The sequence below is a fragment of the Novosphingobium sp. BL-A-28-Hi1-0D genome (assembly GCF_055521755.1).
The window spans coordinates 2,425,139-2,651,608 of sequence record NZ_CM145502.1 but is presented as its reverse complement, the minus strand read 5'-3'; the positions used below and the strand labels follow the sequence as shown (position 1 = coordinate 2,651,608).

The 226,470-nt window shown below is 64.5% G+C and carries 204 protein-coding genes, 5 tRNA genes, 1 other RNA gene and 1 riboswitch (2 of these 211 only partly in view); of the genes, 88 read left to right on the top strand and 122 right to left on the bottom strand.

Annotated features, from left to right (window positions below):
- The 9 genes from ACZ1JW_RS12995 to ACZ1JW_RS12955 form a co-directional block, all read left to right on the top strand.
- A protein-coding gene (locus tag ACZ1JW_RS12995) for an ABC transporter permease (RefSeq protein ID WP_465140834.1) crosses the window boundary here: on the top strand, positions 1-235 show its 3' portion. 581 nt of this gene lie to the left of the window's left edge; only the last 235 of its 816 coding nucleotides appear in the window; its start codon lies beyond the left edge, outside the window; it ends in the stop codon at positions 233-235.
- On the top strand, positions 232-990 hold the full coding sequence (locus tag ACZ1JW_RS12990) for an ABC transporter ATP-binding protein (protein WP_465140833.1): 759 nt from the start codon (positions 232-234) through the stop codon (positions 988-990). Before ACZ1JW_RS12995 ends, ACZ1JW_RS12990 begins: the two co-directional genes overlap by 4 nt.
- Positions 990-1,463, top strand: coding sequence for a CopG family ribbon-helix-helix protein (locus ACZ1JW_RS12985; protein ID WP_448994875.1), 474 nt, complete (start codon positions 990-992; stop codon positions 1,461-1,463). Before ACZ1JW_RS12990 ends, ACZ1JW_RS12985 begins: the two co-directional genes overlap by 1 nt.
- The gene (locus ACZ1JW_RS12980) at positions 1,460-2,296 is read left to right on the top strand and encodes an urea amidolyase associated protein UAAP1 (RefSeq protein WP_465140832.1); all 837 of its coding nucleotides are present in this window, start codon (positions 1,460-1,462) and stop codon (positions 2,294-2,296) included. Before ACZ1JW_RS12985 ends, ACZ1JW_RS12980 begins: the two co-directional genes overlap by 4 nt.
- 14 nt (positions 2,297-2,310) lie before the next feature.
- Positions 2,311-2,943, top strand: a complete 633-nt coding sequence (locus ACZ1JW_RS12975; RefSeq protein WP_465126273.1) for an urea amidolyase associated protein UAAP2 — start codon at positions 2,311-2,313, stop codon at positions 2,941-2,943.
- On the top strand, positions 2,940-6,548 hold the full coding sequence (gene uca / locus ACZ1JW_RS12970) for an urea carboxylase (RefSeq protein ID WP_465140831.1): 3,609 nt from the start codon (positions 2,940-2,942) through the stop codon (positions 6,546-6,548). Before ACZ1JW_RS12975 ends, uca begins: the two co-directional genes overlap by 4 nt.
- Positions 6,545-8,314 (top strand): allophanate hydrolase, encoded by a 1,770-nt coding sequence (atzF, locus tag ACZ1JW_RS12965; RefSeq protein WP_465140830.1) that lies wholly within the window; start codon positions 6,545-6,547, stop codon positions 8,312-8,314. The genes uca and atzF overlap by 4 nt, the downstream gene beginning before the upstream one ends.
- A gap of 18 nt (positions 8,315-8,332) precedes the next feature.
- Positions 8,333-9,259, top strand: a complete 927-nt coding sequence (locus tag ACZ1JW_RS12960) for a Vgb family protein (protein WP_465140829.1) — start codon at positions 8,333-8,335, stop codon at positions 9,257-9,259.
- Between the two features lie 93 nt (positions 9,260-9,352).
- Positions 9,353-10,771 (top strand): sensor histidine kinase, encoded by a 1,419-nt coding sequence (locus ACZ1JW_RS12955; protein WP_465140828.1) that lies wholly within the window; start codon positions 9,353-9,355, stop codon positions 10,769-10,771.
- Between the two features lie 21 nt (positions 10,772-10,792).
- On the opposite strand, the gene ACZ1JW_RS12950 is transcribed toward ACZ1JW_RS12955, so the two are convergent.
- The 4 genes from ACZ1JW_RS12950 to ACZ1JW_RS12935 all read right to left on the bottom strand — a co-directional run bounded on the left by ACZ1JW_RS12950 (position 10,793) and on the right by ACZ1JW_RS12935 (position 16,106).
- Positions 10,793-12,445, bottom strand: coding sequence for an FAD-binding protein (locus ACZ1JW_RS12950; RefSeq protein ID WP_465140827.1), 1,653 nt, complete (start codon positions 12,443-12,445; stop codon positions 10,793-10,795).
- 95 nt (positions 12,446-12,540) lie between these two features.
- Positions 12,541-13,929, bottom strand: a complete 1,389-nt coding sequence (locus ACZ1JW_RS12945; protein ID WP_465140826.1) for a mannitol dehydrogenase family protein — start codon at positions 13,927-13,929, stop codon at positions 12,541-12,543.
- Entirely contained in the window at positions 13,926-15,326 is a 1,401-nt protein-coding gene (gene uxaC, locus ACZ1JW_RS12940) for a glucuronate isomerase (protein WP_465140825.1), read from the bottom strand. The genes ACZ1JW_RS12945 and uxaC overlap by 4 nt, the downstream gene beginning before the upstream one ends.
- Positions 15,327-15,353: 27 nt before the next feature.
- Positions 15,354-16,106, bottom strand: coding sequence for a FadR/GntR family transcriptional regulator (locus tag ACZ1JW_RS12935; RefSeq protein WP_465126281.1), 753 nt, complete (start codon positions 16,104-16,106; stop codon positions 15,354-15,356).
- Between the two features lie 102 nt (positions 16,107-16,208).
- Between ACZ1JW_RS12935 and manD the strand changes: the two genes are divergently transcribed.
- From manD to ACZ1JW_RS12920, 3 genes are read left to right on the top strand one after another with little or no spacing between them, the layout of a single operon-like run.
- On the top strand, positions 16,209-17,417 hold the full coding sequence (gene manD, locus ACZ1JW_RS12930) for a D-mannonate dehydratase ManD (RefSeq protein WP_465140824.1): 1,209 nt from the start codon (positions 16,209-16,211) through the stop codon (positions 17,415-17,417).
- Between the two features lies 1 nt (position 17,418).
- Complete coding sequence (locus ACZ1JW_RS12925) at positions 17,419-18,939, top strand: hypothetical protein (RefSeq protein ID WP_465140823.1); 1,521 nt, start codon at positions 17,419-17,421, stop codon at positions 18,937-18,939.
- A 54-nt stretch (positions 18,940-18,993) separates the two neighbouring features.
- Positions 18,994-19,866 carry a sugar kinase gene (locus tag ACZ1JW_RS12920; RefSeq protein WP_465142777.1) on the top strand — a complete coding sequence of 291 codons (873 nt, stop codon included), beginning with the start codon at positions 18,994-18,996 and terminating at the stop codon, positions 19,864-19,866.
- A gap of 165 nt (positions 19,867-20,031) precedes the next feature.
- Here the strand turns inward: ACZ1JW_RS12920 and ACZ1JW_RS12915 are convergent, their stop codons facing one another.
- From ACZ1JW_RS12915 to ACZ1JW_RS12905, 3 genes are all read right to left on the bottom strand, one after another.
- Positions 20,032-20,334: a GIY-YIG nuclease family protein gene (locus ACZ1JW_RS12915; protein ID WP_465126285.1), complete on the bottom strand. Its 303-nt coding sequence runs from the start codon at positions 20,332-20,334 to the stop codon at positions 20,032-20,034.
- Positions 20,335-20,489: 155 nt separating this feature from the next.
- Complete coding sequence (locus ACZ1JW_RS12910; protein WP_465140822.1) at positions 20,490-21,725, bottom strand: MFS transporter; 1,236 nt, start codon at positions 21,723-21,725, stop codon at positions 20,490-20,492.
- Positions 21,726-21,754: 29 nt separating this feature from the next.
- A complete protein-coding gene (locus ACZ1JW_RS12905; protein WP_465140821.1) occupies positions 21,755-24,442 on the bottom strand; it encodes a glycoside hydrolase family 2 protein in 2,688 nt (895 codons plus the stop codon).
- A gap of 267 nt (positions 24,443-24,709) precedes the next feature.
- Here ACZ1JW_RS12905 and ACZ1JW_RS12900 point away from each other — a divergent pair, with 267 nt between their 5' ends.
- The gene (locus tag ACZ1JW_RS12900; protein ID WP_465140820.1) at positions 24,710-26,968 is read left to right on the top strand and encodes a TonB-dependent receptor; all 2,259 of its coding nucleotides are present in this window, start codon (positions 24,710-24,712) and stop codon (positions 26,966-26,968) included.
- A gap of 112 nt (positions 26,969-27,080) precedes the next feature.
- On the opposite strand, the gene speD is transcribed toward ACZ1JW_RS12900, so the two are convergent.
- The 8 genes from speD to ACZ1JW_RS12860 are packed head-to-tail and all read right to left on the bottom strand — an operon-like array spanning position 27,081 to position 33,889.
- Positions 27,081-27,428, bottom strand: coding sequence for an adenosylmethionine decarboxylase (gene speD, locus ACZ1JW_RS12895; protein WP_465142776.1), 348 nt, complete (start codon positions 27,426-27,428; stop codon positions 27,081-27,083).
- 1 nt (position 27,429) lies between these two features.
- Entirely contained in the window at positions 27,430-29,058 is a 1,629-nt protein-coding gene (locus ACZ1JW_RS12890) for an FAD-dependent oxidoreductase (RefSeq protein ID WP_465140819.1), read from the bottom strand.
- Positions 29,048-30,598, bottom strand: coding sequence for a polyamine aminopropyltransferase (locus ACZ1JW_RS12885; RefSeq protein ID WP_465140818.1), 1,551 nt, complete (start codon positions 30,596-30,598; stop codon positions 29,048-29,050). The genes ACZ1JW_RS12890 and ACZ1JW_RS12885 overlap by 11 nt, the downstream gene beginning before the upstream one ends.
- Positions 30,591-30,800 (bottom strand): DUF350 domain-containing protein, encoded by a 210-nt coding sequence (locus tag ACZ1JW_RS12880; RefSeq protein WP_144907729.1) that lies wholly within the window; start codon positions 30,798-30,800, stop codon positions 30,591-30,593. The genes ACZ1JW_RS12885 and ACZ1JW_RS12880 overlap by 8 nt, the downstream gene beginning before the upstream one ends.
- 26 nt (positions 30,801-30,826) lie before the next feature.
- Positions 30,827-30,973: a hypothetical protein gene (locus ACZ1JW_RS12875; RefSeq protein ID WP_465126292.1), complete on the bottom strand. Its 147-nt coding sequence runs from the start codon at positions 30,971-30,973 to the stop codon at positions 30,827-30,829.
- The gene (locus tag ACZ1JW_RS12870; RefSeq protein ID WP_465140817.1) at positions 30,970-32,220 is read right to left on the bottom strand and encodes a DUF4178 domain-containing protein; all 1,251 of its coding nucleotides are present in this window, start codon (positions 32,218-32,220) and stop codon (positions 30,970-30,972) included. Before ACZ1JW_RS12870 ends, ACZ1JW_RS12875 begins: the two co-directional genes overlap by 4 nt.
- Positions 32,217-32,879, bottom strand: a complete 663-nt coding sequence (locus ACZ1JW_RS12865) for a DUF4178 domain-containing protein (RefSeq protein ID WP_465140816.1) — start codon at positions 32,877-32,879, stop codon at positions 32,217-32,219. The genes ACZ1JW_RS12870 and ACZ1JW_RS12865 overlap by 4 nt, the downstream gene beginning before the upstream one ends.
- A 26-nt stretch (positions 32,880-32,905) precedes the next feature.
- A complete protein-coding gene (locus ACZ1JW_RS12860; protein WP_465140815.1) occupies positions 32,906-33,889 on the bottom strand; it encodes an SPFH domain-containing protein in 984 nt (327 codons plus the stop codon).
- A gap of 108 nt (positions 33,890-33,997) precedes the next feature.
- On the opposite strand from ACZ1JW_RS12860, the gene ACZ1JW_RS12855 reads away from it, so the two are divergent.
- Positions 33,998-34,450 (top strand): tRNA (cytidine(34)-2'-O)-methyltransferase, encoded by a 453-nt coding sequence (locus ACZ1JW_RS12855; RefSeq protein ID WP_465140814.1) that lies wholly within the window; start codon positions 33,998-34,000, stop codon positions 34,448-34,450.
- A gap of 8 nt (positions 34,451-34,458) precedes the next feature.
- Here the strand turns inward: ACZ1JW_RS12855 and ACZ1JW_RS12850 are convergent, their stop codons facing one another.
- Positions 34,459-35,811: an aromatic ring-hydroxylating oxygenase subunit alpha gene (locus tag ACZ1JW_RS12850; protein WP_465140813.1), complete on the bottom strand. Its 1,353-nt coding sequence runs from the start codon at positions 35,809-35,811 to the stop codon at positions 34,459-34,461.
- 245 nt (positions 35,812-36,056) lie between these two features.
- Here ACZ1JW_RS12850 and ACZ1JW_RS12845 point away from each other — a divergent pair, with 245 nt between their 5' ends.
- Entirely contained in the window at positions 36,057-38,849 is a 2,793-nt protein-coding gene (locus tag ACZ1JW_RS12845) for a TonB-dependent receptor (RefSeq protein ID WP_465140812.1), read from the top strand.
- Positions 38,849-39,922: a phytase gene (locus ACZ1JW_RS12840; protein ID WP_465140811.1), complete on the top strand. Its 1,074-nt coding sequence runs from the start codon at positions 38,849-38,851 to the stop codon at positions 39,920-39,922. The genes ACZ1JW_RS12845 and ACZ1JW_RS12840 overlap by 1 nt, the downstream gene beginning before the upstream one ends.
- On the opposite strand, the gene ACZ1JW_RS12835 is transcribed toward ACZ1JW_RS12840, so the two are convergent.
- Both ACZ1JW_RS12835 and ACZ1JW_RS12830 read right to left on the bottom strand, forming a co-directional pair.
- On the bottom strand, positions 39,919-40,635 hold the full coding sequence (locus ACZ1JW_RS12835) for a hypothetical protein (protein WP_465140810.1): 717 nt from the start codon (positions 40,633-40,635) through the stop codon (positions 39,919-39,921). The genes ACZ1JW_RS12840 and ACZ1JW_RS12835 overlap by 4 nt on opposite strands.
- A complete protein-coding gene (locus ACZ1JW_RS12830; RefSeq protein ID WP_465140809.1) occupies positions 40,632-41,078 on the bottom strand; it encodes an RNA polymerase sigma factor in 447 nt (148 codons plus the stop codon). The genes ACZ1JW_RS12835 and ACZ1JW_RS12830 overlap by 4 nt, the downstream gene beginning before the upstream one ends.
- Positions 41,079-41,209: 131 nt before the next feature.
- On the opposite strand from ACZ1JW_RS12830, the gene ACZ1JW_RS12825 reads away from it, so the two are divergent.
- Positions 41,210-42,433 (top strand): S8 family serine peptidase, encoded by a 1,224-nt coding sequence (locus ACZ1JW_RS12825; protein ID WP_465140808.1) that lies wholly within the window; start codon positions 41,210-41,212, stop codon positions 42,431-42,433.
- Positions 42,434-42,537: 104 nt separating this feature from the next.
- Positions 42,538-43,428, top strand: coding sequence for a PRC-barrel domain-containing protein (locus tag ACZ1JW_RS12820; RefSeq protein ID WP_465140807.1), 891 nt, complete (start codon positions 42,538-42,540; stop codon positions 43,426-43,428).
- A 142-nt stretch (positions 43,429-43,570) separates the two neighbouring features.
- Here ACZ1JW_RS12820 and ACZ1JW_RS12815 read toward each other — a convergent pair whose 3' ends face one another.
- Genes ACZ1JW_RS12815 through ACZ1JW_RS12805 form a run of 3 tightly spaced genes read right to left on the bottom strand, consistent with a single transcriptional unit; the run spans position 43,571 to position 48,326 of the window.
- A complete protein-coding gene (locus ACZ1JW_RS12815) occupies positions 43,571-44,521 on the bottom strand; it encodes a TauD/TfdA dioxygenase family protein (protein WP_465140806.1) in 951 nt (316 codons plus the stop codon).
- 36 nt (positions 44,522-44,557) lie between these two features.
- Complete coding sequence (locus ACZ1JW_RS12810) at positions 44,558-45,904, bottom strand: MFS transporter (RefSeq protein ID WP_465140805.1); 1,347 nt, start codon at positions 45,902-45,904, stop codon at positions 44,558-44,560.
- A 10-nt stretch (positions 45,905-45,914) separates the two neighbouring features.
- Entirely contained in the window at positions 45,915-48,326 is a 2,412-nt protein-coding gene (locus ACZ1JW_RS12805; protein ID WP_465140804.1) for a TonB-dependent receptor, read from the bottom strand.
- 700 nt (positions 48,327-49,026) lie between these two features.
- Here ACZ1JW_RS12805 and ACZ1JW_RS12800 point away from each other — a divergent pair.
- Together ACZ1JW_RS12800 and ACZ1JW_RS12795 are read left to right on the top strand one after the other, a co-directional pair.
- On the top strand, positions 49,027-50,439 hold the full coding sequence (locus tag ACZ1JW_RS12800) for a sulfatase family protein (RefSeq protein WP_465140803.1): 1,413 nt from the start codon (positions 49,027-49,029) through the stop codon (positions 50,437-50,439).
- Positions 50,440-50,538: 99 nt separating this feature from the next.
- Positions 50,539-53,892, top strand: a complete 3,354-nt coding sequence (locus ACZ1JW_RS12795; protein WP_465140802.1) for a PAS-domain containing protein — start codon at positions 50,539-50,541, stop codon at positions 53,890-53,892.
- On the opposite strand, the gene ACZ1JW_RS12790 is transcribed toward ACZ1JW_RS12795, so the two are convergent.
- Positions 53,866-54,489, bottom strand: coding sequence for a response regulator transcription factor (locus ACZ1JW_RS12790; protein WP_465126309.1), 624 nt, complete (start codon positions 54,487-54,489; stop codon positions 53,866-53,868). The two genes, ACZ1JW_RS12795 and ACZ1JW_RS12790, sit on opposite strands and share 27 nt — an antisense overlap.
- 241 nt (positions 54,490-54,730) lie before the next feature.
- Between ACZ1JW_RS12790 and ACZ1JW_RS12785 the strand changes: the two genes are divergently transcribed.
- The 3 genes from ACZ1JW_RS12785 (at position 54,731) to ACZ1JW_RS12775 (ending at position 59,903) form a co-directional block, all read left to right on the top strand.
- Complete coding sequence (locus ACZ1JW_RS12785; protein WP_465142775.1) at positions 54,731-56,158, top strand: DcaP family trimeric outer membrane transporter; 1,428 nt, start codon at positions 54,731-54,733, stop codon at positions 56,156-56,158.
- A 28-nt stretch (positions 56,159-56,186) separates the two neighbouring features.
- Positions 56,187-57,950, top strand: a complete 1,764-nt coding sequence (locus ACZ1JW_RS12780) for an MFS transporter (RefSeq protein WP_465140801.1) — start codon at positions 56,187-56,189, stop codon at positions 57,948-57,950.
- 69 nt (positions 57,951-58,019) lie between these two features.
- Positions 58,020-59,903, top strand: a complete 1,884-nt coding sequence (locus ACZ1JW_RS12775; RefSeq protein WP_465140800.1) for an AMP-binding protein — start codon at positions 58,020-58,022, stop codon at positions 59,901-59,903.
- 66 nt (positions 59,904-59,969) lie between these two features.
- Here ACZ1JW_RS12775 and ACZ1JW_RS12770 read toward each other — a convergent pair whose 3' ends face one another.
- Complete coding sequence (locus tag ACZ1JW_RS12770; protein ID WP_465142774.1) at positions 59,970-61,328, bottom strand: alkaline phosphatase family protein; 1,359 nt, start codon at positions 61,326-61,328, stop codon at positions 59,970-59,972.
- Between the two features lie 2 nt (positions 61,329-61,330).
- Positions 61,331-63,625: a TonB-dependent receptor gene (locus ACZ1JW_RS12765; protein ID WP_465140799.1), complete on the bottom strand. Its 2,295-nt coding sequence runs from the start codon at positions 63,623-63,625 to the stop codon at positions 61,331-61,333.
- 299 nt (positions 63,626-63,924) lie between these two features.
- Here ACZ1JW_RS12765 and ACZ1JW_RS12760 point away from each other — a divergent pair, with 299 nt between their 5' ends.
- Positions 63,925-65,106, top strand: a complete 1,182-nt coding sequence (locus ACZ1JW_RS12760) for an MFS transporter (RefSeq protein WP_465140798.1) — start codon at positions 63,925-63,927, stop codon at positions 65,104-65,106.
- The gene (locus tag ACZ1JW_RS12755) at positions 65,099-65,812 is read left to right on the top strand and encodes an SDR family NAD(P)-dependent oxidoreductase (protein ID WP_465126315.1); all 714 of its coding nucleotides are present in this window, start codon (positions 65,099-65,101) and stop codon (positions 65,810-65,812) included. Before ACZ1JW_RS12760 ends, ACZ1JW_RS12755 begins: the two co-directional genes overlap by 8 nt.
- A 19-nt stretch (positions 65,813-65,831) precedes the next feature.
- On the opposite strand, the gene ACZ1JW_RS12750 is transcribed toward ACZ1JW_RS12755, so the two are convergent.
- Positions 65,832-66,971 carry an FAD-dependent monooxygenase gene (locus tag ACZ1JW_RS12750; protein ID WP_465126316.1) on the bottom strand — a complete coding sequence of 380 codons (1,140 nt, stop codon included), beginning with the start codon at positions 66,969-66,971 and terminating at the stop codon, positions 65,832-65,834.
- A gap of 147 nt (positions 66,972-67,118) precedes the next feature.
- Here ACZ1JW_RS12750 and ACZ1JW_RS12745 point away from each other — a divergent pair, with 147 nt between their 5' ends.
- Genes ACZ1JW_RS12745 through ACZ1JW_RS12735 form a run of 3 tightly spaced genes read left to right on the top strand, consistent with a single transcriptional unit; the run spans position 67,119 to position 71,518 of the window.
- Entirely contained in the window at positions 67,119-69,566 is a 2,448-nt protein-coding gene (locus ACZ1JW_RS12745; RefSeq protein WP_465126317.1) for a TonB-dependent receptor, read from the top strand.
- A gap of 8 nt (positions 69,567-69,574) precedes the next feature.
- On the top strand, positions 69,575-70,498 hold the full coding sequence (locus ACZ1JW_RS12740) for an NAD-dependent epimerase/dehydratase family protein (RefSeq protein ID WP_465140797.1): 924 nt from the start codon (positions 69,575-69,577) through the stop codon (positions 70,496-70,498).
- A 12-nt stretch (positions 70,499-70,510) separates the two neighbouring features.
- Positions 70,511-71,518 (top strand): LysR family transcriptional regulator, encoded by a 1,008-nt coding sequence (locus tag ACZ1JW_RS12735; protein WP_465140796.1) that lies wholly within the window; start codon positions 70,511-70,513, stop codon positions 71,516-71,518.
- A gap of 2 nt (positions 71,519-71,520) precedes the next feature.
- Here ACZ1JW_RS12735 and ACZ1JW_RS12730 read toward each other — a convergent pair whose 3' ends face one another.
- Complete coding sequence (locus ACZ1JW_RS12730; RefSeq protein ID WP_465140795.1) at positions 71,521-71,967, bottom strand: winged helix-turn-helix transcriptional regulator; 447 nt, start codon at positions 71,965-71,967, stop codon at positions 71,521-71,523.
- Positions 71,968-72,054: 87 nt separating this feature from the next.
- Between ACZ1JW_RS12730 and ACZ1JW_RS12725 the strand changes: the two genes are divergently transcribed.
- From ACZ1JW_RS12725 to ACZ1JW_RS12700, 6 genes are all read left to right on the top strand, one after another.
- The gene (locus ACZ1JW_RS12725; protein WP_465140794.1) at positions 72,055-72,864 is read left to right on the top strand and encodes an SDR family NAD(P)-dependent oxidoreductase; all 810 of its coding nucleotides are present in this window, start codon (positions 72,055-72,057) and stop codon (positions 72,862-72,864) included.
- Position 72,865: 1 nt separating this feature from the next.
- Positions 72,866-74,452: a phytoene desaturase family protein gene (locus ACZ1JW_RS12720; protein ID WP_465140793.1), complete on the top strand. Its 1,587-nt coding sequence runs from the start codon at positions 72,866-72,868 to the stop codon at positions 74,450-74,452.
- Positions 74,452-74,688 carry a hypothetical protein gene (locus ACZ1JW_RS12715; protein WP_465140792.1) on the top strand — a complete coding sequence of 79 codons (237 nt, stop codon included), beginning with the start codon at positions 74,452-74,454 and terminating at the stop codon, positions 74,686-74,688. The genes ACZ1JW_RS12720 and ACZ1JW_RS12715 overlap by 1 nt, the downstream gene beginning before the upstream one ends.
- Positions 74,689-74,815: 127 nt before the next feature.
- Positions 74,816-75,838 carry a VOC family protein gene (locus tag ACZ1JW_RS12710; RefSeq protein WP_465140791.1) on the top strand — a complete coding sequence of 341 codons (1,023 nt, stop codon included), beginning with the start codon at positions 74,816-74,818 and terminating at the stop codon, positions 75,836-75,838.
- Positions 75,839-75,855: 17 nt separating this feature from the next.
- On the top strand, positions 75,856-76,974 hold the full coding sequence (locus ACZ1JW_RS12705) for an FAD-dependent monooxygenase (protein ID WP_465140790.1): 1,119 nt from the start codon (positions 75,856-75,858) through the stop codon (positions 76,972-76,974).
- A 100-nt stretch (positions 76,975-77,074) separates the two neighbouring features.
- On the top strand, positions 77,075-78,163 hold the full coding sequence (locus ACZ1JW_RS12700; RefSeq protein WP_465123178.1) for a VOC family protein: 1,089 nt from the start codon (positions 77,075-77,077) through the stop codon (positions 78,161-78,163).
- 21 nt (positions 78,164-78,184) lie between these two features.
- Here ACZ1JW_RS12700 and ACZ1JW_RS12695 read toward each other — a convergent pair whose 3' ends face one another.
- The 7 genes from ACZ1JW_RS12695 to hisD are packed head-to-tail and all read right to left on the bottom strand — an operon-like array spanning position 78,185 to position 84,866.
- Complete coding sequence (locus ACZ1JW_RS12695) at positions 78,185-79,228, bottom strand: Rieske 2Fe-2S domain-containing protein (protein ID WP_465140789.1); 1,044 nt, start codon at positions 79,226-79,228, stop codon at positions 78,185-78,187.
- A gap of 51 nt (positions 79,229-79,279) precedes the next feature.
- Positions 79,280-79,942 carry a TetR/AcrR family transcriptional regulator gene (locus ACZ1JW_RS12690; RefSeq protein ID WP_465140788.1) on the bottom strand — a complete coding sequence of 221 codons (663 nt, stop codon included), beginning with the start codon at positions 79,940-79,942 and terminating at the stop codon, positions 79,280-79,282.
- Positions 79,943-79,986: 44 nt separating this feature from the next.
- Entirely contained in the window at positions 79,987-80,394 is a 408-nt protein-coding gene (locus ACZ1JW_RS12685; protein ID WP_465123181.1) for a VOC family protein, read from the bottom strand.
- Between the two features lie 4 nt (positions 80,395-80,398).
- Positions 80,399-81,562 (bottom strand): alpha/beta hydrolase, encoded by a 1,164-nt coding sequence (locus ACZ1JW_RS12680; RefSeq protein WP_465140787.1) that lies wholly within the window; start codon positions 81,560-81,562, stop codon positions 80,399-80,401.
- Between the two features lie 11 nt (positions 81,563-81,573).
- Positions 81,574-82,776: a cytochrome P450 gene (locus ACZ1JW_RS12675; RefSeq protein ID WP_465140786.1), complete on the bottom strand. Its 1,203-nt coding sequence runs from the start codon at positions 82,774-82,776 to the stop codon at positions 81,574-81,576.
- Positions 82,777-82,779: 3 nt separating this feature from the next.
- Positions 82,780-83,535, bottom strand: a complete 756-nt coding sequence (locus ACZ1JW_RS12670; protein WP_465142773.1) for an SDR family NAD(P)-dependent oxidoreductase — start codon at positions 83,533-83,535, stop codon at positions 82,780-82,782.
- Positions 83,535-84,866 carry a histidinol dehydrogenase gene (hisD, locus tag ACZ1JW_RS12665; protein ID WP_465140785.1) on the bottom strand — a complete coding sequence of 444 codons (1,332 nt, stop codon included), beginning with the start codon at positions 84,864-84,866 and terminating at the stop codon, positions 83,535-83,537. The genes ACZ1JW_RS12670 and hisD overlap by 1 nt, the downstream gene beginning before the upstream one ends.
- 163 nt (positions 84,867-85,029) lie before the next feature.
- Between hisD and ACZ1JW_RS12660 the strand changes: the two genes are divergently transcribed.
- The 8 genes from ACZ1JW_RS12660 (at position 85,030) to ACZ1JW_RS12625 (ending at position 92,645) form a co-directional block, all read left to right on the top strand.
- Complete coding sequence (locus ACZ1JW_RS12660) at positions 85,030-85,974, top strand: fumarylacetoacetate hydrolase family protein (protein WP_465140784.1); 945 nt, start codon at positions 85,030-85,032, stop codon at positions 85,972-85,974.
- Positions 85,967-86,626 (top strand): EthD domain-containing protein, encoded by a 660-nt coding sequence (locus tag ACZ1JW_RS12655; RefSeq protein WP_465140783.1) that lies wholly within the window; start codon positions 85,967-85,969, stop codon positions 86,624-86,626. Before ACZ1JW_RS12660 ends, ACZ1JW_RS12655 begins: the two co-directional genes overlap by 8 nt.
- A 17-nt stretch (positions 86,627-86,643) precedes the next feature.
- Entirely contained in the window at positions 86,644-87,156 is a 513-nt protein-coding gene (locus ACZ1JW_RS12650) for a cupin domain-containing protein (RefSeq protein WP_465140782.1), read from the top strand.
- Positions 87,156-87,917: an SDR family NAD(P)-dependent oxidoreductase gene (locus ACZ1JW_RS12645; protein WP_465140781.1), complete on the top strand. Its 762-nt coding sequence runs from the start codon at positions 87,156-87,158 to the stop codon at positions 87,915-87,917. Before ACZ1JW_RS12650 ends, ACZ1JW_RS12645 begins: the two co-directional genes overlap by 1 nt.
- A 318-nt stretch (positions 87,918-88,235) precedes the next feature.
- Entirely contained in the window at positions 88,236-88,487 is a 252-nt protein-coding gene (locus ACZ1JW_RS12640; protein ID WP_465140780.1) for a hypothetical protein, read from the top strand.
- A 278-nt stretch (positions 88,488-88,765) separates the two neighbouring features.
- Positions 88,766-89,698, top strand: a complete 933-nt coding sequence (locus tag ACZ1JW_RS12635; RefSeq protein WP_465140779.1) for a porin — start codon at positions 88,766-88,768, stop codon at positions 89,696-89,698.
- A 29-nt stretch (positions 89,699-89,727) separates the two neighbouring features.
- Positions 89,728-90,699 carry a glycosyltransferase family 2 protein gene (locus ACZ1JW_RS12630; RefSeq protein WP_465140778.1) on the top strand — a complete coding sequence of 324 codons (972 nt, stop codon included), beginning with the start codon at positions 89,728-89,730 and terminating at the stop codon, positions 90,697-90,699.
- Positions 90,696-92,645 (top strand): glycosyltransferase, encoded by a 1,950-nt coding sequence (locus tag ACZ1JW_RS12625; protein WP_465140777.1) that lies wholly within the window; start codon positions 90,696-90,698, stop codon positions 92,643-92,645. The genes ACZ1JW_RS12630 and ACZ1JW_RS12625 overlap by 4 nt, the downstream gene beginning before the upstream one ends.
- An 8-nt stretch (positions 92,646-92,653) precedes the next feature.
- On the opposite strand, the gene ACZ1JW_RS12620 is transcribed toward ACZ1JW_RS12625, so the two are convergent.
- Positions 92,654-93,862: a hypothetical protein gene (locus ACZ1JW_RS12620; protein WP_465140776.1), complete on the bottom strand. Its 1,209-nt coding sequence runs from the start codon at positions 93,860-93,862 to the stop codon at positions 92,654-92,656.
- A 280-nt stretch (positions 93,863-94,142) separates the two neighbouring features.
- On the opposite strand from ACZ1JW_RS12620, the gene ACZ1JW_RS12615 reads away from it, so the two are divergent.
- Complete coding sequence (locus ACZ1JW_RS12615; RefSeq protein ID WP_465140775.1) at positions 94,143-94,979, top strand: class I SAM-dependent methyltransferase; 837 nt, start codon at positions 94,143-94,145, stop codon at positions 94,977-94,979.
- A gap of 222 nt (positions 94,980-95,201) precedes the next feature.
- Here the strand turns inward: ACZ1JW_RS12615 and ACZ1JW_RS12610 are convergent.
- Positions 95,202-95,292: transfer RNA gene (locus ACZ1JW_RS12610), tRNA-Ser, on the bottom strand.
- Positions 95,293-95,367: 75 nt separating this feature from the next.
- On the opposite strand from ACZ1JW_RS12610, the gene ACZ1JW_RS12605 reads away from it, so the two are divergent.
- The 3 genes from ACZ1JW_RS12605 to ACZ1JW_RS12595 all read left to right on the top strand — a co-directional run bounded on the left by ACZ1JW_RS12605 (position 95,368) and on the right by ACZ1JW_RS12595 (position 97,877).
- The gene (locus ACZ1JW_RS12605; protein ID WP_465140774.1) at positions 95,368-96,357 is read left to right on the top strand and encodes a peptidylprolyl isomerase; all 990 of its coding nucleotides are present in this window, start codon (positions 95,368-95,370) and stop codon (positions 96,355-96,357) included.
- The gene (locus ACZ1JW_RS12600) at positions 96,354-96,674 is read left to right on the top strand and encodes a DUF1905 domain-containing protein (RefSeq protein ID WP_465140773.1); all 321 of its coding nucleotides are present in this window, start codon (positions 96,354-96,356) and stop codon (positions 96,672-96,674) included. Before ACZ1JW_RS12605 ends, ACZ1JW_RS12600 begins: the two co-directional genes overlap by 4 nt.
- Positions 96,675-96,842: 168 nt before the next feature.
- On the top strand, positions 96,843-97,877 hold the full coding sequence (locus tag ACZ1JW_RS12595) for an oxidoreductase (protein WP_465140772.1): 1,035 nt from the start codon (positions 96,843-96,845) through the stop codon (positions 97,875-97,877).
- A 303-nt stretch (positions 97,878-98,180) separates the two neighbouring features.
- On the opposite strand, the gene ACZ1JW_RS12590 is transcribed toward ACZ1JW_RS12595, so the two are convergent.
- The 4 genes from ACZ1JW_RS12590 to dapA form a co-directional block, all read right to left on the bottom strand.
- On the bottom strand, positions 98,181-100,613 hold the full coding sequence (locus tag ACZ1JW_RS12590; RefSeq protein ID WP_465140771.1) for a hybrid sensor histidine kinase/response regulator: 2,433 nt from the start codon (positions 100,611-100,613) through the stop codon (positions 98,181-98,183).
- On the bottom strand, positions 100,613-101,173 hold the full coding sequence (locus ACZ1JW_RS12585; RefSeq protein WP_465123221.1) for a DUF2062 domain-containing protein: 561 nt from the start codon (positions 101,171-101,173) through the stop codon (positions 100,613-100,615). Before ACZ1JW_RS12585 ends, ACZ1JW_RS12590 begins: the two co-directional genes overlap by 1 nt.
- 107 nt (positions 101,174-101,280) lie before the next feature.
- Entirely contained in the window at positions 101,281-101,763 is a 483-nt protein-coding gene (gene smpB / locus ACZ1JW_RS12580) for an SsrA-binding protein SmpB (protein ID WP_144907656.1), read from the bottom strand.
- A gap of 73 nt (positions 101,764-101,836) precedes the next feature.
- Positions 101,837-102,718 (bottom strand): 4-hydroxy-tetrahydrodipicolinate synthase, encoded by an 882-nt coding sequence (dapA, locus tag ACZ1JW_RS12575; protein ID WP_465140770.1) that lies wholly within the window; start codon positions 102,716-102,718, stop codon positions 101,837-101,839.
- Positions 102,719-102,818: 100 nt separating this feature from the next.
- Here dapA and ACZ1JW_RS12570 point away from each other — a divergent pair, with 100 nt between their 5' ends.
- Entirely contained in the window at positions 102,819-104,837 is a 2,019-nt protein-coding gene (locus ACZ1JW_RS12570) for a lytic transglycosylase domain-containing protein (RefSeq protein WP_465140769.1), read from the top strand.
- Positions 104,838-104,843: 6 nt separating this feature from the next.
- Here the strand turns inward: ACZ1JW_RS12570 and ACZ1JW_RS12565 are convergent, their stop codons facing one another.
- The gene (locus tag ACZ1JW_RS12565; protein WP_465140768.1) at positions 104,844-105,329 is read right to left on the bottom strand and encodes a hypothetical protein; all 486 of its coding nucleotides are present in this window, start codon (positions 105,327-105,329) and stop codon (positions 104,844-104,846) included.
- Positions 105,330-105,664: 335 nt separating this feature from the next.
- Here ACZ1JW_RS12565 and greB point away from each other — a divergent pair, with 335 nt between their 5' ends.
- From greB to ACZ1JW_RS12545, 4 genes are read left to right on the top strand one after another with little or no spacing between them, the layout of a single operon-like run.
- Positions 105,665-106,156, top strand: a complete 492-nt coding sequence (gene greB, locus ACZ1JW_RS12560; protein WP_465123225.1) for a transcription elongation factor GreB — start codon at positions 105,665-105,667, stop codon at positions 106,154-106,156.
- 10 nt (positions 106,157-106,166) lie between these two features.
- Complete coding sequence (locus ACZ1JW_RS12555) at positions 106,167-106,796, top strand: phosphoglycerate mutase family protein (protein WP_465123226.1); 630 nt, start codon at positions 106,167-106,169, stop codon at positions 106,794-106,796.
- Positions 106,796-106,975, top strand: a complete 180-nt coding sequence (locus ACZ1JW_RS12550; RefSeq protein WP_465140767.1) for a DUF4169 family protein — start codon at positions 106,796-106,798, stop codon at positions 106,973-106,975. The genes ACZ1JW_RS12555 and ACZ1JW_RS12550 overlap by 1 nt, the downstream gene beginning before the upstream one ends.
- Entirely contained in the window at positions 106,972-107,454 is a 483-nt protein-coding gene (locus ACZ1JW_RS12545; protein WP_465123228.1) for a hypothetical protein, read from the top strand. Before ACZ1JW_RS12550 ends, ACZ1JW_RS12545 begins: the two co-directional genes overlap by 4 nt.
- A gap of 115 nt (positions 107,455-107,569) precedes the next feature.
- On the opposite strand, the gene ACZ1JW_RS12540 is transcribed toward ACZ1JW_RS12545, so the two are convergent.
- Positions 107,570-108,241, bottom strand: coding sequence for an outer membrane protein (locus ACZ1JW_RS12540; protein ID WP_465140766.1), 672 nt, complete (start codon positions 108,239-108,241; stop codon positions 107,570-107,572).
- Positions 108,242-108,499: 258 nt separating this feature from the next.
- Here ACZ1JW_RS12540 and rlmN point away from each other — a divergent pair, with 258 nt between their 5' ends.
- Entirely contained in the window at positions 108,500-109,789 is a 1,290-nt protein-coding gene (gene rlmN / locus ACZ1JW_RS12535; protein WP_465140765.1) for a 23S rRNA (adenine(2503)-C(2))-methyltransferase RlmN, read from the top strand.
- A 6-nt stretch (positions 109,790-109,795) separates the two neighbouring features.
- On the opposite strand, the gene ACZ1JW_RS12530 is transcribed toward rlmN, so the two are convergent.
- Positions 109,796-112,474, bottom strand: coding sequence for an EAL domain-containing protein (locus ACZ1JW_RS12530; RefSeq protein WP_465140764.1), 2,679 nt, complete (start codon positions 112,472-112,474; stop codon positions 109,796-109,798).
- A gap of 127 nt (positions 112,475-112,601) precedes the next feature.
- Between ACZ1JW_RS12530 and ACZ1JW_RS12525 the strand changes: the two genes are divergently transcribed.
- The 3 genes from ACZ1JW_RS12525 to ACZ1JW_RS12515 all read left to right on the top strand — a co-directional run bounded on the left by ACZ1JW_RS12525 (position 112,602) and on the right by ACZ1JW_RS12515 (position 116,650).
- Entirely contained in the window at positions 112,602-113,399 is a 798-nt protein-coding gene (locus ACZ1JW_RS12525; RefSeq protein ID WP_465140763.1) for an alpha/beta fold hydrolase, read from the top strand.
- 82 nt (positions 113,400-113,481) lie between these two features.
- A complete protein-coding gene (locus ACZ1JW_RS12520) occupies positions 113,482-114,792 on the top strand; it encodes an FAD-dependent oxidoreductase (RefSeq protein ID WP_465123232.1) in 1,311 nt (436 codons plus the stop codon).
- Positions 114,793-114,901: 109 nt separating this feature from the next.
- Positions 114,902-116,650: an N-acyl-D-amino-acid deacylase family protein gene (locus tag ACZ1JW_RS12515; protein WP_465140762.1), complete on the top strand. Its 1,749-nt coding sequence runs from the start codon at positions 114,902-114,904 to the stop codon at positions 116,648-116,650.
- A gap of 9 nt (positions 116,651-116,659) precedes the next feature.
- Here ACZ1JW_RS12515 and ACZ1JW_RS12510 read toward each other — a convergent pair whose 3' ends face one another.
- The 5 genes from ACZ1JW_RS12510 to ACZ1JW_RS12490 form a co-directional block, all read right to left on the bottom strand.
- Positions 116,660-118,102: a methyl-accepting chemotaxis protein gene (locus ACZ1JW_RS12510; RefSeq protein WP_465123235.1), complete on the bottom strand. Its 1,443-nt coding sequence runs from the start codon at positions 118,100-118,102 to the stop codon at positions 116,660-116,662.
- 187 nt (positions 118,103-118,289) lie between these two features.
- Complete coding sequence (gene dnaN / locus ACZ1JW_RS12505; RefSeq protein ID WP_465123236.1) at positions 118,290-119,417, bottom strand: DNA polymerase III subunit beta; 1,128 nt, start codon at positions 119,415-119,417, stop codon at positions 118,290-118,292.
- A 205-nt stretch (positions 119,418-119,622) separates the two neighbouring features.
- Positions 119,623-120,387: a 3-oxoacyl-[acyl-carrier-protein] reductase gene (gene fabG / locus ACZ1JW_RS12500; RefSeq protein WP_465123237.1), complete on the bottom strand. Its 765-nt coding sequence runs from the start codon at positions 120,385-120,387 to the stop codon at positions 119,623-119,625.
- Between the two features lie 4 nt (positions 120,388-120,391).
- Complete coding sequence (gene fabD, locus ACZ1JW_RS12495) at positions 120,392-121,327, bottom strand: ACP S-malonyltransferase (RefSeq protein ID WP_465123238.1); 936 nt, start codon at positions 121,325-121,327, stop codon at positions 120,392-120,394.
- 60 nt (positions 121,328-121,387) lie between these two features.
- Positions 121,388-122,209 carry an LD-carboxypeptidase gene (locus ACZ1JW_RS12490; RefSeq protein WP_465123239.1) on the bottom strand — a complete coding sequence of 274 codons (822 nt, stop codon included), beginning with the start codon at positions 122,207-122,209 and terminating at the stop codon, positions 121,388-121,390.
- Between the two features lie 86 nt (positions 122,210-122,295).
- Here ACZ1JW_RS12490 and ACZ1JW_RS12485 point away from each other — a divergent pair, with 86 nt between their 5' ends.
- Entirely contained in the window at positions 122,296-123,738 is a 1,443-nt protein-coding gene (locus tag ACZ1JW_RS12485; protein WP_465123240.1) for a glutamate ligase domain-containing protein, read from the top strand.
- A 63-nt stretch (positions 123,739-123,801) separates the two neighbouring features.
- On the opposite strand, the gene ACZ1JW_RS12480 is transcribed toward ACZ1JW_RS12485, so the two are convergent.
- The gene (locus tag ACZ1JW_RS12480) at positions 123,802-124,335 is read right to left on the bottom strand and encodes an N-acetyltransferase family protein (RefSeq protein WP_465123241.1); all 534 of its coding nucleotides are present in this window, start codon (positions 124,333-124,335) and stop codon (positions 123,802-123,804) included.
- A gap of 217 nt (positions 124,336-124,552) precedes the next feature.
- Here ACZ1JW_RS12480 and ACZ1JW_RS12475 point away from each other — a divergent pair, with 217 nt between their 5' ends.
- Positions 124,553-124,921: a PilZ domain-containing protein gene (locus ACZ1JW_RS12475; RefSeq protein WP_465123242.1), complete on the top strand. Its 369-nt coding sequence runs from the start codon at positions 124,553-124,555 to the stop codon at positions 124,919-124,921.
- A 10-nt stretch (positions 124,922-124,931) separates the two neighbouring features.
- On the opposite strand, the gene ACZ1JW_RS12470 is transcribed toward ACZ1JW_RS12475, so the two are convergent.
- Positions 124,932-125,873: a DUF808 domain-containing protein gene (locus ACZ1JW_RS12470; protein ID WP_465140761.1), complete on the bottom strand. Its 942-nt coding sequence runs from the start codon at positions 125,871-125,873 to the stop codon at positions 124,932-124,934.
- A gap of 85 nt (positions 125,874-125,958) precedes the next feature.
- Complete coding sequence (locus tag ACZ1JW_RS12465; protein ID WP_465140760.1) at positions 125,959-128,001, bottom strand: EAL domain-containing protein; 2,043 nt, start codon at positions 127,999-128,001, stop codon at positions 125,959-125,961.
- A gap of 282 nt (positions 128,002-128,283) precedes the next feature.
- Between ACZ1JW_RS12465 and ACZ1JW_RS12460 the strand changes: the two genes are divergently transcribed.
- A complete protein-coding gene (locus ACZ1JW_RS12460) occupies positions 128,284-129,441 on the top strand; it encodes an acyltransferase family protein (protein ID WP_465140759.1) in 1,158 nt (385 codons plus the stop codon).
- Here ACZ1JW_RS12460 and ACZ1JW_RS12455 read toward each other — a convergent pair.
- Positions 129,413-129,835, bottom strand: coding sequence for a hypothetical protein (locus tag ACZ1JW_RS12455; protein ID WP_465123247.1), 423 nt, complete (start codon positions 129,833-129,835; stop codon positions 129,413-129,415). The two genes, ACZ1JW_RS12460 and ACZ1JW_RS12455, sit on opposite strands and share 29 nt — an antisense overlap.
- Positions 129,836-129,856: 21 nt before the next feature.
- Positions 129,857-130,633, bottom strand: a complete 777-nt coding sequence (locus ACZ1JW_RS12450) for an enoyl-CoA hydratase (RefSeq protein ID WP_465123248.1) — start codon at positions 130,631-130,633, stop codon at positions 129,857-129,859.
- Between the two features lie 209 nt (positions 130,634-130,842).
- Between ACZ1JW_RS12450 and rpsF the strand changes: the two genes are divergently transcribed.
- The 4 genes from rpsF (at position 130,843) to ACZ1JW_RS12430 (ending at position 133,640) form a co-directional block, all read left to right on the top strand.
- Positions 130,843-131,205 carry a 30S ribosomal protein S6 gene (rpsF, locus tag ACZ1JW_RS12445; protein ID WP_144906398.1) on the top strand — a complete coding sequence of 121 codons (363 nt, stop codon included), beginning with the start codon at positions 130,843-130,845 and terminating at the stop codon, positions 131,203-131,205.
- A 3-nt stretch (positions 131,206-131,208) separates the two neighbouring features.
- The gene (rpsR, locus tag ACZ1JW_RS12440) at positions 131,209-131,433 is read left to right on the top strand and encodes a 30S ribosomal protein S18 (RefSeq protein WP_011445073.1); all 225 of its coding nucleotides are present in this window, start codon (positions 131,209-131,211) and stop codon (positions 131,431-131,433) included.
- 12 nt (positions 131,434-131,445) lie between these two features.
- A complete protein-coding gene (rplI, locus tag ACZ1JW_RS12435; RefSeq protein WP_465123249.1) occupies positions 131,446-132,042 on the top strand; it encodes a 50S ribosomal protein L9 in 597 nt (198 codons plus the stop codon).
- 161 nt (positions 132,043-132,203) lie between these two features.
- Positions 132,204-133,640: an AMP nucleosidase gene (locus tag ACZ1JW_RS12430; RefSeq protein ID WP_465123250.1), complete on the top strand. Its 1,437-nt coding sequence runs from the start codon at positions 132,204-132,206 to the stop codon at positions 133,638-133,640.
- Positions 133,641-133,897: 257 nt separating this feature from the next.
- On the opposite strand, the gene ACZ1JW_RS12425 is transcribed toward ACZ1JW_RS12430, so the two are convergent.
- From ACZ1JW_RS12425 to ffh, 12 genes are all read right to left on the bottom strand, one after another.
- Positions 133,898-134,374 carry a YbjN domain-containing protein gene (locus ACZ1JW_RS12425; protein ID WP_465140758.1) on the bottom strand — a complete coding sequence of 159 codons (477 nt, stop codon included), beginning with the start codon at positions 134,372-134,374 and terminating at the stop codon, positions 133,898-133,900.
- Between the two features lie 98 nt (positions 134,375-134,472).
- A complete protein-coding gene (locus ACZ1JW_RS12420; protein WP_465123252.1) occupies positions 134,473-135,228 on the bottom strand; it encodes an alpha/beta fold hydrolase in 756 nt (251 codons plus the stop codon).
- Positions 135,229-135,236: 8 nt separating this feature from the next.
- Positions 135,237-136,262: an aspartate-semialdehyde dehydrogenase gene (locus tag ACZ1JW_RS12415; RefSeq protein WP_465140757.1), complete on the bottom strand. Its 1,026-nt coding sequence runs from the start codon at positions 136,260-136,262 to the stop codon at positions 135,237-135,239.
- Between the two features lie 106 nt (positions 136,263-136,368).
- Positions 136,369-138,627 (bottom strand): S9 family peptidase, encoded by a 2,259-nt coding sequence (locus ACZ1JW_RS12410; protein ID WP_465140756.1) that lies wholly within the window; start codon positions 138,625-138,627, stop codon positions 136,369-136,371.
- Positions 138,628-138,789: 162 nt separating this feature from the next.
- On the bottom strand, positions 138,790-139,158 hold the full coding sequence (gene rplS, locus ACZ1JW_RS12405) for a 50S ribosomal protein L19 (RefSeq protein ID WP_465123255.1): 369 nt from the start codon (positions 139,156-139,158) through the stop codon (positions 138,790-138,792).
- 2 nt (positions 139,159-139,160) lie between these two features.
- Positions 139,161-139,901, bottom strand: a complete 741-nt coding sequence (trmD, locus tag ACZ1JW_RS12400) for a tRNA (guanosine(37)-N1)-methyltransferase TrmD (protein ID WP_465140755.1) — start codon at positions 139,899-139,901, stop codon at positions 139,161-139,163.
- Positions 139,898-140,239, bottom strand: coding sequence for an acyl carrier protein (locus tag ACZ1JW_RS12395; protein WP_465140754.1), 342 nt, complete (start codon positions 140,237-140,239; stop codon positions 139,898-139,900). Before ACZ1JW_RS12395 ends, trmD begins: the two co-directional genes overlap by 4 nt.
- 11 nt (positions 140,240-140,250) lie before the next feature.
- Positions 140,251-140,625 (bottom strand): PIN domain-containing protein, encoded by a 375-nt coding sequence (locus ACZ1JW_RS12390; RefSeq protein ID WP_465140753.1) that lies wholly within the window; start codon positions 140,623-140,625, stop codon positions 140,251-140,253.
- Entirely contained in the window at positions 140,622-140,981 is a 360-nt protein-coding gene (locus tag ACZ1JW_RS12385) for an AbrB/MazE/SpoVT family DNA-binding domain-containing protein (RefSeq protein ID WP_465126385.1), read from the bottom strand. Before ACZ1JW_RS12385 ends, ACZ1JW_RS12390 begins: the two co-directional genes overlap by 4 nt.
- A gap of 30 nt (positions 140,982-141,011) precedes the next feature.
- Complete coding sequence (gene rimM / locus ACZ1JW_RS12380) at positions 141,012-141,497, bottom strand: ribosome maturation factor RimM (RefSeq protein ID WP_465140752.1); 486 nt, start codon at positions 141,495-141,497, stop codon at positions 141,012-141,014.
- Positions 141,498-141,511: 14 nt separating this feature from the next.
- A complete protein-coding gene (gene rpsP / locus ACZ1JW_RS12375) occupies positions 141,512-141,940 on the bottom strand; it encodes a 30S ribosomal protein S16 (protein ID WP_465140751.1) in 429 nt (142 codons plus the stop codon).
- Between the two features lie 49 nt (positions 141,941-141,989).
- A complete protein-coding gene (gene ffh, locus ACZ1JW_RS12370; protein ID WP_465140750.1) occupies positions 141,990-143,477 on the bottom strand; it encodes a signal recognition particle protein in 1,488 nt (495 codons plus the stop codon).
- 352 nt (positions 143,478-143,829) lie between these two features.
- Here ffh and ACZ1JW_RS12365 point away from each other — a divergent pair, with 352 nt between their 5' ends.
- From ACZ1JW_RS12365 to ACZ1JW_RS12335, 7 genes are all read left to right on the top strand, one after another.
- A complete protein-coding gene (locus tag ACZ1JW_RS12365; protein ID WP_465140749.1) occupies positions 143,830-145,497 on the top strand; it encodes a putative bifunctional diguanylate cyclase/phosphodiesterase in 1,668 nt (555 codons plus the stop codon).
- A 51-nt stretch (positions 145,498-145,548) separates the two neighbouring features.
- Positions 145,549-146,358, top strand: a complete 810-nt coding sequence (dapF, locus tag ACZ1JW_RS12360; protein WP_465140748.1) for a diaminopimelate epimerase — start codon at positions 145,549-145,551, stop codon at positions 146,356-146,358.
- Positions 146,355-147,533 (top strand): MiaB/RimO family radical SAM methylthiotransferase, encoded by a 1,179-nt coding sequence (locus ACZ1JW_RS12355; protein WP_465140747.1) that lies wholly within the window; start codon positions 146,355-146,357, stop codon positions 147,531-147,533. The genes dapF and ACZ1JW_RS12355 overlap by 4 nt, the downstream gene beginning before the upstream one ends.
- Positions 147,530-148,456 carry a signal recognition particle-docking protein FtsY gene (gene ftsY, locus ACZ1JW_RS12350; RefSeq protein ID WP_465140746.1) on the top strand — a complete coding sequence of 309 codons (927 nt, stop codon included), beginning with the start codon at positions 147,530-147,532 and terminating at the stop codon, positions 148,454-148,456. Before ACZ1JW_RS12355 ends, ftsY begins: the two co-directional genes overlap by 4 nt.
- Entirely contained in the window at positions 148,453-149,124 is a 672-nt protein-coding gene (locus ACZ1JW_RS12345; RefSeq protein ID WP_465123266.1) for an inner membrane-spanning protein YciB, read from the top strand. The genes ftsY and ACZ1JW_RS12345 overlap by 4 nt, the downstream gene beginning before the upstream one ends.
- Before the next feature lie 138 nt (positions 149,125-149,262).
- Positions 149,263-149,835: a urate hydroxylase PuuD gene (locus tag ACZ1JW_RS12340; protein ID WP_465140745.1), complete on the top strand. Its 573-nt coding sequence runs from the start codon at positions 149,263-149,265 to the stop codon at positions 149,833-149,835.
- 177 nt (positions 149,836-150,012) lie between these two features.
- Positions 150,013-150,318, top strand: coding sequence for a hypothetical protein (locus ACZ1JW_RS12335; RefSeq protein ID WP_465140744.1), 306 nt, complete (start codon positions 150,013-150,015; stop codon positions 150,316-150,318).
- A 307-nt stretch (positions 150,319-150,625) separates the two neighbouring features.
- Here ACZ1JW_RS12335 and ACZ1JW_RS12330 read toward each other — a convergent pair whose 3' ends face one another.
- From ACZ1JW_RS12330 to ACZ1JW_RS12260, 15 genes are all read right to left on the bottom strand, one after another.
- The gene (locus ACZ1JW_RS12330; RefSeq protein WP_465123269.1) at positions 150,626-150,970 is read right to left on the bottom strand and encodes a response regulator; all 345 of its coding nucleotides are present in this window, start codon (positions 150,968-150,970) and stop codon (positions 150,626-150,628) included.
- The gene (locus ACZ1JW_RS12325) at positions 150,967-151,926 is read right to left on the bottom strand and encodes a sensor histidine kinase (RefSeq protein ID WP_465123270.1); all 960 of its coding nucleotides are present in this window, start codon (positions 151,924-151,926) and stop codon (positions 150,967-150,969) included. Before ACZ1JW_RS12325 ends, ACZ1JW_RS12330 begins: the two co-directional genes overlap by 4 nt.
- Positions 151,927-152,031: 105 nt before the next feature.
- Positions 152,032-153,978 carry a potassium transporter Kup gene (locus ACZ1JW_RS12320; RefSeq protein WP_465123271.1) on the bottom strand — a complete coding sequence of 649 codons (1,947 nt, stop codon included), beginning with the start codon at positions 153,976-153,978 and terminating at the stop codon, positions 152,032-152,034.
- A 167-nt stretch (positions 153,979-154,145) separates the two neighbouring features.
- Positions 154,146-154,844, bottom strand: coding sequence for a tetratricopeptide repeat protein (locus ACZ1JW_RS12315; protein ID WP_465140743.1), 699 nt, complete (start codon positions 154,842-154,844; stop codon positions 154,146-154,148).
- Positions 154,841-155,260, bottom strand: a complete 420-nt coding sequence (locus ACZ1JW_RS12310) for a cytochrome c-type biogenesis protein (protein ID WP_465126386.1) — start codon at positions 155,258-155,260, stop codon at positions 154,841-154,843. The genes ACZ1JW_RS12315 and ACZ1JW_RS12310 overlap by 4 nt, the downstream gene beginning before the upstream one ends.
- A 95-nt stretch (positions 155,261-155,355) precedes the next feature.
- Complete coding sequence (locus ACZ1JW_RS12305; RefSeq protein ID WP_465123273.1) at positions 155,356-155,907, bottom strand: DsbE family thiol:disulfide interchange protein; 552 nt, start codon at positions 155,905-155,907, stop codon at positions 155,356-155,358.
- Entirely contained in the window at positions 155,904-157,859 is a 1,956-nt protein-coding gene (locus ACZ1JW_RS12300) for a heme lyase CcmF/NrfE family subunit (protein WP_465140742.1), read from the bottom strand. The genes ACZ1JW_RS12305 and ACZ1JW_RS12300 overlap by 4 nt, the downstream gene beginning before the upstream one ends.
- Positions 157,856-158,323, bottom strand: coding sequence for a cytochrome c maturation protein CcmE (gene ccmE / locus ACZ1JW_RS12295; protein ID WP_465140741.1), 468 nt, complete (start codon positions 158,321-158,323; stop codon positions 157,856-157,858). Before ccmE ends, ACZ1JW_RS12300 begins: the two co-directional genes overlap by 4 nt.
- Positions 158,320-158,460, bottom strand: coding sequence for a hypothetical protein (locus tag ACZ1JW_RS12290; protein WP_465123276.1), 141 nt, complete (start codon positions 158,458-158,460; stop codon positions 158,320-158,322). Before ACZ1JW_RS12290 ends, ccmE begins: the two co-directional genes overlap by 4 nt.
- Before the next feature lie 7 nt (positions 158,461-158,467).
- A complete protein-coding gene (ccmC, locus tag ACZ1JW_RS12285; protein ID WP_465123277.1) occupies positions 158,468-159,196 on the bottom strand; it encodes a heme ABC transporter permease CcmC in 729 nt (242 codons plus the stop codon).
- A gap of 168 nt (positions 159,197-159,364) precedes the next feature.
- Positions 159,365-159,441: transfer RNA gene (locus ACZ1JW_RS12280), tRNA-His, on the bottom strand.
- 100 nt (positions 159,442-159,541) lie between these two features.
- The gene (gspK, locus tag ACZ1JW_RS12275; RefSeq protein ID WP_465140740.1) at positions 159,542-160,528 is read right to left on the bottom strand and encodes a type II secretion system minor pseudopilin GspK; all 987 of its coding nucleotides are present in this window, start codon (positions 160,526-160,528) and stop codon (positions 159,542-159,544) included.
- The gene (gene gspJ / locus ACZ1JW_RS12270) at positions 160,525-161,121 is read right to left on the bottom strand and encodes a type II secretion system minor pseudopilin GspJ (RefSeq protein WP_465140739.1); all 597 of its coding nucleotides are present in this window, start codon (positions 161,119-161,121) and stop codon (positions 160,525-160,527) included. Before gspJ ends, gspK begins: the two co-directional genes overlap by 4 nt.
- Positions 161,118-161,498, bottom strand: a complete 381-nt coding sequence (gspI, locus tag ACZ1JW_RS12265; protein WP_465123280.1) for a type II secretion system minor pseudopilin GspI — start codon at positions 161,496-161,498, stop codon at positions 161,118-161,120. Before gspI ends, gspJ begins: the two co-directional genes overlap by 4 nt.
- Complete coding sequence (locus tag ACZ1JW_RS12260; RefSeq protein WP_465140738.1) at positions 161,488-161,958, bottom strand: GspH/FimT family pseudopilin; 471 nt, start codon at positions 161,956-161,958, stop codon at positions 161,488-161,490. Before ACZ1JW_RS12260 ends, gspI begins: the two co-directional genes overlap by 11 nt.
- Before the next feature lie 84 nt (positions 161,959-162,042).
- Between ACZ1JW_RS12260 and ACZ1JW_RS12255 the strand changes: the two genes are divergently transcribed.
- Complete coding sequence (locus ACZ1JW_RS12255; protein ID WP_465140737.1) at positions 162,043-162,678, top strand: prolyl hydroxylase family protein; 636 nt, start codon at positions 162,043-162,045, stop codon at positions 162,676-162,678.
- A 9-nt stretch (positions 162,679-162,687) separates the two neighbouring features.
- On the opposite strand, the gene ACZ1JW_RS12250 is transcribed toward ACZ1JW_RS12255, so the two are convergent.
- The 13 genes from ACZ1JW_RS12250 to rpsB all read right to left on the bottom strand — a co-directional run bounded on the left by ACZ1JW_RS12250 (position 162,688) and on the right by rpsB (position 174,581).
- The gene (locus ACZ1JW_RS12250; protein ID WP_465123284.1) at positions 162,688-163,128 is read right to left on the bottom strand and encodes a MarR family winged helix-turn-helix transcriptional regulator; all 441 of its coding nucleotides are present in this window, start codon (positions 163,126-163,128) and stop codon (positions 162,688-162,690) included.
- Positions 163,129-163,231: 103 nt separating this feature from the next.
- Complete coding sequence (rpmE, locus tag ACZ1JW_RS12245) at positions 163,232-163,456, bottom strand: 50S ribosomal protein L31 (RefSeq protein WP_039337458.1); 225 nt, start codon at positions 163,454-163,456, stop codon at positions 163,232-163,234.
- A 99-nt stretch (positions 163,457-163,555) separates the two neighbouring features.
- Complete coding sequence (gene fabZ / locus ACZ1JW_RS12240; protein ID WP_465140736.1) at positions 163,556-164,029, bottom strand: 3-hydroxyacyl-ACP dehydratase FabZ; 474 nt, start codon at positions 164,027-164,029, stop codon at positions 163,556-163,558.
- Between the two features lie 27 nt (positions 164,030-164,056).
- Positions 164,057-164,767: an OmpH family outer membrane protein gene (locus ACZ1JW_RS12235; protein ID WP_465123288.1), complete on the bottom strand. Its 711-nt coding sequence runs from the start codon at positions 164,765-164,767 to the stop codon at positions 164,057-164,059.
- Complete coding sequence (gene bamA / locus ACZ1JW_RS12230) at positions 164,767-167,400, bottom strand: outer membrane protein assembly factor BamA (RefSeq protein WP_465123289.1); 2,634 nt, start codon at positions 167,398-167,400, stop codon at positions 164,767-164,769. The genes ACZ1JW_RS12235 and bamA overlap by 1 nt, the downstream gene beginning before the upstream one ends.
- 212 nt (positions 167,401-167,612) lie before the next feature.
- Positions 167,613-168,734, bottom strand: coding sequence for an RIP metalloprotease RseP (rseP, locus tag ACZ1JW_RS12225; protein ID WP_465140735.1), 1,122 nt, complete (start codon positions 168,732-168,734; stop codon positions 167,613-167,615).
- Complete coding sequence (dxr, locus tag ACZ1JW_RS12220) at positions 168,734-169,891, bottom strand: 1-deoxy-D-xylulose-5-phosphate reductoisomerase (RefSeq protein WP_465140734.1); 1,158 nt, start codon at positions 169,889-169,891, stop codon at positions 168,734-168,736. Before dxr ends, rseP begins: the two co-directional genes overlap by 1 nt.
- A gap of 4 nt (positions 169,892-169,895) precedes the next feature.
- Positions 169,896-170,639 (bottom strand): phosphatidate cytidylyltransferase, encoded by a 744-nt coding sequence (locus ACZ1JW_RS12215; protein ID WP_465140733.1) that lies wholly within the window; start codon positions 170,637-170,639, stop codon positions 169,896-169,898.
- Positions 170,629-171,273, bottom strand: coding sequence for a polyprenyl diphosphate synthase (gene uppS, locus ACZ1JW_RS12210; protein WP_465126387.1), 645 nt, complete (start codon positions 171,271-171,273; stop codon positions 170,629-170,631). The genes ACZ1JW_RS12215 and uppS overlap by 11 nt, the downstream gene beginning before the upstream one ends.
- A gap of 62 nt (positions 171,274-171,335) precedes the next feature.
- The gene (gene frr / locus ACZ1JW_RS12205; protein WP_465123293.1) at positions 171,336-171,893 is read right to left on the bottom strand and encodes a ribosome recycling factor; all 558 of its coding nucleotides are present in this window, start codon (positions 171,891-171,893) and stop codon (positions 171,336-171,338) included.
- A gap of 1 nt (position 171,894) precedes the next feature.
- A complete protein-coding gene (gene pyrH / locus ACZ1JW_RS12200; protein WP_465140732.1) occupies positions 171,895-172,617 on the bottom strand; it encodes a UMP kinase in 723 nt (240 codons plus the stop codon).
- 159 nt (positions 172,618-172,776) lie between these two features.
- Entirely contained in the window at positions 172,777-173,703 is a 927-nt protein-coding gene (gene tsf / locus ACZ1JW_RS12195) for a translation elongation factor Ts (protein ID WP_465123295.1), read from the bottom strand.
- Positions 173,704-173,825: 122 nt separating this feature from the next.
- Positions 173,826-174,581 carry a 30S ribosomal protein S2 gene (rpsB, locus tag ACZ1JW_RS12190; RefSeq protein WP_465140731.1) on the bottom strand — a complete coding sequence of 252 codons (756 nt, stop codon included), beginning with the start codon at positions 174,579-174,581 and terminating at the stop codon, positions 173,826-173,828.
- 476 nt (positions 174,582-175,057) lie between these two features.
- Here rpsB and ACZ1JW_RS12185 point away from each other — a divergent pair, with 476 nt between their 5' ends.
- Positions 175,058-175,336: a hypothetical protein gene (locus ACZ1JW_RS12185; RefSeq protein ID WP_465123297.1), complete on the top strand. Its 279-nt coding sequence runs from the start codon at positions 175,058-175,060 to the stop codon at positions 175,334-175,336.
- Here ACZ1JW_RS12185 and ACZ1JW_RS12180 read toward each other — a convergent pair.
- The 4 genes from ACZ1JW_RS12180 to ACZ1JW_RS12165 all read right to left on the bottom strand — a co-directional run bounded on the left by ACZ1JW_RS12180 (position 175,284) and on the right by ACZ1JW_RS12165 (position 177,969).
- Complete coding sequence (locus tag ACZ1JW_RS12180; RefSeq protein WP_465140730.1) at positions 175,284-176,123, bottom strand: CDP-alcohol phosphatidyltransferase family protein; 840 nt, start codon at positions 176,121-176,123, stop codon at positions 175,284-175,286. The genes ACZ1JW_RS12185 and ACZ1JW_RS12180 overlap by 53 nt on opposite strands.
- A gap of 13 nt (positions 176,124-176,136) precedes the next feature.
- Positions 176,137-176,886: a phosphatidylserine decarboxylase gene (locus ACZ1JW_RS12175; protein ID WP_465123299.1), complete on the bottom strand. Its 750-nt coding sequence runs from the start codon at positions 176,884-176,886 to the stop codon at positions 176,137-176,139.
- A gap of 50 nt (positions 176,887-176,936) precedes the next feature.
- Positions 176,937-177,788: an alpha/beta fold hydrolase gene (locus ACZ1JW_RS12170; protein ID WP_465140729.1), complete on the bottom strand. Its 852-nt coding sequence runs from the start codon at positions 177,786-177,788 to the stop codon at positions 176,937-176,939.
- 95 nt (positions 177,789-177,883) lie between these two features.
- Positions 177,884-177,969 (bottom strand) — tRNA-Tyr (locus ACZ1JW_RS12165).
- Positions 177,970-178,143: 174 nt separating this feature from the next.
- Here ACZ1JW_RS12165 and rlmB point away from each other — a divergent pair.
- Together rlmB and ACZ1JW_RS12155 are read left to right on the top strand one after the other, a co-directional pair.
- Positions 178,144-178,959: a 23S rRNA (guanosine(2251)-2'-O)-methyltransferase RlmB gene (gene rlmB, locus ACZ1JW_RS12160; protein WP_465123301.1), complete on the top strand. Its 816-nt coding sequence runs from the start codon at positions 178,144-178,146 to the stop codon at positions 178,957-178,959.
- Positions 178,960-178,982: 23 nt separating this feature from the next.
- Positions 178,983-179,843: a hypothetical protein gene (locus ACZ1JW_RS12155; protein ID WP_465140728.1), complete on the top strand. Its 861-nt coding sequence runs from the start codon at positions 178,983-178,985 to the stop codon at positions 179,841-179,843.
- Positions 179,844-179,914: 71 nt separating this feature from the next.
- Here ACZ1JW_RS12155 and ACZ1JW_RS12150 read toward each other — a convergent pair whose 3' ends face one another.
- Complete coding sequence (locus ACZ1JW_RS12150; protein WP_144906496.1) at positions 179,915-180,187, bottom strand: HU family DNA-binding protein; 273 nt, start codon at positions 180,185-180,187, stop codon at positions 179,915-179,917.
- Between the two features lie 207 nt (positions 180,188-180,394).
- Positions 180,395-182,800 carry an endopeptidase La gene (gene lon, locus ACZ1JW_RS12145; protein ID WP_465140727.1) on the bottom strand — a complete coding sequence of 802 codons (2,406 nt, stop codon included), beginning with the start codon at positions 182,798-182,800 and terminating at the stop codon, positions 180,395-180,397.
- A gap of 211 nt (positions 182,801-183,011) precedes the next feature.
- Between lon and ACZ1JW_RS12140 the strand changes: the two genes are divergently transcribed.
- Positions 183,012-184,046, top strand: coding sequence for a hypothetical protein (locus tag ACZ1JW_RS12140; protein ID WP_465123304.1), 1,035 nt, complete (start codon positions 183,012-183,014; stop codon positions 184,044-184,046).
- Positions 184,047-184,052: 6 nt separating this feature from the next.
- Here ACZ1JW_RS12140 and ACZ1JW_RS12135 read toward each other — a convergent pair whose 3' ends face one another.
- The 3 genes from ACZ1JW_RS12135 to ACZ1JW_RS12125 form a co-directional block, all read right to left on the bottom strand.
- Entirely contained in the window at positions 184,053-185,090 is a 1,038-nt protein-coding gene (locus tag ACZ1JW_RS12135; protein ID WP_465140726.1) for an MlaA family lipoprotein, read from the bottom strand.
- A 120-nt stretch (positions 185,091-185,210) separates the two neighbouring features.
- Complete coding sequence (locus ACZ1JW_RS12130; RefSeq protein WP_465123307.1) at positions 185,211-185,546, bottom strand: YbaB/EbfC family nucleoid-associated protein; 336 nt, start codon at positions 185,544-185,546, stop codon at positions 185,211-185,213.
- Entirely contained in the window at positions 185,543-187,387 is a 1,845-nt protein-coding gene (locus ACZ1JW_RS12125; RefSeq protein ID WP_465140725.1) for a DNA polymerase III subunit gamma/tau, read from the bottom strand. Before ACZ1JW_RS12125 ends, ACZ1JW_RS12130 begins: the two co-directional genes overlap by 4 nt.
- A 95-nt stretch (positions 187,388-187,482) precedes the next feature.
- On the opposite strand from ACZ1JW_RS12125, the gene ACZ1JW_RS12120 reads away from it, so the two are divergent.
- A complete protein-coding gene (locus tag ACZ1JW_RS12120) occupies positions 187,483-187,971 on the top strand; it encodes a DUF4188 domain-containing protein (protein WP_465140724.1) in 489 nt (162 codons plus the stop codon).
- Here ACZ1JW_RS12120 and ffs read toward each other — a convergent pair.
- The 3 genes from ffs to hrpB all read right to left on the bottom strand — a co-directional run bounded on the left by ffs (position 187,969) and on the right by hrpB (position 191,065).
- Positions 187,969-188,063, bottom strand: an RNA gene (gene ffs / locus ACZ1JW_RS12115) — signal recognition particle sRNA small type. The genes ACZ1JW_RS12120 and ffs overlap by 3 nt on opposite strands.
- A 166-nt stretch (positions 188,064-188,229) precedes the next feature.
- A complete protein-coding gene (locus ACZ1JW_RS12110) occupies positions 188,230-188,508 on the bottom strand; it encodes an ETC complex I subunit (RefSeq protein WP_465123309.1) in 279 nt (92 codons plus the stop codon).
- 49 nt (positions 188,509-188,557) lie between these two features.
- Positions 188,558-191,065 (bottom strand): ATP-dependent helicase HrpB, encoded by a 2,508-nt coding sequence (gene hrpB, locus ACZ1JW_RS12105; protein WP_465140723.1) that lies wholly within the window; start codon positions 191,063-191,065, stop codon positions 188,558-188,560.
- 99 nt (positions 191,066-191,164) lie between these two features.
- Here hrpB and ACZ1JW_RS12100 point away from each other — a divergent pair, with 99 nt between their 5' ends.
- Positions 191,165-191,311: a hypothetical protein gene (locus tag ACZ1JW_RS12100; protein ID WP_465140722.1), complete on the top strand. Its 147-nt coding sequence runs from the start codon at positions 191,165-191,167 to the stop codon at positions 191,309-191,311.
- Between the two features lies 1 nt (position 191,312).
- Here ACZ1JW_RS12100 and ACZ1JW_RS12095 read toward each other — a convergent pair whose 3' ends face one another.
- The 3 genes from ACZ1JW_RS12095 to ACZ1JW_RS12085 form a co-directional block, all read right to left on the bottom strand.
- The gene (locus ACZ1JW_RS12095; RefSeq protein ID WP_465140721.1) at positions 191,313-191,855 is read right to left on the bottom strand and encodes a hypothetical protein; all 543 of its coding nucleotides are present in this window, start codon (positions 191,853-191,855) and stop codon (positions 191,313-191,315) included.
- Between the two features lie 64 nt (positions 191,856-191,919).
- Entirely contained in the window at positions 191,920-192,936 is a 1,017-nt protein-coding gene (locus ACZ1JW_RS12090; RefSeq protein WP_465123313.1) for an aldo/keto reductase, read from the bottom strand.
- 19 nt (positions 192,937-192,955) lie between these two features.
- A complete protein-coding gene (locus ACZ1JW_RS12085) occupies positions 192,956-193,969 on the bottom strand; it encodes a polyprenyl synthetase family protein (RefSeq protein WP_465123314.1) in 1,014 nt (337 codons plus the stop codon).
- Between the two features lie 101 nt (positions 193,970-194,070).
- On the opposite strand from ACZ1JW_RS12085, the gene ACZ1JW_RS12080 reads away from it, so the two are divergent.
- Positions 194,071-194,361 carry a chorismate mutase gene (locus tag ACZ1JW_RS12080; RefSeq protein ID WP_465140720.1) on the top strand — a complete coding sequence of 97 codons (291 nt, stop codon included), beginning with the start codon at positions 194,071-194,073 and terminating at the stop codon, positions 194,359-194,361.
- A 154-nt stretch (positions 194,362-194,515) separates the two neighbouring features.
- Here ACZ1JW_RS12080 and ACZ1JW_RS12075 read toward each other — a convergent pair whose 3' ends face one another.
- Complete coding sequence (locus tag ACZ1JW_RS12075; RefSeq protein WP_465140719.1) at positions 194,516-194,983, bottom strand: Lrp/AsnC family transcriptional regulator; 468 nt, start codon at positions 194,981-194,983, stop codon at positions 194,516-194,518.
- Positions 194,984-195,242: 259 nt separating this feature from the next.
- Here ACZ1JW_RS12075 and ACZ1JW_RS12070 point away from each other — a divergent pair, with 259 nt between their 5' ends.
- The 3 genes from ACZ1JW_RS12070 (at position 195,243) to ACZ1JW_RS12060 (ending at position 198,195) form a co-directional block, all read left to right on the top strand.
- Entirely contained in the window at positions 195,243-197,051 is a 1,809-nt protein-coding gene (locus tag ACZ1JW_RS12070; protein WP_465140718.1) for a sensor histidine kinase, read from the top strand.
- Positions 197,048-198,058, top strand: a complete 1,011-nt coding sequence (locus ACZ1JW_RS12065) for a polysaccharide deacetylase family protein (protein ID WP_465140717.1) — start codon at positions 197,048-197,050, stop codon at positions 198,056-198,058. The genes ACZ1JW_RS12070 and ACZ1JW_RS12065 overlap by 4 nt, the downstream gene beginning before the upstream one ends.
- Before the next feature lie 60 nt (positions 198,059-198,118).
- Positions 198,119-198,195, top strand: a tRNA-Ile gene (locus tag ACZ1JW_RS12060).
- 16 nt (positions 198,196-198,211) lie between these two features.
- On the opposite strand, the gene ACZ1JW_RS12055 is transcribed toward ACZ1JW_RS12060, so the two are convergent.
- From ACZ1JW_RS12055 to ACZ1JW_RS12040, 4 genes are all read right to left on the bottom strand, one after another.
- Positions 198,212-199,660, bottom strand: coding sequence for a Ppx/GppA phosphatase family protein (locus ACZ1JW_RS12055; protein ID WP_465140716.1), 1,449 nt, complete (start codon positions 199,658-199,660; stop codon positions 198,212-198,214).
- Positions 199,661-201,847: an RNA degradosome polyphosphate kinase gene (locus ACZ1JW_RS12050; RefSeq protein WP_465140715.1), complete on the bottom strand. Its 2,187-nt coding sequence runs from the start codon at positions 201,845-201,847 to the stop codon at positions 199,661-199,663.
- Positions 201,848-202,103: 256 nt separating this feature from the next.
- A complete protein-coding gene (locus tag ACZ1JW_RS12045) occupies positions 202,104-202,706 on the bottom strand; it encodes a TetR/AcrR family transcriptional regulator (protein ID WP_465123320.1) in 603 nt (200 codons plus the stop codon).
- Between the two features lie 5 nt (positions 202,707-202,711).
- Positions 202,712-203,860 carry a sterol desaturase family protein gene (locus ACZ1JW_RS12040; protein WP_465140714.1) on the bottom strand — a complete coding sequence of 383 codons (1,149 nt, stop codon included), beginning with the start codon at positions 203,858-203,860 and terminating at the stop codon, positions 202,712-202,714.
- Between the two features lie 203 nt (positions 203,861-204,063).
- Between ACZ1JW_RS12040 and ACZ1JW_RS12035 the strand changes: the two genes are divergently transcribed.
- From ACZ1JW_RS12035 to ACZ1JW_RS12025, 3 genes are all read left to right on the top strand, one after another.
- Entirely contained in the window at positions 204,064-204,249 is a 186-nt protein-coding gene (locus tag ACZ1JW_RS12035; RefSeq protein ID WP_465123322.1) for a hypothetical protein, read from the top strand.
- Positions 204,250-204,364: 115 nt separating this feature from the next.
- Complete coding sequence (locus ACZ1JW_RS12030; RefSeq protein ID WP_465140713.1) at positions 204,365-206,257, top strand: ABC-F family ATP-binding cassette domain-containing protein; 1,893 nt, start codon at positions 204,365-204,367, stop codon at positions 206,255-206,257.
- Positions 206,258-206,552: 295 nt separating this feature from the next.
- A complete protein-coding gene (locus ACZ1JW_RS12025) occupies positions 206,553-207,173 on the top strand; it encodes a hypothetical protein (RefSeq protein ID WP_465140712.1) in 621 nt (206 codons plus the stop codon).
- A gap of 541 nt (positions 207,174-207,714) precedes the next feature.
- Here ACZ1JW_RS12025 and ACZ1JW_RS12020 read toward each other — a convergent pair.
- Positions 207,715-208,041: a hypothetical protein gene (locus tag ACZ1JW_RS12020; protein WP_465140711.1), complete on the bottom strand. Its 327-nt coding sequence runs from the start codon at positions 208,039-208,041 to the stop codon at positions 207,715-207,717.
- Between the two features lie 47 nt (positions 208,042-208,088).
- On the opposite strand from ACZ1JW_RS12020, the gene ACZ1JW_RS12015 reads away from it, so the two are divergent.
- A protein-coding gene (locus ACZ1JW_RS12015) for an IS5 family transposase (RefSeq protein WP_465140710.1) occupies positions 208,089-208,846 on the top strand; the annotation gives its coding sequence in 2 pieces (ribosomal slippage) (positions 208,089-208,422 and positions 208,422-208,846; 759 coding nt in all).
- Here ACZ1JW_RS12015 and ACZ1JW_RS12010 read toward each other — a convergent pair.
- Positions 208,847-209,476, bottom strand: coding sequence for a hypothetical protein (locus tag ACZ1JW_RS12010; protein ID WP_465140709.1), 630 nt, complete (start codon positions 209,474-209,476; stop codon positions 208,847-208,849).
- Between the two features lie 566 nt (positions 209,477-210,042).
- Between ACZ1JW_RS12010 and ACZ1JW_RS12005 the strand changes: the two genes are divergently transcribed.
- Positions 210,043-210,117, top strand: a tRNA-Met gene (locus tag ACZ1JW_RS12005).
- Positions 210,118-210,556: 439 nt separating this feature from the next.
- On the opposite strand, the gene uvrA is transcribed toward ACZ1JW_RS12005, so the two are convergent.
- Complete coding sequence (uvrA, locus tag ACZ1JW_RS12000; protein WP_465140708.1) at positions 210,557-213,454, bottom strand: excinuclease ABC subunit UvrA; 2,898 nt, start codon at positions 213,452-213,454, stop codon at positions 210,557-210,559.
- Between the two features lie 239 nt (positions 213,455-213,693).
- Between uvrA and ACZ1JW_RS11995 the strand changes: the two genes are divergently transcribed.
- A complete protein-coding gene (locus tag ACZ1JW_RS11995; protein WP_465140707.1) occupies positions 213,694-214,062 on the top strand; it encodes a hypothetical protein in 369 nt (122 codons plus the stop codon).
- 18 nt (positions 214,063-214,080) lie between these two features.
- Here the strand turns inward: ACZ1JW_RS11995 and ACZ1JW_RS11990 are convergent, their stop codons facing one another.
- The 3 genes from ACZ1JW_RS11990 to ACZ1JW_RS11980 all read right to left on the bottom strand — a co-directional run bounded on the left by ACZ1JW_RS11990 (position 214,081) and on the right by ACZ1JW_RS11980 (position 220,447).
- Entirely contained in the window at positions 214,081-215,640 is a 1,560-nt protein-coding gene (locus tag ACZ1JW_RS11990; RefSeq protein ID WP_465140706.1) for a transferrin-binding protein-like solute binding protein, read from the bottom strand.
- 728 nt (positions 215,641-216,368) lie between these two features.
- Positions 216,369-219,050, bottom strand: a complete 2,682-nt coding sequence (locus tag ACZ1JW_RS11985; protein ID WP_465140705.1) for a transferrin-binding protein-like solute binding protein — start codon at positions 219,048-219,050, stop codon at positions 216,369-216,371.
- Between the two features lie 14 nt (positions 219,051-219,064).
- On the bottom strand, positions 219,065-220,447 hold the full coding sequence (locus tag ACZ1JW_RS11980) for a surface lipoprotein assembly modifier (protein ID WP_465140704.1): 1,383 nt from the start codon (positions 220,445-220,447) through the stop codon (positions 219,065-219,067).
- Between the two features lie 210 nt (positions 220,448-220,657).
- Between ACZ1JW_RS11980 and ACZ1JW_RS11975 the strand changes: the two genes are divergently transcribed.
- Positions 220,658-220,852: a hypothetical protein gene (locus ACZ1JW_RS11975; RefSeq protein WP_465140703.1), complete on the top strand. Its 195-nt coding sequence runs from the start codon at positions 220,658-220,660 to the stop codon at positions 220,850-220,852.
- A 138-nt stretch (positions 220,853-220,990) separates the two neighbouring features.
- Here ACZ1JW_RS11975 and ACZ1JW_RS11970 read toward each other — a convergent pair whose 3' ends face one another.
- From ACZ1JW_RS11970 to ACZ1JW_RS11955, 4 genes are all read right to left on the bottom strand, one after another.
- Positions 220,991-221,722 carry an ABC transporter ATP-binding protein gene (locus ACZ1JW_RS11970; RefSeq protein ID WP_465140702.1) on the bottom strand — a complete coding sequence of 244 codons (732 nt, stop codon included), beginning with the start codon at positions 221,720-221,722 and terminating at the stop codon, positions 220,991-220,993.
- On the bottom strand, positions 221,722-222,687 hold the full coding sequence (locus ACZ1JW_RS11965) for a FecCD family ABC transporter permease (protein ID WP_465140701.1): 966 nt from the start codon (positions 222,685-222,687) through the stop codon (positions 221,722-221,724). The genes ACZ1JW_RS11970 and ACZ1JW_RS11965 overlap by 1 nt, the downstream gene beginning before the upstream one ends.
- Positions 222,684-223,568, bottom strand: coding sequence for an ABC transporter substrate-binding protein (locus ACZ1JW_RS11960; protein ID WP_465140700.1), 885 nt, complete (start codon positions 223,566-223,568; stop codon positions 222,684-222,686). Before ACZ1JW_RS11960 ends, ACZ1JW_RS11965 begins: the two co-directional genes overlap by 4 nt.
- 119 nt (positions 223,569-223,687) lie before the next feature.
- Positions 223,688-225,574, bottom strand: a complete 1,887-nt coding sequence (locus ACZ1JW_RS11955; protein ID WP_465140699.1) for a TonB-dependent receptor plug domain-containing protein — start codon at positions 225,572-225,574, stop codon at positions 223,688-223,690.
- A 108-nt stretch (positions 225,575-225,682) separates the two neighbouring features.
- Positions 225,683-225,877, bottom strand: a riboswitch (cobalamin riboswitch).
- Between the two features lie 178 nt (positions 225,878-226,055).
- On the opposite strand from ACZ1JW_RS11955, the gene ACZ1JW_RS11950 reads away from it, so the two are divergent.
- Positions 226,056-226,470, top strand: partial view of a cell wall hydrolase gene (locus ACZ1JW_RS11950; protein WP_465140698.1) — the 5' portion only. It continues 767 nt past the right edge of the window; the window shows 415 of its 1,182 coding nt (coding positions 1-415); the start codon lies at positions 226,056-226,058; its stop codon lies beyond the right edge, outside the window.

The window sequence follows — 226,470 nt, the reverse complement described above, 5'->3', positions numbered from 1 at the left end:
GATCCTCGCGCTGCGCCTCGCGCTCGGCCCGGCGTGGGTGTTCCTGATCTCGGCAGAGGCCATCGCGTCGGACGTAGGCCTTGGCTACCGCATCTTCCTCGTCCGCCGCTACCTCGCGATGGACGTGATCATCCCCTACGTCGCGTGGATCGCGGTGCTGGCCATCGCCATGGACTGGGGCCTCAACTCCCTGAGCCGCAAGGCCTTCCCCTGGGCACACGGAGAGAAGCATTGAGCGCGCTCCTCTCCCTGCGCAACGTCTGGGTCGAATATGGCGACCGCATCGTCCTCGAGAAGGTCGATCTCGATGTCGCCCAAGGCTCTTTCGTCTCGGTCGTCGGCCCCTCGGGCGCGGGCAAGAGCACGTTCCTGCGCGTGGTGCTCGGGCAGGAAGTGCCGACGCAAGGCACGATCACGCTCGACGGCGAACCTCTGGCGCGCGAATGCGGCCCCGATCGCGGCGTGGTGTTCCAGCGCTACTCGGTCTTCCCGCACCTGACCGTGCTGCAGAACACGATGTTCGGCCTCGAATGCACCAAGGCGCCGCTGCTCGCCCGCCTGTTCGGCAGCGCGAAGAAGGCCGCCGAGGGCGAAGCTGTCGCGATGCTCCAGTCCGTGGGCCTGGGGGACAGCCTGCACCTCTACCCCTCGCAGATGTCCGGCGGCATGCAGCAGCGCCTTGCCATTGCGCAGGCCCTGATCATGCGCCCGCGCATCCTCCTGCTCGATGAGCCCTTCGGCGCGCTCGATCCCGGCATCCGTGCCGACATGCACGTGCTGATCCGCAAGCTGTGGCAGGATTTCGGGCTGACCATCATCATGGTCACGCACGACATCAAGGAAGCCTTCTCGCTCGGCACCCGCGTCCTCGCGCTCGACAAGCGCCGCCACGATCCGCACGCCCCGCACCGCTACGGCGCGACGGCAGTCTATGATCTGGAGCTGCGCAAGGACGCGCCGGAGCCCGAGCAGGAACCGGAAGCGGCGTGATGTCCAGCGAACCCGCCAGCCTCGCCCGCCTCAGCATGAGCCTGCCCGCGGACCTGTTCCGCAAGCTCGACATGATGGTCGAGGAACGCCAGCTCCCCTCGCGCTCGCAACTGATCGCCGAACTGATCCGCCATGCCCTTGCCGCGCACGAGGCGCTGACCCGGCCCGAGGAGATGCTCGCAGGCACGATCACCCTCGTCTATCGCGGTGACCGGGGCCGCGTCCGCCAGCAGCTGGCGGGCACGCAGGCCGATTTCCAGACCGAAGTGATTTCCACCCAGCACGTCTTCCTCAAGGACGACCAGTCGCTGGAAGTCCTGCTCGTGCAAGGCCCCGCCGCCCGTCTCAAGGGCCTTGCCGATGCCCTGCGCCGCGTGCGCGGGGTCCAGCAGCTGCAACTTGTCACCACCACGGCCCTGCTGCCGCCACTGTCCGAAGCAGGCCCCGGATCGAAGAAAGGAGCGGCCGCATGACCGACGCCCCCACCTCTACATTGGCAAATCCCAACGCCGCCCGCGATCACGCCCGCTCGATGGCTGGCACCGTCGTCGAAGCCATGCCGATCCTCCCGCCCGTCACCGCCGATCTTCCCGCAGGTGTAAGCGCGGACAACGTGCTGTGGGAAGAAACCGTCGCTCCCGGCGGCTACGCCACGCGCCGCATCGCGCGCGGCACCCGCCTGCGCCTGATCGACGTGAAGGGCGATGCCTGCGCTTCACTGAACCTGTTCAATGCCGAGATGCCGACCGAGCGGCTGAACTTCGCCGATACGGTCAAGGTCCAGTGGAACGCCTACCTCGGCACCGGCAAGCTCCTCCTGTCCGACATGGGCCGCGTGCTGATGAGCATCGAGAGCGATGATGCCGGCACACACGACTGCTTCTGCGGCACCTCCAACGCTGCCACCAACCTCGCCAAGTACGGCGAAGGCCGCAACAGCGGGGCCTATCCCAACGGGCGCGACCGCTTCCTGCTGGGCGCGGCCAAGCACGGCCTCGGTCGCCGCGACGTCCACCCTTGCGTCACCCTGTTCAAGGGCACCCGGATCGAGGACGACGGCACTATCACCCCGCTCGTGGGCCCCTATGCCCCCGGCCGCAGCGTGGTGCTGCGTGCGGAGATGGACGTGATCGTGGTTGTCGCCAATGTCCCGCATGTCCTTGATCCAAGGCCGGAATACGCGGTCACCCCGCTGCGCCTCACTGCATGGCGTGGGGCCGTGACCACCGAGGCTGACCCCATCCGCAACGCGACGCCGGAGGGCCAGCGCGCCTTCCTCAACGTCGAAGACTACTACCGCCGCTGAAAAGGACAGGCCTCATGACCGATCCCCACCTCTCCGGCCTTTCCGGCAGCATCGTCCACGACGAAGTCGTCCCCGCCCGCGCGCCTTGGCTGCACCATGTGAAGCAGGGCGAGACGCTGCGCATCGTCGATCTCGAAGGCAATCAGGCGGTCGATTTCCTGATCTATAGCGCCGCCGACGATTCCGAACGCTACAGCGCGCAGGATACCGTGGCGGCGCAGGGCAACCTGTTCCTGCGCGAAGGAACCCGCCTGCTGTCGAACGAAGGCCGCTCGCTGATGACCATCACGGGCAGCGCGGTCGATTATCACGATACCATCGGCGGCGCTTGTTCCTGCGAATCCAATACTCTGCGTTACGGACATCACACCAAGTCGCAACATGCCTGTGTCGAGAACTTCCTCGAAGCCAACCTATGGGAAGGCCGGGGCAAGCGCGACATCGTCTCGAACATCAACTTCTTCATGAACGTGCCCGTGGAGGCAGATGGCGCGCTGGGCATCGTTGACGGCATTTCCGCCCCCGGCCTCACGGTGGACCTGCGCGCCGACATGGACGTGATCGTCGTCGTCTCCAACTGCCCGCAGATCAACAACCCCTGCAACGCGTTCAACCCCACCCCCGTCCGCATGATCGTGAGCGCATGACCGCCCTTCCCGCATTTGACACCGTCCTCATTGCCAACCGCGGCGCCATCGCCACCCGGATCATCCGCACTCTGCGCAAGATGGGCCTGCGTTCGGTCGCGGTCTATTCCGAGGCCGACGAGGCCTCGCTCCATGTCGCGCAAGCGGACGAGGCCGTGTGCATCGGCGGCGCGCGGCCATCGGAAAGCTACCTCAACATCGCCGCGATCATCGACGCGGCCAAGCGCACCGGCGCGGGCGCAATCCATCCCGGGTACGGCTTCCTTTCGGAAAACACGGAGTTTGCAGCCGCTTGCGCCGAAGCGGGCATAGTGTTCATCGGCCCCACGCCCGACAACATCCGCACCTTCGGCCTCAAGCACAGCGCCCGCGAACTCGCCGCCGCCCATGGCGTACCGCTTGCCCCCGGCAGCGACCTGCTGACCAGCGAGGACGAAGCCCTTGCTGCGGCAGACGCCATCGGCTTTCCCATCATGCTCAAGGCCACCGCAGGCGGCGGCGGCATCGGCATGCGCGTATGCGAAACCGAAGCCGATGTGCGCGAAGGTTTCGCTGCCGTCGCCCGTCTGGGCCAGAGCAATTTCGGCGATGCTGGCGTCTTCCTAGAACGCTTCGTCCGCCGCGCCCGCCATGTCGAAGTACAGATCTTCGGCGATGGACAGGGCCGCGTCGTTGCCTTGGGCGAGCGCGACTGCTCGCTCCAGCGCCGCAACCAGAAGGTCGTCGAGGAAGCCCCCGCGCCGCTCCTGCCAGAAGCGGTCCGGCAAGCGCTCTATACCGCAGCGATCCGCCTTGGCGAAGCCGCGTGCTACCGCTCGGCAGGCACCGTGGAGTTTCTCTACGATGCTGAGCGCGAAGAGTTTTTCTTCCTAGAAATGAACACCCGCCTGCAGGTCGAACACGGCGTGACCGAAATGGTCATGGGCGTCGATCTTGTCGAATGGATGATCCGAGGCGCTGCGGGCGATTACAGCTTCCTCAATACCGCTCCCACCACCCCCAGCGGCCACTCGGTGCAGATCCGTCTCTACGCCGAGGACCCCGCGCTCGACTATCGCCCCACCTCGGGCACACTGACCTGCGTGGAGTTTCCCGCCGACATCCGCGCCGAAACATGGGTCATGGCGGGCACCGAAGTCAGCGCCTGGTACGATCCGATGCTCGCCAAACTGATCGTCCACGCGCCCACCCGCGCCGAGGCCGTGACCGCCATGCAGGAAGCGCTGGCCAGGAGCCGCGTCGATGGCATCGAGACCAACTTGCGCTGGCTGCGCAGCGTCGTCGCCGCGCCTGCCTTCACTTCAGGTGAAGTCTCAACACGCGCGCTCGAAGACGTTGTTTTTACGCCCCAATCGATCCGGGTGATCAGCGGCGGCACTGCCACCACCGTGCAGGACTGGCCCGGTCGCCAGCACCTCTGGGCCGTGGGCGTGCCGCCATCCGGCCCGATGGACGACCAGTCCTTCCGCCTCGGCAATCGCCTGCTCGGCAATCCCGAAGGCACGGCGGGGCTGGAAATGACCGTCACCGGCCCCACGCTCCAGTTTCTCGCCGATGCAACCCTGTGCCTGACCGGCGCGAACTTCGGGGCAACTCTCGAAGGCAAACCGGTAACTGTGGGCCAACTCTTCGAGGCAAAGGCAGGGCAGACGCTATGCATCGGCCGGGCAACCGGAGGCGGCATGCGCGGCTACCTGCTCGTAGCAGGCGGCCTCGACATCGCCCCCTACCTCGGCAGCCGCAGCACCTTCGAACTTGGCCAGTTCGGCGGCCACGCCGCCCGCCGTCTGGTGGCCGGCGATGTCCTGCATCTTGCCAATCAACCGACCAGCGAACCGCTCCCGCCACCGCCGCTGCCCACGCTGCCCACCGACTGGTGCGTGCGCGTGCTTTATGGCCCCCACGGCGCACCGGACTTCTTCACCGAAGACGACATCGACATGGTCGTCACCGCCGAATGGCAGGTGCACTACAATTCCAACCGCACCGGCGTGCGCCTTGTCGGCCCCAAGCCTGAATGGGCGCGGCGCGATGGCGGGGAAGCAGGGCTGCACCCCTCCAACATCCACGACAACGCCTATGCCATTGGCGCGGTGGACTTTACCGGCGACATGCCGATCATCCTCGGCCCCGATGGTCCCTCGCTCGGCGGCTTCGTCTGCCCCTTCGTGGTGATCGCGGCGGATCGCTGGAAGATCGGCCAGCTCGTACCCGGAGACCGCGTCCGCTTCGTGCCTGTCACCATGGCTGGCGCAGTTGCGGCAGATGAAGCGCAGCAACTCTACCTTGAAACCGGCAAGAAGCCCGGTTCCAGCCGCCCTTGCGATACCGCCACGCAGACCCCGATCCTCGGAAAAATCGCGGCAGGACCGGGCCGCCCCGCCGTGGTCTATCGCCAGCAGGGCGATCGCAACATCCTCGTCGAATACGGGCCCATCGTCCTCCATCTCGAACTGCGTATCCGCGTCCACGCGCTGATGACCGAGCTTGAGCGCATGGCCCTGCCCGGCGTGATCGACGTGGTCCCCGGCATCCGCTCGCTGCAATTGCACTTCGACGGCCGCTCGCTCAGCCAGTCTGACGCGCTCGCCGCGCTGATGGCGGCTGAAGAGCGTCTAGGCGATCTGGAGGACTTTGCGATCCCCTCGCGCATTGTCCACCTGCCGCTGAGCTGGCGCGATCCGGCCACGATCGAGACCATCGAGAAGTACATGAGCGCGGTGCGCGACGATGCTCCGTGGTGTCCGGACAACATCGAATTCATCCGCCGCATCAACGGGTTGCCCGATGTTGCTGCGGTAGAAAATCTGATCTTCGAGGCCAGCTACCTCGTCATGGGCCTGGGTGACGTTTACCTCGGCGCGCCTGTCGCCACCCCGGTCGATCCGCGCCACCGCCTCGTCACCACCAAGTACAACCCGGCGCGCACCTGGACCCCGCCCAACGTCGTCGGCATCGGCGGGGCCTATATGTGCATCTACGGCATGGAAGGCCCTGGCGGTTACCAGCTGTTCGGCCGCACCGTGCAGGTGTGGAACACGCACCGGCAAACCGCGGACTTCATCGAAGGCAAGCCGTGGCTGCTGCGCTTCTTCGACCAGATCCGCTTCTACCCGGTCAGCGCCCAGGAGCTGGCCGAATGGCGCCGCGATTTCCCCAGCGGCAAGCGGGCGTTGAAGATCGAGCCGTCTGAGTTCCGCCTGTCCGACTACCGCAAGTTCCTTAGCGATAACGCGGAAGCCATCGCCAACTTCGAAGCCACCCGCAAGGCCGCCTTCGATGACGAACGCGCCGAATGGGAGCGCCGTGGCGAGTTCGACCGGGTGAACGCGCTGGCAGAAAGCGATGCCCCTGCCGAAAGTGCGGTCGACGTGCCCGAAGGCGCCGACCTGATCGAGGCCCCCTTTGGCGGCAGCGTGTGGAAGCTGCTCGTCCAGCCCGGCGATGTGGTGAAGGCGGGCGAGACCATCGCGGTGATCGAGGCGATGAAGATGGAATGCCCGGTCGAAAGTCCCGGTGCCGGCACCATTGCCGCGCTCTACATCAAGGAGCGCCAGTCGCTCCAGCCCGGAACCCCGATGCTTGCCCTGCGGAGGAGCGCATGACCCTGCTCGACCGTCGCAGCGCCGCAGCCATTGCCGCAGGGGTCAATGCCGGCACCACGACCGCGGTCAGCGTGATCGAGGAGACCCTCGCCCGCATCGCCGCATATGATGCGATCCAGCCGCAGGTGTGGATCAGCCGCGCTTCGGCAGAGGACCTGCTGGCGCAAGCCCGTGCCATCGATGCTCGCGTGGCAGCAGGCGAAGCCCTGCCCCTTGCGGGCGTGCCCTATGCAGCCAAGGACAACATTGACGTAGCGGGTCTTGAAACCACTGCCGCCTGCCCCGCCTTCGCCTATTCGCCCGCCGAAGACGCCACGGTCATCGCCCGCCTGAAGGCCGCAGGGGCAATCTGCGTCGGCAAGACCAATCTCGATCAGTTCGCCACCGGACTCGTCGGTACGCGCAGTCCCTATGGCATTCCGCGCAATGCCTATAACCGCGATTACGTCAGCGGCGGATCCAGCTCCGGCTCGGCCATCGCGGTTGCCGCAGGGCTCGTGCCGATTGCGCTCGGCACCGACACTGCCGGTTCGGGCCGCGTTCCGGCTGCTTTCAACCATCTGATCGGCTTCAAGCCGACCAAGGGTCGCTGGAGCACCAAGGGCCTCGTCCCCGCCTGCCGTTCGATTGACTGCATCACCGTGTTCGCCAGCGACACCACGGACGCGCGTCTGGTGGACCATACGCTGGCGGGCTTCGACGCAGGCGATCCATGGTCGCGGCAGCTTGCTGAAACCCCGCTCGCCGCCAGACGCATCGGCGTCCCCCGCCGCGACCAGCGCGCCTTTTTCGGCGATAGCGAGTCCGAATTCTTCTACGACAGGGCCCTCGCCACATTGGCCGAGCAATCCGAAGTGGTCGAGATCGACATCGCCCCGCTGCTCGAAGCCGCGCAACTGCTCTACGGCGGCCCATGGGTCGCCGAGCGTACTGCCGCCATGGCCACACTGCTGAAAGACGATCCCGAAGCCATCGATCCCACCGTTCGCAGCGTCGTCGAAGCCGGATGGAAGAAATCCGCCGTCGAGCTGTGGAACGGCATCTACCGCATGGCCGAGTTGAAGCGCCATGCCGACCAGCTGTGGGACAGCGTCGACATGCTCGCCTTCCCCACCACCGGCACGACCTATCGCGTGGCCGAACTGGCGGTGGCCCCGGTCACGCTCAATAGCAATCTCGGGTTCTACACCAACTTCGTGAACCTGCTCGACATGGCCGCAGTCGCCGTGCCCGCCGGCATTCGCCACAACGGCACCGGCTTTGGCATCACCCTGATCGGCCCCGCCGCAACCGACCGCGCCCTGCTCGATGCTGCCGATGCGTGGCTCGCCGCCGCCGACCTCACTCCCCCACCCCCGCTCGATCTGGAGGGCAAGATGCAGACCGTGAAACTCGCCGTTGTTGGCGCACACCTCGAAGGCATGCCGCTGCACTGGCAACTGACCTCGCGCAATGCGAAGTTCGTCGGCGCGTTCGAGACCGCCCCTACCTACAAGCTCTACGCCATCGCCGAGAGCGTGCCGCCCAAGCCCGCACTGGTGTTCGACGAGGGCGGTGCGGCGATCAAGCTGGAGGTCTATGAGCTGGGCCTTGCCGAATTCGGCAGCTTCACCGTCGAAGTCCCGGCACCGCTCGCCATCGGCACGGTCACGCTGGCAGACGGCAGCAGCGTCAAGGGCTTCGTCGCCGAACCGCGTGCGCTGGCCGGGGCTGAAGACATTACGCACCTTGGCGGATGGCGCGCTTACATCGCCTCGCGTAGCTAAGCCTCAGGAAGGATTTCCATGCTCCGCAAACTGCTTCTCACCGCCGCCGCTCTGGTCCCGAGCTTCGCCCACGCGCAAGTCGAACAGTCCCAGACCGTCCCCGGCTTTGCCGATTTCCTCGCCGTCGATGGTGATGCGGTCTGGGCCACCAATCGCGGCAAGGTCGAGAAGTGGTCGCGCAGTGGCAAGCTCGCCGAGGTCGCCATTGCCCGGCCCTGCGGCGCAATGACCGTGGCGTTCGGCTCGCTCTGGGTCGCCAATTGCGCCGATGGCTCGCTGGTGCGGATTGATCTCGAAACCGCGAAGATTACCGCCACCATCCCCACCGGCATCGCCAACCAGAAGCAGGGCGAACTGATCGTCGCCAATGGCGCAGGCTCGATCTGGCTGGCGAGCAAGCCCGAAGGTGCCGTGGCACGCGTCGATCCGGAAACGAATACCGTCGTCGCCTCGATCCCGGTCGATGCCGATACCTGGTACGTGACCTTCGGCTATGACGCCGTCTGGGCGGTCAGCGCCACCAAGCAGACGCTGCAGAAGATCGATCCCAGGACCAACACCGTCGTCGCCCGCGCCGCGCTCGGCACGATGCCGGGCTTCCTCGCTGCGGGCGAAGGCGGCGTGTGGGTGCAGGAACAGGGCGATGGCACGCTCGTCCGCGCCGATCCTGCCACCGGTCAGGTCGTCTGCCGGGTCAAGGTCGGTGCAAACCTCAAGTGGGGCGATATCGATACCGGTGACGGCAAGGTCTGGCTGCGCACAACCGACGATCAGGTCTGGGCCGCCATCGATCCCAAGACGATGACCGTGGCCCAACGCGGCGGCAAGCCCGCCGGAAGCGGCGCACTGCGCTATACGCCCAAGGGTATGTGGACCTCGGCGCACGACGTGCACACCCTGTCGTACTGGCCGGTTTCCGGATTGAAGGCACAGCCAAAGCCCTGAATGCGACGAAGCGGGATTGCGCCTGAGGCAAAGTCGGGCAAGATAGCCGCCTGAGCCATCCGGTTGGCGGAGAAGGCCAAGGGAATCAGGGGCATGGCGTCGGACCGCCGACAGCGCGAGACGCAACTGTTCGGCCATTGGCCGTTCTCGCTCTGCCACGCCCTGCTCGGACGCCCGATTCCGGGCGTTGCCGCTGCATTGCTGCTCGTTGGTACGGCATTCGGTGTCCGGCTGATGATGGGCCACCCCGCACCTGCGCCCATGCTGCCCTATTACCCGGCCATCGTGGTGGCCACGTTCCTTGGCGGTCGCATCCCCGGATACTTCGCAACCGTCCTGGCATGGGTGCTGGCATGGTACCTTTTCCTGCAGCCATCAGGCGGCTTTGAACTCCGGGATGGCGCTGTCGTCGCCCTGATGGTCTTCGTGCCGTCAACCGTGATCGTGCTTGAGGTGGTCCACTCGCTGAGCACCAGCGCGATGGACCTCATCGCCGCAAAGCAGCAGCTCGAGCGGGACGGCGAATGGCAGGCCGAGCAGCGCGCCCATCTGCTCGGCGTGATCGATGAGCTTCAGGCGATCTACGATGAAGCCCCGGTCGGCCTCGGCCTGCTCGATGCCGACCTGCGCTTTGCCCGCATCAACACCGCGCTCGCTGAAATGAACGGCTTTACGGCGGAGGATCACATCGGCCGCAATGTATGGGATCTCCTGCCCGATCTCAGGTCATCGGCCGAACCGCTTTTGCGCACCGTGCTAGAGGGCGGCGAAGTCATGCGCGGCGTCGAGATCTCGGGCGAGACGCCAGCCCGGCCGGGGGTCAAGCGGACATGGTCAGAAGTGTTCTATCCGGTCCATGGCCCCGATGGCCAGCGCCGCGGCGTGGGCATCTTCTGCATCGAGATCACCGACCTGAAGCAGGCTCGTGAACGCGAGGACTTGCTGACGCGCGAAGTCGACCACCGCGCCAAGAACCTGCTGGCCGTGGTTCAGTCGATCGTCCAGATGATGAAGGCGCAAGGCTCGGTTGCCGATTTCAAGGAGGCCCTGATCGGCCGCATCGCCGCAATCAGCCGCGCGCACAGCCACCTGTCGGAAAACCGCTGGGATGGCGTGAAGCTTCAGGCGCTGATCGCCGACGAGTTGACGCCCTATGGCATCGCCGTGGACCTTGATCCCGTCGTCAACGATCTCGTGCTCAGGTCGAGCACCGCTCAAGCCATGGCCATGGTGCTGCACGAACTTGCCACGAACTCGGCGAAGTATGGCGCGCTGTCGGCAGATGGCAGCGTCGAAGTCTTGTGCCGCGCGACCGCTGCGGAGGACGAGGCGCTGGTCGTGCAATGGCGCGAAACCGGCGGCCCCATCGTGAACGCGCCAAAGGCGCGCGGCTTTGGCACGCGCCTGATCGAACGTTCGGTCACCCATGGCATCGGGGGGAAGCTGGACTACCAGTTCCTCCCCGAAGGCGTGTTCTGCCGCATCAGCATCCCGCGCTCGGCACTGGGCTGAAGGACTGCGCTGCCCGTCTCGTCAGTGGTTCGAAATGTGCTGTCCTAGGTGCTTTCCGGCAAGGTAGCCGAACGTCAGCCCTGGCCCGAGCGTACCGCCCGCCCCGCCATAGACCTCGCCCAGCACCGCCGCCATCGCATTGCCCGCAGCATAGAGGCCGGGGATCGCATTGCCGCTCCAGTCGACGACCTGCCCGTCAGCATTGGTCTTCGGCCCGCCAGCCGTGCCGAGCGCGCCCGCTTCCATCTTCACCGCATAGAACGGTCCCTGATCGATCAGGCCCAGCGTGCGGTAGGGCGGGTCAAAGGCCATGTCGCCCCACATGTAGAAGTTGTCGTAGGTGCTGTCGCCACGGTTGAAATCGTCATCATGACCGTTGCGCACCATCTGGTTGAAGCGCGCGACTTCGGCCTCAAGGCCTGCCGGATCGATGCCCGCCTTTTCCGCCAGTTCGGCCAGCGTTGCCGCCTCGATCGCATAGGACGGCGTTGGGCTGCCCGGCTGCGAATTGAACAGCGGGTACTTGTCGCGATAGCGCTGGTCGATGATCAGCCAGTACGGCAGGTTGGCGTATTCATGGGTGCCGCCATCGAAGGCGTGGAGCGACTTGCCCAGAGCGTTGTAGTTCGCCGCCTCGTTGACGAAGCGCTTGCCCTTGCGGTTGACGAGGATCGCGCCGGGCCGCGCGCGCTCGTCGGAACCCAGCATGTAGTTGGGCTTGGCATTGCGGTGCTGCGGCTTGAATTCCAGCACGCTCTGCATCCAGAACGCGTTCTGCATGTTGCCAAGCTGCGCGCCCGCCTCGATCGCCATGAGCAGGCCGTCGCCCTCGTTTTCGGGCACGCTCACCGGGCCGGTCAGAGGGCCACGGATGAAGGCCTTGACCAGCGTCTCGTTCCACTCGAACCCGCCGGTCGCGATCACCACGCCACGGCGCGCGCGAACGCGGAAGTCCTTGCCGTTGGCGTCCTCGGCCACGACGCCGATGATCCGGTCGCCATCCTTGACCAGCTTGCGCGCACGCTTTTCAAACTCGACCGGAATGTCGCGCTCGATCACGCCAAGGAACAGCGATCCGATCAGCGCTTGCCCCAGCCCACGATAATCGCCCGCTTCGCGCTCGGCCAGCGTTGCCTCGTCCAAGGTGCCGCGCGTCGCCTCGATCAGGCTGCCGCGCAAGGGATAGGCCATCTTGCTCGGGTTGACCCGTGCTGCCCACTTGCCGAGCCGCGCAAAGCTGAACGCCTCGTTGTCGAGCGAGCGCCCGCCATCGGGCTTGGCGCCTGGAGAGTAAGGCTGATAATCGGGAAAGTCCGAGAACGAGCACATCCGCACCGGCGTGTTGTCCTCGAGGAAGCGCAGCATCTCCGGCCCGCCCTGCATGAACGCCCACAGCGTTTCGGGGTCGAGCGCGCCGGGGGCAAGACCATCGAGATAGGCGACGACATCCTCGTCCGATTCCTCGATTCCTGCGGCCAGCTGGTGATGGTTGCCGGGGATCCACAGCATCCCGCCAGACATCGCGGTGGTGCCACCGACCATCCCCGAGCGTTCGAGAATGACCACGTCCTTCGCGCCATGATCGTGCGCAGCAATCGCTGCCGTCAGCGCCGCACCGCCCGAGCCGAGCACGACAACATCAGCCTCGCGGTCCCACTCCAAAGCACTCGCCATCGGTCATCTCTCCACATGCGGCTGACAAAACCGGCACTACCGCCTTTTTTGCAGGTGTAGATGCGAGGCCGAAGCGAGAACCACTGCCACTTGTCCTAGGCAGATGCGAGGACAGCGATTTCCTGCGGCTGAGGTGACCAGATTCCACCCAAGGGCCCGTCTTCGTGGAAGATTTCGGTGATGGCCTTTGCGGGGGCATCTGCGCGCGCAACCATGGTCGTGAGCCTTTCGGCCATGGGATCATCCACCGGGCCGTTGGCGCCTGATAGGTGGTGTATCCATGCGCCGATGCCTTGGAGGATGGCGGGGCATTGACGGCCTTGGGCGACATTGGCGGCGAGGGTTTGGAGCCAACGCTGGGGGATTTTCTGGGAGCCGTCCATGGCGATCTGGATCAGGCGGTGGTTGAGGCTGGGGTTGGCGAAGCGGGCGATCAGGGCGTCGGCGTAGGCTTCAAGGTCCTGGCCGGGGGCGGGCGCGATCGTCGGGGCGGCTTCCTCGCGCATCAGGCGATTGGCGAGATGGCGCAAGGCCGGATCGGCCACGGCCTCGTGAACGTACTCGTAACCAGCCTTGAGGCCACAATAGGCAAGCAGCGAGTGCGCGCCGTTGAGCATCCTGAGCTTGGCGGTTTCGTAAGGGCCGACTTCGCTGACCAGCTGCGCGCCGACCGCTTCCCAGCGCGGGCGCGGTCCGGCAAAGCGGTCCTCGATAACCCACTGGCTGAACGGTTCGGTCACGACGCAGGCTTCGTCTGTGAGGCCGCCCAAGACCTGCGCCACCATCGCCCGGTCCTCGTCGGTCGTGGCGGGCACGATGCGGTCGATCATCGTCGAGGGGCAGGTGCAGTTTGGCTTGAACCACGGCACAAGATCGGGCTCGTGCCGCTCAAGGTACTGCAGCATCAGGGCATTCAGCTTCGCGCCGTTGTCGGCAAGGTTGTCGCACGGCAGCAGCGTCAAGCCGGGCAGCCCCGCCTTGGCCCGCGCCAGCAGGCCTTGCGTGACGAAGTAGTAGAAGCTCAGGGAGTGCGCGAGTTCGAAGTCGAGCGTGCCGTCCGGGCGGCGGCAGTAACCCTTCTCGGTCACGGTCAGGCTGACGATCCGCGTGGTGGGCGCGGCCACGGCGGCGATCACCGCATCGGGTTCCTCGCTCGCGACCAGCACGTTGCGGACAGAGCCCACGATCCGAAGCGCAGCACCCTCGCCCGATTGTTCGGCAACCGTATAGAGCCCGCCTTGCGGGTTCATCTGTCGCGCCACACCGGCCGAGCGCAGCGAGACGCCGGTGATGGCCCAGTCGGCGTCGCCGCTGTTCCCATTGTCCAGATTCAGGGCAGCATCGGTGTACCAGGCCTGATGCGCGCGGTGGAACGCGCCGATGCCGAAGTGGACGATGCCGACGGCCTGGGCGTCGCGGTCATAGACCGGGCGCGCAACCTCGGCGGGGAGGCTGGCGAGCGTGTCCGGAGACAGGCGCGTCACAACTTGTACGCCTTCTTCGCGAGGTTGTACGACAGGTCCTGCGCCAGCTCCGCCGCTTCCCAGTCCTCGATGCGGTGCTCGGCGACCAGCTCTGCAAGGAAGCCGCAGTCGATGCGGCGGGCAACGTCATGCCGCGCCGGGATCGAGAGGAACGCGCGGGTATCGTCGTTGAAGCCGACGGTGTTGTAGAAGCCCGCCGTCTCGGTGGTCATGCGGCGGAAGCGCTTCATGCCCTCGGGGCTGTCGTGGAACCACCATGCCGGGCCGAGCTTGAGGCAGGGGTAATGTCCGGCAAGCGGCGCGAGTTCGCGAGCATAGGCGCTCTCGTCGAGCGTGAAGAGAATGATCGACAGGTCCTTCTCGTTGCCGAACCTGTCGAGCAGCGGCTTGAGCGAGTGGACGAAGTCGGTGCGCGTGGGGATGTCCGCGCCCTTGTCGCGGCCGAAGCGCTCGAACACGGCGGCGTTGTGGTTGCGGAAAGACCCGGGGTGGATCTGCATGACGAGGCCATCGTCAAGGCTCATACCCGCCATCTCGGTCAGCATCTGCGCGCGGAACAGTTCGGCATCGGAGGAATGGAACTTGCCCGAAACCACCCGGTCGAACAGCGCTTGTGCCTCGCTGGCGGAGAGGTTGGCGGTGGCCGCCGTCGGATGGCCATGGTCGGTGCTGGTCGCGCCCATCGATGCGAAGAAGGCGCGGCGCTGGCGGTGCGCGGCAAGGTAGCCGGTCCAGCTGTGGCAATCCTCGCCGGTCAGCTGCGAGAACAGGTCGAGGTTGGCCTGGAAGCCTTCAAAGTCCGGGTCGATCACCGGGTCGGGACGATAGGCCGTGATGACCTTGCCGCTCCATCCGGACTCGCGGATCGCGGCGTGGTGCTCCAGCGTGTCGAGCGGGCTTTCGGTCGTGGCGATCACCTCGATGTTGAACCGCTCGAACAAGGCGCGCGGGCGGAAGGCATCGGTCGCCAACATCTCGGTGATCGTGTCGAAGTAGAGGTCGGCTGTCTCGGCGCTCAGCTGCACGCCCATGCCGAAGGCCTCGGCAAAGACCCAGTCGAGCCACATCCGCGAGGGCGTGCCCCGGAACAGCCAGTAGCGCTCGGCAAACAGCCGCCACGCCGCGCGCGGATCGACCTGCCGGTTGCGCACGCCCAGATCTTCCAGCGCCACCCCTTGCGAATAGAGCATGCGGAAGACGTAGTGATCGGGCACCAGCAGCAGCTCGGTCGCATTGCCGAACGATCCATTCTCCGCAAACCAGCGCGGATCGGTGTGCCCGTGCGGGCTGACGATCGGCAAGTCCGCCACGCTCGCATACAACTCACGCGCAAGGCCGCGCACAGAGGGATCGGCCGGCAGCAACCGGTCGGGATGAAGGTCAAGATCGCGGGGCATGTCAGCTCTTTCAGATAACGGAAAATCTCACGCCATGGCGCGCGAATAGCGGTCGCGCTTGGCCTGCGTAGCCTTGCGTGCTTCGGCCAGCAGGCGCTCTTCGGTCGCAAACAACAGGCCGTCAAGCACGGCGGACAGGTGCGCGCGCATTGCCGCCCGTGCCGCGTTGGGATCACGCGCGCGCAGCGCTTCGAGCACCGCCGAATGCTCCTCGACCACCGGCTTCACGTTGGCGTGGCGCGCCTTCTCGTGCAGGAGCGCCGCTTCCGGCGAGGTGGCGCGCAAGTCCCACAAGTGCTCGATCGCATTGTACACCGCCACGTTGCGCGTCGCCCGCGCAATGGCGAGGTGGAACTCGCGGTCGGCGCTTTCGGTGCCGTTGGGGTCCTGGTTCTCCTCGGCAATGCGCTGGACCAGCACCTCGATCTCGGCGATGTCGGCATCGTTGACCTGCGTTGCCGCCAATGCCGCCGCCTCGCCTTCGAACAGCAGCCGCGCCTCGGTCAGTTCGAACGCGGTCACGTTGAAACCGGGACGGTCCTCTTCGCCCGGCAAGCGCCGCACGTAGGCGCCCGAGCCGATCTTCACCTCGACCAGTCCTTGCACTTCCAGCGCGATGATCGCCTCGCGCACCGTCGGGCGGCTCACGTCATAGCGAAGCGCCAGATCACGCTCGGCGGGAAGCCGGGTGCCAACCGGATACTTCCCGCTGGCCAGCTCCTCTAGCAGCGAGCGGGCGAGGTCCTGATAGAGCCGGTCGTTCGATTTGAGGTTTGCCATGGCGTCTTTCTGGTATTACCAATTTTTCTGAACTTGACAGACCGAAATTGGTCAGTCAATCGGTATTACCACATTCGACCAACCAAAGCGAGTTTTCGAGTCATGAAAATCACCGCCGCCCGCGTCATCGTCACCTGCCCGGGCCGGAACTTCGTGACGCTCAAGATCGAGACCGATCAGGGCGTCTACGGCATCGGCGATGCCACGCTCAACGGGCGCGAGCTTTCGGTCGTCGCCTATCTGCAGGAGCACGTCGTGCCCTGCCTGATCGGCATGGACCCGCGCCGGATCGAGGACATCTGGCAGTACCTCTACAAGGGTGCCTACTGGCGCCGCGGCCCGGTGACGATGCGCGCGATCGCCGCGGTCGACATGGCGCTGTGGGACATCAAGGCCAAGATGGCCGGCATGCCGCTGTACCAGCTATTGGGCGGGCGCAGCCGCGACGGGATCATGGTCTATGGTCACGCCAACGGCTCGGACATTGCCGAAACGGTCGAGGCGGTCGGCCAGTACATCGACATGGGCTACAAGGCGATCCGCGCCCAGACCGGCGTCCCCGGCGTGAAGGACGCCTATGGCGTGGGCCGGGGCAAGCTCTACTACGAGCCCGCCGACGCCAGCCTCCCCTCGGTCACCGGCTGGGACACGCGCAAGGCGCTGAACTACGTGCCCAAGCTGTTCGAGGAACTGCGCAAGACCTACGGCTTCGACCACCACCTGCTGCACGACGGCCACCACCGCTACACTCCGCAGGAAGCCGCCAATCTCGGCAAGATGCTCGAACCCTACCAGCTGTTCTGGCTGGAGGACTGCACGCCTGCCGAAAACCAGGAAGCGTTCAAGCTCGTCCGCCAGCACACCGTAACCCCGCTGGCCGTGGGCGAGATCTTCAACACGATCTGGGACGCCAAGGACCTGATCCAGAACCAGCTGATCGACTACATCCGCGCGACCGTCGTCGGCGCGGGCGGCCTCACCCACCTGCGCCGCATTGCCGATCTCGCCAGCATGTACCAGGTCCGCACCGGCTGCCACGGCGCGACCGACCTGTCGCCCGTCACGATGGGCTGCGCGCTGCATTTCGACACCTGGGTCCCCAACTTCGGCATCCAGGAATACATGCGCCACACCGCCGAGACCGACGCGGTCTTCCCGCACGACTACTGGTTCGAAAAGGGTGAGCTGTTCGTCGGCGAAACCCCTGGCCACGGCGTCGACATCGACGAGGAACTGGCCGCCAAGTACCCCTACAAGCCCGCCTACCTCCCGGTCGCCCGACTGGAAGACGGCACGATGTGGAGCTGGTAAGATGATGCGCAATATCCTGCTTTCGGCAACCGCCCTCGTTGCCCTTACCGGCGCAGCGCCTGCGCCCGCCCCCTCGCTCCAGCTCGGCACTCTCGCCAAACTCGGCACGGTCAGCGAACGCTACCAGTCCTACAACATCGAGATGGTCGAAGTGACCGGCGGCCGCTTCTGGGCACCCTATGGCGGCCCGGCCGACGAACGCTATCGCCAGCGCCCGCCGATCGACCTGACCGACCCGAAGCTGGTTGCACTGGCCAAGGCGCTCGGCCCCAGCCTCGTTCGCGTCAGCGGCACCTGGGCCAACAACACCTATCTCGAAGCCGAGGGCGAGAACCTTTCCGCTCCGCCTGCAGGCTTCGTGCAGGTCCTGAAGCGCGACCAGTGGCGGAACGTCGTGGCCTTCTCCAAGGCCGTCGACGCGCCCATCGTCACCAGCTTTGCCGTCAGCAATGGCACCCGCGATGCCAATGGCGTGTGGACGCCCGCGCAGGCCCAGCGCCTCGTCGACCTGACCCGCGAGGCGGGCGGCACCCTCTACGCTGCCGAATTCTTCAACGAAGCCAACATGCCCAGCGCCGCGCCGCAGATGCCCAAGCCCTACACCGCGGCCAATTACGGCGCCGAATTCCGCCTGTTCCGTGATTGGGCACGCAAGGCCGTGCCCGACATGAAGATCCTCGGCGTCGGCGGCGTCGGCGAAGCGGGCCTGCTCAAGGACGTTCCGGTTCCCGCCGAAATGGGCAGCCACGTCAGCAGCGAGGACATGATGCAGGCCAACCCGAACAGCGTGGATGGCGTGTCATACCACTTCTACGGCTCGGTCTCGCAACGTTGCACAGGCCTCGGCATCGGCACGGCGCAGAAGCACGACGCGCTCACCGCGAAGTGGCTCGACATGACCGTGCGTGACTATCGCTATTACGCGGCCCTGCGCGACAGGTTCGAGCCGGGCAAGCCGATGTGGAACACCGAGACTGCGCAGGCGGCCTGCGGTGGTAGCCCATGGGCTTCGACCTTCCTCGATACCTTCCGTTACCTCAACCAGAACGCCGCCCTTGCCCAGCAAGGCCTGCAGGTGGTCATGCACAACACGCTGGCCGCGAGCGACTATGCGTTGATCGATCGCGACACGATGACCCCGCGTCCCAACTACTGGGGCGCCGTGCTGTGGAAGCGCACGATGGGCAGCACCGTGCTGGCATCGCCGCGCTCGCCCTCGCCGGCACTGCGGCTCTATGCGCATTGCCTTGCGGGCAAGCCCGGCGGCGTTGCGGTCATGGCGCTCAACACCGGCGAGGCCGCACAGAAGATCAGCCTTGGCGGCAAGGGCCTTGGCTGGACCATGACCGGCCAGCCGCTCGATACCCGCACCGTGCTGGTCAATGGCAAGGCCCCTGCCCTCTCGGCAGACCTCACGCTGACCGGACTCGATGGCGCTCCCGTTGCAGGCAAGGTCACCATTCCCGGCCAGTCCATCGCCTTCTACGCCATCCCCGGCGCGGCAAACCCGGCCTGCCGTTAAGTGTCTGACCAGCGCGTGCGGGTCACCCCCTATACCGTCCTCGTTGGTGAAGCCATGCTGGAGCTGTCGCAAGACGGCTCCAGCCAAGGCGGTTCAGGCTGGCATCTGGCCTATGGTGGAGACACGCTGAACACCGCGATCCACCTCGCCCGCAACGGCCTGGATGTGGCCTACCTGACGGCGCTTGGCACCGATCCCTTCAGCGAGGACCTGAAGGCCCGCTGGAGGGCCGAAGGGCTGGATACCACTCTCGTGCTTGCAGATCCGGCCCGCAATCCGGGGCTCTATGCGATCACCACGGACGATGCGGGCGAGCGCAGCTTCACCTACTGGCGCGGCGAGAGCGCCGCACGACACCTGTTCGCTTGCCAGCACATCGATACCGCGCTCGAAGATGCTGCGAATGCAGACCTCCTGGCATTCTCACTGGTCTCGCTGGCAATCCTGCCCGAAGAGGGCCGGCAGGCGCTGATCTCGCTTGCCCGCAAGGTGCGTGCGCGCGGCGGCCTTGTCGCCTTCGACGGCAACTACCGCCCTCGCCTCTGGCCCGACCGGCAGACCGCCCGTGCCGCGCGCGATGCCGCCATTGCCACAGCCTCCATCGGCCTGCCGACGCTCGAGGACGAGACCATGCTTTCGGGCGAGACCGATGCCGCCGCCGTTGCCGCGCACTGGCAGGGCCTTGGCTGCGCCGAAACCGTGGTCAAGCTCGGCGCGCAAGGCTGCCGCCTGCCCGATGGCGCAATCGTCGCCCCCGAACGCGTGCTTGCCCCTGTCGACACCAGCGGCGCGGGCGATGCCTTCAACGCCGGTTACCTCGCCGCGCGCCTGCGTGGCGAAGCCCCAGCACAGGCCGCAATCGCGGGCCATGCGCTGGCAGGCTGGACGATCATGAGACGAGGCGCGATCCCGGCGCGGGATTTCTAGGGCGCGAGGGCAAATTCCCGGATGGTGGGACGTCAGCTATCCGCCATTTTTTGCTAAAAGTGGCCTGTCAGGATACGACGCCATTGCGGACACTGGCGCCATTTCTCTCACACCCCTGCCGTCACCCCGGGCTTGACCCGGGGTTCCGCTTTCTCTTCGCGCAAGCTATCCAAGGATCACGTTGTAAAGATCCAGCCAGTCTGGATTGCCGCGCTCGATCAGGTCGAACTTGAACGCTCTGCGCCAGCGCTTCACGCGCTTCTCGTGCGCTATGCAGTCCTCGATCCGGTCGCCGCGCTCTGCCCAGACCAGCCGCTTCAAGCCATAACGGGCACAGAAGTCCGAGCCCCGGTCCTCGCGGTGCTGATGGATGCGCGCAGCAAGGTGCGAAGTCACGCCAACGTACATCGCGCCTCGGTAACGGTCGGCCATGATGTAGACCCAACCACCGAGCCTTTCCCTGTCCATGGCGTGACGAGACAGAAAGCGGGACCCCGGGGCAAGCCCGGGGTGACGATAATGGTGCTGTTATGGAAGCAACAGCAGAAATCCACCCCTTTCCTGCCATTCAGTGCCCTGTCGGAGATCCACAATAGCTGTCATCCCGTCAGTGCTAAAATCTCCTAGGATCTCGCTCTCAACAGGCTCCACAGCACCACCGCCGCCAGCAGGTCCAGCCCCGCCAGCGCCACGAACAGCGGATTGTAGCCGAACACGTCGGCGCTCTGCCCGATCAGCAGCGTGAACAGCATGCCCCCAACCCAGGCAGACGTGCCCGCCATGCCGCTGGCCGTGCCCACGGTGCGGCTGTCGAACACGTCGGCGCAGAGCGTGATCAGCGCGCCGTTGAGCATCTGGTGGGCAAAGCCGCCGATGCAGAACAGGGCAATCGCCATCTCCGGCGACGTCGCAAGGCCGATGCAGGCAGGCCCCACCATGCATAGCGCGCCAAGCGTCATGGTGATCTTTCGCGATGACAGCATCGAGGAGCCGCGCTTCATCAGCCATGGCGGCAGGAGGCCCGCTGCAAGACTGCCGAAGTCTGCGGCAAGGAACGGCATCCAGCCCCACATCGCGATGGATTTCAAGTCAAGCTTCCACACCGCCACAAGGTAGAGCGGGATGAAGAAGTTGAAGGTCTGCCATGCAGGCTCGGCCAGGAAGCGCGGTACGGCAATCGCCCAGAACGAGCGGCTGCGCAGAACGTCGCCCTTGGTCGCGGGCTTGGTCGCGTCGGGCTGGTTCATCGCCACGATCGCATCGCGCTCGGCTTGCGAAAGGCGCGGATGCACGGCGGGATCGCGGTAGCCGAACCACCACAGCCCGGCCCAGACAAGGCTCAGCGCGCCGGTCACGAGAAACGCCGCCTGCCAGTTCCACGCAAGGATGCAGAACGCCACCAGCGGCGGCGCGATCATGTTGCCAACGCTCGTGCCCATCTGGAACAGGCTGGTGGCGAGCGGGCGCTCCTCGGGCGGGAACCACTGCGAAACCGTCTTGGTCCCCGCCGGAATCGCAGCGGCTTCGGTCGCGCCGAGCAGCGAACGGAAGAACGCCAGGCTCATCCACCCGGTCGAAAAGGCATGGGCCATGTTGCTCAGCGCCCAACCCACCGCGAACACGAAGAACCCCACCCGCGTGCCCAGCGCATCGAGCACCGCGCCCGCTACAGTCTGCATCACCGTGTAGCTCGCCTGAAAGGCCAGCACGACCCAGCTGTACTGCTCGGTCGACATCGCAAATTCGGTCTTGAGCGTAGGCGCCGCGACCGAGAGCGTCGAGCGCGCAAGATAGTTGAGGATCGTGCCGAGCGTGATCAGCGCGATGATCCACCAGCGCAGCGGGAGCTTCCTGAGCATGTGTCTTTATCCGTTGGCTTGGGGGAGGATCAGCGCAGCCGCTCGATCTCGATCATCGAGACGCGCGGCTCTGCGGTGCCGGGCACGAAATCGAGTGCGAGGGTGCCCTTTGCCTTCAGCGTAATCGCCTTGGCTTCCGCCACGGCACCGGACGCCGGAATGGCAGGCTGGAACTTGCGCAGCAGCACCTTCTTCCCGCTCCTGACTTCAAAGGTTCCCGGCTTCTGGTCGGCCGCCGTGGCAAACCACAGCGTCACCTTGTAGCGGCCATCGGACACCGGCACGCGGTAGGAGAACGTGCCCTTGCGATAGGTCGCCAGCGCGTTGCGCTCGTTGGTGCCTGCGATCTCGGTCGGCACCGATGGCCTGCCGAAATCGGCCGGCTTGTCGAGCGTCCCGGTGCTGCCGCCTTCGAACCAGTTATCAGAGCCGAGGATCCGCTCCGCCCCGCGGCTTACCACCAGCGCACCGGTATCGATCACGAAATGCTGGCGCGTCCGGGGCGCAAGCGTCCACTCGGCCCGGTCCTCGACCTGTCCGCCGGCGTGGGTTCCACGTGCCACCAGAGCGTTAGCGCCATCGTCCAACGCCACCGCCGTCCACACGCAGGCCTTCTGCGGGCAATCGCTCTTCACGCCCAGCGAACGGCCATTGAGCAGCAGTTCGGTGCGCGCGGTGTTGCTGTAAACCTTGACGTCGGCCACCGGATAGGCGCGGTTCGCGTAGCGCTTGGAGGTGATGTGAACCATCGGCTCCGCGTTCCAGTTCGCCTTGTAGAAGTACCACGCATCCTTGCGGGTCTTGTGATCATAGGCGACGAGGCCCTTGGTGTTGATGTCCTGCGCATCGCCCTCGGTGCGCACGGTCGTGGCAAAGTCGAACGAATTCCACAGCCACGTCGCATAGAGCCACGGCCTTGCATCGAGTTGCGCGAGCGCGGTTTCGTGAATGTAGCTTTCGTACTCCTCGGGCTGCGCAAACCCGCGCGAGTCCACAGGAGCGCCGAGCACGTTGTCGGTGTGGATGGTCAGGGCGCCGCCAGCGCCATATTCTGTCACCGCCAGCGGCTGCTGCGGACGCCTGGCGCGAAGCCCATCGAGATGCGGCCCGAGGTCGCCCGGCTGCCCGAAGTACCAGCCGAAATAGCGGTTCGCTCCGCCAAGATCGGCCGCTACCGCCGTGGTCGGAATCTCGATGTCGCCGCCGAACGCCCGCGCCTCGCAGCAGGTGGCAAGTGCGGTCGGACGCGAAGGATCGAGCGCCTTGGCGGTCTGCTGCAACACGTTCAGCAGCGGCATCGGATCGACCTCGCGCCCATTGACGCCGCCGAACAGGAAGGCCGGCAGCGAATTGCCGAAGTCCACCTCGTTGGCGATGCTCCAGATCGCGCTGGCCGCGTGGTTCTGGTTCTGCCTGACCAGTTCGGTCAGCTGCGCCTTGGCATTGGCAACCAGCGCCGGATCGGCGTCCTTCTTGCCACCCAGCGTCCAGACCGAGACCAGCGGAATCTCGTCCCACACCACGATCCCGGCGCGGTCGGCGATGTCATGGACATCCTGTCCGTGCTGGTAGTGGGTCAGGCGGATCGTGTTGGCGCCCATCTCGCGGATAGTGGCGACATCTTCCTCGACGTCGGCGCGCGAAATCGCCCATCCTTTTCCGTCACGGTCCTGATGGTAGCCGACGCCCTTGAGGCGATAGGGCTGGCCATTGAGCAGGAATCCGCGCGCGGGATCGAACGCCATGGTCCTGATGCCGTAGAGTTGGCTCACTGTATCGGAGAGTTGGCCCTCTGCCTTCGAGAGTTGCCCGTTTGCCTCGGAGAGTTGGACTTTGAGGTCATAGAGGTAGGGATCGCTAGTGCCCTGCCATAGGCGGGGGTTAGTGACAGTGAGATTCGCGTTGATTTCACCGGTCTTTCCAGCCGCCAGCGTGGCCGGAATCACCGCACTTGCCACCTCGCGCCCGTCACGATCGACCAGTGCGACGCGAACCTGCGCCTTCGCCGCCTTGACCCCGTCATTGGCGACGCGCACGGCCACATCGACCACCGCTTCCTGGGCCGAGGCCGAAACCGTGGTGGCCCGCACGCCGGGGCCGCCGAAGTCCGCCAGATCGATATGCAGCGCCGAAGTCGTGACCAGACGAACGGGGCGATAGAGCCCGCCATGCACGAAGAAATCCCCGGAAAGCGGCAGCACATCCGCAGTCGGCCCGCCTGCCTTGGGCTGGGAATTGTCGACGCGCACGACCAGAACATTGTCGCCATCGCCCCGCATCGCCGCCGTGGCATCGAGCCGGAAGCGCGAGAAACCGCCGCGATGCTCGCCGAGGTACTTGCCGTTGAGCCAGACCTTGGCCACCCGGCTGGCGGCATCGAACTCGAGCCACTGGCGCTTGCCCGCACTGGCGGCGGGCGTGGCGAAATTGAGGCGGTACCAGCCCACACCCTGGCGCTTGTCGACTGTGGCCTGGCTGTTGGTGCCACCCAGATCGTGATGATAGTAGCCGACGCGGTTCCAGGTGTGCGGGACGGAAACGCTTTCCCAAGCGGCATCGGCAAAATCAGGAGCGACCGCATCAGGCGCATCGCCATCGAAGAATCGCCAGCCCGAATCGAGCTGCGTCACCGCACGCGCCTCTTGCGCAAGGACGTGAGTCGGCCAAAGGGCGAGCGCAAGCCACGAGACCGGCCCGAAAATCCTGCGCTTCAGCATCGCTTTTCCCCTTTGCACTTTTTTCGTTGAGATTGGTCAGGCCGATAATAGAGCGATATTCTGGCGATTTTGCAAGACTTTCATTCCAAGTTTGATAGATTTCTGCTCCGAGCGGCTAACCAGAATCCGGACTGTTCGCAAAAAATTGGCTTGACAGGCGCTCGATCAGACGCAATTCGGTCAGACCAACAAGCTTTGCCAAATTCCAGACGGGAGAGAGTTATGTCGGTCCACAGGCTACTATTGTCAGCAGCGGCGGTCGCGCTGATGCCCGGTTTCGCTTATGCGCAGGACGCTGGCCAGACCGATACCAGCCAAGCTGCTCCCGAGCAGAGCGGTGAAGGGCTCGAGGAAATCATCGTTACCGCGCAGAAGCGCGAGCAGAACATGCAGGATGTGGCCGTTGCGGTCACAGCGCTGAGCGGCGAAGCCCTGACCAATCGCAACGTTGCGACCGTCGGCGACCTTCCCCGCCTCGCCCCCAGCCTTACCCTGACGCAGGGCAACGTGCCCACCAACAACTCGCTGAACCTTCGCGGCATCGGCACGGTCTCGTTCAGCACCGCGATCGAGCCCTCGGTTGCCGTGATCGTCGACGACGTGCCGCTGCTCCAGCAGGCCCAGGCCTTCTCGGGCCTGAGCGACATCGCACGCATCGAAGTGCTGCGCGGCCCGCAGGGCACGCTGTTCGGCAAGAACGCCTCTGCCGGTGCCGTCAACATCGTATCGCGCGGCGCATCGAAGGACCTGACCGGCGCCATGACCGGCACGGGTACCACCGATGACGAATTCCGCGTCGAAGGCTCGCTTTCAGGTCCGCTCGGCACCGGTGTCGGCTTCCGCGTGAACGCGTTCTACGCCGACCGCAAGGGTTACATTCGCAATCTTCAGAACGGACAGCGCCTCAACAACGACAAGAGCTACGGCGTGCGGGGCCGTCTCGAGTTCGAACCGACGGACAACCTGAAGTTCGACGTGATCGCCAGCCACTCGGTCAGCGAAAGCAACGGCTTTGCCCGCACCTATCGCGCAACTCCTGCCGGCGCGGCCATCTTTGGCACCCCGCTCGCGGCAAGCCTCGTCGGCGTCACTCCGGGCGAGGACAATTACAACGTCCGCCTGAACAAGCCGTTGTTCAACAAGAGCAAGCAGACGACCGTTTCAGGCCGCGCCACCCTCGACCTCGGCTTTGCCGATCTTGTTTCGGTCACCAGCTATCAGGACTGGGACTTCCAGTTCGAGGAAGACTTCGACTACACCATCTCTGACGTGCTGGGCATACCAGGGGGCATAACTGCAAACAGCACTTATGCTGCCAGCCAGTTCACCCAGGAACTGCGTCTCGTCTCCCCCTCGAAGTCGGATCTGAGCTATGTCGTCGGCCTGTTCTATGCCGACGGCAAGACCGATCGCAAGTTCGCGCGCGGACCTTCGGGCCCGGTCGTGGCGAACTGGACGTCGCGCAGCACGACGCAGAGCTATGCCGCGTTCGCCCAGCTGACCTACAACCTGTCCGACACGACGCACGTCGATGCCGGCGTCCGCCTGAACCACGAAGAAGTGGGCGCACGCTTCGTCAACAACGTGCCGAATGCCAACCCGCCTGCCAACAACGCAACCTGCCTCAGCGTCTGCGTCGGTGCGGCCAAGGACACTGTCGTCACCTGGAAGACCTCGCTGCGGCAGGACCTTTCGGATGCGGTGATGGTCTATGCCTCGTTCGCGCGCGGCTACAAGGGCCAGGGCTTCGACATCAGCACCGGCTTCAAGCCCGCTCGTGCGGCCAATCCCGTGCGTCCGGAAACCTCCGATGCCTATGAAGCGGGCATCAAGTCCCGCTTCCTCGACAACAAGGTCCAGCTCAACATCTCCGCATTCTGGAGCAACTTCCGCGACTTCCAAGCCCAGTCGGGCGTGGTACTGCCGGACAACACCATCGAACTGACGCTCAACAACGTCGGCCGGGTGCGGACACGCGGTTTCGAAGTGGAGCTTTCGGCACGCCCGATCCCGACGCTGACCCTGGACAGCGCGCTGAGCTTTACCGACACGCGCATCATGTCGTTCCCGGGCGCGCAGTGCTATGCCGGGCAGACGACGGGTTGCGTCGATCTTGATGGTGCAGGTCCTTCGACCGTCAAGGGCCAGAACCTTGCCGGCAAGCGCCTTCCCAACGCACCGCGTCTGAAGTTCAACGTCGGCGGCACCTACGACATCCTGCTGCCTTCGCTGCCGTTCGACGCGTTCATCCAGACCGACGTTTCCTATCAGAGCGCGGTCAACTTCGACCTGCTGGCGAACCCGCTGACGGTGCAGAAGGGCTATACCGTGGTCAACGGCAGCATTGGCATCGACCAGAACGATCGTGGCGGCCTGCGCGTCGCCCTGTTCGTGAACAACCTGTTCGACAAGCGCTATGCCTCGAACATCTCGGTTTCGCCTGGCGGTTCGCTGGGTCTGCTGCAGCAGGCTCTCGACCGCAATTCGCGCCGCTACTTCGGCATCAAGGCGCGCTTCGAGTTCTGATCGCAGCGCATCGCCAAACGAGCCACCTTGCTACTGCCGGATCTCCCAATGGCGGTGGCACCCCTCAAAGGCCCCGGAGTGAAAGCTCCGGGGCTTCTTTTTTGGTCACTTCTCAGAGGCGTTTGACGGCCTGCTTGTGCACAACCTCACCGCGCAAGAGGTCCACGATCCGCGCGAGGCCTGCTTCTGCATCGGCCGAGATGCCGCAGACGAACAGGTCAACCGCGGCCACGCCGGTTTCGGGCCAAGTGTGGATCGAGATGTGGGATTCGGCGAGCATGGCGACTGCGGTCAGCCCCATGCCTTCGCCGAAATGGTGCATGTGCAGGCCGACGATGCGGGCGTTTGCGGCGCTCGCCGCTTCGTGCAGGGCCTGTTCGATCAGCGCGGCATCGCCCAGCCCGTGGCATTGCGCGAGATCGGCGATCAGGTGCACGCTGGTGCCGGGCGGGTGGGCCATGTCAGGCAAGACTTTCGAACGGATGCGCGAGGTGGGCAAGCACGCCTTCCGCTGCAACTACGCCGCGATAGTGGGCTTCCTCGAACAGCGAAAGGCCGGAGATGTCGGAGTGGGCGAACCAGACCGGCGCCTTGCCCCGGGCGGCGGCGATGCGGGCGGGATCATCGAGGAAGCCGGGCACGGGGCTGGCCATGGCGTGGCCCCAGCGCCAGACGTCGATGCGCTCGATGGCTCCGGCAAGGTCGGGGTTCATGGCGAGCAGATCGTCGGTTATGATCGCCTGCCATGCCTCTAGGCTGCGGGTCATCAGGATCTTGCGCGCCTGAGCGGGCGTTTCCCGGCTTAGCGGCAGATACCATGTTAGCACGGTGGCGCCGCTGCCAGCAGACGACGTCTGGTGCGTGGCGACGACGTAGCCGAGGCTTTCGCTGGCGGCCGAGACATTGTCCCATGCGAGCGGCGTGCCCTTCCCTGCCGGTGGGCGATTGACTGTGATGTTGGCGACGACCCACGGGGCGTAAACGAAGCTGTCCTTGGCTGCGAAATCGGGCGCAACGCGGGCGGCGACGAAGTGCGGCATGGCGAGCACGGCGGCGCGGGCGCGGATGCGGCGGGTCTGTTGCTGGCGGTGATCGAAGATGTCAGCGAGCACCTTGTCGCCCTCGCGGACCACGCGGACGACCGATTGCGCGGGGCGGATGTGGCCGGAAAGGCGATCGGCGAGGAGCGCGGCAAGGCGGCCATTGCCTTCGGGCCAGGTCAGTTCACGGTCGCCGTCGCCGCGCGCCGCCCATCCGCGACGCCCAGCGAAGTAGTGAATCCCCGCCCATGCCGAGATGCGTTCGGGCTCGGTGCCGTAATCGTCACGGACGCAGTAGCGCAGGTAGGCGCGCAAGGGTTGGGAGGCGTAGCCCTGCGCATCAAGCCAGTGGGCGAAGGACTGCTGATCCAGCGCGCGGTATTGCGGGTCTTCGCTGGAAAGAGCCATGGGCACGGCGAAGGCGGGCTTGCCGTCGCTGCCGGTAGCGCTGCGGAACTTGGCCATGGCGGCATCGAAGCGGCTCCGCTGGGTGCGGTCGTCGGGCGTCAGGGCGGTCTGCGGATAGAGGCCTTCCTGCCACTTGCCGCGCCACAGCAAGCGTTCCTCAAGGTCGGCGCAGAGTTGCAGCGGGTCATAGACCGGTGCGCCCTGCTCCTCGCCCACGATCATGCCGAATTGCCTGAGCATATGGCGCAGCGCGCGAGCCTCGCGGTTGGGCACGGGCAGATAGTGCGCGCCGAGCGGATAGGCGCTGACCGCATTGCGCCCTGACCGGGCGTTGCCGCCGGGGGTGTCTTCCAACTCGCACAGGGCGAAATCGGCAAAGCCCGCCTCGGCCAGACGCCAGCCGGTGGAGAGTCCGGCGATCCCGCCGCCTGCGATCAGCACGCCGATGTCCTCGACCGGGCCGGTAGCTGCAGGATACCTGCCTTCGCGGATCAAGTGGCCGCGTTGCCAGTCTGCACCGCCCAGTTCTCCGGGGTATCGTTCTCCGGGGTATCTCTGGGCGTTGCAGCCGGGCAGCAGGGCCGCACCCGATCCCGCCAGCGCCGCACCCATTACTTGCCGACGGGTCGGCTCAACCTTCATAGCGGCCCCATTCCTCGGCAAAGCTGCGCACGAGTGCCTGGTTGTCGAGCCGGTTCACCGGGGTGGGCCGACGCGCCATGTCGGGCGGGAAATCGAACATGGCGCGCTCGGCTGCGGGATCGAGGAAGCGCAAGTGCGGCGGCAGGCGCACGGCATCGCCGATGGGCTGGTGCGCGGCCATGGTGAAGCCCCATTCGCCGAAACTCGGCACATAGGCGTGATAGCCGCGCGCGGTCAGCCCTGCGGCTTCGAGCGTGCTGGCGACGGTCCAGTAGGAGCGCGGGGCGATCAGCGGCGAGGTGCTCTGCACGGTCATCACGCCTTGCGGGGCCAGCAGGCGGGCGACTTCGCGGTAGAAGCTTTCGGTGTAGAGCTTGCCGAGCGAGAACTCGGTGGGATCGGGGAAATCGACGATGATCGCATCGTAGCGGCGCTGCTCGGCGCGCACCCAGCGGAAGGCATCGGCGTTTACCATGGTCAGGCGCGGCGAGGCGAGCGCCTGGCTGTTCAGTTGGGCAAGTTGCGGCGTATCGCGGAACAGGCGGGCCATTTCGGGATCGAGATCGACCAGCGTGACATGGCCAACGCGCGCATCGCGCAGCACCTCGCGCGCGGCAAGGCCATCGCCGCCGCCGAGGATAAGGACCTGCCGGGGCTGCGCGACGCGCCCGAGCACCGGCCAGACCAGCGCTTCGTGATAGCGGTATTCGTCGCGCGTGGAGAACTGGAGGTTGCCGTTGAGGTAGAGGCGCAAATCGCCATCACGGCGGGTGATGACGATGCGCTGGTAGGGGGTGGAGCGGGCATAGACGACCGGCTCGTTGTAGAAGGCGACCTCACTCATCCGCTGGAGCCGGTCAGCAAAGAAGAGGCCTGCGAGGAGCGAGGCGGTGACGATCAGCGCGGCCGCCATGTCGCGGGCGATGCGCTCCTGCTTGCGCAGTGCGACTAGCAACGCGATGGCGACGCCGACGTTGGCGAGGCCGAAAACGAAGCCGGTGCGGATCATGCCAAGCTGCGGCACCAGCACCAGCGGGAACAGCAGCGAGGCGATCAGCGCGCCGACGTAGTCATAAGTCAGCACGTTGGAGACCAGCTCGCGGAAGGCGAAGCGGTGGCGCAGGATCCGGATGAGCAGCGGAATCTCAAGCCCCACCAGCACGCCGATTGCCATGACCAGCGCATAGAGCACGACGCGGAAATCGCCGACGAGCGGGAACAGCAGGAACAGCCCGGCCGCCGACCATCCGCCCAGCGCGGCGATCAGGATCTCCACCCGCACGAACACCGCCATCTCGCCGACACGGACATGGCGCGAGAGCCAGCTGCCCACGCCCATTGCGAAAAGGTAGGTGCCGATGACGGTGGAGAACTGGGTTACACTGTCGCCCAGCAGGTAGCTTGCAAGCGTGCCTGCGAGCAGTTCGTAGATCAGACCGCAGGTGGCAACGACGAGGACCGAAACGAGCAGGATGACCGCGAGCGAGGCAGGAGCGGCATCGCCCCCGCCTGCCGTCGCGGCTTCGGGCATGTCATCCATGCACGGCGGCGGCGATGATGTTCGAGATACCGATGGCAACCGCGCCTGCAAGCAAAGCGACGGCCATGTTCTTGCGCTCGATGATCTCGCGCCACAGCTCGCCGGGGGTCAGCCGGTCCACCAGCACGAAGCTGACGATGAAGATCACGATGCCGAGCGCGGCATAGAGCATCGTGGCGATGATGGTGGTGGCAGAGAGCATGACAGGCTCCTTTCAGGATCGCGGGATCACTTGTGGGTGGGGCCGACGTGGCCGGATGCGGATGGGCGGTCCTCGTCGTCACTGTAGAACGAGTAGGCGTTGAACGCGGCGAACAGGGCTGCGGCGAGCAGGCCGAAGCACAGGATCGCGAACAGGATGAGACGCTTGGTCATTTGTCGCGGTGCCTCCACCACAGGATCGAGACGGGCCAGAGGAAGAGCGCGATGACCAGCGTCCACCACATGCCCCACGACATCGCGCCGGTGCGGGCCTCGACCCAGACGTTGATCGTCTCGGCCTGCCCCCAGGCGTCGTTGGGCGCGGGATCGACCGGCCAGCCATGGGCAGTGCCGCTGGCATAGACGTCGTAGGTGCCGCGCGGAACGTGCCCGAACATGGTGTCGCCATGGTAGCTGCCTTCGGTCCAGTAGCCGTCGGAATCGCGGCCTGCGTAGTGCTCGACCAAGCCGAACGCATCGATGGATTGCTCGCTCGACCGGTCGACCAGATTGTATTCGAGATCGACCCAGCGGTTCTCGAACATGTTGGTGTCTGCGTTGACGGTGACGAATTGCCACGGCCTGCGCACGGTGATCGTGCCGATCTTGACCGGCGCGATCTGCCCGCCGACCGGCACCTGGATCATCGAACTGGTCTTCGTGCTCGGCCCCGCCAGCAGCGCCATGGCGATGGCGGCGAAGAGCGAGACGGCAAGGGCCAGCAGGAACATGCGGCCAAGATCGTCCTGCTCCATGCCCGGTGCGGCCTTGAACTGCATCAGGCCCTGCGCGGCCTTGCGCCGGGGCAGGCTGCGGCGGTTGAGGCCGAAGGCGTTCTCGATCTCGGCTTCATCAATCGGGACCAGTTGCGTCCAGTTCTCCTCGCCGTCCGAGACTTCGCGCGAAAGGATCGTCTCGCCCGACTGGAACAGGGTGGCATTCGCCGTGTCGCCTGCCTTGACCCGCCAGTAGAACTCGCCAGCAACCGCCGTGGTCGAGGTAGGCTGGTCACGTCCTAGCCGAGAGAAGTTTTCGCCTCGCCAGAACACGCGGTTCCGGTCCCCCTGCGGACGATCTGCCAGAGGCGTGCCGAACTGCCATTCGCCATCGGCCACAACCAGCCAGCGATAGCCAAGGTAGGGGTTGAACAGCAGGAACTCCTGCCAGATCGTGATCTGGTCCTTGCGACGAAGCGCGCCGACCACTTCCCACTCTTGCCCGAACACCGTGCCGCGCTTGCCGATTTCAAGCGCGAAGCTGGCCTTCGCCTTCTCGTGCCGTCGGATGAGCGCGACTTCTGGCCGCGAGACATCGAGAACCGAGCCGCAGTTCTGACAGATCAGGTTTACCGAGAAACCGGCGGCGCGCACTTCGATGGTCCCGCCACAGGCCGGACAGGTTATGGCCTTTCCGCCACTCACCGCAGCTCTCCGGGGATCGTCCAGTCCTCAATCTGGCGCAAGTTGCCGGGCTTCAGGCTTATCAGATCCCAGCTATCGCCGAACCACGCGGTCGTCCCGGTCTTGTCACGCTGAAGCGAGAGGACTTCGCCGCTGGCAGAGCGGAAATCGATGCTGGTCATGCGGGTGCCGACCAGCGTGGAAATCGGCAAGTCGCCTTCGCTGCCGAGGCATTCGACCTGCTTGATATCGCTGGCAAACAGCTGTCGGCCTTCAACTTCGATCACATCGCCCCGGGTTATCGCCTCACCTTGCGCAAAGGCGCGGACCTTGGGCAGATCGAGCAGTTGCGGCCATTCGGCGGTGAGCATGAACATGCCCGCAGCCTCGGCCAGCCAGAACTGCGCACCGGTCTCGGCAATGGCGAGCCATTCGTTCCACGATCCACCGGACCACGCCCAGCGCACCCTGCCCACGACCGTCATCCCGCGCCCATCCGCAACCAAGGTGGTGCCAAGCTGGATCGGGGAGACGTCGAACGGCAGCACCGCCACCTTGCCCATGTCCTCCACGCGCAGGCCTTCGCGCAGGATCAGCGTCTGGCAATAGGGGCACGTGCCATAGGGCAAGGACGGCCCGCGCACCGGCACTTGCGCTCCGCACGACGGACAGTTCAGCACCGCTTGCAATTCCCCCGTTGCGGCAATCAGCGAATGCGCGAAAGCAGCTCGGCTTTCTTCGCATCGAACTCCTGCTGGCTCAATACGCCGAGCGTGACCAGCCTGTGGAGTTTTTCGATGGTGGCCAGCGGGTCTTCTTCCGGGGCAGCAGGAGCCGCTGCCCGGCCAAGACCCTGCGCCATCGCGCCGCCAAGTGCGGTGGCAGCAGCCACGCCCGCGCCGATCCCGGCCACACCGCCGCCTTCCTGGTTCGCTGCATCTTCAATTGCTTCTGCGGCCTGAAAACGCGTGTAGTTGCCAAGGTCCCCCAGCACGCGCATCGAACTCGCCTTGTCGAGATGGGCCTGCACCTCATCGGGCAGCGAGACGCTTTCGACGTAAAACGACAGGCAGGTGAGGCCCCACTGCGCGAAGGCCTTGTCGACTTCCGCCTTGATCCGGTCCGACAGTGCCTGCTGGTTGGCGGCGAGATCGAGGAAGGCAATGCCGCTGCCGCCGAGCGCAGTCGCCATCGCGGTCTGGATCGCGGCGCGCAACTGCGGCTCGAGCGTCGGCACGGCCACGCCTTCAAGCGTACCGAGCACACGCGAGACGAACGGGGCGACCTCATTCACGCGGAAGGAATAGGAGCCGAATGCGCGCAGGCGCAATGCGCCGAACTCGGCATCGCGCACGGTCACGGGCTGCGCGGTGCCCCACTTGAGGCCATGCTGTTCCTTGAGCGAGAGGAACACGACGTCCGACTTGAACGGCGATTTGAAAGCCTTGTCCCAGTTCATCAGGTTTGACAGGAGCGGCAGATTGGCCGTTTCCAGCGTGTGCAGGCCGGGGCCGAAATAGTCCGCCACTCGCCCCTCGTTGACGAAGGCTGCGATCTGGCCCTCGCGCACCGTCAGCTGCGCGCCGTGCTGGATTTCGCGGTCGGCAAAGGGCACGCGCCATGCGAGCTCGCCGGGGCGCTCCAGCCACTCGATGACATCAACGAACTGCTTGCGAAGGAAATCGAACATGGCTGTCCCCGCTGGAATGAGCGGGCAGATTAGCGGTGGCGACGCGCGCTGCAACCGGCAAACGCCTCCGCCCTTGCGAAGCCTGAGCGGCGATGGCTATCAGGCGCCATGCGGATCGCCCTCTATGAACCCGAAATCGCCGGCAACGTCGGCGCCGTGTTGCGTCTTGGCGCGTGTATGGGCGCGCAAGTCGAACTGATCGAGCCCATGGGCTTTGCTTGGGACGACCGCCGCGTGCGCCGCACGGCGATGGACTACATCGACCATGTGACCGTGCGCCGCCATGCCGGCTTCGAGGCCTTCCGCAAGGCGGTCGACCCTGCGCGGCTCGTGCTGTTCACCACCAAGAGCAGCGCGTCGATCTATGACTTCGCCTTCGATCCCGACGATATCCTGCTGTTCGGCAAGGAAAGTGCGGGCGTTCCGGCAGAAGTCGCCGAAGCCTGCCACGCCCGGGTGCGCATTCCGATGCGGCCACAGGTCCGCTCGATGAACCTCGCAACCTCTGCCGCCGTGACGCTGGGCGAGGCGCTGCGGCAGACGGGGACGCTACCGGGCTGAGCTTGGCATCAGGCCCTGCCCTGCCGCCCTTCGATCCAGTCGTTGAGCACTTCGTGGAAGAAACGGATGCGGGTTTCCTGGTCTGACAGATATGCGTCGCGATAACCGCGCGAGTGCATGCCCGCCTGCATCGCCTCGGCCAGTTCCATGTCCTGATAGACGATCTGCCCGGCAAGCTCTGGCACCCCGCGCCCGCCATCGAACACCCGGTGCTCGCACTCGGCAACCTCGCGCAGGGGCTTCATGCCCGCCATGATCGACTGGACCTCGGCCTGCCCTTCCACCGGGAACGCCATGCACCACAGGTCGAAATAGCACTTTTCCGGATCGGTCGCGTGCGGTTCGCTGCGGAACAGGATCAGGTTGTCGGGCAGGAAGCTGATCGTGACATTGGGGAACATCACCGTGTGCGGGCTGTCGGTGATCTCCTCGTCATCCATGTGCTCGTAGTGGAGATAGCCCTTCTCGCGCCACAGCTTCTGCTTGGCGGCCTTGAGATCGAGCCAGCCCTGCATCGCGAAGTCCTCGTAAGTCGCGTAGCGGGCCGGGTCGATGTCCCACTTGGCCAGTTCGGCCTCGAACATCGCATTGCCGCTTCCTTCAGGTCGGTCGGTCAGCGAGGGCCGCATCGGCTGCACGGTGCGGCCATGGCCCTTTGGCCACATCTCGTGCCGCGCGGAATCGACGTCCTGATCGATCCATGGCGGCACTTGCGGGTGCGCGGTGCGGGTGTGGTAGCTTTCCGAGAAGTTGTCGGTGACGAACTTCCAGTTGGCGTTGATCTCGATCCGGTACCACGCCACCCGCACGGCCTTGTCCATCGGGTAGTTGCGATAAAGCTCGGGCATCGGCTCGAGGAAGTCCATCAGCGAAGGGCTGTCGTCGGACATCGTGTACCAGACAAAGCCGCCCCACACGTCGCAGCGAAGTTCGTTGAGTTTCAGCTTGCCGCAAGGGTTGCCCTTGCTGAAATCGACATCGGCATCCTGCGCGTGTTTCAGAACGCCATCGATGCCCCACTTCCAGCCATGGTAGGGGCAGTGGAACGCCTCGACCGAGCTGGAATCGTGGACCATGCGCATCCCGCGATGGCCGCAGGAGTTGTAGAAGGCGCGGACCGAGCCGTCCTCCTGCCGCACGGCGATCACCGATTCCTTCATGAAGTTGTGGACGAGGAAATCGCCCGCCTCGGGAATGTCGGCAGTGCGCCCGGCGATATGCCAGATGCGCGTCCACATATGGTCCCATTCCTTCTGCGCGAACTCGGGCGAAAAGTATCGGTCACCCGTGATCGGATCGCCACGCAAATGGGACGGATCGCGACCGTCCATCGGGGTCGGAACGGGGCCTCGCAGGCTCATGGGACTATCCTCTCTACCGGCATCGCAACCTTGTGAGAGGACTATCGGCAGCGCCACCACATGCGACAACTGCACTTTGTGTGAACGGTGCGACGAAGCGCACTCACCCGAGTGGAAGCCTATCAACGCAGTGCAGCAACAATCTGGAAACACCTTTCATCGAACTGTCTCCGAACTGACGCCGGACCGTCAATCTTGTCCCCTAGGCGCGGGCTCAGGCAGAGCTTTCAGGGGGTTACCAGACAATGACATTCTCGCGCACCAGCCGCATTGCACGCGCACGTCTTTCGCTGCTCGGCACCGCCGCATTTGCCTTCGCCGCGCCAGCCCTTGCGCAAGAAGCGCCCGCCGAAGAGGCTCCCGGCGATGTCATCGTCGTCACCGGCGAGCGTCCGATTGCCGAATCCGAAGCGGCCGCGTTGCAGATCCAGAAGATGTCGGATTCGCTGGTCACTGTCCTGTCCTCGGACGGCGTGGGCCGCCTGCCCGACCAGAACATCGCGCAGGCCACCAGCCGCCTCCCCGGCGTCGCCATCGAGCGCGATCAGGGCCAGGCACGCTACATCAGTCTTCGCGGTGCGCCGAACTACTGGACCACGCTGAGCTTCGACGGGATCAACGTCGTCAGCCCCGAAGGCCGCGATGCGCGGTTTGACTCGATCCCTTCGGCCATTGCCAAGCAGGTGATCGTTTCGAAGGCGGTCACGCCGGACATGCCGGGCGAGACCGTTTCGGGCAACATCAACGTCATCACCCGCTCGGCTTTCGATTTCAGCGGCTTGCATGTGCAGGGCAAGGCCGGCATCGGCTATGCTGAACTGGGCGACCGGCGCGAATACGAAGGCTCACTGGTCGTTTCGGACCGCTTCAAGGCGGGCGACGGCGAGATCGGCGTGCTGCTTTCGGGCAGCTTCTTCGAACGCAACATGGTGACCGATAACTTCGAGATCGACTGGGAGCGCGTCAGCCAGGACCAGCGCCCCGGCAACGGCACCCGCTTCTGGGCGCGCGAGACCGAAAACAAGCTCTATCGCCTGCGCCGCCGCAACTGGTCGGTCTCGGGGCGGCTCGACTGGAATCCCGACGGCGACAACACGGTCTCGCTGCGCTCGGTCTACACGATCTTCACCGACGACGAAGCGCGCGACAACTACATCTTCGACCTAGACGACCGCCAGAGCGACCTGTCGAACAGCACGGATGCCTGCCCGACAACCGTCAACACCACGCCGCGCACCACCGGCTATGCCGATGTCTGCATCGGAAATACCCCGCTCAAGGGCACGGTCTACGGCATCGACATCAACCAGCGCTCCACCCTGCGTGCGTTCCGCCAGTCGATCTTCACCAACACGCTCGAAGGCACGCATGAGTTTGGCGAAGGCTGGAAGGTGAACTGGCTGGGCAACTACACCGAGTCCAAGGATGACCGCTCGGTCGTCGGCGAAGCGCGCTGGAACAGCCCTTCGACCCGCTCGGCGCGTCCGACCGTGGTCTATGATTTCACCAATCCGAACCGCAACACGCCGCTGCTGTTCACCACCGTCCAGCTGTCGAGCCCGACCCGCTACACCGCCGGGACTGCCGTCACGGCAATCGACACTTTCACGAAGCCGCTCGCGTCGCTGCGCCTGCTAGATGCGGTGGACACGACCAAGGCCTATACCGGCCGCCTCGTCATCTCGAAGGACACGAGCTTCCTTGGCGGCGACGCTACCTTCAAGCTCGGCTTCCAGTTCGACCAGCGCACCAAGGTGGTGGACGAGAACCAGCTCGAAATCACGTCCGGCGCAGACTTCGCCAAGATCGGCCTGTCGACCAACTACAGCGACTTCTCGCTCGACAAGGCGTTCCTCGGCGCGCTGCCGATGGGCTATACCTTCCGCTACTTCGATACCGACAAGATGCGCCAGTACGCCGATGCAGCGCGCGAGAACTTCGCTTTCGCTCCGGTCACCGGCAACATCTACGACGTGCGCGAGCAGGTCTTCGCAGGCTTTGCCATGGGCACGCTGCGCTATGACTGGGGTTCGATTGTTGGCGGTGTGCGCGTGGAGCACGTGAAGAACCGCGGCATCGCCGAAGCCAACATCGCCGGGACGACCGGGCTGGTAACCGCGGAATCGAGCCAGACGCTCGCCTTCCCTAGCCTCCACCTCAACTACAATCTCGCCGAAGACAAGAAGCTGCGCCTCTCGTTCAACAGCGGCGCGGCGCGGGCCGATTACGACCAGATGCGCCCGAACGTGACGGTTAACGACGCCAACCTGACGATCTCTGGCGGCAACCCTGCAGTGAAGCCCGAGCGCGCCTATGGCGTCGATGCCTACTTCGAATGGTACGTGCGCCCGCAGGGTTACCTGATGGCAGGCGCATTCTACAAGAAGGTCGAGGACGTGCTCTATTCGCAGCGCCGGACCTTCAATTCCGACGTGCTGAACAGCAATGGCGTCGACCGTTCGCAGTACACCTTCACCGGGATCGCCAATGGCGGCAACGGGCGCATCTTCGGTTTCGAAGTGGCCGCACAGCTTCAGCTCGAACCGTGGACCGAAAGCCTTGGTCTGCCGGACTTCATGGGCGGGTTCGGCGTCAGCGCCAATCTGACCTGGAACGACAGCGAAGTGACCAAGCCCGCCGTGGGCACCGTCCCTGCCCGCAAGGTGCGCCTGCCGGGCACGTCGGACTGGGTCTATAACCTTGGTGCATACTACGAAAAATACGGCCTCTCACTGCGCCTGCAGTACCAGCGCCGCAGCACCTGGCTCGACGGTTATGCCGACGACCTGACCGACGCTGGCGACACCTACTGGGCAGCGGATGACGAGCTCGATTTCTCGGCGCGCTATGCGGTGACGAAGAACTTCGAAGTCTATTTCGATGCCTCGAACCTGCTCAACAATCCGGGCCGCCGCTATTCGGAACCGGGCAACCTGCTGACCGCAACCGGCACGCCCACAAAGGCGACCGACATCTACACCATCGAATGGGAACGCTTCGGCCGTCGTTATGCCGCTGGCGTGCGGATCAACTTCTGATGCGCGCAGTGCGACACGCCATGGCCCTGATCCCGGCACTCGCCCTTGGGGCCTGCGCCGGGATGCGGGAAATGCCGCGCCCGGTCTATCCGGCAGTGAACATTGCCGCGACGGGTGAAACCACGCCGGTCGGCTCGGCCAATGCCGATGCGGCCGATGATCCGGCAATCTGGCGAAACGCCGCAGATCCGGCAGCAAGCCTGATCCTTGGCACCGACAAGAAGGCCGGGCTTTACGTCTATGGCCTTGACGGCAAGGTGCGCGATTTCGTTGCGGCAGGCGCGCTCAACAATGTCGACTTGCGCGAAGTGCGCCCCGGCTTCGTGCTGGTCGGCGCGAGCGACCGCAGCGACCTTGCCGAACCGAAGATCGCACTGTTCCGGCTTGATGGTGCGTCGGGGAAGCTCTCTACGTTGGGCGCGCTGCCCTTCCTCGGTGCTGGCCATGCTCCGGCCGAGGCATACGGCTTCTGCATGGGCAAAGGCCTCGCTCTTGGCGAGCTGGCCCGCGCCTATGTCGTGCTCAAGGACGGCACCGTGGCCGAGAGCGTACTGACCGAGGACGCGGGCACGATCACCGCACGGCATGTCCGCTCGGTAAAGTTCGCCACGCAATCGGAAGGTTGCGTGGTGGATGACCGGACCGGGCGACTCTACCTTGCCGAAGAGGACGTCGGCATCTGGCAAGTGGACTTGCGTGCGGCGGTGCTCAAGCCGCTGGAATTTGCCATGGTCGGCAAGGAGGCAGGCCTCGTCGATGACGTCGAAGGGCTTGCCCTCGCGCCCGAAGGGACGGACAGCGGAATGCTTGTTGCGTCGAGCCAGGGCGACAATGCCTATGCCCTGTTCGATCTTGCTACTGCCGCCCCGCGCGGTCGCTTCCGCATTGCCGCCGGCCGCTATGGCGCGACGAGCGATACCGACGGTATCGAGCTTGCGACTGGCGATTTCGGACCGGACTGCCCGGGCGGCCTGTTCGTGGCGCAGGATGGCGACAACGCGCCGTCTGCGCAGAACTTCAAGCTGTTGGCGTGGGACGTGATCTTGCGGGCGGTGGCTGCAAGCAAGCCCTAGTCGGACGGGCCGCGCCAGCCTCTGGCGCGCGCGGCCCTTTCCCCTGCGGCATCGAGTGCGGGTCCGGCGGCGAGCGCTTGTGCCTGCGCCATGATCTCGGATTCGCTGCCGGCCTGCCGATATTCCCCTGCTTCCGGTCTTGCGCCAGCAGAAACTGCGCCTTGCAGCTTCCAGCCTTCGCGGTCGCGGCACGCTATGCCTGACGCTTCGCTTGCCGAGTATGCACGACAATAGGCTCCACCTGAATCGCGGAAACTCAGCAGCACCCGCACCGGGGCGTTCGCTGGCTGTTCCCCGACAAGCTGGCTGTCGAGCGCTGCGGCAATCTGGTCAGGGGCATAGTCCGCGCCTGTGCCGCCGCCTCGGCCAAGCGTAACGGCGAGAACCAGCGAGGCGGCAAGTGCGGGGCCTGCGGCCCATATCCACCGGGGCAAGCCGCTACGCCGCGCGCGGACTTGCGCGAGGTCCACGACCTCGGACTGCGGCGGTGCGAGCAGCGCTGCGAGGCGATCGGGGACCGGTTCGCTGGCAACGGGCGCGAAGTGGCTGGAGAGGCGCGCGCGCAAGGCCTGGTGTGCGGCGACCTGCGCGACCATTGCGGGGTAGGCGGCGATGGCGGCGGCGACCTCGGCGTGCTCTGCTCCTTCGAGCTGACCGTCGGCGAAGGCGGCGATCTGTTCGGGGGTGGGCTGTTCGGGGGTGGGTGTCGTCATGCCGCTTCTCCCAGATGCGCCAGCAGCGCATCGCGTCCGCGCACCAGTCGTGAATTGAGCGTGCCCACCGGACAGCCGACGATCTCCGCCGCTTCCTTGTAGGACCACCCCTCGATCATCACCAGCACCACCGCCTCGCGCTGCTCATCAGGCAATCCGGCCAGCGCGCGGTCGACATCGCCGAGCGCCGCACTTTCCTCCTGCCCGCCCGAAGCGCCGATGCCGAGCCCGGCTTCCTCGTCGACGAAAGTCTCGCCCCGCCTGCTGCGGGCGCGGACTTCGTCTATCCATATGTTGCGCATCATCCGGTACATCCAGCTGTCGAGCCGGGTGCCCGCCTGCCACTTGTCGCGGTTGCGCAGCGCCCGTTCGATGGTCGTCTGGCAAAGATCGTCAGCCTCCCCTGCCCCGCCGCGCGACAGGCCTGCGGCGAAGCGCCGCAAGCGAGGAAGCAGGGCGAGGATGCCATCGGCGAAGGGATCAGCCAGTGTCGTTGCCTTTCTGATGGATAGAACGGGCGGGCTCGTCCGTTTAATCCCATAGACAGACAGGTTATGACAAAAAGCCCATGAAAATGAAACGCTTCGCCCTTGCCGCCATGCTCCTGTGCACCGTAACCGGCCCCGCCGTGGCGCAACTGGCGCTGCCCGACGTGCGCGGCAGCGTAAATCCAACTCTCCGAGGCATAGAGGCAACTCTCCCCCAACTCTCCGAGGCACTGGGGCAAGTCGAGGGCATCTCGAGGAGCCTCTTGCAGGTCAGGCTCGACCGTCTCACCCGCATCCTCGATCGCAACCGGAAGAGCATTGAACGCGACGCTTCGGGTGACCTTGCACGCAAGGGCGAACTGCTCCTGACAGACCCTGCGCCCGGCACGGTGGAACTTGCCAAGGTTGCAGGATTCACGGTCCTGTCCACCGAAACGCTGGACACGCTGGAGATCACCGTCGTCCGCCTCGCCGTGCCATCCGGCATGAGCCTCGCCAAGGCGCAGGCGCTGCTGAGCGCCCGCCTGCCCGATGCAACGATTTCCGCAGATACGCTGAGCTTTGCCAGCGGTGGCACTTCTGGAGGACGCGTGAAAGGGAGCGGAAGTGCGATGCCGCCGATTGCGACGCCGGTCGGGGTGATCGACGGGGGGGCCGGGGCGGCAGTCGCTGTTGCGGAAACCAGAGGATTTGCGCGGGGTGCGCCCAGGGCCAGCGATCATGGCAGCGCCGTGGCCTCGCTGCTGCGTCATGCGGGCGTGCAGCGGATCGTGGTGGCCGATGTCTATGGCGACGATCCGGCAGCGGGGAATGCGCTGGCGGTGGCGCGGGCGCTGAACTGGCTGGTGGGCAAGGAGGTGCGCGTCGTTTCGATGAGTCTTGTCGGCCCTGCCAATCCCGTGGTTGCCCGCGCCGTCACGGCTGCGCACCAGCGGGGTGCGGTGATCGTGGCGGCGGTGGGCAACGATGGTCCGGCAGCGCCACCCGCCTACCCTGCCTCCTACCCCGGCGTGCTGGCGGTGACCGCCGTGGACGGGCGCAATCGTGCGCTGATCGAGGCAGGGCGCGCACTGCATCTCGATTACGCCGCGCCCGGTGCCGACCTGTTCGCGACCAATGCTGCGGGACGTAGGGTGAGAGTGCGGGGCACCTCGTTTGCAACGCCGCTGGTGGCATCCCGGGCGGCGCTTGCCATGGGCGGCAATATCAGGGCGCGACTTGATGCCGAAGCCATCGATCTGGGCCCGCGCGGGGCAGACGGCACCTATGGCCGGGGCCTGCTCTGCACCATCTGTAGGCCGACGCGCTGAAAAAATTTTGCGAAGCCATGCATTAAACCTCTGACGCGATCCGTTTTCCTTTCGAGAGGCAGTCAACGCGACGCCTCGGACAGTTCGAGGAAAGGAAAATCGAGATGCGTGCATTTCTGGCAACTTCGACCGCACTCCTGCTGCTGGCCGCCCCTGCCGCACAGGCCCAGATCCTTGGCGGCGCTGGCGGCGGCCTGGGCGGCGCGCTTGGCGGCGGAATCGGCGGGACGCTTGGCGGCACCCTGAACGGTGGCACGATCGGGGGCGGCACCATTGGCGATCCGATGGGCAGCATCGAGAACACCACGCGCGGAACGGTCAATGGCAAGGGCCGCGCATCGGCCAACAAGTCGGTCGACCGCAAGAGTGGCAAGGTCCACGCCGATGGCAATGCCGATGGTTCGCTGACCGGCGGCGTCGGTCAGGCGCTTTCCACGCCCAGCCGGATGGTCGGCACCAGCGGTTCGGCCAGTGGCTCAGGCTCGGCTGCCGGCAGCGCCGATGCGCAGTTGATCGGCACCGATGCAGTGCGTTCGGCCGCCGGACAGGTGGGCAGGACTGCGCGGGGCACCGTGCGTGGCGGAGCCGAGACGGCAGGATCGCTGGCTTCGAGCGGCCATGCGATGGCCGGTAACGCTGCAGGGTCGGCCAGCGGAGCCGCAAGTGGCGCCGGCAGCGCGGCGACTTCCTATGGCTCCGGCTCGCTTGCACTGGCAGGAAGCCTTGCGTCTTCGGCCAATGGTGCATTCTCGTTGAGCAAGGGCATGACCGTGCTTGGCCCCGATGGCGAAAAGATCGGCAAGGTGCGCGAAGTCATCGCCGACGGTCGCGGGCAGGTGCGCTCGCTGCTGGTCAAGGTCGATGGCGAGAAGGCGCTGCTGCCCGCCGCCAACTTCAGCGGCAGCGGCAACGCGGTCGTCTCGGCAATGGGCGAAGGCCAGATCAAGCAGGTTGCGCAGCAGCAGCAGGGCAAGGCCGAACCGCGCAAGAACTGAGCGAGTTCGTCGCGATGGAGTGGCACGGTTCCGAAAAGGGCGCCGTGCCACTCTGTTCGTGCGCACGCTTCACGGCGAAGAGCGAAGATGCGCTCAATGGGTGCGGGGCGGCGGTGAGGGCCGCCACCCCGCTTACCTGCGCTCACGCAGGCTGGTATTCGGTGGCCTTCTCCTTGCGCACGGTGCGGCTGTGGCGGCCGTCGATGCCGACCGGCACTTCGCCCGCGATAGTGGCACGACGCAGGGTGCGGCGCTGCAGGCCGAAGTCGGCGACGGCGCGGTGCTGGGTCGACTGGTTGTCCCAGAACGCCACGTCCCCCGGCTGCCAGCGCCAGCGCACAACGTTTTCAGGCCGGGTGATGTGATCCTGCAGGATCTGGAACAGGCGCTGCGAATCCGCCTGGTTCAGCCCGACGAACTGCTTGACGAAATGGCCGAGCAGCAGGCTGCGCTGGCCCGATACGGGGTGGACGCGGACGACCGGGTGTTCGGTCTCGTAAACGGTCGAGGCGAACACGCTCTTGTGGAAGTTGGTGCGCTCGCGCTCGCTGTCGTCTCCCTTGGGAGCATTGAGCACGGCGGCATAGTCATAGAGGTTGGTGTGCACCGCCCAGAGGTTGTTCACCAGCTGGCGCAGGGGTTCCGGCAGGCTCTCGTATGCTGTCTCACCATTCGCCCAGACGGTATCGCCACCAGCCTCGGGAATGGTGATCGCCCGCAGGATCGAGCCCTTGGGATAGGCATCGACGAAGGTCACGTCGGTGTGCCAGCTCGATGCGGCATAGCCTTCCTTGCTGTCGAGTTCGAGCAGGTAGCGCGAGCCTTCGGCCACCGGAACAGTCGGGTGTGCCACCGGATCGCCGAACAGCGAGGCAAAGCCTTCGTGGCGGGCATCGTCCAGCTCCTTCTGGCCCCGGAAGAACACGACCTTGTGACGGACGACCGCGTCCTTGATCGCCTGCACGGTCGTCGCATCGAGATCGCCCGAGAGCGTCACGCCCCGGATTTCCGCGCCGATCGTCCCGGTGATCGGCACGATCTCGAGCGGGGACTTGGGGTCCTTGGCATTGGCGTAGGTGGTGATGGCATTCATGGCAGGTACTCCTTGAGGGATTGGAGATCGGGGGGATTATTCGGCAGGCTGGAGCGCGGGGTCGGCAGCGGAGTCCAGGCGGCGGCGAATGGCTTGGTGCTGCTGCGCATCGAGCGAGAAGCCCGAGACGAGAGCGGCGGAAAGGGCATGGGCCAGCGCAGGGCCGAGCGCGAAGACCAGCAGCACGCCCTGCAGCGCAGCGGGGCTGTTGGTCGCAAGCTTCGGGTCGAAGCCGAACCAGGCGACGAGTGGCAGGGCGATCCCGGCGGCGAGCGCGCCGCCGATCTTGTCGGCCAGCCCGAAGACCGAATAGTACAGCCCTGCCCGTTCCTCGCCGCTATCGGCACGGTGCTTGTCGGCCACATCGGCGACCATCGAGCGCAGCATGATGTTGCCCGAACCTTGGGTAAGACCTTGGGCGAAGGCGAGCGCGAGGACCAGCCAGAAGCGGTCAGGCGTGGTCAGGACCAGGCCGAGGTTGATCAGGGCCTGCAGCACTTCGGCAAGGATCGCGGCGTCACGCTTGCCGAGCCGGACGCCGATGCGCTGCCAGATCGGCGCCGAAAGCATCCCGAACGCATACTGGAACAGGAACAGCCCGGCGCCCCACTCGGGCCGCCCAAGATAGAAGGTGACGTAGAACAGCAGCAGCGTGGTGCGGATGCCCTGCCCGGCGCGCACAGCAGCGTCGGACGCGAGCACCCGCAGCAGCAGCGGATTGCCGAATACGGCGCGCAGGGCAGCCGCGGGGGAGAGCGGGGCGGAAAGGAGCACAGGCTGGCTCTCGTCGCGATTGGACAGGGTGAGCCACAGCGCCGGAAGGGCGGTTGCCAGCACCAGCAGGCCGAACAGCGTGAGTTGAAGCTTGCCGTCGCCGGGGCGCAAGTGCTGCGCCAGCGCAGCAAGGCCGAGCGCGCCGACCAGCGCGACCGATTGCCACAGGGTGAAGATCGAGGCGGCACGGGTGCGGTCGTTGTAGTCGGGCGCGATCTCGCCGCTCCACGCCAGCAGCGGTGTGGAGAGCAGGGCAAGCCCTGCGTAGTAGGCTGCGAGCGCAACGGTCAGCCATCCGACGCCGGGGCTTGCGGGCGGGAAGAACAGCAGCGCTGCCCCTCCCGCAAAGAGCACCCCGCCGCCCGCGATCCAGGGACGCCGCCTGCCGAACCGGCTCTGCGTCCGGTCGCTCAGCGCGCCGACCACCGGATCGAGCAGGCAGTTGAGCAACTGCCCGGCAAGGTAGAGCGTGCCGACCAGCGTCAGTGGCACGCCGTAATCACGCGCGAGGATGGCGGGGAGCCAGGCTGCGACGGGCTGTGCTGCCGCTGTTACGGGCACGTAGATCGCAGCGAGGCGGTGGAAGCGGGCGGTGGAGTGCCGGGTCATGCGCGGGTCCTCACAGGCGCGTCCGCAGCGTGACGCCGTAAGTGCGCGGCTCGCCCGCCTGGGCGGTGACCACGCCGGTGTTCGCAGCGGAGAGGTTGAGGAAGTAGTCCTTGTCGAGCAGGTTGCGGGCCCAGATCGACAGGTCCCACAGACCGTCATCGGTCTTCAGGCCGATGCGCGCATTGGCGATGCCGAAGCCGGGCACTTGCGCCCAGGCTGAGTTGGTGGCCGAAGTGTTGAAGCTCGACCGGTGGGCGTAATCGGCATGGCCGTAGAGGCTGATTTCCCGCCCGCCGAGGCTGCCTAGCGGTGCGGCGGCATCTGCTCCCACCGACCAGGCGAACTTCGGCACGCCCGAGAGCGGCTTGCCCGAAAGGTCCTGAATGCCGCCAAGGTTGAGGTTCTCGACTGCCTGCGGAGCATTGGCATATTCGACGTACTTCGCGTCGGTGTAGCTTGCCGAAGCGGTGAACGAAAGCGCGTCGCTGGCGCGGAAGGCGAAGTCGCCCTCGATGCCGCGCGAGCGGACCTTGGGGATGTTGGCGATGTACTGCCGGAAGGTCACGGTGTTGGCCACCTGCTCGGTGATCGCGGTCTGGTAATCGCGGATCTCGGTCCAGAACGCGGCGGCATTGAGCGTGGCGCGCCGATCGAGGAACTGCGACTTGAAGCCCAGTTCGAAGGCATCGACCTTCTCGGGCGCGACTTCGGGCTGGATGCCTGCGGGCAGTGCCGTCAGGTTGAGCCCGCCCGACTTGTTGCCGCGCGAGTACGTCGCGTAGATGTTGGCATCGGGCGAGACCTTCCAGCTCAGCGTCACCAGCCCCGAGAGGTTGTTCTCGCTGAACTTTGTCGAAAAGCTCGTGACCGGGTTGAACTGCGTCCGGATGGCGTTGATCGCGGTGATCTGCGCCGGGGTAAAGCTGGAGAGGTCTGCACCATCCACCCAGAACTGGCTGAACGCGCCCGACTTCTTCTCATGCGTCCAGCGCAGGCCCGTGGTCAGCGTCAGCGCATCGGACAAGTGCCAGTCGGTCTGGCCGAACAGCGCAAAGGTGCGCGTTTCGGGCGTCGAGGTGGAATTGGCCTCGAAACCGTTCAACGCGGCATTGGCGATCGTCTGGTTGGCGGCGGGCAGGTTCCACAGCGCCGCGGCCGGCCCATAGCGGGTCGCGCCATAGCCTTTGACGATCTGCCAGAAGTAGTAGGCGCCGATGACGTAATCGACCGTGCGGTTGCCCTTGGAGGCGAGCCGCAGTTCCTGGCTGAACTGGCGCTGGCGGTTGGCCTGCTGCGCCTTGGTGGTGATCGGCAAGGAGGTGCTGTCGCCGTCGTTGGCCGGGTTCCAGTCCCACCAGCGATAGGCGGTGATCGAGGTCAGCGCGGCGGCGCCGAAGTCCCAATTGACCTCGCCCGAAACGCCATAGCCTTCCATGTTCGACTGGTAGTGGCTGTCAGCCTCGCCGATGCGGTCGAACGGCTTGAAAGCGGGCAGCGTGTAGCCGGGGAAGCGGGCGGCGCGCAGGGCGAAGTTGTTGGGGATGGTCGCGCCATTGGCATAAGTCGTGTGCAGGTCTGCAAAGACCGAAAGCACGTGATCCTGCTCCTGTTTGGCGTAATCCCCGATGATGCGCACCTCGAAGTCGGGATCGGGCGTGAACAGCAGCTGCCCGCGAATGCTTTCGTTGCGGTAGTTCTGGGCGCGGGTCTTGGTGGTCTTGTTGAACAGGAAGCCGTCGTTGCCGCTGATCGCACCGGAAAGGCGCACGGCCAGCAGATCGGGCACGATACCGGCCGAGGCCGAGGCGCGGATCTGGCGGAAGCCGTAGTTGCCGATGCTCGCCTCGCCCGAGAATTCCGGATCGAAGCTCGGCTTGCGCGAGGTGATGTTGATGACGCCCGAGGTGGTGTTCTTGCCGAACAGCGTGCCCTGGGGCCCGCGCAGCACTTCGATGCCCTGCAGGTCGACCAGATCGAACTGCGAAAGGCCGACGCGCCCGTAATAGACGTTGTCGATGTAGAAGCCGACGCCGTTCTCCAGCCCGTCGTTGGTCAGCGCGACGTTGGAGCCGAGGCCGCGAATGTTGATGTTGGTGTTGCGCGGGTTGAAGCTGAACACCTGCAGGCTTGGCACCTGCTGCTGGATCTGGCCGAGCGTGAAATCACCCCGCTTTTCAAGCGCATCGGCACTGATCACGCTGATCGCGACGGGAACGTCCTGGACGTTTTCGTCACGGCGGCGCGAGGCGGTGACGACGATGGCCTCGCCGCCGTCTGCGGCATCGGCGGCAGCGGCCGGGACCGCTGCCTCCGCCGCGCCGTCGGTCTCGGCCGCAAAGCCGGGACCTGCGCTCAGAAGCGCTGCAATGGCCACGCCCGAGAGGATGAGCGGACGCTGTGCCTTGAGAAAAATCGTTTTCATTCTGTTACTTCCCTGAACCCAAGTATGCTGCCGCGCTGCTGTTGCGGCGGTTGAAAGTGGATGGAACGGGCACGGTTTCGCGCTGCGTGTCGCCGGGGGCGACGCCGCAAAGGGCAACAATCGTCTGCTGCAGGGACGCGGGATACCGGGCCAGTTCCGCGAGATCGGAACTGGTAAGCGGTCGCATGACGCACTCCTCCGGGCGGCGACCCGTGCGGATCGGCGCCGAGCTGGCGTTATGAATGGAAGGCCGCAGGACGCGGGCCGCGCCCCTCGTGGGTTGCGCGGATCGTGCTGTCGGCTGTCAGGTACGCGTCAGGCGCGGATGGTCATGATAGTCTGCATCGTATCACCTCTGGTTGAGGGGAACACGATGCCTGGCGCTGTCGCCCCAGCATCGCGCGCTTTAGCGGTTGGTAACGCGGAGCAAGCTGCTTCCCGATCAAATGCCGCGGATCAGGACCCTCGAACTGCATGCCGGCCTGATCACTGGGAGCCATGCGGGTTAATCTCTACCTATCTAGTTGAGTCTTTCCGGTCAACCGGGTGCGAGCCATTTCAACGCAAAAGGAAAACTACCCGACAGACAAGATCAATTGTCTATCGATCTAATAGACATTGATCTGCGCGGCGTTAGGCTCATTCTGCCTTACGCGACCACGCGCAGGTCCACCTGCCAGCAGCAACCACGGACCGCACCATGACTTCGACCTTCAATCTCACCCGCCGCGCTACCATCGGGGGTGCCGCCGCTACTCTGGCCCTAAGTGCTGCGCCCGCGATTGCCCGCAAGCGCGCACGCCAGCCCAACATCCTCTACATCATGGCCGACGACCTCGGCTTTGCCGACCTCTCCTGCTACGGCCGCCGCGATTTCGAGACGCCGGTGCTCGACAAGCTGGCGGCGCAAGGCCTGCGTTTCACCAGTGCCTATGCCAACAGTGCCGTCTGCACGGCAACGCGGGTCGGGCTGATCACCGGGCGCTATCAGTACCGCTTGCCCGTGGGCCTTGAAGAGCCCCTCGCCTTCCGCCCGAATATCGGCCTGCCGCCATCGCACCCGACCCTGCCATCGCTGCTCGCCAAGGCGGGCTATCGCACCTCGCTGATCGGCAAGTGGCACCTTGGCAGCCTGCCCGATTTCGACCCGCTCAAGAGCGGCTACAACACCTTCTGGGGCATCCGCAGCGGCGGGGTGGACTACTACACTCACGCAACGAGCAACGGCCAGCTCGACCTGTGGGACGGACCGACGCCGGTCGAGCAGGCAGGCTACCTGACCGACCTGCTCGCCGACCGCGCGATTGCCGAGATTCGCGAGGCCTCTGCAGGGAAAGCGCCATGGTTCATGTCGCTCCACTTCACCGCGCCGCACTGGCCCTGGGAAGGGCCCGACGACGCCAGCGAATCCGCGCGCATCGCCAAGATCAAGGACCCTAGGGCCCTGTTCCACTTCGACGGTGGCAGCGCGGCGATCTATGCCGCCATGGTCCGCCGCCTCGATTACCAGATCGGACGCGTGCTCGCCGCGCTCAAGACAAGCGGAGCCGAGGAGGATACCATCGTGGTGTTCACCAGCGACAATGGCGGCGAACGCTTCTCCGACACCTGGCCGTTCAGCGGCCGCAAGACCGAGCTGCTCGAAGGCGGCCTGCGCATCCCCGCCATCGTGCGCTGGCCCGGCGTCACGAAGGCTGGCTCCGCGAGCGATGCACAGATCATCTCGATGGACTGGCTGCCCACGTTCCTCGGGGCAGCAGGGGCAGCGCCTGACCCGGCCTATCCCAGCGACGGTATCGATATTCGTCCCGCCCTGACCGGTCAGGCCTTGCCGCAGCGGACGCTGTTCTGGCGCTACAAGAACCATGCCCAACGCGCTGCGCGGCGCGGGAATCGCAAGTACCTCAAGATCGGCGAGAACGAATTCCTGTTCGACGTGGCCGCCGATCCGCTGGAGCGCGCCAATCTCAAGGATCGTGAGCCTGACGCGTTTGCCGACCTCAAGGCGGGGTGGGAGCGATGGAATGCCACCATGCTGCCTCTCGACCCGCAGTCCTACACCCATGGGTTCGGCCCCGGAGAACTGGCCGATCACTTCAATCCGGAGCACTGATCCCGATTCCGGTGGCGGCCGGCGCGGCGAAGGTTTTGCCCTTGCCGTTCCTGCCTTTGCGGGCCTAGCGTCAATCCCACGGGGGACGTTGACGGCGGAATGAGCGCGCAGATTGCAGCAGTGATGACCGTGGCGCTGTTCGCGCTGATGTTCGGCGTTGCCGCAATGACCGAGCGCGGACGCGTGCGCTGGCGATATCAGGCGCGGCTGCGACATGGCGCCTATACTCTTGCGCTTGGCGTCTATTGCTCCAGCTGGACGTTCTACGGCTCGGTCGGCACGGCGGTGAGCCAGGGCTGGAACTACCTGCCGATATATGCTGCGCCTGCGCTGCTGCTTCTGCTCGCTCCGCGCTTCCTTGCCCGGCTGGCAGAGGAAGTTCAGCGCGAACGCACATCGACCATTTCCGACTTCATCGCCGCGCGCTTCGGCCATGACTCGGGCGTTGCCCGCCTGATCACGGTGATCGCGCTTTGTGGCACGATCCCCTATGTCGCGTTGCAACTCCGCTCCATCGGAACGGCATTTGCAGCGACCTCCGGGCAAGATGTAGCAGTGCCGGTCATGGTTGCCAGCGCCGTGGTACTGACGGCTTTCGCAATTCTGTTCGGTGCCCGGCGCTACGAAATCGCGGGCCGCAGCGAAGGGCTTGTCTTCTCGATCGCGCTCGAGTCCCTGATCAAGTTCGTTGCGCTGGCCATGGTCGGCGTCGTCTCGGTCCTGGTTCTGCTCGATGCAGACGGTCCGGCCCTTGCCCGGGGCCTGCAGGAGATGGGCCGCGAGTTCGCCCCCGATCACGTGACGACCGAGACCGTGGTGATCGCGCTGGTCTCGGCCTTCGCGATCATCGTCCTGCCGCGGCAGTTCTACATGGGGCTCGCCGAAGCGCACTCGGCACGCGACCTGCCAAGAGCGCGTGTGGGCCTTGCGCTCTACATTCTGGCGATGGCGGCGCTGGTCGTTCCGATTGCGCTTGCCGGACTCGTCGCGCTCCCGTCAGGCACATCGCCTGATCGCTACGTGCTGCTGTTGCCTGCAAGCGGCGACTACGGCCCGGTGGCGGTTGCAGCACTCCTCGGAGGCCTCAGCGCCGGCTCGGCCATGGTGATCGTCGATGCCACTGCGCTTGCGATCATGGTTTCCAACGACCTGATCTTTCCGGCTCTCCTGCGCAGCGAAGGACAGGCCGAGGCGGGCGATCTGGGCCGCCGGATGCTCACGGTCCGGCGCGGAGCGATCGTCGGCATCGTCGTGCTCGCCCTGTTGTGGGCGCTGCTTGTCGATCCGGCACGTTCACTGGCCTCGATCGGTCTCGTCGCCTTTGCCGCAATGGTCCAGTTCGTGCCGCATCTCCTGATGGCGGTATCATCGCCCGGCCACGACCCCGTGGCGGCACGGGCAAGCCTGCTGACGGGCCTCGTGTTGTGGCTCTACACTCTGGCGCTTCCGCCCGTCATGCCCGCACAATGGCTGGCCGCGCTGGAAGGAACCCTGTTCGATCCAGTCCGCCTGCTGGGTATCGGGAATGCGAGCCCGCTGGTCCATGGCGTTGCCTGGAGCCTGAGTGCCAATCTCGTGGTCCTTGCGCTGGCACGGGCGCGCAAAGGGCGTGCGCCACGGCTGCCAAAGCTGTTCTCCGGCAATCGGCAAATCGCCAACATCGGCGATCTGGCATCGCTGATCGCGCGCTTCGTCGGCGAGGAGCGCGCTGCTGCAGCCTTTCCCACCGACCGTCACGGACAACCGGTCGATCGCTACTCGGCACGCCTTGCGCAGGACATGATTTCGGGGGTGATCGGCAATTCCTCTGCACGCACCCTTGTCGCCTCGGCGCTGGCCGGAGCGCGGATGAGCGTCGAGGACGTCACGCGGCTGCTTGACGAGGGAGGCCAATCGCTGAGCTTCTCGCGCCAGTTGCTGGCTGCGACGTTCGAAAACCTGCAATCGGGCGTCAGCGTCATCGATGCCGACCTCAACCTCGTTGCGTGGAATACCCGCTACGTCGAACTCTTCGACTATCCGCCGGGTCTGGTCCGGGCCGGCGTTCCGATTGCAGAACTGATACGGTACAATATCTTGCGCGGCAGTTTTCCCGGCTCGACGCAAGTCGAAGTGGACAAGCGCATCCACCACCTGCGGGCTCGCCGGGCCTATGCTTCCGAGCGCGTGCACCGCGACGGTCGCGTGATCAAGTCGGTGGGAGGGCCGATGCCCGGCGGGGGCTACCTGACCTCGTTCACCGATATCACCGACGAAGCCGAAGTCCGCCGCGAACTCAACCGTACGCTCGAGCAACTGGAACGGCGGGTGGATGAGCGGACCCGCGAGTTGAGCGAGGTGAACAGGCAGCTGGCTTCGGCCACGCAGGAGAAGACCCGCTTCCTTGCTGCGGCAAGCCACGACCTGCTCCAGCCCCTTCATGCCGCGCGGCTGTTCGTGTCGGCTCTCGAGCGCAATCTCGAGGGTCCCGGCCAACTGCTCGCCCGCAAGGTCGACCGCTCGATCATTTCGGCAGAAGCCCTGTTGCGCGCGCTGCTGGACATCTCGAAGCTTGATGCAGGCGGGGTGCAGCCGAGCCCGGAACCTGTCCAACTCGCCCCGTTGCTCGACGAAGTGGTCGAAACGCTGCGCCCACTGGCCGAAGAGAAGGGGCTTGGCCTGCGCCTGGGGCCGATGTCCGGATCAGTGATGACCGATCCGGGTCTGCTGCGATCGGTCATGCAGAATCTGGTGACCAACGCGATACGCTACACCACAGATGGCGGCGTGGTGGTGGGCGTGCGCCGGAGGGGGAGCGATCTGCGGATCGACGTGATCGACAGCGGCGTCGGCATTCCGGCCGACCGGCAGCGCGAGATCTTTGCCGAATTCACCCGCATCGGCGCCGTGGAAGCCGAAGGTCTCGGGCTGGGCCTTGCCATTGTCGATCGCATCGTCCGCCTGCTCGGTGCGAGGATCGAGGTCGCATCGACCGAGGGTCAAGGCAGCCGCTTCAGCATCTTCATGCCCGCCTTCGCGATTGCCGGGGCCAATGCGCCGCGTCCTGACGCGCCGTCGGTTGCGAACCGCGCCATGGAGCGCCAGCTTCGCGTGCTGGTCGTCGACAACGATCCGGACATTGTCGAGGCAACCGTCGCCATGATCGAAGGGCTGGGCCATATCGCCATTGGCCTGCGCAAGGCGGAGGACGCCCTCCCCCGGGTGATGGAAGTCGACGTCCTGTTCGCCGACTATCACCTCGATGCCGGTGAAGACGGCCTGCGACTTCTCGATCAGGCACGCTCGCGCAATGCGTCGCTCGCCGTAGCGATGATCTCGGCGGAAAGCGGTCCTGCCTTGCGCAATCGGCTGCGCATGCGGCGCGTGCCCCTGTTCGTGAAGCCGGCGTCTCCGCACGCGCTGGAAGCGTTCCTTGCCGAGTGTGCCTCAGCTGGTCAGATCGAGCCCGAGTGAACGGGCGATCAGCGCGGCCTGCGTGCGGTTCTGGACGTCGAGCTTGCGCATGATCGCGGTCATGTGCGCCTTCACCGTGGATTCGCTCATGCCAAGATCATAGGCGATCTGCTTGTTCAGCTTGCCGTCCAGCACGGCCAGAAGCACCTTCAGCTGGGTCGGCGTCAGGTTGGCAACTTCGCGGCGGACCTCCTCGACCGGCTCGGCGCTCACCTGCGCGGGCGCTGCCCCGCCCAGCGCGCTGCGGATCGCATCCTCGATCCGGGCAAGATCGGAATCCTTGCGCAGGAAGCCTACCGCACCAAAGGCTCGCGCCTCGTCGGCAACCTTGGCGCCTTCTGCACTCGAAACGACAAGGATGGGGACATCCGGCCGTTCGGCGTGAAGCAGTGCAATGCCGGAATATCCGATTGCGCCGGGCATCTTGAGATCCAGTGTGATGAGCGCAAGGTCCGGCGCTTCGCTGGCGGCGCGCGCAGCAGCGGTGAGAGTTCCGGCCTCCACCACACGTGCCCGCGGCGCAACATTTGCGACCGCAAGCGCCAACGCCTGCCGGAACAGCGGATGATCGTCGGCAACCAGAATTGTCTCGCTCACATCACTCCCCCGCCAGGACGATCTGCCCTCGCCCTGCGGCAAAGGTCGAACGCGCTCCGTTCCGGCACAGCTTATCTGCTGGCTCGACATCGGCAAGTCCGCTGTTTCGCATGGCAGACCGACACCGGGACCCGCGACTTTGGTCGAATGGCTACGACCAATCGCGCTCTGTCGGGAACGGCCATTCGCGCCGAGGCTGCAATCCGGAAAGTGCGAAGTGCGCACACCTGGAGAGGGAATGATGTCTGTGAAGATCGCGAGGAATCTGTCCTTGCTCCTTGCCGCTACAAGCCTGAGCTTGCCGACGCTGGCCCATGCCGCCGCACCATCGCAGCGCGAAGCCGAGCTTGTTGCCCGGCTCGAAAGGCTCGAGGCAGAGATGGCCGCGATGAAGAAGGATCTGCAGGAGGCGCGCGCGCAACAAGCCAGCGCCGCGAGCGTGGTCCAGGTAGGGCAGGCCGTCGAAGTCGCCGAGGCCGCTTCGGCAAAGGCAGACGCCGCAACCGCCAAGGTCGCCGCGCTCGAAGCCAGGCCGCAGCCTGAAGGCTTCAGGGTCGGCGCGACCACGGTCAAGCTTGGTGGCTGGATCAAGCTCGTGGCCACGAACAGCCGCTTCAGCGATGGGGAAGTCGCCAACAACGCGTTCGGGCGGGATTTCTGGCTGCCGCAGCAGATTCCCGTGGGCGGTGCTCACTCCGCACGCGAACAGGATTTCAGCGCGCGCCAGTCGCGCTTCTGGCTGAACCTCGATACGACCGTCGCAGGCCACAGCCTCAAGGGTTACGTCGAGACCGACTTCGAGACCTCGCCCGGCACGCAAGGCACGCAGCGCACAACCAACGGCTACAACCTCGCCCTGCGCCGCGCCTACCTGCAGTTCGACAAATGGACCTTCGGTCAGGACTGGTCGACCTTCCAGTACACCGGGGCGCTGCCGGAAAGTACCGACTACGTCGGTACCACCGAAGGCACCGTCTTCGTGCGCCAGCCGGTCATCCGCTATTCGACCAAGGTAGGCGACGGGCTGACCCTGCATGTCTCTGCCGAAAACCCGGAAAGCGCGACCGCGACAGCAGGCTCTGCAACGCTCGTCGAAAACGGTGACGACCGCATTCCCGATTTCGCCGCACGCCTTGCGTGGAGCGGCAAGAAGGGCGAACTTTCGCTCGCAGCCCTTGCCCGCGAACTGCGTGTCGAGACCAACGGCGTTGCCGACAGCCGCTTTGGCTGGGGCGTGAGTGCCGCGGGCAAGCTGTTTCTCGATGACGCCAAGGTCAGCGACTTGCGCTTCATGGCGACTTACGGACAGGGAGCCGGGCGCTACATCGGCGTCAACTTCGCTCCGGACGCCGTGTTCGTCGGTGCCACGGGGAAGCTCGAGAACGTCACCGTCGCTTCGGCGATGCTGGCCGCGCGCATCGGCATTGCACCGGGCCTTCGCGCCAACCTGATGGGCAGCTGGCAGCGCGTGACATACGCCGATGCCCTGACCGCCGCGATGGTCGGCACCTACAACAAGCAGGCCTGGAGCCTTGCCGGCAACCTGTTCTGGTCGCCGATAAAGAATGTCGACCTCGGGATCGAGGTCCGGCACGGTGAGCGCAAGCTCGTCAACGGTGCGAGCGGCGCGCTCGATCGCATCGAATTCGCCGCCAAGTACGGTTTCTGAGAGCCCACCAGAAAAAGGGGGAGAGGATATGTCCAACGTTCCGATTACGGATGATCTTTCGGCCTTGCCGAAGCATCACAAGGCCACCCACAGCGAGAAGCTGATCATTACTGCCTCGTCGCTCGGCACGGTGTTCGAGTGGTATGACTTCTACCTCTACGGACTTCTCACCGCGATCATCGCGGCCAAGTTCCTGACCGGCCTGAATCCGACCACATCGTTCATCATGGCGCTGCTGGTCTTTGCCGCAGGCTTCATCGTCCGCCCGTTCGGCGCGCTGGTGTTCGGGCGCATCGGCGACATGGTCGGCCGCCGCTATACCTTCATCGTGACCCTGCTGGTCATGGGCCTTTCGACCTTCCTCGTCGGCTGCCTGCCCACTTATGAAAGCGTCGGCGTGGCCGCGCCGATCATGCTGGTGGTGCTGCGCATGTTCCAGGGTCTTGCCCTTGGTGGCGAATACGGCGGCGCGGCGACGTACGTTGCCGAGCACGCCCCCGAAGGAAAACGCGGGCTCTACACCAGCTGGATCCAGATCACGGCTACCGCAGGTCTTGCGATGGCCCTGCTCATCGTCATTCTCGTGCGCTCGCCGGTTACCGGCGTGGGCGAGGAGGCGTTCAAGGACTGGGGCTGGCGCGTGCCATACCTGCTCTCGGGCCTGTTCCTGTGCGTTGGCCTGTGGCTCCGCCTCAAGCTGCATGAATCGCCCGTGTTCCAGAAGATGAAGGACGAAGGCACCTCTTCCAAGCGACCGCTGGGCGAAGCCTTTGGCGAATGGAAGAACCTGAAGATCGTGCTGATCGCGTTCTTCGGCGCCATCGCCGGGCAGGCCGTGGTCTGGTACACCGGCCAGCTCTACGCGATGTATTTCCTTGAAAAGATGCTCAAGGTCGATGGTCTGACCGCCAACATGCTGATCATCATCGCGCTTGCCTGTGCCACGCCGTTCTTCCTGTTCTTCGGCTGGCTCTCGGACAAGATTGGCCGCAAGAAGATCATCCTCAGCGGTTGTGCGCTGGCCGCACTGACCATGTTCCCGACCTTCCAGGCACTGACCGAAGCCGCCAACCCGGCCCTCGCCCATGCTCAGGCCAATGCGCCGGTCAAGGTCATGGCCAATCCAGCGGAGTGCTCATCGCAGTTCGATCCGGTCGGCGCGAACAAGTTCGACACGACCAGCTGCGACATCGTCAAGAACGCGCTCGCCAAGGCGGCCGTGAACTACGAGAACGTCGCTGCTCCGGCGGGCACGATCGCCTCGATCCAGATCGGCGGCACCACCATCGTCGCTCCCGATCCGTCGAAGGTCTCGGGCGACGAGAAGAAGGCTGCCATTGCCGCCTTCACCGCCAAGGTCGTCGGCGCTCCCGCCTTGGCGGCAAAGCCGGCCGAGGGGGACAAGCCTGCGGTCGAGGCCAAGCCTGCGGTCGAGGGTGAACTTGCCAAGGTCGGCTATCCGGCCAAGGCCAACCCCGACCAGATCAACAAGCCGCTGGTCGTGGCGATCCTGTTCTACCTCGTGCTGCTGGTGACCATGGTCTATGGCCCGATCGCGGCGATGCTGGTGGAGCTGTTCCCCAGCCGCATCCGCTACACCTCGATGAGCCTGCCTTACCACATCGGCAACGGCTGGCTCGGCGGTCTGCTCCCCGCCATCGGCTTTGCCATGGTGGCGGCCAACGGGGATATCTACCACGGCTTCTGGTATCCGGTGATCGTTGCCGCCGCCACTTGCGTGATCGGCCTGGTGTTCCTGCCGGAAACCTACAAGCGCAGCATTGACGACTAAGGTCTTACTGGAGCGGGTAGCGGTTTGCGCCGATACCCGCTCCAACCGTTTCAAGAGTCGGGTGAGGACATGAGCGAAGCATACAACCGGGCGTGGCAGGCCAGCATCGACGATCCGCAAGGCTTCTGGGGCGAAGCAGCCAAGGCGCTGGACTGGGTCACGCCACCATCCGCCACTTTCGCCGAAGGCGAAGGCTGGTTTCCGGGCGGCGCGCTCAACACCGCCCACAACTGCCTCGACCGCCACGTTGCGGCAGGGCGCGGCGATGCCATCGCTCTGGTCTATGACAGCCCGGTCACCTCGACGATCCGCCGTTTCAGCTATTCCGAACTTCTCGCCGAAACCGGCCGTGTCACCGCCATGCTGGCCTCGCTCGGGGTGGGCAAGGGTGACCGGGTCATCATCTACATGCCGATGATCCCCGAGACGGTCTTCGCCATGCTCGCCTGCGCGCGGCTTGGCGCGATCCATTCCGTCGTGTTCGGTGGCTTTGCCCCGCTTGAACTGGCCAAGCGCATCGACGATGCCAGCCCCAAAGTGCTTCTGACCGCCTCCTGCGGTATCGAGGGCAGTCGCACGATTGCCTACAAGCCGATGGTCGACGAAGCGCTCAAGCTTGCGCATCACCAGGTGGAGCGCGTCGTCGTGTTCCAGCGCGAACGGCTGCCCGGCGATCTGTCCGGACCGCGCGATCTCGATTGGCAGGCCCTGCGCGCGGCGACTGCGGATGATCCGGTTCCCGCGCCCGTGCCGGTGGCATCTTCCGATCCGCTCTATATTCTCTACACTTCGGGCACGACCGGCACCCCCAAGGGCGTGGTGCGCGAGAACGGTGGGCATGCAGTGGCCCTCGCCTGGTCGATGCAGAACATCTACGGCATCGGCGAAGGCGATACCTTCTGGGCCGCATCGGACGTCGGCTGGGTCGTGGGCCACAGTTATATCGTCTATGCGCCGCTGCTCGTCGGCGCGACCACCGTGCTGTTCGAAGGCAAACCGGTCGGTACGCCCGATCCCGGCACCTTCTGGCGCGTGATCGAGCGGCACGGCGTGAAGACCTTCTTCACCGCACCCACAGCCATCCGCGCGATCCGCAAGGAAGACCCTGACGCGACGTTCCTTGCGCAGATCGGCACGGGCCAGTGCGAGGCCATATTCCTCGCAGGCGAACGCGCCGATCCCGACACCATCGGCTGGCTCGAGGACAAGTCCGGCCTGCCGGTCATCGATCACTGGTGGCAGACCGAACTCGGCTGGCCGGCAATCGCCTCGTGCTTTGCACTGGGCGACCTGCGCCGTAAGCGTGGCAGCGCGGGCTTTCCGGTGCCCGGCTATGCCTTCGCGATCCTCGACGAAGGCGGGCACCCTGTGCCGGTGGGGCATAGCGGCGCCGTGGTCATCAAGGCCCCGCTCGCGCCCGGCGCGTTCCGAACGCTGTGGAACAACCATGCCGGTTACGCGAAGAACTTCGCCGCCTTCGATGGCTACTACGAAACGGGTGATGCAGGCTTCGTCGACGAGGACGGCTTCGTCCACATCATGGGGCGCACCGACGACATCATCAACGTTGCGGGGCACCGCCTGTCCACCGGACAGATGGAGCAGATCGTCGCGGCGGTTGATGGCGTGGCCGAATGCGCGGTCATCGGCGCCGAAGATGCGATTAAGGGCATGGTTCCGATGGCCTTCGTCGTGCCGCGCGCGGGCTTCGACACGGATGCGACGCTGGAAAAGCGGGTCGTTGCCGCAGTGCGATCGGAACTTGGTGCCGTGGCGGCGCTGAAGATCGCCTTCATTGCGCCGGGCCTGCCAAAGACGCGTTCGGGCAAGATCCTGCGCAACCTCCTGCGCAAGATCGTCAATGGCGAGACCTGGAGCCTGCCTCCGACGATCGAGGATCCCGAAGTGCCCAATACCATCCAGCAGCTTGTCAGGCAGCACATTCCCGCCTGACGGATGACAAGTAACCCGAAGTGGCGGCGCTGCCGGGCGATAGGCCGCCCGACAGCGCCTGCCGAATTACCGGGCAGAAATTGACGCCGGGGCAACCTGCGCGTCGGGCATGGCAACGCCCAGCTGTCTGGCCAGCGTCGGGGCGATGGCGCGCATGTCGATTTCGCCGAGGTTGCGTGCTTTGGCCACCCCCTTGCCCATGATCAGGAACGTGGAGCGCATTTCGGGCATGGCGGGGAAATAGCCGTGCATGCCCTTGTAGCGCGAGGGCTTGGTGAGTGGCGCGTCGGCCGCGAAGTTGCCTGCAAGGGCGCCCGGCTTGAGGTCGACGTAGAAGCTCGCCTCGGGGTTGCCGCCCATCTTTTCGATCTCGGCGCGGGTGGCGACCCTGGCGATCATCGCCTCGGGATCTGCGGCCAGCTTGTCGAGCAGCGCGGCGACCATGCCGGTCAGCGCCGGGTCTTGCGGGCGGGCAAGGACGACGGCGATGGAGCCGCCCGAGGGCCAGGGCATGGCATCCCATGAGGCGACCTTGCCATCGGGTCCGAGTTTTATCAGCCCGGCGTCGATGAATGGACGGAACAGGTTCACCTCGGTATCCGTGCCGACGAAACCGTGATCGCTGACGACAGCGACGGTCGCATCGGGGCGCGCGGCGAGTTCGGCGGCGACGAGCTGGCCGACAGCGGCATCCAGGCGTTCGAGCACGGCATTGGCCTGTGCGCTGCCGGGGCCGAACAGGTGCTCTTCGTGATCGAGCGCGGCGAGATAGACGGTGACAAAATCGGGCTTCTTCGTCTCGATCAGGCGGACGGCGAACTTCGCGCGGGTCTCATCCCCTGCAATGCCTTCGTCGATGCCATCGGCGTAGGCGCCGCAATCGTGTTCGAGCGCGTCGTAGAGACCTTCGGTAGAGAGGGCGCGGACGAGCTTGCGGTCGTCAGCGTGGCCCGAGCGCCAGATCTGCGGCAGGTTATACGTCAGCGACTTCACGCCGACGCTGACCGGCCAGTGGACGTTGGCGGTGGAAAGCCCGCCAGCGTGGGCGGCATCCCACAGCGTGGGCGCCTTGATGTCCTGCGCGAACCAGTACCACCCGCCGTAGTTGATCTGCTTCGGATCGAACGTGGTGTTGGAGACGATGCCATGGCGTGCGGGCGCGACGCCGGTGATCAGCGTGGTGTGGCTGGGATAGGTGACGGTCGGCAGGTTGCCCATGACGCCGGTGGCGTAAGTGCCCTCTGCAAGAAAGCGGCGCAGGTTCGGGATCTTGAGGCCGCGCTTTTCGGCTTCGAGCACATCGCCGGGGCGAAGGCCGTCGATCGAGATCAGCAGGACAGGTTCGGCCTTTGCGACGACGGGCGCCGTGCTGCCAAGCAGCACGACGCCCGCGATCAGGGCCTTTGCGGTGGAAAGGCCGCGCATCATCAGAAGCCCGCCTTGAGCGTGACGAAGACCTGGCGCGGGGCGGCCGCGAGCAGGGTCTGGTTGTCACCGCTGAAGCCGAAGCCGTTGGACCCGATCGTTGCGACATAGCGCTTGTCGAACAGGTTCACGGCGTTCACTTGCAGTTCGATCGGCTGACGCTGGCCGATGTTCAGGCGGTAGCCGATGGTCGCGTCCACCAGCGCACGGCCCGGGACTTCCTTGTCATTGAGGTAGGTGAAGTAGCGCTTAGACATGTAGTTCACCCCGATGCGGCCGAACACGGTCTGGCTGTCATAGGACAGTTCGCCGCGCAGCAGGTGCTTGGGCGTATCGACCACGGTCTTGCCCTTGGTAGCACGGATCGTGGTGACGCCACCTGCGGTGATGACGACGTCGTCGCGGTAGGTCGTGTCGTTGTAGCTGTACGATGCGAAAGCGCCGAAGCCGCCGGGGAGCTTGACGTCCACCGCCGCTTCGATTCCGAGCGCGCGGACCGAGCCGACGTTCTGCAGCGCGTTGGTCGCGCCGACGATGCCGACCGAGGTCGGGATCACCAGCAGGCGGTCGCGGAAGTCGACATAGTAACCGGCGAGCGAGGCATTGATGATCCCGCTGTTGTAGCGCAGGCCCGCTTCATAGGTGTCCGAGCTTTCCGGCTTGATCGTGTTCTTGATGGCGTTGAAGCCATCCTGCGTGGCCGAGAACGGACCGCTGGTGGTCGAAGCCTGGAAGGCGCGCGTGACCTGGGTGAAGCCGGCGAAGGCTTCGAGCCCGTTGCCGAACTTGTAGTTGAGGCCGACGTGCGGCTGGAACCAGTCCTCGACCTTGAGATCACCCGTGGCGCGGCTGTTGGTGTTGACCAGCGAGAAGGCATTGGTGTCAACCGAATAGCCCTTCCAGCCAAGATTCACCTTGAGATCGCCGAGGTCGATGTCGTCGGTGACGTAGTACTGCAGCGTGTCGGTCTCGAACGCGATCGACCACTGGGTGAAGAACGGGTTCGTCTGGAATTCGAGGTGATCGCGGCCCGGATTGGTGCGGCTTTCATAGCCATAGAACTTGCGCGACTGGATGAAGTCGTTCTTCTCGTACCAGCCCCCAACGGTGACATTGTTCGCGCCGAAGCTGTTGCTGATCGAGGCGAAGACGCCCTTGCGCTTGATGTCGTATTCGGTGGTGCGCAGCGCCATCGGGACGCCCGACGGGCTGTTGACGTAGGGGCTGCCCCAGGTGCCCTGGCCGTCGTTCTCGTGGTAGTAGCCCTTGATCTTGAACACCGCCTTTTCGGCAAAGGGCACGGTCAGGCCAAGCGCTGCAAGCGTGTCCTTGCGCAGGCCAGAGGCGTCGTAATAGGCATCGTCCGCGGTGGTGATCGGCGAAGGATAGGTCGTGCCTGCGGCGGGATTGAGCGGAGTGGTGCCGGTGTCGCCACGGTTGGCGGCGATGTCGGCCACGCGGATGGCTTCGGCGTAGTTTTTCGGGCCGAAGTTGTCCCAGTCGTAGCCGAGGCGGTTCAGCTGTTCGAGGCTGAGGTCCTGATAGTCCTGCTCGGCGCGGTCCGAATAGCTGATGTAGCCATCGAGGTCGGCACCGCCCAGCGGCAGCACCGCCTTGGCATTGGCCATGAAGGTGCGCTGCTTGCCATCGCCCTTCCACTTCTTGCCATCCTGGTACTGGACCGAAGCATAGCCGCGCAGGCCGTCGGTGGTGCCCAAGGCTACGCGGGCAAAACCGCGATAGGTGTTCGCCGAACCGTAGGATGCGCTGACATCGGCGCCGAGCACGTCCTTGGGGTCCACCGAAAAGAACTCGAGCGTGCCACCGAGGTTGTTGGTCGACTGCGTGGCGATCGAGCCCGAGCCCTGGCTGACGCGGGTCACGCCGATGTTTTCCGAAGTGATCGCACGGCTGATGTGCAACCCGTTGCTGTTGCCATAGGACATGTCGCCCAGTGGAATGCCGTCAAGCGTGAAGCCAAGCTGGTTCTGGTTGAAGCCGCGGATGGTGACGCGGGTCGACCATTCGTAGTTGCCGAAAGCATCGGCCGACTGGAAGTTGACCGAAGGCAGCTTCTCGATGGCCTTCAAGGGGCTGGTGCCCGAGGCGAGGATGGTCAGGTCAGCGGTCGAAAGTTCCTGTACCTGGCGGGTCTGACCCGATCCGAGCACGACGATTTCGGCGTCTGCGGACTCAGCGGGCGCAGCGGCTTCAGGTGCGGGGGCGGCGGTTTCGGCAGCGAAGGCCGGAGCAGCAACGAGCGAAGTGCTGGCAAGCAGCACGGCGACGATACGCATGGTGAATTTCCCTCATAGACCACATCGGTGTGGCGAGGTGCTGCTAGGCCCGCGCTGTTGCAGCATCGTGCAATTTCAGGGACAGATCAGCGACATATCGGTGACCATGGCTTGACGGAGGCTTTGCTGGAGCCGCCGCACGTCCGATCCTGTGCGGCGGATAAGTAGCGTGCGGTTGTATCGATTGGACAGGAAACGCCCGGGCGCGTCTAACCTCTCCAATAGAGATAAGCCCCATGCGGGCCCGATCGAGCGTGGGAGAGAGTCAGGTCATGCACAGGCATCGTGAACCGGGAGTCATGACCGGAATAGCCCTGCTGCTGCCGATCACCCTGACGACCATGGCAATCGTCCTGCTCGCCCCGGTCCTGCCCAAGCTGATGGCCGAATACGCGGACGTTCGCGGCCACGAATACCTCGTGCCAATGGTGCTGACGCTGCCGTCGCTCTGCGTCGCCGTGCTCTGCCCCTTTGCCGGAATGCTCGGCGATTACTTCGGGCGCAGGCGGCTGCTGCTTGCCTCTTTCGTGCTCTACGCGGTGGTCGGGGTGGCCCCCTTGTTCCTCACCGATCTCGTCCACATCCTGATCTCGCGCCTTGGCGTGGGCATCGCCGAAGCACTGATCTACGTCCTGTCGACAACGATGATCGGCGACTACTACGAGGGCGAAAAGCGGGACCGCTGGCTGGCCGGACAGACCGCCTTCGCATCGGTCTCGGCCCTGCTGTTCTTCAATGTCGGAGGCGTTCTGGGCGAGATCGGGTGGCGCGCACCGTTTGCGGTCTATGCCTCCGCGCTCGTCATGTTCGCGCTGGTCCTGAAATACACGTGGGAGCCGACCGGCGACGCCTCTGCCGAAACTCCACCCGCCGCGCCACGCAACCTGAGCTGGGCGGGCTTTCCCTGGGGGAAACTGACGGTGATCGCCGGCATCACGATCTACGGCTCGATCTTCTTCTACACCGTGCAGATCCAGGCTTCGGCAGGGCTGGCCGAGCTCGGGCTGTCGAGCGCGGCGCGGATCGGCTTTCTCACCTCGCTGGCCAGCCTCGGCGTGCCGCTGGGCACTTTCATCTATTCGCGCATCGGCAGGCTCGGCGTCGGCAGGCTGCTGCTTGCCGAGTTCGGCCTGCTCGCTTTCGGCTTCCTGCTGATGGGGCGCAGCGGCACGACGGGCGGCTTCCTTGCCGGGTGCTTCATCAACCAGCTTGGCGCGGGGATGCTGCTGCCGACACTGCTGGTCTGGTCGATGAGCATCCTGCCCTTCGAAGTGCGCGGGCGCGGCACCGGCTTCTGGCAATCGGCGTTCGCGCTTGGCCAGTGGCTCAGCCCGATAACCGTGACGTTCTTCGCAATGCAGCTGGGCGGGCTGATGAAAGGCCTCGAAATGCTCGGCTACATGGCCGCTGCGGGCTTTGCCGTCGCGCTGGCCGTCCGGCTCCTTGCCGGTCGCACCGGAGGAGAAACGGCCCATGCCTGACCGGCTTGCAGGCAAGATCGCCGTCGTCACGGGCGCGGCTGCCGGGATCGGCAAGGAATGCGCCCGCATGTTTCGCACAGAGGGCGCTCGGGTCTTCGGCCTCGACCTTGCAGGCGCCGACCTTGACATCGACCTGACCGATGAGGCTTCGGCCAATGAGGCATTTGCTACGCTGATCGCAGAGCATGGCCGCATCGACATTCTGGTCAACGCCGCCGCCTTTGCCGTGTTCGACTGGATCGAGACGATGTCGCTGGCTGACTGGCGGCGCACGCTGACCGGCGAACTCGATACCGTGTTCCTGCCCACGCGCGCGGCGTGGCCGGGCCTCAAGGCGAGCGGCGCTGCCAGCGTGATCAACTTCGCCAGCGCCAATGCGCGCCATGCTCTCGAAGGATCGGCCGCTCTGGCTCACTGCGCCGGCAAGGGTGGCGTGCTGGCCATGACACGTCAGCTGGCCATGGAAGGCGCCCCCCACGGCATCCGCGCCAACACGATCTCGCCGGGCTTCATCAGGACCGAAGCCACCGGGCGCCATCTCGCCGAAGTGCCTGAATTGCGGGAGAAGGTCCTCGCCAAGAACATGGTCAAGCGGCTTGGCGAACCGGCCGACATCGCCTGGTGCGCCACCTGGCTGGCCAGCGACGAGGCAGGCTATGTGACAGGTGCCGACATCCCCGTCGATGGCGGCGCGACGGCCTGGTAGCCGCCGCGCACCTTGATTGTCAGAACGGTTCGTTAAGTCGGCCCAGCGCGCCTTCGAGCATGTGGGCGTGGACCTTCGGGTCACCATGTTCGAGTTGCAGCTTGCCCACCGCCACGCTGGTTTCAATCACGTCGCGGCAACGGTCGAAGCGGCGCTCCTGATAGGCCTTCAGCGCATCCCCGACATCGCCGGTACGGGCCAGTTCCTCGGCCAGCACGATGCCGCTTTCCACGGCCATGCCCGCGCCCGACGCGAGATGCGGGGTCGTGGCATGGACGGCATCGCCGAGCAGAACGATGCGGCCGTTGAACCAGTCCCTCGGCTGCAGCACCGCCGCCAGCGGGCGATAATTGATCCAGTCCTTGCGCGTCATGTTGTCGCGGATCCAGCCGGCATTGCCGCCGAAATCGGCGAGCAGCGCCTTGAGCGTAACGAAGAGTTCCTCCTCGTCCATGTAGCTCTCACGCTCCTCGTGCGGGGTGAGCATCCACATGTAGACCGTATCCGGCGCGCACGCGGTGATGCCGCAGGGGTTGGCGTGGCCCAGGAAGAATTCGCCCGCATCGAGGCCGGGCGGCTTGGCGATCGAGATGCGCCAGCACCCCTGCCCCGTCGGTTGCGCCGGACCCATGTGCGGAAATGCCAGTTCGCGTACGCGCGAGAAAATGCTGTCGGCCCCGACCACGAGATCGTAACGCTGCTCGGTGCCGTCGGAAAAGCGCACGGCAACGCTCTGCCCTTCGTTCTCGAGCGCATCGACCGTGAGGCCGAGGCGGACCGGAATGGCCAGTTCGCGCACGCGTGCCTGCATGATCTGATGCAGCACCGGACGCATTATGCCACCCGTGGCGGGCAGGCCTTCCTCGATCACCGGTTCATCGAGATCAAGCATGTGCGTGCCGTCAAAGCGGAACAGCCGGGTCTTGCTGGTGATCGCGCCTTCGGCCTTGATCGCATCGAGCAGGCCAAGCCGCCGATAGGCGCGCAGCGTCGGGCCGGTGATGGTGATCCCCGCCCCGTAAACGCGCCAATCGGGGTCGATGTCGATCAGGTCGACCGCGACTCCGCGCTCGGCCAGGCTGATCGCCGTGGCCATGCCGCCGATACCCCCGCCAACGACAAGCGCCGTGGCAATGCTGCTGATGGTCTCCCGTGTCATGGCGCCCTGACCTAGCGAATGGCGCCGCACGCACAAATCCGAACTGTGGATAGGAACCCATCCATACAAACGGCGGGATGTTCGTCGCCTGGCGGTCTATCGGCTCGAGCAACAAATCTACACAAATGCGCCAAGGGGAGGAAACCAATGCGCCTTGCACTTCTAGGCTCCACTGCACTCATTGCCGTGGCCATCGCCACACCGGTCGCCGCGCAGGAAGCGCAGGCAGAGGCCGGTGCCAACGACGGCATCACCGAAATCATCGTCACCGCCCAGCGCAAGGAAGAATCGCTGCAGAAGGCCGCGATCGCCATCGACGCGGTGTCAGGCGCGGATCTGGGCTCGCGCGGCATCACCAACGCGCTCGACATTACCAAGGCCGTGCCCGCGTTATCCGTCCCGGCCAACGGCGGCAACATCGCCTCGATCTTCATCCGTGGCGTCGGCAACATCACCACCAGCAGCTACAACGACCCCGCTGTCGCCCCGAACTACGACGGCGTCGTGCTTGGCCGTGGCGGCGGCGTGTTCGGTGCTGCCTTCTATGACCTGTCGCGCGTCGAAGTGCTCAAGGGCCCCCAGGGCATTCTCTATGGCCGCAATGCCACGGGCGGCGCGGTCAACATCATCCCGGCGCGTCCCGAGATCGGCCGCAATTCGGCAGGGTTCAACCTGTCCTATGGCAACTTCGACGCTGTTGACGCCGATGCACATGTCAATCTTGGCGTCAGTGACAAGAGCGCCCTGCGCCTTGGCGCGGCCTACACCTCGCGCGATGGCTACAACCGTGACGGCACCGACGATGCAGAGCGGGGCTCGCTGCGCGCTCAGTACCTGATCGAACCGTCGAGCGACCTGTCGCTGCGCATCGGTGCGGATTACACCCACCTGGGCGGCAAGGGCGTGGGCGGCAGCTACGTGGGCGGTTACGTGCCCAACGGCACCGGAGGCTACATCTTCATTCCCTCGGGCCTTGATGAGAGCGAAGGCTTCAACACCCCTGCCGCCAATGCCTTCCGCAGCCATAACCTCGGCGCTCCGGCCTTTGCGTTCCTCAGCCCGATGAACCGCGACCAGAAGCAGGACAGCACCTACTGGGGCGTCAACGCAGAGCTGAACTGGAAGACCGGCATCGGCAAGCTCACCGTTATCCCGGCCTACCGTGAAAGCACCGACGCGACGTTCTTCTACGGTCCGGCCTTCAACGTGGCCAACACCAACGAGAAGGTCCGCCAGACCAGCCTCGAAGCGCGCCTCGCCGGCAGCGCGGGCATGTTCGACTATGTCGTCGGCGCATTCTACTTCAACGAGAAGATCAAGGCGAACAACCAGTACAACCAGGAGTTCGTGCTGCCGATCCAGAACTACAGCCACAAGACCGACAGCTACGCCGGGTTCGGCCAGCTCACCGCGCATGTATCGGACCGCTTCCGTCTGATCGGTGGCGCGCGCTACACGCATGACAAGAAGTCGATCGACGGGCTGATCAACAACTTCATCACCTTCTGCGGTGGCCTGCCGCCTGCGCTGATCACCCCGCCGGGATCGTTTGCCCAGGGCTGCGCGACGCCAGGCAACATCCCCTACTACCCCAATTTCCTGAACACGACCGACACCATCAACTGGCTCAAGTCCAACGGCTGGATCGCGGCAAACAGCACCGATCAGGCCGGCTACCAGGTCTTCCCGCTGGTCAACGGCGTCGGCGCGATCCTCAAGACCTACAACCCGGTCAAGGACAGCAAGGGCTATTCGCGCGTCACCTGGAAGGCCTCGGCCGAATTCGACGTGACGCCCGACAATCTCGTCTATGCAACGGTCGAAAGCGGCTACCGCGCGGGCGGCCTTCAGATGACCGAGAGCAAGACCACCTACAAGCCGGAGTTCATCACCGCCTATACCATCGGCTCGAAAAACCGCTTCCTCGACAATCACCTGCAGCTGAACCTCGAAGGGTTCATCTGGAAGTATCGTGACCAGCAGATCACCTACTTCACCGTCGATACCTCGGGCACGCTGATCAGCTCGAACGAGAACGCTGGCAAGTCCTCGATCAAGGGCTTCGATGTCGATCTCCTCGCCAAGCCGACCCGCGGCACGACGCTCAGTGCCAAGTTGCAGTACCTCGATACCAAGTACGACGACCTGCACCTGTTCACTGCCGCACCGCGCGACAACTTCGGCTGCCCGTTCACCTTTACCGGTGCCACGGCAGGCGGTGCGCCGGTCAAGGACTTCGACTGCTCGGGCAATCCGCTGCTGTTCAGCCCGAAGTGGACCGTCAACCTCGGCGCGGAACAGGTGCTGCCGCTGGGTGACAGCCTCGAACTGGTCGCCAACGTCGACACCGCGTGGCGCGACAGCCAGTGGGGCGCATTCGAATATCTCGATTTCGAACGCATCCCCGCCTATTGGACGACCGATGCTGCGCTGACGATCCGGCAGTCCGATGGTACATGGGCGCTGACCGGCTTTGTCCGCAACATCGAGGACAAGCGCCGCAATCTTGCGCCGCAGGCCTCGCCCATCGGTGTCGCGGTCGGCCACTACTCGGCACCGCGTACCTATGGTCTGCGCCTGTCGGGCAACTTCTGAAGGACGACATGACGATGAACGTGGTGGTCACCGGTGCGGGCGGTTTCGTCGGGCGCGAGCTTGTGCGGATACTTCTGGAACGGGGCCACCGCGTTGTCGGCATCGATAGCGCGGCGGGCGGCATTCCCGAGGGTGCCGAGGCCATCGCGGGCGACCTTGGCGATCCGGCCATCAGGGCTCAGGCCCTCGCCGGTGGCTGCGACGCCCTGATCCATCTCGCCACGGTGCCGGGGGGCGCGGCGGAGGCCGATCCTGCCGCCTCGCGCCGGATCAACATCGATGCGATGTACGATCTCCTGCTTGAGGCGGCTGCTATCAAGCCCGGCCTGCGCGTTGTCTATGCCAGCTCCATCGCAGTCTTTGGCGACCCGCTACCGGCGCGGGTCGACGATGACACTCCGCTCAGCCCGAAGATGATCTACGGCGGACACAAGGCGATGATGGAGGACGCGGTAGCGATGTTCTCCAACCGCGGCCTGATCGACGGGGTCTCCGTGCGCCTGCCCGGCATCCTTGCCCGGCCAAAGGGGCCATCGGGCATGAAATCGGCGTTCATGTCCGACCTTTTCCATGCGCTCAAGGCCGGCGAAGCGTTCACCTGCCCGGTCTCGGCCGAGGGCACGATCTGGGCGCAATCGGTGCGTCAGTGCGCTGCAAACTTTGTCCATGCACTCGATCTAGACAGCGCCCTGCTGCCGCCCACCCGCGCTGTCACGCTTCCTGCCCTGCGCGCCACGATGGGTGAGCTTGCGGCCCAGATAGCGCGCCAGTGCGGCGTCTCGACCGACCTCGTCACTTATGCCCCCGACGCCGCCCTCGAAGCGGCCTTCGCGACCCAGCCCCCGCTCGAGACGCCCGCCGCGTTCCGCGCCGGTTTTGCGCACGACGGCGATTCTGCTACGCTGGTAGCCAACGCGCTCGCAACGATCTGAGGCGCGGCGGAGATGGCAATGCGGTTCGGACGGCTTGACCTCAACCTGCTGGTGGCACTCGACGCACTTCTGACCGAGCGCAGCGTCAGCCTTGCCGCAGACCGCCTGTGCCTTTCACAGTCCGCCACCTCCAGCGCGCTTGGCCGCCTGCGCGAGTATTTCGGCGACGAGTTGCTTGTCGTCAAAGGCCGCAACATGATCCTCACCGCCCGGGCCGAGGAATTGATCGAGCCGGTCCGCGCAGTGCTCGAGCAGATCCGGACGACGGTTGCCGTCGCGCCGCCATTCGATCCTGCCACGGCCGAGCGCACGATCCGGATCATGGCCTCCGACTACTCCACGGAAGTCCTGCTGGCCGGTTGCCTTGCCGACCTCGAACGGGACGCGCCTGGCCTGCGTTTCGAGATTCAACCGATGAACGATACGCCGATCGAGGCGGTCGAGCGCGGCTATGTCGACCTGCTGCTGACCATCGACCTCGCCGTTTCGGCTGACCATCCGACGCAACTGCTGTTCCAGGACGATTACGTCGTTGTCGGCGCTAGCGACAACCCCGCGATGGCCGGTCCGATGACGCGCGACCTCTATTTCAGCCTCGGCCATGTCACGGCGCGGTTCGGCAAGGCGCGCGTGCCTGCCTTCGAGGACTGGTTCGTGCGGCGGCAGAAGCAGCAGCGGCGGATCGAGGTCGTCGCGCCATCGTTCCTTTCGCTGCCCGGCCTGATCGTCGGCACGCGCCGGATCGCCACCCTGCACCGCCGCATGGCCGAGCGTGTGGTGCGCAACATGCCGCTGGTCCTGCGCGAGATCCCGTTCGACATTCCGCCGATCCGCGAGACGATCCAGTGGAACCTCGCCAACAACAACGACCGTGCCTTGCGTTGGGTGGTGGAACGGCTGCAGGCGGCAGCCAGTGCGGGCGATGAGACGTCAGCCAATGTCGTTCGGTTGACTCCCGGCTCGTCGGTAGAGCGTGACGAGATCGAGGTCGAATACCGGATGAACCACCCGCAGCGTTAAGCTCAGTCGTCCGCCCGATCGAAAGCCTGACGCGCTGCCCTGATCGCAGCCGTGCGACCATTGCTCCAGTCGATCAGCCGCCGTGCCTGGGCATGGAGTTCGCGGCCCAGCTGCGTCAGGGCATAGCTTACCTTCGGTGGCACGTCTGCGCTGACCGTGCGCTCGACGAAACCGTCGCGCTCCAGCGTGCGCAGCTTGAGCGTCAGCACGCGCTGGGAGATGGCCTGTTCAGCCGAAAGCTCGCCCAAAGTGCGCCGCAGTTCGGCATGACGCCATGCGCCCGTGGCCAGCACCAGCAGGATCAGCGTGGACCAGCGATCGCCAAGCAGGCCCATCACTTCGCGCGCGGGATCATCGCGATCCTTGCCGTGCCGCGCCATCTCTGCAGCCAGTTCGGCGATCTGCCGCGCCGTCTCGGTCGATCGATGCTCCACGCGCCCGTCCAACATTCTCGAAGGCACAAAAAAGTGCCGTCTTCCGCTGTTCCTTCGCTGTCCTAAGACGCTGCGCAAGGCAAGAAACAATGGGAGTTGTGCATGGCAGCCGATGCAATTCGCATGGAGGGCAAGGTGGCGATCGTCACTGGCGGCGCGGGCGGGATCGGTGCCGCCACGGCACGCCTGCTGACCGCACGCGGCGCTCGCGTCGCCATTGCCGATATCGCCAGCGACCGGGCACAGGCGCTTGCAGCGGAACTTCCCGGCGCGCTCGCCATCACGCTCGATCTCGAACAGGAAGCCTCGGTCGAGGCGATGGTTGCGCAAGTGGTGCAGCATTTCGGCAGGCTAGATGTGCTGCACAACAATGCGGCGCTGCTCGGCCCCGACATCGCTCAGGCCGACGGCGACATCGAGCACATGGCCACCGCGCTTTGGGACCGCAGTTACGCGGTCAACGTGCGCGGCACGATGATCGCCTGCCGTGCAGCATTGCCGCACTTGCGCCAGACGCGCGGCTGCATCGTAAACACCGTCAGCAACCTCGCCCTGCAGGGCCACCTGATCCAGGCCGCCTATTCCAGCAGCAAGGCCGCCGTGATCCAGATGACCCGCGCGATCGCCGCAAGCCACGGCAAGGCCGGGGTGCGCTGCAATGCTGTCGCCCCCGGCATGACCATGACCCCAGCCCTGCGCGAAGCCTTCCCGCCCGCCTTGCGAAAGCTGGTCGAGGACGAAACCTTGCGCGACCAGCTCGGTGATCCCGAAGACATCGCCGAAGCCATCGCTTTCCTTGCCTCCGACGCTGCACGCAACATCACCGGCCAGGTCATCGTGTGTGACGGCGGCGGGGCAAGCCACGTGCCGGGCCTCGCGGGCTTCCGCAGCTTCTTTTCGGGAGAACATTGAGATGAGCCAGTACGACATCGTGGTGATGGGCGCGGGGCACAATGGCCTCGTCGCTGCCGCCTACATGGCCAAGGCCGGAAAGAAGGTCCTCGTCCTCGAACGCAAGCCGCACTACGGCGGCGGCGTCTCGACCCGCGAATTGCTGCACCCGGGCTTCTGGCACGACGAGCACTCGAACGTGCACATCATGATCCAGGGCAACCCGATGCTGCGTGAGGACGAGCTGGGCCTGCTCTCGAAGTTCGGGCTCGAATACATCTATCCCGATCTCGTCCATGTCTCGATCTGGGAAGACGGCACGGTCATCCGCTCCTACAAGGACCTGGACCGGACCTGCGAGGAACTGGTCCGCGTCGCGGGTGAACGCGATGCCGAGGCTTATCGCCGCTTCGTCGGCATGAGCATGACCGCGCTGCCGATGCTGATGAGCGGGATGTACGCCCCGCCCTTCCCGCTCGGCGCGTTCGTGGCGATGATGGACCAGTCGGACGAGGGCCGCTTCCTGCTAGACCTGATGCAGCGCAGCGCGCTCGACATCGTCGACCAGTACTTCGAAAGCGACATGCTCAAGCTGCACATCGTGCGCATGGTCACCGAGAACCTGCAGATGCCCGATGAACTCGGCACCGGCATGGGGGCATTCGTGATGCCAGGGATCATCCACACTTTCGGGTGCTCGATGCCCAAAGGCGGATCGGGCCAGCTCAGCCACGCGCTGGTCCGCGCGATCGAGCATTTCGGCGGCGAAGTGCGCTGCAATGCCGAAGTGCGCCGCGTGATCGTTTCAGGCGGCAAGGCGGTCGGCCTCGAACTGACCGATGGCGAGAGCTTCATGGCGCGCGATGGCGTGATCGGCGCGATCCACCCCCACGTGCTGCGCAAGTTCGTCGGCGAGACGCCCGAGCCGGTGCTGCAGCGCGCCGAACGGGTCAGCCAGTCGACCTTCTCGATCAACCTCACCCACCTCACCCTCAAGGAGCGGCTGCGTCTCAAGGTCGGCAACGACTGCAACGCGATGATGACCGAGTTGATGGACTTCTATTCGGTGCGCGACATGTGCCTCGAGTACGACAAGCTCCGTCGCGGCGAAGTAAGCGAGCGGCTGATTGCGGGCGGCGACAACACGATCTTCGATCCCACCCGGGCACCTGAAGGTGCAGGCGTGTTCTACGGCGTGAACTTCGCCCCCTATGACCTCCACCCCCACGGCCCCGGATCATGGGACGAGCGCAAGCACGAAGTGGCGGACAAGGCGCTCGCCCAGTACCGCAAGTTCTACGCAAACCTCACCGACGACAACATCACCGGCCGCCTGATCCGCTCGCCCGCCGATCACGAGCGCGACAGCCCGGCCAGCTTCGTGCGCGGCGACATCCACGGCTGTGCGCCGTTCTTCTACCAGTCCGCCGGCCACCGCCCGACGCCCGACCTCGGCTCGCTGCGTGTGCCGGAGATCGAGAGGCTCTATCTCGTCGGGCCGTTCATGCACCCGGGCGGCGGGGTGTTCGGCGCAGGCCGCGCCACTGCGATCCAGATGATGGACGATATGGGTATTGATTACGACAAGGTCTGCGGAGGGCCGATCTGATGAGCAACGCAAAGCCCAAGGTGCCGGTGGCGCGCATCCTCGACGCGCAGGACAAGGAACTCATGGCGATCCGCAAGATCGAGCCGGATGGCAATACGCTGGTCATTCGCGGCAAGATCTTCGGCGCGATGCCGATGGTTGCCAAGCTGACGCCCGCCGAAGCGCGCGCTGCGCTGAAGCTGATCAACTTCAGAACGTTTCTCTTCCTGCTGACGATGCTGTTTCGCAAAAGCTGACGCGCAAATCTATTGATTTGGCAGATGCATTGGCGTCAAAACAATTCATGGTAACGATTTGCGCTACATCAAGAAGCGCAACCCCCGTCCATCGCAAAACGCTCCCGGTAATCACGGGAGACTTTGCATGGCGATCATCGGCATCAGGCGGCTGACATGGATGGTGGAGGACGTGCCGGCGTGCGTGCGCTTCTTCACCGACTTTGGCCTTTCGCTCATCACGCGGGACGAGACTTCGGCACTGTTCGAGGCCGCTGACGGTTCGCAATCGCTGTTTCTCAAGGCCGGTCATCCGCGCCTGCCTGCCGGGTCGGTACAGACCATGCGAGGCGTGCACGAGTGCGTCTGGGCGGTCGATAGCGAAGAAGGCATGGCCCGGCTCAAGGCGCGGCTCGCGCCGCTGGTGAAACTTGCCACCGACGACGAAGGCATCGTCCATTTCGTCACCCCGTTCGGCCAGGCCATCGGGCTTCAGGTGTGGCAGCCGCGCGCCGTGTTCGGCGCCCCGACGCCGCAGAACACCGTGGGCCGCATCGCCCGGCTGAACCAGCCGCGCAAGTGGATCGACCGCGCCGTGCCGAAGCGGACCCACCACTGCGTCTGGACCTTTCCCGACGTGCAAGCGGCGGTCGATTTCTACCGCGATGCGCTCGGCTTCCGCATCACCGACATGCAGAAGGGCTTCGGCGTCTACATGCGTGCCGATGGTTGCTACGAGCACCACAACGTGTTCCTCGCCGATGCCCATGCGCCAATGCCGGGCTTCGACGGTACGCTGAAGTTCCATCACGCCAACTGGGAAGTCGAAGACATCGACGAGCTGATGGTCGCGAAGAACTACCTCGACCGGCGCGGCTACACTTACGGCGACTGGAACTGGGGCTTCGGCCGCCACCGCCTGACCTCCGCCGCGTTCTTCTATGTCCCCTGCCCTGCAGGTGGCGAGGCCGAGTACGGCGCGGACTGCGATTGCGTCGATGATGGCTGGCGCCCGCGCATCTGGGACGGCGCGTTCGGCACCGCGATCTACATGACCAACCTGCCAGATTTCATGAAGGGCGAACCCAACTGGGACGTCACCTATGCCCGGCCCGACCAATTGCACTACCACCCCGCAGACCCGGCCCCACTGGCCGAAGCTGCCGAATGAACGAGAGGATTTGGCACATGAACAAGGCACGGAAAATTCTTGTCATCGGCGGCGGCGTGGGCGGCCTGTCGGTAGCGATCGGTCTGCACCAGCGCGGGCTGGACGTGGAAATTGTCGAACGTGACAAGGACTGGAAGGTCTATCACGTGGGCATCATCGTCCAGGCAAACTTCGTCCGCGCGCTGAACATGCTCGATGTGGGCGAAGCTGCGGTGAAGGCAGGCTATGCCTATCGCGGGGCGCGGTTCCTCGACATCGACGGCAGGGTGATCGAAACGCTCCCGGGCGATACGGCTGTTGACGGCCTTCCCTCGGACCTCGGCATCACCCGGCCCGCGCTGCACAAGGTTCTGACCGACAAGGTGCGCTCGCTCGGCATTCCGGTGCGGCTTGGTGTCACCTTTGAAAGCCTCGACGATCACGGCGACGGGGTGGACGTGCTGTTTACCGATGGCACGCACGGCACCTACGACCTCGTGATCGGCGCTGACGGCAACTATTCGGCCGTGCGCAAGGTCCTGTGGCCCGAAGCAAGGCCGCAATACACCGGGCAAGGCGTGTGGCGCTACAACGTGCCGCGTCCCGAAGGCCTTGAGTGGTCCGACATCTATCTTGGCAAGAGCAAGGGCAAGGCCGGCTACTGCCCGCTCACGCCCGAGGAGATGTACATCTTTGCCGTGTTCGAGGAGCCGGGCAATCACCGCTTCGCGCCCGAAACACTGGCGGACGAGATGCGCGCGCGGCTGGAAGGATATGGCGGCTTGCTGGCAGATGCGGCACGCCATGTCACCGACCCGGCGCTGGTGGTCTATCGTCCGCTCGAGGCCTGCATCATGCCTGCACCGTGGTACAAGGGTCGCGTCGTGCTGATCGGTGATGCCGCCCACTCGGCCACGCCGCATCTTGGCCAGGGCGCCGCGATGGCGGTCGAGGATGCTGTCGTCCTGTCAGAGGAACTGGCCGAACGCGATGTCGATGATGCACTTGCCGCCTTCATGGAACGCCGGTTCGAACGCGCAAAGCTCGTCGGCACGAGTTCGATCCAGCTTGGCGAATGGGACATGCATCCCGAAGCCGCTGGCGATCCTGTTGCCCTGACCGACCTGATCCGCAAGAAGCTGGGCGAACCCGTCTGATCCATCTGCACGGTCGATAGCTTGGGTCCGGAAACTTGCGTTTCCGGACCCGTTGCTGGTTGGGCATGAAGAATGGGTTAGAGATAGCCTGGGAGAATTCATGCCCCTCAAGTCAACAAATGCCGTGCTCGGCGTCGAAAGCGTCGTCTTCGGCGTGACCGACATGGCTGAGAACGTCCGCTTCTGGACCGATTTCGGACTGCCGCTGGAAAGCGAAAGCGCAAGCGAAGCGGTGTTTCGCCTGCAGTCGGGCAGCCGCGTGATCCTGCTGCTGCACGGCGATGCCCGCTTGCCCGTGCCCGATCCCTTCGCTGGTGACGGGATCAAGGAAACGGTCTGGGGCATCGATACTGCCGCCAACCTTGAAAAGATCGCCGCCAGCCTCGCCACCGAAGTACCGGTAGTGCGCGATGCCGATGGCACCGTCCATTGCGTCTGCCCCGATGGCCAGCCCATCGCCCTGCGCGTGTGGGACAAGCGTCCGGTGGTGTCCGAGGCCAGCCCGGTCAACACGCCGTCGAACTGGCCGCGCTTCAACCAGCACCGCATCTGGCGCAAGAAGGCCATTCCCAAGACGATCAATCACGTGGTGTTCTTCAGCCCCGATTATGTCGGCAGCTTCGAGTTCTATGAGCGCCACCTGGGCTTCCGCTATATCGACCATTCGAAGGGTACCGGCATCTTCGCACGCGCGGGCGGCACGTTCGAGCATCACTCGATCTTCTGGGTCAACTGCGACCTGCCGATCGCGCCCGATCACTTCAAGTTCATGCACATCGCCTTTGGCTGCGACGACATCGACGAGGTCATGCTCGGCGCTAACATCATGGACAACAAGGGCTGGAAGAACACGACGATGAACACCAGCGGCGGCATCTCGCGCCACCGCATCTCATCGGCGATCTACTACTATTGCGAAATGCCGGGCCATGCCGGAGAGGCGGAATACCACGCCGACACCGACTACGTGGACGACAACTGGGTGCCCCGCGCCTGGGACTTCAAGTTCGGCTCGCTATTGTGGTCGCACAACGCGCCCGCGATCTTTCGAGGCGACGATATCCCCTGGGACATGGTCTTCGACCATGACCGCAAGAGCTTCGAACCCTACCGCCGCGCCAAGCCCGGCAAGCAGCCGATCACCGGCGACCTGGCGAACCTGACCGAAGAGGACGAACACGCGATCTGATGCGCCCGCAGCAGGCGGCGGTTACCCCGTCGCCTGCTCTCGCGCGATCATCCGCTCCAGCAGCCGCCGCGCGCGAGTACCTCCCTGGTCGATCCCCAGCGACAGCGGCCTTTCCTTCCAGAAATCCCCGCCTGCCTCGAGATTGTCGCGCACGTTGGCATAGGCCGCCTCGATCATCGGCTTGTCCTCGAGGTTGAAAGCCTCGCCGAACAGCGCCAGCAGCATTGCGTCGACTTCGGTGCTCTCGAGATCGTTGTAGCGGGTCGATGACCAGAAGTAGTGCGTCGTGTGCGCATCTGCCGGGGTCAGGATGTGAGCCTGCGGCACTTCGAACCCTGCCTCGCGCCCGGCACCATGCGGAGCAACGCCGACGTTTAGCCGCATCGAGGCAGGCGCGTTCCAGCGCATGTCCAGCCAGTGGTCGACCTTGGCCTCGGGCGGGAACACACCTTGTGCCACCGACGGCGGCGCGATGTCGGGCATCCACCAGTTGGAATGCAGCGTTTCCCCCTCCACCTGCACCGTGTGCTCGCCCGCGAAGATCACGCCTTGCCCGGCGAACGTGCCCTTGTGGACGAACTCGATATGCGAAAGGTCGAGCAGGTTGTCGGTGCCGTATTCGTAGTTCGCCTGCATCAGCGTGTAGCCGCGCACGGTGCGGCTGTGCGGCGTGTCGGGGATGAAGCCGAAGTCGGGGATCAGCGCCGCATCGGCCGCCTCTGCCGCTCCACCCCACAGCCAAACGATGCCGTCACGTTCGGCGACGGCAAACACAGGGATGTCGGAACCTGCGGGCACGCGCTCACCGAACGGATTGCGCACGCACTTGCCCTCAGTCGAAAACGCCAGCCCATGATAGCCGCAGACCACGGTGTCGCCTTCGCGCGTGCCTCTGGACAACGGCGCAAAGCGGTGCGGGCAGCGATCGAGCAAGGCCGCAACGGTTCCGTCAGCCTTGCGGAACAGGAACACCGGCTTGTCGATGATCTTTCGCGCAAGGCCCGTCGCCCCGACCTCATCGGACCAGCCCGCCATGTACCACGCGTTGCGCAGATAGCTCGTCATGCATCTCTCCATATGTGTACCATCGGTACATATTGGAGATGCGATGCCGGATCAAGCGCTTCGTGCTGCTAAGATCGCCGGCAAGACAAGCGAAAGCGTGGCAGCAATCCGCGCTGAGACAGCAGCATCGTCGGCTGCGCCGTCAAGGCCGATCAGGTCTTTCTCGTAGACTCCGGCGCGGATGGCATGCAGCAATTGATCGGCCACATCCTCGCAATCGAGTTCGGCTCGCACCTCCTGCGGCTTGCGCGCTTCGAGCAGCGCCGCGATTGACGCGACGATCACACGATGACCATGGACGTAGAATGCCTCCGCCGCACCGTTCGAACCGGTCGCCGCGCTGATCACCGCGCGATAGAGAGCCAAGGACCCCGGCGTCAGGTAGAAGCGCAGTACGCCCGAGAGCGCTCGCGCAAGCGCCCTGTCCAGCGGCTCGGCGCGCGCCTCGTCGCTGTCGAGGTCGAGCCTTGCCATGACGCCGAGCGCTTCCTCGTGGATGGCAGCAGCAATCAGGCCATTGCGATCGCCAAAGTACTTGACCAGCGTCGCCTTCGATCCACCGGCCAGGCGCAGCACTTCATTGACGCTGAAGCGGTCCACGCCCACCGCCATGATCTGGGCCCGGGCATGACGGACCATCGCGTCGCAGCGCTCCTGCGCCGCGCGCTGCTTCGCTGAGACGGGCGGATCTGCCATGGCAACGGAAAAACGCATGCGCCTTGCTTGCCCCCGTGCGCACGACGGAGCAAGGGCGTAGGTCAATCGGCTGGTTCTTCCACGAACTCTATCAGGTTACCCGCACAGTCGCGGATGAAGCAGCCCTTGCCGAATGCCTCGCGCACCACGAACGCCACGTCCGCGCCTTTTTCTTCCATCTCGGCAAGAAAGGCATCGAGATCAGCCACCCGAAAGGCGACGTGCTTGTTGCCATGGGTCCGCACATCACGCGGCGGATGGCGGCGGTCGTCGGGCAGAGGTGCTGCACCTTCCACCTCGAAGATCTCGAAGCGCAAGGGCCCCTTGCGCACCATGGCGGTGTGGCTGCGGGCGGCTTCGATGGTGAAGAGCTTCTCCACCTCGAAGCCCAGCACCCGCCCGTACCAGTCTATCGCCTCGTCAAGCGATGGAACCGAGACGCCGCCATGGTGGAAGGTGAACTCGGCCACGCCCTCAGCCCTTGTTCGCGGCTATCTCGGCAAATGTCTGCGCGCACCAGTCGGCGATGTAGTCGCGCATGCCGGTGCCGTTGTCGGCCCCGCAGTGCTCAACTTCGAAATCGGCCTTGGTGAAGATGCGCAAGGTGCGCTTCGGGCTGTTCACCGCCTGATCGTAAGACATCTGCGCGTTGAAGGCCGGGATCTGGCGGTCGTTTGCGCCATGGGTGATCAGGAACGGAACGCGGATCTTTTCGACCTGTCCGTCGAGCGTGATCTGGTCGGCATAATCGAGGAACGCCTGCTGGCTGTCGATCCCGAACACCCACATCACGTGGTCCCAATAGTGCGGAACCGGGTTCTCGCCCTCGTTGGCCACGCGCTCGCGCTGGCGCTGGCCCCATACATGGTTGGCCCCCATCACCGCACACAGCGCATAGCGCGGATCGTTGGCGGCAATGCGCGGGGCGTGATAGCCGCCGAATGAAAGGCCGAAGATGCCGATTTGCGAATGGATCACGTCGCTGCGCGTCAGCAGGTAGTCAAACGCCGGACTCCCCCAGCGCTCGGCATCGTAAACGGCTGGCAGATTGCGCTTGCGGATCGCCTCGCCGGTGCCGGGCTGGTCGAGGAACAGCGTGTTCATGCCCCTCTCGAGATTGACTGCCCCGTGCCCTGCCATGTCGACCTGCTCCTTCATCGAGTCGAGCCCGTTGACCGAGACCAGTGTGGGGCGCGGCGTGCCGCTGCCATCGTGGACGAAGATCGCCGGATAGCTCGATCCTTCGTAGGGAATCTCCACCTTGTCGACATGCAGGCCGCGCAGCGCGCAACCCTTGTGATAGAGTTCCAGCCCCTTGTCATAGGCCACCCAGCGCGGCGCATAGTCGCGGCTCTGCAGGCGCTCGGCACCGAGGTAATAGCCGGAGGCGCGCAGGTACTTCGCGCCTGCAGAAAGCAGGAAGCCCTCCTCCTCGTCGCGCTGCGCATTGCGCGCGACCTGATCGGCCACCGCGATCCAGCTATCGAACAACTGGGCCGAGCCCGCATCTGCCCCGGCCTTGGCAGCCTCGCGCACCGGGCGACACACCTCGTCCAGCTCGCCATGGTTTCCGCCGGCAATCAGCGCAAGATTGATGCCGAGGTTCCAGACGTAGTTTCCGGGAAATGGTTCGAACATGGTATCTCTCTTCAGGCAGGTATAAGTTCAACCGGCAATTCGCCGATCGCATGGAGGGTGTTGTTGAGACGGCGACGCAGCGGGCCTGCCGGGCGGATCTCGGAAACGTGCTTCAGCAGCGCCACGGCCACCGCTTCGGATTCCATCCGCGCCACCATCTGTCCAAGGCACTGATGGATGCCGAACCCGAAGCCGACATGCCCGCTCGCCTGCCGGGTGATCATGAACCGGTCCGGATCATCCCACTTGCGCGGGTCGCGGTTGGCCGCTGCCAGAAACAGCAGGACCTTTGCGCCCTCGGGGATGACATGCCCCGCAATTTCAACATCGCGCGAGGCCGTGCGGAAGAACGTCTGGACCGTTCCGCCCCAGCGCAGCGATTCCTCGACCGCTTTCTTCGCCAGACCCGGCTCCGCGCGCAGCCGCTGCCATTCCCCGGGATACGCGGCGAAAGCGTGGACCAGCGTGGCGATGCCATTGACTGTGGTATCGACCCCTGCCGTCAGGAACGAGCGGACGAGCCGCTCGGCTTCCTCATGCGTGCACTCGCCCCGATCGGCCGCCTCGAACACCTGCATGCCCCAGCCACCGTCTTGCAGCATGTCGCGCTTGCAGCTTTGCGCCACCCATTCGGTTGCCTCGCGTGCCGCTTCCATCGTCTCGGCCAGCAGCGCGTTGCGTGGTCCAAAGGCATTGAAGGCCACCGTGGCGTAGGGAATCAGGTTCTCGCGCCCGTCCTCGCGCAGGCCGATCAGGTCGGGGAACACCGCAAGCGGAAAGGCCTCGGCCAGCGCCGGGACCGCATCGAACGCGCCCTGCCCCACCAGCCGCTCGACCAGCGCATCGGCCTTTGCCTGCCACTGCGGCATCACGGCGCGCAGGCTGCCGAGCGATGCCACGCGGCTCATGAGCCCGCGCGTGCGATCGTGCGTGGGCGGATCGGTTTCCAGCAGCAGCGATGGCGGACGCCATGGCGTTTCCTTCAGGAAATCAGCGAGACCGACCCCGCGTCCGGAGACAAACGTTGCGAAGTCCTTGAGCGCGGCCTGAACTTCGGCATGGCGCGCCATGGCAAAGCAGCCGATCGCCGGCAGGAACACCACCGCCCCGGCATCGCGCAACCGGGGATGTGCAGCAAAGGGATCGGCAAGGAATGCCGGATCGAACGGGTCGATTTCGAGGTGTGGAACTTGTAAGGCCGCGCTGTTCGCCACGTGCTACTCCGCCGTCCAGCCGCCATCGACGACAAGGCTTGTCCCGGTCATCAATGCCGAAGCATCGGAGGCGAGGAACAGCACCGCGCCCATCAGGTCCTCGACTTTGCCGATGCGCCCGAGCTTGATCTTGGAGAGCACGCTCGCCTTGAACGCGGCGTCGGCGAACATCGGCTCGGTCAGCGGGGTTTCGATGAAAGTCGGCGCGATGGTGTTTGACCGGATGCCATGGCTGGCAAGATCCAGCGCAAATGCCTTGTTCATCCCCTCGAGCGCCCACTTGCTCGCGCAGTAGAGGCTGCGGTTGGGCCCGCCGACATGGCCCATCTGGCTGCCCATGTGGATCAGCGAGCCTTGCGTGCCCGTCTCGATCATCCGGCGCGCGCAGGTCTGCGCCACGAAGAATGCCGCTTTCACGTTCAGATCAAGCACCGCGTCATAGTCGGCCTCGGTCACGTCCCACATCGGCTTGGGCCGGTTGGTCCCGGCATTGTTGACCAGCACGTGGAACGGCTCACGTCCGGCAAAGAACGCCGCCACCGCAGCCGTGTCGGACACGTCGAGGGTCGCGGCCTCCGCGCCGTTGCCGATGGCGCGGGCGGCCTCCTCGATCTCGCCCGACGAGCGCGCCACGAGTGTGACCGCCGCCCCGGCTTCAGCCAGAGCGGCGGCCATCGCCAGCCCGATCCCCCTGCCCGCGCCTGTCACCAGAGCGCGGCGCCCATCGAGCCGGAAAGACGGCGTGCGCGGCAGCTTCATCACGCGCGCGTAAGTTCGCTGGGTTCGGCCTGCCCGGCATAAGGAACGTTGCGCCCGCCATAGCGGCGCACGCGGACGTTGGCCTGCTCGCCGTGCCCGGCAAAGCCCTCCAGCGCGCAGAGGCGGCTGCAGTACTCGCCGACCAGCGCCGAAGCCTCGTCGGTCACGACCTTCTGGTAGGTGCAGGTCTTGAGGAACTTGCCGACCCACAGCCCGCCAGTATAGCGCGCCGCCTTCTTCGTCGGCAGCGTGTGGTTGGTGCCGATCACCTTGTCACCATAAGACACGTTGGTGCGGGCGCCCAGGAACAGGGCGCCGTAGTTGGTCATGTTCTGCAGGAAGTAGTCGGGATCGGCGGTCATCACCTGCACGTGCTCGCTGGCGATCTCGTCGGCGATGCGCACCATCTCCTCGTAGCTTTCGGCCACGATCACTTCGCCATAGGTCTCCCACGCCTTGCGGGCATGGTCGGCGGTCGGCAGGACCTGCAGCAGGCGTTCGATCTCGGCCATCGTCTCGCGCGCCAGCTTCTCGGAATTGGTCAGCAGCACGCCGGGGCTGTCCGGTCCGTGCTCGACCTGTCCGAGGATGTCGGTGGCAGCCAGTTCCGGATCGCAGCCGATCTCGTCGGCGATGATCAGCGTCTCGGTCGGCCCGGCGAAAAGGTCGATCCCCACGCGGCCGAACAGCTGGCGCTTGGCCTCTGCCACAAAGGCATTGCCGGGGCCGACAAGGATGTCGACGGGATCGATGCTCTGCGTGCCGATGGCCATCGCGCCGATCGCCTGGATGCCGCCGAGCGCATAGATCGCGTCGGCCCCGGCCATGGCCTGTGCCGCAACAATGTGGCGCGCGATCTTGCCCTGAAACGGCGGCGCGCAGGTAATCACGCGCGGAACGCCCGCTACCTTGGCGGTGATCACGCTCATATGCGCCGAGGCGAGCAGCGGATACTTGCCGCCGGGCACATAGCAGCCCGCGTTCTGGATCGGCAGGTTCTTGTGACCCAGCACCACGCCCGGCATCGTCTCGACCTCGACATCGGTGATGCTGGCGCGCTGGATCTGCGCGAAGTTTTTAACCTGCGCCTGCGCGAATTCGATGTCCTTGCGCTCCTGCGGCGTCAGACTGTCGACCGCAGCATCGATCTCGGCCTGTGAAAGGCGGTAGTCATCGCGGTCCCAGCCGTCGAACTTCACGCTCATCTCGCGAATGGCGGCATCGCCGCGCCGCTCGATGTCGGCCAGCGCCGCTTCCACCGTATCGCGCACCTTGCGGTCGCCTTGCGCCTTCACGTCCGCAGCTGCGCCGCGCTTGAGCCAGATCGCCATGTTTCTCCCCGCAAGGTTGTTTGCAATGGAGCAGCCCATTGCAACACCCTCCCGGTTGCGACCATCGCATTGTATCGATGCAAGCCTATCGACCGAATGCCTTTGTCCTGTTCAAGCGCCCTGCCTAACGGCAGGATCAACAGCTGTCGGGGAGAGAACACACATGCGTCTGGCCACATTGCGTGATGGATCGAAAGACGGACGGCTCGTGGTCGTCTCGCCCGATGGCACGGCTTGCGCGCCTGCGCCGGTCGGCACCTTGCAGCAGGCACTCGAGGCGTGGACCGAGGTCGAACCCGCCCTGCGCGCGATCGATGACTTCCCCGAACCTCTCGATCCCGCGGGCATCATGGCTCCCCTGCCCCGCGCCTGGCAATGGCTCGATGGCTCGGCCTTCCAGAGCCATGGCGACCTCATGGACGCGGTGCTGGGCATCACCAAGCCCAAGACCGACCTGCCGCTGATGTATCAGGGCACGTCCGACAAATTCTACGGCCCGACCGACGCGGTGAAGTTCCCCGACGAAGCGCTCGGCATCGATTTCGAGGGCGAATTTGGCGTGATCGTCGATGCCGTCCCGATGGGCGCGACCGCCGCCGATGCAATGGGCCACATCCGCCTGATCGTCCAGATCAACGACTGGTCGCTACGCACTCTGGCAGGGCCCGAAATGAAGACCGGCTTCGGCTGGATTCAGGCCAAGCCCCCCTGCGGCATGGCGCCTTTCGCGGTGACGCCCGAGGAACTGGGCGACAACTGGCGCAACGGACGCGTCTGCCTCAATCTCAATGTCGACTGGAACGGCCAACGCTTCGGTGCCGCCAATGGCGAACCCATGGGCCATGGCTTCCACGAACTCGTCGCCCACGCCGCCCGCACCCGCGATCTCGTCGCAGGCACGGTGATCGGATCGGGCACGGTCTCCAATCCCAACTTCCGCGATATCGGCTCCTCGTGCATCGCAGAGCGGCGCGGGATCGAAGTGCTCGATCTGGGAGAGCCCAAGACCGAATTCATGAAGTTCGGCGACACGGTCCGCATGGAAGCGGTCGATGCCAGCGGACACGCCCCGTTCGGCGCGCTGGAGCAGAAGGTGATCCGTGGCTGAATCCCCGCCGTCCGGCCTGATCAAGCTGGTGATCCTTCCCCGCACCCGAGCCGGCCTCGGCCGCGACGGGCTGCGCCGCCATCTCGAGACGGTCCACGGCCCGTTGGTCGTTGCCGAGTCCGAAGTCTCGGGCAAGTTCGCCAGCTATGTCCATCACTACACCTGCGATTGCCCCGCCACGTCCACGCTGGAAGAGCGTGACGCCGTCACCGTGATCCGCTTCGCCGCGATTGCCGACATGGCTGCGTCCAAGGCAAGCGCCGCCTATCGGGACTTCATCGGCCCCGACGAGGACAACTTCCGCGAGCTTGCAGGATCGGTCGCCCTCTTGGCGGAGGAACGCGAAGTTGCGCCGGGCGCGGATGACGCCTCGGCCAAGCTGTTCGTGTTCCGCAATGCAGGTGATCTTGACCTCGCGGAGTGGGCCGGGGCGCTTGCCGAAATCGCCGCGCGGCCCGGCGTCTGCGGCGTGATCACCAACCGAACCCGCGTTGTGGAAGGCGATTTCCCCTTCAGCCAGTTCGACGAAATCGGTCTGGACGCCGACGCCGACGCAAGCGCTTGCGTCGAAGCCCTCGCTGCGCTCGCCGCCGCAACCATCGCCCCCTCCGAGACACGGCACCTGCTTGTCGAACCCGTCCGCTTCCTCTGACCACCGGAGTACAGCCAATGTCTGATCCCATCCTTTCGGATTCCGGCCTTCCCCCCGTCCAGCGCGTGGTCACCGGCCACGACGCGGATGGCCGCGCCATCTTCAAGTCCGAAGACGTCACCCCCACGAAGATGATCTCCTCGGGCGATGCCTCGTTCCTGCTGATCTGGACCACGGCCACGGTCCCGGCCGACAACAACGACGAGACCGACGGTCGCCACCGCGAGGCGGGCCTCACGCTCGAAGGCGGTTCGGTCATCCGCATCGTCGACATGCTGCCGGGCAAGGAAAGCCCGATGCACCGCACCAACTCGATCGACTACGGCATCGTGCTTGAAGGCGAGATCGAACTGGAACTCGATGACGGCGCCAAGCGCACGATCGGACAGGGCGGGATCATCATCCAGCGCGGCACCAACCACTTGTGGCGCAACACCAGCGACAAGGTCTGCCGCATCGCCTTCATCCTGATCGAGGCGCCCGCCTACATGCACAACGGACAGCCCCTGCCCGAGGACAAGCCGCACTGATGCCCGGAACGATGTTCGACCTGTCGGGCAAGCGCGCCATCGTCACCGGCTCCACCCGTGGCATCGGCCGCGCCGTTGCCGAAGCATTGATCGGGCAAGGTGCGCGCGTCGTCATCTCCAGCGAAGACGCCGCCGATACCGCGCGCGTCGCGGCGGAACTGGCCATGCCCGGCCTCGCCTGCGACGTGACTGACGACAACGCACAGAAATCCCTCGTCGATTTGGCGCTCGAAGCCTTCGGCGGCCTCGACATTCTGGTCTGCAATGCCGGCATCACCGGCAAGCCCGGCCCTTTCGCCGAAGTGGACATGGACGATTACGCTCGCGTCATGGCGATCAACCTGCGCAGCCAGGTCGTGCTGTGCAACCTCGCCCTGCCCCATATCGCGGCGTCTGGTGGCGGGGCGGCGGTGCTGATGGCGAGCCTTTCCTCGCTGCGCGGAAACGGCCGGATCAACGCCTACGCCCTGGCCAAAGCGGGTGTTGCCCAGCTCGCCCGCAATCTCGCGGTCGAATGGGGGCCGCAAGGCGTGCGCGTCAACGCGATCTCGCCCGGCTTCATTGCCACCGAACTCTCGCAGCCCCTGCTCGACGACCCGGCCTTCATGTCCCGCCGCATGGCGATGACCCCGCTGCGCCGGCCCGGCACTCCGGCCGAAGTCGCAGGCGCCGCTGTCTTCCTCGCGTCGCCTGCGGGGGCCTTTGTCACCGGTCATAATCTCGTCGTCGATGGCGGAACGCTGATTACCGACGGGTCCTAAAGTAAGTCCCGGACCGGAAACCTGCCAGTAATCAGTTTGCGCACCCGACCTATAGACCTGAAATAACGAGGGATTTCTTCCTTTTAAGGTATTGTTGCAGCGGCAACCTTGAAAGCAGCGGCGGATATTCTCCTGCGGAAGGCCCACAATTCGCATTGGCCGATCCACAGCCTGTTGGATTGGCACGCCGTATTACTGGATTAAACTAATCAGCTATATCGACGCTATCCTCGATAGGCCAAACTTCAACCTTTGATAGGGGTTGAAAATATGGATCGTTCTAGGATTGCCGCTATTCTCGCTTCGGTCGGACTGACCATGAGCGGGCCCATGACTGCCGATGCAATGGCAATGGCCCGTGCGGTCTCGTCGGGGGATTCGAGTGCGCTGAAGTCGTTCGCGCGTGAGTACCCGCAGAGCCCATATGCCCGCGCTGCTGCCCAACTGGGCAACCAGAACGGCAAGGGTGCCAATGGCAATAATGGCAACGGCGTCGGGGGTTACGGACCGGGCAACATGGGCAACAGCAAGCCCGTAGGCAACGCTAAGGGCAGCAAATACGGCGGATGATGTCATCCGCTGCAGGGGCTTTGCATCGGGTGCCTGCCCGAACCCTGCATGCTGAAACGGCGAAGGGGAGGAGCGATCGGAGGCCGGGGCAAAGTGTAGGCCTTGCACTGATCTTCACTGCGCTTCTCCTTCCTGCACCTGCGTGCCACGCGCAAGCTGCACCTGGTGCGGCTGCACCCCGTCCGGTCGTCGCCAAGCAAGCGAAGACCAACCCTGCTTCGCGCCGGAAGGCAGCCTTCCGCAAGGGCATCGATCTCGGTCTTGCGGTTTCGGGCGACGTGCTTGGAGTGCTTCCCCCGGGCAATTCGCAGACCGCAGTCGACGGCGTGGACGTTCAGGCCTTTGGCTCGGCAGACCTTGTCTATCTCCATGATCGCCGCACGCGCGTCGGTCTATCGATGCGGGCCTCCAGCGGCCTCGACAGCGAGGATGTCCAGTTGAGGACGCAGCTCTTCGGCTATGTCAGACATGCCAGAACGACGTTCGCGCTGGGCTACCAGCCGAGCGCCTCTGACAGACTTTCCTTGCGGGCCCCATTCGTCGGCTTTGGTGTGCTGCAGCAGGGCAACGGCCCTGCCCAGGTCCCGGCGACGCTGACGCCCTATGACATTCGCAGAGCCTTCAGGATGTCGATGATCAGTTCACCCGCCAAAGGCTTGCAGATCGGTGTATCGTGGGCGCCGAAGGCTTTTGCAGACGGCGTGAACGCCCCTCGCCACGCCAATGTCGTCGCGCTGGGCGCAAGGATGCAGTTCGGCAAGGGCGGGAAAACGCTCGAGCTCAGCGCGTCGGGCGTGCGTTCGCAGCTTGACGGTCCCGTACATGTGCAAAGGATCAACTCCTGGGGTCTGGGCGGCCGATTGCGCTTGGGTGAAGTGGCTGCAAGCGGTGCTTACATCCGCAGAGGTGGCGGTAACTCCTCCATCGCCCGCCTTGGCCAGTGGGAGGCCAATGGCGGCGTTGTCTGGAGAAAAGGAAGGGCCGAAGTCGGTCTGGTAGGTGCGCTTCAACGAAGCCGCCTTGAACGGGCAAGCACGATCGGCACCGGAGCGGAATACGAACTGACCAACCACCTCAGCCTGGTTGGCGATCTTTCGCTATCCCGACGGGAGCAGACTGTCGGCAACATGGTCGAACGACAGACCACGACGGTTCGCCTGGGTCTGCGGGCCGGCTTTTCCCGCCAGGGCCTCCACCTAGCGACCTTCTGACAGGTATCAGCAAGACGGAACACCAAGACATGATCAACGAACCCGCTTGCGCGGTCATCATTCCGCACCACAACATGAGCGCGCTGATCGGACCGGCAATCCAGTCTGTTCTTGCCCAGACGCACGATTCCGTCGAACTGTTGATCGTCGATGACAAGTCTGACGAACTGGAATGGGCAAGACTGCGTGCGATCGTTTCGGATTTTGCCAGCCCCAAGGTGCGCCTGGTCCGGCATGAGGCCAATCTCGGCCAGATCAGCGCGATGTTCACGGGCCTTCGCGAGACCTCGGGAGAGTTCGTTGCATTCCTCGATCCGGACGACGTCTACGAGCCCGAATTTCTCGAGACACTCCTGCGCGCACACCTCAACCCTGTGCGGATTGCGGCGGTGGCTTCGTGCGAGATGGGCCGATTTCGCGTCGGCGGCGGCATGCTCAGCCGCAACACCACAGGTTTCCGTTCGCGCTCCATGCGCGAGCAGAAGATGACGAGCTATGCGGATCAGTTGGCGAAGTTCGGTTACTCGAAGCATTACAACCCGTGGGAGACGGGCTGGCTCTGGACGAACACATCGGGAATGCTGTTCCGGCGCGATGCGCTCAGGATGATTGAACCGACCGACCAGGTCCTGGCATACAAGCACTACGGCGATGCCTATTGCGCAACCGGAGCGCACATGATCGGCGGCAGCTTCTTCGTCGATCAGGTGCTCAGCTGGCGCGGCGTGCGCGAAGACAACACCGCTCACCCCGACCTCCTGCTCTCGCCGCACCAGATGTCGTTGAAGCCGGAGTTCAAGAGCAAGATCGACGAAATCAAGCAGGTCGCGGTCGATGCGATGTTCGCCAACGGAATCGACCGCTACCTCACCGTCGCCAATCTCGGCGAGATCGTAACGACGCAGTTTGCGCCTGCAGCTCTGGCGGAATGGATGCAAACGCAGCCTCGGATTGCAGACCTGCTGCGCCGCTACGCTGCAAACCTCGACTGGGATCAATGAGTTCCGTTCGCAGGATCGCCATCGTCAGCAATCACTCGCTCAATCAGGGCGGCGGTCGCGAGAACAGCATTGTCCAGCTGGCGCAGGCGTTTGCCGCACAGGGGCTGGAGCCGACGGTTGTTGCCAAGCCCAACCTTGGGCGCCAGCCGCTGCAACTCGATTCAACGATCCCGGTTCACCAGACCGAGCAGGTAAATGGCCTGACTGCTCGCATGCTGCGCGAGGAACGCGTGGACGTGGCGATCTACAATTCCTCAAGGCTCGCAGAAGTCGCCCTGCCCTCGCTCCGCCTGCGCCGCCGGCAGGTCCTGTTCATTCGCGAGGTCGAGGAGGCCAATCACTGGACGTCGGACTCGATTCCTTCCGGCATCGGCTTGATTGCCAATTCACATTTTGTGGCAGACCGGGTGCTTGAGCGCATCGGTCGTCGCCCGACCGTGGTGCACCCGCTTGTCGACGTGGCCCGATACAGAGCTGCACGGGAACGATCGGGCGAGCGCCGCTACGTCACCATGATCAATCCGATCAGGATCAAGGGCCTGCACCTTGCGTGCGAGGTTGCCGCAAAATTGCCGCACGTGCCGTTCCTGTTCGTCGAAGGCTGGGCCGTGTCCCCTTCGCAAATCGCGAGCCGGGACCAGTTGCTGGCTGAACTGCCGAACGTGACGCTCGCGCCCTGGCGGGCAGATCCCGAGTTCTACTATGCGCAGACGCGGCTCCTGCTGGCCCCGTCCTTGTGGGAAGAGGGCTTTGGCCGGGTCGTGGTGGAAGCCAATGCCGCCGGGATTCCCGTTATCGCCCGGCAAACAGGCGGCATCCCCGAGGCACTGGGAAGTGGCGGCGTGTTGATGGCAGCTGACGCAACGGCTGATGACTGGGCTGCCGAAGTGGCACAGGCTTGGGAGCAGGAGCAGCACTGGCAAGGGCTGCAGCGCGCTGCACTCGCCAATGCGGACCGGTTCGAAGACTACAACACCACTGTGATCGACCGGATCGTCAAGGCTGCGGAAGAGACGCGGGCCGGACCGGCGGGTTCGGTGCCCGCGCCTTGGCCTGCGATGCCCAAGGTAAGCGTCGTGCTGACGCACCACAACCGGTCGGAGTTTGTCCACCAGGCCATCGCCAGCGTGGTTGCGCAGACATACCCCCACGTTGAGTGCATCGTAGTCGACGACTTTTCGGACGAGGAACACTGGCAGGCCCTGCAGCGTACTGTCGCCGCCTTGGGGTCGTCCCGTGTGACCTTGCTGCGAACCCCTGATAACCAGGGGCAGATTGCCGCTTTCTACCATGGCGTCGCGCATGCTGCGGGCGATTTCGTGGCCCCGCTGGACCCTGACGACGTCTACGAGCCGGAATTCCTCTCGCGCATGGTCGACCTGCATCTGACGGCCGATCCGCCGGTCGGGATAGTCGGGTGCGACATGAGCCTCATCAACAAGGCAGGACGGACGCTCGCGTCCTTCCTTCAACGTAACCAGCGCGATCGGCGCACGAAAGGCGGGCCGCGCGTTGCACGGCTTTCGCCAAAGACTACAGGATGGCTCTGGTGCACGACCTCGAGCCTGCTTCTGCGCTCCGAATGGGTGCGCCACGCGATGCCAGCCGCTCTTCCGGAAACGAAGGTTGATCTGGACTGCTATCTTGCACAGGCCCTTCATCTTCTGGGTGGCACAATCTTCGCCGGCGAAGTGCTCGCGCACAGGCGGCTGCATGGGGAAAACGTGTCACTATCGGACCGTATCTTCGCCGACGCGCAGGAGCGCAATCGACCGGATTTCAAGACAGATCTGGCCTCGCTGCTCGAGCTGGGTGTCGAGACGCTGCTCGCATCGCCGCTTTCAGACAGGCTCGATCGCGATACCCTGGTCGCGCACATTCCTCCCGTGCGTCTCTGGGACATCGACAGCAGGTTCCGCGCCGCGCCCTGGGCCGCCAGCGTTTGACCTGAAGCTCAGGGATTGCTCGACCACGCCTCGACCTTGCCGACGATCCCTTCGGCGGAGGGACGAAGCCTGCGGGCGATCTTCATGACCGCAATGGCCGTGCTCCGATCGAGCGGAACACCGGCCTCGTAAGTCAAGGCGGCATCCCGCAACTTGAATACCTCATCATCAGAGATCGCGCGCTTCGAAAGGCGCAGCGCCAATGCAGTGAAGTGGCTGACAAGTTCGGCCAGCAGCTCTTCAACCTGACCAAGCTCCAGAAAGACCTGAGAGTCACCAGTATTGCACTGATCTGCGATCGCGAATCCGGACTGGTGGTGCGGCAAGAATTCCTGGAACAGGCGTTCATTGTCGGCGGCGAAGAGGTGCATGAGTGCCTCACCGTGAGCGTCGCGCGGCGAAGGGAGGTCCTTCATGCGCTCACAATTCCCGATCACGCGCGCAAGGTTGGCGTGAAGAGGGGCATGCTTCCTGCGGTCGACCACTTCGTTCACCGCGCGCATCGCACGGGCCTGGAGTGTCGAAAGCCTGACGTTTGCGTCGGCCTGATCGTATCGCAATCGCGACGCGACTTCGGACCCCAGCATTGTCTGCGCAAAATCGTGCCGGATATCCCCGTCGATCATCACCTCGCGACCGTACTGCCGAGCGAAGATGCGGCGACGGCCGAACACCTGCGCCCAACGCGAGATCATCAGGTAGTAGTTGTAGTAGCTATCGTCCTCCGGAATGTCGCGATGGTAGCTTTCGATCGATTCCGTGTAGAAGTTCCGGACGACGGTGCTGTAATGTGAGCGGCGAAGTTCGTCTTGCGGGCGGAAGTAGCAGCAGACCGCAACGTCATCGCAATGGCGCGCCAGCAGTTGCATCAGATCATCGACCTGGGAGATATCGACAAGCCGCGAGCTCAGCTGTTCGCACGAGATCACGATAGTGGAAGCAATGGCGCGCAGAGCCGAGATTTCGCGTTCGAAATCGGCGTGGAAATCCCCGAAATGGGCAGCGCGTTCCTCAGGCGTGGTTATGTTGCGGGCCACGAAATAGTCATCTTCAAAGCCCGGCGTGAAGTAGGCGGCAAGTCGCCGGTTGTTCGGTGCGCCGAGACAATCGAGCAGCCCGATGCCACTTTCCAGAAGAGCCGGCCGGTTCTCGTAAAGCCATTTCTGCAGGGTTGTCGTTCCAGTTTTCTCCGTGCCGATGTGGAGGATGCACTTCATTCCCGACTTCTCTCGATTGCCATCCGGTTTGCGTGCCGAACTATAGGGTCCAAACTCAATCAGGGTTGAGTTTGGACCCTAGCTGCTTGCCATTTCTGGCGCTGTAGTCCCGTGGCGCTATCTTCCGATAAGAGTCGGCGATTGCCTTTGGATGGCATACGTGTGCAGATGAACCGCGCAGTTCCATCCTTGGGCAACGCCGTCAGCCTATCTGCTCGGCAAATGAGATCGTCCAGCCGCTGCATACCAAACAACTGGAGCCCGGCACGGCATGCCATCCATGAGCGAAATCGAAGACAAGGCAACTGCAGCGGAGACTGCAGAGGAGCGGGGCTACTGGGACGAAGCCGCAAGCATTTGGCAATCCCTGTACGAGCTTGATGTTGCGCCACCTGTCTGGCGTCGCGCGTTGCGCCGCGCGGCCAGCGCATACTCGCGCGCCGGACAGGCAGAGAGGGCATTGTCTGCCGCGCGCATGTTGCTCGCGAAGTATCCGGACGATGCGCTTGGCCGTGTCGCGATCGCGCAGATTGAAGACAGAGCGGCAATGAAGGAAGGGCGGTACTGGCAACGCCGGGACCACTACGTCTACTACCACGTCAGTCGCGTGCTGGCCTCGCGCATCGGTGCAAATGCGCGTTCGGTGCTTGATGTGGGATCGTTCGGGACGCCTGTGCTGGAGTGGTTTCCGGAGGCGGACTTGCGTCAGTCGGTGGACCTCGTGAAGCCCTATGCTGCGCCCGGCATCGACAGCGTCACCGCAGACTTTCTGGACTGGACGCCCAGCCGCAAGTTTGACTTCGGACTATGCCTGCAGGTGCTCGAACACGTTCCAGACGCGGACGCGTTCGCACGCAAGCTGCTTGCGACATGCGATGTCCTGCTGGTCACGGTACCCTACAAATGGCCCGAGACAGTGACAGCCTATCACGTCCACGATCCCGTTGACGAGGCCAAGATGCAGCGCTGGTTCGGCCGAAATCCAAATTACAGCTACATCGCAAGAGAGACATCCGGACAAGAGCGACTGGTCTGCGTCTACGATTCAAGGAGTGATGCGGTCTGGCGCGATGTCGAGGCCTATCGCTTCAGGTATCGCTGGCGGCTCCCTGAGTGACCTCACTTAAAAAAGCGGAAGGTTCTTTACAAGACAACCTGGCTTCGGACGCAGCCAAGCTTCTGCAGTGAATGGGGCTGAGTACACGTCGGCCGACTGATCGAGAAACTCCCCAGGAGGCGATTTCAGCCAGGCCTAGCAACCGAGCCTTGACAGCCACCACCTCAAGCCAGCGCTCAGTCAAACTCTCCAAACCGTGCTGCCGCATCAGGTTGGATATGGTGGCGGAGCGGGAGGGATTCGAACCCTCGATACGCTTTTGACGTATACTCACTTTCCAGGCGAGCGCCTTCGACCACTCGGCCACCGCTCCGCATTGCTCTGGAAGTGCGCCCCTAGCGGCACATGATCGCTTTCGCAAGGCGTCGGTTCCTGCAATGATCAAGTAATGTCGATCCTCGCCTTTCTTGCCGCTGTCGCGGCCTCGCCTGCCCCCGCAACGCCGGTGCTCTCGCCTGGCGAAATCGTGGCTGCATCGCCAGCGACCGACTGGTCGCCGATTTCTCCGGACGACCTTCTGGTCATGGACCTCGCCCCCGAAGCTTCGGGCAAGCCACGCCGCGTCGTGATCCAGTTGCTGCCCGATCCGTTCTCGCAAGGCTGGGTCGGCAATGTCCGCACGCTGGCCGCCACGCACTGGTGGGACGGGCTCTCGGTCTATCGCGTGCAGGACAACTGGGTGGCGCAGTGGGGCGATGGCGAAGGCGAGGACAAGGTGAAGGCCAAGCCGCTGCCAGCAGGCCTCGCCCGCGTGCCGCAGGAGCGCTACGTGCTGCGCTCCGAAGGCCCCGAGCGCAGCGCCACGCACGAGGAACTCGACACCTGGCTTGCCACGATCGAAGGCACCCACGGCGCGTGGCACGCGCTGACCGGCAAGGGCGCCGCGATCAAGGATACCGACCCTTACGCCGACGAGACCTTCTTCTATCGCGGCTGGCCGCTTGCCGCCTCGCGCAAGGGGCCGAGCGCCTGGCCGGTGCACTGCTATGCCAGCATCGGCGTCGCCCGCGACGGCCCGCCCGATACCGGAACCGGCGCCGAACTTTACGCCGTGATCGGCCATGCGCCGCGCCAGCTTGACCGCAACCTTGCGGTGATCGGTCGCGTGATCGAGGGCATCCAGTACCTCTCCACCCTGCCGCGCGGGGCTGCGCCGATGGGCGTCTATGCCGATCCGGCAGAGCGCACGCCGATCATTTCGCTCCACCCCGCCGCAGAAGTGCCCGACCTCCCACCTTACGAATACCTCTCCACCGAAAGCCCCTCGTTCCGCCGCTATGCTGATGCCAGCGCCAACCACCGTGAGCCGTTCTATGTCCAGCCCGCCGGCGGCATCGACATCTGCAATCTCAAAGTCCCGGTGCGCCACCGCAAATGAGCGACGCGACCTATGACGTGACGACAACGCTGTGGCGCTGGTCCGGCGGGGTCAATGGCGGCGACTGGTTCTTCGTCACGCTGGATGGCGCGGTGGGTGAAGCGCTCTCTGCCACGGCACTGATGCACCGCCTCGAAACGGGCCGCCGCTCCGGCTGGGGCTCGGTCAAGGTCGGGGTGCAAGTCGGCGATACCGAATGGCGCACCTCGGCATTCCCCAGCAAGGAGCACGGCTGGATGGTCCCGATCAAGGCCGCCGTGCGCCAGGCCGAAGGGTTGATCGAGGGTGAAGCCTTCGATCTGACGCTCACATTCTGAAGGGTATCCCAGTTGCAGATTCGTCAACGTTGGAAACCCTCCCCGCTGCGACTAATTTCGCCTTTGGCTCAATAAGTCTCGCTCCCCTCCCTTGAGGGAGGGGTTGGGGGTGGGTGCTCAACGTTCGCGGTGCCATACGACAGAATATCCAAGCTCAAGGATTCTCCCGTGCCCCACAACGTCGCCCTCGTCGGCTATGGTTACGCCGGAAAGACCTTCCATGCCCCGCTGATCATGGCCGAACCCGGCTTGCGCCTTGCCGCCGTCGTCTCCAGCGATCCGGCCAAAGTTCATGCCGACCTGCCCGGAATGCGCGTCGAGACAGACATCGCCACCGTGCTTGCCGACCCGGCAATAGACCTCGTCGTCATCGCCACGCCGAACGACAGCCACGCCCCCCTTGCCCACGCCGCCATCGCGGCTGGCAAGGCGGTGGTCGTGGACAAGCCCCTCGCTCTCACCCTCGAAGATGCCCGCAGCATCGCGGCGCACGCCGCCGGGAAAGGCACTCTGCTCAGCGTGTTCCACAACCGGCGCTGGGACGGTGATTTTCTCACGATCCAGAGCGCCTTGCAGCAAGGCCTGATCGGCAAGGTTGCCCACTTCGAAAGCCATTTTGACCGCTTCCGCCCGCAAGTGCGCGATCGCTGGCGCGAGAACCCCGGCCCCGGCAGCGGCGTCTGGGCCGATCTCGGGCCGCACCTCGTCGATCAGGCGCTCTGCCTGTTCGGCCTGCCAAGGCGCGTGCTAGCCAGCCTCGGTGCCTTGCGCGAAGGGGCGCGAACCGACGACTGGTCGCATGTCGTGCTCGAATATCCTCGCCTGCGCTGCGTCCTCCACGCCGGAATGCTGGTGGCAGGTGGCTACCCCCGCTTCGTCGTCCACGGCAGTTCCGGCAGCCTGGTAAAGCACGGCCTCGACCCGCAGGAGGCGCAACTGCTCGATGGTCTGCGCCCCGGCGCGCCGGATTGGGGCCGCGAACCGTCTCCCCTCACCCGCTACGATGCCGAGGGGCAAACCCATCCACTCGCCATGCATCCGGGTGCCTACCCGGCTTATTACGCCGGGATTGCGGCCGCCCTTGACGGAGCACCGTTGGCCGTACCCCCGGAGCAGGCGCTCGCGGTAATGGCCGTGGTCGAAGCCGCCGCCGAGTCCGCGCGCACCGGCACAGCCCGATCAGTCCCGCCATTCCGGTTGTAAATCGCCTGTCCTACAACCCCGGTTCCAAGGCAGGCTCAGCGCCGCTCCTTGAACCGTCAATCGCTCGTATGGAAGCAGCGCCCTGTTGCTTGCCCTCCCCCAACCCCTCCCGCGTGCGGGAGGGGAGAAAAAGCGCGACCTCAAGCCCTCCCGCATGCGGGAGGGCCGCGAGACTTGGCGAGCCGAAGGCGAGAGCGGGGTGGGCCCTCGCGCAGCACCCGAAAATCATCCCGAAAAGGCTCCCGAAGTTTTCTCTCTGGACAGTGTAAACAGCGTAAACCCCTGTTCACATATGCGAACAGGCTATCGCCCGCGCAGCACCGTCTCCACCGCATCGCAGATCTGCTGGACCGAGAAGGGCTTGGCGAGGAAGTGCATGTTGGGAATGTCGATCTCGCGCCGCAACTGCTCCTCGGCATAGCCTGACATGAACAGGAACGGCAGTTCGGGGCGCAGGCTGCGGATTTCGCGGGCCATGGCCGGGCCGTCCATCGTCGGCATGACCACGTCGGACACGACCAGATCGAAGCTGCCCTTGCCGATGGCTTCAAGCCCTTCCTCGCCGTCAGCCGCGGTCGTCACCTCATAACCCTGCCGCACCAGCGCGCGTTCGGCGACGGCCCGGACGGTGTCCTCATCCTCCACCAGCAGGATGCGCCCGCCGCCCGACCATTCGCGCTTCGGCTCGGCCGTAGTGCGCACCGCAGGCGCTGCTTCGGCGGCATCGGGAACGTGGACGGGCAGGTAGATGCTGAAGCGGGTGAACTTGCCGACCTCGCTCTCGGCAAAGATGAACCCGCCCGATTGCTTGACGATGCCATAGACCGTCGAGAGGCCAAGGCCGGTGCCCTTGCCCTTTTCCTTGGTGGTGAAGAACGGCTCGAAGATCTTGCCGATCTGCCCAGGCTTGATGCCGTGCCCGTTGTCCTCGACCACCAGCGCGGTGTAGTCGCCAACCGGCAGGATCTCGCTCTTCATCGCGCGCACATCGGCAGCGGTCACGCGCCGGGTCATCAGCTTGACCACGCCGCCGCCCTTGGCCCCCGCCGCAGCCAGCTTGTCGTTGATCGCATCGCGTGCGTTGACCGCGAGGTTTAGCAAGACCTGTTCGAGCTGGGTCGGGTCGGCGCGGACGAAGCCGAGGTCACGGTCGTGCGTGACTTCGAGGGTGATCTTCTCGCCGATAAGGCGCTTGAGCAGCGCGGAGACTTCGGCCACGACATCGGGCAACTGGAGCACTTGCGGGCGCAGCGTCTGCTGGCGCGAGAAGGCGAGCAGTTGCCGTGTCAGCGATGCCGCACGGTTCGAGTTGGCCTTGACCTGCTGGATGTCGTCATAATCGCTGTCGCCCGGCGTGTGCCGCATCAGCATGAGGTCGCAGTAGCCGATGATCGCGGTCAGCACGTTGTTGAAATCGTGCGCGACGCCGCCTGCCAGCTGGCCCACCGCCTGCATCTTGGTCGCCTGAGCAATCTCGCGCTTGAGCCGGGTCTCTTCGGACGAGTCCTTGAGGCTGAGCAGCACCGCCCCCTCGCCAAGCCCGCGCACCCCGGCGAGGCTCAGCGAGACGGGCTCGTCAGGCGCAGCACGCAGGCGCACGGCCACATCGCCCGCCGTTGCTTGGCCCTGCGCGTAACGGCGCACCGCATCGAGCAGCGCACCCTTGTCTTCCTTGATCACGAGGTCCGACGGATACGGCGGCGGAATGCGGTCCTCGTGCCCCGCCGCGCGCAGGAACGCGGCGTTGGCAAAGAGGAAGCGGCCATCGCGGTCGGTCATGGCAAGGCCGAGCGGCAGACGCGCCAGCAACGCTTCGATCTGCGGGAGCCCCGCGCTCACCTCGCCGACGCCGCCCTGGCTGTCGATCAGCAGGAACAGCGAGGCGGTGCGCGCCGGGTCGATATTCGCGATGCCATCGGGATCGGCGACCGGCAGGTGGACCAGCTTGACCGGTGTGCCCTTGCGCCCCTCGCGGGCATAGAAGATCCGGTCGCTCTCGTCGCTGGCGAGGTAGGAGACGAAGTCCGCGCCGGTCAGATCCTGCGTGGCCGAGCCGGTGGCGCGCTGGGCGAAGGCAGTGTTTGCGGCGAGGATCGCACCATCGGGCGCGACGACGGCGGACTGCAGCCCCTCACGCGCCAGGGCACGGCCAAGCTTGCCGCCAATGTGTCCGGCCATGTCTGCCACGAGATCGTGTGTGATGACGGGCAGGAACCGCCAGACGAGAAAGTCCTCGCCCCGCCCTGCCCGCGACAGTTCAGCACGCCACGTGCCTTGCGAGGACGCCAGCCCTTCCGCCGAGGCGGTGCCATCGCGCCAGGCGGCACGGGTGGCGGCTTCGAGCAGTTCGGTCGAGGCGCGCTCCAGCGGCAGGCGCGGCGGCGCGGCGGCAGGGCCGAACCATTCGCCCATCAGCGCGTTGGCGCAGACCAGGCGCCCGGCACGGTCGGTAATCGCGATGCCAACATCACTGCGCTCGATCGCGGCGTTGGTGACCGACCAATCGGAAATGGCAAATTCGGCTTCCGTCGCAACTTGCGGAGACCGGAACGCAAGACGCAGCGCCGCGCCGATCACGCCGACGCCACCGACGAAGCCTGCAACCAGCAGGGGCTGGCCCGAGACCGCCCACAACACGCCAGCGCTCGCCAGCACGGCAGCGCCAAGCATCAGCCAGTCGCGCAGCGGCGCGGGCGCGTCAGGTACCGTCGCCGCCTCGCTGTCGGAACTGGGCATCAGTCAGGGAAATCCCGCGCGGCGGCGCGGAGTTTGCGGACCTTGCGCTTGTGCGCGGTCCACCAGCGCCAGCCGAGTGCGGAGATGACATAGCCAATGCCTGCCGCCACCACCGAAATCAGGAACAGCCCGATGATCAACGACGGCGCAGCATCGGTTCCGAGCCAGGCGAGCCAGTCGGAAATGCTCGCCCCCTTGGCGACAAGCGCGTGGACGGTCGAAAAATCGGCGTGGTAGCCAAAGCTGTTGCCCACCGCGATGGCGCCGGGGAGGAACACGAACAGCGTGGTCGGCGGGATCGAGATGAAGGTCATCAGCACGGCAAGCGGGATGTTGCCCCGGCACGGCACGCACATCAAGGCCGCGCCGACGATCTGCACGCCGGGGATCAGCGCGAAGATGCCGATGAACAGGCCAGCGGCCACGCCACGCGGCACCGAACGGCGGGTGAAGCGCCAGAGTTCATGGCGCGCGGCGAGCGGACGGGCGAAGCGGTTCTGCTCCATCTGCTCTCGCGTTGGCATGTTGGCCCGCGCCCAGTTGACGATCCTGTCGAACATCGCCTGCTTGTTCTACCCGTTTCCCGTCCGCCCCGCCACGGGACATCACATCGCAACTAGACCGGAATTCCTTGCCGGTCGGTGAAGTGGATCACCGCTGAGGTGACTTAGCCGTGATCCTTCATGATCCGGGCCTTGTCCCGCTTCCAGTCGCGGTCCTTGATGGTGGCGCGCTTGTCGGCAACGTTCTTGCCCTTGGCGAGCGCGAGTTCGACCTTGGCGCGGCCACGGCTGTTGAAATAGATCGACAGCGGCACCAGCGTCATGCCCTTGCGCTCCACCGCGCCTGTAAACTTGGCGATCTGCCGCTCTTTCAGCAGCAGCTTGCGCGGGCGCTTGGGGACGTGGTTGAAGCGGTTGCCATGGCTGAATTCTGGCACGTTGGAATTGACCAGCCAGACCTCGCCGTTCTTCACCTCGGCATAGCTTTCGGCGATCGAGCCTTCGCCAAAGCGCAAGGATTTCACCTCGGTGCCGGTGAGGCAGATGCCCGCCTCGTACTTCTCCTCAATGAAGTACTCGAACCGCGCCTTGCGATTCTCGGCGACGACTTTGGTCTTGTCGAATTCAGGATGTACGGGACGTGCCATGGTCCCGCCCATGTAGGCGCTGCCCCGACAAAGCGGAAGGGGAACTTCGCACTTTGTCGGGGCAGCTGAGCTTTCAGATCAGGCCAGCGTGCTCCAGCGCGGCGTCAACCTTGGCGCGGGCCTCGGGGCTGGCGGGGACGAGCGGCAGGCGCAGCTCGTCGGTCAGGCCTTCGAACACGCGGCTGAGCGCGTACTTCACCGGCGCGGGCGAGGCATCGGAGAACATGGCGTAGTGCAGCGGATAGAGCTTGTCGTTGAGCTCGCGCGCCAGTTCGAGGTCGTTGGCGGCACAGGCGGCCTGGAATTCTGCGCAGAGCTTGGGCGCGACGTTGGCCGTCACCGAGATGCACCCCACCGCGCCTGCGGCATTGGCGGGGAGCGCCAGTTCATCATCGCCCGAAAGTTGGCAGAAGTGCTTGCCGATGCCCATCCGGTGGTCGGTGACGCGGGAAAGGTCGCCGCTGGCGTCCTTGATTGCGATGATCTTGTCCGGATATCGCTTGGCGAGTTCGCAAACCGTCTCGGGCAGGATGTCGGTGACGGTGCGGCCGGGCACGTTGTAGAGCACGATCGGCAGGTCGTTGTGCTCGGCAAGGTAGCTGAAGTGGGCGATGATGCCCGCCTGGCTTGGCCGGTTGTAGTAGGGCGCGACGCAGAGTGCAGCCGAAGCGCCGCACTTCTTCGAGAAGTTCATGTGCAGCAGCGCGTTCATCGTGTCGTTGCTGCCGCAGCCTGCGATCACCGGCACGCGGCCCGCAGCCTGTTCGACGCAGACTTCGATCACGCGATGGTGCTCGGCATTGGACAGGGTCGATGCCTCACCGGTAGTGCCGCAGGGCACCAGCGCGGACGAGCCGTTCTCGATCTGCCAGTCGACCAGGCGGCGGAAAGTTCTCTCGTCAAACGCTCCATCGCGAAAAGGAGTCACAAGGGCCGGAATCGAGCCGGAAAACATGGACAATATCCCTCAATTTATCCCATAGTCGTGTTCGGCTTACGACGAGCCGAACCCGGCGGGGGTCTGTTCAGCGCCTGATAAGGAGCCGCTCCATAGTATGTCCGGCATGGACGTGAAAGCCTTGATGTTGCGATGGGGTCTGGCCGGGGTGCTGTTGCAGACGGTTGCCGCGTCGAGCGCGGTTCACGCAAGCGGTGCCGATGGCGCGGACGGGTCCGACTGGGACCGGGCGCGGGCCAATCTGGTGGCCGGTCAAGGCGGGCCGATGATGGCGGCGGTGGAGCGGTGGAAGCTGCTCTCCAGTTCCAACCGCTTCGGCTTTTCCGATTATTCAAGCTTCGTCCTGTCCTATCCGGGCTTTCCGGACGAGGAGAAGCTGCGTCGCTATGCCGAGCTTTCGCTGGAGCGGGACTTTGCCGATCCTTCGCGCCTCGTGGCCTATTTCAGCCAGAAGCCGCCGCTGACCAACCTTGGCCGCGCGCAATATGCGCTGGCTTTGACGCAACTCGCCCGACCCGAAGCGCGCGAGGCGGCGCGGGCGGCATGGCGCGGCGGGGCGATGACCGATGCTGCCGAAACCGCGCTGTTCTCGGCCTGGGGCACGAGCTTTACGGCTGAAGATCACGATGCGCGGATGGACGCGCTGCTGTGGGCAGGTGCGGCGGATCAGGCGGCGCGGCAGATCGTGTGGGTGAGCCCTGCCCGCAAGGCGATTGACGGGGCGCGGCTGGCGGCGATGCAGGGGGGCGATCCCTATGCGCTGTTGGCAGGCGTGCCCGCGCAGCAGTTCAACGCCGATCCGGGCTTCATCTTCCAGCGCGTGCGGCAGTTGCGCAAGAGCGGACAGGGTGCGGCGGCGCGCGATCTGCTGGCGAACCGGCCCCTGCTGGCGCGGCAACCGCTCGATCAGGCCAAGTGGGTCGAGGAACTGCTGGTCAATGCGCGGGGTGCGGCAACATCGGGTGACGCGCGCACGGCCATGCGGATTGCCGCCGGAATTGACGATGCCTTTGCCCCCGGCGAGGACATCAGCGCCCGCGCCTATGACTTGCGTGACGATTACACCTCGCTGATGTGGCTGGGCGGAACCCAGGGGTACTTCAACACCGGCGACTATGCGGGCGCGGCACCGCTGTTCTGGCGCTATGGCGCGGCTGCGCGGACGCCGGGGACGCGCTCGAAGGGGTTCTACTGGGCTGGCAAGGCCGCGGCGCGAGCCGGTCAGCAGGCCGAGGCGCGGCGCTATTTCGAGATGGCGGCGCAGTATGGCGACCAGTTCTATGGGCTGCTGGCATTGGAGCGGCTGGGTCGTCCGGTGCCACAGTTTGCGACGGAGTCTTCGGTCCAGCCCTCACCCGATGAGCGCAGCCGCTTCTACAGTCAGCCGCTGACGCTCGCCGTGCGCGAGGTTGCCCGCAACGGCGACTGGAAGACGACCGTGCGCTTCTTCAAGGAAGTGGCCGAGCAGCAGCAGACCGAGGCGCAGCACATGATGGTGGCCAACCTTGCGCGCGAGCTGGGGCGGCGCGATCTGGGCGTGATCGTAGGGCAGGCAGCGGCCGCACGCGGCTACCTCGATTTCCAGCACATCGCCTTCCCGCTGATCCCGGTGCCGCCGGGTTATGAGGCCAAGTGGACCAGCATTCACGCGATCAGCCGTCAGGAAAGCCAGTTCGCGCAGAACGCCGTCAGCCATGCCGGCGCGCGGGGCCTGATGCAGCTCATGCCGGGGACGGCCAACGAGCAGGCGGGCAAGCTCGGCCTGTCTTACAACGCCTCGGCTCTGACGCAGGATGCGGGGTATAATCTGCAGCTCGGCTCAGGCTATTTCCAGCGGATGCTCGATTATTACGGCGGTTCGTGGCCACTGGCGGTTGCAGCCTATAACGCGGGGCCGGGCAACGTGAACAAGTTCCTGCGCGCCAACGGCGACCCGCGCAAGGGCGAGATCGACTGGATCGAATGGATCGAACGCATCCCGCTCTCGGAAACCCGCAACTACGTCCAGCGCGTGCTGGAAAACGCGGTGGTCTATGAGGCGATGAACCCGCAATATGCCAGCTATCGGGGGAGCAATCCGATGAGCTACTTTATTGGCAAGCGGGAGCCGGGGTGAGTGGGTTCACCTGCACAGCTTTGACGTGGGCTGCCTGACATATACCAGCCGTGTGCCATCCGAAGCATATATCTCAAAGCGTCCGGAATACTCGCGAGGATGCCTAATTCGGTTTCGATTTTTTCCTTCTTCAGGAAGAAGCGACCAGAAGTAACCGATCCCCCTTGCCTGTTCGAAGTGGTACTTCCCGTCTGCTTGGAGTTTGGGCTGCAGGGCTGGCCTGACGCTTAGCTGATAACTCGTTTTTGATTGTTGCGGCTCGTAGCTCAATCTTTGCGCATCAGGCTCCGCGATGCGGATTGTCGACAATCCGATTTCGAGTGGCGGAGCCCCGGGTGCGGCATAGCAGCCAACGACCATGCTGGGTTGAATCTCTTCTCTTTGCGCAAACAACGCGATGAACACCATGGGCACAACCACCGCCCCCATGGTCAATGCGAAGAAGGTGATGCGAACGCGGAGGGGAACGCCAGAGAGGATACTTGATGCCATTGCTAAAATCATACAGCGGCTTGATGGCGTAACAACCGCAGACGTCGCTGAAATGGCATCAGCGAACGGCCTGTTCCTTGGGACTTGCAAGGAAAAGCGGGATCCCGGGTCGAGCCCGGGATGACGGGGTTGGTGTTAAGATAGCAGTTATTCATCCTCCCTGTTTTTGCGGAGCACAAATGGGGAGGTGTCAGCGGCGTAGCCGGTGACGGAGGGGTTCTTCGTTTCTGCCCCCTCCACCAGCCGCTGCGCGAGCGGTCCCCCTCCGCATTTGTCCTGCGGAAAAATGGGGTGGATTTGTTGTTTCGACCAACATCATCGCCCACAAGCGCCTCATGAAGCCTGACGGTCACCCCATTACTCCCGCCGGATTTGCCGCCTTGCGCGCGCGGTACGATCATCTGCTCGGCACCGAACGGCCCGCCATTGTCGAGATCGTCAGCTGGGCTGCGGGCAACGGCGACCGGAGCGAGAACGGCGATTATCTCTATGGGCGCAAGCGGATGCGGGAGATTGATCGGGAGCTGGCGTTTCTGGCGCGGCGGATGAAGGCGGCGCGGGTTGTCGATCCCCGGGCGCAGGAGGACCGGACGCGCGTGCTGTTCGGCGCGACGGTGGAGATTGCCGACGAGGACGACAACCGCCGCGTGCTGACGCTGGTGGGGGATGACGAGCAGGATGCCTCGAACAACCTGATCGGCTGGAGCGCGCCGATTGCCAAGGCCCTGCGCGGGGCGCGAGTAGGCGATTTGCGCGTGGTGCGGCTGCCTTCGGGGGAGAAGGAGTGGGAAATCATGAGCATTTCCTATCCCGACGCCGCAGGCTAAAGCCCTGCCCATGAAACGCGGTCGCTTCTATATCATGCGCCATGGCGAGACGGTCTATAACGCGACGCGTCGCCTGCAGGCGAACCACATCCATACGCCGCTGACCCGGCAGGGCTTCGAGCAGGCCGTCGCGATGGGCTGTGCGCTGCGGCGCGAACTGGGCGAGCGGCCGCAGGTGACGCTGCATATATCGGATACCGGGCGGGCTTTGCAGACGGCGGCGCTGATTGCCGAGGAGCTGGGGCTCGACTGGTTTTCAGGGCGGCGGACGCTGGATCTCAAAGAGATCGACATGGGATCGTGGTGCGGGCGGTCCTACAGCGACGTGGAGGACGAAGTCGGACCGATCGTGGTGGAAGACCACCTGCTGCGCCCTGCACCCGATGGTGAGGACTACCCGATGATTGCGGCGCGGCTGAACCGCTGGCTTGATGGGCTGGAGGATGACAGCGGCGATCACATCGTGGTGATGCACGGCATTTCGAGCCGGGTGCTGCGCGGCATCATGGCGGGCTATCCGGTGCATCCCGTGCATGGCGCACCGATTGCGCCCTCGCTGGTGCAAGGCTCGATCGCGCTCGTGGAGGATGGCGCGGAGAGCGTGCTGTTCGGATCGGAACGCGGGATCGAACACGCCTGATGGGCGAGGTCGTGAACCTTCGTGCCGTGCGCAAGGCCAAGGGGCGCGATGCGCGGGCGGCGGAGGCGCAGGCCAACCGGGCGAAGTTCGGGCGGACCAAGGGTGAGAAGTTGCGCGAGGTGCAGGAGGCCGAGCGGGCGGCGAAGGTGCTTGAGGGCGCCAGACGGGAGGAGCCGTGAGGAAGCTGCTGCTCCTGGCGGTTCTCGCCCTATCTGGCACCGCAATCGCGCGCGACAGCCTGGGCGTGTTCGGCGCCTGGGGCGCGTTCCGCGATCCGGGCGTGCCACGCTGCTATGCGATTGCCATGGCCGAGAAGGTGGCGGGGCGCGAGCAGGCGTTCCAACCTTACTTTACCGTGGGGTACTGGCCAAAGCGCGGCATTCGTGGCGCGGTGCATGTGCGGCTGGCGCGGCGGCTGGCGGCGGGATCGAAAGTGATCGTCTCATTCCCGGAAGCCAACTTTGCGCTGCAGACGGGGCAGGCCGATGCCTGGCCGGTTGACCAGACCGCCAACGCCGGGATCGTCGCGCAGATGCGCAGTGCCGGGAGCATGGTGGTGATTGCCAAGGGTGCGGATGGGCGCTCGTTCCGGGATCGCTATGTGCTTGAGGGTGCGGCTTCGGCGATGGATGCGGCAGCGTTGGGGTGTGGGCGGTAGGGTTTCGTATCGTCGTAACAGGCCCTCCCCCGGCCCCTTCCGCCTGCGGGAGGGGAGGAAGCGAAAAGGGCGAGCCTTGCGGCCCGCCCTTCCCGTTTTGCTTCTGGCGTGACGATTAGAAGCGCACGCCGACGCCTGCCGTCACCGAGTGACGGTCGGTGTCGATGTTGAAGCGGCTCGAGTCCGGCGTGTCGCCGTTGAAGTCGAATTCGCCCTTGCTGTAGTTGGCGTACTTGTATTCGAGCTTCACGAACGCGTTGCTGCCGACCTTCTGTTCGACGCCTGCGCCGACGCGATAGCCATCGGTGTCGAGACGCTGGCGAAGATTGACGGTGCCGTTGGTGCCCTGAAGGTTGTAGCGGGCGTTGCTGTAGCCGCCCTTGACGTAGACCATCGTGCTCGGGCTCATCGCGTAGCCGAGACGGGCGCCCACGTAGTACTGGCGACCGGCTTCAACGCGGCCGAGGTTGAACACGTTGGGCTGGTCGTTGTTGTTGTCCCACTTGGCGCTGCTGTCGGTGATTTCGGCTTCGGCACCGGCGACAAGGTTGGTGCCCAGCGGGATGTCATAACCGATCGCACCACCATATTCGACGCCGTCGATCGACTGCTTCAGGTCGCGGGTGCCATCGACATCTTCGGTGCTGCCCGAGCGGTTGTGGTCGTAACCGACAAGAGCTTCGGCATGGAAACCGCTGAACGCCTCGGCGGGGGTGGCGTCCTGCGCGAACGCAGGAACTGCGGCGAGCGCGGTGCCGGCGGCGAGGATTGCGCAGATCTTTTTCATGTCAGACTCCATTCGAAACATAGGCTGCCGGTTCTCGTTATCGTTGCGACCCGACAGTGGTTCTCCGAATGCGTGGGGAAGCGATCCGGTTTCATGAACGTGAGACAACAAGAAACCGTGATATTTGAGCCACATCTCTTGCGACGATATGGTAGCTGGAACCGATGAGCCGGGGGAACAGGATGGTCTGTGCGACGTTCGCGCGAGCTGGTTCGCAGCCTGTTTGCTTGTGCGGGCGGCTCGCACTATATGCGCGCGATGCAGTCCTCAGCCGATCCCAGCCCTTCCCTGCCCGCCAACATGCCGATTGCAGGCCACTTCGATCCCGTGCCTGTGCCGCGCGAGGTGACCGCGCGCGAGGATGGCCGGGTCGACCTGATCGGGTTGACCAAGAAGCAGATTGCCGGACTGTTCGAAGCTGCAGGGCTGGACGCCAAGGCGGCCAAGCTACGCGCCAAGCAGGTGTTTCACTGGCTCTACCATCGCGGCGTGACCGATTTCGAGGCGATGACAGACATCGCCAAGACCATGCGGCCGTGGCTGGCCGCCCGCTTCGTGATCGGGCGGCCGGATATTGTCGAGGCGCAGGTTTCGACCGATGGCACGCGCAAGTGGCTGTTGCGTACGGCCGACAACCATGACTTCGAGATGGTGTTCATTCCCGACGCGGACCGGGGCACGCTGTGCGTTTCAAGTCAGGTGGGCTGCACGCTCAACTGCCGGTTCTGTCACACCGGCACGATGCGCCTGGTGCGCAACCTGACGCCGGGCGAGATCGTCGGGCAAGTGATGCTGGCGCGCGATGCGCTGGGCGAGTGGCCCAAGGCAGGCGGCACGATGGCGGGCCTCGATTTCGATGACGACGACGAGGATGCCGCCAGTGCCTATACCCCGGATGGCCGTCTGCTCACCAATATCGTGATGATGGGCATGGGCGAGCCGCTCTACAATTTCGATAATGTGCGCGATGCGCTCAAACTGGTGATGGATGGTGATGGCCTTGCCCTGTCGAAGCGCCGCATCACGCTTTCGACCAGCGGCGTGGTGCCGATGATGGCGCGCGCGGGCGAGGAGATCGGCGTGAACCTTGCCGTCTCGCTCCACGCGGTGACCAAGGACGTGCGCGACGAGATCGTACCGATCAACCGCAAGTACGGCATCGAGGAACTGCTGCAGGCCTGTGCCGACTACCCCGGCGCTTCGAATGCACGGCGGATCACGTTCGAGTACGTGATGCTCAAGGACAAGAACGACAGCGACGAGGACGCGCGCGAGCTGGTGCGGCTGATCAAGCAGTACAAACTTCCGGCCAAGGTCAACCTGATCCCGTTCAACCCGTGGGACGGCGCGCCTTACGAATGTTCCAGCCCCGAGCGGATCAAGAGCTTTGCCAAGATCGTGTTCGACGCAGGCATCAGTGCTCCGGTGCGCACCCCGCGCGGGCGCGACATCGATGCGGCTTGTGGACAGCTGAAGACGGCTGCGGAAAAGAAGAGCCGCGCAGAACTCGACCGGCTGGCGGAAGAAAAGCAGGCTGCGCTGGGCTAACCAGCCTCAGCCGACCTTGCGCTGGACGACCGCTTCGGGCTCTGACGTCACGGGTGGCTTTCCGGCGACAGCGGCAATGCGGCCGCCTTCGTCAAGGCGCAGCGGCATCGAGAACTCGACGCCCATGCGATCATCGCTCGACCAGCGGCAGGTGGCGGTCACGGCGTGATTGTCGGCCAGCAGCACGCGGAAGATCGTGCCGGGGGGCACGTTCCACAGCCCTTCGATCAGCGCGCCGGTCTGGCTGATGTTGCGGACCATGGCGTTGTAGCGATGGCCTCCGTGATCCAGCACGACCTTGCGCAGCATCGACTGGCGCGCTGCGCGGGAAGAGCGAGGGCCCTGCGCGATGGCCATGAGACCGGTGGACAGGCGCGCGGCGGCATTCATGGCCGATAGCGGACGCTCGTAGATGTAACCCTGCACATGGCTGCAGCCGAGCATGCGGACGAGATCGAGCTCGTCGAGCGTTTCGACGCCTTCTGCCGTGGTTTCCATGCCGAGCGCTTCGGCAAGGCTGACGATCGAGGCGATGATCGCGCCGTTGCGGCTGCCGGGCTGGGTCGCACCGCGCACGAAGGACTGGTCGATCTTGATCTTGTCGAAGGGCGCCGAGCGCAAGTAGCCGAGCGAGGAATAGCCGGTGCCGAAATCGTCGAGGGCAAGGCGGACGCCGATGGCCTTGAGCGACTTGAACATCTGGTCGGTGCCCTCATCATCGTTGAGGAACACGCTTTCGGTAATTTCCAGTTCAAGGCGCTCGGCAGCAACCTGGGAACTTGCCAGCGCATTGGTGACGACGATGGGCAGCGAGGGGTTGGCGAACTGCAATGGCGAGACGTTGACCGCGACACGCACGTTCTCAGGCCAGCGCGAGAGGTCCTGGCAGGCGGTGCGCAAGGCCCACTCCCCGATGGGGGCAATGAGGCCGGTGTCTTCTGCGATGGGGATGAACCGGGTCGGGCTGATCCAGCCATGCTGGGGGTGGTTCCAGCGCAGCAGCGCCTCGAAACCGGTGATCTTCTCGGTCGCTGTCTGGACGACCGGCTGGTAATAGAGCTCGAGGCCGCCGTTGGAGACCGCGTCGCGCAGGTCTTCTTCCATCTGGCGGCGCTCTTCGGCGTCGCTGTGAAGGTCGGCTGCGTAGAAGTGATAGCGACCGCGCCCGCCATCCTTGGCGGCATAGAGCGCAAGGTCGGCGTTGCGGATCAGGGCTTCGCTGGTCACGCCGTCGTCGGGCGCGAGTGCAATGCCGACCGATGCGCCGATCATCACGCGGCTGCCCTCGATCGAATAGGGCTGGGACAGGCTCTCGATGATGCGGTGTGCAAGGTGACCGAGCTGCTCGCGCTCGATCTTGCCGGGCAGGATCACCTGGAATTCGTCACCGCCCAAGCGGCCGACGCGGCCCATCTTGCCGACGACGCGCTCGAGCCTCTGGGCAACCTGCTTGAGCAGGGCATCGCCTGCCGGATGACCAAGCGTATCGTTGACCTGCTTGAAGCGGTCGAGATCGAGCAGGAAGACCGAGCAGGCGCGATGGTGGACCTGCGGGGCGAGGAGGATTTTCTCCAGCGTCTGCGACATGCGGAAGCGGTTGGACAGGCCGGTCAGCGAATCGTAGTGCGCAAGGCGCGAGGCGTGCTCCTGCGAGCGGCGCTTTTCTGTGAGATCGGTGCCCGAGCCGCGGAAGCCGGTGAAGTTGTTGAAGGTATCGTACGTCGGCCTGCCAGTGATCGACCACCAGCGCTCTTCATCCGAGGTGGCCGCGCGGACGGCCAGTTCGCTGAAGCTGGAGCGTGCCGAGAGGTGGAAAGCCAGCGTGCGCTCGCCCTCGCCCGATTGCTCGGTCAGGTTGAACAGTTCAGAGAACGGGCGACCGATTAGGTCCGGCACCTTGCGTCCGAGAATTTCGGCAACGGGCGTGGAGAGGTAGGTCAACTGTCCGCGCCGGTCGGTTTCCCAGAACCAGCCCTGTCCGGTTTCCTCGTAGTCGGCGAGGATTTCCTGCGCACGGGTCTGCGCGCGCTGGTCGCTCTCCACCTTCTCGCGCAGGAGCAGGTCGATCTTGCGCTGGCGCAGATAGGCGACGATGGCGATGGCCACGCCGATCGCAAGCGAGAAGTAGCCTCCGAACGTGCTGGCAACGCAGGTTATTCCCGACCAGATCGATACCTGCGAGGCCAGGACGCCAAGCAGGCGTCCGGACTGAACAACGGTTGCGAGAAGCGAAACCGTAGCGACCGCGACAAGGCAGTAGAACCAGCCGACCTGCCCCGAACTGCCCCAGACTCCCATGGCCGAGCCAAACAGGAACATCGGCAGCGCGACGGCGAGCCCCATTGCAATCATGCGCTGGCCGGTCTCCATTTGCCGGGTTTCTTCCCGGCGCACGGCCAGACGCGAAAGATGGGCAGCAATCGCAGCCATAACGGCGAGAAGTGCGGCAAGGACCTGCGGGATGACGAGGTTGTAGGCTGCAATCGCGATCGGGATCAGCAGCATGGGAATTGCCATTTGCGGCCATTCCGGCGCGACCAGCCGATTCGTCGGGTCGCTGCCGAACAGGAAGCTGGCCCCGGCTTCGCGGCTCGCCGGAACGGGCACGCGCTCGCGCCGCCGTGTGCGGGCGAAATCGCGTTTGGCTCCTTCCTGCTTCGTTTCGGCGGCAACTTCTGCGGACATATCCGCTTTCTGCACCGTCGGGCTTTGAGAAAGCGTTAAGCTCACACCATTGAGGTGCTTTTGCTGCGACTGCGAAGGTGCTAGGCCGCAGTTGGAACGTGGGGGTTCAGTGTCGGATACAGTTGATATGGCAATGATCGGCGTCGCCGGACGCAGGCTGCACCTCGCGCGGTGGCATGAGGGCAGGCGAAGTGCACATCGCCCTTTGCTGATGCTCAATGGCATCGGCATGAATCTCGAGTTGCTGGAACCCCTTGCCCGCGCGCTGCCCGAGCGCGAGGTGATCTGCTTCGACATGCCCGGCATAGGCACCTCGCCCGATCCGATCCTGCCTTACACCATCCCGAGCATGGCGCTGACCACCGCAGCGCTGCTGGACCGGCTGGGCATCGACGAGGTCGACATTCTCGGGATCAGCTGGGGCGGCGCGCTGGCCCAGCAATTCGCGTTCCAGCATCGAGCCCGCACCGGCCGCATCGTGCTGGCCGCTACTGCATCAGGTGGTGCCACCATGGTGCCGGGCAACGCTTCGATGCTGGCCCACCTTGCCGACCCGCGCGAATACACGGTCGAGAGGACGCTGCGGCGCAACCTCGCCTCGATCTACAATGGCGGCGGCAGCGGCAAGGTCTCGCTCAATGCTGCCAAGGCACCGTCACCGCTCGGGTTTTCCTACCAGATGATGGCCTTTGCCGGCTGGTCGAGCGTGCCGTTCCTGCCGCTGCTCAACATGCCGGTGATGGTCATGGCCGACGAAGAGGACCAGTTGGTCCCGCCTTCCAACGCGCATTTCCTGCACAACGCCATTCCGCACAGCCGGATCGAGATGTTCCACGGCGGCGGGCACCTGTTCATGCTTTCGCAGCGGGACCGCTTCATCGACAAGCTGCGCGACTTCCTCGACGAGGATATCCACCACGGCTGACACGCCCCAGCCTCTCCCCGCTTTCCTTTTGCCGGTCAGGCGATAGCATCGCGCAAAGACTCGAAAAGGCTGAGGAGAGGCCATGCGGCATATCGCGATCGTCGGTTCAGGACCGGCCGGGTACTACACCGCAGAGGCCGCGCAGAAGCAGTGGGGCGACGATGTCCTGATCGACATCTTCGACATGCTGCCGGTGCCTTACGGGCTGATCCGCTTCGGCGTCGCCCCCGATCACCAGTCGATCAAGGGCGTGACGCGCAGATACGAGCAGACCGCGCTGGCAGACAACGTGCGTTTCGTCGGCAACGTGAAAGTCGGTAGCGATGTTTCGATTGCCGAACTACAAGACCTGTATGATGCGGTTGTGCTGGCGACAGGCGCGCCCCGGGATCGCGATATCGGGGTACCCGGCGATCACCTGAAGAATGTCTTCGGCAGTGCGGCCTTCGTCGGCTGGTACAATGGCCACCCGGAGTTTGCGGCGCTCGATCCCGATCTTTCCGGGCATACCGCCGTGGTCATCGGCATGGGCAACGTCGCGCTCGACGTCACCCGCATTCTTGCCAAGACCCGCGAGGAGTTTGCCGGAAGCGACATTGTCGCCCACGCTCTGGAAGGGCTGATGGCGTCGAAGATTCGGCGGATTGTCATTCTCGGTAGGCGCGGGCCGCACCAAATCATGATGACGCCCAAGGAGCTGGGCGAACTCGGGCACCTTTCGCGCACCGCCCCGTGGGTCGATCCGCGCGATCTGCCCGAGGAAGCGGAAGATGCGCTGCTGGAGCCGGGTATCCGCAAGTCGGTCACGCACTTGCGCTCCTTTGCCGCGATACCGGAGAGCCATCGCGCCGATCTGCCGCTTGAAGTCGAGTTCGATTTCTTCGGTGCGCCGCGCGGGTTGCTCGGTGAAGGCAAGGTGCGGGCAATTGCGGTGGAGCGCACGCGTATCGAAGCGGGGCGCGCGGTCGGCACGGGCGAGTTCTACGAAATCCCGGCCAATCTGGTGGTTTCTTGCATAGGCTACCAGACCTCGCCGATCGAGGGCGTACCATTCGACGACCGGGCGGGACGCTTTGCCAATGACGAGGGGCGCATCCTGCCAGGGCTCTATTGCGTCGGCTGGGCACGGCGCGGACCTTCGGGGACGATCGGGACCAACCGACCGGACGGGTTCGGCGTGGTCGAGATGATCGCCGAGGACTTACCCTACGGGAGCCGCAAGGCCGGACGCGCTGGCTTCGACTTGCTGGCCGCAGCGCGAAAGCTGGACATCGTGAGCTTCGACGACTGGAAGAAGATCGAGGAAGCCGAGGAGCAGCGGGCTCGCGATGATTCTCCGCGCGAGAAATTCGTCGATGTCGAGGAAATGATCCGGGCCAGCGGGCACGATTGACGGTTTGGCTACCGGCGATTGACCCCGAGGCAAAGCTCTGACTTAATCGCACGGTTAACGCGACAGGCCGCCGCTGTGAGTCGGCCTGCGTGGGAGAAGGAGCAGGCCAATGGCTGTCTATGACCTCATCATCCGCAATGGCACGATTGTTGATGGCACCGGCGCGCCACGCTTTACTGGTGACGTCGCCATCAAGAACGGACTGATCGCCGCTGTCGGCACGGTGCGTGGCGATGCCGCCGAGGAGATCGATGCAAGCGGGCGCGTGGTGGCACCGGGCTGGGTCGACGTCCACACGCACTATGACGGGCAGGCGACGTGGGATCCGGAAATGGCACCGTCCTCGTGGCATGGCGTGACCACGGTGGTCATGGGCAACTGCGGCGTGGGCTTTGCCCCTGCAGCGCCCGACCGGCACGACTGGCTGATCGGCCTGATGGAAGGCGTCGAGGACATTCCCGGCACCGCGCTGGCTGAAGGGATGAAGTGGGACTGGGAAACCTTCCCCGAATATCTCGATGCGCTAGAGAAGATGCCGCGCGCGGTCGATGTCGGCACACATGTCCCGCACGGCGCTGTGCGCGCCTATGTTCTGGGCGAGCGGGAAAAGCCGGGTGCCGTTCCCACCGACGAGGACATTCGCAAGATGGCCGAGATCGTCGAGGAAGGCGTTCGCGCAGGCGCGCTGGGTTTCTCGACAAGCCGCACGGTGATCCACAAGTCGGTTGATGGTGAAGTCGTGCCAGGCACCACCGCAACCGCCGAGGAGTTGATCGAGATCGGCCGGGCGATGGGCCGTGTCGGTCATGGCGTTTTCGAGATGGCTTCCGACATGAAGCGCGAATGGGACGAGTTCGGCTGGATGGGGGCATTGAGCCGCGAAACAGGCCTGCCGGTGACTTACGCCGCACTCCAGTCGATCGCCAAGGAACTGCCGCTGGAGGAGCAGATCGCCGAGATGCGCCGCCAGAACGCGCAAGGGGCGAACATCGTCGCGCAGATTGCGCTGCGCGGGAACGGCGTGGTCATGGCGTGGCAGGGAACGATCCATCCCTTCCGCTTCCGCCCGAGCTATGCGGCGATTGCCGACCTGCCTTGGGATGAGCAGCTTGCGCAGCTCAAGGACCCGGCGTTCCGCGAAAAGGTGCTTTCGGAAGCCAACGTCTATCCGGAGAGCGACATCATCGGTCTGCTGATGATGATCTCGCAAGGGTGGCACAACCAGTTCATCATGGACGACGGCTTCGACTACGAGCCTCAGGCCGAGGCCAGCATCCTGGCCAATGCGAAGGCGGCAGGCGTCGCGCCTGATGCCTATGCCTACGACAAGCTGATGGAGAATGACGGCACCGGGTTCATCTACCTGCCGATCCTCAACTATGCCGATGGCAATCTCGATTTCCTCGAGGCCTTGCAGGCATCGGACGACACGGTGAACTCGCTGTCCGATGGTGGCGCGCACTGCGGCACGATCTGCGACGCGGCGAGCCCCACCTTCATGCTCGAACACTGGGTGCGCGACCGCAAGCGGGGCGGCCGCATCAGCCTCGAGCACGCGGTGAAGCGGCAGTGCCACGACACGGCACGGCTCTACGGCCTCGACGACCGTGGCATCCTTGCTCCGGGCTACCTTGCCGACATCAACGTGATCGACTTCGAGAACCTGAAGCTGCTCAAGCCTTGGCTGGCCTTCGACCTGCCGGCGGGCGGCAAGCGCCTGCTCCAGAAGGCGGAAGGCTATGACTACACGATCAAGGGCGGCAAAGTGACCTTCCGCAAGGGCGAATGGACAGGCGCGACGCCGGGCGGGCTGATCCGCGGGCCGCAGGGCGCAGATCTGCTCGAAGCCGCAGAGTAAACGGCCACCTCAGGCGGCGTGACGCAGGCCGGGTGGACCGGCCTCGGCGCCGCCTTCGAGCCGGAAGCGGTCAACCAGCGAAGCGAGGCGCGTGGCCTCTCCGGCGAGGCTGCGAGCAGCCGCTGTCGCCTCTTCGACCATGGCGGCATTCTGCTGGGTCATCGTGTCCATCTCGCGCACGGTCTCGCGAACCTGGCCGATGCTGCCCGCCTGCTCCTGCGCCATTGCGGCAATGCTGCTGGCCAGTCTGGCGACGTGACCGACCTGCTCGACGATCAGGGCAAATGTCTCGCCGGTCTGGCCGACGAGGCTCACACCGCGTTCGACCTGGGTCGAACTGGCCGTGATCAGATGCTTGATATCGCGCGCTGCATCCGCCGTGCGCTGGGCAAGCGCGCGGACTTCGGTCGCCACGACGGCAAAACCACGCCCGGCATCCCCGGCACGCGCGGCCTCGACCCCGGCATTCAGCGCCAGCAAGTTCGTCTGGAAGGCGATCCCGTCGATCACCGAGATGATCTTGCCGATCTCCTGCGCGGAGTTGTGGATGTCATTCATGGCCTGAACCGCCTCACTGACGACGGCCCCGCCCTTGAGCGCTTCACCATGCGCCTGCTGCACGGAATCATGCATGTGAGACGCATCGTCAGCGGTCGTCTTGACCGTGGCGGCGAGCGTCGTCATCGCGGCGGACGCCTCTTCGAGGCTGGCAGCCTGCTGCTCGGTCCGTCGAGCGAGATCGTCGGAGGCCTGCCTGATCTCGCGTGCTCCAACGCCCACTGCGCTCGAAGTATCGGCCACATCTCCAAGCGCGCCCGAGACCTGTCGGCGCATATCGTCGAGGTGACGTTGCAGTTCCGCGAAGGCATTGGGGAGATCAGGAGCATGCGTTGCGAAATCGCCCTCTGCCATGCCTTGCAGTGCAGAGCTGACCTCATCGATCACAGCCACGCGTGCCGCTTCCTCGGCGCGAAAGTAGGACGAGATAGCAACCTCCATGTCGAGCAGTGCCATCTTCACCATCGAAGCGACTTCCGCTCCGGCATTGCGGCGCCGCAGGAAGCTGCCCGACCCGGAGAGCATCTTGTCGATGATGCGCTCCAGCACGCTGGCGTAGGCACCGATGTACCATCCAGGTTCAAGGCCGATGCGAGCGTGGACGTTGCCGACGCGTTCGGCGCTGTCGAAATAGCTGCGATCGAGCTTTCCGCCGAACATGCCCGCCCAGTGCTCGATCTGCTTGTCGCGCGCATGGCGCATCATCTGACGCGAGCCGAAGAACCTTGCCGTTTCGGGAGTTGCGGCAATCTGGTCGTAGAGCTGATCCAGTGCGGCGGGCGCATGCTGTGCCATTGTCCGACCCAGCGAACCAAAGCGCGCAATGTCTGCACTGCCAATATTGAAGAAGGCCAGCTTCTTCGAGATTTCCTGATCGGTGAAATTCTTCGCCATGCGCGTTGCTCCTCGTCCGGAAACAATCGCGCTTGGCAGTGAAGATCAGCGAAAGGGCTATCGGCGTGGCAATACTGTGCAGGTTGTTGCCACCCGTTAATCTTTGCCCCCTGGTGACCCGAGCCGCAGGACCCTGAAATTACAACAATCTCTGTCAACCTGCCCTTTAGGACATGTCTGGCAGAGATCAGACTCGCATCGGCATAAGTACGTAGAGTGCCGGCGACTTCTCGTCCCGACGGATCAGCGTGGGCGCGCCAGCATCGGCAAGATGCAGTTCCACCGTGTCGCCATCGATCTGGCTGAGGATGTCCTTGAGATAGTTGGCATTGAAGCCGATTTCGAACCCGGCGGACGTGTAGTTCGCGGGCAGTTCTTCGGCGGCGGTGCCATTGTCGGGGCTGGTCACGGACAGCGTCACGCGATCGGTTTCGAGCGCCATCTTGACCGCGCGGGTCTTTTCGGTGGCAATGGTCGCCACGCGATCGACGCCCTCGAAGAATGAACGCGGATCGAGCTTGAGCAGCTTGTCGTTGCCGGTGGGAATGACGCGGCTGTAATCGGGGAACGTGCCGTCGATCAGCTTGCTGGTCAGCACGACGCCGTTTTCGCCACCAAGGGTGAAGCGGACCTTGCTGGCCGAAAGATCGATCAGCACAGCCGAATCCAGCACTTCTTCCAATAGCTTGCGCAGCTCGCCCACGCATTTGCGTGGGACGATCACGTCGGGCATGCCTTCCGCACCTTCGGGGCGGGCGATGGTGAAGCGGGCGAGGCGGTGGCCATCGGTCGCTGCAGCCTTGAGCACCGGCTGGGCATCGTCCGAAACGTGGAGGAAGATGCCGTTGAGGTAATAGCGCGTCTCTTCTGTTGAGATCGCAAATCGCGTGCGGTCAATCAGTTCGGCCAGCGTTCGCGCCGGAATCTCGAAGCTGGTCGGCAGGTCGCCCTCGACAATCACCGGGAAATCATCGCGCGGCAGGGTCGGCAGCTGGAAGCGGCTTCGCCCGGCCTTGACGATCATGCGGTTGTCGGACGTTTCGAGGCTGACCTGCGATCCGTCCTGCAGCTTGCGGGCGATGTCGAACAGGAGGTGCGCCGAGACGGTGATCGCCCCTGCCGATTCCACCGAGACGGCGGCCATCGTTTCCACGATCTGCAGATCAAGGTCGGTCGCCATCAGGCGGACCGTGCCATCGGGCGCAGCCTCGATCAGCACGTTCGACAGGATCGGAATCGTGTTGCGGCGTTCGACCACCGACTGGACGTGGGACAGGCAGCGCAGGAGCGTCGCGCGTTCGATCGTCGCCTTCATTCTCGTCTCGATCCCCCCGGGGATTGGGCCGATAGCCTGCCCCCGTGAATATGGCTGAACCGGGGAATCACGCTCCCCGGCGTATGGTTCGGACTATCTGTCTTAACGCAGAGGCGAGGCTCGGCAAGCACCGGCCCCGCCCTTGCGCCCTAAGTTGGGGATAAAACCGCCTGATTCAGCCCATAACGGCGAATTACGAGATCCCCTAGGACATCATCGCCATGCCGCCGTTGACGTGCAGAGTCTGGCCGGTGACGTAGCCGGCTTCCTTCGAGGCGAGATAGGCAACAGCCGCGCCGATGTCCGAGCCCTCGCCCATGCGGCCCATCGGGATGCGGGCATTGAGCGCGTCCTTCTGGCCATCGGGCAGGACGTCGGTCATCGCGGTGCGGATGAAGCCGGGGGCGACGCAGTTGACCGTCACGCCGCGGCTGGCGAGTTCCTGCCCCAGCGACTTCGACATGCCAACGAGGCCCGCCTTGGCTGCGGCATAATTGACCTGCCCCGGATTGCCGGTCGCGCCGACGACGCTGGTGATGGTGACGATCCGGCCGAAACGGGCCTTCATCATCGGCTTGGTGGCGGCGCGCATCAGGCGAAACGCGGCTTCGAGGTTCACGCGGATGACCGCGTCCCACTCCTCGTCCTTCATCCGCATGGCAAGATTGTCGCGCGTGATGCCGGCGTTGTTGACGAGGATGTCGAGCTTGCCGAGCGTATCCATCGCGGCGGGCACGAGATGCTCGACCTGCTCGGTGTTCGACAGGTCGCAGGTGATCTCGACGTGATCGTGACCGTATGTGTCGTTCAGCTCCTCGCGGAAGGCGCGCAGCTTGGCCGGGTTGGTGCCGGACAAGGCAATACGTGCCCCCTGCTTGGCGAGCGCGTGACAGATCGAAGACCCGATGCCACCGGCTGCGCCGGTCACAAGGGCAGTCATGCCGGTCAGGTCAAAAAGGCGGTTTTCCATGGGCTCACAGCTCCTTGAGGATGGCTTCGATGTCGGCCATGCCGATCACGCTGGTGACGGAGACGTCGGCGACCGAGCGGTTGATCATGGGGCCGAGGACCTTGCCGCCGAGTTCGATGAACTGTTCGACGCCCGCATCCTTCATTGCAATGGCGCTTTCACGCCAGCGGACGCGGCCCGTGACCTGTTCGACGAGGAGACGCTTCACTTCGGCAGGGTCTGTCACGACCGATGCGGTGACGTTGGCGAAGAGGGCCACGCGCAGCGCAGCGGGCGGCGTCTTTTCGAAGGCTTCGGCCATCGCATCGGCAGCGGGCTGCATCAGCGGGCAATGGAACGGGGCCGAGACGGGCAGCAGCACGCCGCGCTTGATGCCGTGGTCCTTGACCAGCGCGACCGCGCGCTCGATCGCGGCCTTGTGGCCCGACAGCACGACCTGCGTCGGGTCATTGTCATTGGCTACCGTGCAGACTTCGCCTTCGGCTGCGGCTTCGGCCAGAGCGGTGGCCTTCTCGATGTCGGCACCGAGCAGCGCACACATTGCGCCTTGCCCGACCGGCACGGCAGCCTGCATCGACTGGCCGCGCAGCTTGAGCAGACGAGCGGTGTCGGAAAGGCTGAAGGCGCCAGCGGCGCAGAGTGCGGTGTATTCGCCGAGGCTGTGGCCGGCGACGAAATCGGCCTTCTCGGCAAGGGTGATGCCGCCTTCCCGCTCGAGCACGCGCAGCACGGCGATGGCATTGGCCATGATCGCGGGCTGGGCATTTTCAGTAAGGGTGAGAACGTCTTCGGGGCCTTCCTTCATGATCTGGAAGAGCTTCTGGCCGAGAGCGTCATCCACTTCCTCGAACACCTCGCGCGCGGCGGCGCTCGCCTCGGCTAGTTCGAGGCCCATGCCGACTTTCTGGCTGCCCTGCCCCGGGAAAACGAATGCTCGCATCGAACTCTCCTGTTTCGCGCCCTGATACATTGGTCGCGCGCCCTATTGCCGCCGCCCGTTTCAGGCAAGCCCGAAGGGGACGATCCTGTTGTCTATGTCGTGACCGATGTCGGCCGAACCGAGGAACGGAATGCCTGTCCGGGCACACCAGTGACGGGCCATTTCCTCCACTTCGCAGCCGAAGGGCCGGTCGTTCTCGGGCACCTGGCTGACGCGACCGAGGCGCAGGCCTGCAATGCCGGTGGAAGCAAGGTTATTGGTCACGTGGAACAGCAGGCGGTCCACCGCATAGTGGTATTCGGCCACTTCCTCGACCATCACGACATGGCCGGAAAGGTCGGGCATGAACGGTGTCCCGCAGAGCATGGCCAGCGTCATCAGGTTGAAGGCAACGGCAGGTCTGCCATCAGCAAGTGACGGCTCGAGCCCGTCACGCGATCCGGACAGCCAGCCGAGCGTTCGGCGCACCGCTGCCTCTCCGCCCTCGCGGCGCAAATCCACCGGCATGGGGGCATGGACAGAACGACCGATGCGCGCGCGGTACAGCGCGGCAAGCAGCGTGCCGCCATCGGAATAGCCAAGATATTGCTTGTCGTAGGCCGCGGCTTCGAGCAGCGGGAGCGCGTCCATCGCGATGCGGTTAGCACCATATCCGCCGCGAACGAACCATACGGCATCGAAAGCCGGGTCGTTGGCGCATTCGACAAAGGCCGAGAGACGCCGGGCATCCGGTCCGGCGAAATGGCCCTCGCTGGCAAAGCACTGGTCGTCGAAGACAAGTTCGAGCGACGGAAACTCTTCTTGCGCAAGGGCAGAAACACGGGCCGCATCATCGCGGGTGAACGGCGTCGAAGGGGCGCAGATGGCGATGCGTCGGGTCACGCCCCATCCCTAGCCGGTTTCGTCCATGCGGTAAAAGCGGCAATCGGGTGGTTGTCACCGGCGGCGCGGGCGCATACCGGATAGTCATGACCGACGCCGTGCCCCCAGCCCCCTCTCTCACGCCGAGCGATCTTGCCGATCGCGACTGGTTTTTCTGTGGCATCGGTGGATCGGGGATGCTGCCGCTGGCGCTGATCCTGCGCGGCATGGGCGCCAGGGTTGCCGGGTCCGACCGCAGCCGCGATCAGGGGCGGACGCCGGAGAAGTTCGCCTGGCTCGAAAGCCTAGGGTTTGCACTGTCTCCGCAGGACGGATCGGGGATCACTTCAGCCGAACAGATTCTTGTCGCCTCGGCGGCAGTGGAAGACACCGTGCCCGAAGTGGTCCGCGCAAAGGCGCTGGGCTGCACACGGATGAGCCGCGCGCAGCTGCTCTCGGCCCTGTTCAACGCCGCGCCGCAGGGCATTGCGGTGGGGGGCACGAGCGGCAAGTCCACGGTCACGGGCATGATCGGCTGTATCCTCAGCGGCGCGGGCCGCGATCCGACGATCATGAACGGCGCGGTGATGAAGAACTTCGTCTCGCCCGATGCCCCGTTTGCTTCTGCCCGGGTCGGGCAAGGCGAGGCATTTGTTTCGGAAGTGGACGAAAGCGACGGCTCTATCGCGCTCTATGACCCCGAAGTCGCCGTGCTCAACAATGTAAGTCTCGATCACAAGAGTCTCGAAGAACTGCGCGCGTTGTTTGGGGATTTCGTCGCGCGGGCAAAGGTCGCGGTGATCAATGCCGACGATGCCGAGAGCATGGGCCTGATCGGGCGTGCGAGCCGTGTAGTGACATTCGGCTTTGGTACCGAAGCGCAGATCTCGGTCGAAGAAGGCAGCGTAAGCGAAGGCCCGACAAGCATTTCTGCGCGAGTAATCGACCGGCGCGACGGTTCGGTGCATGCGCTCGCACTACAGGTGCCGGGGCGGCATAACCTTGCCAATGCGCTGGCGGCGATAGCGGCAGCAACAGCCGCCGGTATCCCGATGAACGAGGCCGTGGCGCAGCTTGCCGGATTTGCAGGCCTTGCCCGCCGGTTCGACATTGTCGGCACGTCAGCTTCAGGCGTGACGGTGATCGACGATTTCGGGCATAATCCCGAGAAGGTCGCGGCGACCCTCGCCACGCTCAAAGCCCATCCGGGGCGCGTGATCGCATTCTTCCAGCCGCACGGTTACGGCCCCTTGCGGCAGATGGGGCACGAACTGGCCGAAGTTCTGGCCACGCGGCTTTCGCCCGATGACATCACGATCCTGTGCGATCCGGTCTATTTCGGCGGCACGGTCGACCGCTCGGTCGGTTCCGAGCGGATCGTGGCGATGATCCGCGAGCATGGCGGACTTGCCGAACATGTCCCGTCGCGCGCCGATTGTGCCGACAGGATCGTCGAACTCGCCCGCCCCGGCGACCGGATCGTGGTGATGGGCGCACGAGACGACACGCTCGCCAGATTCGCACGCGAGATACTGGACCGATTGTCCTGACCTGCACGGCGGACAAGGTTTGAGCCCCGTCCGCCGGTTGACGCGAACACGCCCCGATGGCGCTCAGTCGAAGCGCTTTTCCAGCAGGACCAGATGAGGATCGCCCTCGATGCCGTGGGGCACGAATCCTCGCTCACGTTCCAGTTCGATTGCCGCGTGGTTGTCACGGTCCTCGATCGAGATCACACTTTTGAGGCCGCGCTTGCGCGCTTCCTCGCCGAGCATATCCAGTATCGCCCAGCCAATGCCCCGGCCGCGATAATCACCATCGATCGAAACGGCGATCTCGCCAGTCTCCATCCTCGCATCGCAAGCAAGCATGGCCGAAGCGACCAGTGCGCCGGTCTCATGTTCGAACACCAGGAAGCTTTCGGTACGCCAGTGATCGCAGTGGGTCAGCGGTGCGAGTTGATCATGCCCGACATGTCGCGCAGCCGAGAGAAAGCGGAACCGGCGATCATCGTCCCTGACCCGCTCGAAGAACGCTTCGAGTGCGGGTTCATCTTCGGCGAAGGCAGACCGCACATCGAGTTTGGTGCCGTCACGGGTCTCATAGATACGATGCGGCGCAAGGTCCGCGAGCGTGGCACAGGTCATTGGTCGGTCTCCTCCGAGATGCTTGAAGTCGACCGACCTGTTACCACCGGCCGCAACTCCGGACTTGATCCAGCGCAACCGCCTTCGGCTATGCGCTTGCAAAGAACGCCGCCCCGCTTGCGAGGGACGCGCGAAGCATGAAAAAGCACCTGCCCCTGAAAGTTGGCGGAATCCGGTCGTTCTTACGCATGTGGTTAACGCATCAGGAGGACTTGCCATGTGGCTCGAAAATCATGCGGACGAACACGATGCCAAGCGCCGCGCGCCGCGCGTCGGAATCGAGCTTCCCGTGCGCTGCAAGCGTGGTGCAACACGGTCAACGGTCATGCTTAAGGATCTCAATCCTTACGGCGCACGGATCGAGGGACTCGAGAAAATGCGGGTCGACGAGCCGATCTACCTGATGCTCCCGGGCCTGCAGCCCAAGCTCGCCTTCGTGGTGTGGAGCCGCGACCGGGTTTCGGGTCTCGAGTTCGAGCATCGCCTGCATGACGATGTATTCGAAACGCTCGTCAGCGAGTTCGCGATCCGGCACTATCGCGAGGGCAACGCGCCCAAGCTGGCGCCCGTCCGCCACGCCGCCTGATGCGGCAGGATCAGTGCTTGCCCCGCGCCTTGCCGATCATGTGGACGACAAATGCAACGATGCTGCCTAGCAACAGCCCGACGAGCGCTGACGACACGGCGTAAGTCAGCCAGCCGAGCACGCCGCCGAGCGCTCCTGTAGCATGTTCAACCGCGTGCTGGGCGGCATGGGCAACGCCGGCAGGGCCGGACACGCCGAGAACTTCCAGGCCGTGCAGTATGATGCCGCCTCCAACCCAGAGCATCGCTGCGGTGCCGACCGTTGCGAGCAGCGACAACAGCACCGGCATGGCGCGCAGGAGGAATGCACCCGTGCTGCGGGCGAGAGCGGATGGCTTCCTTGCCAGATGCAGGCCGATGTCATCCATCTTCACGATCAGGCCGACCGCGCCATAGACAGCCACGGTAATCGCGATACCGACGACCGCGAGGATGAGCGCCTGCTGGACAATGCCTTCGCTGGACACTTCAGCCAGCGCGATCGCCATGATCTCGGCCGAGAGAATGAGGTCGGTCCGCACCGCACCGGAAACGCGCTCGTTCTCGAACGTCGTGGCATCGGTAGGGTGGTCTTCCAACGTCTGCCCATGCCTTTCGCCACCGAGCTTCTCGATCACCTTCTCGGCGCCTTCGAAGCACAGGAACAAACCGCCCGCCATGAGCAGCGGCGTGATCGCACCGGGCAGGAACGCGCTAAGCAGGAGCGCGGCCGGAAGCAGTATGACCAGCTTGTTGAACAGGCTGCCCCGGGCAATGCGGGCGATCACCGGAAGTTCGCGGTCCGGCGTGAACTCCGTGACGTAGGACGGGGTCACCGCCGCATCGTCGATGACCACGCCTGCAGCCTTGGTCCCCGCCTTGGCAGCGGCGGCGCTCACATCGTCAAGCGAAGCAGCGGCAGCACGGGCAATGACGGAAACGTCGTCGAGCAGGGCGACTAGGCCGGAGGGCATGAGCGGGAAACGTCCTTGAGAAATGCGATCGCGGCGCAGATGTGCGGTAACGACCGACGGAGCGCAAGGGTCCCGAAGCGGCTTTTTACGTCCTGTCGCGCGATCCCGGCACTGCAACCTGAATGAAACGGGGCTTGCCCTTGGGTTCGGCAGCCGCCGAAGCTGCAGCCAGCGTCGAGGGCGGGACGCGGTGCCGGGTGCAGAGGCCTCCTGCCCCATCGCTGGTCAGAGACTGCTCGAATTCGACGCCGATAACCGCCTCTTCCGATCGCACGACCATTGACACGACGAGTTGACCGCCGCCCAGATCGACCACCAGACTCGTGCCGACCGGAACCCCCAGCAGGCCATCGATACGCGCACCGGTCCGTGAAAGATCGCGCATGACTGCTTCGTAACGATGGTCTTCGTGGATAACGGTGACCCGGCGGAACACCGAGCGCCGCTCGGGGCGATGGCGTTTCGGTCCGCTGGGTTCCAGCTTGAGATCGCCGCTCGCAAGCTTCGTCTCGACCTCAGCCAGTGGCATGGCACGGGCAAAGAGGTGCCCCTGCACGAGCTTCGCGCCGCGCTTCTTCACGACGTCCAGCTGGTCGAAGGCCTCGACGCCCTCGACCGTGGTCTCCATGCCGAGCGCATCGGCAAGCCCGAGAATGGCGGAGATGATCTTGGCGCTGTTGTTGTCTTTCGCCGCGCAGGTCTCGACGAAGCTGCGATCGATCTTGAGCTTGTCGAACGGGGCCGAGCGCAAGTAGCTGAGCGACGAATAGCCGGTACCGAAATCGTCCAGTGCCAGGCGAACTCCAAGGCCCTTGAGCGCCGCAAACGTCTCGTCCACCGCCTCGCTTTCGCGCATGAACACGGTTTCGGTCAGCTCCAGCTCCAGCCGTTCCGGATCGAGCCCACTGACGGCGAGTGCCGAGGCAACCGATCCGACAAAGCCTGGCACTGCGAACTGCACCGCCGAGACGTTGACCGCCAGCCGCACGTTGTCGGGCCACTTCGCCGCATCCTCGCACGCCTTGCGCAAGGCCCATTCGCCCAGCGGCACGATCAGGTTGCTTTCCTCGGCAATCGGAATGAACAGCGAGGGCGGAATTGGCCCCCGCTCGGGATGATTCCAGCGCAAAAGCGCCTCGAAGCCGACGACGTAGCTGTCGGCAATCCGGACCACGGGCTGGTAATGGAGTTCGAGTTCGTCGCGGGTCAACGCTTCGCGCAAGTCCTGATTGAGCACGGTGCGCTCCTGCGCCTCGTCCTTCAGGTCTGCCGAGAAGAAGCGGAACTGGCCACGCCCGCCGTTCTTTGCCGCGTAGAGCGCTAGGTCGGCCGAGGCGACGAGCGCTTCGCGATCTTCGCCATCGTGCGGGGATACCGCGATGCCGACGGACGTCCCGATCACCGCGCGCTTTCCGCCAATGGCATAAGGCTGCGACACCATCTGGATGATCTTGGCGGCAAGCTCTCCCAGCCGTCCGCGATCGTCGAGATCGGGAAGGATTACCTGGAATTCATCCCCGCCAAGGCGTCCGATGTCGCCCCGCTCGCCGATCACCTTGCGCAGGCGCTCGGCCACCTGCCGCAGGAGTTCGTCGCCGGCGGGGTGGCCCATCGTGTCGTTGACGTGCTTGAACTTGTCGAGATCGAGCATGAGCAGGCCGCAGCAGCGCCCCGCCGGGCGGAACGCGGCAAGCACGGCGTCAAGCCTGCGGGTCATACGATGGCGGTTGTACAGGCCGGTCAGCGAATCGTATTCGGCGGCGCGCTCGTCATCGCGCTTGCGGGTGTATTCGCGGGTAACGTTGCGCGCGAACCCGGTGTAGCCGACGAAGCTGCCGTCCTCCGACAGGCGGGGTTGTCCGGAAAGGGACCACCACCTCCCATCCTCCTTGTCGACCGCAAGGCGGACGATGAGGTCGGCGATCCGGCTGCGCGCGGAAAGCTGGAAGCCAAGCGTTCGGGCCGACTGTTCCTGCGCCGCATCGCTGTCGGTTTCGACAAGCGTGGTGAAAGGACGGCCAATCAAAGCCGATGCGCCTGCGATGGCCGCCGGAGAGATATAGCTCAATCGCCCTTCAGCGTCGGTCGCCCAAAGCCAGCCGAGGCCTGAGCGTTCGAACTCGCTCATGACGGAGAGGCGAAACGCAGGATCGAGATCGGCCGCTTCAGATCGGACGGACGCAGGTTCGGAAGCGTGGCTATTGTCCACGCTGCCCTGCCTAACCAGTCTTCTGAAGATTCCTCTTACCGCCATTGTATTCCGGCATTTGCCTTGCAAGTTGCACCATGTGCAGCGTGCCCGCATAAACGAAGCCGGTTACTTTCGGCCTAACGCCCGGGACCACCCCAGCCTCGTCTCTGTGAAAACACCATCTCGCGCGCGCGCCACAATGTCGCTAGAGCGCCGGCGATGACGCCGCCCGCCAAACGCCTGCACCACCTCGACGCGGCCCGCGCGCTGTTGCTGTTGCTGGGCCTGCCGTTCCACGTGGCGACCAAGGCGATCTTCGAGAGCGATCCTGCGGCGACCGACTTCGAGCAATCTCTGCTGATCGGCGGATGGGCCTCGATCACCCACGTCTTCCGCATGTTCGCCTTCTTCATGCTGGCCGGATACTTCGCGGGCATGATCCGCGAGCGCAAGGGTACCAAGGCCTGGATTGTCGAGCGGACGCGCCGTCTTGGCCTGCCGTTCCTTGCCAGCCTGCTCACGCTGGGCGCCTTGCAATACCAACTGCAGGACAGCCTGCTGGGCAAGACATCGCCGACCTTCCTAGGCCTGCCGCTCGCACTCGACCACCTCTGGTTCCTCGTCGTGCTGCTAGGGTTCTGCCTGACTTACGCCGCCGTGCCGATGCGCTGGCTGCAACCGGGCGAGCGGATGCAGCGGGCAATGCTGCTGTCAGGTCCAGGGGCTCTGGTCCTGCTCGGCCTGCTCGGCGCCTGGGGACTGGTGCGCTATGCCAGCGAGCAAGTCCCGCCAATTCCGAACGCGCCAAGCGAGACGCTGCTGTGGCAGCAATTCGTGTTCCATGCTGCGGGCTTCGCTCTTGGCATAGTGGCTTGGCATGGCCGCATTGGCGAAAGCCTGTTTGCACTGCGCAGCCGGTGGATCGTTCCGGGCATCGTCCTGCTGCTGGTGCCCTATATCCCGCTCGATCCGCTGATCCGTCCGGCGCTCGGCAAGGATATCTATCCCGATCTTGCAGGCACGCTGGTGCTGCGCGCACTCGAACTGCCGCTGGCCTACCTCATGTCGCTGGCGCTGTTCCGGCTTCTGGCGTGGAGCATACGCGGGCCGAGCCGCGTGGTGACGTTCTTCGTCGACGGCGCACTGGCGATCTACCTGTTCCATCTCGTCTGGGCGATGATGCTACTGCCGCACGCCCGCAGCCTGCCGCTTCCACCGGAAGGGCAATGGCTGCTCGGCGCCTCGGCCGTACTGCTCATGGCCGTGGCGAGCTATCTGGCCGTGCGTTCGACCAATCTCACGTCGATCCTGTTCTGCGGATCACCGCGCACTGTTGAAGAGCAGCGCTTCAGTCCCGCTGCGCCAACACGCCCCTGATTATCAGCGCGAAGGCGCCCACCATCGCAAAGGAAAGCGCGAACAGCAGGCCTCCGACAAGCCATTCCTGCCAGTCGGCCCCAGTGTGTCCTGCAGCGGTGAGCGGCATGGTCAGGCTGCCGACGCCCCAGATCGCGGCAAGAAGCGTCGCGAACCAGTTGGCCGTGGTGCCGAAGAGCAGCAGGCCCCAGACCCACCGCTCCGCGCTGGCACCCAGCTGGACATGCCGCCATGCCGCTCCGAGCGCGATCAACAGGATGCCGTTCATCAGGCCTTCGAGATGCGCGACCAGACCCATGCGTGGATTGGCCAGGGCTCCCGAAACGAAACCGGTCAGCATTCCCGCCATGAGCAACAGGGCTCCAAGAGCCACGAGCCTGCGTTCCATCGTCATTGCCCCTCTCCCTTGCTTTCCTTATCCTTGCGACCGCCCCCGCTCGATCACGGCCAGACGGCGCGCTTCGACGTCGGCGGCGTCGACCTTGCCGTTCATCGCCGTCGAAACCCGCGCTTCCAGCGCCAGCGCCTCGCCAAAGGGAAGCGCATAGCCATCGTCGATCAGCTGCTTGTAGGCGCTTGTCATGCGCGGCTCGATGCTTGCCATGTCCTGCGCCAGCGCAATCGCAGCAGGAAGCAGGTCGGCCGGTGCCACGACGCGATTGACCAGCCCCCACGCCAGCGCCTGCCCGGCGTCGATGAAGTTGCCGGTGAGCGAGAGCTCCTTCGCCCGCGAGATTCCGATCATCCGCGAGAGCTTCTGCGACAGCCCCCAGCCCGGCATGATCCCGACCCGCGCATGGGTATCGGCAAAGCGCGCGTTTTCGGAAGCGATCAGCACATCGCAGGCGAGTGCCAGCTCGAAGCCGCCGGTTATGGCCACGCCGTTGATCGCGCCGACCACTGGCTTGCGGCACTGCTCCACCGCCTTGACCGGATTGCGCGTTGCCTCAGCAGCGTTGGCATCGCCGAGATTGGAGGTGTCTGCGCCAAGCTCCTTGAGATCGAGTCCGGCGGTGAAGGCCCGCTCACCCGCGCCGGTCAGAACCACAGCGCGCACGCCCTCATCGGCATCAACCTCGCGCATGACCCGCGCCAGTTCAGCCCGCAGCGCAGACGACAGCGCGTTCATCGCTTCCGGACGATTGAGCGTGACCACGGCAACCGCGCCATCGCGTTCGATCTTCACAAGCATCGAAATCTCCCTTAAGGGGACGATTAAACGCACTACACGGAGGCTTGGCAAGAGCCCAGACGACAAGATCGCGCTTGCTTTCCGTGCCAGAATCGCTAAGCGCCGCCCCTTCACCGGCATCTGGCCAGTGAAATGCAAGAAAGCCGGAGGGGCCCCGCAATCCCGCGGATCAGCCAGCGATCGGTTAGAGAGATAAGGAAGCACAAAGCATGCCGCTTTACGAGCATGTCTTTTTGGCTCGCCAGGATCTGAGCCAGGCTCAGGTTGACGCGCTTGCCGCCGCCGCCACCGAAATCGTCGAGAGCAACAACGGCAAGGTCACCAAGACCGAGACCTGGGGCCTCCGTTCGCTGGCCTACAAGATCCAGAAGAACCGCAAGGCACACTTCGTCCTGCTGAACATCGAAGCTCCCGGCGCCACCATCGCCGAGCTCGAGCGCCAGACGCAGATCAACGAAGACGTGATCCGCTACATGACCGTCCGCGTTGACGAGCATGAAGGTGGTCCGTCGGTGATGATGCGCAAGAACGACCGCGAGCGCAGCCGCCGCCGCGAACGCGAAGGGGAATAAGACATGGCTCGTCCGTTTTTCCGTCGCCGCAAGAGCTGCCCGTTCTCGGGCAAGAACGCGCCGAAGATCGACTACAAGGATGTGCGCCTGCTTCAGGGCTTCATGTCCGAGCGTGGCAAGATCGTCCCGTCGCGCATCACCGCCGTTTCGGCGAAGAAGCAGCGTGAGCTGAGCCAGGCGATCAAGCGCGCCCGGCACATCGGCCTCCTGCCCTACATCGTCAAGTAAGGAGCGCTACCCATGCAGATCATCCTGCTCGAGCGCATCGAGAAGCTGGGTTCGATCGGTGACGAAGTCACCGTGAAGGACGGCTACGCACGCAACTTCCTTCTTCCCAACAAGAAGGCCCTGCGCGCCAACGAAGCCAACCGCAAGGTCTTCGAAGCCAACCGCGCCCGCATCGAAGCCGAAAACGCCGCCCGCCGTGAAGACGCCAAGGTCGAATCGGCCAACGTCGAAGGCAAGGAAGTCGTGCTCATCCGCGCCTCGTCGAACGCCGGCCAGCTCTACGGCTCGGTCTCGGTCCGCGACATCTCCGACGCACTGGCTGAACAGGGCGCCAAGGTGACCAAGTCGATGGTCGTGCTGGAGCGCCCGATCAAGACGCTGGGCGTGTACACCGTCAAGGTCGCACTGCACCCGGAAGTCTCTGTCAACGTCAAGGTCAACGTCGCCCGTTCGGCCGACGAAGCCGCTCTGCAGTCGCAGGGCGTCAACGTCATCGACGCGATGTTCGACACCGAAGTCGGCGGCTTCACCGAAGCCTACGATCCCAATGCGGAACCCGGTGAAATCCCGGCCGAGCTGCTGGAAGGCAGCGAGGAAGCAGAAGCCTGAGGCTTCGCTACCGCTACGGCAAACTGAATTGGGGGCGTCCTTCGGGGCGCCCCTTTTTCGTTGGGGCGACTTGGTTGGGGCGACTTGGTTGGTGCAGCGGCAAACGCCCTTTTTCGCCACGCTTCTTTGCAGTGCAACAAAGCCGCGCTACAACTTGCCCGATGGCTACAACCGAAACGATCCTCGCCGAACTTTCCCGCCTTTACGACAGCGCCGTTGCCCAGCTTCGCGAAGACATCGCAGCCTATGCCAACACCGGCGCCACCCCTTCGATCAACAAGCGCCACGATGGCAGCTACTGCTATCCCGAGCTGCGCATCAGGCTGGAAAACGATCCGGACAACGAATCCACAGGGCGCGCCTTCGGGCGGCTGACGCAGCGTGGCGACTATGCCTGCACGGTCACCCGCCCCACCCTGTTTGCCGATTACCTGGCCGAACAGATCGAGCTGATCCGCTCATCCTACAACGTGCGCATCGAAGTCGGTCGGTCACGTCAGGAAATCCCCTTCCCCTACGTGCTCGACGGAGCCTATGGCGCACAGATCGGCAGGGTCAGCCCGCCGGAACTGGCCAAGCATTTCCCGGCCACCGACCTTGCCCATATCGGCGACGAGATTGCCGATGGAGAATACAACGTCGGTGACGGTCCGATGCCGCTCTCACTGTTCGATGGCTTGCGCACCGATTTCAGCCTCGCCCGCCTCGCGCACTATACCGGCACGCAGATCGAAGACTTCCAGCGCTACATCCTGTTCACCAACTATCATCGCTATGTCGACGAATTCGTCGACTGGGCGGGCCAGCAGATCGATGGCGAGAGCTACATCGCGCTCACCGGCGCAGGTGGCCTGAGCCTCGACGCACGGACGGACAATGCTCGCGGGCGCCTGTCCGACACCGCATGGCGGCGGCACCAGATGCCCGCCTATCACCTCGTCGCGCCGGACAAGTCAGGCATCACGCTGGTCAACATCGGCGTCGGCCCGTCCAATGCCAAGACGATCTGCGACCACCTCGCCGTGCTCCGCCCCGAGGCCTGGCTGATGATCGGCCACTGCGGCGGCCTGCGACCCACGCAGAAGATCGGCGACTACGTGCTCGCCCACGCCTATCTGCGCGACGATCACGTGCTCGATCCGGTGCTGCCACCGGAAATCCCCATTCCCGCCATCGCCGAAGTTCAGGTCGCGCTGCAGAGGGCGGCCGAACTCGTCTCGGGCGAAGGCGGCACAGATCTCAAGAAGCGCATGCGCACCGGCACCATCGTCACCACCGATGATCGCAACTGGGAACTGCGCTACAGCCACTCCGCCCGCCGCCTGTCGCTCAGCCGCGCGGTCGGCATCGATATGGAAAGCGCGACGATCGCCGCCCAGGGCTATCGCTTCCGCGTGCCCTACGGAACGCTGCTGTGCGTCTCGGACAAGCCCCTGCATGGCGAGATCAAGCTGCCGGGGCAGGCCAACCGCTTCTACGAGGAAGCCATCGCCGCACACCTCGCCATCGGCACCACCGCCTGCGACCTACTGCGCCGCGAAGGCCCCCGCCTCCACAGCCGCAAGCTGCGCGCGTTCAACGAACCGCCGTTCCGTTGAGGCAATGGGTGGTCTGTTTCTGAAACGTCATGGGCCCCGGCCTTCGCCGGGGTGACGGTGGTGAGATATGGTCAGTTTTCTCGTCACCCCGGCGAAGGCCGGGGCCCATAACCTCTGCCGTGGCACCCGAACCCAGCCGCGCAGAACGAGTCAACTAGCCCAACACCCAAAACGAAAAGGCAACCCGGAGCAGCTAGCCCTGCTCGCGGATTGCCCAGGTTGCGTCCCTGCACCCGGGGTGGCCGGGGCGGGCTCCGTTACTTGAAAACTTCGGTGCCGAGCGTGTCCATGGCCGAGCGGAACATGTCGACAGAGTTCGAGAAGACCTCGAAGTCGATGCCCTTTCCGGTCACCACGTCCCAGGTCATCATCACCCCGTCGTCCTTGCCCAGCGAGACCGAGGCGAAGCGGGTGTTGCGGTTGAAGCGCACCGCATCTTCTGCGGTGAACTTCTTCTCCGGCGTGAAATTGGCAACGAACTGCAGCGACTGGCAGCTGTCGTGGGTCTTCTCGTTGCATTCGTAGAACAGCAGGGCCGCCTGCCAGCCGCCGATCTCGGTATTGATCAGGGGATCGCCGTTTGCGTCCTTGGCAAGTTCTGCGGTGTAACCGAGGTTCTTGAGCGCTTCGGCAACGCTGTCCGGCTTTACGGCGGACACGGTCGTCGCAGCATTGGCAGCTGCGGGAACCAGAACGCCTGCCAGCATCGCGGCAAGCAGCTTCCTTGAAATCATTGCATCCTCAATCCCGAGAGAGCTCTTGTCGGCCCGTTCGTTATGGAGGGAAGCTGCCACCAATGCCTGAGGTCGGCAAGGGGGTCTTGCAGCCTTTTTCAGTCGCGCAGGAAAGCGACCAGTTCGCGCCCCATTTCGGGCCGCGTCACGCAGCTCATGTGCGTGCCGGGGATGAAGGTCAGCACGGCATCGGCCAGCACTTGCGCCAGCCTTTCGGCAGAGCCGTTGTCGTTGTCCTGATCGCCGCACAGCACCTGCGTCGGCATGGTGATCGCGGCAAGCTCGGCCGGATCGGTATCGGCCATCGTCCCCAGAAGCAGGCGCGCCGCCACGCGATCGACGCCCATGGTCTTGAGGAACTGTTGCGAGAAATAGGCGGGGTCGTCGCGCTTGATCGTGCCGAACCGGTCGATCACGTCGAGGAAGAAATCCTGCCGCCGCGCCCATCCGGCAAGACCCTCGAGCCCCATGCCCGAAAGCACCAGCCTGCGCGGTCGCATCCCGGCAATCACCGCTCGCGCCGAGGTGCGCGAACCGAGCGAGAAGCCGACGAGGTCAAAGTCCGTGAGGCCAAGATGCGCAACCAAAGCTTCCAGATCGCGCACGAGCACGTCCTGCGGATAAGCGTCGGGATCGTGTGGCGCGGCGCTCTGCCCATGCACCCGCAAGTCCGGCATCAAGCATTCGAACCCGGCCTCTGCCAGTTGCGCTGCCGTTCCGAACTTGATCCAGTTGACCTCAGCCGAGGAAAACAGCCCATGCAGCAGCACCACCGGCCTTCCCTGCCCCATCCGGTGCAGCGCCAGCGGCGCGCTGCCGTGGCCGGGGAAGGACTCGGTGGTGACTGCCGTCATGGAATGGCTCAGCCCTTCTTGAGGTGGCGGCGGCCGAGCAGTTCGGCGATCTGCACCGCGTTGAGGGCCGCACCCTTGCGCAGGTTGTCAGACACGCACCACAGCGAAAGGCCGCTGTCGACGGTCGGATCTTCACGCACGCGCGAGATGAACGTGGCATAGTCACCAACGCATTCGACCGGGGTCACGTATCCGCCGTTCTCGCGCTTGTCGATCAGCATGACGCCGGGAGCTTCGCGCAGGATGTTCTGGGCCTGCTCGGCGCTGATCTCGTCCTCGAACTCGATGTTCACCGCTTCGGAGTGGCCGACGAAAACCGGCACGCGCACGCAGGTCGCGGTCAGCTTGATCTTGGGATCAAGGATCTTCTTGGTCTCGGCAACCATCTTCCACTCTTCCTTGGTGGAACCGTCGTCGAGGAACACGTCAATGTGCGGGATCACGTTGAACGCGATCTGCTTGGTGAACTTCTTGGCTTCGAGCGGATCGCCCACGAAGATCGCGCGGCTCTGCTCGAACAGCTCGTCCATGCCTTCCTTGCCCGCGCCGGAAACCGACTGGTAGGTGGCAACGACGACGCGCTTGATCCTTGCGGCATCGTGGAGCGGCTTCAAGGCCACGACCAGCTGCGCGGTCGAGCAGTTGGGGTTCGCGATGATGTTCTTCTTGGTGTAGCCGTCGATGGCGTCCGGGTTCACCTCAGGCACGATCAGCGGCACGTCCGGGTCCATGCGGTAGAGCGACGAGTTGTCGATCACCACGCAGCCTGCAGCGGCAGCCTTGGGGGCATAGATCTGGGTCGGGCCCGAACCTGCGGCGAAGAGCGCAATGTCCCAGCCGGTGAAGTCGAAGTTCTCGATGTTGCGGACCTTGAGCTTCTTGCCGGTCTCACCAAAATCGATCTCGGTGCCCTGCGAGCGCGGCGAGGCGACTGCCGCGATCTCGTCGCAGGGAAACTCGCGCTCGGCCAGAATGTTGAGCATCTCGCGGCCCACATTCCCCGTCGCGCCGACCACTACAACCCGGTAACCCATTTCCATTCCCTTCCTGCGGCCCGCCCTTCGTTCAGCGGACGGGCCGTGCTCTAGCGGCTGGTTCCGACCAGCCAAGTGTTTTGGGCTTTAGGCCCATGAAGTGAGGCTACTTCCCGCTCCCCGCGCCATTACGGTCAAGGAAGCGGAAAATCGTCTCGTACAAGTGCTGGCTCACCTTCGGGCCGCTGATGCGGTGGGTGTAGCCGGGATAGAGCATCATCTCGAACGGCACCGCCTCGGCCTGCATCTTGGCGATAATCGCGCTGGCGTTCTCGAACACCACGTTGTCATCGGCCATGCCGTGGATGATCAGCAGCGGATCGCTGATCTTGCTCGTTTCGGCCAGCGCGTTCGACTTTTCATAAACCTTTGGCAGCTTGGTCGGGTCGCCAAGATAGCGCTCGGTATAGGTCGTGTCGTACATCTGCCACTTGGTCACCGGCGCCACGGCGATGCCCGCCGCATAGGCGCCCGGATTGGCCTCGAGCATCTTGATCGACATGTATCCGCCATAGGACCAGCCGAAAGTGCTGATCTTGTCAGCATCGACGAACGGCTGCTTCTTAAGCCACATCGCGCCTGCCAGCTGGTCCTCGACCTCGACCGAGCCCATCGCATGATGCAGCGCCGAGGCGAACTTCACGCCACGGTTCTCCGACCCGCGATTATCGATGGCGAAGTAGATGTAACCCTTGTCGACAATCGCCTGCGCCAGCGCACCCTGGAAGCCCTTGCCCACCACCTGCGCGGTCGGCCCGCCATAGTGGTAGGTGAAGACGGGGTACTTCTTGCCGGGCTCCAGCGGCGGCGTGATCATCATGTAGTGCAGCGGGGTACCGTCAGCCGCCGGGATCGTGCCGAACTGTGCAGGGCGATGGCTGGCAAGGTAGGGCGCATAGGGGTGCGCGCCTGCAACCTTGTTCTCCTCGATCCACGCAAGGCGCTTGCCGGTAGTGTCGGCAATGTACGACTGCGCCGGCTGCGCGTCTGACGAGCGCGAGATCATCAGCGTCTGCCCGCTCTTGTCCATGCTCGCGCCGTTGACCCAGCCGAGCTCGGTCAGTCGCGTCAGCTTGCCCGGAGCCTTGAGGTCCATCGCATAGACCTGTTGCGCCAGAACGTCGTCCTTGGTGCCGGTGAGGTAAAGCTTGCCGCCCTTCTCATCGACGCCGACGAGCCCGGTAACGACCCACTCGCCCTTGGTCAGCTGGCTCCACTTGCCCTTGTTGAAGCGATAGAGGTGCCCGAACCCGTCACGCTGAGACCACCAAACCAGACTGCCGTCCGAAAGGAAGCGGTAGCTGTCGGACAGGTCGATCCAGTGCTTGTCCGCTGCCTTCTCGCTGAACAGCACGCTCGACTTGCCGGTCGCGGGATCGACCTTGAGCATGTCGAGCACGGTTTGCTCACGGTTCATCCGCTGGACGTAGAGCGTCTTGCCATCGGGTGCCCAGTCGACGCGGGCGAGGTAGATGTCCTTGTTCGCGCCAAGGTCGACCTGCACCCGGTTCGAACCGTCCGGACCCATGACATAGAGCGAGACTTCGGCATTGGGCGTGCCCGCCGCCGGATAGCGCTGGTCGAAAGTCTTGGTGCCTTCCGCGCCGATCGCCGCGCGCGTAACCACGCCGACCATGCTCTCGTCGAAGCGCTCGACCGCAATGCGGCTTTCATCGGGCGACCACCAGAAGCCGTTGAAGCGGTTCATTTCCTCCTGCGCAACGAACTCGGCCTCGCCCCAATGGACGTCCGCGTTCGTCTCCTCGGGCGTGATCGCTTGCGCCGCCGCGCCCGTCACCGGCCCTGCCCACAAACGCCGGTCACGCACGAAGGCAATGTGCTCCCCCTTGGGCCCGAGCTTCGGCGTCAGTTCCCCGCCCTTGGTGCCCTCAACCTTGCGCACCGAGCCATCGAGACCTGCCAGCAACAGATCGCCGTCCACCGGCACCAGCACCGACTTGCCGTCCGCAGCCCATTCGTAGGACACGATGCCCTTGAGATCGCCGATGCGCTGCCGCTCGCGCTGCATCTTCTCGGCCTCGGTCAACTGGCGACCGGACGAGAGCTTGAGCGAATCCACCAGCATCTTCCACTCGCCGGTCTGGCGGTCGAAGCCCCACAGGTCGTAGCGCTCGCGGTCGTCGGCGCGGTTGCGCAGCAGCGTCAGGTAGCGGCCATCGGGCGAAAGCTTCACCGCGCGCGGTGCCGGACCATTCAGGCTCGGGCTGGCAAAAACGCGCTCGAACGTCAGGTTCTTGGCTTCAGCGGGCGCGGCAGTGGTCATCGGTGATCCCTGTTGGGCAAGCGCGGGCGCGGCGATGATGGTTGAAAGCGCGCAGGCGGCGAGCAGGCGAAAATGACGCATGGGTTTTCGGTATCCTCTGGCCCGGCTTGTCACCGGGGCATGTTTGCGATGCGCCTAGGTGGCCCGAAATGGTTGCGTATGAAAGCAGAAAAGGCGCCCTGGCTCTGAGCCAGGACGCCTTTCTAACACGTTAGCCGTGTCGCGGCGTTTAGTCCCTTGGGCTCAGGCCTTGGTGACCTTGCGCTCAGCAATACGCGCCGATTTGCCGGTGCGGCCACGAAGATAGTAGAGCTTCGCACGACGCACGACACCACGGCGCACCACGGTAATCGAATCGATGTTGGGCGAGTAGAGCGGGAACACGCGCTCCACGCCTTCGCCGAACGAGATCTTGCGAACGGTGAAGTTCGAGCCGAGGCCACGGTTCGAGCGCGCGATGCACACGCCTTCGTAGGCCTGGATACGGGTACGCTCGCCTTCGACGACGCGCACGCCGACGCGGACGGTATCGCCTGCGCGGAAGTCCGGAATTTCCTTCTTCGCCTTGAATTCGGCGATGGCTTCAGCTTCAAGCTGCTGAATCAGGTTCATTTTCAATCGTCCTGCACTTCACGCTGCGCGCCAGAGGCAGACTGGACCCGAACGCCGATGTGGCGCTCCCAAAGGTCCGGCCTGCGTAACCGTGTGTCGATCTCGGACTGTGACTTGCGCCAAGCCGCGATTTTCGCATGATCCCCCGATCGCAGCACTTCAGGGATCGTGCGCCCTTCCCACTCAGCAGGTCGGGTGTAGTGCGGGTATTCAAGGAGGCCGTTCTCGAACGACTCCTCATGCCCGCTAGAAGCCGCGCCCATTACGCCGGGAAGCAGCCGAATGCAAGCGTCGAGCAGCATCAGCGCGGCACATTCGCCGCCGGAAAGCACGATGTCGCCGACCGAGACTTCCTCGACCTCGCGTCCCTCGAAAATCCGCTCGTCAAAACCCTCGAACCGCCCGCACAATACGATCACGCCCGGCCCTTCGGCAAGCTCCCGCACCCGCTCCTGCGTCAGCGGCTTGCCCCGAGGCGTCATTGCGATCACCGGGCAGCCGGGGTGCGCTTCCCGCGCATGGTCGATGGCTTTGGAAAGCACATCCACCCGCAACACCATCCCCGCCCCTCCGCCTGCCGGCGTGTCGTCGACGGTCTTGTGCTTGTCGATGGCAAAGTCGCGGATCTGCACCGCATCCATCGCCCACGTCCCCTCCCGCAACGCGCGCCCCGCAAGGCTGACGCCCAGCGGACCGGGAAACATCTCAGGGTAGAGGGTGAGGACTGTGGCGGCGAAGGTCATGGTTCCAGCCAATGGCCTGCTTCGATCACTTTCGCAATGTGCCCCAGCTCCAGCCGCTCGTAGGGGCTGGGGTCGAAAAGCCGCCCCCGGATCGGCCATGTGATCAAGCGCCAGACCAGCCAGAATGGAGCCAATGGGGATATGCCTTCATCGAGCAAAGCGAAACGCTGCCAAGGCCATTGCCACACTTGATCGCCAAACTCCTGCGCGAGTGCTTCGGCAAGGTCTTCGACGTCACCACCGGATATGCCGATATCCTGATCAATCGCAGACGCAAAAGTCAGTCGATCCCGCCGCACACCTGTCTGTTCAGCGACAATCTCCATGACCCGGTCCAAAGTCGAGGACATCAAACCGTCCAGTTCTCAACCACCAACCCCGGCACATCCCGGAAGTCCGCTTCGTTGTCCGTCACCACGATCAACCCGTGCGACAGTGCATGCGCCGCGATCAGCCGGTCATAGCTCGCGCGCTTGAACGGGAGTTCTGCATAAGCCTGCGCCGCCTTGAAATCGAAGTCCAGCACCGGCACTTCCTCCACGAACGCCCTAAGCTGCTCAGTCGCAGGTGGCTTTTCGTTCGCCGATCCAAAGGCGACCTCGGCGTAACAGATCGCCGACGTCACCATCTCGCCCGCCTCGCATTGCGAAGCACGCGCATAGATGCCCGCATCCTGATTCATGACCAGCGCGATGATGATGTTGCTGTCGAGCAGGTATTTCACTGCCCGTCCTTTGAAGGATCACGGCTGCGCAACGGGCGATCTTCGAAGACCCGATCCTCGCGCCGGATCGGCTTGAGGCTCGTCGCAGAGCCCGCAACCTTGGCAATGTTGAACATCCGCTTGGGCTGCTCGACAGGCTCGTAGGAAAGGAACTGCCCATCCTCGACCAAAAGGTCCATCTCCATTCCGGCGGAAAGCTTGGTGCCAGCCGGGATGCGGACGGCAAGAGAATTACCCGACCTGAACACCTTGGTGCGGTGACGCTGCTTCTCGATGGTTTTCAGCCAAGGGGCAGAACCAAACACCCGCATGTTGAATTTCTTGCGTTCTTCGCGAACCTTGCCGTCTTCCGCCATCACGGCCTCCGTATATACGCAATGTATATACTACTCCGCCCAGCCCGCCTCAATCACAATCCGCTCGTCGGTCCATTCCGGAACCGCTTGCGGCTTCATCGGCACCATGAAGGTCTTGCCGTCGGCCTTGCGGATTTCGATCACGTCGCCCGCGCCGAAGTTCTCGACGCCGACGCATTCGCCAAGCGCTTCGCCCTCGGTCGATACCGCAGGCAGGCCGAGCAGGTCGGCGTGGTAATATTCGCCCTCGGCCAGTGGAGGGAGCGAGGAGCGGGGCACTGTCAATGCCGTGCCGCGCAGCTTTTCCGCCGCCGTGCGATCGGTAACTTCGGCAAAGCGGGCAATCGCACCGCCTTTGCCGTCATCGCGCATCGACGTGACGGTAAGCGCTGAATCGTTGAAGGCGCGGTAGCGCTTCAACGCGCCCGCGCCTTCACCAAACAGCTTCAAGCGGACCTCGCCCGCCACTCCATGCGCGCCGATGATGGCGGCGAGGGTGACGGGCCTATCCCGCATGACGCCGCGCAAGATCAGGCTTCCGTCTGCTCTTCAGCAGCAGCTTCGACAGCCGGAGCTTCTTCAGCCGGAGCAGCCGATGCGGCAGCAGCAGCTTCAGCGGCTTCACGAGCCTTCTCGGCCCTTTCCTCGGCGCGCTCCTGAGCCTTCTTGCCGGGGACGCCAGCCTTCGGGTTCAGCGTAACCTTGCGCTCCTTGATGCCGGCCTTGTCGAGCAGGCGGGCAACGCGGTCGGTCGGCTGTGCACCAACGCCGAGCCAGTAGCGCACGCGGTCTTCGACCAGACGGACGCGGTTTTCATCGTCCTTGGCGAGCAGCGGGTTGTAGGTGCCAACCTGCTCCAGGTACTTGCCGTCGCGCGGGGCGCGGCTGTTGGAGACGACGACCTTGTAGTACGGGCGCTTCTTCGAGCCACCACGCGAAAGACGAAGAGAAACAGACATTTGATCAACCTTTCAGCGAAATTGTATTAATCGGTAAACTTCAGGAAATTCAGCGCTTCTTGAGCAGGTCGCCAAAGTTGCCGGGGAGCCCCCCGGAACCGAGGCCGGGCAGTCCGCCCCCGCCCATGCCGCCCCCAAGACCACCGAGGCCTCCGGGCCCCATCTGCTGGTCGAGGCCCGGCATGGCGGCACCAAGGCCACCCTTGCCGAACAGCGCGCCCAGCCCCTTGAGGCCGCCCATCTTCTTGATCTGCTTCATGGCCTTGGCCATTTCCTGATGCATCTTCAGAAGCTTGTTGACGTCCTGCACTTGCGTGCCCGAGCCCTTGGCCACGCGGATCTTGCGCTTGGCGTTGAGCAGCTCGGGCTTCTCGCGCTCCTTGGGCGTCATCGAACCGATGATCGCGTCCATGCGCAGCAGCACCTTGTCGTCCATTCCGGACTGCGCCATCGCCGCCTTGGCCTTCTTCATGCCGGGCATCATGCCCGCCAGAACACCAAGACCGCCCATGTTCTGCATCTGCCGCAGCTGGGTGCGAAGGTCGTTCATGTCGAACTGACCCTTCGACATGCGCTGCGCCAGCTTCTCGGCATCTTCGGCGTCAATCGTTGCCGCCGCCTTCTCGACGATGGAGACGATGTCGCCCATGCCGAGGATGCGGCCGGCCACGCGTTCCGGGTGGAACGGTTCGATCGCGTCGAGCTTTTCGCCGGTGCCCGCAAACTTGATCGGCTTGCCGGTCACCGCGCGCATCGACAGCGCCGCACCACCGCGCGCATCGCCGTCCATGCGGGTCAGCACGACGCCGGTAAGATCAACCTCGCCCGAGAACGACTGCGCGACGTTGACCGCGTCCTGACCCGTCAGCGAGTCAACGACGAGCAGCGTTTCGCGCGGGACCGAGACGGCGGCAACCGCCTTCATCTCGTCCATCAGCGACTGGTCGACGTGGAGACGGCCTGCTGTGTCGAGCAGCAGCACGTCGACCGCCTGCAGCTTGGCGGCATTCACCGCGCGCGTGGCAATGTCGACCGGCATCTGGCCGGCGATGATCGGCAGCGTGGCAACGCCCGCCTGCTCACCCAGCACCTTGAGCTGTTCCTGCGCTGCCGGACGGTTTACGTCCAGCGAAGCCATCAGGACCTTCTTGCCCTGCTTCTCTTTCAGCAGCTTGGCGATCTTGGCGGTGCTGGTCGTCTTGCCCGAGCCCTGCAGGCCGACCATCATGATCACGACCGGCGGCGCGGCATTAAGGTCAAGCTCAGCGGTGCCGCCGCCGAGCATCTCGACCAGCGCATCGTTGACGATCTTGACGACCTGCTGGCCGGGAGTAACCGACTTCAGGACCGACTGGCCGACGGCCTGTTCGGAAACGGAATCGATGAAACGGCGAACAACGGGCAGCGCAACGTCGGCTTCGAGCAGCGCGATGCGCACTTCACGCATGGCCGCAAGGACGTCTTCCTCACGTAGCGCGCCGCGGCCGCGCAGGCGATCGAAAACGCCTCCAAGCCGGTCTGACAGACTATCGAACACGCGTCGTTCCCATCACCATGCCCTTGATCGCATGCCATTTTCGCGAAACGCGAAAAACGCCGGTGGGCGAAACCTCGCCGACCAGCGTGTGGCATCCTGAACAGGGGCCGTTGTTGAATCCGCAAGACGCAAAGGCGCTTGCAGGGGCGGCCCATAGCCTTGCTTGCGCCCGAAGGCAAGCGGATTGGCCCGGCCCCATGCCAGACCATGCTGCCGGACGCCCGGAACACCGCGAGGTTAAGGACGGCCTTAACCAAAACTTCAGGACGTTCCCCTACCTCTAGCACCGTAGGGCCAAAGGCACGTCCGACAGGGACCGGTCTGCGGCGCGGAGGAAGGCGAAAGCAGGGGTATGGCGACAGCGCCGCTAAACGCAGGACCAGCAGGTCCGGGACCACTCACGAGCGAGGGGACAGACCCGTCGGGCCATCGCAACCCCCACGATTTCGTGGGGCTCGGCATCATCGTTGCCGCGGTTCTGCTGTTCGTCGCCAACGGTTCCTCCGTGCTGCACGATTTTCTGCAGGCACTCGCCACCGGCACGCGTCCGCGCGAACCGATGCTTGGCACCGCGTTGGTCCTCAACATCGCACTGCTGTTGTTTGGCTGGCGCCGCTACGTCGATCTGACACGCGAGGTCGATCAGCGTCGCGAGGCCGAAGAGACTGCCCACAAGCTCGCCCACACCGATCCGCTGACCGGCTGCCTCAACCGCCGCAGCATCGGCCCTGCCCTGCAGGACATGATCCAGGCGGCCCGCACCACCGGTCACGAGGTCGTGGCGATGATGATGGACCTCGACAACTTCAAGCGCTCGAACGACGTCCACGGCCATCAGGCGGGCGACGCCGTGTTGCTCCACACCGCCGAACGCATCCGCGCGATCCTGCCCGAACGCTCGATCATGGCGCGTCTCGGCGGCGACGAGTTCGCCTTCGCCGCGATTTACGATCCCGACCATGCCGAAGCGATCGACCGGCTGATGATCCGGCTCAACGCTGCCATAGCCCGCCCCGTCGATGTCGAGGGCATGTCGCTTGAAGTGACAGCGTCGATCGGACTTGCCAACACGACGCCTGGCGATCAGGCAATCCTTGCCGAAACGCTGCTGCACCGCGCCGACCTTGCCATGTACCAGGCCAAGAAGGCCGGACGGAACCGCTATTGCTGGTTTGAGCAGAACATGGAAAGCGAACTGCGCTTCCGCAGCGAACTGGAACGCGGCATCCGCGAGGGGATTCCGCGGGGCGAGTTCGTCCCCTATTACGAAAAGCAGATCGATCTCGATACCGGCGAACTGGCGGGCTTCGAAATGCTGGCCCGCTGGAAAAGCCCAAAGCATGGCCTGCTCAGCCCCGAACTGTTCATCCCGATTGCCGAGGAGATCGGCTTGATCTCGGAGCTTTCGGAAAACCTCATCCGTCAGGCCCTGCGCGATGCGCGCGAGTGGGACCCGAAGCTCACGCTTTCGGTAAACATCTCGCCGCTTCAGTTGCGCGATCCGTGGTTTGCGCAGAAGCTGCTCAAGCTGCTGGTGGAAGCCAACTTCCCCCCGCACCGCCTCGACATCGAGATCACCGAGACCTGCCTGCACGAGAACATCGGCGTGGTTCGCACGCTGATCACCAGCCTCAAGAACCAGGGCATCCGCATCAGCCTCGACGATTTCGGCACGGGCTATTCAAGCCTCGCGCAATTGCGCACCCTGCCGTTCGACCAGATCAAGATCGACCGCTTCTTCGTGTCGAATCTCGGCAAGAACAAGGACAGCGCGACGATCATCGAGGCGATCTCCTCGCTCGGCAAGGGCATGGATCTGCCGATCACCGCCGAGGGAATCGAGACGCCGGAGGTTCTGGACGAGCTGGGCAAATATGGCTCGTTCAAGGGGCAGGGCTTCCTCTATGGCCAGCCCGCCGATGCCGACGCAGTCCGCGCCCTGCTCGCCGACAGCAAAATGCTGCCCTCGGCTCCGGAAGTCGAAGCCACGGAAGAGACACCTCGCTCGGCAACAGCCTGAATTCGGCTCTTTGCATTGCCATGAAGCGCACGAATCCCTAAGTCGCGCGCCATGCGCATTTCCTTCCGCAAGATGCACGGCCTCGGCAACGATTTCGTCGTGATCGACGCCCGCGAGGCGCCGGTTCCCATGACCACGCGGCGCGCTACCGCACTGGCCGACCGCCGCACCGGCATCGGCTGTGATCAGCTGATCGTGCTCGAACCGTCTGATGTCGCGAATGTGCGGATGCGGATCTTCAACAATGATGGCAGCGAGGTCGAAGCCTGCGGCAATGCCAGCCGCGCTGTTGGACTTCTCCTTGGCGGCACCCAGAGCATCGAGACGCTCGGTGGCCTCATTCGCTCCGAAGCGGGTGTGGAAGGGGTGTCGGTCGATATGGGTTCGCCCCGCTTTGGCTGGCAAGAGATACCCCTGAGTTATGCCATGGATACCCTGGAGTTGCCGGTTGGCTGGGAAGAGTTGGAGAATCCCGTCGGCGTCAATGTCGGCAACCCTCACGCGGTATTTTTCGTGCCGGATGCCGATGCCGTCGACCTCGAAAGACTGGGTCCAAGTATTGAAAATGACCCGGTTTTTCCCGAACGCGTGAACGTCAACGTCGCCAGTATTGTCGGCCCGGACCACCTCAAGCTGCGCGTATGGGAGCGCGGCGCAGGCCTGACGCGGGCTTGCGGCACCGGAGCATGTGCCACTGCCGTCGCCGCCATGCGTCGCAAGCTGACCGGCCGCAAGGTCCGGGTGGACCTGCCCGGCGGACCGCTGACGATTGCCTGGCCCAAAGGCGGCACCATCGAGATGACCGGCCCTGCCGCGCTGAGCTTTGAGGGATCGTTCGAGGACGCCGACTTCCCGGCATGAGCGGTCCCATCGTCTCTCTGGGCTGCCGCCTCAACATTGCGGAAAGCGAGGCGATACGCGGGTTTCTCGCCGATGGTCCGCCGACGGTCGTGGTCAATTCCTGCGCGGTGACGGCAGAAGCCGTGCGCCAGTCGCGCCGTGCGGTGCGGCGGCTGCGGCGCGAAAATCCCGATGCGCGTCTGGTGGTTACGGGCTGCGCGGCAACGATTGAACAGGACGCCTTTGCCGCGATGGCCGAGGTCGATGCAGTGGTGCCCAATGCCGACAAGCTGAAACCGGCAGCCTGGCATACAAGCGATGGCAGGAAGCCGGTCATTTGCACCGAGACGAGCAAGCATACCCGCGCTTTCATCCCGGTGCAGAACGGCTGCGATCATGCCTGCACGTTCTGTATCATCCCGCAAGGCCGCGGCAGCAGCGCTTCACTTGCCGTGGCTGACGTGATCGAGGCCATCGCCCGGCATGACGGCGTCGGCGAAGTCGTGCTGACGGGCGTGGACGTCACCTCGTGGGGGGCGGACCTGCCGGGCGAGCCGCGCCTTGGCGATCTGGTTTCGGCGATCCTGAACGCCTTCCCCGCCCTGCCCCGCCTGCGCCTGTCCTCGCTCGACGGGGTGGAAATCGACCCGCTGCTGTTCGACCTGATCACCACCGAACGACGCTTGATGCCGCACGTCCACCTCTCGCTGCAATCGGGCAGCGACATGATCCTCAAGCGGATGAAGCGGCGGCATTCTCGCGAGCAGGCGATCAGGCTGGTTCGGAGAATGAAGGCGATGCGGCCCGAGATTGCCATTGGCGCAGACCTGATCGCGGGTTTTCCAACCGAAACTCCCGAAATGCATGCCGACAACGTCTCGATCGTGCGCGAGTGCGGCGTGGTCCACGGCCATGTGTTTCCCTACTCACCCCGCCCCGGCACGCCAGCGGCGCGAATGCCGCAAGTCGAGCCGGTGATCGTGCGCGAGCGGGCCGCCGAGGTGCGCGCTGCCGCTGCCGATGAACGTGCCCGCTGGCTCGCCTCGTTGCTCGGGCATCCGGCACAGGTGCTTGCCGAGCGCGACGGAACCGGCCATGCGGGACACTTTGCAAGCTATCGCGTTCCGCAAGGCACTCCGGTGGGCAGCCTTGTCATGGTGACGCCGACAAAGATCGTTGAAGGAATACTGGAATGAGTGGCGAAAGCTGGTCCGATCGAATCCTCGGGGGCTTCCGCAAGACGTCCGAGCGGCTCGCCGAGAACCTCGGCGGCATAGTCGGTGCCTCGCGCCTGACCGAGGCGCAGCTTGACGATATCGAAGATGCGCTGATCCTTTCGGACCTCGGCCCGCGTGCAGCAGGGCGCATCCGCGAACGACTGAAGGGCGCACGGTTCGAGAACGGCGTGGACGAGCAGGGCTTGAAGGAAGCCGTCGCCGAGGAAATCGCTGCGATCCTGCGCCCCGTGGCCAAGCCGCTCGAGATCGTCGCCTTCCCGCGCCCGCAAGTGATCCTCGTGATCGGCGTGAACGGATCGGGAAAGACCACGACCATCGCCAAGCTGGCCCACCTGTTCCAGGAGCAGGACTACGGCGTCATGCTGGCAGCGGGCGACACCTTCCGCGCGGCTGCCATCGGCCAGCTCAAGGTGTGGGCCGAGCGGCTTGGCGTGCCGATCGTGACCGGGCCGGAAGGGGGCGACCCTGCGGCCATCGTGTTCGATGCGGTGAAGACCGCGACCGACACCGGCATCGATACGCTGATCGTCGATACCGCAGGACGCCTGCAGAACAAGCGCGAGCTGATGGACGAGCTGGCCAAGGTGCGCCGCGTGCTTGGCCGCCTGAACCCCGAAGCGCCGCATGACGTGGTGCTGGTGCTCGATGCCACCAACGGGCAGAATGCGCTGCAGCAGATCGAGATCTTCAAGGAGGTGGCGGGCGTGACCGGGCTTATCATGAGCAAGCTGGACGGCACCGCGCGCGGCGGCGTTCTGGTTGCAGCAGCAGAGCAGTACGGGTTGCCGATCCACGCCATCGGTGTGGGCGAAAAGATCGACGACCTGCGGCCCTTCGACCCCGACCTCGTCGCCAAGGTCATCGCGGGAGTGTTCCGGTGAGCGAAGTCCAGAAGAAGTCCGAGACGAAGCCAAAGTCCTCCTGGGTCAACCTGCTGGTGGACTACGGCCCGCTGCTCGTGTTCTTCCTCGCCTATCGCCATTTCAAGCGCGATGGTGGCGATGCGGGGCTTGCCGAAGTGGTGGCGGTGACCAAGGGCACGGCGGCGTTCATGGTCGCGACCGTCGCGGCGCTGATCATCTCGAAGCTGCGCCTTGGCAAGATCTCGCCGATGCTCTGGCTGTCGACGGTGCTGATCCTCGGATTTGGCACGCTGACGGTCCTGCTGGGCGATCCGTTCTGGATCCAGGTCAAGCCGACCGCGATCTACCTGCTGTTTGCCGCAGTCCTGTTTGCCGGGCTCGCCCGAGGCAAAGCGATGCTGCGCTATCTGCTGGAAGCCGCGTTCGACGGACTGGACGAGCAGGGCTGGCTCAAACTTTCGCGCAACTGGGCGTTCTTCTTCCTGTTCCTCGCCGCTCTCAACGAAGTGCTGCGCTACTTCTTCAACACGCAGAACGGCAATTTTGAAATCTGGCTTCAGGCCAAGCTCTGGGGCGTCACCACCCTGTCCTTCCTGTTCACTTTCGCGCAGATTCCGATGCTGATGAAGCACGGGCTTGCGGTCGAGGCCGAAACCGACGTCGAGCAGAACCCGCCGCACGATTGAACGTCCTGCCGACGCCAGCACTCTGCCTGCCCCTAATTTCGTGTGACATTTGCATCACAGCGCCTAATATGTGCGCCAACCGTGGGGGCATGGTCGTGCTCCCGCCATACGACGGTTGCACCATAAGGGGGAAATCTCATGGCCAAGTTCTTTGGCAATCTTCATCTCGTACTTGTCGTCGGCCTCGTCGCAGCCATTGCAGTGATGGTGGGCTACGGGGAGTTCGTTCCGCTCGATGCAAACTCGGTGCTGCGCTGGCTCCACACGTTCTTCGGCATCCTCTGGATCGGTCTGCTTTATTACCTGAACTTCGTCCAGGTGCCGTCCATGCCCAAGATCCCCGCCGAGCAGAAGGGCGCGATCACCGGGCATATCGCACCGAAGGTCTTCTTCTTCTTCCGCTACGCCGCGCTGCTGACCGTGCTCACCGGCCTCGCGATCTCGATCGTCAACGGCTATGGCCATGCTGCCCTCACTTTCTCGGGTGAAGGCAACGTGAACCTGATCGGCCTTGGCATGTGGCTGGCGATCATCATGGCGTTCAACGTGTGGTTCATCATCTGGCCCGCCCAGAAGAAGATTCTCGGCATCGTCGAAGCTTCGGCTGAAGAGAAGGCTGCTGCCGCTCCGCGCGCCCTTGCCGCCAGCCGCACGAACCTGCTGCTGTCGCTGCCGATGCTCTATTGCATGGTGAGCGCAAACCTCGGCTGATCCCTGCGATCAAGCGAGCCTGAAAAGGGCGCGGCGTCTGGTGACGCTGTGCCTTTTTCTTTGCCCCAGCGAGCCGCTGCACACGCAAAAGCCGCAGCGGGATAACAATGCGCTTTCGTGCGTTACCCCTTCGACCCGCCTTGCGGGTGCTACACGATAAGGGGAGTTTTCCACCACATGCGCAAGTTCACGCTTTTCGCCGCTGCTGCGGCCACTGCGCTCACGCTTTCGGCCTGCTCTGAAAAGACGCAGGATTCGGCCGCCACGACTGCGGAATCCGCTGGTAACGACGTGGCTAATGCTGCCGATCAGGCCGCCGCTGCAACCGACGAACTCGGCAGCAAGGCAGCCGCAGCCGTGGATGACGCTGCTGCCAAGACTGACGAAATGGCCGACAAGGCTGCAGCCAAGACCAAGCAGGAAGCGGCTGAAGCCGAAGCCAGCCTGCACAACGAATCCGTCGCGGAAGCCAAGAAGGACTGACGTGACGAACGCCGGGGCGGCCATGCCGCTCCGGCTTTTCCCTAGGCCGTAAACTCATAAAGCGCACCATCGAGGCGCCAGAATGGCGAACATATCCGGCCGAAAGGTCCGCCGCAGGGGCTGGTTGCCCCTGTAAGGGCGTTTCAATTCGAGATGGAAGCCATTCTGGCGTCCCTTCGGGATTTGACCAAAACGGCCATCTGCTGCGTCAGTCGGGCTTGAAATATCGACATATTCCTGCGCCCTCCTTCCTTGCACCTGGCCGTTTTGCCTCAAACCTCGATGGTGCCCTTTATGAGTTTACGGCCTAGAACAAGGCCGAAAGCTTCTCGATCAGATTGGCCGAGATATAGGGCTTTCCCAGGATCGGACGATCCGCGAACGGCGGCTCTACAGAACCATATCCCGTGGCAATGACGAACGGGATGCCCCGCTCGGCAAGTGCTTCGGCCAGCGGCGTTCCCGGCTCGCCAGCGAGGTTCCAGTCCAGCACTGCGGCATCGACGCCGCCTTCAGCGATCATGACCAGACCCTCGGCGACACGTCCGACAGGTCCGAGCGGCACCGCGCCATTGTCTTCAAGTGTATCGCACAGCATGGCAGCGACGATGAATTCGTCCTCGACCACCAGAATGCGCTTGCCGTCGATCATTGTGCCATCCTGTCCTGCGGAACCGCGATCTGGCATCGCAGCCCCCTGGCGTCGTACTCGAGATTGACACGTCCGCCGAGCTGACGTGGCACCGCTTCTGTCAGCAGACGTGAACCAAAGCCTTTTCGCGAAGGCGGCGTTACCACGGGTCCACCGCTCTCCACCCAATCAAATTCGACCATGCCGTCGTCCCGCACGGACCATCGCACGGAAACGCGTCCGGCGAGGCCCGACAGCGCGCCGTACTTCATCGCGTTGGTCGCAAGCTCATGCAGCACCATGACAAGCGAGACCGTGGCGCTTGCCGGCATGACGACGTCGGGTCCCGCAATATCCACACGCAAGTCATCCGGGCCACAGATGAGCAGCCCCTGCCGCACGATATCGGAAAGGCATGCGCCTGCCCAATTCGTCCGGCTCAGCGCATCGTGGGCACCAGACAGGGCCGAGAGCCGATTGGTGAAGGTCGAGACCTTCCGATCTGGTGCGTCTGCGCTGCGGAACGTCTGATGCGCCATGGCCTGCACCACCATGAGCGTGTTTTTTACCCGATGATTGAGTTCCCCGACCAGCAGTTCAAGCCGTTCTTCCAGCTGCTTGCGTTCAGTGATGTCGATCCCGGTGGACTGTGCGACCGACCATGCGCCTTCGTAATCAAATTCCAGCGCATGATTTCGCCACAGCATCCAGCGAGTGCCGCTGGCGGTCTCGAACCGGTTCTCGATAGTGAGTTCGGGCTGTTCGGGCGTGAGATGCCGGAGCATCTCGCGAACGTGTTCCTGATCCTCGCCACTGACGAAGTCCCACAGGTTTCGCCCAGTCAGGTCCTGGGGCTCATGCTCCAGCGTGCGGGCATAGGCGCGATTGACGAACAGGATCGTACCATCCGCCCTGAACCGGCAGACCGTTTCCAGCTGTGCATCAAGGATTTCGCGCAGCAGCGCGCTATCGGACATTCCTGCGCCCCTGTTGGCCCGAGTTAACGATAGCTAACGGATTTACGCAGAAATCCAAGGGGCTGAAGGCAAAAGCACGACGAAGCGAGTAGCTGAACGCAGGCGTCAGATCTTCAACTGGCTGCCCAGTTCGACGACACGGTTGGTCGGCAAGCGGAAGAACTCCATCGCGCTGGCGGCATTGCGCAGCATCCAGGCAAACAGCTTCTCGCGCCACAGCGCCATGCCCGGCTTGTCGGACGGAATGAGCGTCTGGCGTGAGAGGAAGAAGCTGGTCTTCATCATGTTGAACGGCTCACCGCACATGCTTACGCCCTGAAGCGCGGCAGGAACGTCGGTCTCCTCAAGGAAACCGAAGCGCAGGGTCAATCGGTAGAAGCCGTTGCCGAAGTCCTTCACCGAATAGCGCTCCTCGGGATCGACGTAGGGAACGTCCTCGATCGAGACGGTCAGGATCACCACGCGTTCGTGCAGGACTTTGTTGTGCTTGATGTTGTGCAGCAGCGCCGAGGGCACGCCTGCGGCGGTCGAGGCCATGAAGATCGCCGTTCCGGAAACACGGGCAGCGCTGGAGTGGGCAGACTTGGTGAAGACCTCGAGCGGGATCGTGCCTTCGGCCATGTTCTCGCGCATCAGCGCACGTCCGCGCGACCAGGTGGTCAGCAGCGTGAAGATTGCCACGCCCATGACCAGCGGCACCCAGCCGCCATCGGGGATCTTGGTCATGTTCGCGCCGAGGTAGGCCCCGTCGATCGTGAAGAACAGCGCGAGCATGGCAATGGCCACCGGCGCCTTCCACTGCCACAGTTTGAACAGCACGACGGCGAGCAGGAAGTTGTCGATCAGCATGGCCCCTGTCACCGCGATGCCATAGGCGGCGGTGAGGTTGGACGAGCGCTGGAACACCAGCACCAGCAGGATCACCGCAATCATCAGCGCCCAGTTGATCACCGGGATGTAGATCTGGCCCGCCGCCGTGGAGGTGTGCTTGATCGTCATGCGCGGAATGAAGCCGAGCTGGATCGCCTGCTGCGTCACCGAGAACGCGCCGGAGATCACGGCCTGCGAGGCAATGACCGCCGCGCATGAGGCGATGAACAGCAGCGGCCACTGGAACCACTCAGGCGCCAGGTAATAGAACGGGCTCTCGAGCGCGGCCGGATTGCGGATCAAGAGCGAGGCCTGTCCGAGGTAGTTCAGCACCAGCGCCGGCAGCACGAAGACCAGCCACGAGATGCGGATGGGGCTGCGTCCGAAGTGGCCCATGTCCGCGTAGAGCGCCTCTGCACCCGTCACCGCCAGCACGGCCGCACCCATGGCAAGAAAGCCCCGGTAGGGGTCGGCGAAAAACATGGTCACGGCATGATGCGGGCTCAGCGCGCTTATCACTTGCGGATATTGCGCAATGCTCAGGGCGCCGAGCACGGCGATCGTGCCGAAATAGAGCAGCATGATCGGGCCGAAGAAGGTGGCGACCTTTTCGGTGCCGCGGCTCTGGATGAAGAACAGGCCGATAAGAATGCCGACGACGAGCGGCACGATCAGCGGATGCAGGTCGGGCCGGTAGACTGCGACACCTTCGATGGCGCCCATCACCGAAACCGCCGGGGTGATCATGGAATCACCGTAGAACAGAGCGGTTGCAAACACCCCGAGAAGGATGATGCCCTTGCCCCAGCGCTTGCCGTCGGTGTGCTGGTTGATCAGCGCGAGCAGCGCGAGGCTGCCGCCCTCGCCCTTGTTGTCGGCGCGCATGATGATCGAGACGTACTTGAACGTCACGATGATCATCATCGACCAGAACATCAGGCTGATGATGCCGTAGATGTGCAGCAGGTCGAGTGGAAGCTTGTGATGCCCGGCGAACGTATCGCGCAAGGCGTAAAGCGGGCTGGTGCCGATATCGCCGAAGACGACGCCGATGGCGCCGACCGCCAGCTTCATCAGCGAACCGTGAGAATGTCCCCCGTGGGCATGGCCTGCCGGATGGGTAACGGCATGCGCAGGCGCAGCCGCGCTGGTACGTTCCGCATCGCTAACGGCATCACTCATGGCAACGGTGCCCCCGGCCTCAAAGCCTCGAACGCTTGCGCCGGAACGGCGGAAACGGCGCGGCGCTTTAGCACTGCCCCAATGGCCCTGCAATGGGCTGGGATGCGCATCTGCCGGTACCTAACGAACGGCAGGGAACGACGTTCCTCGCGCCATATTTTGCAAGATTATTCAGCTGCTTGGCCAGATGGCGCAGGTTCTTCCGGCGGGGTCGGAACGGGGGCACCGGCAGTGCCGGCTCCGGAGCTTTGGGCGATGATCGAATCGATCCGCTGGATTCGCTCCACCAGATCCGCGCGATAGGGCGCATCGTCAGGCGAACGGCGCAGGAGTTCAGCCCACATCGCGCGCGCATCGGCCAGGCGACCAGATTGTGCGAGTGCAAGCCCCATGAAGAAGGGCGGACCGGGATGGTCGGGCGCGATCGTCGCCGCCTTCTGGAAAGCGAACTGCGCCGCAGGCGTGATCAGGCCATCGCTATGGCCGACCAGTGCGTTGCCAAGGGATACCCAGAGGTCCGGGTCCTTGGGAAACTGCTGGGTCGCCTTGCGCAGGACTTCTGCGGCGGCACCGTACTGTCCTTGCCGGGCAAGCCCATCGGCGAGGATCAGCCAGTTCTGGCCTTGGGCGAACTGGTCGCCCATCTGCTGGCGTTGCTTGACCAGTGCCTCGTCAGCGGCGCGCTTGTTTTCGACCGGGGCCTTGGGGGCGCCGGGTTGTGCGGGAGAGCCCTGCAAAGCGTAGCCTGCAATACCGACGAGCAGCGCAGCGCCCGAAAGCTCCCACGCTGCACGCGGCATCTTGAGCGCGAAGGCGAGCAGGCCGAAGACCGCTGCGGCGATCAGGAGGACGACAACCCAGGTCATTCGGGCTTCTCCGACTTGGCAGCTTTGCGGAAACGCCCGCGCAGCAAGATGGCTGCCAGCAGGAGGATCACCAGCGGCGCAGCAAACAGCGGCCACATGATCGGCTTGTTCTGGGGGGCGTAGCTCACGTAATCGCCATAGCGCTCGATCAGCCAGGCGCGGATCGCCTCGGGGTCCTCACCCGCCTTGATCCGGGTGCGGACCTGATGGCGCATGTCACCGGCCATCGGCGCGTCCGAATCGGAGATCGCCTGGCTCTGGCACTTGAGGCAGCGCAGTGTTTCCATCAGCGCTTGCGCCTTGGCTTCCTGAGCCGGGTCTTCCAGCTGCTTGTAGGCATAAGGTGCGGGCGGCAGCAGATCCTGCGCGGCAATTGGCGCTGCGAACATGACGGCGATGGCCAAGAGCAACCGCATCGTCATTCCCGCGAAGGCGGGAATCCAGCGACCAGCGCGCTGAAATGGATTCCCGCCTTCGCGGGAATGACGAATAATGTCGAGCAAGAGGCGCATCACTGCCCTGCCTCCTTCAGCTTCTCGAGGATCAGCGGCATGTCTTCTTCCCGGATCTCGCCGATGTGCTGGTAGCGGATCACGCCCTTGCCATCGATCACGAAGGTCTCGGGCACGCCCGAAGAGCCGATGGATAGCTGGACCTGCGAGAGGTCATCCTTGCCGATACGCGTGAAGGGATTGCCATTGGTGGCAAGGAATCGCGCGACATCTTCTCGGCGGTCACGGATGGCGACCCCATCTATCTCAACACCCTGCTTGGCGAGTGAGGCCAGTTGGGGGCTTTCGATCGCGCAAGGCACGCACCAGCTGGCGAAGACGTTGAGCAGCTTTGGCTTGCCCACTGCAAAATCGGTGGTGGCAAGGCCCGGGCGATCTTCGACGGCCGCTTCGAGAGCGAACTGCGGCAGCGGCTTGCCGATGAAGGCACTGGCCACTTCCCGATCAGCCGGACGGACAAGGCCCCAGATGACGAGCGCGAAGAACCCGCCGAACAGGATCAGCGGCAGCCAGATCGCAAGGCCGGGACGTTTCGGGGCAGGTTCGCTCACTTGAGCTGCTCCAGACGCGATTTGCGGTAGGCGAGCTTGTCGAACACGCGCAGGCGCTTGATGTCCTTGGCAACGCGGCCGAGCAGCGCCAGAAGGCCGCCGAACGCGACAAGCAGACCTCCGAGCCACAGCAGCGGAACGAAGGGCTTCCACCAGAAGCGCATCTGCCAGCGGCCATCATCGCCTTCGTTGCCCAGCACTGCATAGAGCTGGCCATTCCAGCGGGTGTGCAGCGCGGATTCGGTACGTTCACCCGGCGGCGAGGAGAAGGTGCGTGCCTGCGGGTGCAGCGTGACCGGCTCTCCGCCCTTGTAGGACGCGGTGACGGTTGCTTCGAGCGCCGTCCAGTTCGGCCCGGCGACAGGCTCGATGCTGAGCAGCCTGACCTCGATCGGCCCAACGTTCTGCGTGTCGCCCACGTTCATTGCGGCGAGGCGCTCGGTCGAAAACGCGCTCTCGCTGGCCGCGCCGAGCAGCGCAACGGCGATGCCGAAGTGGCTGATCACCATGCCCCAGACGTTGATCGGGGTGCGACGCAGGTTGCGACCGCGCAGCGGGAACCAGCTCGCCACGCCGAGGCCGATACCTACCGCGATGCCCAGCATCGGCAGCAGGCGGATGCCCGGCGCGAAGACGACGACCGCGAGCAGCACGAGCGCCGCCAGCAGAGCGGGAACCGCAACCGTGGCGGTGATGCGCCCCGGATTATCCTTGCGCCAACGCAGCAGCGGACCGACCGTCATCACCATCATCATCGGGATCGCAAAGATCGCCGAGACAGGGTTGAAGTACGGCGGCCCCACCGAAACCTTGGCGCCGAACGCCTCGGTCAGCAGCGGATAGAGCGTGCCGAGCAGGACGATGCCAAGGATGCCGCAGAGCATCACGTTGTTGAACACAAGGCTTGCCTCGCGGCTGACAGGGCTGAATCGCTCGCCCTCGGTCACCGTTGAGGCGCGGATGCCGAACAGCGCCAAGGCTCCGCCGATATAGATCGCTAGCAGCGCCAGAATGAACGAGCCGCGCTCCGGATCGACGGCGAAAGCATGGACCGAGGTTAGGATGCCCGAGCGGACGAGGAACGTACCGACCATCGACATCGAGAAAGCAATCACGCCAAGCATTACCGTCCACGCGCGCAGGGCGTTGCGGCTTGCCAGCACTGAGACCGAATGCAGCAGGGCGGTTGCTGCCAGCCACGGCATCAGCGAGGCGTTCTCGACCGGATCCCAGAACCACCAGCCGCCCCAGCCGAGCGTGTAGTAAGCCCAATAAGACCCTGCGGTGATCCCGACCGTAAGAAAGACCCACGCGCCCAGCACCCAAGGCCGCATAGCGCGGGCGAAGGCTGGCCCAACGTCACGCGTGACCAGCGCGCCGATGGCAAAGCTGAATGCGACCGAAAGGCCGACATAGCCGACGTAGAGCGTGGGCGGATGGAAGGCGAGGCCGATGTCCTGCAGCAGCGGGTTGAGGCCCATGCCATCTGGCGCAGGTTCGGGCAGACGCTCGAACGGGTTCGAGGACAGCAACAGGAAGGCATAGAAGCCAAGGCTGACGAAGGCCTGCCCTGCGAGCGTGGCGATCAGCGTATCCTCGCGAAGGCGCTTTTCCACCAGCGCGACGATTCCGCCCGAGACCGCCATGATCGTCACCCACAGCAGCATCGAGCCTTCATGGTTGCCCCATGTGCCCGCGAGCTTGAAGATGAAGGGCTTCATCGAATGGCTGTTGGCCGCGACGAGCTTGACGGACAGGTCAGTCTCAAGAAACAGGTCGATCAGCGCGAGGAACGACACCGCAACCAGTGCGCCCTGCATCACCGCAAGCGGACGAACCACGCCTGCCAGTTGCTTGCCACCTGGACGAAGCGCCGAAATGCCGGCAAAGAGCTGCAGCAGCGCAAGAGCTGCGGCCATCCACAGGACGGCAAGGCCAATTTCAGCGATCATTTGGTTTCGGCCACCACTTCCTTGGCCTGTGCGGCGGTCATGTCGCCCATCTGGCGGGGAACGTACTTCTCGTCGTGCTTGGCGAGGAGATTGTCGGCCACGAAAGTTACACCCTCCATGCGCCCTTCAGCGACGACACCCGAGCCTTCGACGAAGAGATCGGGCGTGATGCCGGTGTAGCGGACGGGCACGCGAGCCTTGCCATCTCCGACGACGAAATCGATCGTTACCCCATCAGCGCGGGTCTTGAGCGAGCCCTTCTCGACCATACCGCCAAGGCGGATGGCGCGGCCTTGCTCAGGCCGGTCCTTCACAAGATCGGATGGTACGTAGAAGTAGCTGGCCTGATTGGACAGGGCATAGGCTGCGAGCAGCCCTGCCCCCACCAGCGCAACCAGCGCGATGACCAGCAGCACAAGGCGCTGGTGCTTGGGCTTGATGCCGCCGGAAGTACTGCTGCTCACTTGCCTCTCACCTTATCCCGGCGACGCTCTGCCCGCACCATGGCGGCAAGCGTCCAGCCGACCAGCAGCAGCGTGCCGATCACGCCGATCGCCAGGGCTGCTGCCACGTAATCCCACTGTTCAAGACCTTCGCGCATGCCTGCCTTATGCCATTGCTTTGCGGCGCAGACGCGCCTCGGCCTGAATCTCGGCCAGAAGAGTGCGCATGCGCGCGAGAATCACACCGCCGAAGATGAGGCTGAAACCCAGCGCAGCGATCAGCAATGGCCACAGGAAGGTGCCGTCGATCGACGACTTGCCCGCCGTGATCGATGGCGGCTGATGCAGGCTGTTCCACCAGACCACGGAGCGATTGATGATCGGAATGTTGATCGCACCGACCAGCCCGAAGATCGCGGTGATCCGGCTGCCGCCCCCGCCGCCTGCCATGTCGCGTTGCGCAGCGCCAGAAAGAGCAATGTAGCCGAGATAGAGGAACAGGAGGATCAGGAAGCTGGTCAGCCGTCCGTCCCAGACCCACCAAGTGCCCCACGTCGGCCGGGCCCAGATCGAGCCAGTGGCAAGGCAGATGGCGGTGAAGGTGGCTCCGGGCACCGCCGCTGCGCGTCCGGCAATGGCCGCAAGCGGGTGGCGCCATACCAGTTCGACAAGGCTCGCGATGGCGATCGTCGACCAGCCGGCCATACCCAGCCAGGCGGCAGGCACGTGGATGAACAGGATGCGCACCGTCTCGCCCATCAACCGGTCAGGCGGAACAACGAGCACGCCGTAAAGCACGGCGCCCATCGAAAGCAGCAGGCCGGAGACCAGCAAAAGCGGCATCATCCAGCGGGCAAGGCGCAGGAAACGGGCGGGATTGGCAAAACCGTGCATGGGCGCGGGGCAATCTTATCCTTCTCCCGGCGACCCCCGCCGCCGGTCCGCCCATGCTCTGCCACTTGGCGCGCAAAGGGGCAAGCGCAATGGCTGCGACCGACACCAAAAGGCTAGAGCCCGGAAGGCAACCGGGGACAGCGAATTGTCTGAATTGTCAGGAGAGAATGGGGCGACCGAGGGGGTTCGAACCCCCGACCTCCGGTACCACAAACCGGCGCTCTAACCAGCTGAGCTACGGTCGCCACATTGCTGCGCAAGAACATCCTGCGCGGGCAGGCCCCTTTGCAGAAAGGCGCAGGAAAGGGAAGCGGAAATTTCGTCTAGGTGCGACTTGCCGGGAAATCATCGGTTATAGCGGTCACCCCAGGTTCGGAAGGCGACCCGTGGCGGCTCGTTGCCCACATCGATCAGCGCCTGTTCGTCCAGCGTGATCGAATCGACGGTGACCGACTGAGTCAGCGCGAACCAGCGGCTGCGCACCTGCAACTGGTTGAGCGGCAGGCCGGCTGCCCCTTCCCCGCCAATGCCGCGCAAGGCGTCGTCCGCGCTCGCCCAGCCCAGAGCGGGACGTGCTGCCAGCAGGCCCCGCGCGCGGTCCACCGGGATTGCGGTGGGCGCGATCATCGTCAGCAGAAGCGCCTGATCGGGGCGCAGAGTGTTGACGTTGATCGGCGAGAGGTCTGCCCCCGGCAGCGCGCAAAGCCAAGGGCGCAAGCGTTCATAGAACTGCGGCGTCATGCCCCGGACGGCGCGAATCTCGCTGACGTCGCCGATCAGGCGGCCGGCGGTGCGATAGGGCGTGGGCCGCCCCTGATAGCTGTCGTCCTCGGCACCATTGGGCGCAGGCGTGCTGTCGGTGTCGATCCAGTCGGCAATCGAATCGCTGATGATCGCGGCCTCGGCCTCTGGGATCGCAAGGCCCTTCATCAGACCGCGCATCTGGTTCAGGCCGACGAGCCGCAGGCGCAGTGTGCCTTGTGCATCGGCTTCGACCAGGGAATTGAGATTGAAGCAGTTGCCTGCGTCATCCACGCGGATCGTCACGACGCCGCGCGCCATGGGCAACGGGAAATCGCGGCCGAGCAGGCCGGTGCGATCCACCGTGCGCTCCTGCGAGGTCTCGACCAGCGCCTTGATTCGCGCCATCGCCAGCGTTTCCGCGCTGGTGGCATAGAGCCGCGCCTGGGTCATCGCCTGCCCGTTCGCGGCAAGCCTTGCTGCGAGGTTCAGGCGATCGAGCATCAGCGCGGCGATCACCGCCATGACCGCCACCAGCAGCAGGACCGACAGCAGCGCCGCCCCCTGCTCCCTCGGATCACCCGGCCTCATTGGTAGTTCACCCCCACGAGCGAGACGATGCGCAAGGGAGGGACGCCCTTTTGCGGCACCAGCAGTTCGATCGCGACGGGGAGTTCGGTGGTAAGTTGCGGCTCCCAGCGGTCGCGCCAGTTGCCGTCTTTCGTGCGAAAGCGGACCGTTGGCGGGGCGATCAATGGCATGACTTCGGCCCCTGCCTCAGGTACAGCCCCATCGGGAAACGGATAGCCTGCACGGACCAGTGCGTTGGCGGTGAGGCGATACTCTACCTTCTGCAAGGACAGGCGCGGTGCGCCGTCGACATTGTCCCAACCGCTCCGGGTGAAGCGGATCACGACTCCGTCGCGATTGGCCTCGAAGGCCGAATGCGCCGCGCCTGACCGGTCACGCGATGGCCGTGGCACTGCCTGAGCAAGGTCCGCCGTCCAGACCGACAGGAAGCGGCGCTGCGCGGCAATGCTCTCGGTCTTGTTGCGACTGGCAAGCTCAGCATCGACCGAGAACCGCAGCAGCCCCAGTGCGCCCACCGCAATGACCGCGAACAGGGCGAGCGCGATCAGCATCTCGACCAGCGTAAAGCCGTTGCGGGACTGCGGCTGCGTCATGCGCCGGGCAATCGGGTGAAATCGAGCGTGAACGCCTGGCTCGGCGCGCCCGGCGTCGTTTCGCGGACCGACAGGGTGATTCCGAGCACGCCGGCGTCAGTGCGCGTCGCCACGGTGCGGGTCCACTGGAAACGGCGACCGGCGTTCTCGATGGTGCCGCTCGCCGAACCCGCCGGTGGCGGCGCGGGGTCGGTCAGGATCTCTGCCGCCATGTTCTGTGCGACGATCTCGCGCAGCAGACGCTGGTCGAGATCGGCCGTGCGCGAAATGCTCGCCCCTTCCATCTGCAGCAGCGCCAGGGCTGCGATGGCGAAGACCGCCAGCGCCACGAGCAGTTCGAGCAGGGTGAAGCCGTTGGGGCGCCGCTCAACTGGCATCGAGCGCCACCTTGCCATCCCGGCGCAAGTGAACGACCAGCGCACGGTCATCGCGCTTCAGCCTGATAGTCGCATCGGTGCTGGCAAGGCCCAGCGAATCGAACACGATCCGCTGCCTCGCCGCATCCGCGCTGGTGCCCTGATCCCAGCCAGTGAGGTCAAAGCCTCGGCCCGGCATGGGCTGCCATTGCCCCTCGACACGCCGTTCGAAGTAGTAGCCACGCTCGCTGACGATCAACGCCACGGGTCGAGCGCCTATGATTGCCTCGTCGCGCGCCGCGACCGTGCGCGCGGCAAAGCGTTCCGCTTCGTTGCGCAGATGCCTGTCATCCCCCGGGAAAGACAGCACAGCGACCGACGCCAGCAGCCCCATGAGCATCAGCACGACCATCATCTCGACCAGCGAGAAGCCGTTGCGGGTGGCGCGGGTGTTTAAAGATGATGGCACGAAATCTCGCATGGTGCACGAACGTGACGGTTTTACGACCAAGACGCCAGCGCGTTCAAGTTGCAGGCAGTGCCGGGCTCGCGTTAGGACGACACCATGACTGCTGCCGCACCCGAATCTCCGGCCAAGCGCCTGCCCGGCGTCACCGGCATCCTCAAGGTGCCGTCGCCGCGCGTGGAAATGTTCATCCTGCGTGAGTTCCTGTCCGCGGAGGAATGCGCCGGACTGGTCGCCCGGATCGAGCGTGACCGACGCCCCTCCACGATCGCCGATGCCAACGGCGATCACTACTTCCGCACGAGCGAGACCTGCGACCTGCCGATGATGGAGCCGGATGTTGCTGCGCTCGACGCCAAGCTCTCGGCATTGTCCGGCATCGAACCGGTCTTCGGCGAACCGATTCAGGGGCAGCGCTACGAGGAAGGTCAGGAATTCAAGGCGCACACCGACTACTTCGATCCCCACGGAGCCGGCTTCCATCGCTTCTGCAGCGTGGCGGGCCAGCGCACGTGGACCTTCATGATCTACCTCAACGATGTCGAGGCAGGCGGCGCCACGCGGTTCAAGGTGATCGACAAGCTGATACAGCCCGAGCGCGGCAAGCTGGTCTGCTGGAACAACCGGCGCCCCGATGGCAGCGTCAACCCGGCTACGCTCCACCACGCGATGAAAGTGCGCAAGGGCCTGAAATACGTCGTGACGAAGTGGTATCGCGAACTGCCCTGGCAGTGATCCCTCGCGTCAGAGTTCCGCTTCCGTGTCCCGAACGGCGCGGATCGTCGGCAGGCAACGGAACAGCGTTTCGACGTCCTGCGCCCCCAGAAGGTCGGTGAACCGCGCCTCGTGCGCATCAATGCGGTTCATCGCTTCGCCCGCCACCTTCTCACCTTCCGGCGTCAGCGTCAGGGCATGACTGCGCCCGTCGAGCCGCCGACGATCGACCAGTCCCCGCTCCATCAGGCGCGAGATTATCGGCACCATGTTCGCGCGCTTGATCGCCAGAGCCTGTCCGACTTCGGTCTGGGAACAATCGGGATTCTCGAAAATCACCAGCAATGTGGTGACTTCAGCCGGGCGCAGGTCCAGATCGGCCAGTTCGCGCGAGAGATCGGCCATCATCACCGCCGAAGCCCGGCGCAACTGGTAGCCAAGACGGCCTTCGAGAGCATTCGTCAGGGTCATGTCGAAGTGTTTAGCTATCGGGAATAGCAATTCCAAACAAAAATGGACCAAAATAAAAGGGCGGCCAAAGCCGCCCTTCCCGTTGATAGTCTTGCTGCAGCGCTCAGCGCTTGAGCGAAAGACCACCGAAGCGCTTGTTGAACTGGGCAACGCGGCCGCCCTGATCGAGCTGGCGCGTACCGCCGGTCCATGCCGGGTGCGAAGTCGGGTCGATTTCGAGCGCGAGCGTGTCGCCTTCCTTACCCCAGGTGGAGCGGGTCTCGAAAACGGTGCCGTCAGTCATCTGCACCTTGATCATGTGGTAGTCGGGGTGAATGCCAGTCTTCATGTCGGGTACTCCGGTGCGCAGCCGGTTCCGACCGGCCACTAGAATCTGTAAGGGCGCGCGCCTAGCGGAAAGCCGGGAGGATGTCCAGCGTCAGCGGTCTCAACTGTCTGCGATCATCGCGGTGAAGCTGACCTCGCAGGTCACCTTGTCACCGATCATCGCCTTGCCGGCAAACTTGCAGACGCGCGAACGCTTCTGGGTAAACTCGACATGCAGGTCGAGCAGGACGCCGGGCTCCACGGGATTGCGGAACTTGGCTTCGTCGATCGCCATGAAATAGACGAGCTTGCCAGACCCTGCGAGGCCAAGCGATTCAACCGCGAGCACACCCGCCGCCTGCGCCAAGGCCTCGATCTGCAACACGCCGGGCATGATCGGACGGCCGGGAAAATGCCCCTGGAAGAACTGCTCGTTCATCGACACGGCCTTCACCGCGTGGATCCGCTCGTTCAACGTGATCGAAGCCACACGATCGACCAGCAACAGGGGATAGCGGTGCGGAAGCGCCGCCATCACCTTGCGCACGTCATAGTCGGTGATCACGCCCTGCGGCGCGCTCTGTTCCTCGGACATTCTACCCGGCCCCCGACGTAGAAGGCCTCAGCGGCCTTCGGGTGCCTTCTTGGCGGGCTGCGCACCGGCCGCAGGTGCTGCCTGCTGCTGGGCAGCCTGAGCCTGGGCCTGCTGCTCACGCTGCGCGCGCGGCATCCAGCCTGCGGGCGGAACCAGCTGGGCCGACGGGATCAGCACGTTCAGCTCGTTCAGGATATCCTGATTGAGGTTGTAGACCTGACCAGCCTTGATGATCGACTGTGAGTCGAGCACCAGCGTGATCTTCTTCTTGTCCATCGCGGCCTGGGTCGCGGCATCGAGCTTGTCGCCGATCTGCTCCAGAACGTACTGCTGCGAAAGGTTCAGCGGTTCGAGGATCTTCTGGATCTCGGCCTGGCCAGCCTGCTCGATCTGCTGGATCTGCTCGTACTGTGCCTGAAGCGCGGCACGGTTCGGGTTGGCTGCCTTCGAATCTGCCTGCAGCTTGTCGATCAGCGGCTTGAGCTGTGCTTCGATCTGGGCCTTGCGCGCATTGGCCTGATCGATCTGCGGCTTGTAGGTCACCGGGCGCTGCTGCTGCGAAACCTGATAGGCGTTCGACGCAGCCACGACGGCAGGCGGGTTTGCGATGGCTACACCGGCAGCGACAGCGGGGCCAGCCGCAGCGGCAGGAGCCTTGTCATCCTTGGCGGCGAATGCGGGAGCGGTAGCGGCAAGCGCGATGCCTGCGAGAAGCGCGGAAGCGAAACGGATTTTCATCAGAACTGGGTTCCCACGTTGAATGTGAAGGTCTTGGGGTCGTCGCCATTGGCCTTCTTGAGGACCTTGGCAAAGTCGAGGCGGAACGGGCCGAACGGCGAGTTCCAGTTGACGCCGATACCGACCGATACGCGCGGCGAAAGCGTGTCGCCGACATACTCTTCGATATAGCGGGTAGCGGTATTCGCCGTGCCGTCCGACGCGGTCGGGCTGTCGGTTATCCTGCCGGTGAGCTTGTCGGTATAATAGACGACATTGTTCGGGTTCTGCGTGAGTGGGTTCGCGATGCCCCATACAGCACCGGCATCGACGTAGATCGATGGACGCAGCCCCAGTTCGCGCGCTCCCGAGCCCAGCGGGATCTCGAGTTCGGCGCGGGTCAGGTAATAGTACTTGCCGCCCAGCGCGTCATCGACCCACTGGTTGCGGTCGGTCGAAGCCGTGTCGGGGATGTTGTCATTGTTGGTGTCGATGGTCAGGAACTTGCGCAGCACGCGCGGACCGACACCACGGATGTCGAAGCCACGAATCTGCGGCTCGCCAAGGAAGAAACGGTCGGTCAGGCGGACGTCATCGATCGTCGGATCGTTCGAACGGCTCGACAGTGCCTTGATCGCACCGCCTTCAGCGCGGACCGAGAAGATGAACCCGCCACCCACAGGCCAGAACTTGGCCGCATTGGCGGTGATGCGCGCATAGCGGACCGAACCGCCAAGACCTGCAAAGTCGGCACCAACCACGAACTGGGTGCCCCGGCTCGGACGCAGACGGTTGTCGAGCGTGTCATAGACCAGAGATGCACCGAGGATCGAACTGGTGCGCTTGCCGATGGCGTCGCAAAGGTAGCGCCCCGCCAACAGGATGCTGCACTGATTGTTGACGTAGAACGTGCTCTTGTCGAGCGTAACGTCGTCGAGGTTGAAGGTGTAGCGCCCGATCAGCGACATGTATTCGGACAGCGGCACGCCTACGCGCGCCGAGAAGCCGGTCGTCGCCTGCTTGTAGGTGGTGTTGCGGTTCGAGTTGAACTGGTTGAAGCTGTTGAGGTCGCGCCGGTAGATGTCGACGCCGAGCGACACGTTCTTGTCGAACAGATAGGGTTCGGTGAAGCTCACCTGCACCGAGCGGGTAAAGCGAGAATAGTCGACCGACAGGCCGATGGTCTGGCCACGCCCGCGGAAGTTGTTCTGGCGGATCGAGCCCTGGAAGATGAAGCTTTCAAGGCTCGAGAAGCCGGCCGAGAGCTGCAACTCGCCGGTGGGGCGCTCTTCCACGTTGGCTTCAAGCACGATGCGGTCGGGCGCGCTGCCCGGCTTCTGCTCGACCTCGAACTTCTCCTGGAAGTAGCCGAGCGACTTGATGCGGTTGGTCGAACGCTTGACCTGGAAGGTGTTGAACGCGTCACCCTCGGCAATACGGAACTCGCGACGGACGACCTTGTCCTGCGTCAGCGTATTGCCGTTGACGTCCACGCGCTCGACGTAGACGCGCGGCGCTTCGGCAATGCGGAAGGTGACCGACATCGTCAGGTCATCTTTGTTGCGCGCGAAGTCCGGGCGAACGTCCGCGAAAGCGTAACCGAAGGCACCGGCCGTCTCCGTCAAAGCATCGACCTGATCTTCGACCGCCTTGGCGTTGTACCAGTCACCGGCCTTGATCGGGAGACGCTTGGACATCGCGTCGCTGTCAAAGTCACGCAACTGGCTGTCGACCTTGACGTCGCCGAACTTGTAGCGGTCGCCTTCTTCCACCACGTAGGTGATGATGAAGTCACGCTTGTCCGGCGTAAGCTCGGCCACGGCCGAAACCACGCGGAAATCGGCGTAGCCTTCGGTCAGGTAGAACTGGCGCAGCTTCTGCTGGTCGAACGCGAGGCGGTCAGGGTCATAGCTCGTGCCACTGGAAAACAGGCGGAAGAAACGCGCCTGCTTGGTGACCATCTCGCCACGCAGCTTGCCATCGGAAAACTTCTCGTTGCCGATGATGTTGATCTGACGGACCTTGGACTTGGGTCCCTCGCTGATCTCGAACACGATGTCGACGCGGTTCTGGTCGAGCATGACCATCTTCGGCTCGACCGTCGCGGCGAAGCGGCCCTGACGCTTGTACAGCTCGATGATGCGGGCAACGTCGGCGCGGACTTTCGACCGCGTGAAGATCTGGCGTGCCGCGAGCTTGATCTCGGGCAGGATCTTGTCTTCCTTGAGGCGCTTGTTGCCTTCAAGGATGATGCGGTTGATGACCGGGTTTTCCTTGACCTGCACGATCACATCGCCGCCGTTGTTGCGGATCGAGACGTCGGCAAAGAGTTCCGTCGCGTAGAGGTCCTTAAGCGCCTGGTCACCGGAGGCCTGCGTATAGGTCTGGCCGGGACGAAGGCGGATGTAGGACAGGATGGTATCGGGCTCGAGCCGCTGCGAACCCTGCACGGTTACCGTGCGGATCACGTCTCCTGCAGGTGCGGGCACAGCAGCCGGAAGTGCCGGGGCGGCGGGAGCGGCGACAGGAGCCACAGTCTGTGCAGAAACGGCCTGCGGGACCGTGACCAATGCACTGGTTGCCAGCAGGCCAGCGCACAGCGGGGAGGCCTTGGCGCTCCGATTTCCTGCCCGGCCCGCGTTACGTCCAATCATCACCAAGCGCCATCCCGTAATAAAGTGGCAGCTGGACGCCTGCGAGGAGGGTCCGGCCGCGGCAAGCAATGTAGCCCTCTGCCCGATGCCACAAGGCCAATCAAGCAAACATTGCCCCGCATTTCTGTGGAAAGACATTCTGTGGGAATCCGCCCGTCACCCCTGACCGCCGAATACCACGCGCCCCCGCACCGGACGCAATCAAACTCGCCTCACCCTCCGAACAGCTTGAGCGACGCCACATCGTTGATCGTGACGAACAGCATCAGCGCCATGACGAACGCAAGACCGTTGCGGAAAGCCCACTCCTGCCCACGCTGGCCCACCGGCTTCCTGCGGATCGCCTCGGCCGCGTAGAAAGCGAGGTGGCCCCCGTCGAGGACCGGGATTGGCAGGAGGTTAATGAACCCCAAGTTAATCGAGATCAGCGCCACGAACGTGACGAAAGGCTGCCACCCGGAAACCAGCTGCTCGCCGGAATACTTGGCAATCTTGATCGGCCCGCCAAGCTCCTTGACCTCGCGCTTGCCCGAGATGATCTGGCCGATGCCGTTGACCATCATCGATATGATGCTGCCGGTCTGACGGACACCATCGACCGCAGCGTCTATCGGCCCGACCCTGACGATTTCGTAGCTTTTCGGCCCGATGCCGAGGAAACCGATCTTCTGCGTGTTGCCGAACCGGTCACTCTCGATCTTCACCGCAGCGCTCGTGGCGAGATTGAGCCTTTGATCGCCACGCAGGACGACGATGTCGAGCGGCTCGCCCGGATTCTGCCCGACTTCGAGGCGGACATCGAGGAACGAATCCATTTCGTGGCCACAGATCGCAACGATGCGGTCACCGATTTTTATCCCGGCCCGCTCGGCAGCCGATCCAGCCTGAACCTCGCCGACGACCGGCGGCACCACGATCTTGCCATAGGCGAGCGTGAAACCGCCCAGAATCAGCACTGCGAACAGGAGATTGGTGACCGGACCGGCCAGCACGATCAGCGAACGTTGCCACAGGGGCTTGGCCTGAAACGTGCGGTTGCGCTCTTCGGCCGGAAGTAAAAGCCATTCGGGACTTGGCTGGCTTGCCGGGTTCATGTCGCCCGCGAACTGGACGTAGCCGCCAAGCGGCAGCGCCGAGAGCTTCCAGCGGGTGCCGCGCTTGTCCGTCCAGCCTGCCAGTTCCTTGCCGAAGCCGATGGAAAAGACGTCAGCCTTCACGCCGAACCAGCGGCCAACCAGATAATGTCCCAGCTCGTGGATGAACACCAAAGGCCCCAGCACCAGCACGAAGGCCAGCAGCGTTGTCAGGATTCCGGGGCTTTCGATCGGTGGCATCAGAGTGCGGTTTCCATCAGTTCTCGTGCCCTCACCCGGGCCTCCGCGTCGATAGCGACGACATCGTCGAGGCAGCCTGGTGCAGGCGGCAATCCGCGCGCGAGCACGGCCTCGACCGATTGCACGATCCGGGTGAACCCAATCTGACCGCCAAGGAACGCTGCAACCGCGATCTCGTTGGCGGCGTTCATGGTGGCGGGAGCTGCTCCGCCTTCGATCACCGCGTGCCGGGCTACGCGGGTGGCGGGAAAGCGCGTTTCGTCAGGCGCGCGGAACGTCAGTTGTCCGATGGCGGCAAGATCGAGCGGCGCGCAGGGCGTGTGCATCCGCGCAGGCCATGCCAGCGCCGAGGCAATCGGCACGCGCATGTCCGAGGGCCCGAGTTGCGCCAGCGTCGAACCATCGCGGTACTCGACCATCGAATGGACGACCGACTGCGGGTGGACGATGATCCGCAGGCGCTCCACGCCCACCGGGAAAAGGTGGTAGGCCTCGATGAACTCGAGCCCCTTGTTCATCATAGTCGCCGAATCGACGCTGATCTTGGCGCCCATCGACCAGTTGGGATGCTTGACCGCCTCCGCAGGCGTCGCCCGCTCAAGCTGGTCCAGCGTCCAGTCGCGGAACGGGCCGCCGCTTGCAGTCAGCGTGATTGCGTGGACATGAGCCATGTCGTTGCCGGCAAGGCACTGGAAGATCGCGTTATGCTCGGAATCGACCGGCAACAGTGTCGCCCCATTCTTCGCCACGGCAGCGGTCATGACGTCGCCTGCCGAAACCAGCGCTTCCTTGTTGGCAAGGGCGATTACCCCGCCCTGCTCTATCGCAGCCATCGTAGGCGCCAGGCCCGCACAGCCGACGATGGCTGCAACGGTGATGTCAGCCCCCCGCGCAGCCGCCTCCACAAGAGCAGGCGCTCCTGCTGCGGCATGGATGTTGGTCCCGGAAAGCGCCTCGCGCAGCGCAGGCAATGCAGCTTCATCAGCCACCACGGCAACTTCTGCACCGAACTCGCGCGCCAGCTTGGCAAGCCCTGCCGCATCGCCATTGGCGGTCAGCGCGACCACCTGCCACTCCTCACGGTTGCGGCGGATCAGGTCGAGCGTGGAGGCGCCGATGGAACCGGTAGCGCCAAGAACCGAGATCGAACGCGCCATCGCCTCAGCCCCCTGCCTGCGAAGCGGCCCAGGCCGTGCCGACGATGATTGCCACCGGAAGGAGGCCGTCAACGCGGTCGAACAGGCCGCCGTGCCCCGGGATCAACCGCGAGGAATCCTTCACCTCTGCCCGCCGCTTGAGCCACGATTCATAGAAGTCTCCGGCCTGCGCGAACACTGCCAGCACGGCCCCAGCCAACGCTGCCGCACCGAGGTTCGCCACCTCCAGCGCCGCCGCGACACTCGGCCCCGTCGGCCCGATTGCAGACACGAGATAACTTGCCGAAAGCACGACCAGCCCTGCCCAGATACCCGCAGCCGCCATGCCACCGGCGAGGCCCGACCATGTTTTCGATGGACTGATCCTGGGTGCAATCTTGGGCCCGCCCAAGGTGCGCCCGGTGAAGTAGGCACCGGTATCAGTGCAGATGACCAACCCCAGCACAGCCAGCATCAGCGGCTCGGGCATCACCGACAAAGCCAGCCCGGCCCAGCCAACGTAAATCGCGCCGAAGATGACCATCGACGAAAGCCGCGCCGGGCTGTCAGCGATCTTAGCGGCCAGGCGAACGTACTCGACGAAAACCCCGAACGCGACCGCCGCCACGAACAGGTCCAGCCACAGACCGCCCATCCAGAATGCCGCGCCTGCAACCACCAGCATGACCACGGCCGAAGCGAGGCGCACCGGCAGGTCGGACTTTTTCGGCGCCTCCGCTGGCGTCATCGGGCTGGCTTCAGCGTCCACCGAAGCGCCTCTCGCGCGATGCGAACTGCTCCAGCGCCTCGCGCAGGTGCGCTGCGGTGAAGTCCGGCCAGAGCACATCGGTGAACCACATCTCGGCGTAGGCCGCCTGCCACAGCAGGAAGTTCGAAAGACGGATCTCGCCCGAGGTCCGGATCAGAAGATCCAGCGGCGGGAGGCAGGCGGTATCGAGTTCGGCCTCGATGGCTTCGGGCGTGATCTCGCCCTTGGCTGCAGCCTTGGCGGCCGCCCGGGCGATCTCCTGCTGCGATCCGTAGTTCAGGGCGATGGCCAACGTGGTGCCGGTATTGCCCGCCGTACGCGCCATCGCATCCTCGATCAGTTCCACGATATCGGGCGCAAGCACCTGATAATCGCCGATGATCTTCAGACGCGTGTTGTTGCTGACGAGTTCGGCCAGATCGTTGCGAATGAAGGCACGAAGCAGGCCCATCAGGTCCGCGATCTCGTCAGCCGGACGCTTCCAGTTCTCTGACGAGAACGCATAGAGCGTCAGCGCCTCGAGCCCCATGTCGCGCGCGGCGCGGGCAATCTCGCGCACCGTGTCGACGCCCCGCTTGTGCCCGAAGGCGCGCGGCATCATGCGCTTCTTCGCCCACCGTCCGTTGCCATCCATGATGATGGCAACGTGCCTTGCGCCACAGGACGCCGGGCCACCCGTCGAGGCGGGGAGCGCCGTCACTTGCCGAGGATTTCCTTTTCCTTGGCAGCGGCGGCTTCATCGGCCTGCTTGATCAGATCGTCGGTCAGCTTCTGCAAGTCGGTCTCGGCGCGCTTGCGTTCGTCTTCCGAGATTTCTTTCTTGTTCTCGTCAGCCTTGAGCGCGTCCATGCCATCGCGGCGCACGTTGCGGATCGCAATGCGGGCGTTCTCGGCGTACTTGCTGGCCAGCTTGGCGAGTTCCTTGCGACGCTCTTCGGTCAGGTCCGGAATCGGCAGGCGCAGGGTCTGTCCGTCGCTGATCGGGTTGAGGCCGAGGCCCGCCGAACGGATCGCCTTTTCGACCGGCGTCACGTTCGACTTGTCCCACACCTGCACCGAAAGCATCCGCGGCTCGGGCGCCGAAACGCTGGCGACCTGCGACAGCGGCATATGGCTGCCATAGACTTCGACCGTGATGGGATCGAGCAGCGAGGTGTTGGCACGGCCGGTGCGCAGGCCGGAAAGATCGCCCTTGAGCGATTCGACCGCGCCCTTCATGCGGCGTTCCAGATCGGCCTTGTCGTACTTGGCCATGTCAGGCTTCCTTCTTCACAATGGTCTGCGTTCCCCCGCCCGCCAGAACGCGGGCAAGATTGCCCCGCTCGCGGATGGAGAAGACGACGATCGGTATGGAATTGTCACGGCACAGCGCAACCGCGCTCGCATCCATGACCTTCAGGTTGTCTGCAAGAACCGTGTCGTAATCGACGGTATCGTAACGCTTTGCCGAGGCATCCTTCTTGGGATCGGCATCATAGACGCCATCGACGCTGGTGCCCTTGAACAGAGCATCGCACTTCATCTCGGCAGCGCGCAGCGCAGCACCCGAATCCGTCGTGAAATAGGGGCTGCCGACACCGGCAGCGAAAATGACCACGCGGCCCTTCTCAAGGTGCCGCTCGGCACGACGGCGGATGACCGGCTCGCACACTTCGTCCATCTGTATGGCCGATTGCACGCGCGTCTCGACGCCGATCTGCTCGAGCGCGTTCTGCATCGCCAGCGCGTTCATGATCGTGGCGAGCATGCCCATGTAGTCCGCCTGGGCGCGATCCATGCCCTTGGCAGCACCCGCCATGCCGCGGAAGATATTACCGCCGCCGATCACCAGGCATAGCTGCAACCCGCTGTCGCGCGCGTCCTTCACTTCCTGCGCCAGACGGGCGACGTAATCCGTGTCGATCCCGAACTGCTGTTCCCCCATCAGCACTTCGCCCGAAAGCTTCAGGAGGATGCGCTTGAGGGGAGGAAGGCTCATGGGTCTGTGGTACTCGTCACGGATTGGAATTGGCGGCCCTTATAGCCCGGTGAAGGGCGGTGCCAAGGGCGCGCACAAGAAACAGGCGTAACAATCCCCGCACCGACGGACCGCTCTTGCGAGGCAGCCCGCCCATGCGGGGATCGTTGAATGCCAGACTTACTTGATGCCGGCGGCAGCAGCCACTTCGGCAGCGAAGTCGGTCTCTTCCTTCTCGATGCCTTCGCCGAGCTGGAAGCGGACATAGTCCTTCAGCACGATCTTGGTGCCGGCTTCCTTGCCAGCTGCATCGACGACCTGCTGGATGGTCGACTTGTTGTCCATCACGAAGATCTGCGAAAGCAGAGCGTTTTCCTTGGCATACTTGGCGACGGCACCGTCCACCATCTTGGCCTGGACTTCAGCCGGCTTGCCGCTCTCGGCAGCCTTTTCCGCCGCGATCTTGCGCTCGCGGGCGATCAGTTCGGCGTCGAGGTCGTCGGCGGTCAGCGCCAGCGGGAAAGCAGCTGCGATGTGCATCGCGATCTGCTTGCCGAGCGCTTCGAGCTTGTCAGCCGCGGCATCCGATTCGAGCGCGACGAGCACGCCGATCTTGCCGAGGTTGGCGGCCGCTGCGTTGTGCATGTAGGGCACGACGACGCCGTTGGCGACTTCGACGTGCTTGATGCGGCGCAGCTGCTGGTTTTCACCGATGGTGGCGACGTTGTTGGTCAGCTTGTCGGCAACCGTGCCGCCGTCCGGATAGGCAGCAGCCTTCAGCGTCTCGACGTCCGAAGCGCCGGTCGCCAGTGCCACTTCGGTCGCCTTGCGAACGAAGTCCTGGAACTGGTCGTTCTTGGCAACGAAGTCGGTTTCCGAGTTCACTTCGACGGCAACGCCCTTGGTGCCCGAAACGGTCACGCCGACGAGGCCTTCAGCGGCCGTGCGGCTGGACTTCTTGGCAGCAGCGGCGAGGCCCTTGGCGCGCAGCGCGTCAACGGCAGCTTCGAAGTCGCCACCGGCTTCGTCGAGAGCCTTCTTGCAATCCATCATGCCGGCGCCGGTGCGCTCGCGCAGGTTCTTCACGTCAGCGGCGGTGTAAGCCATTGCGTTGATCCTTTATCTTGAAACACAGGAAGGCCGCAGCACTGCCGCGGCCCGTAAATCGCATCCGGGACAATTCGGTGACGGCCCGCCCTTCGAGACGGGCCATCACACGAAAATCCGGATCAAGCTTCCGCGGCTTCTTCAGCGAGCGGCTCAGCCATGGCGCCGAGGTCGGCGCCCGAAGCAATGGCAGCGTCACGACCGCCCTTGGTCGCGGCAGCAGCAACGGCTTCGCAGTATAGGCGGATGGCGCGGCTTGCGTCGTCGTTCGCAGGAACCGGGAACGCGATGCCATCGGGCGAGACGTTCGAATCGAGGATCGCGACGACCGGGATGCCGAGGACGTTGGCTTCCTTGATCGCGAGCTCTTCCTTGTTGGCGTCGATCACGAACATCACGTCCGGAATGCCGCCCATGTCGCGGATACCGCCAAGCGAAAGCTCGAGCTTGTCGCGCTCGCGCGTGAGCTGAAGGACTTCCTTCTTGGTCAGGCCAGCCGTGTCACCAGCAAGCTGCTCTTCAAGAGCCTTAAAGCGCTTGATCGAGCCCGAGATGGTCTTCCAGTTGGTGAGCATGCCGCCCAGCCAGCGGTGGTTAACGTAGTGCTGACCGGCTGCGCGAGCGGCCTGTGCGATCGGTTCCTGCGCCTGGCGCTTGGTGCCGACGAACAGGACCTTGCCGCCTGCCTGGACGGTTGCCGAGATGAACTCGAGCGCGCGGGCAAAAAGCGGAACGGTCTGCGACAGGTCGAGGATGTGGATGCCGTTGCGGGCGCCGAAGATGTACGGCTTCATCCGCGGGTTCCAGCGGTGGGTCTGGTGGCCGAAGTGGGCCCCGGCTTCGATAAGCTGATGCATCGTGACGACAGGTGCCGCCATAGGTAATTCCTTTCCGGTTGAACCTCCGGGAAGCTGGAACCGCTGCGGAGATCCCGCTGTCGGCACCGGTGAATATGCTTCCCGTGTGGATTGTCGCGCTCGTCAGGCGGGCACCATGCCCGTCAAAGTCCTGCGACGGGGCCGCCCCTAGAGCACTCCGCCGTGAAAATCCAGCACGGAATCGCGAGCGGAGGGAAGCGGTGCGAAGGCAGATTGATCCAATTTCGCCAGATCTCGTGTAAAATTTTCGCCTTTAAATCATGGCTTTGCGCAAGGGCACCCTGCTTTGACGGGAATATTGCACGTTCCGCCTTGACGGAACGGAACAAAAAGAGAACATTTACTCCATATCCGAATCAGTCTTCGGACAGACAGGAACGATACAACAATCCACAGGTTTTCCACAGGCCTGTCCGATTTCGTCAGGAAACGGTCAGGGGAAGGAAAGCCAAGGGATAAACGCAAGGACACGCGCAATGCTCGCTCTCGTTTGCACTCTCGTCTTCGCTGCAGCCGCCACCTTCGCCGTGGCCGCGATCTTCGTGACGATGCAGGGGCGCAAAGCGCAGATCACGGCGCTCCTTGCCGAGTATCGCTCGCTTCAGCGCGATCGCGAGTTTCTGGTTGCGATCACCAGCCGCGAAGTCGAAGCAAACCGCGCATCCGTCTCGCCGCAGCTTCGCCGCACCACGCGCCGTCTGTTCAGGCAGGCGGAAGCGGCTCGTTCCGCACGGTCGCTGCGCGCTGTCGCTTGACCTTGGCATAACGGACCACGCCCACCGGTATCAGCAGCAAATAGACGATGCAGATCCCGGAAAGAGTCAGCCAAGGCTCGGTCAGCAGCGCGGCAATCACGAGACCCACCAGCGCGATCAGCTCAAGCCGAACACTGCGTCGCGGCCGCATTGCCGACCAGCCTAGCGTTGCCAGGTTCGATATCATCAGAAATGCGATCAGCACCAGCCACGGGCCGACAAGCAAGGGTGAACGGAACAGCGGGTTGTCGGTTGCGATCCACAGGTAGAGCGGCAGGAAGGCCAGCCCCGCCCCGACCGGCGCAGGAACCCCGGTCAGGAATCCGGCTGACTTGTGGGGCTGGTCCTCGACATCGATGCGGGCATTGAACCGCGCCAGGCGCAGCGCGCAGGCAATCGCCACTGCCAGCGCCGCAAACCAGCCGATGCGCGGCGCTTCCTGAAGCGACCACAGGAACAGGATCAGCGCAGGCGCCACGCCGAACGAGACGTTGTCGGCCAGACTGTCGAGTTCCGCACCGAAGCGAGACTGCGCCTTGAGCAGCCGTGCGATGCGGCCGTCTATGCCATCGAGCATCCCGGCAATGATCACCGCCGCCACGGCCTTGCGCCAGTCTTCGGCGACCTGCACCGGATCGGTGCCCGAGGCCGCCGTCACGGCAAAGCGGATGCCAGTCAGGCCCGAGCAGAGCGCGGCTGTGGTGATCGCGTTGGGCGTCATCGCCCGCAGCGTCAGCCCACCGGGCAAGCGCCCCCGACGAAGTCCGGCCGCCTTGCCCTCTTCCATCACCGGCTCCACTTCACTGGCCGATACCCTCGATCATCGGGGCCTCGCCGATCTCGGCAAGGATCGTTTCGCCGGCAACGCACTTCTGGCCCATTAGGACCTTGGGTTCGGTGCCCGCAGGAAGATAGACATCGACGCGGCTGCCAAAGCGGATCAGGCCGACACGCTGGCCGACGGCGACAATATCGCCACCCTTGACGAACGGCACGATGCGACGGGCCACGAGGCCCGCGATCTGGGTAAAGCCGATCTGCACGCCATCGCCACGCTCGACGAGGAAATGCTGGCGCTCGTTCTCTTCGCTTGCCTTGTCGAGATCGGCATTGAGGAACTTGCCGGGGATATAGACAACCCGGCGGATCGTGCCCGCAATCGGCGAACGGTTGATGTGCACGTCGAACACCGACATGAAGATCGACACGCGCGTCACCGGCGCATCGCTCATGCCGCGAACGCCGGAACCGTCGTCAGCACACAGCTCGCGGGGCGGCGGTACTTTCTGGATCAGCGTGATCAGGCCATCGGCGGGCGAGACCACGAACTTGTCGTCACGCGGGGTGACTCGCACCGGATCGCGGAAGAACGCGAGCACGCCAAGCGTGAGGAACGCGAGCGGCCAGGCGATGGTCTCCCACGCCATGAGCGCAGCACCAAGGCTCAGCGCTCCGGAAATCAGGCCGAACTTGCGGCCTTCGGGATGGATGGATGGCCAGGACCACCCGGCGGTACCGCGACCACGGTTATCGAGAATTTCACCGGACATTCGCCCCATCTAGGCGTTGGCCGTCGCGGGGACAAGCCGCGTTGCCGGATTCAGCCGATCTGCGCTGCGGCAGGCGGCATGACCCGCATCAGGAAATCGATGACCGCCTCGTTGAACTGGTCGTTCTTGTCGCCTGCAACCATGTGCCCGGCACCGCCGATATCGGCCACTTCGAGATGGGGTATGCGTCCGACCAGATCGGCCACGCCATCCTCCGTGACGATATCGGACTTCATCCCGCGAACCAGCAAAGTCGGAACACGGCCGGGCCATTCAGCACCTTCGAGCAATTCGTCGATCGCCGCGTGACGCTTCCCACCAACCAGAAACTTCGGATCCCAGTGCCAATAGAAGCGACCGTCCGCCCCTTCCCGCAGGTTCTTGCGCAATCCATCGAGACGCGCTGGCCGCGGGCGATCCGGGTAATAGGCTGAAATCGCGTCCGCGACTTCTTCCAGCGAGCCGAAGCCGTCTGGATTGGCCGACATGAAACCAACGATCCGTTCAACGCCGGTCGGCGAAATCTGCACCACGACATCGACCAGCACCAGCGCGTCCGGAACCGTGCCATGGCAGGCAGCCGCCATTGAGGACAGCCCGCCCAGCGAAGCGCCCACAAAGGCGAAAGGCCCCTGCGCCAGCGCCGCTACCGCAGCAAGGTCGCTTGCGCGGCGGGCATAGGAGTAATCGCCCTCCGGCTCCCAGTCGCTATCGCCATGACCGAGAAGATCATAGTTGATCACGTGGAAACCGGCGTCCGCCAGTTCGTGCCCCGCCCTATCCCAGCTGTGCCGGGTCTGCCCCCCACCATGTCCGAGAATCACCGTGGGCGCAGCACGGTCGCCGAGTTCATCAGCCACGATGGTCAACCCGCCCGCAACGGGGATGCGTATCGTTGTCATGCCCGAACCCTGACCCAGGCCCGCAGGACATGCAATGACATTCTTAATCGTCCGATTAAGTTAGGCGCTCTAGCCCTCAGGGGAAGAAGCAGCGGTGGTGGACAGGGCTAGATTCGAACTAGCGTACGCTTGCGCGGGCAGATTTACAGTCTGCTGCCTTTAACCACTCGGCCACCTGTCCACACCAGTGCTGCCGGTGCCGGATTTCCCCGAAAGGAAAGCCGATTTTGATGGTCCCCGAAGAGACCGTCCGGCCGAGAGGCGGCCCCTTTGGCGAAGGGAGACTTGCCTGTCAATGGGCAGGCTGGCATGCGCGGCACGAAATTTATCAACACGCTTGCAGAAAAGGTGCCTCATGCCCCGTCACGACGATCAACCCAAAGGCCGCGCCCTGCGCGGTCGCGCCGGTCGCAACAAGGGCGGGCGCGGTTCGGGCCGGGGCAGCGCCGGCTCGATCCGCCTGTGGGGCCGCCACGCCGTGGAAGCCGCGCTTACCAATCCCAATCGCGATGCCAAGAAGCTGTGGGGCACGCGCGAGGCGATCCAGGAGATGCTCGACGCGCACGACGCCGAACTTCCGGCAACTCTGCCTGTGGAATACGCGCAGGCCGCAGACCTTGGCCGACTCGTCGCCCGCGATGCACCGCACCAGGGCCTGGTGCTCGATTGCGCCCCGCTCGACGACGTGGTTCTCGACGACATTCTCGACGAAGCCGATGGCCGCACCATCGTGATTCTCGATTCGGTCACCGATCCGCACAACGTCGGCGCGATCCTGCGCTCCTGCGCGGCGTTCGGCGTTGCTGCTCTCGTTACCCAGGACCGCCACGCCCCGCCCGAATCGGGCGTGCTGGCCAAGTCCGCATCGGGAGCGCTCGAAATCGTGCCTTGGGTGCGCGTGGTGAACCTGTCCCGCGCGTTGGAGCGAATGAGCGAGGAAGGCTACTGGCGCATCGGCCTTGATGGCGATGGCAAGGCGGTGTTCCCCTCTGCCCTGCCGGCCGGACCCGTCGCCCTGGTTCTGGGCGCCGAGGGCGAAGGCCTGCGCCACAACGTGGCACAGCACTGCGATTCGATCGCGCGGCTTCCGATTGCTTCGGCCATCGAAAGCCTTAACGTGTCCAACGCAGCAGCCATCGCGCTCTATGCGGTGGCCACGCGCGAGGGGTAATCATACGGGCACAGGAGGGGCAGATGCGGCGTTCCTTGGCAATGGCAGCAGTCGGACTGGCGACGCTGCTCCTCGCAGGCTGCCTCCTCCTTCCCGGCAAGTTCACCTCAGCGATAGATTTGCCCAAGGACGGCACCTTCAGCTTCACCTACAAGGGCGACATCCATGTCCTCGCCCTGTCAAAGCTCGCCGCCGAGGAGCGTGACCGCAAGATCGACACGGCCACGTTCGAGCCATCCACCTGCTACAACGACGAAACCGGTGAGGAGCGCACCTGCACGGCCGATGAAATCGCCACGCAGCGCAAGGATTGGGAAGAGACGGTCGCTCAGCAGAAGAGCGCTGCAGAAGAAAAGAAGAAGTCCGACGAGCAGATGGCCAAGGCTATGCTTGGCGGCATCGATCCCTCCGACCCACGCGCCGCGCAGGAGTTTGCCGATCGCCTGCGCCGCCAGAAGGGCTGGAAGTCGGTCGTCGACAAGGGCGACGGGCGCTTCGAGGTGGAATACGCCATCACCGGCAAGCTGACCCACGATTTCAGCTTCCCCACGGTCGAAAAGCTGCCGATGGTCATGCCTTTCGTGACCATGATCCGCCGCGCCGATGGCAGCGTGCGCATCGACGCGCCCGCTTTCGCTGCCGGGGCCGGCAACTCGCCCTTCATGGGCATGGCCGCGATGGCCGCCGATGAGAAGAGCCAGAAGGCCGGAGGCGATGGCGTGCCGGTTCTCGACGGAACGCTGGTGCTGACCACAGACGGCGATATCCTCGCCAACAACACCGACGAAGGCCCGACCGCCGGAACTTGGGGCAAGATGCTGCAGTGGAAGGTCAATGCGCGCACAAAGGACGCGCCCACTGCGCTCGTTCGGATCAATCCATAAGAAAAGCCGCGCCTGTCGCAGGGACGAGCGCGGCTTCTAGCTGTCAGGGCTTACGCCCCATCAGCGCATGATCAGTTGACTGCGTCCTTCAGGCCCTTGCCAGCCTTGAACTTGGGCTGGGCAGAAGCCTTGATCGACATGGGTTCACCGGTCCGCGGATTACGGCCCGTGGAAGCCTTGCGCTTGGCAACAGAGAAAGTGCCAAAACCGACCAGGCGCACTTCTTCGCCCTGGGCCAGCGCACCGGAGATCGATTCGAAGACGGCTTCAACAGCCTTGGTCGCATCGCCCTTCGACAGGCCGCTGACGTCGGCGACAGCGCCGATCAGATCGTTCTTGTTCATTGCGGAACCCCCTAAGCCTTTATTCTTTGGAAAGATTGGATTTGAATCGCCTTTCGGGTGACGCGAAAGAGAGCCGAGAAACAATCACCTGTCAAAGGTTAAAGCAGAGTAACACGGCTATTTGCGGCGAAAGAAAGGGCGCCTTTCAAAAACAACGGGGGCAAGCGCAACAATCGTGCGCCCGCCCCCGGCTTTGATGATGTCCTGTCAGTGTGCTGTTGGCGTCTGAGGCTGTCCCGGAGCACTCGCAGCAGGTTGCGAGGCCAGATCATCCGCCTCGGTCCATTCAATCGGTTGCGGAATACTGGTCAGAGCCCGCGCCAAGACTTCGTCGACGTGAGCAACCGGGAGAATCTCCAGCCCTTCCTTGATGTTGGCTGGGATCTCGGCAAGGTCCTTGCGGTTCTCTTCCGGGATCAGCACCGTCTTTATGCCGCCGCGCAGTGCCGCCAGCAGCTTTTCCTTCAAGCCGCCAATCGCCAGCACACGCCCGCGCAGCGTCACCTCACCGGTCATCGCCACGTCCGCCCGCACCGGAATGCCGGTGAGCGTCGAGACCATGGCCGTGACCATGCCGATGCCCGCGCTCGGCCCGTCCTTGGGCACTGCGCCTTCGGGCAAGTGGATGTGCAGGTCCTTGCGGTTGAAGATCGAAGGCCGGATGCCATAGGCCGGGCTGCGCGCCTTGACGAAGCTGAACGCCATCTGGACGCTCTCGCTCATCACCTCGCCCAGCTTGCCCGTCGTCTTGACTGCGCCCTTCCCGGGCACCGTCACACTCTCGATCGTCAGCAGTTCGCCGCCGACTTCGGTCCAGGCAAGGCCGGTCACCGCACCGACCTGGTTCTCCTCGTCCGAGACGCCATGGCGGAACTTCCTGACACCGGCAAAGTCGGCGAGGTTCTCGGGCGTGATCGTCACGCTCTTGGTCTTGCCTTCAAGGATCTGGCGCAGCGACTTGCGCGCCAGACGCGCCACTTCGCGCTCGAGCGTGCGCACGCCCGCCTCGCGGGTGTAGTAGCGGATCAGGTCGCGCAAAGCCTCGGTTTCGAGCGTGAACTCGCCCTTCTTGAGGCCGTGGGCATCAACTTGCTTGGCGATCAGGTGACGCTCTGCAATCTCGACCTTCTCGTCCTCGGTGTAGCCTTCGAGCCGGATGATCTCCATGCGATCAAGCAGCGGCTGCGGCAGGTTCAGGCTGTTCGCGGTGCACACGAACATCACGTCCGACAGATCGAAGTCCAGTTCCAGATAGTGGTCCTGGAACTTGGCGTTCTGTTCGGGATCGAGCACTTCGAGCAGCGCCGATGCCGGATCGCCACGGAAGTCCTGACCAAGCTTGTCGATCTCGTCGAGCAGGAACAAGGGGTTGGCCGTGCCAGCCTTCTTGAGGTTGGTGACGATCTTGCCCGGCAGCGAGCCGATATAGGTGCGGCGGTGGCCGCGAATCTCTGCCTCGTCGCGGACGCCGCCCAACGACTGGCGCACGAACTGGCGTCCGGTCGCCTTGGCGATCGACTTGCCGAGCGAGGTCTTGCCCACGCCCGGAGGGCCGACGAGGCAAAGGATTGGCCCCTTCAGCTTGTTCGTTCGCGCCTGCACCGCCAGATACTCGATGATCCGGTCCTTGACCTTGTCGAGCGCGTAGTGATCGGCATCCAGCACTGCCTGCGCCGCGGGAATATCGCGCTTGAGCTTGCTGCGCTTGCCCCAGGGCAGGCCCAGCAGCACGTCGAGGTAGTTGCGGATGACGGTCGCCTCGGCGCTCATCGGCTGCATGGTCTTGAGCTTCTTCAGCTCGGTCTGCGCCTTGGCCTTGGCTTCCTTGGACAGCTTGAGCTTGTCGATCTTCTCCTGAAGCTCGGCAATCTCGTTGGCTTCCTCGCCATCGCCGCCGCCCAACTCGGACTGGATCGCCTTCAACTGCTCGTTGAGGTAGTATTCGCGCTGCGTCTTCTCCATCTGGCGCTTCACGCGGCCACGGATCTTGCGCTCCACCTGCAGCACGCCAAGCTCGCCCTCCATGAAGGAGAGCACCATTTCGAGCCGCTTCATCGGATCGGATTCGGAAAGCACGGCCTGCTTGTCGGCCACCTTGGCCGCAAGGTTGGCCGCGACCGAATCCGCGAGCTTGCCCGCGTCCTCGATATCGCCGAGCTGGCCGCCCGCATCCTGCGGCAGCTTCTTGGAAAGCTTGGCATATTCGGCAAACTGGTCGACCACCGAGCGCATCATCGCGGAAATTTCGGTGCCCTCGACGATGGCGGGCTCCTGCGGCTCGACTTGCGCCACCAGCATCGCGCCATGCGAGGTAGTTTCCTCGCGCAGGTTCTTCAGCTCGGCACGTTCGCGCCCTTCGACCAGCACGCGCACCGTGCCGTCGGGCAGCTTCAACAGTTGAAGCACGCTTGCGATCACGCCGGTGTCGTAGAGATCGTCGCGATCCGGATCGTCACAGCCAGGGTCAAGCTGGGCGAGCAGGAAAATATCCTTGTTGCCAGCCATGGCCGCTTCAAGCGCCGCCACCGATTTCTCGCGCCCGACGAACAGCGGCACGACCATGCCGGGGAACACGACGATGTCGCGAAGGGGAAGCAGGGGATAGAGATTCATGGGCACTTCGTTTCCGTCCTGCCGGGCACGCCGCCCGACGCTTTCCCGGGATATGGGGACCGAGTGCCTTCGCCGCAATGGTTTCGCGCACAAGGGCTGTGGATCATGCTTCCCGAGGCACCAAGGTACACGAACCGATCTGCCATTCGTAAACCGGATATTAGGTATAGTTGCGCATTGGGGTTGCAGGACTGGAAGGATTGCACCGGGGATGCTGCGCACACGAACAACGCTGATCGTCGGCGCAGGTGCAAGCGCCGAGCTGCAGTTTCCGTCCAACGCGGAACTGCTGGCACGAATCATCCAGGGCTATGACTTCAAGCGCACCGCATCCGACACCTCGACACGCGACGGCCAGCTTCTCCTGCGCAACATCTACAAGCTGGCAGAGCGCCACAACAAGAAGGTCGAGGAAGTCGCCGCCGCCGCCGAGCGTCTGCGCAATGCCTGCCGCCTAGGCCGTTCGATCGATACCGTGCTCGAACAGTACGACCATGATCCACTCGTCATGGCCTGCGGCAAGCTCGCCATCTCCTTCTTCATGGGGCAGGCAGAAGCCCGCAGCAACCTCAAGGACGCCCCGCGCGTTCCCGGGGAACTCCCGCTGCAGGGCAAGATCGCCGAATACTGGATCTACCAGCTCGGCCAGCTGATCACCTCAGGCGTGCCGCGCAGCCGCATCGGCCAGACGCTCGAGCAGATCACCATCGTCAACTTCAACTACGACCGCTCGGTCGAGCACTTCCTGCCCTACGCGCTAGTCATGGCTTACGGGATCGACCTCAAGGAAGCCCAGCAGGTCATCGCCGACAAGCTCGACATCGTGCACCCGCACGGTGCCATTGGCCGCCTGCCATGGCAGAAGGGCGAAGCGCCGCTGGCCGAATGGGGCGTCGAGCAGCCGTGGAACATCCACGCCATCGCCGCCCAGCTGAAATCGCTCAACGAACGCGGCGCAGACCGCAACGCCCTGCGCGACATCCGGCTCGCCGTCGCCAGCGCCAAGCGCCTCGTCTTCCTCGGCTTCGGCTTTCAGCCGCAGAACGTCGACCTGCTGTTCGAGAACACCCTCTCGCACAACCCCGAAGTGCTCATCTCAACTTACGGCATGAGCACCGGCAACGCATCGACCGTCGCCCAGATGATGCGCCGCCTCGCAGGGCTTGAAAGCGACGACCAGCTGATGATGTCCCCCGGCAAGGCCTGGGAAGTCCTGCGCGATTACTCGCTGCTGCTGGAAAGCTGACGGATTTTAGCGCCCAACCGGCAGCGGCTGCACTACCGGTTCCGATACGAACACCGGGGCAGGCGGTGTGGCCGGAACGGGCTCGCTGCTGGCAGGTGGCATCGCTGGCGGCGGTGTCGGCGTCAGTGCCGGCAGCGTAACCGTACCTTCCTTCTGGAAGTCGGCCTTCCCCTTCAGCGCATCGATCTCGGCCTGCCGCGACTTCAGGTAAAGCTCGCGATAGCTGGCGTAAGGGTTCGATTCCTCGCGGATTCGCTTGAACAGTTCATCGTTCATCACCCGTTCGTCAAGCGAGCGGATCACGAAGCTGCCATAGACATAGGCCGGATGGCGCAGCGGCCCGCCCACCGTGAACGGCAGCAGGAACCGGTCGAGGCCCAGACCGATCACGTCGCGCAAAGTCGTCGGCCCCACCAGCGGCAGGAACATGTACGGCCCCGGCCCGATGCCATAATAGCCCATGGTATAGGCAAAGCCGTTGCGCCTGTAGGGCAGGTTGAACGGCTTGTTTTTCGCCACATCGATCAGGCCGCCCACGCCTACGGTGGAATTGATCGCGAAACGCCCGACCGTTTCGGCAGCCTTCCCCGGCTTCAACTGCAGCAGGTAGTTGAGCGCAACGATCGGTTCGGTCAGGTTGCGCAGGAAATTGCGCAAGCCCATCCGCACCGGACGCGGCACGCCCTTTTCATAGACCCGCGCGACCGGCGCGATCACGGCGTCGTCAACCGCTTGGACCGCATCGTAGCTGGCCTGGTTCACGGCCTGCATCGGGTCCTGCTTGGTCGAACGCTCGCCGGCGACGACGATCGTGCCCTGCTCCTGTTCGATCTGGTCAAGCGATGGCGCGGGAGCCTGCGGCAGGGCTACCGGAACGGCAGGCGCAGGAACTGACGGATCGGCAGGAGTCGGCGACGCAGGCGCACCGCCAGGAACAGGCGCAGCCTGTTGCGCCTCGGTCTGCGCGGGAACAGCCAGCGACACATCCCGCCCCGCCTCCGGAAGGGCAAGCAGGGCAGCACTGGCAAGCAAGGTAACGCTCAAGCAATAGTTCCTGCCGGGCTGATCACTGGATCAATCGCCCGATTAGTGATCACATGGCAATCGTACCAGCGAACCGCAAGCCCGCGCGGCCATGACGAATGCCGGAACCGGTCCAACCGTTCAGAACGGAAGCTTGAAGCCCGGCGGGATGCCCGCAGCCATCTGGACTTTCTGCATTTCCTCGGCCGCAGCCGCATCGGCCTTGCCGCGCGCATCGTTGAACGCCGCTGCCACGAGGTCTTCCAGAATGCCCTTCTCCGACGGCGCGAGCAGGCTGTCATCAATGGCGACGCCGATCACCCGGCCCTTGGCCGAAGCGCGAATCTTCACAAGGCCACCGCCAGCCGCACCCTCGACTTCGATGTTGTCGAGCGTCGCTTGCGCGTCCTCCATCTGCTTCTGGATGGTCTGCGCCGCCTTCTGGGCGGCCTGGATCATCTCTTCCATCGACTTCATGCGCGTTTGCTCCAGGGTCTCTTCTCGTGCTCTCGCGAGCTGTCTTCATCCACGATCACCGCGCCCGGAAAGGCTTCCAGCGCGGCCTTGACCAGCGGGTCCTGCCGCATTGCCGCCTCGGCCTCGGCTGCCTTGGCAGCCTTGGCTTCCTCGAGGCTCGGCAGGGCATCGCCCTCCCCGCGCTCGACAATCCAGTTCGCGCCCGTCACGTGGTTGAGCGCGCGGCGAATATCCGCCGCCGGGTCTCCCGGCAAGCCCGGAGCCAGTTGATAACGCAGCAATCCCTGCCGCAGTTCAACCACCCGCACGCCAAGCCGCATCGTCGCTCCGACGAGTGGCGAGACATGCTCGACCTGCTCGACCAGCGCCACCCAATCAGCTCCCGCCGCAACCGGAGCAGCAGCCTGCGCGACTGGAGCAGCACCCGCGCCGCCATCCGCCGCCGGCGCCGCAATCGCAGGGCGTGAGGCGATCTCTTCCAGCTTCTTCACCAGACCGCCCGGATCGGGCATGTCCGCCGCGTGCATCACCCGCAGCAGCGCCATCTGCGCTGCCACAAGTGGATCGGGCGCGGTCTTCACTTCCTCGTAGCCCTTTAGCAGCAACTGCCATAGCCGGTGCAACTGCCCCGCCGAAAGCGCCTTGGCCCAGGCTTCCAGCGCCTCGCGCTCCTCGGTCGAGCGGATGTCCGGCCCGACTCCGCCGATCTGCGTCACTGTCACGCGGTGGACCACGTCCATCTGCGCGCGCATCATCGCAATCGGCTCGATCCCCAGCGCGTACTGCTGCGCCACTTCCGAGAGCACCACATCGCCCTTGCCCGAAAGCACGGCCTCCAGCAGGCGGCGCTGCATGGTCTTGTCCGCAAGGCCCAGCATCTGCCGCACCTGCTCGGCACTGACCCGCGTGCGCCCGTCCTCGCTGCCGACCAGATCGGCGTGGCTGATCGCCTGATCAAGGATCGACAGGCCATCGCGCACCGATCCCTCGGCTGCGGCGGCAACCATCGAAAGCGCCTCGGCTTCGGCCTCGACGCCTTCCTTCTCGCAGATCATCGCAAAGTGGCTGGCGAGCAGCGGTGCCGGAATGCGCTTGAGGTCAAACCGCTGGCAGCGCGACAGCACCGTGACCGGCAGCTTGTCCACCTCGGTCGTCGCGAAGAGGAACTTCACATGCGCAGGCGGTTCCTCAAGCGTCTTGAGCAAGGCATTGAACGCATTGCGAGAAAGCATGTGAACTTCGTCGACGATGTAGATCTTGTAGCGCGCCGACACCGCGGCATAGCGCACCGCCTCGATGATCTCGCGCACGTCGTCGACGCCGGTGTTGGACGCGGCGTCCATCTCGATCACGTCGATATGCCGCCCTTCGGCAATCGCGCGGCAGGGCTCACACACCCCACAAGGATCGATCGTCGGCCCGCCCTGCCCGTCCGGACCGATGCAATTGAGCGCCTTGGCGATCAGGCGCGCGGTCGATGTCTTGCCCACCCCGCGCACGCCGGTCATCAAAAACGCATGGGCCAGACGGTCACGCTTGATGGCGTTGGCCAGCGTCTGGACCATCGCGTCCTGCCCGATCAGTTCGGCAAAGGTCTGCGAACGATACTTGCGCGCCAGCACGCGATAGGGCTGGACGGCAGGTGCAACAGGCGGCGCAGAAACGGGTGCGACAGGCGCTGGCGGCGCAGTCTCGCGCACCACTTCGGGCGCAGGTTCCGGCGCAGGCGCCGGATCACCGAACATCGAAGCCTGCCCCGCCGCTTCAAGCTCTGCGGCAGAGGGCTTGTTCTCCTCCTCTTGCGGAGGATCGCCAAACATGTCGGTGGAATCGGCCATCATCGCCTTAGGTAAGCGCTCGCAGCGCGATTGTCGAATGCCCGGGAGGGCCGAAACGGTGGATTGACTCATAAGTTGCAAACTGCAACTTTCAAACCATGGACACTGTCATCCCCGGCCGCTTCACTGCTGACTTCGACCGCTCGCTGGTGATCTTCGTCATCGGCATGCGCATCAACCATTTCCGCAAGGTGGGCAAATGGCTGCCGGTCGCCCGCGCCATGGGCCCGATGATCGAGGAACTCGCCCGCAATCCGCAAAGCGGCTTCCTCGGCACGGAATTCATGCTGCGCAATCTGCGCACCGTGGTGCTGATGCAGTACTGGCGCGATTTCGACAGCCTCGAAGCCTATGCGCGCGACCGCGACCAGAAGCACTGGCCAGCGTGGGTTTCGTTCAACAAGGCCGTGGGCAGCGATGGCACCGTCGGCATCTTCCACGAAACCTACGCGGTCTCCGCCGGAGCCTATGAGACCATCTACGGCAACATGCCGCCCTTCGGCCTCGGCAAGGTCGCAGGGCTCATTCCCGCAACAGGCAAGCGCAATGAAGCGCGCTCGCGCATGAAATCAGCGGTTGAGGGGTAAAAAGGAGCCGGCCGACCCGCCGCAACCCGTTGTGGCTGCTTCCTTCCGGACCTGACCAGGTTGGCGGACGCAAACGTCCGACCGACTCCCGGACCGGCATATGGAGAGGAAGCTGGGGCTTGTCCAGCCCCATCCTGCCAATATGCGGCATCGGTCCGCTTCCCCGGCCCGGCTACCTATCGAGGTATGCTTCGGGTGGCCGGGCCGGGGGAGCGGGCCGGTGCCGCAAGCCTTCCGCGGATGCGGAAGGCGCACCTATCAGCGAAAGTTATCCGCGTAGCTCTGCAGCTTCAGCTTGCGCGGCGGCGTCGGAATCACGCGCGCTTCGATGCCATAGCGCTCGGCATAGGCCTGCGCGTCTTCCTGCGAATTGAAGGCAAGCGTCACCTGGCTCTGCGTATCACCCGATCCGGCCCAGCCCATCAGCGGGTCCGGACGGCGCGCTTCGGCGGGTTCGAATTCCAGGAGCCAGTCGCTGGTCCGGGCCTTGCCGGACTGCATGGCGTTCTTCGGGCGCTGATAGATGCGTGCTGACATGGCGCGCGCTTTCGGTCGAATCGCGCTGCAAATCAAGTCCGCATTCGCGTCACGACCGACCCTTTTGCGCATTGAAGGCGTTCTTGGTCTTCAGGCTCGGGTCTTCGGCCCAGGGTTCGTCCGGCCAGCGATGCTTGGGGTAACGCCCTTTCATGTCCTTGACGACATCGCGCCACGATCCACGCCAGAACCCCGGCAAGTCGGCCGTGGTTTGGATCGGCTTGCCGCCGGGGCTGGTCAGGCTGAGCAGCAGCGGCTTGGGCGGCTGTCCCACGCAAGGGTGCTTCTCCAGCCCGAACAGCGCCTGCACCCGCAGTTCCACGCAAGGCCCGCCTTCGTGGCCATAGTCGATGGCATGGCCGGTCCCGGCGGGCGAGCGGAATTCTGCAGGGGCCAACAGGTCGAGCGTCTGCCGCTCGTTCCAGTCCAGCCGGTTCAGCAGCGCTTCGTGCAAGCGACCCGCGCCGATCTCCAGATCGCGCCTGCCGCCCAGCAGCGGCCCCATCCACTCCTCAAGCGATTCCAGCAATGCACTTTCCGACAAGGCCCCAAGCCCCGCATAGCCAGCCCGCACGATCAGCGCCCGCGCCGCCTCGCCCAACGGCAGCAATTCCAGACCACCCTCGCGGACAACCTCGATCAGCTTGGCCTTCACCGCATCCGGATCAGGCTTGGGATCAGGCACCCGCGCCAGCACGATTGCCCCCAGCCTGCGCTCCAGCCGCGCCTCCACGCGCCCCTCGCCCGCATTCCATGTCAACGAGTGGCGCTCTTCGATCCGGTGCGAGAGATGGCGCGTAACCTCCTCGCCTTCCAGCGCAATTGCCGCCGTGATCCGCGCGCCCTTGGCTTCTCCCTGCGCATCGCCGATCACCAGCCACTTCGCCGTGGCCAGGGGCGATGCCGGATCGAGCCGATACCCGCGCCCACCGCTCGAAAGCCACTCCTCCCCCGAAGCCCCCCGCGCCCGCGCAATCCGGTCAGGAAAGGCCTCGGCTAGAAGCACCCCCAGCGGAACTTCGCTCTTGCGTCCTTCGACAGGCTCAGGACGAGCGGCGTCTGTACTGGAACCCCGCTCATGCTGAGCTTGTCGAAGCACCTTGTTGGCCAACTCAGCCCACCGCGCCGCCAACTTGCGCGAGCCTTCTGCCCTGCCCCCGCGCTCGCCAGCCCACCGATCCAACCGCCGCGCCAGATCCTCAGTCCGCCCGCCGAGCTCACGCTCCTGCAACAGCAAAGCCAGCCGCGCCGCCTCATCCGCCTGCCCGCGCTCGGCCGCAAACAGCAGCATGTGCGCCAGTGCCGGCTCCATCGGCAACCGCGCCATCGCCTGCCCGTGCGCGGTGATCCGCCCTTCTGGATCAAGCGCGCCCAAGGCCTGCAAGCTCGCTCGCGCCGCCGCCATCGCCGCAACCGGCGGCGGATCAAGCCAGGCCATCGCCGCCGGATCGCCCGCGCCCCACTGCGCCAGCGTCAGCGCAAGCGGAGCAAGATCGCTCGTCACCACTTCGGGCGGATCGAATGCAGGCCGCCCCGCATGCGCCGCTTCCTCCCACAGCCGGTAGGCCACTCCCGGCCCCTGCCGCGCCGCACGCCCCGCCCGCTGCGCTGCCGAGGCCTGGCTCGCCCGCGTCGTCACCAGTCGCGTGACGCCTGCCGACTTGTCGAACTCCGCCCGCCGCGAAAGCCCGGCATCGACCACCACCGAAACCCCATCGAGCGTCAGCGAGGTCTCGGCAATGCTCGTCGCCAGCACGATCCGCCGCCGACCCTGCGGATCACGCCGGATCGCCGCGCGCTGCCCCGCCGGTTCAACCTGCCCATGCAACGGCAGCACCAGCGCCTGCGGCAATCGCTCGGCAAGCAAATCCGCCGTCCGCTCGATCTGCGCCACGCCCGGCAGGAAGGCGAGAATGTCCCCCGTCTCCTCACGCCACGCGGTCTGGATCGCCGAGGTCATCGCCGCCTCGACCTTCAAGTCAGGCCGCGAGCCCAGCCACTTCACCGTCAGGGGATGCGCCTTGCCTTCGCTCTCAACCACAGGCGCAGCACCCAGCAATGCCGCAAAACGCGATCCATCGATCGTGGCAGACATGACCACGATCCGCAGATCCTCACGCAGCACCCCTTGCGCCTCGACCGCCAGCGCCAGCCCAAGATCGCTGTCGAGATGCCGCTCATGTGCCTCGTCGAACAGCACCGCCGAAACGCCCTGTAATTCGGGATCGTTGAGGATCGTCGAAACGAAGATCGCCTCGGTCACCACCAGCACCCGCGTCCTGGCAGAGCGCCTGACATCAAGCCTGGTGACATAGCCGATGGTCTGCCCCGCCTCTTCGCCCAGCAGTTCGGCCATACGCTCGGCCGCTGCACGCGCCGCCACGCGCCGGGGCGAAAGCACGATGACTTGGCCCTTGCACCACGGCTCGCCCAGCAAGGCAGGCGCGACCGCCGTCGTCTTGCCCGCCCCAGGCGGCGCGATCAGCACCGCACTCGGCTCTTCTCGCAAGGCGCAAAGCAGGTCGGGCAGGACGGCATGGATCGGCAGGACGCTCACGCGGGGCGCTTTACGGCTCCTTGCGGCCGGAAGGCAACGATTTGCCGCTGCCTCCGTTCAAGCTTGCATCGGGCTTGCGGTGCGATAGGGCCGGGAAAGATGAAGACCACGCTGGAATTCGTGGTGGCACTGACCACCGGCATCCTGTTCAGCGGAGCCATGATCGGCGCCATCGTACTTGGCATCGGCGCGGTCTGCGGCGGCAGCTGCTGGCTCCTGTGGAAGCGCTTCGGCCGCCGCAAGTAACTCAGGCCGCGCGGGCGAACAGCCAGGCCGAAGCCAGCCAGCACGATCCGAAAGCAAGGGTCAGCGCGACCGTTTCGCCGCCCCCGCCGACGATCAATCCGACCAGAGCCTGCACGACCGCCATCGCCAGCATCGCCCGGACCATGGCCCTGGCCGAGAACTTTCCGAGCGCGGAGACAATCAATCCCACAAGCGGCAGGGTCATGAACCAGACGTTCGCGGCATTGTCCTCCGAGCCCACGAGCCCGACGGCAAGGTTCGCCCAGATCATCACCAGAGCCACGCCGATGCCCAGGAACGCACCCGCTCCATAGGCAAGGCTACCGTTGATACGCACCGCCAGTTCCAGCGCCGCGCCCGTACTGCAGAGCAGCAGCGCAGCGACGAGGAAGTCACCCACCGTCCAGTTCACACCCCAGCGCAGGTGCTGTTCGAACTGCATCGCGATCAATGGGAACAGTAGCACAAGCGCTACCATGAACCACCCTACAGGTCGCACCAGCGACATCGCTCTGCGCCATGATTTCGCATTATCTGTCAACATCTTGGCGCACTCCATTGGCAGTGCTCAAAAATGCGCCGGATCGACCCGAAACGTCAATCCTCGATCACCCCATCGGATAGGGAATTTCGCGGCTCACGCGGTTGATCGCCTTCATCACGTCGTCTGGGAGCACGAGATCGGCCGCTGCAAGGATCGGATCGACATGCGCCTCGGCACTGACGCCGACAATCGTCGAAGCCACGAAATCATGCTGCTTCGACCATGCCACCGCCATCGTCACCGGATCGAGTCCCGCCTCGGCGGCAATGGCCATGAACCGCTCGGTCGAGGCGATGGAACGTTCGTTCACGAACCGCTTGCCCATCTGCGCCTGCCGCCCTTCCATGGCGAGGTAGCGCGAGAACCGCGCCCCCTCAGGCCGCGCGCCGCCGCTGTACTTGCCCGAAAGCACGCCGCCTGCGATCGGCGAATAGGGGATCAGGCTCACCCCTTCCATCCGGCAGACCTGTGCCAGCTCATCCTCGAAACGGCGGTTGTTCAGGCTGAAGTTGTTCTGGATCGTCTGGTAGCGCACCGTGCCGAGCTTCTCGGCGGCGGCGAGCGACTTCATCAGACCCCAGCTCGTCTCGTTCGAACAGCCGGTGATCCGCACCTTGCCCGCGCGGACCAGCTCGTCGAGCACTTCCATGGTCTCGTCATAAGGCGTGTCGTGGTCGGGCCAGTGGGTCTGGTAGAGGTCGATATAGTCGGTACCGAGCCTCTTCAGGCTGGCATCGATCGCCGTCTCGATATTGCGCCGGTCCAGCGCAGTCATCCCGTTGCGGCAGGGTGAGCGGAACCAGACGTGGCTCGGCCCCGAAACCTTGGTGGCAAGGATAACCGCATCGCGCGGCTTGGTCTTGAGCCACTTGCCGACGATCTCCTCGGTGCGCCCCACCCACTTGATGTCGGGTGGCACCGGATAGCCCTCGGCCGTATCGAAGAAGTTGATTCCGGCATCGAAGCTGCGGTCAAGGATGCGCAACGATTCCGCCTCGTCCACCTGGCTGCCGAAGGTCATCGTCCCCATGCAGATGTCCGAAACGACAATGGCCGAGCGGCCAAGACGGCGATGCTGCATCAGGTATTCTCCGGTTGGATCAGAAGCGGCGGGCCACCGCAAACAGCGCGGCTTCGGTCATCGCGACCTTGGCGGCACTCGCCGGGAACCCGGCAATCGCGTCAATCGCGCGCTGCGCATACATCCGCGCCCGCTCGCGCGTCGCGTTCACCGCATCGTGGCGGCGGATCAGCGCGATGGCATGGGCGAGATCATCGTCCGACGAGCGATCTCCGGCGATGGCATCCTGCCAGAACCGGCGTTCGTCCTCGTCGCCCCGGGCATAGGCCAGGATCACCGGCAGGGTCATCTTGCCCTCGCGGAAATCGTCGCCCTGGTCCTTGCCCATCTCGGCGGCGTCCGAATCGTAATCGATCGCATCGTCGGCCAACTGGAACGCGATGCCGAGATTGCGACCATAGGAATCGAGCGCCATTTCATCGGCTTCGGAACGCTCTGCCACCACCGCCGCGATCCGGCAGGCCGCGGAAAACAGCGCCGCCGTCTTGGCCGCAATGATGTCGAGGTACATTTCCTCGGTCGTCTCGATCTGCCTCTGCGCCACCAGCTGGTCGACCTCGCCTTCCGAGATCACCGCCGATGCGTTCGACAGGATGCGCAGCACCTTGAGCGAGCCGTCCTCGACCATCAGTTCGAAGCTGCGGCTGAACAGGAAGTCGCCCACCAGCACGGTTGCCGGGTTGCCGTAGACGATGTTCGCGGTCTTCTTGCCGCGCCGCATGTCGGAACCATCGACCACGTCGTCGTGCAACAGGGTCGCGGTGTGGATGAACTCCACCGCTGCTGCCAGCTTGTAGTGGCGGCTGCCGCCGTATCCCAGCAACGATGCGCTCGCCAGCGTCAGCATCGGGCGCATCCGCTTGCCGCCGCCGGCAATCAGGTGCCCGGCCAGCGTCGGGATCAACGGGATGCGCGATTGCATCCTGTCGAGAATCACGGCGTTGACGCTGTTCATGCCTTCGGCAACGAGGGCCATCATCGGCGTCAGCGAAGGTTCGGCCTTGCGCGGCAGGGGGTGGACGGTCGCAGTCATCGGCTTGATCGCTTGGCGACAAGGCGGGCGCTTGGCAAGATGCAACTTGCACTGTAGCGGCGGCGACAGACCTTTGGGCGAGATTTGGACGGGGTAGATTGATGAGCGAAGATCCGGTTCTGGCAGGCTACCGCCAGTCCATCGACAACATCGATGCGGCAATGATCCACATCCTCGCCGAACGCTTCCGCATCACCCAGGCGGTCGGCGCCTACAAGGCCGCGAACAAGCTGCCGGCATCCGATCCCGGCCGCGAAGAGCGCCAGATCGCCCGCCTGCGCCGCCTCGCCGAAGACGCCAAGCTCGATCCCGAATTCTCCGAGAAGTTCCTGCGCTTCATCATCCAGGAAGTGATCCGCCACCACGAGCGGGCGGCAGGTTCGGCGGACTGAGCACTCATTCCCAAACGTCTGCTCCCCCGCGAAGGCGGGGGCCTCAGCCGTTTTAAGCCGACGTTCCGTAACAACACCGAGGCCCCCGCCTTCGCGGGGGCGCAACAGGTCTCGAGTTCAGCTTCGTCGCTGCGGGGTGGGCCTGAACGCCCGCTCAATCCTCCAGCGGCACCCCGGGCACCTGCTTCGCCGTGCGAATCGTTAGCGAGGTCTTCACGCTCGCCACGTTGGGTGCAGGCGTCAGCTTGCTCGTCAGGAACTCCTGAAAGCTCTGCAGGTCGCGGCTGACGATCTTGAGGATGAAGTCGATCTCGCCGTTCAGCATGTGACACTCGCGCACTTCTGGCAGCGTGCGCATGTGGTCCTCGAACTGGCGGAGCGATTCCTCGGCCTGGCTCTTGAGGCTGACGAGCGCGAAGACGGTGATCGCAAAACCCAGCTTCGAAGCATCGAGTTCGGCATGATAGCCCTTGATCACCCCGGCATCTTCCAATGCCCGGACCCGGCGCAGGCATGGCGGTGCAGTCAGCCCGACGCGCTGGGCCAGTTCGACATTGGTGACGCGCCCTTCCGCCTGCAATTCGGCAAGGAGCCGCCGGTCGATACCATCAAGGGTTGCCATGCTGTATGTTCGTCCGTTTCGCTGAACCCGGTCAGGGCCTTGCGGAAAGAAGCGAGAATCGCAACTTTCCGCACAAAATCCATTGTCCGGGATAATTTTATTGTTTCATATCGCAATCGTCCCACATTGCAACGCAGTGGATAGTTGCCTTTCGGAAAGGGGTACGATTTGTTAGCCTTCGACAGGCTAATGATCTGTCCCTGTCACACCGGTCGGAGCCACGCGCTGCGCTATCTCGAATTCCTCACGCGGAGCCCTGATGATCGTCGATGACCGCCTTGAAACCGTGCTGCGTACCAACGTGGCCGGCAAGACGGCAGCTGCCACGCAATTGCGTCAGCTGGTCGACCTGCTTGGCCCGGTTCCACTCGCAGCATGGAACGCCCGGCATGCGGGCGCGCTGCAGCGCATCGATTCGCTGTGCGAGATGCTGGACGACGAAGGCTGCGCCACGGTCCTGCGTTCGCTCGCCCATCGCTCTCCCGTGCTCGTCTATCACTTTGCGCAGCAGGGCCCGCGCACGGCAGCTGCAGCGGTAGCGGCAGCCCGGCTGACCGAGGACGACTGGCTCGCCCTGATCCCGCGTCTGCCAACGCAAGCGCGCGGCTTCGTCCGCCACCGCGGCGATCTGGGCGAACGCGTGCGCGCCATGCTGTCACAGCTTGGCGTCAATGATTTCCTCCTGCCAGAACCAGCATCCGCCCTTGTTGCACTGGAGGCCGCCGCACCGGAACCGGTTGTGGTGGAACCACCTGCACCTGCACCGGCACCCGCTCCGTTCAGCAGACCGGTTGCGCCAGAACCTGAACCAGTCGCTGAGACTGTGCCCGAACCCGTTGCACCTCAGTCCATCGCGTCGCTCTCACCGGACGACGGCATCGGCGCCATCGTCCGCCGGATCGAGGCGTTCCGCCGCAAGCGTGACGAGCGTCAAGCCGCAACGCCCGCCATTCCGCGCGCCGACGGAGTCGCCCCGCTCCTGCCCTTCGGCGAGGAGCAACTCCCGCCGCGCAAGCCCCCCCTGTCGATAGACTTGCGCACCGATGCCGATGGCACGGTTGTTCACGCGACCATTGACCCACCGGGCATGCTCGTCGGCACTCGCCTGTTCAGCGCCGATGCTGCTGCTGCAGTGCATTGCGATCAGGCGATGGCCCACGCCTTCCGCCAGCGCCAGCCGATTGATGCCGGCGTGCTCGCTATCGAAGGGGCCGAGTTCGTCGCAGGCATCTGGCAGGCCGATGGCACGCCGCTCTTCGCCCGCGATGGCGGTCGCTTCACCGGCTACCTCCTGCGCCTGCGCCGCGCTGCCAGCCACAACGTCGAAGTCCAGCCTGAACCGCAGCCGCTCCTCGCAGCCGCCGCCGAGGCAGATCGCCTGCGCCAGCTCCTCCACGAACTGCGCACCCCGATCAATGCGATCCAGGGCTTTGCCGAGATGATCCAGTCCCAGGTCTTTGGCGCAACCCCGCACCAGTACCGCGCCATGGCCGCCAGCATCGCCTCAGATGCCGCCCAGATGCTCGCCGGCTTTGAAGAGATCGAACGGCTCGTGAAGCTCGAAAGCCGCGCCCTGTCGATCGACACAGGCGAGGCCGACGCCGCTGCTATCGTCGCGAGGTTGGTCGAACAGGTCTCGCCGGTGCTTGCCGCCCGCAACGTGCGCCTTGCCGTTGCCATGCCGCCCCAGCCCGTCCCGGTCAGCTTTGCCGCAGACGAGATCGAGCGCACGGTCTGGCGCCTGCTCTCGGTCGTCGCCACCAGCGTCGCCCCGGGCGAGCGCATCACCATCGCGCTTGAAGCGGCCAGCACCACGGCCTTGCTCGCCATTACCCTTCCCGCCTCGCTCGCCCAACTTGACGACACCGCACTGTTCGCGCCCGATGCACCGATGGGCGGCGGTTCGCTTGCCGCATCGGCCATGCTTGGCAACGGCTTCGCCCTGCGCCTGGCCCGCGCCGAGTTCGAGGCAGGCGGCGGTGCCCTGCGCCGCGAGGGCGTGCGCTTCGTCGCCGAACTGCCGCTGGCCGATCAAGCCCCGCCCTTGCGACGAGTGGGCGAGGGATGAACGCCACCTCCGGCCCCCAGATCCTGCGCCAGCCCGGCCCTGCTGATTTCGTCCGGTTCGCGCCCGATTTCGGCACGCGCTTCGTCGTCACGGTCGATACCGAAGAGGAGTTCGACTGGTCCAAGCCGCTCGACCGCACCAGCCACGGCCTCGATCACCTCCCGCGTCTCGCCAAGTTCCAGCAGTTCTGCGAAGGCTTGGGCGTCGTCCCGATCTACCTCGTCGATTTCCCCGTCGCCAGCGATCCGCGCGCGGCCGAAGTGCTCAGAGATGCGGTCAGTGCAGGCCGCGCCGAGATCGGCGTCCAGCTTCACCCCTGGGTCAGTCCCCCACACGAGGAAGACGTAACCGTCCACAACAGCTTCGCGGGCAACCTCCCGCGCGATCTCGAACGCGCTAAGTTCCGCAAGCTGCGCGACACCATCGAGCAGGCCTTCGGCGTCGGCCCGATGATCTACCGCGCCGGTCGCTACGGCGTCGGCCCCAACACCGCCGAAATCCTCTCCGAATGCGCGATCGGTATCGACACATCGGTCCGCTCCCGCTTCGACTACAGTTCGACCGGCGGCCCCAATTTCCGCGAACATCCCTTGCGCCCATGGTGGATCGACCCGCGCAATGGCCTCATGGAAATGCCGCTGACCACGGTCTTCGCAGGCCACCTGCGGCATCAGGGCCCGTCGCTTTACCCCGCCCTGTGGCGCGTCCCCCGGCTGCGCGGCGCGCTCGCCCACCTCGGCATGCTCGACCGCATCCCGCTCACCCCCGAAGGCGTCACGCTCGACGAAGCACTCACCGGCATCGACATGGCGCTCGAAGACCAGCTTCCGCTGCTCGTCTTCTCGTTCCACAGCCCCTCGTTGCGCCCCGGCCTCACGCCCTATGTCCGCACCGAGGAAGACCTCGACCTGTTCTATGACTGGTGGCGCGGCATCTTCGCCTACCTGTCGCACCATCGCGTGCGCCCCACCTGCGTGCGCGAGATCATCGCCGCCGCGCAGGTCTGATCCGCACTCGCCAACACGATCTTGCCAAGCGGGCACCGGCCCGCTAGCGGAGGCCGCGATGGGCCTGTAGCTCAGTTGGTTAGAGCTGGCCGCTCATAACGGCTAGGTCGCGGGTTCAAGTCCTGCCGGGCCCACCATCACCCCCACAGACCGCTATCCAGCCGATTGTGCGAGATGCTGCGCAAGCTCCTTGAGATCGCGCGACGATCCCTCGCCCACCAGCCCCGGCACACTGCCCGTAATGCGCAAGGCCCCGCCGTGCGCCTCGAGCCGCGTCGCATCGATCACGGCGAGCGAAGCGGCGCTCAACCGGCGGCACAGTCGCGCGGCAAGCCCCACCGCGCGCGCCTCTGCCAGCAGTTCGGGCGGCGCCAGCCGGGTCCACTGCTCATCGCCTTCGCCCTTGCCCACACTCGCCCGCAGCGCCGCTGCCAGCACAGCGCGCCCCGCATTGTCCACGCCGACCCAGCGCTTGCGCAGGCCCCAGTCGCGCGGCAGATCGCGCCGCAGGTTGGGCTCGACCCGCCCCGCCGCAAGGCACAGCGCCAATGCCGCGCGGCCCTCCGGCGTCCCGGCAAAAGGCACGACGTCCGCCATCCACCGCACCGCCGCCTCGACCAGCGCCTCGTCCACCGCCATCGGCGTAACGAACGCCATGACGCCTGCCAGCAGCGGGTCCTCGCGCTGCGCCTCGTGCGAGAGCGATCCGAACAGCACCCCCTCGCGGAGGCCCCACGACGAGAACACCACCCGCCCCGGCTCCAGCCGCTGCAGCAGCACCGCCAACAGCGCCGCAGCATCGGGAATGCTGGCAAGACGGCTCGTAGATACGCCGTCCACCGGCTTCAACGCCTGCCCCCGCCGCGCCAGCAACCGTGCCAGCTTCAAAGCTTCAGCCGCATCGAGCGCAAACCCGTGCGTATCCTCCAGCGGCCAGTCCAGCCGCACCATCATCACCCGCGCCAGCGCGCGCATCGATCCGCCGACAAGGTAGAGCGTCACCCCCGGCTCAGCCACCCAGTCCGCCTTGGCCAGCATCCGCCCGATCTCGCGCACGAACACCCGGTCACCCTTGGCACGCAAGGCCGGGAGCCGCAGCGACCCCAGCGGCAGGCTTACCCCATGGCTGGTCCCGCCATCGGCCACGTCGACCAGTTCAAGGCTGCCACCGCCCAGATCGCCAACAATCCCGGATGCATCGGGAAAAGCGCCAAGCACCCCCGTTGCACTCGTCTCGGCCTCTTCCACGCCCGAAAGCAGGCGCGGTTCGAAACCGATCTGGCGGATTTGCTCAAGAAACTCGCGCCCGTTGCTGGCATCGCGTGCCGCCGCCGTTGCCACCACGTCCACACGCGGCACCCCGGCAAGATCGATCAGCGCCTTGTAGCGCCGCAGCGCCGCCAGCACCGACCCTACCGCCTTGTCCGAAAGCCTGCCCGTCTCGGCCACATGTTTGCCGAGCTTGGCCGTCACCTTCTCGTTCAGCAGCGTGACCGGCGCGCGCGGCGGGCCGCCATAGACGACCAGCCGCACCGTGTTGGAGCCGATGTCGATGATCGCGCGCGATTGCGCCCAGGAATAGATGGTCTGCGCCGTGTTCACTCAGCCACGGTTAGCCGCACCGCGCCGCAACGCAAGCTTGGGAACTTTTCGTCCCCGGGAAAGCGCTGCTCCGCGCCCGGAAAGCGACGGGTTGGTCATGAAGTAGCCGTGCAGATTGAACGAAGGGTCACCCTTCTCAAACCGCTTGTACTCGCCATCCGGGCCCAGCGCCCAGCTCTGTTCGGTATCGAGCAGATTGGCGAGCATGACCTGGTCGAGGATCTGGTCGTGCACCGTCGGGTTCTTCACCGGCACCAGCACTTCCACGCGCCGTCCCATGTTGCGACTCATCCCGTCGGCCGAGGAGATGAACACCCGCGCCCGCTTGTTCGGCAGCCTGCCGCCATTGCCGAACGCCCAGATGCGGCTGTGCTCCAGAAACCGCCCGATGATCGACTTGACCTCGATCGTCTCGGAAAGCCCCTCGACGCCGGGCTTGAGGCAGCAGATCCCGCGCACCACCAGCCGGATTTCCACACCCGCCCTGCTCGCCAGATAGAGCCGGTCGATCAGGTCCGGGTCGGTCAGCTGGTTGAGCTTGGCCCAGATCATCGCGGGCCGCCCTTTCTTCGCCAGCATCACTTCGCGGTCGATGCACTCGTAAAGCTTCTCGCGCAGGTTGATCGGGCTGATCGCCAGCAGCTCGGTATGCTTCGGCTCGACATAGCCCGTCACGAAATTGAACAGCTGCCCCGCATCGCGGCCCATGCGCGGATCGGCGGTGAAGAACGACAGGTCGGTATAGATGCGCGCGGTCACCGGATGGTAGTTGCCGGTGCCGAAGTGGCAGTAGGTGCGATAGCCGCTGCCGCCACCGGCCTGCGCCTCGCGCCGCACCACCATGCTCACCTTGGCGTGGGTCTTCCAGTCGACGAAGCCGTAGATCACCTGCACGCCCGCGCGTTCCAGCTGCGCGGCCCACATCAGGTTCTGCTCCTCGTCGAAGCGCGCCTTCAGCTCCACCACCGCCGTGACCGACTTGCCCGCCTCTGCCGCCGCGATCAGCGCCGCGATCACCGCAGACTGCTTGCCCGCGCGGTAGAGCGTCTGCTTGATCGCCACGACATCGGGATCGGCCGCCGCCTGCCGCAGGAAATCGATCACCACCTCGAAGCTCTCGTAAGGATGGTGGATCACCAGATCCTTCTCGCGAATCGCGGCAAAGCAATCGCCGTCATGCTCGAGAATGCGTTCGGGATAGCGCGGGTTGTAGGGATCGAACTTCAGGTCCTGCCGATCCTCGTCGATCACCGCAGAAAGGCCGTTGATCGCCAGCAGGCCCCGGCTCTTGATCACCAGCGCATGGTCAAGCCGCAGTTGCTCGCGCAGCAGCTTCTCGGCATCGGCGTCGAAGTTTTCCTGCAGATGCAGCAGGATGACCTTGCCCCGCCGTCGCCGCTGGATCGCGGTGCGGAAGTAGCGGACAAGGTCCTCGGCATCTTCCTCCACTTCGATGTCGCTGTCGCGCAGGACGCGGAATGTGCCGTTGCCGAGGATCTTGAAGCCGGGGAACAGCAGTGTCGCATGGCGGCGCACCAGTTCCTCGATGCCGACCCACGACGCCTTGACCCCCGGCAGGCGCACGAAGCGCGGCAGGGCAGGGGGGATCAGGATCATTTCGGTCACGCCTGCGCCATCGGCGATGCGCTGCAACTGGAAGAGGATGCCGGTGCCCTGGTTGGCGATGAACGGGAAGGGGTGCGCCGGATCGATCGCCTGCGGCGTCAGCACCGGGACGACGTGCTCCTCGAAGTAATCGCGCAGCCACTCGGACTCGCCCTTGTTCAGCACGTCGTTGTCGATCAGCCGGATGTCCGCTTCAACCAGCGCATCCTTCAGGCCGAACAAAACGTCCTGCTGCGCGTCGATCAGGTCCTTCACCGCCTCCAGCAGCGCGCCCAGCTGTTGCTGCGGGGTCTGCCCGTCGATCGAAAGCTCGTCGATCTGCCGCCGCACCTGCGCGGCAATCCCCGCCACGCGCACCATCATGAACTCGTCGAGATTGCTGCCGCTGATCGAAAGGAAGCGAAGGCGTTCCAGCAACGGGTAATCGGCATTGACCGCCTCGGCCAGCACGCGCCGATTGAACGCCAGCCAGCTCAGCTCCCGATTGAAGAACCGCTCCTGCACCGGTGGCAGGCCTTCGACCTGCGCCAACTGATCACCTGCCGACATACTCAGCGCCATTGCGCATCCCGCGTTACAGTCCTGTGACACTCGGGTTCCGGATGATTGCTGTCAACGGCTTGGCCAAGAAAATGAGGCCTGTAACGATAGCAAGCACAGCTTCGTCCGATGCACGGTCATCCCCTGCACCCTCGTCATTGCGAGGAGCGAAGCGACGAAGCAATCCAGAGCGCCGTGCAACACGCTCTGGATTGCTTCGCTCTGCTGGCAATGACGATGAAACGGAGGCGGGGGCCTCGGTGTTGCTACGGAACGCTCAGCACCTGCCAGCCCCTCCAACTGCGTCCCGAACGCGCTGCAACGCCGCCTCTACCGGCGAACCTTCCCCCAGCATCGCGAAAGTGCCGTTCATCGCGAAAACACAATGCCCATGCACTGTTGCAAGCAATGACCGGGTCAGAGCCTCCGCCTCCTCCTGCCGATCCTCCGGCAAGGCGATGCGCACTTCGGCAATCACGATCTCGAAGATTGCCCGAACCTGTTGCTGATAGCTCTCGGGCGAGGCCGTGTCCTCTGGCAGGCGGAAATCGTAGATCGCGGACCATGCGTGGCGATGTCCGGCGGCAAACTCGAAGTAAGCCGCAATCGCCCGCCGCAGCCGGTCTGCCCCGTCTGCGCTTTCTGCCAGCCGCCGTTCGAGATGATCGCGCCACAGCGCCAGCGTGCGGCCGTTGATCGCCAGGATCAGGCTGTCGTAGCTGCCGAACACATTATAGATCGTGCCGATGGAATAGCCGATCCGCTTGGCAACCTCGCGCGCGGAGAAGTGGGCAAAGCCCACTTCCTCCATGTGGCGATGGCCGGTGGCGATGATGATCTCGCGAAGTTCGGCGCGGCTGTGGTCGGAACGGCGAGCCATGGCTGTCAGTCCGCCTTGCGCACGAAGGGATACTTGAACTGGGCAAGGTAACCCTGCGGCACGCTCTCCGGCACGCCATATCCCGTGGGCCAGCGACCTTCGGGGAAGTGATAGGTGCCGAACAGCCGGTCGAGCAGCGGGAAGTGGATCGCGAAGTTCTTGTCGATGGCCTCCGGCTCGATCGCATGGTGCCAATGGTGGAAGCGCGGCGTGACGAGTAACTTGCCGAGCCGGTCAAAGTCGCCCCGCACGTTGGCATGGACCAGCGAGGCATAGATATAGACCATCCCGACATAGGCCTGCATGACCGATGGCGCAAAGCCCAGCGTCAGCAGCGGCAGCGAGGTGATGCCACGCAGCGCGACGATCTCGACGAAGTGCATCCGCGCTCCGGCCAGCCAGTCCATCGCCTTGGCGCTGTGATGCACCGCATGGAAGCCCCACAGGAACGGCACGGTGTGGAAGAGGCGGTGGAACCAGTACTGGGCGATATCGGTCAGCACCATCGCCAGCGCAAACTGCACCACCCACGGCAGCGAACCCACTGCGGCGCGCGCTGCGTCGAGCCACTCGAAACGCGCGTTGACATAGCTTGAAGGCGCCAGCGCGAGGAAGGTGATGACCTGCACCATCATCGAGCTGACAAGGAAGTAGAACAGGTCCTCGCGCCACTCGATGCGGAACAGCCGCTGGTCGGGGCGGCGCGGCCAGATCCGCTCGATCGGGGCGAGCATCAGGCCGGTGGCGAGCATGTTCACCGCAAAGAAGTCCACGCCGAAGAAAATGCCCCAGTCATGCGTCTCGTGCGGCTGCACTGCTGCACCGCCGAGGATCGTGGCGGTTAGCGCCATCATCAGCGCCGTCGACCCAAGCACCTTGCGCGGGCGCAGCATCAGGCTGACCAGCGCGAGCGCATAAGAGCCTAGCAGCGTGACATGGACCAGCGGCCGGAACCCGCTCCAGTCGCGCACCGCCTCCAGTTCGGGCATCGAGAACATCGCAGGCCAGCGCAGCGCCGCGACAAAGCACAGGCCGATGGCCGCCAGCAGGATTGCAAAGAACCCCGAAAACCAGCCCGTCCCGAACCCGCGCGCCGCCACCGGCGCTTCCAGATCATGCTTCAGGCTCCCCCAGAACCCACGCTTCACCGCCATGAAGAATCCCCTTCGTCCAATCACGATGAAGCTTATCTAGTTCAGGAATTGAACGGTGTCTAATATTTTATTGAACACCGTCTTTTTTCTTCTGCAGCCGTGGAGCATGTTGCTGGAATTTGACGAAAACCAAATCCCGTGGCGCGACTCACCCTCTCCGACGCAATGCTGTCGGGCGCATTCCCGCACACCAATGGCAAACCATGAAACGCGGCCTCTTTCGCACGATTGACAGCTACCTGGGCGAATGTGCCCGCGTCCACGAGGACGCCGGCGACGCCTTCCCCTACCTTAGGCCCGACCTCTACAGGCTGCTCGGCTTCCAGCCCGCGTATGAGGACCTGCCGCTGGTCGCCCCGCAGCAGACAACGGACGCCCGCCGCCACTAAGCACAGCTGCAAAGCTTGATGGGTTTCAACTCCGCTTGCCTACATCGGGCGAGTATGACAGGGACTCGCGCGCCCGATTTTCCCTGAATTTCCGAAGCGGACGCGTCCTTTTTTCATGCTTACCATCAACGGCATCACCGTGCGCCTCGGCGGACGCGACATCATTTCCCGCGCCTCGGCCGCCATCCCGCCCCGCGCCCGCGTCGGTCTCGTCGGGCGCAACGGGGCGGGCAAGTCCACCCTGGTGAAAGCCATCATCGGCGAGATCGAGCCTGACGAAGGCGCGATCGAGATGCCCCGCCGCACCCGCCTCGGCTACCTCGCGCAGGAAGCCCCGGCAGGCAGCGCCACCCCGTTCGAGACCGTGCTCGCCGCCGATGTCGAGCGCACGCAATTGCTCGCAGAGGCCGAGACCTGCACCGACCCCGACCGGCTGGGCGACATCCACGACCGCCTCCTTGCCATCGATGCCTACAGCGCCGACGCCCGCGCCGCGCGCATCCTGATCGGCCTCGGCTTCGACGAGGAGATGCAGGCTGCCCCGCTCGACAGTTTCTCCGGCGGCTGGCGGATGCGCGTCGCGCTCGCCTCGCTCCTCTTCTCTGCGCCCGACGTGCTGCTGCTCGACGAGCCGTCGAACCACCTCGACCTTGAAGCGACGCTGTGGCTCGAGAACTTCCTCAAGGCCTATCCCGGCACGCTGCTGCTGATCAGCCACGAGCGTGATCTGCTCAACAACGTGGCCGATCACATCGTCCACCTCCACGCCGGCAAGCTCACGCTCTACCCCGGCGGCTACGACAGCTTCGAGCGCCAGCGCAACGAACGCCTCGCCCAGCAGGCTGCCGCTCGCGCCGCGCAGGAAGCGCAAGCGGACCGGCTCAAGGACTACATCGCCCGCAACTCCGCACGCGCCTCCACCGCCAAGCAGGCGCAGTCGCGCGCCAAGATGCTGGCCAGGATGCAGCCGATCGCGGCGGTGGTGGAAGATCCCTCGCTCAGCTTCGACTTCCCCGACCCCGAGGAACTGCGCCCGCCGCTGATCACGCTCGACCTCGCATCTGTCGGCTACGCCCCCGGCAAGCCGGTGCTGCAGCGCCTCAACCTGCGCATCGACCCGGATGACCGCATCGCCCTGCTCGGCCGCAACGGCAACGGCAAGACCACGCTCGCCCGCCTGCTCGCCGCGCAGCTCGCGCCGATGGACGGGGCGATGACGGCGACGGGGAAGATGCAGGTCGGCTACTTCACCCAGTACCAGGTCGAGGAGATCGCCGTTGGCGGCACCCCGCTCGAACTGATGACCCGCGCGATGGAAGGCAAGAGCCCCGCCGCCGTCCGCGCGCAGCTGGGCCGCTTCGGCTTCTCGGGCAACCGCGCGACGAGCCAAGTCGGCACGCTGTCGGGCGGTGAGCGGGCGCGGCTTGCCCTCGCCCTCGTCACCCGCGATGCGCCGCACATGCTGGTGCTCGACGAGCCGACCAACCACCTCGACATCGACGCCCGCGAGGCGCTGGTCCACGCGCTCAATGCCTACAAGGGCGCGGTGATCCTGATCAGCCACGACCGGCACATGGCCGAACTGGTCGCCGACCGCCTGGTCCTCGTCGATGGCGGCACCGCCAAGCCGTTCGACGGCAGCATCGAGGACTACATCGACTTCATCCTCGGCCGCAACCAGCCCAGGGCGGATGGCGGGTCCGACACGCCGTCCAAGGGCGGTGGCGCGCAGGACCGTAAGGCCCGCGCCGCGGCGCGCGATACGTACAAGGCGCTGCAGAAGAAGCAGACCGAGGCGGAAAAGCGCGTGTCCAAGCTGCAGGCCGAACTCGCGCAGATCGACCGCGCGATGTTCGAACCCGCCAGCGCCGCGCCGGAATTCGCCAAGCTCACCATGAGCGACCTGTCGCAGCGGCGGGGCAAGCTTGCCAGGGAGCTGGAAGAGGCGGAACTGGCGTGGCTTGAGGCTGGCGAGGCGCTAGAGGACTGTGGTTCAGGGGCCAGTTGAGGCCTCCTGTTACCAGCGCTGATGACGAGGTTCCGCACCGCAGTACGCTGAGGGGTTTACGGGGTTTACACGGTTCAGGGAGCCTTGCCCCCGCCGCCCCTTTCCCGTCATCCCGACACAAGTCGGGAGCCATTCCGGCAGTTGCACTGATGACGCTGACGGCGTGGGCCCCGGCCTGCGCCGGGGTGACGGCGGGTGTGGGGGTGAAGGTGTGTGTGGGGGTGGCGGAGGGTGTGGGAGTGGCGTCTGCTTCTGCATCCTCGCACGGGAACAGCGCGGCGAGTTTGGCTTCGCGGTGGTTCTGGGCGGCGGCCCAGCTTTCGCGGGCGATCTGGCGGGCCTGTGCCATGTGGGTGTCGTGCGCGTCCTGCCAGTCGTCCCAGGCCTCGTCGGGCTGGTCGTCGAGCGGCAGGGGGCAGGCGCGCTGGAAGTCCTGTTCGGCCTGCTTCTCGCAAAGCTTGAGGAAGCGGTCCTGCGCCGGGTCGGCAAAGCCGGTGGCGGCGGCGACATCCGCGCCCTCGGCCAGGGCCAGAAGCATGCGGTCGAAGTCCTCGGCGAGGTGGTGGACGGCCTGAGGCGCTTGCGATGCACGGGCGTCGAGGCGGGCGAGATGCGCGAGCAGGAGCCGCGCGTCGAAGCGCCGCCGCTCGCCCACCGCCTCGCCCCGGAACCAGATCGTCTCGGTGGTGCCGTGGAGCGCGCGCTCGGCGAGCACCTGCTCGGCCGCCTCGCGCGCATGGAGCAGGCCTGCGTCCCACGCGGCGGCAAAGGCCGGATCGCGGCGGCGGCGGACATAGGCCGTCTGCGAAGACACCCCCGCCACCCGCGCCGCCTGCCGCACCTGCCCGCTGCGGCTGAGGTGTTCGAGGAAGCGCGCAATCCGCGTGGGCGTGAACTGGTTGGGGTGGAGGAGTGATCCTGTCGCCTCCCCTCCCGCAGCCGGGAGGACGTCCCTTAGTCTCTCCCCTCCCGCAGGCGGGAGGGGCTGGGGGTGGGCCCTTCCTTCTTCGTCCCCTGCACCTTTCCCCCCTCCCGCAAGCGGGAGGGGCCGGGGGTGGGCCCTTCCTTCTTCTGCGTAAAACCCGAGTTCGCCTACCGGCGAATGCCCACCCCTAACCCCTCCCGCCTGCGGGAGGGGGAAAGCAGCGTTCGACAACGACTCGCCCGGAAGCCCGATGTCCCGGCTCGCGGGAATCCAGCCGCGGCCGAAGCCGGAGGGCGCGCGCGGTGCGGCGGCGTGGGGATCGGTGGCGTGCGACATGGACGGCTCCCGTTTGGAACGAAACGGGAACTTCTAGGCGAGGATGGGGGGTGTAGGAAAATGGTTTGTTGATCGTGCCGGAGTGTTATTTTGAGCCTGAGTTCTTTCTATCAGCGCGGCTTCGACTAGAAGACCTAGAGCTTGGATCAGGTCCGGGACGACGGTGAGAGTTTTGGAGGTCCTAGTGCTTAAGCATTTAAGCGGGCACTTGGGTTGGTGCTGCCAACTCATATTTTACTAATTTCCTTTCACTTAGTATTGGGTACAATCGTGCCCATCTTCCGTTTAGCTTTGAGACTTCAAACTGCATTTCACTATCTTTAAAGCTCCTATAAGAATTACTTAGCTTCTCAAAAACGCCAGCGCCGTAATATCTACGAATGCATTCTGCTGATATATTAAAAAATACATCATTCTTTTGATCAATGAATTTTGCTTCCACTTCATCAATAGATGCAAGAAATTTTATCATGACTTGTTCTATAATAATATTTCTGGTTATAGTCTTAGGCTCAGGACCCATTGATTGGCTGAGGGGGATGTGATTCAGGCTCCGCGAGGAGACTGAGCATGAGCGACCTGTACTGGCTGACGGACGAGCAGATGGCTCGCCTTTCGCCGTATTTCCCCAAGAGCCACGGCAAGCCGCGGGTTGACGACCGGCGGGTTCTGAGTGGGATCATCTTCGTCAACCGGAACGGCCTGCGCTGGCGGGATGCGCCAAGGGAGTATGGGCCACACAAGACATTGTATAACCGATGGAAACGGTGGGGCGCGATGGGCGTGTTTGGCCGGATGATGGAAGGCCTGTCCGCCCAGAGGGCCGAACCTCAGACACTCATGATCGACGCGACCTATCTCAAGGCTCACCGCACGGCTTCCAGCCTTGGGGTAAAAAAGGGGATCTTGGGCGCCTGATCGGACGGACCAAGGGTGGCATGAACACCAAGCTTCACGCGATAACCGATGCCAACGGCCGCCCCCTGAGCTTCTTCATCACGGCCGGCCAAATCAGCGATTACACCGGCGCAGCGGCCCTGCTCGACGACCTGCCCAAGGCACAGTGGATGCTTGCCGATCGGGGCTATGATGCCGAGTGGTTCAGGGACGCGCTTGAGCAAAAGGGCATCAAGCCCTGCATTCCGGGCCGGAAATCCCGCTCCATCCCCGTCAAGTACGACAAGCGCCGATACAAGCGGCGCAACCGCATCGAGATCATGTTCGGCCGTCTCAAGGACTGGCGACGCGTGGCAACGCGATACGACCGCTGTCCAACCGTCTTCTTCTCCGCCCTCGCACTCGCCGCAACCGTGCTCTTCTGGCTGTGATCAGTGAGTCCTGAGCCTAGGGTGAGTTTCTTTTTCGCCACTTAATACATCCGTCCCATGACCCTTTATTGCACCCCACAAAAATATTATGCAAAAATAGTTGATGCGAAATATTCTTGCCTTTAAATCTTCAAACAAAATAAATTCAGGGAAAACAATACCCGACTGCATCAGCCGCATAAAGAAAGTTGCTGAAAAACAATCTGCATCATATTCTAGTACTCTACTTGTAAGGTAACGATCATCACTCTCTATCCACTTATATTCCTTTCGTTCAGCACCTCTTGCCATCTCTTGAACACTCAAGTGTCCGTGGATAATATGACACAGCTCATGCCCCACTATATTAAATATAAAGCAATACAATATGGTGGTCTGCGAAGCAACGGCAAGATCTAGTGGCAGGCCATTCGGAGAACAAGCTTCATCTGTAGTGAGGTAACCATCATACTCATCATGCAATATGAATCTAAAATTTGGACTTTCTGCAATAATTCTTGCAACTACATCAAGGCATCTGAAGAGTGAGTCGCTAATTATGATAAAATACTTATCTTTTATCTTTGATGCAGAACAAATATGATCTGAGCTTTGGATTAGTGCAAATTTTATATGGGTACAATTTTTCAAAAAATATCTGATTGAAGTGTATCGCCTCGAGAGCAATCCTCAGTGAGTATAAAGTGTCAATTTCGAGGTTATTATTGATATTATATATTGATATTATATTTTTTAGATATGGCTTGCATACAATTTCTAGTGCGCCATAATCATCTTCACCAACGTAATGCGTCGCAATTTCACTTGGGATTTGCACGAAACGCGAACTCCTGGTTCATCATTGCATCGACGAGCACGATACCATGAAATCGTATGTAGCGCCATGCTGATTGACTTTATTCGTTAGAATTGCGGTGACAGCTTGCTCAGTCCCCAAATTCACCGGCGCTCCCAACACAACCTAAGCCTTCGCTTCGTCATTCCCGCGCAGGCGGGAATCCAGTTGGGGATTGCTGCCCAACGCTCGGCTGCTTTCCAATGACGGGGTTGGGGTGTGACGCTCTGGGTTCCCGCCTGCGCGGGAATGGCGAAGTTGGCGTGGTGGTGGGGCCCAGTTGCATCGGCGCTACGTTCCCGCTAACCTCCACCCATGCCGACCCACCGCTCCCGATTGATACGCTGACCGCTTTTTGCGGGCCGGTGTAGCTCAACGGTAGAGCAAGCCCCTCATGAGGGCCGGGTTGCAGGTTCGAATCCTGTCGCCGGTACCATTCCGGGTTTTCGGGATGGCGTTTTTTCACTCCCTTCCGACCTTTGCTGGCGGGTTGGGGCGCTTTCTCATCCCCTTCCAACTTTGGCTAGGCAGGCGAGCTGCCAAGCCTTCGTATCCTTCCCCCATCGAGGGGGAAGGGTTTGGGGGTGGGGTTGGTTTTCCTTCCGATTCGTCATTCCCGCGTAGGCGGGAATCCAGTGTCGGGGGTCGGCGCTCTGGATTCCCGCCTTCGCGGGAATGACGAAGGTGTGGCTTATGAAAAGGTGTGGGTTGTGAGATGGCGTTGTGGGGTGCCCCTCCGTCAGCCTGCGGATGGTCCCGCTTCCTCCCTCGACAGGCTCAGGATGAGCGGGTGGGGAGGAACTGTTTGCCCCTCCGTCAGCCGCTTGCGCGGCCCCCTCTCCCAACCCTCTCCCCAGAAGGGGAGAGGGCTTTTGTCAGCGTTTCAGCAGGGGGGCGAGGTAGTGGCCGGTGAAGCTGCGGGGGTTTTTGGCGACGTGTTCGGGGGTGCCTTCCGCCACGATCTCGCCGCCGCGGACGCCGCCTTCGGGGCCGAGGTCGATGATCCAGTCGGCGGTCTTGATCACGTCGAGGTTGTGTTCGATCACGACGACGGAGTTGCCCTGTTCGACGAGGCGGTGGAGGACTTCGAGCAATTTGCGCACGTCTTCGAAGTGGAGGCCGGTGGTGGGCTCGTCGAGGATGTAGAGCGTCTGCCCGGTGCTGCGGCGGGCGAGTTCCTTGGCGAGTTTGACGCGCTGGGCTTCGCCGCCCGATAGCGTCGTCGCCTGCTGGCCGACCTTGACGTAGCCCAGGCCCACTTCATTGAGCATGTGCATCCGGTCCCGGATCGGGGGCACGGCCTTGAAGAACTCTTCAGCGTCCTCGATCGTCATGTCGAGCACGTCGGCGATGGAGTGGCCCTTGAACTTCACCTCGAGCGTTTCGCGGTTGTAGCGCTTGCCTTCGCACTCCTCGCAGGTGACGTAGACGTCGGGGAGGAAGTGCATTTCGATCTTGATCAGGCCATCGCCCTGGCACTTCTCGCAGCGGCCGCCCTTGACGTTGAAGCTGAAGCGGCCCGCCTTGTAGCCGCGCGCGGCGCTTTCGGGGAGCCCTGCGAACCAGTCACGGATCAGGGTGAAGGCGCCGGTGTAGGTCGCGGGGTTGGAGCGCGGGGTGCGGCCGATGGGGGACTGGTCGATCTCGATCACCTTGTCGCAGTGTTCGAGCCCGGTGACGCGATCGTGCGCGCCCGCGATCACGCGCGCGCCGTTCAGCGTGCGGGCGGCGACGGCGTGGAGCGTGTCGATGGTGAAGCTCGACTTGCCCGAGCCGGAGACGCCGGTGACGCAGGTGAAGGTGCCCAGCGGGATCTTCGCGCTGACGTTCTGGAGGTTGTTGGCGCGCGCGCCCTCCACGCCGATGAACAGGCCGTTGCCCTTGCGGCGGTGCTTGGGGACTTCGATGCGGCGGGCGCCGGTGAGGTATTGGCCGGTGAGGCTGTTGGGGTTGTCGAGAATGTCCTGCAAACGCCCTTGCGCGACGATCTCGCCGCCGTGGACGCCCGCGCCGGGGCCGAGATCGACGACGTGATCGGCGGTGCGGATGGCGTCCTCGTCATGCTCGACCACGATCACGGTGTTGCCGAGATCGCGCAGGCGCTTGAGGGTTTCGAGCAGGCGGTCGTTGTCGCGCTGGTGGAGGCCGATGCTCGGTTCGTCGAGCACGTAGAGCACGCCCGAGAGGCCGGAGCCGATCTGGCTGGCGAGGCGGATGCGCTGGCTCTCGCCGCCCGAGAGGGTGCCGGAGGTGCGATCGAGGTTGAGGTAATCGAGGCCGACGTTGTTGAGGAAGCCGAGGCGCTCGTTGATTTCCTTGAGGATGGCCTTGGCGATCTGGCTCTGCTGGCTGGTGAGCTTTTCATCGAGCGCGCCGTACCATTCGACCGCGGCAGCGACGGAGAGGCGGGTGATGGAGGAGATATCGGCGCCTGCGACCTTGACGCTGAGCGCCTCGGGCTTGAGGCGCTTGCCTTCGCAGGTCTCGCAGGCCTGAGCGGTCTGGAACTTGGACAGCTCCTCGCGCATCCAGGCGCTCTCGGTCTGCAGCATGCGGCGGTTGAGGTTGCCGATCACGCCTTCGAAGGCCTTCTGGACGGTGTAGGACTTCTTGCCGTCAATGAAGGTGAGCGGCACGGCCTTGCCGGCGGTGCCATAGAGGATGACAATCTTGACCTCGGGGGAGAGCTGGTCCCACGGCGTATCGAGGCTGAAGCCGAAATGCGCGGCGAGGCTGGCGAGGACCTGCATGTAATAGGGCGACGGCGGGTTGCTCTTGGCCCAGGGGACGACGGCGCCCTGCTTCAGGCTTAGGTTCTCGTTCGGGACGACGAGCTGCGGATCGAACAGGAGCTTTTCGCCAAGGCCGTCGCATGCCGGGCACGCGCCCTGGGGGGCGTTGAACGAGAAGAGGCGCGGTTCGATGGACTCGATGGTGAAGCCGCTGACGGGGCAGGCGAACTTTTCGGAGAAGACGATGCGGTTGGGCGGGAGGCCGGTGCGCTTCATGCCGCCCTTGCCTTTCGCCTCTTCCTCACGGCCGGGAACGGGGCCATCGGCGAGATCGACGTAGGCGAGGCCGTCGGCCAGCTTGAGGGCCTGTTCGAAGCTGTCGGCGAGGCGGGTCTGGATGCCGTCACGTACGGCGATGCGGTCGACCACCACCTCGATGTCGTGCTTGAGCTTCTTGTCGAGCGCGGGGGCGTCCTCGATGGGCATCATTTCGCCGTTGATGCGGACGCGGGTGTAGCCGGCCTTCTGCCATTCGGCGAGTTCGCGGCGGTATTCGCCCTTGCGGCCGCGCACGACGGGGGCGAGGAGATAGGCGCGGGTGCCTTCGGGCAGGGCCATGACGCGGTCGACCATCTGCGACACGGTCTGCGCCGAGATCGGCTCCCCGGTGGCGGGGCTGTAGGGGATGCCGACGCGCGCCCAGAGCAGGCGCATGTAGTCATAGACTTCGGTGACCGTCGCCACGGTGGAGCGCGGGTTGCGGCTGGTGGTCTTCTGCTCGATGCTGATGGCGGGCGAGAGGCCGTCGATATGCTCGACATCGGGCTTCTGCATCATCTCGAGGAACTGGCGCGCATAGGCCGACAGCGATTCCACGTAGCGGCGCTGGCCCTCGGCATAGATCGTATCGAACGCGAGGCTGGATTTGCCGGAGCCCGACAGGCCGGTGATGACGATCAGGCTGTCGCGCGGGAGATCGATGTCGATCCCCTTGAGATTGTGTTCACGAGCGCCGCGGACGGAAATGGTAGTGAGAGACATGCGCGGCGGTGTTCCATATTTGTTCGATTGAGGCAAGGCCCCCTGCCCTGCGTCTCCGCATGTGGGGAGCGCGGGGGTGCGGTGCAATACGGGCTTTGGGGGAAAGCCTGCAGTGTCGGAGTGGCAATGGCGACGAAGCGGGTCGGCAACGCGGCAGGTTGCCAACGGTTCGGCGCAAGGCGGATTGTCGCAAGTCGTGTCCGGAGCGATCAAGTCTTCATAACATGAGGGTCTGGGACATGAAGACGGGGACTATCCTTGGCGCGCTGGTGATGGCGCTGGTTGCGGTGCCGAGCGTGGCGCTGGCCGACGATCCCTATGACCCACAGATGCGCACACAGGCGGCACGGGAACGGGACCGCGCCATTATCCGCAAGCTCAACCAGCAGGAACTGGCCAGGGTGCGCGAGCGCGATGCGCGTTATGCGCAAGGGTGGGCGGCGTGGAAGGCGCACAAGGGGCGCGAGCATAACGAGCGGATGGCGGATCGCCGTGATGACGAACGTGACCGTGCCGATGCACGCGACGATTACGAGCAGCGCATGGCCGAGTGGCGGCGCGCCGTCGCAGCTTGTCGCGAAGGTCGCTACGAGTACTGCGAGCGGTAAGTATGGCGTGCGCGTTGGTCAGGGCACGAGCTTGCCCAAGACCACACCCTGAGCCGACAGCACCGGATTGAAGCCCGACGAGTCCGTAAAGTGGACGTCCGTGATGCGGAACTGGAATTGCCCGCCCAGTTCAACTCCATCAGGTCCATAGAATAACCCGGACATGGAGCCCACCTTCGCGTTGTTTTGCGAAAGATCGGACAGGAAACTCCGTCCTGATGCGAAACCGCTCGTGAAGACTATGGGATCGTATGCAAGCGATTGCCCGGTGGTGCGATTGATCAGGATCGGCAGCATCGAACCTTCGAAGGTGCTTGCATCGAAGTTCACGAGAAACGTGGCAGATCCCCTTAGATCCTTCCGGACTTGGGGACTTAGGCCGGCAAGGGCATCGCCATAGATCTGCGCATTGTAGGTTGCCTTGCCGTTCCGGGGGCTGTCGAGGATTGTCGGGCCAGTAACGCCCATGACCGCGAAATACGACTGTTCAATCGTTCCCGATCCCGACGAGATCGTCTTCCTGAAATTGCCGAAGGTCGTATAGGACAACTTGATGTCCGGATTGGTACTACCGGGATTGAACAGCTTGAGCTGCTCTGTCCCATCCGCGACGGTTCTGCGGTATACGGTATAGCGCGCATCGGACTCTGCAGACACAATGTCCTTGGCAGCGAGACTAACCTGTTCCGATGAGCCGGGCATGTAAGTATAGGAGCCGTCTATAACGCGGAACTGCACCTTGGCACCCTGTGTCTCGAACAGCACATCGTAAGGGAGGTCAGGAATGAACCGGTAGAGTTCGGCGGTCGGTCCGGCATTGCCAATCATGAAGCCGACAAAGGCAGCGCGGTTGTCTGGCGACTGACCTTGGAATGTGGCCCCAACTTCGTTGCCGGACGGGCCATAGAAGGCTCCCTCCCATTTTGCTGCCACACCTCCGAGCGTGAAGTCGCCATTAAAGCTGCTGGAACCGGAAGTGATGCGGGAACTCCCGGTCCATTCGGGACCTTCCTGATCGGCGTTGTCATAAATGCGCGTCTGGCGAGCGAGCCCCTGCGTCCGGATAAGGCCGGTCGCGAAGTCCACAACGACCACGCCGGACCCCCTGAGACGATATGCCGTATCCGTGACGAGCGTGCCGAACAGGAAAGTGCCGAAAAGCGCCTTGCCAGTCGTTGGAACCTGCGACGCTCTCGATGGGTAACCGTAGGTAAAGGCAAGATCGGTGGCAGACACCTGGCCAGAACCGCTTACCAACTTTTCGTAGAGTCCGCCTCCAACATAACTGCAGCAGGTTCCTCCGGAGTTGCTCGTCAGGAAAAGGTTTTCCGAAGTGTTGCCGGTTACCTTGCGAAACTCAACCTGACGAAGCCCGGAAGCGATCACATCCGATCGCGAGAAGGACTGATTCACCCCATCGCCCGAGATGCGATAGCCGCCGGTTGCTGCGTCATAGGAAATGGCGAGGGTCGTCTTGGCAGCGTTGGCCTGCGTGGTCTGACCCGTGTCGGAACTCACCACAGTCTGAAGCTTCGCCGCAACATTGGCGAAGGATTCTGAGACCTTGAGATCGTTCAAGGAAGTGTTTGCAGGCGTAGGCGTAGGCGTAGGCGTAGGCGTAGGCGTAGGCGTAGGCGTAGGCGTAGGCGTCGGTGTGGGCGTGGGCGTGGGCGTAGGCGTAGGCGTCGGTGTGGGCGTGGGCGTGGGCGTGGGCGTGGGCGTTGGCGTCGGCGTGGGCGTCGGCACGGGTGTGGGCGTGCTGCTGACGCCGCCGCCGCCGCAGGAGGCCAGCATGAGGGCGAGCGTGGTGGTGGCCGTTGCGGCCAGGATCTTGCGGTTCACGGTTGCCCCCGTTGCTGGCCCGAATCCCTGTGTCCGGACACCATATCGGAGGAAGAAATAGCCAGAAGCGATGGAAATCGCGAACGCCTATTTGGGGTAATTATGTGATTTTTATCACATTTCTAGGGTGGTTAGATGTGGGTCGGAGTTTGAAGTGACAGGCCCACCCCCGACCCCTCCCGCTTGCGGGAGGGGGGAAATGTGGAATGCCCCTTCCGCTTAGCGGAGGGGGGACGCGAGGGTGGCTTTTGCCTTTCGACGGGGCGCTGTTGCGATGGTGCCCCTCCACCATCCTGCGGATGGTTCCCCTCCCCTCCCCGCCTGCGCGGGGACAGGCTGGGGAGGAACTGGGGTGCCCCTCCACCATCCTGCGGATGGTTCCCCTCCCCCGGTGGGGGAGGAACTGGGGTGCCCCTCCACCATCCTGCGGATGGTCCCCCTCCCCGGATCGGGGAGGAACTGGGTCAGTTCTTCTTGCCGAGGGTTACGCCCGAGAAGGTTGAGGCGGTGGCGCTTTGGCCGTTGGGGGAATCGAGGTTGAGGGTGAAGGCGCCGCCCCATTCCGCCGCATTGACGCCGAAGAACAACCCGTTGAGGAAGCTGGTGCTGCTGACGTTGGTGCCGGTGCCGCGCAGGGTGAAGCTGTTGCCGACGCCGCAGCCGGGGCACACACCGGCGAGCGAGCCGCTGTAGGTGAAGCTGCCGAGGTTGCTGGCGGCGTTGCTGGTGACGTCGGTGGCGGTGAGTGCCAGCGTGGCGCTGCCCGTGCCTGCACCGAAGTCTGCGGTGAAGGTGCTGGTGCCCGAAAGCGAAGCCTCGTTCTGGGTCGCGCCGTTGCGGCCATAGCCATAGACCACGCCATTGTAGCTGGCAGAGCCAGTGCGCGGGATCTGGAAGCTGGGGGTGAGGCCGCCGAAGGGCACGTAGTAATGCGTCGTGACCTGACGACCGTTGACGGTGTCAGTCCGCACGACTTCGGCAAAGCTGGCGTAGGTCAGCGCGAGAGCGGGGTTGCCGCTGCCGGGCTTGAACACGCGGGCGGTGTAGTCTGCGCCGCGATAGACGTCGAAAGTGCTGGTGCTCTCGGCAACCTTGTAGTCGGCAGCGGCGAGGGTCTGGTCGAGCTGCTTGGCATTGCCGAAGTTGGTCCCGGTCGTCTTCGAAGTGAGAATGTAGGACTTGTCGGTGGGGTTGTAGGTGACTTCGATGTTGCTGTCGCGCAGACTCTCGTTGGAGTTGAAATCCGGGACCACGTAGTACTGCGCAGAGCCGCCATTGAGCACGGTGGTGGTGGTGAGCGCGGCAAGGCCCGATTGCGAGGCGGTGCTGTCAGACCCGCGAGCCCCGGCCAGAGTTGCGGCCATCACCGCGCCGCCGCTGCTGCTGGCCTGGACGACCGCGCCGACCTGCTCTGCCGCCGGGCCGAAGAGCTTGCCGGTGAGCGTGCCGCTGTAGTCGGTCGTGCCGTCGAACGCGATCGTGCCGGTGAAGCCGTTGGCGCTGGAGGACAGGGTGCCGCTGCCGGTCCAGTTGCCGGTGTCGAGCTGCGTGCCGGGGTTGGCGGCGCCGATGCCGGGAACAGAGTTGCCCACGGTATAGTTGCCGAGCGTGGTGAGCGCCCCGCTCTGGAAATTGAGGCTGAGGCTGCCCTGCCCGTTCACGCTGCGGAAGGGCGAGCCGTTGGCGGCAATGCCGCCATTGAGCGCGACGTTGAACGAGGCCGAGCCGGTGCGCGGGGTGGCGGCATTGGTGGTGGGGAAGCCATAGACGAAGGCATCGATCTGGCCGACGCTCGAACGGCGGTCTGTCAGCACGCCGGCGCGCAGGTAATCGGTGCTGGTGTAGAACTCGTAGGACAGCGGCGTGTCGATGCCGCGCCGGGGCTGCCACAGGATGCGGCCGTCGGTGCCGTAGAACACCAGCGGCGAGCCGTTCTCGCCCTGATGGACAGCGCTGACGGCGGTTCCGGCCGAGACCGAGGAGAGATTGCCCCCGGTGCCGAGCGTGCCCTTGGCCGAGGCGGCGAGCGGCTGGTAGAACTGGTCGGTGGCAGGCACGTCAAGGTTGGTCGAGGTGTTGACGGGCGTGGTGCCGCGCACGCCGTAGAGCACGCCGGTGGCAGCGACATCGGGGTTGGGGTTGTTGGAGAAGGTTGCGCCCACTTCCTCGGCTGCGGGGCCGAAGAAGGAGCCGCGCAACTGCCCGGTGCCGGTGCTGTCGAGCGTGAGTTCGCCAAGGAAGCTGTTGGCGCTGCGCGAGAGCAGCGCGAAGGCCCGCCAGCCGAAGTTGCGCGCGACGGCGCCGGTTTCGACGTCGGTCTCGTCATAGAAGCCGCGCCCGGCCATGCCCCCGGAGAGGAAATCGACCGAGAGCGTACCTGTGCCGCCGAGCGCGTAGATCTTCGAGCTGAAATTGCGCGCGCCGAGCAGGCGGACGTCGTAGCTGGCAGAGCCGGTACGTGGCAGGGCGGAATCGGGCGTGTGCACGCCATAGGCGAACGAGGTCACGCGGCCGTCAACCGTACTGCTGCCCGTCGTTACCCGCTGCCACACGCCCGCGCCGACATAGCGCGTCTGCCCGGCACCGGTGCCGGTGGTGGTGAGCGAGAGGAACTCGGTCGTGCTGCCGGAGACCACCTTGTAGGTGGTGATCGCGCTGTTTGACTGGGTGGGGTCGATATTGGCGGGCAGGAAGGTGCGCGAGCGGGTACCGTCGGACACGGTCCATGACTGGTTGGTGGCGTTGTAGGACACCGTAAGCGTCAGCGCCGCAGCGGTGGCGGTGCCGTTCGCCCCGTTGAGGGGAAAGCTTAGCGAGGCGACCGAGGCGTTGTTGCGGAAGGTCTCGCTGACCAGCGGGGCGACAAGGCTCGTGTTTGCGGTGGGGGTGGGGGTTGGCGTTGGAGTGGGTGTGGGTGTGGGTGTCGGAGTGGGCGTGGGCGTGGGCGTGGGTGTGGGTGTTGGAGTGGGCGTCGGCGTCGGAGTGGGCGTCGGAGTGGGCGTCGGAGTGGGCGTCGGAGTGGGCGTCGGCGTCGGAGTGGGCACAGGCGTGGGCGTGCTGCTGACGCCGCCGCCACCGCAGGCTGCAAGCATCAGCGCGATGGTCAGGGCCGAAGCGGTTGCGGCGCGACGATTATGGTTAGTCATTAAACGCTCTCCCCTCAGAATGCCGATGTGATGCCAAGTTCTGCGGCGCGGCGGCTGAAATCGAATATCCCGACGGTCGAGCGGTTGCGCTCGGCCCGAAGGCGAAGGAAGGGCGCGATGCCCTTCCAGTGGATGGCGCGGAATGTGGCGGCAAAGCCGATGGTCAGCCGCTCGTCGACGCGCTTTTTCGGATAGAGGAACAGGCGCTCGTCCGCTTCGAGGCGGGTGTAGCTGCCGTCGAGGACCAGCGTGGTGCGGCCCAGTTCGCGGAACAGATAGACCGAGCTGCCGCCGGTCCAGTCCGACCAACCCGGATCGCGCGCCGCGGTGCGGCTGGCGCGCAACTGCACGCCGCCGCCGAAGCGCGCGCTGAACGCGCGGTCGAGGCCGAGGGTGGCGGCGTAGATCGTCGAATCCTGCAGATCGTTGCGGCGGTTGTCGAGCCGTGAGAGCGCGGTTTCGGCGCGGAGCTGGGTGCGTTTGCCGAGGGGGTGCTGCCAGACTGCCGAGCCGCCCCAGCCCTTGCTGAAAGGCTGCTGCCCGAACCAGCGCCACGAGGGGCCTGCGGAGAAGGTAATGCGGTCCTGGCCGGACTGGAATTCCGGGCCGAGCTGGAGCGCGAGGGCGTAATCGTCGAACTGGCCGGTGCGGTAGAAATCGCCGCTGCCCGAAATGCGGGCGAGCAGGCGGGTCTTTGTGCCGAGGGGCAAGCGGGCATAGCCCTGTGCGCGAGCGGCGAGGCCGAGGCCGGACTTGGCGCGGGCATCGTCGCTGAGGGTGAAATCGCCGATCACGGTTCCGAGCGTATCGGACCGGGTCGCGCGGTTGATGTTGCTGTCCGGTGCAAGCGCGAGTTCGATGCTGCCGCCGACCGGCTTGGCGGCGGCGAGCGCGGAAGCGTAGAAGCGCACCGCGCGCTCGACATCGGGCGGGAGTTGGCCACTGGCCTGCGCGGCGCGGAACTCGCGCTCGGCCGCCCCAAGGCGACCGAGCAGAGCGTTCATGCGGGCCAGTTCGAGGCGGACGCGGGCGACATCGGGCTTTTCGTCGAGAATGCGGCGAAGCTCGATCGCGGCATCGCGCGGACGGCCCATGCGGTCTGCCAGCATCAGTGCCAGCCGGAAGCGCGCCTCCGTGCGCAGTTCGACGTCCGGGTTGGTGGCCAGCGCCCGGTAGGCCGCTTCGGCAGTGGCGAAATCACCCGCATCGCGCGCGGAATCGGCGAACTGGAACAACTGGGCAGCGCTTAACTGGAGCTGCTGCGGCTGGGCGGGCGGCGGAGCAGATGGCGCCTGCGGGAGCTCCTGCGCACAGGATAGCTGAGGCGAAACGCCAAGCAGGATGACGCCTGCCGTTGCACGAACCGCCCATTGCCCGACCAAAGATTCTCTTTCCACAAACGTTCGATAAGCCGGGCGATTGCGATGGCAAGCGGGATTTGCCGTTCTTTGCCGATGGAAGTCGTAACTTTGTCGAAACCATACAATCCTCCATTACGGAAGTTTGCTAGGTTTCCATGACGAAAACGCAAGTATCTGGATTTTTGCGGAATGGTAATCGAAGTCCCTCGCGCCCCCGCCCAAGCCCCGGCTGACGTTTCATCCGCCATGGATGGATCAGTCGCCCGGCGCGCGCCGGCGCAGAGCCTGTTCTGCCGCAGCGGAGCAGCGTGCGACGATCGTCCGGCGATCTCGCTGCGGGTGCGCGAAAGTTTCGTTGCCTATTTCGCCGCCGATTTTGCTGCTGCCATGACCGAGCATCGCCATGAGAACGACGAGCGGAGTGCCGATACGGCGGCTTGAGGTTCGCATCCGACGACAGGCTCAGGATGAGCGGACGTTGGTGCCCTTCCTGCCCGAAGAAGTAGGGCGTTTTGGCGGGTGCCCCTCCACCATCCCGGATCGGGTCCGGGATGGCCCCCTCCCCGTGCCGGGGAGGAATTACAAGGCCAGCGCTTGGTGGCCGCGTTGTCCTAGCCAGGTGGCTTTCAGGTTCCAGACTTTGGCGATGACGTCTTTGGACAGGACCTCTTGCGGGGGGCCTTGGGCGATGAGGTGGCCCTTGTCGAGGACGAGGACGTGATCGGCATGGTTCATGGCCAACGCGAGATCGTGGACGACGAGGACGACGCCCCTGCCCTCGTGCGCCAGTTCCCGCAGTCGCCGGATCAGGGCTTGCTGGTGGGCAAGATCGAGCGCGGCAAGCGGTTCGTCGGCAAGTATCCACTGCGGCTGGGTAGCGAGGACGCGGGCTAGCAGGGCACGGGCGCGTTCTCCGCCGGACAGGGTGGACAGGGCGCGCTCGGCCAGGGGCTCAAGCTGCATCGTCGCGATGGCCTGTTCGACCGCAGCCGCGTTCTCGGAGGGGCCGGTGCGGTGCGGCAGACGGCCGAGGCCGACAAGGGTGCGGACGGCGAGGTTCCATGCGACCTCGCCCGACTGCGGCAGGTAACCGATGCGGCGGGCGCGCTCCTGCGGGGGCAGCTGCGTCAGGGGCTGGCTGGTGAGCGTGACCGTTCCGCGTTCTGGCGGGATCAGGCCTGCCAGTGCTGCGAGGAGCGAGGACTTGCCTGCGCCGTTGGGGCCGACAATGGCGGTGACGCGGCCCGAACGCAGTTGCGCGGTCACCTCGTGAAGCCGGTTGGAGACAGTCAGTCCGAGTGCTTCCAGCATTACGCCAGTTCCCGCCGCAGCTTGAGGAGGAGGCGCAGGAAGAATGGGGCTCCGGCAAGGCTGAGCGCGATGCCAAGGCGCAGTTCGCCGCCCTGCAGGGGGAGAATGCGGCACAGGCAATCGGCGACGAGGAGCAGGAGCGCTCCGGCGAGCGCCGAGGGGACCAGCGTGGCCGAAGGGCGCTGGTCGGTGAAAGGGCGGACGAAGTGCGGGACCATCAGGCCGACGAAACCGATCATGCCCGCAACCGCCACGCCGCTGCCTACGATCAGGCCGATGGCGACGACCATTGTGGCGAGAAGGCGAGCGGGCTCCACGCCGAGCGAGCGGGCGGCGGCCTCGCCCAGGGCCAGCGCATCGAGCGCGGGCGCTGCGCGCCAAAGGGCGATGAGGCCGAGCGCGGTGAGCGGGGCGGCGAGGTGGACTTCGTGCCAGCCGCGATCGGCAAGTGCGCCCATCAGCCAGGTGACGATCTCTGACAGCGCGAAGGGATTGGGCGAGAGGCTGATGGCGAGGCTGGTAAGCGCGCCTGCGAGGCTGGCGATCATCATGCCGGCCAGCGTGAACAGGGCGATGCCGCCGCTGCGTCCGGCGATCAGCGCGAGCAGGGCCATGGCTCCCGCGGCTCCGGTCAAGGCGAAGAGCGGCAGGGTGAGGCTTTGCGTTTCATAGCCGGTGTAGAAGGACAGGACTGCGCCGAGGGCGGCGGCAGGCGCGATGCCGAAAAGGCCGGGGTCGGCCAGCGGGTTGCGCAGGTAGCCTTGCATGGCCGCGCCTGCCGCGCCGAGGCCGGAGCCAAGGATCAAGGCGAGGAGCGCGCGGGGGAGGCGCAGTTCCATGAGGATCGCGGTGGCGTTGGGGACCGGGGGGCCGAGCGGGTCGATCCAGACTTGCCCGGCGAGGAGCGAGAGCGGGAGGGCCAGCGCGAGGGCGATGAGGAGGATGGGGGTGAGGTTGCGGCTCACTGCGGGTGCCCCTCCACCATCTTCGATGGTCCCCCTCCCCGTACCGGGGAGGAACGGCGGACTTCGGCCAGACGCTCGGCGGCGGCGATCAGGGTGGGGCCGCCACAGTAGAGGAGTTTGGGGTTAAGGGTGGCGCGGCGGGTTGTGCGCAGGGCCTTGAGTGCGGGGTGGCTGAGGACACGGTCGTCGCCCTGCCCTGTCTCGGCAGTCTGGCCTGCGACGAGGATCAGTTCGGGCGGGTCTGCGAGCATCTTCTCGAGCGGGAGAAGATCGGCTTGCCCCAGCCCGCGCGAGGCGGCGAAATTGACATAGCCGGTATGGCGCAGGAGGTCGGCGATCAGGGTGCCGTCGCCGGGGACCATCCCGCCCGATTGCCAGACGACGGTGGGGATAGGGCGTGTGCCGGGGCGCGGGGTGGCGGCGGCGAGTGCGGCATCGATGCGTTGAATCAGGGCTTCGCCTCGGTCGGGATGGCCCGAGAGGGTGGCGATCTGGCGGATCTGGTCGCGGCTGGCCTCCACCGTGCTGGCCATGCCGAGCGTTTCGAGGCGCAGGCCGAGGCGCTTGTAGGCGCTGGCCGTGGCGGGATCGATGAACGTGCTGCCGAGGACGAGATCGGGTTTGAGCGCGAGGACCTCTTCCACAGTGCCGCGCGTGGACGGCAGCGCGCTGGCGAGGCGTGCGTCCATCGAGGAGGAGCGCGGGTCCTTGCTGTAGTGCGAGATGGCGAGGATCTGCGCGGGGTCTGCCACTTCGGCGAGGATCGCGTCGGTGCAGGGATTGAGGCTGACGAGTGTCGGGTGCGCCTGCGCGCGGTGTTCGGGGGTGGCGTTGGTGTGGGGGATGCAACTGGCGGTGAGGAGAGCTGCAGACAACGCCACCCCCTGACCCGCTCCTTTGAAAAGGAGCGGGAGACGTGTGCGCAGACGTTCCGTAACACCGCCGAGGTCCCCGCCTTCGCGGGGACACAGAGGTTTGGAACGAGGCGCGGGTGCTGTCATCAGTAGCGCGCGCGGATGCCGAGGTAGGCGGCGCGGCCCCAGGTGCCGTAGTCGGCGACGGTCTGGTACCTGGCGTCGAAAAGGTTTTCGACGCGGCCGTAGAGTTCGACCTTCTCCGTGAGGGGGAAGCTCGCGCGCACGGTAGTCAGCGCGTAGCCATCGAGGCGGCGGGTGTTTGACGCGTTGTCAAAGCTGTCTCCCACAAGGCGCAGGTCGGCCCCGAGGGTGAGGCCTGCGAGCGGGGTTGTCCAGTCGCTCGAGAGGGTGAGCGCGTGGGCGGGACGGCGGGCGAGGTCCTTGCCACGGTTGGCGTTGCCGGGAGTGCGGTTCTCGGTTTCGAGGTAGGTGTACGCCGCCTGCAGGTGCAGCGTATCGGTGGGCCGTGCGCCGAGTTCGGCTTCGACGCCCTGCGCGCGGGCGAGGCCGACGTTGTCGTAGAGACCGAAGGGGCGCGTGGCGCAGGCGTTGAGGCTGGCGCAAGAGACGAAAGTGATCAGGTTGCGGCTGTCGCGGCGGAAGACCGTGACGGCGGCGTGGACCTTGCCGTAAGCCGCGCCCCATTCGAGGCCTGCGTCATAGCTTTTGGAGCGCTCGGGGTTGAGCGCGGCGTTGCCGTAGTCCGAGAGCAGCTGGTAGAGCGTGGGGGCCTTGAAGCCTTCGCCGTAGCTGGCGCGCAGGCGCAGGTTTTCGACGAGTTCGAACGAGCCGTTGGCGCCGAAGGTCCATGCGGTGCCGAAGCGGCTGTGATCGTCGACGCGGACACCGGCGGCGAGGCTGGCGCGGTCGGTGCTCCAGCCGAGCAGGGCGTGGCCGCTGGTGAGGTTGGCCTTTGCTTCTGCATCGAAAGTGCTGGAGAAGCGGGTCCATTCGCTGTCACCGCCGAAATCGAGCGTGAAATCGGCGGGGAGGTTGATGCGACCGGTCAGGTCGACGCGTTCGGAACGGCCCGTGTAGCCGTAGGACGGGTCGGTGCCGAAGGTCGGGTCGAAGTAGTCGCGCTTGGTGTCGGACAGCGCGAAGCCGGTGTTCAGCGTGAGGGCGCTGCCGGTGTAGCGCAGGCCGACGCGGCCCGAGGCCTGGCGGGTGGTCTGGTATTCGGGAGTATCGCCGAAGCTGTAGGTCGGCGGGGCGAAGCCGTCGATGTCGGTACGGGTGTCGGCGTAGCGGGCGGTCGCGACGACCGCGAGATCTTGCGTGAGGTTTACGCGGCCACGACCGCCGACGCGCCATTGGCGGAAGCCGTCAGGCTCGGTGCCGACTGCTGCAGCGGAGACGCCGTTGCTTTCGGAATAGCCGCCGTTGAGGGTCAGCGCGCCTAAGTCTGACGAAAGACCGGCAGCGGCATCGGCGAGGTAGCTGTCGTTGGCGCCGAGTTCGGCGCTGGCTTCGACGCTATTGAGATCACGCGACTGGACGGCGATCACGCCGCCGATGGCCGCAGAGCCCCAGACGATGGAGTTGGAGCCGCGCAGGACGTCGATCCGCTCGACGCCGCCCGGGGTCAGCGTGCCGAAATCGAAGCCGCCCGAGGGGGCAGAGACGTCTTCGAGGCGGACGCCATCGACGAGGACGAGAACCTGCTCGGCATCGGAGCCGCGCAGGCGCACGCCGGTGAAGCTGCCGGGGCCGCCGTTGCGGGTGATGGTGATGCCGGGGACGCGTTCGAGGACGCGGGTGATATCGGGACCTTGAATCGACTGGATTTCGGCGGCGGTGATGACGGAGACGGGTTGGCGGACCTTGGTCAGGCTAGTCTGACTGCCGGTGGCGATGACGGTGATGGAATCGGCGCGGATCGAGTCACCGGTGACGATATCTTCGGCGCCTTGGGCAAGCGCGGGGCTGGCAAACGCGAGGGCGGAAACGGAAAGCAGGTACTTTTTCACGAAACGTAACTCCGGCCACGAACGGTTGATGCCGTTCGTGGCGAGAGGTGCGCTGGGCCTTGGAATAGGCGCGCCTCGTCGCGTGCGCCCGGTACACCCCGCCCGGCCGCGGAACGACTACCATCGGCAGGTTTCCTGGCTCCCGGGTCATCGCTAGTCGCCCGCCTTCCCAGGGCAGGCGGACCCGCTCCAGTGGCATTCAGGGCGACGCGCTCTCCGGTTACAGTTGCGGGGGCAGCGCCGGATTGGAACCGGCTTCCCTCTTAGCCCGGGTCAGCGGGCACCGTTGGCGTCGGGGGCGGAACTAGCGCCATCGATGTTGCAGTGCAAGAGCGGACATGCACTTCGGGGCAGGTCCGGGGAGCAGGTTAACCGGATGGCAGCGGTTTGTGCCGCATCGGGACAGCGGCGAAAGCGCGGGTGCAGGCCCAAGCGCAAAAGGTTAGCGCAATTGAGGATTTTCAGGATTCGCCGCAGACCCATGCCATTCGAGCTTGCCTACTCGCCGATCGAACTGCCTGCGCAAGCGGCGGTGATGGCGGCTGAGCTGCGGCCGCGGGACTTTGCCGCGCGGATCCGGCGGCGGGACATGCGTTCGATCCGCCGAACGCTGCGCGCGCCTTCGGTGATCAAGCAGCGGCTGGGCGGCGTGGCGATGTTCGGCATCTTCGCGCTGCTGCTGGGGCCGACCGGATGGGGCGAGCCGGGTGGCGTGCAGGCGGCGGTTGCCAGATCGCAGATGGCAGGACTCCAGCCGTTCGAGCGCGGGGGCGACAGCTTTCCGGGTTCGGCGTTCTACTGGCTCGATACCAGCGACAGCGGGCTGATCGCGCCGACCGAGGCGCAGGCCCGGTGGGATGGGGCCAAATGGGACCAGAGCCATTCCGATGCCGAGA

Coding starts and splice junctions, on each gene's coding strand:
- ACZ1JW_RS12985 (WP_448994875.1), top strand. CDS start 990: ATGTCCAGCGAACCCGCCAGCCTCGCCCGCCTCAGCATGAGCCTGCCC.
- ACZ1JW_RS12980 (WP_465140832.1), top strand. CDS start 1,460: ATGACCGACGCCCCCACCTCTACATTGGCAAATCCCAACGCCGCCCGC.
- ACZ1JW_RS12975 (WP_465126273.1), top strand. CDS start 2,311: ATGACCGATCCCCACCTCTCCGGCCTTTCCGGCAGCATCGTCCACGAC.
- uca (WP_465140831.1), top strand. CDS start 2,940: ATGACCGCCCTTCCCGCATTTGACACCGTCCTCATTGCCAACCGCGGC.
- atzF (WP_465140830.1), top strand. CDS start 6,545: ATGACCCTGCTCGACCGTCGCAGCGCCGCAGCCATTGCCGCAGGGGTC.
- ACZ1JW_RS12960 (WP_465140829.1), top strand. CDS start 8,333: ATGCTCCGCAAACTGCTTCTCACCGCCGCCGCTCTGGTCCCGAGCTTC.
- ACZ1JW_RS12955 (WP_465140828.1), top strand. CDS start 9,353: ATGGCGTCGGACCGCCGACAGCGCGAGACGCAACTGTTCGGCCATTGG.
- ACZ1JW_RS12950 (WP_465140827.1), bottom strand. CDS start 12,445: ATGGCGAGTGCTTTGGAGTGGGACCGCGAGGCTGATGTTGTCGTGCTC.
- uxaC (WP_465140825.1), bottom strand. CDS start 15,326: ATGCCCCGCGATCTTGACCTTCATCCCGACCGGTTGCTGCCGGCCGAT.
- ACZ1JW_RS12935 (WP_465126281.1), bottom strand. CDS start 16,106: ATGGCAAACCTCAAATCGAACGACCGGCTCTATCAGGACCTCGCCCGC.
- manD (WP_465140824.1), top strand. CDS start 16,209: ATGAAAATCACCGCCGCCCGCGTCATCGTCACCTGCCCGGGCCGGAAC.
- ACZ1JW_RS12925 (WP_465140823.1), top strand. CDS start 17,419: ATGATGCGCAATATCCTGCTTTCGGCAACCGCCCTCGTTGCCCTTACC.
- ACZ1JW_RS12920 (WP_465142777.1), top strand. CDS start 18,994: ATGCTGGAGCTGTCGCAAGACGGCTCCAGCCAAGGCGGTTCAGGCTGG.
- ACZ1JW_RS12915 (WP_465126285.1), bottom strand. CDS start 20,334: ATGGACAGGGAAAGGCTCGGTGGTTGGGTCTACATCATGGCCGACCGT.
- ACZ1JW_RS12910 (WP_465140822.1), bottom strand. CDS start 21,725: ATGCTCAGGAAGCTCCCGCTGCGCTGGTGGATCATCGCGCTGATCACG.
- ACZ1JW_RS12905 (WP_465140821.1), bottom strand. CDS start 24,442: ATGCTGAAGCGCAGGATTTTCGGGCCGGTCTCGTGGCTTGCGCTCGCC.
- ACZ1JW_RS12900 (WP_465140820.1), top strand. CDS start 24,710: ATGCCCGGTTTCGCTTATGCGCAGGACGCTGGCCAGACCGATACCAGC.
- speD (WP_465142776.1), bottom strand. CDS start 27,428: ATGGCCCACCCGCCCGGCACCAGCGTGCACCTGATCGCCGATCTCGCG.
- ACZ1JW_RS12890 (WP_465140819.1), bottom strand. CDS start 29,058: ATGAAGGTTGAGCCGACCCGTCGGCAAGTAATGGGTGCGGCGCTGGCG.
- ACZ1JW_RS12885 (WP_465140818.1), bottom strand. CDS start 30,598: ATGGATGACATGCCCGAAGCCGCGACGGCAGGCGGGGGCGATGCCGCT.
- ACZ1JW_RS12880 (WP_144907729.1), bottom strand. CDS start 30,800: ATGCTCTCTGCCACCACCATCATCGCCACGATGCTCTATGCCGCGCTC.
- ACZ1JW_RS12875 (WP_465126292.1), bottom strand. CDS start 30,973: ATGACCAAGCGTCTCATCCTGTTCGCGATCCTGTGCTTCGGCCTGCTC.
- ACZ1JW_RS12860 (WP_465140815.1), bottom strand. CDS start 33,889: ATGTTCGATTTCCTTCGCAAGCAGTTCGTTGATGTCATCGAGTGGCTG.
- ACZ1JW_RS12855 (WP_465140814.1), top strand. CDS start 33,998: ATGCGGATCGCCCTCTATGAACCCGAAATCGCCGGCAACGTCGGCGCC.
- ACZ1JW_RS12850 (WP_465140813.1), bottom strand. CDS start 35,811: ATGAGCCTGCGAGGCCCCGTTCCGACCCCGATGGACGGTCGCGATCCG.
- ACZ1JW_RS12845 (WP_465140812.1), top strand. CDS start 36,057: ATGACATTCTCGCGCACCAGCCGCATTGCACGCGCACGTCTTTCGCTG.
- ACZ1JW_RS12840 (WP_465140811.1), top strand. CDS start 38,849: ATGCGCGCAGTGCGACACGCCATGGCCCTGATCCCGGCACTCGCCCTT.
- ACZ1JW_RS12835 (WP_465140810.1), bottom strand. CDS start 40,635: ATGACGACACCCACCCCCGAACAGCCCACCCCCGAACAGATCGCCGCC.
- ACZ1JW_RS12825 (WP_465140808.1), top strand. CDS start 41,210: ATGAAACGCTTCGCCCTTGCCGCCATGCTCCTGTGCACCGTAACCGGC.
- ACZ1JW_RS12820 (WP_465140807.1), top strand. CDS start 42,538: ATGCGTGCATTTCTGGCAACTTCGACCGCACTCCTGCTGCTGGCCGCC.
- ACZ1JW_RS12815 (WP_465140806.1), bottom strand. CDS start 44,521: ATGAATGCCATCACCACCTACGCCAATGCCAAGGACCCCAAGTCCCCG.
- ACZ1JW_RS12810 (WP_465140805.1), bottom strand. CDS start 45,904: ATGACCCGGCACTCCACCGCCCGCTTCCACCGCCTCGCTGCGATCTAC.
- ACZ1JW_RS12805 (WP_465140804.1), bottom strand. CDS start 48,326: ATGAAAACGATTTTTCTCAAGGCACAGCGTCCGCTCATCCTCTCGGGC.
- ACZ1JW_RS12800 (WP_465140803.1), top strand. CDS start 49,027: ATGACTTCGACCTTCAATCTCACCCGCCGCGCTACCATCGGGGGTGCC.
- ACZ1JW_RS12795 (WP_465140802.1), top strand. CDS start 50,539: ATGAGCGCGCAGATTGCAGCAGTGATGACCGTGGCGCTGTTCGCGCTG.
- ACZ1JW_RS12785 (WP_465142775.1), top strand. CDS start 54,731: ATGTCTGTGAAGATCGCGAGGAATCTGTCCTTGCTCCTTGCCGCTACA.
- ACZ1JW_RS12780 (WP_465140801.1), top strand. CDS start 56,187: ATGTCCAACGTTCCGATTACGGATGATCTTTCGGCCTTGCCGAAGCAT.
- ACZ1JW_RS12775 (WP_465140800.1), top strand. CDS start 58,020: ATGAGCGAAGCATACAACCGGGCGTGGCAGGCCAGCATCGACGATCCG.
- ACZ1JW_RS12770 (WP_465142774.1), bottom strand. CDS start 61,328: ATGCGCGGCCTTTCCACCGCAAAGGCCCTGATCGCGGGCGTCGTGCTG.
- ACZ1JW_RS12765 (WP_465140799.1), bottom strand. CDS start 63,625: ATGCGTATCGTCGCCGTGCTGCTTGCCAGCACTTCGCTCGTTGCTGCT.
- ACZ1JW_RS12760 (WP_465140798.1), top strand. CDS start 63,925: ATGACCGGAATAGCCCTGCTGCTGCCGATCACCCTGACGACCATGGCA.
- ACZ1JW_RS12755 (WP_465126315.1), top strand. CDS start 65,099: ATGCCTGACCGGCTTGCAGGCAAGATCGCCGTCGTCACGGGCGCGGCT.
- ACZ1JW_RS12750 (WP_465126316.1), bottom strand. CDS start 66,971: ATGACACGGGAGACCATCAGCAGCATTGCCACGGCGCTTGTCGTTGGC.
- ACZ1JW_RS12745 (WP_465126317.1), top strand. CDS start 67,119: ATGCGCCTTGCACTTCTAGGCTCCACTGCACTCATTGCCGTGGCCATC.
- ACZ1JW_RS12740 (WP_465140797.1), top strand. CDS start 69,575: ATGACGATGAACGTGGTGGTCACCGGTGCGGGCGGTTTCGTCGGGCGC.
- ACZ1JW_RS12735 (WP_465140796.1), top strand. CDS start 70,511: ATGGCAATGCGGTTCGGACGGCTTGACCTCAACCTGCTGGTGGCACTC.
- ACZ1JW_RS12730 (WP_465140795.1), bottom strand. CDS start 71,967: ATGTTGGACGGGCGCGTGGAGCATCGATCGACCGAGACGGCGCGGCAG.
- ACZ1JW_RS12725 (WP_465140794.1), top strand. CDS start 72,055: ATGGCAGCCGATGCAATTCGCATGGAGGGCAAGGTGGCGATCGTCACT.
- ACZ1JW_RS12720 (WP_465140793.1), top strand. CDS start 72,866: ATGAGCCAGTACGACATCGTGGTGATGGGCGCGGGGCACAATGGCCTC.
- ACZ1JW_RS12715 (WP_465140792.1), top strand. CDS start 74,452: ATGAGCAACGCAAAGCCCAAGGTGCCGGTGGCGCGCATCCTCGACGCG.
- ACZ1JW_RS12710 (WP_465140791.1), top strand. CDS start 74,816: ATGGCGATCATCGGCATCAGGCGGCTGACATGGATGGTGGAGGACGTG.
- ACZ1JW_RS12705 (WP_465140790.1), top strand. CDS start 75,856: ATGAACAAGGCACGGAAAATTCTTGTCATCGGCGGCGGCGTGGGCGGC.
- ACZ1JW_RS12700 (WP_465123178.1), top strand. CDS start 77,075: ATGCCCCTCAAGTCAACAAATGCCGTGCTCGGCGTCGAAAGCGTCGTC.
- ACZ1JW_RS12695 (WP_465140789.1), bottom strand. CDS start 79,228: ATGACGAGCTATCTGCGCAACGCGTGGTACATGGCGGGCTGGTCCGAT.
- ACZ1JW_RS12690 (WP_465140788.1), bottom strand. CDS start 79,942: ATGCGTTTTTCCGTTGCCATGGCAGATCCGCCCGTCTCAGCGAAGCAG.
- ACZ1JW_RS12680 (WP_465140787.1), bottom strand. CDS start 81,562: ATGTTCGAACCATTTCCCGGAAACTACGTCTGGAACCTCGGCATCAAT.
- ACZ1JW_RS12670 (WP_465142773.1), bottom strand. CDS start 83,535: ATGAAGCTGCCGCGCACGCCGTCTTTCCGGCTCGATGGGCGCCGCGCT.
- hisD (WP_465140785.1), bottom strand. CDS start 84,866: ATGGCGATCTGGCTCAAGCGCGGCGCAGCTGCGGACGTGAAGGCGCAA.
- ACZ1JW_RS12660 (WP_465140784.1), top strand. CDS start 85,030: ATGCGTCTGGCCACATTGCGTGATGGATCGAAAGACGGACGGCTCGTG.
- ACZ1JW_RS12650 (WP_465140782.1), top strand. CDS start 86,644: ATGTCTGATCCCATCCTTTCGGATTCCGGCCTTCCCCCCGTCCAGCGC.
- ACZ1JW_RS12645 (WP_465140781.1), top strand. CDS start 87,156: ATGCCCGGAACGATGTTCGACCTGTCGGGCAAGCGCGCCATCGTCACC.
- ACZ1JW_RS12640 (WP_465140780.1), top strand. CDS start 88,236: ATGAGCGGGCCCATGACTGCCGATGCAATGGCAATGGCCCGTGCGGTC.
- ACZ1JW_RS12630 (WP_465140778.1), top strand. CDS start 89,728: ATGATCAACGAACCCGCTTGCGCGGTCATCATTCCGCACCACAACATG.
- ACZ1JW_RS12625 (WP_465140777.1), top strand. CDS start 90,696: ATGAGTTCCGTTCGCAGGATCGCCATCGTCAGCAATCACTCGCTCAAT.
- ACZ1JW_RS12620 (WP_465140776.1), bottom strand. CDS start 93,862: ATGAAGTGCATCCTCCACATCGGCACGGAGAAAACTGGAACGACAACC.
- ACZ1JW_RS12615 (WP_465140775.1), top strand. CDS start 94,143: ATGAGCGAAATCGAAGACAAGGCAACTGCAGCGGAGACTGCAGAGGAG.
- ACZ1JW_RS12605 (WP_465140774.1), top strand. CDS start 95,368: ATGTCGATCCTCGCCTTTCTTGCCGCTGTCGCGGCCTCGCCTGCCCCC.
- ACZ1JW_RS12600 (WP_465140773.1), top strand. CDS start 96,354: ATGAGCGACGCGACCTATGACGTGACGACAACGCTGTGGCGCTGGTCC.
- ACZ1JW_RS12590 (WP_465140771.1), bottom strand. CDS start 100,613: ATGCCCAGTTCCGACAGCGAGGCGGCGACGGTACCTGACGCGCCCGCG.
- ACZ1JW_RS12585 (WP_465123221.1), bottom strand. CDS start 101,173: ATGTTCGACAGGATCGTCAACTGGGCGCGGGCCAACATGCCAACGCGA.
- smpB (WP_144907656.1), bottom strand. CDS start 101,763: ATGGCACGTCCCGTACATCCTGAATTCGACAAGACCAAAGTCGTCGCC.
- dapA (WP_465140770.1), bottom strand. CDS start 102,718: ATGTTTTCCGGCTCGATTCCGGCCCTTGTGACTCCTTTTCGCGATGGA.
- ACZ1JW_RS12570 (WP_465140769.1), top strand. CDS start 102,819: ATGTCCGGCATGGACGTGAAAGCCTTGATGTTGCGATGGGGTCTGGCC.
- ACZ1JW_RS12565 (WP_465140768.1), bottom strand. CDS start 105,329: ATGGCATCAAGTATCCTCTCTGGCGTTCCCCTCCGCGTTCGCATCACC.
- greB (WP_465123225.1), top strand. CDS start 105,665: ATGAAGCCTGACGGTCACCCCATTACTCCCGCCGGATTTGCCGCCTTG.
- ACZ1JW_RS12555 (WP_465123226.1), top strand. CDS start 106,167: ATGAAACGCGGTCGCTTCTATATCATGCGCCATGGCGAGACGGTCTAT.
- ACZ1JW_RS12550 (WP_465140767.1), top strand. CDS start 106,796: ATGGGCGAGGTCGTGAACCTTCGTGCCGTGCGCAAGGCCAAGGGGCGC.
- ACZ1JW_RS12540 (WP_465140766.1), bottom strand. CDS start 108,241: ATGAAAAAGATCTGCGCAATCCTCGCCGCCGGCACCGCGCTCGCCGCA.
- rlmN (WP_465140765.1), top strand. CDS start 108,500: ATGCAGTCCTCAGCCGATCCCAGCCCTTCCCTGCCCGCCAACATGCCG.
- ACZ1JW_RS12530 (WP_465140764.1), bottom strand. CDS start 112,474: ATGTCCGCAGAAGTTGCCGCCGAAACGAAGCAGGAAGGAGCCAAACGC.
- ACZ1JW_RS12525 (WP_465140763.1), top strand. CDS start 112,602: ATGGCAATGATCGGCGTCGCCGGACGCAGGCTGCACCTCGCGCGGTGG.
- ACZ1JW_RS12520 (WP_465123232.1), top strand. CDS start 113,482: ATGCGGCATATCGCGATCGTCGGTTCAGGACCGGCCGGGTACTACACC.
- ACZ1JW_RS12515 (WP_465140762.1), top strand. CDS start 114,902: ATGGCTGTCTATGACCTCATCATCCGCAATGGCACGATTGTTGATGGC.
- ACZ1JW_RS12510 (WP_465123235.1), bottom strand. CDS start 118,102: ATGGCGAAGAATTTCACCGATCAGGAAATCTCGAAGAAGCTGGCCTTC.
- dnaN (WP_465123236.1), bottom strand. CDS start 119,417: ATGAAGGCGACGATCGAACGCGCGACGCTCCTGCGCTGCCTGTCCCAC.
- fabG (WP_465123237.1), bottom strand. CDS start 120,387: ATGGAAAACCGCCTTTTTGACCTGACCGGCATGACTGCCCTTGTGACC.
- fabD (WP_465123238.1), bottom strand. CDS start 121,327: ATGCGAGCATTCGTTTTCCCGGGGCAGGGCAGCCAGAAAGTCGGCATG.
- ACZ1JW_RS12485 (WP_465123240.1), top strand. CDS start 122,296: ATGACCGACGCCGTGCCCCCAGCCCCCTCTCTCACGCCGAGCGATCTT.
- ACZ1JW_RS12480 (WP_465123241.1), bottom strand. CDS start 124,335: ATGACCTGTGCCACGCTCGCGGACCTTGCGCCGCATCGTATCTATGAG.
- ACZ1JW_RS12475 (WP_465123242.1), top strand. CDS start 124,553: ATGTGGCTCGAAAATCATGCGGACGAACACGATGCCAAGCGCCGCGCG.
- ACZ1JW_RS12470 (WP_465140761.1), bottom strand. CDS start 125,873: ATGCCCTCCGGCCTAGTCGCCCTGCTCGACGACGTTTCCGTCATTGCC.
- ACZ1JW_RS12465 (WP_465140760.1), bottom strand. CDS start 128,001: ATGAGCGAGTTCGAACGCTCAGGCCTCGGCTGGCTTTGGGCGACCGAC.
- ACZ1JW_RS12460 (WP_465140759.1), top strand. CDS start 128,284: ATGACGCCGCCCGCCAAACGCCTGCACCACCTCGACGCGGCCCGCGCG.
- ACZ1JW_RS12455 (WP_465123247.1), bottom strand. CDS start 129,835: ATGACGATGGAACGCAGGCTCGTGGCTCTTGGAGCCCTGTTGCTCATG.
- ACZ1JW_RS12450 (WP_465123248.1), bottom strand. CDS start 130,633: ATGCTTGTGAAGATCGAACGCGATGGCGCGGTTGCCGTGGTCACGCTC.
- rpsF (WP_144906398.1), top strand. CDS start 130,843: ATGCCGCTTTACGAGCATGTCTTTTTGGCTCGCCAGGATCTGAGCCAG.
- rpsR (WP_011445073.1), top strand. CDS start 131,209: ATGGCTCGTCCGTTTTTCCGTCGCCGCAAGAGCTGCCCGTTCTCGGGC.
- rplI (WP_465123249.1), top strand. CDS start 131,446: ATGCAGATCATCCTGCTCGAGCGCATCGAGAAGCTGGGTTCGATCGGT.
- ACZ1JW_RS12430 (WP_465123250.1), top strand. CDS start 132,204: ATGGCTACAACCGAAACGATCCTCGCCGAACTTTCCCGCCTTTACGAC.
- ACZ1JW_RS12425 (WP_465140758.1), bottom strand. CDS start 134,374: ATGATTTCAAGGAAGCTGCTTGCCGCGATGCTGGCAGGCGTTCTGGTT.
- ACZ1JW_RS12420 (WP_465123252.1), bottom strand. CDS start 135,228: ATGACGGCAGTCACCACCGAGTCCTTCCCCGGCCACGGCAGCGCGCCG.
- ACZ1JW_RS12415 (WP_465140757.1), bottom strand. CDS start 136,262: ATGGGTTACCGGGTTGTAGTGGTCGGCGCGACGGGGAATGTGGGCCGC.
- ACZ1JW_RS12410 (WP_465140756.1), bottom strand. CDS start 138,627: ATGCGTCATTTTCGCCTGCTCGCCGCCTGCGCGCTTTCAACCATCATC.
- rplS (WP_465123255.1), bottom strand. CDS start 139,158: ATGAACCTGATTCAGCAGCTTGAAGCTGAAGCCATCGCCGAATTCAAG.
- trmD (WP_465140755.1), bottom strand. CDS start 139,901: ATGACCTTCGCCGCCACAGTCCTCACCCTCTACCCTGAGATGTTTCCC.
- ACZ1JW_RS12385 (WP_465126385.1), bottom strand. CDS start 140,981: ATGGCGGAAGACGGCAAGGTTCGCGAAGAACGCAAGAAATTCAACATG.
- rimM (WP_465140752.1), bottom strand. CDS start 141,497: ATGCGGGATAGGCCCGTCACCCTCGCCGCCATCATCGGCGCGCATGGA.
- rpsP (WP_465140751.1), bottom strand. CDS start 141,940: ATGTCTGTTTCTCTTCGTCTTTCGCGTGGTGGCTCGAAGAAGCGCCCG.
- ACZ1JW_RS12365 (WP_465140749.1), top strand. CDS start 143,830: ATGGCGACAGCGCCGCTAAACGCAGGACCAGCAGGTCCGGGACCACTC.
- dapF (WP_465140748.1), top strand. CDS start 145,549: ATGCGCATTTCCTTCCGCAAGATGCACGGCCTCGGCAACGATTTCGTC.
- ACZ1JW_RS12355 (WP_465140747.1), top strand. CDS start 146,355: ATGAGCGGTCCCATCGTCTCTCTGGGCTGCCGCCTCAACATTGCGGAA.
- ftsY (WP_465140746.1), top strand. CDS start 147,530: ATGAGTGGCGAAAGCTGGTCCGATCGAATCCTCGGGGGCTTCCGCAAG.
- ACZ1JW_RS12340 (WP_465140745.1), top strand. CDS start 149,263: ATGGCCAAGTTCTTTGGCAATCTTCATCTCGTACTTGTCGTCGGCCTC.
- ACZ1JW_RS12335 (WP_465140744.1), top strand. CDS start 150,013: ATGCGCAAGTTCACGCTTTTCGCCGCTGCTGCGGCCACTGCGCTCACG.
- ACZ1JW_RS12330 (WP_465123269.1), bottom strand. CDS start 150,970: ATGATCGACGGCAAGCGCATTCTGGTGGTCGAGGACGAATTCATCGTC.
- ACZ1JW_RS12325 (WP_465123270.1), bottom strand. CDS start 151,926: ATGTCCGATAGCGCGCTGCTGCGCGAAATCCTTGATGCACAGCTGGAA.
- ACZ1JW_RS12320 (WP_465123271.1), bottom strand. CDS start 153,978: ATGAGTGATGCCGTTAGCGATGCGGAACGTACCAGCGCGGCTGCGCCT.
- ACZ1JW_RS12315 (WP_465140743.1), bottom strand. CDS start 154,844: ATGACCTGGGTTGTCGTCCTCCTGATCGCCGCAGCGGTCTTCGGCCTG.
- ACZ1JW_RS12310 (WP_465126386.1), bottom strand. CDS start 155,260: ATGCGGTTGCTCTTGGCCATCGCCGTCATGTTCGCAGCGCCAATTGCC.
- ACZ1JW_RS12300 (WP_465140742.1), bottom strand. CDS start 157,859: ATGATCGCTGAAATTGGCCTTGCCGTCCTGTGGATGGCCGCAGCTCTT.
- ACZ1JW_RS12290 (WP_465123276.1), bottom strand. CDS start 158,460: ATGCGCGAAGGTCTTGAACAGTGGGATTACGTGGCAGCAGCCCTGGCG.
- ccmC (WP_465123277.1), bottom strand. CDS start 159,196: ATGCACGGTTTTGCCAATCCCGCCCGTTTCCTGCGCCTTGCCCGCTGG.
- gspK (WP_465140740.1), bottom strand. CDS start 160,528: ATGAGGCCGGGTGATCCGAGGGAGCAGGGGGCGGCGCTGCTGTCGGTC.
- gspJ (WP_465140739.1), bottom strand. CDS start 161,121: ATGACGCAGCCGCAGTCCCGCAACGGCTTTACGCTGGTCGAGATGCTG.
- gspI (WP_465123280.1), bottom strand. CDS start 161,498: ATGCCAGTTGAGCGGCGCCCCAACGGCTTCACCCTGCTCGAACTGCTC.
- ACZ1JW_RS12260 (WP_465140738.1), bottom strand. CDS start 161,958: ATGCGAGATTTCGTGCCATCATCTTTAAACACCCGCGCCACCCGCAAC.
- ACZ1JW_RS12255 (WP_465140737.1), top strand. CDS start 162,043: ATGACTGCTGCCGCACCCGAATCTCCGGCCAAGCGCCTGCCCGGCGTC.
- ACZ1JW_RS12250 (WP_465123284.1), bottom strand. CDS start 163,128: ATGACCCTGACGAATGCTCTCGAAGGCCGTCTTGGCTACCAGTTGCGC.
- rpmE (WP_039337458.1), bottom strand. CDS start 163,456: ATGAAGACTGGCATTCACCCCGACTACCACATGATCAAGGTGCAGATG.
- fabZ (WP_465140736.1), bottom strand. CDS start 164,029: ATGTCCGAGGAACAGAGCGCGCCGCAGGGCGTGATCACCGACTATGAC.
- ACZ1JW_RS12235 (WP_465123288.1), bottom strand. CDS start 164,767: ATGAAAATCCGTTTCGCTTCCGCGCTTCTCGCAGGCATCGCGCTTGCC.
- bamA (WP_465123289.1), bottom strand. CDS start 167,400: ATGATTGGACGTAACGCGGGCCGGGCAGGAAATCGGAGCGCCAAGGCC.
- rseP (WP_465140735.1), bottom strand. CDS start 168,734: ATGCCACCGATCGAAAGCCCCGGAATCCTGACAACGCTGCTGGCCTTC.
- dxr (WP_465140734.1), bottom strand. CDS start 169,891: ATGGCGCGTTCGATCTCGGTTCTTGGCGCTACCGGTTCCATCGGCGCC.
- uppS (WP_465126387.1), bottom strand. CDS start 171,273: ATGGATGGCAACGGACGGTGGGCGAAGAAGCGCATGATGCCGCGCGCC.
- frr (WP_465123293.1), bottom strand. CDS start 171,893: ATGGCCAAGTACGACAAGGCCGATCTGGAACGCCGCATGAAGGGCGCG.
- pyrH (WP_465140732.1), bottom strand. CDS start 172,617: ATGAGCCTTCCTCCCCTCAAGCGCATCCTCCTGAAGCTTTCGGGCGAA.
- tsf (WP_465123295.1), bottom strand. CDS start 173,703: ATGGCTTACACCGCCGCTGACGTGAAGAACCTGCGCGAGCGCACCGGC.
- rpsB (WP_465140731.1), bottom strand. CDS start 174,581: ATGGCGGCACCTGTCGTCACGATGCATCAGCTTATCGAAGCCGGGGCC.
- ACZ1JW_RS12185 (WP_465123297.1), top strand. CDS start 175,058: ATGCTCGCTCTCGTTTGCACTCTCGTCTTCGCTGCAGCCGCCACCTTC.
- ACZ1JW_RS12180 (WP_465140730.1), bottom strand. CDS start 176,123: ATGGAAGAGGGCAAGGCGGCCGGACTTCGTCGGGGGCGCTTGCCCGGT.
- ACZ1JW_RS12175 (WP_465123299.1), bottom strand. CDS start 176,886: ATGTCCGGTGAAATTCTCGATAACCGTGGTCGCGGTACCGCCGGGTGG.
- ACZ1JW_RS12170 (WP_465140729.1), bottom strand. CDS start 177,788: ATGACAACGATACGCATCCCCGTTGCGGGCGGGTTGACCATCGTGGCT.
- rlmB (WP_465123301.1), top strand. CDS start 178,144: ATGCCCCGTCACGACGATCAACCCAAAGGCCGCGCCCTGCGCGGTCGC.
- ACZ1JW_RS12155 (WP_465140728.1), top strand. CDS start 178,983: ATGCGGCGTTCCTTGGCAATGGCAGCAGTCGGACTGGCGACGCTGCTC.
- ACZ1JW_RS12150 (WP_144906496.1), bottom strand. CDS start 180,187: ATGAACAAGAACGATCTGATCGGCGCTGTCGCCGACGTCAGCGGCCTG.
- lon (WP_465140727.1), bottom strand. CDS start 182,800: ATGAATCTCTATCCCCTGCTTCCCCTTCGCGACATCGTCGTGTTCCCC.
- ACZ1JW_RS12140 (WP_465123304.1), top strand. CDS start 183,012: ATGCTGCGCACACGAACAACGCTGATCGTCGGCGCAGGTGCAAGCGCC.
- ACZ1JW_RS12130 (WP_465123307.1), bottom strand. CDS start 185,546: ATGAAGTCGATGGAAGAGATGATCCAGGCCGCCCAGAAGGCGGCGCAG.
- ACZ1JW_RS12125 (WP_465140725.1), bottom strand. CDS start 187,387: ATGATGGCCGATTCCACCGACATGTTTGGCGATCCTCCGCAAGAGGAG.
- ACZ1JW_RS12120 (WP_465140724.1), top strand. CDS start 187,483: ATGGACACTGTCATCCCCGGCCGCTTCACTGCTGACTTCGACCGCTCG.
- ACZ1JW_RS12110 (WP_465123309.1), bottom strand. CDS start 188,508: ATGTCAGCACGCATCTATCAGCGCCCGAAGAACGCCATGCAGTCCGGC.
- ACZ1JW_RS12100 (WP_465140722.1), top strand. CDS start 191,165: ATGAAGACCACGCTGGAATTCGTGGTGGCACTGACCACCGGCATCCTG.
- ACZ1JW_RS12095 (WP_465140721.1), bottom strand. CDS start 191,855: ATGTTGACAGATAATGCGAAATCATGGCGCAGAGCGATGTCGCTGGTG.
- ACZ1JW_RS12090 (WP_465123313.1), bottom strand. CDS start 192,936: ATGCAGCATCGCCGTCTTGGCCGCTCGGCCATTGTCGTTTCGGACATC.
- ACZ1JW_RS12085 (WP_465123314.1), bottom strand. CDS start 193,969: ATGACTGCGACCGTCCACCCCCTGCCGCGCAAGGCCGAACCTTCGCTG.
- ACZ1JW_RS12080 (WP_465140720.1), top strand. CDS start 194,071: ATGAGCGAAGATCCGGTTCTGGCAGGCTACCGCCAGTCCATCGACAAC.
- ACZ1JW_RS12075 (WP_465140719.1), bottom strand. CDS start 194,983: ATGGCAACCCTTGATGGTATCGACCGGCGGCTCCTTGCCGAATTGCAG.
- ACZ1JW_RS12070 (WP_465140718.1), top strand. CDS start 195,243: ATGATCGTCGATGACCGCCTTGAAACCGTGCTGCGTACCAACGTGGCC.
- ACZ1JW_RS12065 (WP_465140717.1), top strand. CDS start 197,048: ATGAACGCCACCTCCGGCCCCCAGATCCTGCGCCAGCCCGGCCCTGCT.
- ACZ1JW_RS12050 (WP_465140715.1), bottom strand. CDS start 201,847: ATGGCGCTGAGTATGTCGGCAGGTGATCAGTTGGCGCAGGTCGAAGGC.
- ACZ1JW_RS12045 (WP_465123320.1), bottom strand. CDS start 202,706: ATGGCTCGCCGTTCCGACCACAGCCGCGCCGAACTTCGCGAGATCATC.
- ACZ1JW_RS12040 (WP_465140714.1), bottom strand. CDS start 203,860: ATGGCGGTGAAGCGTGGGTTCTGGGGGAGCCTGAAGCATGATCTGGAA.
- ACZ1JW_RS12035 (WP_465123322.1), top strand. CDS start 204,064: ATGAAACGCGGCCTCTTTCGCACGATTGACAGCTACCTGGGCGAATGT.
- ACZ1JW_RS12030 (WP_465140713.1), top strand. CDS start 204,365: ATGCTTACCATCAACGGCATCACCGTGCGCCTCGGCGGACGCGACATC.
- ACZ1JW_RS12020 (WP_465140711.1), bottom strand. CDS start 208,041: ATGGGTCCTGAGCCTAAGACTATAACCAGAAATATTATTATAGAACAA.
- uvrA (WP_465140708.1), bottom strand. CDS start 213,454: ATGTCTCTCACTACCATTTCCGTCCGCGGCGCTCGTGAACACAATCTC.
- ACZ1JW_RS11995 (WP_465140707.1), top strand. CDS start 213,694: ATGAAGACGGGGACTATCCTTGGCGCGCTGGTGATGGCGCTGGTTGCG.
- ACZ1JW_RS11985 (WP_465140705.1), bottom strand. CDS start 219,050: ATGACTAACCATAATCGTCGCGCCGCAACCGCTTCGGCCCTGACCATC.
- ACZ1JW_RS11975 (WP_465140703.1), top strand. CDS start 220,658: ATGGATGGATCAGTCGCCCGGCGCGCGCCGGCGCAGAGCCTGTTCTGC.
- ACZ1JW_RS11970 (WP_465140702.1), bottom strand. CDS start 221,722: ATGCTGGAAGCACTCGGACTGACTGTCTCCAACCGGCTTCACGAGGTG.